At 53.4% G+C, this 224768-nt stretch carries 236 protein-coding genes, 4 tRNA genes, 1 pseudogene and 1 CRISPR repeat array (2 of these 242 cut by a window edge); of the genes and pseudogenes, 103 read left to right on the top strand and 138 right to left on the bottom strand.

Going from position 1 to position 224768, the window contains the following annotated elements:
• The 3 genes from apcA to RHH27_RS06015 all read left to right on the top strand — a co-directional run.
• Nucleotides 1-144 carry the 3' portion of an allophycocyanin subunit alpha gene (apcA, locus tag RHH27_RS06005; RefSeq protein WP_149817474.1) on the top strand. Its footprint begins 342 nt before the window's first position, so the window shows 144 of its 486 coding nt (coding positions 343-486); its start codon lies off the left edge, out of view; it ends in the stop codon at nucleotides 142-144.
• Between the two features lie 59 nt (nucleotides 145-203).
• Nucleotides 204-689: an allophycocyanin subunit beta gene (apcB, locus tag RHH27_RS06010; RefSeq protein ID WP_149817471.1), complete on the top strand. Its 486-nt coding sequence runs from the start codon at nucleotides 204-206 to the stop codon at nucleotides 687-689.
• Nucleotides 690-831: 142 nt separating this feature from the next.
• Nucleotides 832-1035 (top strand): phycobilisome linker polypeptide, encoded by a 204-nt coding sequence (locus RHH27_RS06015; RefSeq protein ID WP_206201483.1) that lies wholly within the window; start codon nucleotides 832-834, stop codon nucleotides 1033-1035.
• A 144-nt stretch (nucleotides 1036-1179) separates the two neighbouring features.
• On the opposite strand, the gene RHH27_RS06020 is transcribed toward RHH27_RS06015, so the two are convergent.
• Both RHH27_RS06020 and tatC read right to left on the bottom strand, forming a co-directional pair.
• On the bottom strand, nucleotides 1180-1515 hold the full coding sequence (locus RHH27_RS06020; protein ID WP_024125880.1) for a carbon dioxide-concentrating mechanism protein CcmK: 336 nt from the start codon (nucleotides 1513-1515) through the stop codon (nucleotides 1180-1182).
• Between the two features lie 195 nt (nucleotides 1516-1710).
• Complete coding sequence (tatC, locus tag RHH27_RS06025; protein ID WP_149817467.1) at nucleotides 1711-2529, bottom strand: twin-arginine translocase subunit TatC; 819 nt, start codon at nucleotides 2527-2529, stop codon at nucleotides 1711-1713.
• A 312-nt stretch (nucleotides 2530-2841) separates the two neighbouring features.
• Between tatC and mfd the strand changes: the two genes are divergently transcribed.
• Entirely contained in the window at nucleotides 2842-6270 is a 3429-nt protein-coding gene (gene mfd / locus RHH27_RS06030) for a transcription-repair coupling factor (protein ID WP_302679096.1), read from the top strand.
• On the opposite strand, the gene rfbD is transcribed toward mfd, so the two are convergent.
• Entirely contained in the window at nucleotides 6267-7160 is an 894-nt protein-coding gene (rfbD, locus tag RHH27_RS06035) for a dTDP-4-dehydrorhamnose reductase (RefSeq protein WP_302679097.1), read from the bottom strand. The two genes, mfd and rfbD, sit on opposite strands and share 4 nt — an antisense overlap.
• 62 nt (nucleotides 7161-7222) lie before the next feature.
• Between rfbD and RHH27_RS06040 the strand changes: the two genes are divergently transcribed.
• Nucleotides 7223-9157, top strand: coding sequence for an AarF/ABC1/UbiB kinase family protein (locus tag RHH27_RS06040; RefSeq protein ID WP_302679098.1), 1935 nt, complete (start codon nucleotides 7223-7225; stop codon nucleotides 9155-9157).
• On the opposite strand, the gene RHH27_RS06045 is transcribed toward RHH27_RS06040, so the two are convergent.
• Nucleotides 9093-10223: a hypothetical protein gene (locus RHH27_RS06045; RefSeq protein ID WP_302679099.1), complete on the bottom strand. Its 1131-nt coding sequence runs from the start codon at nucleotides 10221-10223 to the stop codon at nucleotides 9093-9095. The two genes, RHH27_RS06040 and RHH27_RS06045, sit on opposite strands and share 65 nt — an antisense overlap.
• Before the next feature lie 101 nt (nucleotides 10224-10324).
• On the opposite strand from RHH27_RS06045, the gene RHH27_RS06050 reads away from it, so the two are divergent.
• From RHH27_RS06050 to RHH27_RS06075, 6 genes are all read left to right on the top strand, one after another.
• Nucleotides 10325-12505, top strand: coding sequence for an argonaute PAZ domain-containing protein (locus RHH27_RS06050; protein ID WP_302679100.1), 2181 nt, complete (start codon nucleotides 10325-10327; stop codon nucleotides 12503-12505).
• A 410-nt stretch (nucleotides 12506-12915) separates the two neighbouring features.
• A complete protein-coding gene (locus RHH27_RS06055) occupies nucleotides 12916-13224 on the top strand; it encodes a carbon dioxide-concentrating mechanism protein CcmK (RefSeq protein WP_011056791.1) in 309 nt (102 codons plus the stop codon).
• 87 nt (nucleotides 13225-13311) lie between these two features.
• Nucleotides 13312-13653 carry a carbon dioxide-concentrating mechanism protein CcmK gene (locus RHH27_RS06060; RefSeq protein ID WP_011056790.1) on the top strand — a complete coding sequence of 114 codons (342 nt, stop codon included), beginning with the start codon at nucleotides 13312-13314 and terminating at the stop codon, nucleotides 13651-13653.
• Nucleotides 13653-13952 carry a EutN/CcmL family microcompartment protein gene (locus RHH27_RS06065; protein WP_149817455.1) on the top strand — a complete coding sequence of 100 codons (300 nt, stop codon included), beginning with the start codon at nucleotides 13653-13655 and terminating at the stop codon, nucleotides 13950-13952. Before RHH27_RS06060 ends, RHH27_RS06065 begins: the two co-directional genes overlap by 1 nt.
• A gap of 18 nt (nucleotides 13953-13970) precedes the next feature.
• Nucleotides 13971-15929, top strand: a complete 1959-nt coding sequence (locus RHH27_RS06070) for a ribulose bisphosphate carboxylase small subunit (protein ID WP_302679101.1) — start codon at nucleotides 13971-13973, stop codon at nucleotides 15927-15929.
• A gap of 21 nt (nucleotides 15930-15950) precedes the next feature.
• Nucleotides 15951-16613 (top strand): hypothetical protein, encoded by a 663-nt coding sequence (locus RHH27_RS06075; RefSeq protein WP_302679102.1) that lies wholly within the window; start codon nucleotides 15951-15953, stop codon nucleotides 16611-16613.
• Here the strand turns inward: RHH27_RS06075 and rlmD are convergent.
• Nucleotides 16596-17945: a 23S rRNA (uracil(1939)-C(5))-methyltransferase RlmD gene (gene rlmD / locus RHH27_RS06080; RefSeq protein ID WP_302679103.1), complete on the bottom strand. Its 1350-nt coding sequence runs from the start codon at nucleotides 17943-17945 to the stop codon at nucleotides 16596-16598. The genes RHH27_RS06075 and rlmD overlap by 18 nt on opposite strands.
• 129 nt (nucleotides 17946-18074) lie before the next feature.
• Between rlmD and RHH27_RS06085 the strand changes: the two genes are divergently transcribed.
• From RHH27_RS06085 to RHH27_RS06090, 3 genes are all read left to right on the top strand, one after another.
• A complete protein-coding gene (locus tag RHH27_RS06085; RefSeq protein WP_206201492.1) occupies nucleotides 18075-18599 on the top strand; it encodes an alpha/beta hydrolase in 525 nt (174 codons plus the stop codon).
• Between the two features lie 236 nt (nucleotides 18600-18835).
• Entirely contained in the window at nucleotides 18836-18928 is a 93-nt protein-coding gene (locus tag RHH27_RS13285; protein WP_315862904.1) for a helix-turn-helix domain-containing protein, read from the top strand.
• Nucleotides 18929-19133: 205 nt separating this feature from the next.
• Complete coding sequence (locus tag RHH27_RS06090; protein WP_302679152.1) at nucleotides 19134-19823, top strand: transposase; 690 nt, start codon at nucleotides 19134-19136, stop codon at nucleotides 19821-19823.
• Nucleotides 19824-19826: 3 nt separating this feature from the next.
• Here the strand turns inward: RHH27_RS06090 and RHH27_RS06095 are convergent, their stop codons facing one another.
• A complete protein-coding gene (locus RHH27_RS06095; protein WP_206201495.1) occupies nucleotides 19827-20978 on the bottom strand; it encodes a cysteine desulfurase family protein in 1152 nt (383 codons plus the stop codon).
• 125 nt (nucleotides 20979-21103) lie between these two features.
• Here RHH27_RS06095 and RHH27_RS06100 point away from each other — a divergent pair.
• Both RHH27_RS06100 and RHH27_RS06105 read left to right on the top strand, forming a co-directional pair.
• Nucleotides 21104-21176 (top strand) — tRNA-Ile (locus tag RHH27_RS06100).
• Between the two features lie 77 nt (nucleotides 21177-21253).
• The gene (locus RHH27_RS06105; protein ID WP_206201496.1) at nucleotides 21254-21625 is read left to right on the top strand and encodes a ferredoxin-thioredoxin reductase catalytic domain-containing protein; all 372 of its coding nucleotides are present in this window, start codon (nucleotides 21254-21256) and stop codon (nucleotides 21623-21625) included.
• Here the strand turns inward: RHH27_RS06105 and RHH27_RS06110 are convergent.
• Nucleotides 21622-21837 carry a spore coat U domain-containing protein gene (locus RHH27_RS06110; protein WP_302679104.1) on the bottom strand — a complete coding sequence of 72 codons (216 nt, stop codon included), beginning with the start codon at nucleotides 21835-21837 and terminating at the stop codon, nucleotides 21622-21624. The genes RHH27_RS06105 and RHH27_RS06110 overlap by 4 nt on opposite strands.
• 258 nt (nucleotides 21838-22095) lie before the next feature.
• Between RHH27_RS06110 and RHH27_RS06115 the strand changes: the two genes are divergently transcribed.
• A complete protein-coding gene (locus RHH27_RS06115) occupies nucleotides 22096-23430 on the top strand; it encodes an MFS transporter (RefSeq protein WP_302679105.1) in 1335 nt (444 codons plus the stop codon).
• Here the strand turns inward: RHH27_RS06115 and aguB are convergent.
• The 32 genes from aguB to rplC are packed head-to-tail and all read right to left on the bottom strand — an operon-like array spanning nucleotide 23427 to nucleotide 40425.
• Nucleotides 23427-24284 carry an N-carbamoylputrescine amidase gene (aguB, locus tag RHH27_RS06120; protein WP_302679106.1) on the bottom strand — a complete coding sequence of 286 codons (858 nt, stop codon included), beginning with the start codon at nucleotides 24282-24284 and terminating at the stop codon, nucleotides 23427-23429. The genes RHH27_RS06115 and aguB overlap by 4 nt on opposite strands.
• Nucleotides 24281-25306, bottom strand: a complete 1026-nt coding sequence (locus RHH27_RS06125) for an agmatine deiminase family protein (protein WP_206201500.1) — start codon at nucleotides 25304-25306, stop codon at nucleotides 24281-24283. The genes aguB and RHH27_RS06125 overlap by 4 nt, the downstream gene beginning before the upstream one ends.
• A gap of 9 nt (nucleotides 25307-25315) precedes the next feature.
• Nucleotides 25316-25591 carry a 50S ribosomal protein L31 gene (gene rpmE / locus RHH27_RS06130; protein WP_149817874.1) on the bottom strand — a complete coding sequence of 92 codons (276 nt, stop codon included), beginning with the start codon at nucleotides 25589-25591 and terminating at the stop codon, nucleotides 25316-25318.
• Nucleotides 25592-25630: 39 nt separating this feature from the next.
• A complete protein-coding gene (gene rpsI, locus RHH27_RS06135) occupies nucleotides 25631-26044 on the bottom strand; it encodes a 30S ribosomal protein S9 (protein WP_149817876.1) in 414 nt (137 codons plus the stop codon).
• 1 nt (nucleotide 26045) lies between these two features.
• Nucleotides 26046-26504: a 50S ribosomal protein L13 gene (rplM, locus tag RHH27_RS06140; RefSeq protein WP_206201501.1), complete on the bottom strand. Its 459-nt coding sequence runs from the start codon at nucleotides 26502-26504 to the stop codon at nucleotides 26046-26048.
• A 16-nt stretch (nucleotides 26505-26520) separates the two neighbouring features.
• Nucleotides 26521-27375, bottom strand: coding sequence for a tRNA pseudouridine(38-40) synthase TruA (gene truA / locus RHH27_RS06145; protein ID WP_206201502.1), 855 nt, complete (start codon nucleotides 27373-27375; stop codon nucleotides 26521-26523).
• A gap of 6 nt (nucleotides 27376-27381) precedes the next feature.
• Entirely contained in the window at nucleotides 27382-27732 is a 351-nt protein-coding gene (rplQ, locus tag RHH27_RS06150; RefSeq protein WP_206201503.1) for a 50S ribosomal protein L17, read from the bottom strand.
• A gap of 22 nt (nucleotides 27733-27754) precedes the next feature.
• Nucleotides 27755-28720 (bottom strand): DNA-directed RNA polymerase subunit alpha, encoded by a 966-nt coding sequence (locus RHH27_RS06155; protein ID WP_206201504.1) that lies wholly within the window; start codon nucleotides 28718-28720, stop codon nucleotides 27755-27757.
• Between the two features lie 29 nt (nucleotides 28721-28749).
• Entirely contained in the window at nucleotides 28750-29142 is a 393-nt protein-coding gene (rpsK, locus tag RHH27_RS06160) for a 30S ribosomal protein S11 (protein WP_011055959.1), read from the bottom strand.
• A 42-nt stretch (nucleotides 29143-29184) separates the two neighbouring features.
• Nucleotides 29185-29565, bottom strand: a complete 381-nt coding sequence (rpsM, locus tag RHH27_RS06165; protein ID WP_024125578.1) for a 30S ribosomal protein S13 — start codon at nucleotides 29563-29565, stop codon at nucleotides 29185-29187.
• 33 nt (nucleotides 29566-29598) lie between these two features.
• A complete protein-coding gene (gene rpmJ, locus RHH27_RS06170) occupies nucleotides 29599-29712 on the bottom strand; it encodes a 50S ribosomal protein L36 (protein WP_011055957.1) in 114 nt (37 codons plus the stop codon).
• 60 nt (nucleotides 29713-29772) lie between these two features.
• Nucleotides 29773-29997, bottom strand: a complete 225-nt coding sequence (gene infA / locus RHH27_RS06175; protein WP_011055956.1) for a translation initiation factor IF-1 — start codon at nucleotides 29995-29997, stop codon at nucleotides 29773-29775.
• Nucleotides 29990-30577 carry an adenylate kinase gene (locus RHH27_RS06180; protein WP_206201505.1) on the bottom strand — a complete coding sequence of 196 codons (588 nt, stop codon included), beginning with the start codon at nucleotides 30575-30577 and terminating at the stop codon, nucleotides 29990-29992. Before RHH27_RS06180 ends, infA begins: the two co-directional genes overlap by 8 nt.
• Nucleotides 30577-31887, bottom strand: coding sequence for a preprotein translocase subunit SecY (secY, locus tag RHH27_RS06185; RefSeq protein WP_302679107.1), 1311 nt, complete (start codon nucleotides 31885-31887; stop codon nucleotides 30577-30579). The genes RHH27_RS06180 and secY overlap by 1 nt, the downstream gene beginning before the upstream one ends.
• A gap of 12 nt (nucleotides 31888-31899) precedes the next feature.
• Nucleotides 31900-32364, bottom strand: a complete 465-nt coding sequence (gene rplO, locus RHH27_RS06190; protein ID WP_206201507.1) for a 50S ribosomal protein L15 — start codon at nucleotides 32362-32364, stop codon at nucleotides 31900-31902.
• A 13-nt stretch (nucleotides 32365-32377) separates the two neighbouring features.
• Entirely contained in the window at nucleotides 32378-32902 is a 525-nt protein-coding gene (rpsE, locus tag RHH27_RS06195) for a 30S ribosomal protein S5 (protein ID WP_011055952.1), read from the bottom strand.
• 11 nt (nucleotides 32903-32913) lie between these two features.
• A complete protein-coding gene (gene rplR, locus RHH27_RS06200) occupies nucleotides 32914-33276 on the bottom strand; it encodes a 50S ribosomal protein L18 (protein WP_302679108.1) in 363 nt (120 codons plus the stop codon).
• Nucleotides 33277-33840, bottom strand: a complete 564-nt coding sequence (gene rplF / locus RHH27_RS06205) for a 50S ribosomal protein L6 (RefSeq protein ID WP_302679109.1) — start codon at nucleotides 33838-33840, stop codon at nucleotides 33277-33279.
• Between the two features lie 18 nt (nucleotides 33841-33858).
• The gene (gene rpsH, locus RHH27_RS06210; RefSeq protein ID WP_149817898.1) at nucleotides 33859-34260 is read right to left on the bottom strand and encodes a 30S ribosomal protein S8; all 402 of its coding nucleotides are present in this window, start codon (nucleotides 34258-34260) and stop codon (nucleotides 33859-33861) included.
• Between the two features lie 29 nt (nucleotides 34261-34289).
• The gene (rplE, locus tag RHH27_RS06215) at nucleotides 34290-34835 is read right to left on the bottom strand and encodes a 50S ribosomal protein L5 (RefSeq protein ID WP_206201510.1); all 546 of its coding nucleotides are present in this window, start codon (nucleotides 34833-34835) and stop codon (nucleotides 34290-34292) included.
• A gap of 57 nt (nucleotides 34836-34892) precedes the next feature.
• Nucleotides 34893-35246 carry a 50S ribosomal protein L24 gene (rplX, locus tag RHH27_RS06220; protein ID WP_225901675.1) on the bottom strand — a complete coding sequence of 118 codons (354 nt, stop codon included), beginning with the start codon at nucleotides 35244-35246 and terminating at the stop codon, nucleotides 34893-34895.
• Entirely contained in the window at nucleotides 35246-35614 is a 369-nt protein-coding gene (gene rplN, locus RHH27_RS06225; RefSeq protein ID WP_149817900.1) for a 50S ribosomal protein L14, read from the bottom strand. The genes rplX and rplN overlap by 1 nt, the downstream gene beginning before the upstream one ends.
• A gap of 12 nt (nucleotides 35615-35626) precedes the next feature.
• Entirely contained in the window at nucleotides 35627-35875 is a 249-nt protein-coding gene (rpsQ, locus tag RHH27_RS06230; RefSeq protein WP_011055945.1) for a 30S ribosomal protein S17, read from the bottom strand.
• Entirely contained in the window at nucleotides 35875-36087 is a 213-nt protein-coding gene (gene rpmC / locus RHH27_RS06235; RefSeq protein WP_206201511.1) for a 50S ribosomal protein L29, read from the bottom strand. The genes rpsQ and rpmC overlap by 1 nt, the downstream gene beginning before the upstream one ends.
• 2 nt (nucleotides 36088-36089) lie before the next feature.
• Nucleotides 36090-36521, bottom strand: a complete 432-nt coding sequence (gene rplP, locus RHH27_RS06240; RefSeq protein WP_149817904.1) for a 50S ribosomal protein L16 — start codon at nucleotides 36519-36521, stop codon at nucleotides 36090-36092.
• Nucleotides 36522-36535: 14 nt separating this feature from the next.
• Complete coding sequence (gene rpsC, locus RHH27_RS06245; RefSeq protein WP_149817906.1) at nucleotides 36536-37252, bottom strand: 30S ribosomal protein S3; 717 nt, start codon at nucleotides 37250-37252, stop codon at nucleotides 36536-36538.
• A 12-nt stretch (nucleotides 37253-37264) separates the two neighbouring features.
• Nucleotides 37265-37633 (bottom strand): 50S ribosomal protein L22, encoded by a 369-nt coding sequence (gene rplV, locus RHH27_RS06250; RefSeq protein ID WP_011055941.1) that lies wholly within the window; start codon nucleotides 37631-37633, stop codon nucleotides 37265-37267.
• A 30-nt stretch (nucleotides 37634-37663) separates the two neighbouring features.
• The gene (gene rpsS / locus RHH27_RS06255; protein WP_011055940.1) at nucleotides 37664-37942 is read right to left on the bottom strand and encodes a 30S ribosomal protein S19; all 279 of its coding nucleotides are present in this window, start codon (nucleotides 37940-37942) and stop codon (nucleotides 37664-37666) included.
• Between the two features lie 22 nt (nucleotides 37943-37964).
• Nucleotides 37965-38831, bottom strand: a complete 867-nt coding sequence (gene rplB / locus RHH27_RS06260) for a 50S ribosomal protein L2 (protein ID WP_302676458.1) — start codon at nucleotides 38829-38831, stop codon at nucleotides 37965-37967.
• An 11-nt stretch (nucleotides 38832-38842) separates the two neighbouring features.
• Nucleotides 38843-39145, bottom strand: a complete 303-nt coding sequence (locus tag RHH27_RS06265; RefSeq protein WP_206201513.1) for a 50S ribosomal protein L23 — start codon at nucleotides 39143-39145, stop codon at nucleotides 38843-38845.
• Nucleotides 39138-39770, bottom strand: a complete 633-nt coding sequence (rplD, locus tag RHH27_RS06270) for a 50S ribosomal protein L4 (protein ID WP_302676457.1) — start codon at nucleotides 39768-39770, stop codon at nucleotides 39138-39140. The genes RHH27_RS06265 and rplD overlap by 8 nt, the downstream gene beginning before the upstream one ends.
• 16 nt (nucleotides 39771-39786) lie before the next feature.
• Nucleotides 39787-40425, bottom strand: a complete 639-nt coding sequence (rplC, locus tag RHH27_RS06275; RefSeq protein WP_206201515.1) for a 50S ribosomal protein L3 — start codon at nucleotides 40423-40425, stop codon at nucleotides 39787-39789.
• Nucleotides 40426-40792: 367 nt separating this feature from the next.
• On the opposite strand from rplC, the gene tgt reads away from it, so the two are divergent.
• The 7 genes from tgt (at nucleotide 40793) to RHH27_RS06310 (ending at nucleotide 46345) form a co-directional block, all read left to right on the top strand.
• Nucleotides 40793-41929, top strand: coding sequence for a tRNA guanosine(34) transglycosylase Tgt (gene tgt, locus RHH27_RS06280; RefSeq protein ID WP_310742770.1), 1137 nt, complete (start codon nucleotides 40793-40795; stop codon nucleotides 41927-41929).
• On the top strand, nucleotides 41913-42386 hold the full coding sequence (locus RHH27_RS06285; protein ID WP_302676455.1) for a DUF2752 domain-containing protein: 474 nt from the start codon (nucleotides 41913-41915) through the stop codon (nucleotides 42384-42386). The genes tgt and RHH27_RS06285 overlap by 17 nt, the downstream gene beginning before the upstream one ends.
• 3 nt (nucleotides 42387-42389) lie before the next feature.
• Nucleotides 42390-43361 carry a bifunctional 2-polyprenyl-6-hydroxyphenol methylase/3-demethylubiquinol 3-O-methyltransferase UbiG gene (locus RHH27_RS06290; RefSeq protein WP_149817921.1) on the top strand — a complete coding sequence of 324 codons (972 nt, stop codon included), beginning with the start codon at nucleotides 42390-42392 and terminating at the stop codon, nucleotides 43359-43361.
• An 86-nt stretch (nucleotides 43362-43447) separates the two neighbouring features.
• A complete protein-coding gene (locus RHH27_RS06295; RefSeq protein WP_206201518.1) occupies nucleotides 43448-43879 on the top strand; it encodes a BLUF domain-containing protein in 432 nt (143 codons plus the stop codon).
• Nucleotide 43880: 1 nt separating this feature from the next.
• The gene (locus RHH27_RS06300; protein ID WP_302679111.1) at nucleotides 43881-44378 is read left to right on the top strand and encodes a DUF177 domain-containing protein; all 498 of its coding nucleotides are present in this window, start codon (nucleotides 43881-43883) and stop codon (nucleotides 44376-44378) included.
• Complete coding sequence (locus tag RHH27_RS06305; RefSeq protein ID WP_302676453.1) at nucleotides 44375-45874, top strand: AAA family ATPase; 1500 nt, start codon at nucleotides 44375-44377, stop codon at nucleotides 45872-45874. The genes RHH27_RS06300 and RHH27_RS06305 overlap by 4 nt, the downstream gene beginning before the upstream one ends.
• 3 nt (nucleotides 45875-45877) lie before the next feature.
• Complete coding sequence (locus RHH27_RS06310; RefSeq protein ID WP_206201520.1) at nucleotides 45878-46345, top strand: SH3 domain-containing protein; 468 nt, start codon at nucleotides 45878-45880, stop codon at nucleotides 46343-46345.
• A gap of 3 nt (nucleotides 46346-46348) precedes the next feature.
• Here the strand turns inward: RHH27_RS06310 and RHH27_RS06315 are convergent, their stop codons facing one another.
• A complete protein-coding gene (locus RHH27_RS06315) occupies nucleotides 46349-46783 on the bottom strand; it encodes a hypothetical protein (protein WP_310742771.1) in 435 nt (144 codons plus the stop codon).
• A 15-nt stretch (nucleotides 46784-46798) separates the two neighbouring features.
• On the opposite strand from RHH27_RS06315, the gene RHH27_RS06320 reads away from it, so the two are divergent.
• Genes RHH27_RS06320 through RHH27_RS06340 form a run of 5 tightly spaced genes read left to right on the top strand, consistent with a single transcriptional unit; the run spans nucleotide 46799 to nucleotide 50945 of the window.
• A complete protein-coding gene (locus RHH27_RS06320; RefSeq protein WP_302676450.1) occupies nucleotides 46799-46924 on the top strand; it encodes a hypothetical protein in 126 nt (41 codons plus the stop codon).
• A 2-nt stretch (nucleotides 46925-46926) separates the two neighbouring features.
• Entirely contained in the window at nucleotides 46927-48291 is a 1365-nt protein-coding gene (gene murD / locus RHH27_RS06325) for a UDP-N-acetylmuramoyl-L-alanine--D-glutamate ligase (RefSeq protein WP_206201522.1), read from the top strand.
• Nucleotides 48288-49460 (top strand): AI-2E family transporter, encoded by a 1173-nt coding sequence (locus RHH27_RS06330; protein ID WP_225901677.1) that lies wholly within the window; start codon nucleotides 48288-48290, stop codon nucleotides 49458-49460. The genes murD and RHH27_RS06330 overlap by 4 nt, the downstream gene beginning before the upstream one ends.
• A 4-nt stretch (nucleotides 49461-49464) precedes the next feature.
• Nucleotides 49465-50142 (top strand): hypothetical protein, encoded by a 678-nt coding sequence (locus tag RHH27_RS06335; RefSeq protein ID WP_206201524.1) that lies wholly within the window; start codon nucleotides 49465-49467, stop codon nucleotides 50140-50142.
• Between the two features lie 2 nt (nucleotides 50143-50144).
• A complete protein-coding gene (locus RHH27_RS06340) occupies nucleotides 50145-50945 on the top strand; it encodes a DUF1838 domain-containing protein (protein WP_206201525.1) in 801 nt (266 codons plus the stop codon).
• 17 nt (nucleotides 50946-50962) lie between these two features.
• Here RHH27_RS06340 and RHH27_RS06345 read toward each other — a convergent pair whose 3' ends face one another.
• Nucleotides 50963-51517, bottom strand: a complete 555-nt coding sequence (locus RHH27_RS06345; protein ID WP_302679113.1) for an anti-phage-associated DUF3780 domain-containing protein — start codon at nucleotides 51515-51517, stop codon at nucleotides 50963-50965.
• A gap of 8 nt (nucleotides 51518-51525) precedes the next feature.
• Entirely contained in the window at nucleotides 51526-54621 is a 3096-nt protein-coding gene (locus tag RHH27_RS06350; RefSeq protein ID WP_302679114.1) for an anti-phage-associated DUF499 domain-containing protein, read from the bottom strand.
• Nucleotides 54622-54695: 74 nt separating this feature from the next.
• Between RHH27_RS06350 and RHH27_RS06355 the strand changes: the two genes are divergently transcribed.
• From RHH27_RS06355 to RHH27_RS06375, 5 genes are read left to right on the top strand one after another with little or no spacing between them, the layout of a single operon-like run.
• A complete protein-coding gene (locus tag RHH27_RS06355; RefSeq protein WP_302679153.1) occupies nucleotides 54696-55046 on the top strand; it encodes a DUF4351 domain-containing protein in 351 nt (116 codons plus the stop codon).
• 27 nt (nucleotides 55047-55073) lie between these two features.
• Nucleotides 55074-58100: an anti-phage-associated DUF1156 domain-containing protein gene (locus RHH27_RS06360; protein ID WP_302679115.1), complete on the top strand. Its 3027-nt coding sequence runs from the start codon at nucleotides 55074-55076 to the stop codon at nucleotides 58098-58100.
• A gap of 44 nt (nucleotides 58101-58144) precedes the next feature.
• Nucleotides 58145-58387 (top strand): CopG family ribbon-helix-helix protein, encoded by a 243-nt coding sequence (locus tag RHH27_RS06365; RefSeq protein WP_302679116.1) that lies wholly within the window; start codon nucleotides 58145-58147, stop codon nucleotides 58385-58387.
• 2 nt (nucleotides 58388-58389) lie between these two features.
• On the top strand, nucleotides 58390-58674 hold the full coding sequence (locus RHH27_RS06370; RefSeq protein WP_302679117.1) for a type II toxin-antitoxin system RelE/ParE family toxin: 285 nt from the start codon (nucleotides 58390-58392) through the stop codon (nucleotides 58672-58674).
• Between the two features lie 18 nt (nucleotides 58675-58692).
• Nucleotides 58693-61398: a phospholipase D-like domain-containing anti-phage protein gene (locus RHH27_RS06375; RefSeq protein ID WP_302679118.1), complete on the top strand. Its 2706-nt coding sequence runs from the start codon at nucleotides 58693-58695 to the stop codon at nucleotides 61396-61398.
• Between the two features lie 11 nt (nucleotides 61399-61409).
• Here the strand turns inward: RHH27_RS06375 and RHH27_RS06380 are convergent, their stop codons facing one another.
• Nucleotides 61410-62426 (bottom strand): aspartate-semialdehyde dehydrogenase, encoded by a 1017-nt coding sequence (locus tag RHH27_RS06380; RefSeq protein ID WP_302679119.1) that lies wholly within the window; start codon nucleotides 62424-62426, stop codon nucleotides 61410-61412.
• Nucleotides 62427-62615: 189 nt separating this feature from the next.
• On the opposite strand from RHH27_RS06380, the gene RHH27_RS06385 reads away from it, so the two are divergent.
• The gene (locus RHH27_RS06385; protein WP_302679120.1) at nucleotides 62616-67565 is read left to right on the top strand and encodes a CHAT domain-containing protein; all 4950 of its coding nucleotides are present in this window, start codon (nucleotides 62616-62618) and stop codon (nucleotides 67563-67565) included.
• Nucleotides 67566-67598: 33 nt separating this feature from the next.
• Here the strand turns inward: RHH27_RS06385 and ribH are convergent, their stop codons facing one another.
• Nucleotides 67599-68135: a 6,7-dimethyl-8-ribityllumazine synthase gene (gene ribH / locus RHH27_RS06390; RefSeq protein WP_206201529.1), complete on the bottom strand. Its 537-nt coding sequence runs from the start codon at nucleotides 68133-68135 to the stop codon at nucleotides 67599-67601.
• A 47-nt stretch (nucleotides 68136-68182) separates the two neighbouring features.
• On the bottom strand, nucleotides 68183-68635 hold the full coding sequence (locus RHH27_RS06395; RefSeq protein ID WP_302679121.1) for a hypothetical protein: 453 nt from the start codon (nucleotides 68633-68635) through the stop codon (nucleotides 68183-68185).
• A gap of 134 nt (nucleotides 68636-68769) precedes the next feature.
• Here RHH27_RS06395 and RHH27_RS06400 point away from each other — a divergent pair, with 134 nt between their 5' ends.
• The 6 genes from RHH27_RS06400 to RHH27_RS06425 are packed head-to-tail and all read left to right on the top strand — an operon-like array spanning nucleotide 68770 to nucleotide 74310.
• Nucleotides 68770-69603 carry a thiazole synthase gene (locus tag RHH27_RS06400; RefSeq protein WP_206201531.1) on the top strand — a complete coding sequence of 278 codons (834 nt, stop codon included), beginning with the start codon at nucleotides 68770-68772 and terminating at the stop codon, nucleotides 69601-69603.
• The gene (gene hpnI, locus RHH27_RS06405; protein ID WP_206201532.1) at nucleotides 69600-70754 is read left to right on the top strand and encodes a bacteriohopanetetrol glucosamine biosynthesis glycosyltransferase HpnI; all 1155 of its coding nucleotides are present in this window, start codon (nucleotides 69600-69602) and stop codon (nucleotides 70752-70754) included. The genes RHH27_RS06400 and hpnI overlap by 4 nt, the downstream gene beginning before the upstream one ends.
• Nucleotides 70755-70806: 52 nt before the next feature.
• Nucleotides 70807-70977, top strand: a complete 171-nt coding sequence (gene psb34, locus RHH27_RS06410) for a photosystem II assembly protein Psb34 (RefSeq protein ID WP_206201533.1) — start codon at nucleotides 70807-70809, stop codon at nucleotides 70975-70977.
• Nucleotides 70978-71017: 40 nt separating this feature from the next.
• The gene (gene tsaB / locus RHH27_RS06415) at nucleotides 71018-71596 is read left to right on the top strand and encodes a tRNA (adenosine(37)-N6)-threonylcarbamoyltransferase complex dimerization subunit type 1 TsaB (RefSeq protein ID WP_302679122.1); all 579 of its coding nucleotides are present in this window, start codon (nucleotides 71018-71020) and stop codon (nucleotides 71594-71596) included.
• Nucleotides 71586-73040 (top strand): CIA30 family protein, encoded by a 1455-nt coding sequence (locus RHH27_RS06420; RefSeq protein WP_302679123.1) that lies wholly within the window; start codon nucleotides 71586-71588, stop codon nucleotides 73038-73040. Before tsaB ends, RHH27_RS06420 begins: the two co-directional genes overlap by 11 nt.
• 13 nt (nucleotides 73041-73053) lie before the next feature.
• Nucleotides 73054-74310 carry an exonuclease SbcCD subunit D gene (locus tag RHH27_RS06425; protein WP_399373374.1) on the top strand — a complete coding sequence of 419 codons (1257 nt, stop codon included), beginning with the start codon at nucleotides 73054-73056 and terminating at the stop codon, nucleotides 74308-74310.
• On the opposite strand, the gene RHH27_RS06430 is transcribed toward RHH27_RS06425, so the two are convergent.
• From RHH27_RS06430 to RHH27_RS06445, 4 genes and pseudogenes are all read right to left on the bottom strand, one after another.
• Nucleotides 74307-75107, bottom strand: coding sequence for a DUF928 domain-containing protein (locus tag RHH27_RS06430; RefSeq protein WP_302679125.1), 801 nt, complete (start codon nucleotides 75105-75107; stop codon nucleotides 74307-74309). The genes RHH27_RS06425 and RHH27_RS06430 overlap by 4 nt on opposite strands.
• A 112-nt stretch (nucleotides 75108-75219) precedes the next feature.
• A pseudogene (locus RHH27_RS06435) lies at nucleotides 75220-75650 on the bottom strand (GTP-binding protein).
• A 4-nt stretch (nucleotides 75651-75654) separates the two neighbouring features.
• Nucleotides 75655-76578 (bottom strand): GTPase Era, encoded by a 924-nt coding sequence (gene era, locus RHH27_RS06440; protein WP_302679126.1) that lies wholly within the window; start codon nucleotides 76576-76578, stop codon nucleotides 75655-75657.
• Between the two features lie 9 nt (nucleotides 76579-76587).
• Nucleotides 76588-77082 (bottom strand): biopolymer transporter ExbD, encoded by a 495-nt coding sequence (locus tag RHH27_RS06445; RefSeq protein ID WP_302679127.1) that lies wholly within the window; start codon nucleotides 77080-77082, stop codon nucleotides 76588-76590.
• Between the two features lie 76 nt (nucleotides 77083-77158).
• Here RHH27_RS06445 and gmk point away from each other — a divergent pair, with 76 nt between their 5' ends.
• Complete coding sequence (gmk, locus tag RHH27_RS06450; RefSeq protein WP_302679128.1) at nucleotides 77159-77734, top strand: guanylate kinase; 576 nt, start codon at nucleotides 77159-77161, stop codon at nucleotides 77732-77734.
• Here the strand turns inward: gmk and RHH27_RS06455 are convergent.
• Together RHH27_RS06455 and RHH27_RS06460 are read right to left on the bottom strand one after the other, a co-directional pair.
• Nucleotides 77731-78453: an ABC transporter ATP-binding protein gene (locus RHH27_RS06455; protein WP_302679129.1), complete on the bottom strand. Its 723-nt coding sequence runs from the start codon at nucleotides 78451-78453 to the stop codon at nucleotides 77731-77733. The two genes, gmk and RHH27_RS06455, sit on opposite strands and share 4 nt — an antisense overlap.
• A complete protein-coding gene (locus RHH27_RS06460) occupies nucleotides 78450-78710 on the bottom strand; it encodes a hypothetical protein (RefSeq protein WP_206201541.1) in 261 nt (86 codons plus the stop codon). The genes RHH27_RS06455 and RHH27_RS06460 overlap by 4 nt, the downstream gene beginning before the upstream one ends.
• 114 nt (nucleotides 78711-78824) lie before the next feature.
• Nucleotides 78825-81645: a CRISPR direct-repeat array (repeat unit 36 nt; unit sequence GTGCTGGGATTCTTTCCCAGCCGAATTAATGGAAAC).
• A gap of 167 nt (nucleotides 81646-81812) precedes the next feature.
• Between RHH27_RS06460 and RHH27_RS06465 the strand changes: the two genes are divergently transcribed.
• A complete protein-coding gene (locus RHH27_RS06465; RefSeq protein WP_302679130.1) occupies nucleotides 81813-82826 on the top strand; it encodes a zinc-dependent alcohol dehydrogenase family protein in 1014 nt (337 codons plus the stop codon).
• 14 nt (nucleotides 82827-82840) lie between these two features.
• Nucleotides 82841-83197 (top strand): hypothetical protein, encoded by a 357-nt coding sequence (locus RHH27_RS06470; RefSeq protein WP_302679131.1) that lies wholly within the window; start codon nucleotides 82841-82843, stop codon nucleotides 83195-83197.
• Between the two features lies 1 nt (nucleotide 83198).
• Here the strand turns inward: RHH27_RS06470 and RHH27_RS06475 are convergent, their stop codons facing one another.
• Nucleotides 83199-84350, bottom strand: coding sequence for a trypsin-like peptidase domain-containing protein (locus RHH27_RS06475; protein ID WP_302679132.1), 1152 nt, complete (start codon nucleotides 84348-84350; stop codon nucleotides 83199-83201).
• Nucleotides 84351-84424: 74 nt separating this feature from the next.
• Between RHH27_RS06475 and RHH27_RS06480 the strand changes: the two genes are divergently transcribed.
• From RHH27_RS06480 to RHH27_RS06490, 3 genes are all read left to right on the top strand, one after another.
• Nucleotides 84425-84619: a hypothetical protein gene (locus RHH27_RS06480; RefSeq protein ID WP_149817974.1), complete on the top strand. Its 195-nt coding sequence runs from the start codon at nucleotides 84425-84427 to the stop codon at nucleotides 84617-84619.
• Nucleotides 84620-84622: 3 nt separating this feature from the next.
• Entirely contained in the window at nucleotides 84623-85117 is a 495-nt protein-coding gene (locus RHH27_RS06485) for a hypothetical protein (RefSeq protein ID WP_302679133.1), read from the top strand.
• A gap of 262 nt (nucleotides 85118-85379) precedes the next feature.
• Nucleotides 85380-85655 (top strand): transposase, encoded by a 276-nt coding sequence (locus RHH27_RS06490; RefSeq protein ID WP_302679134.1) that lies wholly within the window; start codon nucleotides 85380-85382, stop codon nucleotides 85653-85655.
• Between the two features lie 126 nt (nucleotides 85656-85781).
• On the opposite strand, the gene RHH27_RS06495 is transcribed toward RHH27_RS06490, so the two are convergent.
• The 4 genes from RHH27_RS06495 to RHH27_RS06510 all read right to left on the bottom strand — a co-directional run bounded on the left by RHH27_RS06495 (nucleotide 85782) and on the right by RHH27_RS06510 (nucleotide 92257).
• Nucleotides 85782-87380: a radical SAM protein gene (locus tag RHH27_RS06495; RefSeq protein WP_302679135.1), complete on the bottom strand. Its 1599-nt coding sequence runs from the start codon at nucleotides 87378-87380 to the stop codon at nucleotides 85782-85784.
• Nucleotides 87381-90044 carry a type I DNA topoisomerase gene (gene topA, locus RHH27_RS06500; RefSeq protein WP_206199462.1) on the bottom strand — a complete coding sequence of 888 codons (2664 nt, stop codon included), beginning with the start codon at nucleotides 90042-90044 and terminating at the stop codon, nucleotides 87381-87383.
• Between the two features lie 307 nt (nucleotides 90045-90351).
• Nucleotides 90352-90864 carry an inorganic diphosphatase gene (locus tag RHH27_RS06505; RefSeq protein ID WP_149821614.1) on the bottom strand — a complete coding sequence of 171 codons (513 nt, stop codon included), beginning with the start codon at nucleotides 90862-90864 and terminating at the stop codon, nucleotides 90352-90354.
• A gap of 220 nt (nucleotides 90865-91084) precedes the next feature.
• Nucleotides 91085-92257 carry a hypothetical protein gene (locus RHH27_RS06510; RefSeq protein WP_302679137.1) on the bottom strand — a complete coding sequence of 391 codons (1173 nt, stop codon included), beginning with the start codon at nucleotides 92255-92257 and terminating at the stop codon, nucleotides 91085-91087.
• Between the two features lie 241 nt (nucleotides 92258-92498).
• Between RHH27_RS06510 and RHH27_RS06515 the strand changes: the two genes are divergently transcribed.
• Nucleotides 92499-93905, top strand: a complete 1407-nt coding sequence (locus RHH27_RS06515) for a type II CAAX prenyl endopeptidase Rce1 family protein (RefSeq protein ID WP_302679138.1) — start codon at nucleotides 92499-92501, stop codon at nucleotides 93903-93905.
• On the opposite strand, the gene RHH27_RS06520 is transcribed toward RHH27_RS06515, so the two are convergent.
• On the bottom strand, nucleotides 93873-94649 hold the full coding sequence (locus RHH27_RS06520) for an SDR family oxidoreductase (RefSeq protein WP_302676432.1): 777 nt from the start codon (nucleotides 94647-94649) through the stop codon (nucleotides 93873-93875). The genes RHH27_RS06515 and RHH27_RS06520 overlap by 33 nt on opposite strands.
• Nucleotides 94650-94716: 67 nt before the next feature.
• Here RHH27_RS06520 and RHH27_RS06525 point away from each other — a divergent pair, with 67 nt between their 5' ends.
• Nucleotides 94717-95607: an alpha/beta fold hydrolase gene (locus tag RHH27_RS06525; protein WP_206199465.1), complete on the top strand. Its 891-nt coding sequence runs from the start codon at nucleotides 94717-94719 to the stop codon at nucleotides 95605-95607.
• Here the strand turns inward: RHH27_RS06525 and RHH27_RS06530 are convergent.
• The 8 genes from RHH27_RS06530 to recN all read right to left on the bottom strand — a co-directional run bounded on the left by RHH27_RS06530 (nucleotide 95604) and on the right by recN (nucleotide 103443).
• A complete protein-coding gene (locus RHH27_RS06530; protein ID WP_302677839.1) occupies nucleotides 95604-96557 on the bottom strand; it encodes a heme o synthase in 954 nt (317 codons plus the stop codon). The genes RHH27_RS06525 and RHH27_RS06530 overlap by 4 nt on opposite strands.
• 17 nt (nucleotides 96558-96574) lie before the next feature.
• Nucleotides 96575-97498 carry a heme A synthase gene (locus tag RHH27_RS06535; protein WP_302677840.1) on the bottom strand — a complete coding sequence of 308 codons (924 nt, stop codon included), beginning with the start codon at nucleotides 97496-97498 and terminating at the stop codon, nucleotides 96575-96577.
• 142 nt (nucleotides 97499-97640) lie between these two features.
• Nucleotides 97641-98210: a hypothetical protein gene (locus tag RHH27_RS06540; RefSeq protein ID WP_206199467.1), complete on the bottom strand. Its 570-nt coding sequence runs from the start codon at nucleotides 98208-98210 to the stop codon at nucleotides 97641-97643.
• Nucleotides 98211-98273: 63 nt separating this feature from the next.
• On the bottom strand, nucleotides 98274-99293 hold the full coding sequence (gene csaB, locus RHH27_RS06545; protein ID WP_302677841.1) for a polysaccharide pyruvyl transferase CsaB: 1020 nt from the start codon (nucleotides 99291-99293) through the stop codon (nucleotides 98274-98276).
• Nucleotides 99290-99985 (bottom strand): sirohydrochlorin chelatase, encoded by a 696-nt coding sequence (locus tag RHH27_RS06550; protein ID WP_302677842.1) that lies wholly within the window; start codon nucleotides 99983-99985, stop codon nucleotides 99290-99292. The genes csaB and RHH27_RS06550 overlap by 4 nt, the downstream gene beginning before the upstream one ends.
• Complete coding sequence (hisS, locus tag RHH27_RS06555; protein WP_302677843.1) at nucleotides 99982-101250, bottom strand: histidine--tRNA ligase; 1269 nt, start codon at nucleotides 101248-101250, stop codon at nucleotides 99982-99984. The genes RHH27_RS06550 and hisS overlap by 4 nt, the downstream gene beginning before the upstream one ends.
• Before the next feature lie 41 nt (nucleotides 101251-101291).
• The gene (locus tag RHH27_RS06560; RefSeq protein WP_206199471.1) at nucleotides 101292-101657 is read right to left on the bottom strand and encodes a resolvase; all 366 of its coding nucleotides are present in this window, start codon (nucleotides 101655-101657) and stop codon (nucleotides 101292-101294) included.
• 67 nt (nucleotides 101658-101724) lie between these two features.
• Nucleotides 101725-103443, bottom strand: a complete 1719-nt coding sequence (recN, locus tag RHH27_RS06565; RefSeq protein WP_302677844.1) for a DNA repair protein RecN — start codon at nucleotides 103441-103443, stop codon at nucleotides 101725-101727.
• Nucleotides 103444-103597: 154 nt separating this feature from the next.
• On the opposite strand from recN, the gene crtR reads away from it, so the two are divergent.
• The 3 genes from crtR to RHH27_RS06580 are packed head-to-tail and all read left to right on the top strand — an operon-like array spanning nucleotide 103598 to nucleotide 106750.
• Nucleotides 103598-104482 carry a beta-carotene hydroxylase gene (gene crtR / locus RHH27_RS06570; RefSeq protein WP_399364977.1) on the top strand — a complete coding sequence of 295 codons (885 nt, stop codon included), beginning with the start codon at nucleotides 103598-103600 and terminating at the stop codon, nucleotides 104480-104482.
• Between the two features lie 14 nt (nucleotides 104483-104496).
• A complete protein-coding gene (locus RHH27_RS06575) occupies nucleotides 104497-105456 on the top strand; it encodes an ABC transporter ATP-binding protein (protein ID WP_302677845.1) in 960 nt (319 codons plus the stop codon).
• A 55-nt stretch (nucleotides 105457-105511) separates the two neighbouring features.
• On the top strand, nucleotides 105512-106750 hold the full coding sequence (locus RHH27_RS06580; RefSeq protein WP_225901509.1) for an endo-1,4-beta-xylanase: 1239 nt from the start codon (nucleotides 105512-105514) through the stop codon (nucleotides 106748-106750).
• A 2-nt stretch (nucleotides 106751-106752) separates the two neighbouring features.
• Here RHH27_RS06580 and RHH27_RS06585 read toward each other — a convergent pair whose 3' ends face one another.
• Nucleotides 106753-108405: an aldehyde dehydrogenase family protein gene (locus RHH27_RS06585; RefSeq protein WP_302677846.1), complete on the bottom strand. Its 1653-nt coding sequence runs from the start codon at nucleotides 108403-108405 to the stop codon at nucleotides 106753-106755.
• 151 nt (nucleotides 108406-108556) lie between these two features.
• Between RHH27_RS06585 and sufC the strand changes: the two genes are divergently transcribed.
• Together sufC and sufD are read left to right on the top strand one after the other, a co-directional pair.
• On the top strand, nucleotides 108557-109339 hold the full coding sequence (gene sufC / locus RHH27_RS06590; protein ID WP_286626523.1) for a Fe-S cluster assembly ATPase SufC: 783 nt from the start codon (nucleotides 108557-108559) through the stop codon (nucleotides 109337-109339).
• Nucleotides 109336-110622 carry a Fe-S cluster assembly protein SufD gene (gene sufD / locus RHH27_RS06595; protein WP_206199477.1) on the top strand — a complete coding sequence of 429 codons (1287 nt, stop codon included), beginning with the start codon at nucleotides 109336-109338 and terminating at the stop codon, nucleotides 110620-110622. The genes sufC and sufD overlap by 4 nt, the downstream gene beginning before the upstream one ends.
• Here sufD and RHH27_RS06600 read toward each other — a convergent pair.
• From RHH27_RS06600 to RHH27_RS06650, 11 genes are all read right to left on the bottom strand, one after another.
• Complete coding sequence (locus RHH27_RS06600) at nucleotides 110619-111242, bottom strand: Crp/Fnr family transcriptional regulator (RefSeq protein ID WP_302677847.1); 624 nt, start codon at nucleotides 111240-111242, stop codon at nucleotides 110619-110621. The genes sufD and RHH27_RS06600 overlap by 4 nt on opposite strands.
• A gap of 85 nt (nucleotides 111243-111327) precedes the next feature.
• On the bottom strand, nucleotides 111328-111840 hold the full coding sequence (gene fldA / locus RHH27_RS06605; RefSeq protein ID WP_302677848.1) for a flavodoxin FldA: 513 nt from the start codon (nucleotides 111838-111840) through the stop codon (nucleotides 111328-111330).
• Between the two features lie 333 nt (nucleotides 111841-112173).
• Nucleotides 112174-112722 carry a PepSY domain-containing protein gene (locus RHH27_RS06610; protein ID WP_302677849.1) on the bottom strand — a complete coding sequence of 183 codons (549 nt, stop codon included), beginning with the start codon at nucleotides 112720-112722 and terminating at the stop codon, nucleotides 112174-112176.
• A 51-nt stretch (nucleotides 112723-112773) separates the two neighbouring features.
• The gene (locus RHH27_RS06615; RefSeq protein ID WP_302677850.1) at nucleotides 112774-113448 is read right to left on the bottom strand and encodes a Fe2+-dependent dioxygenase; all 675 of its coding nucleotides are present in this window, start codon (nucleotides 113446-113448) and stop codon (nucleotides 112774-112776) included.
• 488 nt (nucleotides 113449-113936) lie between these two features.
• Nucleotides 113937-115256 carry a cell wall metabolism sensor histidine kinase WalK gene (locus RHH27_RS06620; RefSeq protein ID WP_302677851.1) on the bottom strand — a complete coding sequence of 440 codons (1320 nt, stop codon included), beginning with the start codon at nucleotides 115254-115256 and terminating at the stop codon, nucleotides 113937-113939.
• Between the two features lie 37 nt (nucleotides 115257-115293).
• Nucleotides 115294-115983 carry a response regulator transcription factor gene (locus RHH27_RS06625; RefSeq protein ID WP_149818035.1) on the bottom strand — a complete coding sequence of 230 codons (690 nt, stop codon included), beginning with the start codon at nucleotides 115981-115983 and terminating at the stop codon, nucleotides 115294-115296.
• Between the two features lie 50 nt (nucleotides 115984-116033).
• Nucleotides 116034-117293: a bifunctional glutamate N-acetyltransferase/amino-acid acetyltransferase ArgJ gene (argJ, locus tag RHH27_RS06630; RefSeq protein ID WP_206199484.1), complete on the bottom strand. Its 1260-nt coding sequence runs from the start codon at nucleotides 117291-117293 to the stop codon at nucleotides 116034-116036.
• Nucleotides 117294-117374: 81 nt separating this feature from the next.
• A complete protein-coding gene (locus RHH27_RS06635; protein ID WP_302677852.1) occupies nucleotides 117375-117962 on the bottom strand; it encodes a Uma2 family endonuclease in 588 nt (195 codons plus the stop codon).
• 6 nt (nucleotides 117963-117968) lie between these two features.
• Nucleotides 117969-121004: a phosphoenolpyruvate carboxylase gene (ppc, locus tag RHH27_RS06640; protein WP_302677853.1), complete on the bottom strand. Its 3036-nt coding sequence runs from the start codon at nucleotides 121002-121004 to the stop codon at nucleotides 117969-117971.
• A 102-nt stretch (nucleotides 121005-121106) separates the two neighbouring features.
• On the bottom strand, nucleotides 121107-122606 hold the full coding sequence (locus RHH27_RS06645; protein WP_302677854.1) for a DUF3352 domain-containing protein: 1500 nt from the start codon (nucleotides 122604-122606) through the stop codon (nucleotides 121107-121109).
• A gap of 26 nt (nucleotides 122607-122632) precedes the next feature.
• A complete protein-coding gene (locus tag RHH27_RS06650) occupies nucleotides 122633-123637 on the bottom strand; it encodes a phosphoribulokinase (RefSeq protein WP_149818046.1) in 1005 nt (334 codons plus the stop codon).
• 210 nt (nucleotides 123638-123847) lie between these two features.
• Here RHH27_RS06650 and RHH27_RS06655 point away from each other — a divergent pair, with 210 nt between their 5' ends.
• From RHH27_RS06655 to RHH27_RS06675, 5 genes are all read left to right on the top strand, one after another.
• Nucleotides 123848-124030, top strand: coding sequence for a 50S ribosomal protein L32 (locus RHH27_RS06655; protein WP_024124949.1), 183 nt, complete (start codon nucleotides 123848-123850; stop codon nucleotides 124028-124030).
• A 3-nt stretch (nucleotides 124031-124033) separates the two neighbouring features.
• A complete protein-coding gene (locus RHH27_RS06660) occupies nucleotides 124034-124207 on the top strand; it encodes a hypothetical protein (protein ID WP_149818048.1) in 174 nt (57 codons plus the stop codon).
• 24 nt (nucleotides 124208-124231) lie between these two features.
• Nucleotides 124232-125014 (top strand): 2,2'-beta-hydroxylase CrtG, encoded by a 783-nt coding sequence (gene crtG, locus RHH27_RS06665; protein WP_206199488.1) that lies wholly within the window; start codon nucleotides 124232-124234, stop codon nucleotides 125012-125014.
• 71 nt (nucleotides 125015-125085) lie between these two features.
• Nucleotides 125086-125871: a hypothetical protein gene (locus RHH27_RS06670; protein WP_302676411.1), complete on the top strand. Its 786-nt coding sequence runs from the start codon at nucleotides 125086-125088 to the stop codon at nucleotides 125869-125871.
• A gap of 110 nt (nucleotides 125872-125981) precedes the next feature.
• Complete coding sequence (locus tag RHH27_RS06675; protein WP_206199490.1) at nucleotides 125982-126500, top strand: (2Fe-2S) ferredoxin domain-containing protein; 519 nt, start codon at nucleotides 125982-125984, stop codon at nucleotides 126498-126500.
• Here the strand turns inward: RHH27_RS06675 and RHH27_RS06680 are convergent.
• The gene (locus tag RHH27_RS06680) at nucleotides 126477-128714 is read right to left on the bottom strand and encodes a cation-translocating P-type ATPase (RefSeq protein WP_302677855.1); all 2238 of its coding nucleotides are present in this window, start codon (nucleotides 128712-128714) and stop codon (nucleotides 126477-126479) included. The two genes, RHH27_RS06675 and RHH27_RS06680, sit on opposite strands and share 24 nt — an antisense overlap.
• A 138-nt stretch (nucleotides 128715-128852) precedes the next feature.
• On the opposite strand from RHH27_RS06680, the gene RHH27_RS06685 reads away from it, so the two are divergent.
• From RHH27_RS06685 to RHH27_RS06695, 3 genes are all read left to right on the top strand, one after another.
• A complete protein-coding gene (locus RHH27_RS06685; protein ID WP_302677856.1) occupies nucleotides 128853-129452 on the top strand; it encodes a Uma2 family endonuclease in 600 nt (199 codons plus the stop codon).
• Nucleotides 129453-129546: 94 nt separating this feature from the next.
• Complete coding sequence (locus tag RHH27_RS06690) at nucleotides 129547-130329, top strand: ABC transporter permease (RefSeq protein ID WP_206199492.1); 783 nt, start codon at nucleotides 129547-129549, stop codon at nucleotides 130327-130329.
• Between the two features lie 67 nt (nucleotides 130330-130396).
• Nucleotides 130397-130468: transfer RNA gene (locus RHH27_RS06695), tRNA-Thr, on the top strand.
• A 45-nt stretch (nucleotides 130469-130513) separates the two neighbouring features.
• Here the strand turns inward: RHH27_RS06695 and RHH27_RS06700 are convergent.
• Nucleotides 130514-131269, bottom strand: coding sequence for a sulfite exporter TauE/SafE family protein (locus RHH27_RS06700; protein WP_302677857.1), 756 nt, complete (start codon nucleotides 131267-131269; stop codon nucleotides 130514-130516).
• Between the two features lie 19 nt (nucleotides 131270-131288).
• Nucleotides 131289-132650: a thioredoxin-disulfide reductase gene (gene trxB, locus RHH27_RS06705; protein WP_302677858.1), complete on the bottom strand. Its 1362-nt coding sequence runs from the start codon at nucleotides 132648-132650 to the stop codon at nucleotides 131289-131291.
• Nucleotides 132651-132763: 113 nt separating this feature from the next.
• Here trxB and smc point away from each other — a divergent pair, with 113 nt between their 5' ends.
• On the top strand, nucleotides 132764-136270 hold the full coding sequence (gene smc, locus RHH27_RS06710) for a chromosome segregation protein SMC (RefSeq protein ID WP_302679154.1): 3507 nt from the start codon (nucleotides 132764-132766) through the stop codon (nucleotides 136268-136270).
• Between the two features lie 121 nt (nucleotides 136271-136391).
• Nucleotides 136392-137018: a DUF3747 domain-containing protein gene (locus tag RHH27_RS06715; protein ID WP_302677859.1), complete on the top strand. Its 627-nt coding sequence runs from the start codon at nucleotides 136392-136394 to the stop codon at nucleotides 137016-137018.
• Between the two features lie 2 nt (nucleotides 137019-137020).
• On the opposite strand, the gene smpB is transcribed toward RHH27_RS06715, so the two are convergent.
• Entirely contained in the window at nucleotides 137021-137479 is a 459-nt protein-coding gene (gene smpB, locus RHH27_RS06720) for an SsrA-binding protein SmpB (protein ID WP_302677860.1), read from the bottom strand.
• Nucleotides 137480-137582: 103 nt separating this feature from the next.
• Between smpB and RHH27_RS06725 the strand changes: the two genes are divergently transcribed.
• Complete coding sequence (locus tag RHH27_RS06725) at nucleotides 137583-138209, top strand: bifunctional 4-hydroxy-2-oxoglutarate aldolase/2-dehydro-3-deoxy-phosphogluconate aldolase (protein ID WP_302677861.1); 627 nt, start codon at nucleotides 137583-137585, stop codon at nucleotides 138207-138209.
• Here the strand turns inward: RHH27_RS06725 and RHH27_RS06730 are convergent.
• The gene (locus RHH27_RS06730) at nucleotides 138154-138852 is read right to left on the bottom strand and encodes a DUF1997 domain-containing protein (RefSeq protein WP_302677862.1); all 699 of its coding nucleotides are present in this window, start codon (nucleotides 138850-138852) and stop codon (nucleotides 138154-138156) included. The two genes, RHH27_RS06725 and RHH27_RS06730, sit on opposite strands and share 56 nt — an antisense overlap.
• Before the next feature lie 160 nt (nucleotides 138853-139012).
• Between RHH27_RS06730 and RHH27_RS06735 the strand changes: the two genes are divergently transcribed.
• The 4 genes from RHH27_RS06735 (at nucleotide 139013) to RHH27_RS06750 (ending at nucleotide 143643) form a co-directional block, all read left to right on the top strand.
• On the top strand, nucleotides 139013-141085 hold the full coding sequence (locus RHH27_RS06735; protein ID WP_302677863.1) for a glycosyltransferase: 2073 nt from the start codon (nucleotides 139013-139015) through the stop codon (nucleotides 141083-141085).
• A gap of 623 nt (nucleotides 141086-141708) precedes the next feature.
• On the top strand, nucleotides 141709-142101 hold the full coding sequence (locus tag RHH27_RS06740; RefSeq protein WP_302677864.1) for a CHAT domain-containing protein: 393 nt from the start codon (nucleotides 141709-141711) through the stop codon (nucleotides 142099-142101).
• A gap of 101 nt (nucleotides 142102-142202) precedes the next feature.
• Entirely contained in the window at nucleotides 142203-142889 is a 687-nt protein-coding gene (gene psb32 / locus RHH27_RS06745) for a photosystem II repair protein Psb32 (RefSeq protein WP_302677865.1), read from the top strand.
• A 19-nt stretch (nucleotides 142890-142908) separates the two neighbouring features.
• Nucleotides 142909-143643 (top strand): 2-phosphosulfolactate phosphatase family protein, encoded by a 735-nt coding sequence (locus RHH27_RS06750; RefSeq protein WP_149818073.1) that lies wholly within the window; start codon nucleotides 142909-142911, stop codon nucleotides 143641-143643.
• Here RHH27_RS06750 and RHH27_RS06755 read toward each other — a convergent pair.
• Nucleotides 143633-144511 carry a 4-hydroxybenzoate solanesyltransferase gene (locus tag RHH27_RS06755; protein WP_286668923.1) on the bottom strand — a complete coding sequence of 293 codons (879 nt, stop codon included), beginning with the start codon at nucleotides 144509-144511 and terminating at the stop codon, nucleotides 143633-143635. The genes RHH27_RS06750 and RHH27_RS06755 overlap by 11 nt on opposite strands.
• A gap of 156 nt (nucleotides 144512-144667) precedes the next feature.
• On the opposite strand from RHH27_RS06755, the gene corA reads away from it, so the two are divergent.
• From corA to RHH27_RS06770, 3 genes are all read left to right on the top strand, one after another.
• Nucleotides 144668-145858, top strand: a complete 1191-nt coding sequence (gene corA, locus RHH27_RS06760) for a magnesium/cobalt transporter CorA (RefSeq protein ID WP_206199502.1) — start codon at nucleotides 144668-144670, stop codon at nucleotides 145856-145858.
• Nucleotides 145859-146078: 220 nt separating this feature from the next.
• Nucleotides 146079-146981 (top strand): Tic22 family protein, encoded by a 903-nt coding sequence (locus RHH27_RS06765; protein WP_302676396.1) that lies wholly within the window; start codon nucleotides 146079-146081, stop codon nucleotides 146979-146981.
• Between the two features lie 9 nt (nucleotides 146982-146990).
• Nucleotides 146991-148058, top strand: coding sequence for an esterase-like activity of phytase family protein (locus RHH27_RS06770; RefSeq protein WP_302677866.1), 1068 nt, complete (start codon nucleotides 146991-146993; stop codon nucleotides 148056-148058).
• Here the strand turns inward: RHH27_RS06770 and RHH27_RS06775 are convergent.
• The gene (locus RHH27_RS06775) at nucleotides 148055-149122 is read right to left on the bottom strand and encodes a phosphotransacetylase family protein (protein ID WP_302677867.1); all 1068 of its coding nucleotides are present in this window, start codon (nucleotides 149120-149122) and stop codon (nucleotides 148055-148057) included. The genes RHH27_RS06770 and RHH27_RS06775 overlap by 4 nt on opposite strands.
• Before the next feature lie 45 nt (nucleotides 149123-149167).
• A complete protein-coding gene (gene ebsA, locus RHH27_RS06780; RefSeq protein WP_206199506.1) occupies nucleotides 149168-149542 on the bottom strand; it encodes a type IV pilus biogenesis protein EbsA in 375 nt (124 codons plus the stop codon).
• A gap of 138 nt (nucleotides 149543-149680) precedes the next feature.
• On the opposite strand from ebsA, the gene RHH27_RS06785 reads away from it, so the two are divergent.
• Nucleotides 149681-150013, top strand: coding sequence for a DUF760 domain-containing protein (locus tag RHH27_RS06785; protein ID WP_206199507.1), 333 nt, complete (start codon nucleotides 149681-149683; stop codon nucleotides 150011-150013).
• Nucleotides 150014-150046: 33 nt separating this feature from the next.
• Nucleotides 150047-150475 (top strand): hypothetical protein, encoded by a 429-nt coding sequence (locus RHH27_RS06790; protein ID WP_302676393.1) that lies wholly within the window; start codon nucleotides 150047-150049, stop codon nucleotides 150473-150475.
• Here RHH27_RS06790 and RHH27_RS06795 read toward each other — a convergent pair.
• Nucleotides 150472-150768, bottom strand: a complete 297-nt coding sequence (locus RHH27_RS06795; RefSeq protein WP_225901511.1) for a TM2 domain-containing protein — start codon at nucleotides 150766-150768, stop codon at nucleotides 150472-150474. The genes RHH27_RS06790 and RHH27_RS06795 overlap by 4 nt on opposite strands.
• Nucleotides 150769-150843: 75 nt before the next feature.
• Between RHH27_RS06795 and RHH27_RS06800 the strand changes: the two genes are divergently transcribed.
• Nucleotides 150844-152127: a glycosyltransferase gene (locus RHH27_RS06800; RefSeq protein WP_206199509.1), complete on the top strand. Its 1284-nt coding sequence runs from the start codon at nucleotides 150844-150846 to the stop codon at nucleotides 152125-152127.
• On the opposite strand, the gene RHH27_RS06805 is transcribed toward RHH27_RS06800, so the two are convergent.
• The 9 genes from RHH27_RS06805 to RHH27_RS06845 form a co-directional block, all read right to left on the bottom strand.
• Complete coding sequence (locus tag RHH27_RS06805; protein WP_302677868.1) at nucleotides 152115-153338, bottom strand: methionine gamma-lyase family protein; 1224 nt, start codon at nucleotides 153336-153338, stop codon at nucleotides 152115-152117. The genes RHH27_RS06800 and RHH27_RS06805 overlap by 13 nt on opposite strands.
• Nucleotides 153339-153385: 47 nt before the next feature.
• Nucleotides 153386-154594: a 2'-O-glycosyltransferase CruG gene (gene cruG / locus RHH27_RS06810; RefSeq protein ID WP_302677869.1), complete on the bottom strand. Its 1209-nt coding sequence runs from the start codon at nucleotides 154592-154594 to the stop codon at nucleotides 153386-153388.
• Nucleotides 154591-154911, bottom strand: a complete 321-nt coding sequence (gene minE, locus RHH27_RS06815; RefSeq protein WP_206199511.1) for a cell division topological specificity factor MinE — start codon at nucleotides 154909-154911, stop codon at nucleotides 154591-154593. The genes cruG and minE overlap by 4 nt, the downstream gene beginning before the upstream one ends.
• Nucleotides 154908-155711 carry a septum site-determining protein MinD gene (gene minD, locus RHH27_RS06820; RefSeq protein WP_206199512.1) on the bottom strand — a complete coding sequence of 268 codons (804 nt, stop codon included), beginning with the start codon at nucleotides 155709-155711 and terminating at the stop codon, nucleotides 154908-154910. Before minD ends, minE begins: the two co-directional genes overlap by 4 nt.
• A gap of 38 nt (nucleotides 155712-155749) precedes the next feature.
• Nucleotides 155750-156538: a septum site-determining protein MinC gene (minC, locus tag RHH27_RS06825; RefSeq protein ID WP_206199513.1), complete on the bottom strand. Its 789-nt coding sequence runs from the start codon at nucleotides 156536-156538 to the stop codon at nucleotides 155750-155752.
• The gene (locus tag RHH27_RS06830) at nucleotides 156535-157323 is read right to left on the bottom strand and encodes a nuclear transport factor 2 family protein (protein WP_225901512.1); all 789 of its coding nucleotides are present in this window, start codon (nucleotides 157321-157323) and stop codon (nucleotides 156535-156537) included. Before RHH27_RS06830 ends, minC begins: the two co-directional genes overlap by 4 nt.
• Nucleotides 157324-157356: 33 nt before the next feature.
• A complete protein-coding gene (locus tag RHH27_RS06835) occupies nucleotides 157357-158199 on the bottom strand; it encodes a Ycf66 family protein (protein WP_302677870.1) in 843 nt (280 codons plus the stop codon).
• Nucleotides 158200-158302: 103 nt separating this feature from the next.
• Nucleotides 158303-158428: a photosystem II reaction center X protein gene (locus RHH27_RS06840; protein ID WP_190278187.1), complete on the bottom strand. Its 126-nt coding sequence runs from the start codon at nucleotides 158426-158428 to the stop codon at nucleotides 158303-158305.
• Between the two features lie 88 nt (nucleotides 158429-158516).
• Nucleotides 158517-159515, bottom strand: a complete 999-nt coding sequence (locus RHH27_RS06845; RefSeq protein ID WP_302677871.1) for a phosphodiester glycosidase family protein — start codon at nucleotides 159513-159515, stop codon at nucleotides 158517-158519.
• 191 nt (nucleotides 159516-159706) lie between these two features.
• Here RHH27_RS06845 and RHH27_RS06850 point away from each other — a divergent pair, with 191 nt between their 5' ends.
• The 3 genes from RHH27_RS06850 to RHH27_RS06860 are packed head-to-tail and all read left to right on the top strand — an operon-like array spanning nucleotide 159707 to nucleotide 163010.
• Entirely contained in the window at nucleotides 159707-160693 is a 987-nt protein-coding gene (locus tag RHH27_RS06850) for a cytochrome c oxidase subunit II (protein WP_310744997.1), read from the top strand.
• A 33-nt stretch (nucleotides 160694-160726) separates the two neighbouring features.
• Nucleotides 160727-162385 (top strand): cytochrome c oxidase subunit I, encoded by a 1659-nt coding sequence (gene ctaD, locus RHH27_RS06855; RefSeq protein WP_302676383.1) that lies wholly within the window; start codon nucleotides 160727-160729, stop codon nucleotides 162383-162385.
• A 19-nt stretch (nucleotides 162386-162404) separates the two neighbouring features.
• Nucleotides 162405-163010, top strand: a complete 606-nt coding sequence (locus RHH27_RS06860; RefSeq protein ID WP_206199518.1) for a heme-copper oxidase subunit III — start codon at nucleotides 162405-162407, stop codon at nucleotides 163008-163010.
• Here the strand turns inward: RHH27_RS06860 and RHH27_RS06865 are convergent.
• The 6 genes from RHH27_RS06865 to RHH27_RS06890 all read right to left on the bottom strand — a co-directional run bounded on the left by RHH27_RS06865 (nucleotide 163007) and on the right by RHH27_RS06890 (nucleotide 167819).
• Complete coding sequence (locus tag RHH27_RS06865) at nucleotides 163007-163720, bottom strand: DUF4079 domain-containing protein (RefSeq protein WP_206199519.1); 714 nt, start codon at nucleotides 163718-163720, stop codon at nucleotides 163007-163009. The genes RHH27_RS06860 and RHH27_RS06865 overlap by 4 nt on opposite strands.
• 40 nt (nucleotides 163721-163760) lie before the next feature.
• A complete protein-coding gene (locus RHH27_RS06870; RefSeq protein ID WP_206199520.1) occupies nucleotides 163761-164336 on the bottom strand; it encodes an apolipoprotein A1/A4/E family protein in 576 nt (191 codons plus the stop codon).
• A 19-nt stretch (nucleotides 164337-164355) separates the two neighbouring features.
• Nucleotides 164356-164428, bottom strand: a tRNA-Arg gene (locus RHH27_RS06875).
• Between the two features lie 18 nt (nucleotides 164429-164446).
• Complete coding sequence (locus RHH27_RS06880; protein ID WP_302677873.1) at nucleotides 164447-165163, bottom strand: ABC transporter ATP-binding protein; 717 nt, start codon at nucleotides 165161-165163, stop codon at nucleotides 164447-164449.
• A gap of 3 nt (nucleotides 165164-165166) precedes the next feature.
• A complete protein-coding gene (locus tag RHH27_RS06885) occupies nucleotides 165167-165406 on the bottom strand; it encodes a hypothetical protein (RefSeq protein ID WP_206199522.1) in 240 nt (79 codons plus the stop codon).
• Nucleotides 165407-165563: 157 nt separating this feature from the next.
• Nucleotides 165564-167819: a bifunctional diguanylate cyclase/phosphodiesterase gene (locus RHH27_RS06890; RefSeq protein WP_302677874.1), complete on the bottom strand. Its 2256-nt coding sequence runs from the start codon at nucleotides 167817-167819 to the stop codon at nucleotides 165564-165566.
• 406 nt (nucleotides 167820-168225) lie between these two features.
• Between RHH27_RS06890 and RHH27_RS06895 the strand changes: the two genes are divergently transcribed.
• Nucleotides 168226-168843 (top strand): hypothetical protein, encoded by a 618-nt coding sequence (locus RHH27_RS06895; RefSeq protein ID WP_302676378.1) that lies wholly within the window; start codon nucleotides 168226-168228, stop codon nucleotides 168841-168843.
• Here RHH27_RS06895 and RHH27_RS06900 read toward each other — a convergent pair.
• From RHH27_RS06900 to RHH27_RS06940, 9 genes are all read right to left on the bottom strand, one after another.
• Nucleotides 168840-170081, bottom strand: a complete 1242-nt coding sequence (locus RHH27_RS06900) for a zinc ribbon domain-containing protein (RefSeq protein ID WP_302677876.1) — start codon at nucleotides 170079-170081, stop codon at nucleotides 168840-168842. The two genes, RHH27_RS06895 and RHH27_RS06900, sit on opposite strands and share 4 nt — an antisense overlap.
• Nucleotides 170078-171085: a tryptophan--tRNA ligase gene (gene trpS / locus RHH27_RS06905; RefSeq protein WP_302677877.1), complete on the bottom strand. Its 1008-nt coding sequence runs from the start codon at nucleotides 171083-171085 to the stop codon at nucleotides 170078-170080. The genes RHH27_RS06900 and trpS overlap by 4 nt, the downstream gene beginning before the upstream one ends.
• Nucleotides 171086-171228: 143 nt before the next feature.
• The gene (locus tag RHH27_RS06910; protein ID WP_302677878.1) at nucleotides 171229-173820 is read right to left on the bottom strand and encodes a M1 family metallopeptidase; all 2592 of its coding nucleotides are present in this window, start codon (nucleotides 173818-173820) and stop codon (nucleotides 171229-171231) included.
• A gap of 40 nt (nucleotides 173821-173860) precedes the next feature.
• Nucleotides 173861-174085, bottom strand: coding sequence for a DUF167 domain-containing protein (locus RHH27_RS06915; RefSeq protein WP_206199527.1), 225 nt, complete (start codon nucleotides 174083-174085; stop codon nucleotides 173861-173863).
• Between the two features lie 6 nt (nucleotides 174086-174091).
• Nucleotides 174092-174505, bottom strand: coding sequence for a hemerythrin family protein (locus tag RHH27_RS06920; RefSeq protein ID WP_206199528.1), 414 nt, complete (start codon nucleotides 174503-174505; stop codon nucleotides 174092-174094).
• Between the two features lie 14 nt (nucleotides 174506-174519).
• Nucleotides 174520-175374, bottom strand: a complete 855-nt coding sequence (locus RHH27_RS06925; RefSeq protein WP_302677879.1) for a DUF4388 domain-containing protein — start codon at nucleotides 175372-175374, stop codon at nucleotides 174520-174522.
• A 37-nt stretch (nucleotides 175375-175411) separates the two neighbouring features.
• On the bottom strand, nucleotides 175412-175978 hold the full coding sequence (locus tag RHH27_RS06930; RefSeq protein WP_302676372.1) for an ATP/GTP-binding protein: 567 nt from the start codon (nucleotides 175976-175978) through the stop codon (nucleotides 175412-175414).
• 46 nt (nucleotides 175979-176024) lie between these two features.
• Nucleotides 176025-176420 (bottom strand): roadblock/LC7 domain-containing protein, encoded by a 396-nt coding sequence (locus tag RHH27_RS06935; protein WP_206199531.1) that lies wholly within the window; start codon nucleotides 176418-176420, stop codon nucleotides 176025-176027.
• Nucleotides 176421-176474: 54 nt separating this feature from the next.
• Nucleotides 176475-177029: a protoglobin domain-containing protein gene (locus RHH27_RS06940; protein ID WP_206199532.1), complete on the bottom strand. Its 555-nt coding sequence runs from the start codon at nucleotides 177027-177029 to the stop codon at nucleotides 176475-176477.
• A 643-nt stretch (nucleotides 177030-177672) separates the two neighbouring features.
• Here RHH27_RS06940 and RHH27_RS06945 point away from each other — a divergent pair.
• Nucleotides 177673-177966, top strand: coding sequence for a hypothetical protein (locus RHH27_RS06945; RefSeq protein WP_206199533.1), 294 nt, complete (start codon nucleotides 177673-177675; stop codon nucleotides 177964-177966).
• A gap of 8 nt (nucleotides 177967-177974) precedes the next feature.
• On the opposite strand, the gene RHH27_RS06950 is transcribed toward RHH27_RS06945, so the two are convergent.
• Complete coding sequence (locus RHH27_RS06950; RefSeq protein WP_225901514.1) at nucleotides 177975-178346, bottom strand: cupin domain-containing protein; 372 nt, start codon at nucleotides 178344-178346, stop codon at nucleotides 177975-177977.
• 147 nt (nucleotides 178347-178493) lie between these two features.
• Here RHH27_RS06950 and dapB point away from each other — a divergent pair, with 147 nt between their 5' ends.
• On the top strand, nucleotides 178494-179309 hold the full coding sequence (dapB, locus tag RHH27_RS06955) for a 4-hydroxy-tetrahydrodipicolinate reductase (RefSeq protein WP_206199535.1): 816 nt from the start codon (nucleotides 178494-178496) through the stop codon (nucleotides 179307-179309).
• Nucleotides 179310-179322: 13 nt separating this feature from the next.
• Here the strand turns inward: dapB and RHH27_RS06960 are convergent, their stop codons facing one another.
• Nucleotides 179323-180186, bottom strand: a complete 864-nt coding sequence (locus RHH27_RS06960; protein WP_302677880.1) for a Tab2/Atab2 family RNA-binding protein — start codon at nucleotides 180184-180186, stop codon at nucleotides 179323-179325.
• A gap of 261 nt (nucleotides 180187-180447) precedes the next feature.
• On the opposite strand from RHH27_RS06960, the gene RHH27_RS06965 reads away from it, so the two are divergent.
• Both RHH27_RS06965 and trmB read left to right on the top strand, forming a co-directional pair.
• The gene (locus tag RHH27_RS06965; protein ID WP_206199537.1) at nucleotides 180448-181893 is read left to right on the top strand and encodes an ammonium transporter; all 1446 of its coding nucleotides are present in this window, start codon (nucleotides 180448-180450) and stop codon (nucleotides 181891-181893) included.
• Between the two features lie 154 nt (nucleotides 181894-182047).
• The gene (gene trmB / locus RHH27_RS06970; RefSeq protein WP_302677881.1) at nucleotides 182048-182689 is read left to right on the top strand and encodes a tRNA (guanosine(46)-N7)-methyltransferase TrmB; all 642 of its coding nucleotides are present in this window, start codon (nucleotides 182048-182050) and stop codon (nucleotides 182687-182689) included.
• Here the strand turns inward: trmB and RHH27_RS06975 are convergent.
• Nucleotides 182686-183390, bottom strand: coding sequence for a triacylglycerol lipase (locus RHH27_RS06975; protein ID WP_302677882.1), 705 nt, complete (start codon nucleotides 183388-183390; stop codon nucleotides 182686-182688). The genes trmB and RHH27_RS06975 overlap by 4 nt on opposite strands.
• Before the next feature lie 4 nt (nucleotides 183391-183394).
• Entirely contained in the window at nucleotides 183395-184282 is an 888-nt protein-coding gene (locus RHH27_RS06980) for an MBL fold metallo-hydrolase (RefSeq protein WP_206199539.1), read from the bottom strand.
• 290 nt (nucleotides 184283-184572) lie between these two features.
• Here RHH27_RS06980 and RHH27_RS06985 point away from each other — a divergent pair, with 290 nt between their 5' ends.
• From RHH27_RS06985 to RHH27_RS06995, 3 genes are read left to right on the top strand one after another with little or no spacing between them, the layout of a single operon-like run.
• Complete coding sequence (locus RHH27_RS06985) at nucleotides 184573-185730, top strand: sigma-70 family RNA polymerase sigma factor (RefSeq protein WP_302677883.1); 1158 nt, start codon at nucleotides 184573-184575, stop codon at nucleotides 185728-185730.
• 54 nt (nucleotides 185731-185784) lie between these two features.
• Nucleotides 185785-187167 (top strand): DUF1822 family protein, encoded by a 1383-nt coding sequence (locus RHH27_RS06990; protein WP_302677884.1) that lies wholly within the window; start codon nucleotides 185785-185787, stop codon nucleotides 187165-187167.
• A 30-nt stretch (nucleotides 187168-187197) separates the two neighbouring features.
• Nucleotides 187198-189618, top strand: coding sequence for a CHAT domain-containing protein (locus tag RHH27_RS06995; RefSeq protein ID WP_302677885.1), 2421 nt, complete (start codon nucleotides 187198-187200; stop codon nucleotides 189616-189618).
• A gap of 242 nt (nucleotides 189619-189860) precedes the next feature.
• Here the strand turns inward: RHH27_RS06995 and RHH27_RS07000 are convergent, their stop codons facing one another.
• The 3 genes from RHH27_RS07000 to RHH27_RS07010 all read right to left on the bottom strand — a co-directional run bounded on the left by RHH27_RS07000 (nucleotide 189861) and on the right by RHH27_RS07010 (nucleotide 193538).
• On the bottom strand, nucleotides 189861-190400 hold the full coding sequence (locus RHH27_RS07000) for a Uma2 family endonuclease (RefSeq protein ID WP_302677886.1): 540 nt from the start codon (nucleotides 190398-190400) through the stop codon (nucleotides 189861-189863).
• A gap of 184 nt (nucleotides 190401-190584) precedes the next feature.
• The gene (gene sbcD / locus RHH27_RS07005) at nucleotides 190585-191898 is read right to left on the bottom strand and encodes an exonuclease subunit SbcD (RefSeq protein WP_302677887.1); all 1314 of its coding nucleotides are present in this window, start codon (nucleotides 191896-191898) and stop codon (nucleotides 190585-190587) included.
• 5 nt (nucleotides 191899-191903) lie between these two features.
• Nucleotides 191904-193538 (bottom strand): alpha-D-glucose phosphate-specific phosphoglucomutase, encoded by a 1635-nt coding sequence (locus RHH27_RS07010; RefSeq protein WP_302677888.1) that lies wholly within the window; start codon nucleotides 193536-193538, stop codon nucleotides 191904-191906.
• Nucleotides 193539-193707: 169 nt separating this feature from the next.
• Here RHH27_RS07010 and RHH27_RS07015 point away from each other — a divergent pair.
• The 3 genes from RHH27_RS07015 to RHH27_RS07025 all read left to right on the top strand — a co-directional run bounded on the left by RHH27_RS07015 (nucleotide 193708) and on the right by RHH27_RS07025 (nucleotide 196539).
• Nucleotides 193708-193780 (top strand) — tRNA-Phe (locus RHH27_RS07015).
• An 11-nt stretch (nucleotides 193781-193791) separates the two neighbouring features.
• Nucleotides 193792-194730, top strand: coding sequence for a cobalamin-binding protein (locus RHH27_RS07020; RefSeq protein ID WP_302677889.1), 939 nt, complete (start codon nucleotides 193792-193794; stop codon nucleotides 194728-194730).
• 219 nt (nucleotides 194731-194949) lie between these two features.
• Entirely contained in the window at nucleotides 194950-196539 is a 1590-nt protein-coding gene (locus RHH27_RS07025; protein WP_302677890.1) for a glycoside hydrolase family 57 protein, read from the top strand.
• 12 nt (nucleotides 196540-196551) lie between these two features.
• Here RHH27_RS07025 and ffh read toward each other — a convergent pair whose 3' ends face one another.
• Nucleotides 196552-197961, bottom strand: a complete 1410-nt coding sequence (ffh, locus tag RHH27_RS07030) for a signal recognition particle protein (RefSeq protein WP_206199548.1) — start codon at nucleotides 197959-197961, stop codon at nucleotides 196552-196554.
• 258 nt (nucleotides 197962-198219) lie between these two features.
• Between ffh and RHH27_RS07035 the strand changes: the two genes are divergently transcribed.
• The 5 genes from RHH27_RS07035 (at nucleotide 198220) to RHH27_RS07055 (ending at nucleotide 201986) form a co-directional block, all read left to right on the top strand.
• The gene (locus tag RHH27_RS07035) at nucleotides 198220-198447 is read left to right on the top strand and encodes a hypothetical protein (RefSeq protein WP_206199549.1); all 228 of its coding nucleotides are present in this window, start codon (nucleotides 198220-198222) and stop codon (nucleotides 198445-198447) included.
• Between the two features lie 25 nt (nucleotides 198448-198472).
• Nucleotides 198473-199909 carry a circularly permuted type 2 ATP-grasp protein gene (locus RHH27_RS07040; protein WP_399372661.1) on the top strand — a complete coding sequence of 479 codons (1437 nt, stop codon included), beginning with the start codon at nucleotides 198473-198475 and terminating at the stop codon, nucleotides 199907-199909.
• A gap of 129 nt (nucleotides 199910-200038) precedes the next feature.
• Complete coding sequence (locus RHH27_RS07045; protein ID WP_302676360.1) at nucleotides 200039-200509, top strand: CAAD domain-containing protein; 471 nt, start codon at nucleotides 200039-200041, stop codon at nucleotides 200507-200509.
• An 8-nt stretch (nucleotides 200510-200517) separates the two neighbouring features.
• Entirely contained in the window at nucleotides 200518-201210 is a 693-nt protein-coding gene (locus RHH27_RS07050; protein WP_206199551.1) for a type 1 glutamine amidotransferase, read from the top strand.
• Nucleotides 201210-201986, top strand: coding sequence for an RNA methyltransferase (locus tag RHH27_RS07055; RefSeq protein ID WP_315862923.1), 777 nt, complete (start codon nucleotides 201210-201212; stop codon nucleotides 201984-201986). The genes RHH27_RS07050 and RHH27_RS07055 overlap by 1 nt, the downstream gene beginning before the upstream one ends.
• Here the strand turns inward: RHH27_RS07055 and psbZ are convergent.
• The 11 genes from psbZ to RHH27_RS07110 all read right to left on the bottom strand — a co-directional run bounded on the left by psbZ (nucleotide 201983) and on the right by RHH27_RS07110 (nucleotide 209464).
• The gene (gene psbZ / locus RHH27_RS07060; RefSeq protein WP_181496775.1) at nucleotides 201983-202171 is read right to left on the bottom strand and encodes a photosystem II reaction center protein PsbZ; all 189 of its coding nucleotides are present in this window, start codon (nucleotides 202169-202171) and stop codon (nucleotides 201983-201985) included. The two genes, RHH27_RS07055 and psbZ, sit on opposite strands and share 4 nt — an antisense overlap.
• A gap of 116 nt (nucleotides 202172-202287) precedes the next feature.
• Nucleotides 202288-203142, bottom strand: a complete 855-nt coding sequence (locus RHH27_RS07065) for a M23 family metallopeptidase (protein ID WP_302677892.1) — start codon at nucleotides 203140-203142, stop codon at nucleotides 202288-202290.
• A 131-nt stretch (nucleotides 203143-203273) separates the two neighbouring features.
• Entirely contained in the window at nucleotides 203274-204029 is a 756-nt protein-coding gene (locus RHH27_RS07070) for a phycobilisome rod-core linker polypeptide (RefSeq protein ID WP_206199553.1), read from the bottom strand.
• Nucleotides 204030-204062: 33 nt separating this feature from the next.
• On the bottom strand, nucleotides 204063-204803 hold the full coding sequence (locus RHH27_RS07075; RefSeq protein ID WP_302677893.1) for a phycobilisome rod-core linker polypeptide: 741 nt from the start codon (nucleotides 204801-204803) through the stop codon (nucleotides 204063-204065).
• A 3-nt stretch (nucleotides 204804-204806) separates the two neighbouring features.
• Entirely contained in the window at nucleotides 204807-205640 is an 834-nt protein-coding gene (locus tag RHH27_RS07080; RefSeq protein WP_206199555.1) for a phycobilisome rod-core linker polypeptide, read from the bottom strand.
• Nucleotides 205641-205655: 15 nt separating this feature from the next.
• Nucleotides 205656-206297 (bottom strand): HEAT repeat domain-containing protein, encoded by a 642-nt coding sequence (locus RHH27_RS07085; RefSeq protein ID WP_302677894.1) that lies wholly within the window; start codon nucleotides 206295-206297, stop codon nucleotides 205656-205658.
• The gene (locus RHH27_RS07090) at nucleotides 206294-207124 is read right to left on the bottom strand and encodes a HEAT repeat domain-containing protein (protein ID WP_315862881.1); all 831 of its coding nucleotides are present in this window, start codon (nucleotides 207122-207124) and stop codon (nucleotides 206294-206296) included. The genes RHH27_RS07085 and RHH27_RS07090 overlap by 4 nt, the downstream gene beginning before the upstream one ends.
• Before the next feature lie 7 nt (nucleotides 207125-207131).
• Nucleotides 207132-207368 (bottom strand): phycobilisome linker polypeptide, encoded by a 237-nt coding sequence (locus RHH27_RS07095; RefSeq protein ID WP_149818199.1) that lies wholly within the window; start codon nucleotides 207366-207368, stop codon nucleotides 207132-207134.
• Between the two features lie 43 nt (nucleotides 207369-207411).
• Complete coding sequence (locus RHH27_RS07100; RefSeq protein ID WP_149818201.1) at nucleotides 207412-208275, bottom strand: phycobilisome linker polypeptide; 864 nt, start codon at nucleotides 208273-208275, stop codon at nucleotides 207412-207414.
• A 113-nt stretch (nucleotides 208276-208388) separates the two neighbouring features.
• Nucleotides 208389-208877, bottom strand: a complete 489-nt coding sequence (gene cpcA, locus RHH27_RS07105; protein WP_149818203.1) for a phycocyanin subunit alpha — start codon at nucleotides 208875-208877, stop codon at nucleotides 208389-208391.
• 68 nt (nucleotides 208878-208945) lie between these two features.
• Nucleotides 208946-209464, bottom strand: coding sequence for a phycocyanin subunit beta (locus RHH27_RS07110; protein ID WP_011057792.1), 519 nt, complete (start codon nucleotides 209462-209464; stop codon nucleotides 208946-208948).
• Between the two features lie 433 nt (nucleotides 209465-209897).
• On the opposite strand from RHH27_RS07110, the gene RHH27_RS07115 reads away from it, so the two are divergent.
• Entirely contained in the window at nucleotides 209898-210611 is a 714-nt protein-coding gene (locus RHH27_RS07115) for a uracil-DNA glycosylase family protein (protein WP_302677895.1), read from the top strand.
• Between the two features lies 1 nt (nucleotide 210612).
• Here the strand turns inward: RHH27_RS07115 and RHH27_RS07120 are convergent, their stop codons facing one another.
• The 9 genes from RHH27_RS07120 to RHH27_RS07160 all read right to left on the bottom strand — a co-directional run bounded on the left by RHH27_RS07120 (nucleotide 210613) and on the right by RHH27_RS07160 (nucleotide 218236).
• Nucleotides 210613-210972: a PadR family transcriptional regulator gene (locus tag RHH27_RS07120; protein ID WP_149818207.1), complete on the bottom strand. Its 360-nt coding sequence runs from the start codon at nucleotides 210970-210972 to the stop codon at nucleotides 210613-210615.
• Nucleotides 210973-211363: 391 nt separating this feature from the next.
• Nucleotides 211364-211924 carry a 2'-5' RNA ligase family protein gene (locus RHH27_RS07125; RefSeq protein ID WP_302677896.1) on the bottom strand — a complete coding sequence of 187 codons (561 nt, stop codon included), beginning with the start codon at nucleotides 211922-211924 and terminating at the stop codon, nucleotides 211364-211366.
• Nucleotides 211924-212580 carry a class I SAM-dependent methyltransferase gene (locus RHH27_RS07130; RefSeq protein ID WP_286649878.1) on the bottom strand — a complete coding sequence of 219 codons (657 nt, stop codon included), beginning with the start codon at nucleotides 212578-212580 and terminating at the stop codon, nucleotides 211924-211926. The genes RHH27_RS07125 and RHH27_RS07130 overlap by 1 nt, the downstream gene beginning before the upstream one ends.
• Before the next feature lie 3 nt (nucleotides 212581-212583).
• Nucleotides 212584-213174 (bottom strand): DUF3177 family protein, encoded by a 591-nt coding sequence (locus RHH27_RS07135; RefSeq protein WP_206199560.1) that lies wholly within the window; start codon nucleotides 213172-213174, stop codon nucleotides 212584-212586.
• A 63-nt stretch (nucleotides 213175-213237) separates the two neighbouring features.
• Nucleotides 213238-214587, bottom strand: a complete 1350-nt coding sequence (locus RHH27_RS07140; protein WP_315862882.1) for a YvcK family protein — start codon at nucleotides 214585-214587, stop codon at nucleotides 213238-213240.
• A complete protein-coding gene (locus RHH27_RS07145) occupies nucleotides 214571-214981 on the bottom strand; it encodes a hypothetical protein (RefSeq protein ID WP_286626602.1) in 411 nt (136 codons plus the stop codon). Before RHH27_RS07145 ends, RHH27_RS07140 begins: the two co-directional genes overlap by 17 nt.
• A gap of 74 nt (nucleotides 214982-215055) precedes the next feature.
• A complete protein-coding gene (locus RHH27_RS07150; protein ID WP_302677898.1) occupies nucleotides 215056-215997 on the bottom strand; it encodes a folate-binding protein YgfZ in 942 nt (313 codons plus the stop codon).
• A complete protein-coding gene (locus RHH27_RS07155; protein ID WP_302677899.1) occupies nucleotides 215994-217184 on the bottom strand; it encodes a bifunctional 2-polyprenyl-6-hydroxyphenol methylase/3-demethylubiquinol 3-O-methyltransferase UbiG in 1191 nt (396 codons plus the stop codon). Before RHH27_RS07155 ends, RHH27_RS07150 begins: the two co-directional genes overlap by 4 nt.
• Nucleotides 217181-218236 (bottom strand): thiamine phosphate synthase, encoded by a 1056-nt coding sequence (locus RHH27_RS07160; protein WP_206199565.1) that lies wholly within the window; start codon nucleotides 218234-218236, stop codon nucleotides 217181-217183. The genes RHH27_RS07155 and RHH27_RS07160 overlap by 4 nt, the downstream gene beginning before the upstream one ends.
• An 84-nt stretch (nucleotides 218237-218320) precedes the next feature.
• On the opposite strand from RHH27_RS07160, the gene RHH27_RS07165 reads away from it, so the two are divergent.
• From RHH27_RS07165 to rimP, 8 genes are all read left to right on the top strand, one after another.
• Nucleotides 218321-218878 (top strand): hypothetical protein, encoded by a 558-nt coding sequence (locus RHH27_RS07165; protein WP_302677900.1) that lies wholly within the window; start codon nucleotides 218321-218323, stop codon nucleotides 218876-218878.
• Between the two features lie 139 nt (nucleotides 218879-219017).
• Nucleotides 219018-220334, top strand: a complete 1317-nt coding sequence (locus RHH27_RS07170) for a DNA methyltransferase (protein ID WP_302677901.1) — start codon at nucleotides 219018-219020, stop codon at nucleotides 220332-220334.
• Nucleotides 220335-220408: 74 nt separating this feature from the next.
• Nucleotides 220409-221125 (top strand): hypothetical protein, encoded by a 717-nt coding sequence (locus RHH27_RS07175; RefSeq protein WP_302677902.1) that lies wholly within the window; start codon nucleotides 220409-220411, stop codon nucleotides 221123-221125.
• Nucleotides 221112-221723, top strand: coding sequence for a DUF4033 domain-containing protein (locus RHH27_RS07180; RefSeq protein WP_302677903.1), 612 nt, complete (start codon nucleotides 221112-221114; stop codon nucleotides 221721-221723). Before RHH27_RS07175 ends, RHH27_RS07180 begins: the two co-directional genes overlap by 14 nt.
• A gap of 87 nt (nucleotides 221724-221810) precedes the next feature.
• A complete protein-coding gene (locus tag RHH27_RS07185; protein WP_206199569.1) occupies nucleotides 221811-222821 on the top strand; it encodes an ArsJ-associated glyceraldehyde-3-phosphate dehydrogenase in 1011 nt (336 codons plus the stop codon).
• Nucleotides 222822-222831: 10 nt separating this feature from the next.
• Nucleotides 222832-224085 carry an organoarsenical effux MFS transporter ArsJ gene (gene arsJ / locus RHH27_RS07190; protein ID WP_302677904.1) on the top strand — a complete coding sequence of 418 codons (1254 nt, stop codon included), beginning with the start codon at nucleotides 222832-222834 and terminating at the stop codon, nucleotides 224083-224085.
• Between the two features lie 74 nt (nucleotides 224086-224159).
• A complete protein-coding gene (locus tag RHH27_RS07195) occupies nucleotides 224160-224459 on the top strand; it encodes a hypothetical protein (protein ID WP_302677905.1) in 300 nt (99 codons plus the stop codon).
• Between the two features lie 215 nt (nucleotides 224460-224674).
• Nucleotides 224675-224768: the start of a ribosome maturation factor RimP gene (gene rimP / locus RHH27_RS07200; protein WP_302677906.1), read on the top strand. Its footprint extends 368 nt past the window's final position; the window shows 94 of its 462 coding nt (coding positions 1-94); the start codon lies at nucleotides 224675-224677; the stop codon falls past the right edge of the window.

Genomic DNA, 224768 nt, shown 5'->3' on the forward strand with positions numbered 1-224768 from the left:
ATGTACAACTCCCTCGGCACCCCCATTCCTGCCGTGGCCGAAGGGATCCGCGCCATGAAGAACGTTGCTTCCTCGCTGCTGTCTGCAGAAGATGCCGCTGAAGCCGGTTCTTACTTTGACTTCGTGATTGGCGCCATGCAGTAGGTCGCCTCAGCATCCTTCATTGATCCATCATCCAAATCAGTTTTTGAGGAAAAAGAACTATGCAAGACGCGATTACCGCTGTCATCAACGCCTCTGACGTACAAGGCAAATACCTCGACACCGCCGCCATGGAGAAGCTGAAAGCTTACTTCGCAACTGGCGAACTGCGGGTGCGGGCTGCGACCGTGATCAGCGCCAATGCCGCCAATATCGTCAAAGAAGCAGTGGCCAAATCTCTGCTCTACTCTGACATCACCCGTCCCGGTGGCAACATGTACACCACCCGTCGCTATGCGGCCTGTATCCGCGACCTCGACTACTACCTGCGCTATGCCACCTATGCCATGCTGGCTGGGGATCCTTCCATCCTCGATGAGCGGGTGCTCAATGGGTTGAAAGAAACCTACAACTCCTTGGGCGTGCCCATCGCTGCCACTGTGCAAGCCATCCAAGCTATGAAAGAAGTCACCGCCAGCTTGGTGGGTGCCGATGCCGGCAAAGAAATGGGCATCTACTTTGACTACATCTGCTCTGGCTTAAGCTAAGTACAGCTCTCCAGTCGCACATCTGTCTGGGAGTTAGGGGTTAGAGTGTCAGCCTGTCATGGCAATTGTGCTTAAACAGTCTGAGTCTGGCCTTTAGCTCCCAGACGTGTAATCACCCTACACAGATTTGGAGTCCCATCCCATGCGCATCTTCAAAATTACCGCCTGTGTGCCGAGTCAAACCCGTATTCGCACCCAGCGCGAACTGCAAAACACCTATTTCACAAAACTGGTGCCCTACGAAAACTGGTTCCGCGAGCAACAACGCATCCAAAAAATGGGTGGCAAAATTGTGAAAGTGGAACTGTTTACGGGTAAGCCGGGGGTCAACACTGGTCTAGCCTAGGTACCCCTCTAAAACTGTTTCCTAGCGATTTTGAGGCTTCACTGTTGAGATAGTTGATTGGGGGGGTGCTCCCTTCTGAGGCAATTATCTGGGCAGTGGAGCTTTGCTCATTAGAGAAGCTTTAGAGAACTTTTCCCAAGGCTGCTAAACGAGAAAACGCTCCCAGCCATCGCCATATTGGAACCGCATTTTCGGGAAAACGGCCTCTAAATTCTCGTGGGGGCGCGGGATCACCGTTGACGACAGATAGAGCGTTTTTTCCTTAGGACTTTGAGCTGGAATTTTTTTGGCGGCTTCCACACCCGCTGCAACCGCAATTTGCACTTCAGAAACGTCGCCGCGCACAATAATCGTCAGGCGAGCACCACTGACCACTTCATAGCCCACAAGGGTAACACGCGCCGCTTTCACCATGACATCGGCAACGGCTAAGGCAGGGGGATGACCCAGTACTTCTACCATCCCAAGGGCAATGGGCATGAAGACCGCTCCTAAACACAAAAATTTGTTAAAGTAATGCCATTCTTGCGATCGCGAAGGGATGCACTAATTTGGCAACATCAGCATATCATCTCTATTGAGAGCCTTGATAAGTTCGAGGGGCGATCGCGATAATTGATTTTTATCGCCAAAATCATCTTTTCTGATTGAGTCTTTTTTGAGGGTATTGCAAGTTTAAGCCTCAGAACGCCCCACCCCCATCAGCTTGGCCAAGCCAATCCCCGTAAAGTAGAGGGCAAGCAGAGCACCCGCCAACAGTCCTTGAGTAATCGGATCAATGGAGGGGGTCAAAACCGCTGCCACGGCTACGGCAATAATCACCACGTAGCGCCATTGGCTGAGCATTTGCGGGATGGAAACAATGCCGAGGGCAATGAGTACCAACTGGAGAATCGGGACTTGGAAGGCAAGGCCGGTGGCAAGGAGCAATAGCAAAATAAAATCCACATAGCGATCGATCGACCACAGTTGCTCAACCACATCTGCCCCATAGTTAATGAAAAAGCCAAGGGCTGCGGGTGCCAAGAGGGTATAGGCAAAGGCCAAACCGGCAATAAAGAGAATGGATGAACCAAAAACCACCGGTGCCAGCAAGCGTTGCTCACGTCGTGTCAATCCCGGCAGGATAAAACGGATGGCTTGGTAGAGAATCATCGGTGTCGCTAGGAGGATGCCACTGTAGGCCGCCGCTTTACAGGAGACAAAAAAGTACTCCCCCGGACTTAGTTGCAGGAATTTCGCACCATGGGCTGGTTTTTCAAGGAACTGAATGATCCAGCGGACTTGGGTAAAGCAGAGAACAATGGTGACAGCAACAGTGCCGAGGACAACAAAGAGCCGCTGTCGCAACTCCTCAAGGTGATCCCAGAGGGACATTTCCACTTCATTGGGCAGTTCATCCTCAGGGTCAATGGGGTCGCTTGCCTCAAGGGTGCTGTCAACAATCGCTGAGGATTCTGGAGCCGGACTATCAATATCGGGCGATCGCGTCATTCAATCTCTGCAATTCCTACTCTTTCACAATTATGAAGGAAGTGCCGACGGGGTTCCACCCTCTCTTCAGCAGTGATGTAGCTCTTTTTACAGGGATGGCACACACTGAAAACAGCCAAAGCAGCTACCAAACAGGAGCATCCCCCCTTCTTTACCCCCTAATTGTCGAAAAGCGCTTTAGCTAGAGTTTTCTGAATCCTTGTCCTGCTTTTTACAATGATAGGAGAGCGTAAGAATTATAATGCGTTAGCGCTGCCCCAAGGGGTCGCAATTCAATTCTGCAATCTTGATCACCTGCACTGACACTCGTCTATGTCCTTAATGGCAATTCCCCGCAGTTGGGGTAAGCTGCCGCTGACGGCTGAACTGCTCAGCAAATTACAACACCAACGGGAACTGATCCTCACGGGGATGCCCCGCCTTGTCAAGGGCTTTGTGGCCACCACATTGGCGCAGCAGAGTCAGCAATCGCTGTGTGTGATTACTTCCACCTTAGAGGAGGGGGGACGCTGGGCGGCGCAATTGGAACTCATGGGTTGGGAGGCGGTGCTCTTTTACCCGACATCGGAGGCCTCTCCCTATGACCCCTTTGACTTGGAAGCGGAGATGGTCTGGGGGCAACTGCAAGTTCTAGTCGAGAGCGATCGCCCCAATATTGCAATTGTCACCACCGAACGGGCACTGCAACCCCATTTACCCCCACCAGAGCAGTTTCGTGCCGCCTGTCTAACTTTAGAGGTGGGTCAAGAGCACTCCCTAGGGGAAGTGGCTACTGCCTTGGCAGCCCTTGGTTATGAGCGGGTTTCTCTCGTGGAAACGGAAGGTCAGTGGAGTCGGCGCGGCGACATTGTGGATATTTTCCCCGTCTCGGCGGAGCTACCGGTGCGCTTGCAGTGGTTTGGCGATGAGATTGAGTCCATTCGCGAGTTTGATCCGGCCAGTCAACGCTCCCTACACACCGAGGGCGATCGCCTTGATGCCCTTGCGCAGGTAACCCTGACGCCCATTAGTTTTACTCCCCTGATTGCCCAAGCCCTGCGGGCAGCAGATCACGCCCATCTCATTTCGGAGGATCAAGAGGGATTGCGGCGCTATCTGGGGGTGGCTTTTCCGCAACCGGCTTCGCTCTTGGATTATTTGCCTGCCCAAACCCTCATTGCCGTGGATGAGCCGCCCCTCTGTGCTGCCCATGGCGATCGCTGGTATGAGCACAGTCAAGCCTACTGGCAAAGCCTTGAAACGCCACCCCCCCCCATTCATCGTCCGTGGTCAGCCAGTGCCCAAGCCCTCGAGCGGTTTCAACGGGTGCACCTCTACGAACTGGCCAGTGAGGGACTCGGTCTCAATTTATCAGCACGGGCGGTTCCAGCCATTCCCCACCAATTTGGTCGCTTGGCGGCAACCCTGCGGGAGGAACGGGACAAGGGGTACACCGTGTGGTTGGTCTCTGCGCAGCCGAGTCGCTCTGTAGCCCTGTTGCAGGAGCATGATTGCCCCGCCCAGTTTGTGCCCAATCCCAAGGACTTTCCGGCCATTGATAAGCTGCAACAGCAGCGACTGCCCATTGCCCTCAAGGCCAGTGGTCTAGCGGAAATTAGTGGCTTTATTTTGCCTACGTTCCGCACGGTGCTGGTGAGCGATCGCGAGTTCTTTGGCCAGCACAACCTAGTCAACCTTGGCTATGTGCGCAAACGCCGCCGCGCTGCTGCCAAACAGGTGGATCTCAACACGCTTCAGCCGGGGGACTACGTCGTCCATCGCCAACACGGCATTGGTCAGTTCCTGCGCCTAGAAACGCTAACGATTAACAACGAAACCCGCGAGTATCTCGCCCTGCAATATGCCGATGGCATTCTCCGCGTTGCTGCCGATCAACTCAACAGCCTCTCCCGCTACCGCAAACAGAGCGATGGCGTTCCCCAACTCAATAAGTTAACGGGCAACACTTGGGAACGTACCAAAGCCCGGGTGCGCAAGGCCATTAAAAAAGTAGCGGTGGATCTGCTGCAACTCTATGCTCAACGTGCCCAACAACAGGGCTTTGCCTTCCCTCCAGATACACCGTGGCAGCAGGAAATGGAGGACTCGTTTCCCTATCAGCCCACTCCGGATCAACTCAAGGCCATCCAAGAGGTTAAGGCCGATATGGAGAGCGATCGCCCCATGGATCGGCTGGTCTGCGGTGATGTTGGCTTTGGCAAAACCGAAGTGGCCATTCGCGCTATTTTCAAAGCCGTGATGGCAGGCAAACAGGTGGTGGTTCTTGCACCCACAACGATTCTGACGCAGCAGCATTACCACACCCTCAAGGAACGCTTTGCCCCCTATCCCATTCAAGTGGGACTCCTCAACCGCTTTCGCAGTGAGCGGGAGCGCCAAGACATCCTACAAAAACTCAAAACCGGCGAAATGGATGTTGTCGTGGGCACCCATCAACTCCTGAGCAAAACCGTTAAATTTCGGGACTTGGGGCTACTGGTGGTGGATGAGGAACAACGCTTTGGCGTCAACCAAAAGGAGAAAATCAAAGCCCTCAAAATCCAAGTGGATGTGCTCACCCTCAGTGCAACGCCAATTCCCCGCACCCTCTATATGGCTCTGTCGGGGGTTCGGGAGATGAGCCTGATCACCACACCACCCCCCTCGCGGCGCCCGATTCAAACCCACCTTGCCCCCTATGACCCAGAAACGGTGCGCAGCGCGATTCGCCAAGAACTGGATCGGGGGGGTCAAGTTTTCTATGTCGTGCCGCGGGTTGAGGGGATTGAGGAGGTGGCGGCAAAGCTGCAAGGGATGGTGCCCAGTGCCCGCATTCTCATTGCCCATGGTCAGATGCCCGAAGGGGAGCTGGAATCGACGATGTTGGGGTTTAGCAATGGCGAGGCCGATATCCTTGTCTGTACGACCATCATTGAGTCCGGCTTGGATATTCCCCGCGTCAATACGATTTTGGTGGAGGATGCGCAGCGGTTTGGCTTGGCACAACTTTATCAACTGCGGGGTCGGGTTGGCCGAGCGGGCATTCAAGCCCATGCGTGGTTATTTTACCCCCGCCAAGAGGTGCTGACTGAAGCGGCACGCCAACGATTGCGGGCAATTCAGGAGTTTACCCAACTGGGATCGGGCTACCAACTGGCAATGCGAGACATGGAAATTCGCGGTGTGGGCAATCTCCTAGGGGCGGAGCAGCACGGTCAACTGGACAGTGTTGGCTTTGATTTGTATGTGGAACTGCTCGAGGAGGCGATCGCTGAAATTCGTGGCCAAGAGATTCCCACCGTTGACGATACCCAAGTGGATCTCAATGTCACTGCCTTTATTCCCGCCGACTATATGCCCGATTTGGAGCAAAAGATGGCCGCCTACCGCGCGGTGTCCGCTGCAACGACAAAAGAAGACTTGATGCAATTGGCGGCAGAGTGGAGCGATCGCTATGGGGCATTGCCCAAATCAGTTCAGCAACTGCTGCGGGTTGTGGAACTCAAGCAACTGGCACGGCAGTGTGGCATTAGTCGCATTCGCCCGGAAGGCAAGCAACATGTGATCTTGGAAACTCCGATGGCGGAGCCAGCATGGAAACTGCTCCTAGAGCAACTGCCCACCCATCTCCAAAGTCGGTTTGTCTATAGTCAGGGCAAAATTACCGTGCGGGGTCTAGGGACGCAACCGGTGGAGAAACAACTGGCGCAACTCATCGACTGGTTCAGCCAAATGAAAACAACCGTTGCAACAACCCCCTAAAGCACGGATTGCGGATCTAGTTGGTCTAAAAGGGGCTGAAGAACCGCTTCCCAAGGGGGGAGGGGAGTCCCCAAAACCGCCTCCAACTTCTCGCAGTTGAGGGTGGAAAAGGCGGGTCGCTTGGCCGGTGTCGGATACTCACTGCTGGGAATCGCCTCTAGGGTGGCAGTTGCATAGCCCTTGGCACGCAGGTGATCAAAAATTTTTACCGCAAAGCCATACCAACTGGTACTGCCGCGGGGCGTCAGGTGATAGAGACCGCTCAAGGAGGGATCCGCCTGCCAGCGTTCCAGCAGTTGATAGGTGACTTGGGCAATGAAGGGGGCAGCCGTGGGCGTACCGATTTGATCGGCAACGACCCGAACCACAGGACGGGTTTGGGCAAGGCGAACCACGGTGCGCAAAAAGTTCTTGCCCCGCAGGTCATACACCCAACTGGTGCGCAAGATCAGGTGGGCGGGGTGATGGGTGGCGATCGCCTGCTCTCCTAGCCACTTACTATAGCCATAGGCATTGAGGGGGGCAGTGGCATCCGTTTCGCGATAGGGTCGCGACTGCGTACCAGCAAACACATAATCCGTCGAGTAGTGAATCAACAGCCCTCCCAAAGAGGCCATCGTTTCTGCCAAAAGACCCACAGCTGTGCCATTAATCCGTTGTGCCCGTTCCGGTTCCTGTTCCGCCTGATCCACGGCAGTATAGGCCGCCGCATTGATGACCACATCGGGGCAAAGGGTTTTTACTAGGTTGGGAATGGCCTCTAAATCTTCCAAGTCCAGTGTTACGGCAGTGCCTTGGCGAGCAATGGGAATGACTTCTACCCCTTGGGGAGCCTGCTGCACCAATTGCCAGCCCACCTGCCCCGTTGCCCCCAAAATCACTAGCCGCATTTTCCGCCCTCCCTGATGATGAACTGATTGTTAAAATACTTTAAGAGTTTGCGCGACTGCCCATGAATACGGCAATTGTCCCCAGTGATTCCGCGCCCCAAGAGATTGCGATCGCGGCTGAAACCCTTCCCAATGATCCGGAGACCTTTCAACCCTATGATCCCGTGGCCATTGGTGCCTACTACCGGCAGCGACCTTTACTGGTCTTCAGTCGCTGGTTGCGGATTCTCTGGCCAGTGTTTTGGCTGCTCTTTAACCGTTGGTGGGACAGGGTCACAGGCCAAAGTAAACAAAATCAACACCAGCGAGCGATCGCCCTGCGGGAAACCCTCACCCGCCTTGGACCAGCCTATATCAAAGTGGGGCAAGCCCTCTCCACTCGTCCGGATCTCTTGCCAGCGGTCTATTTGGAAGAATTAACAAAACTCCAAGATCAGTTGCCACCCTTCCCCAATGAAGTGGCCTTTCAGTTTATTGAGGAGGAACTGGGCGCCCCCCCCAGTAAGCTTTTTGCTGAACTGAGTGATCATCCCATTGCGGCTGCCTCCTTGGGACAGGTGTACCGGGGCAAACTCCACAGTGGCGAAGAGGTGGCCGTCAAAGTCCAGCGTCCCGGCTTGGCAGAAAGTATCACCTTGGACATTTACATTCTGCGGGGGGTGGCCTATTGGGCAAAACGCCTGATCAAGGAGATTCGCAGTGATTTAGTGGCCATTCTCGATGAATTTGCTGGTCGCCTCTTTGAGGAAATGGATTATACCCAAGAGGGACGGAATGCCGAACGCTTTGCCCGTCTCTATGGCCACCTCACCGATGTCTATATTCCCAAGATTTACTGGAATTATACGCGGCGGCGGGTGCTCACCATGGAGTGGGTGACGGGGGTCAAACTCAACCAACCGCAGCAAATTCAAGCCTTGGGGATTGATCCGCGCTACATGGTGTATGTGGGGGTGCAGTGCTCCCTGCGGCAGTTGCTCGAACATGGGTTTTTCCATGCTGATCCCCATCCAGGGAATCTGCTGGCCATGCCTAGCGGCAAATTGGCCTATCTCGACTTTGGCATGATGAGTGAGATTGCGCCAGAGCAGCGCTATGGCTTGCTGAATGCCATTGTCCACATTGTTAACCGTGAGTACGAAAGCCTTGCCTACGACTATGTTCATTTAGGGTTCCTAACCCCCGATACAGATCTGGAACCGATTATTCCGGCGCTGGCCTTGGTCTTTGAGGATGCCTTGGGGGCGAGTGTCTCGGAACTAAATATCCAACGCATTTTCGATCGCCTGTCAGAGGTGATGTACGAGTATCCCTTTCAGGTGCCTGCCTATTATGCCTTGATCGTGCGATCGCTCCTGACCATGGAAGGGATTGCCATGGGCGTTGACCCCAACTTTAAGGTACTCAGTGCCGCCTATCCTTACATTGCCAAACGACTGCTCACGGATCCTGCCCCAGAGCTGCGCACAAGTCTCACGAACCTGCTCCTCAAGGATGGTCAATTTCGCTGGACGCGCCTAGAAAATCTGCTGCGCAATGCCCGCGAGAGCCGTGACTATGACTTTAATGTGGTGCTGGAGCAGGCTTTAGATTTTCTCTTTTCGGAGCGGGGAGCGGAGTATCGCGATCGCCTAGCGGATGAAATTGTCAAGAGCCTTGACACGTGGGCACGGACAACCATAGGGCAATGGAACTTGGTGCAACTCTTACCCCTCGTCACCCGTCCCGTACCAGCAACGGCAAGTTCTAATATCATCAGTGAAGCCAATGCCCTAGAGCATTTGCGCCGCATTTTCAGCATTTTGCAGGATACCCCCGGCTTTGACTGGGGCAAAGTCATCCCTGCAATTCTGCGGATTATTGTGCGCCCAGAGGTACAGCAAATGGGTCAGCGTATTGTCAACGGCCTCCTGCAACGGGCGATCGCCCGCTTTATTCGGGAGATGTTGCTGGCGGACTCGCAGCCGGCGCTTCAGACGACGAGTTTGTCTCGCTAGGTTCTGGGGATACGGGCGGTGGTGCTTCTTCAGTGGGGGTGGGTGCTGGTGAGGCTTCACTCGCAGGGGATGGTCTAGCCTCTGGTTTTGGTGTTGGTGGTAGCGTTGCCGGTGCTGGCATGGCAGGCTGTGGTCTTGGGGTGGCAGCAGGTTGCTGACCTCGGCACACTTCGGGGCGATACTCAAAAGCAAAGGTGAGCGCTAGGGCTTGGTACTGCCCTGTGGCCTCAAAGGATTGCTGACGTACCCGTTCTAGGGCGGCTTGATCGAGGAGTACAGAACCACTGCTGCGAATAATCTGGGGATTGCGGGTGAGCAAACCCGTTTCTGGGGCGGCATTGGCAGGCAGCAATTGCCCTTGGGGAGTGACCACCACCGCAACGGTTGTTTCCCCCTGCAGGCGATCGCCACAGGCCTCTTGGGGATAAAAGTCCGTGATCCGCTGGGCTAAATTCACTTGTAGATTCGTCGTATTGAGGGTCAATCGCGTTTGATTAAACCACCGCGATAACGCTGCTGCCGCTTCGCCTTCTGTGGTTGCTAGGGGTTCTTCAGGGGTGGGTTCAGGCGTAGGCGTCGGTGAGACGAGTTCCGGCGCAACGGCCACCTCTTCATTCGGGGTTGTCGGGATAACGGGTAAGGGGCGGGCGGGCGGGGGCAATTGCCATAGCGGCGGCAAAGGTTGCAGCGGTACTGGATTGGGTAGGGGCGGCAGTTCCGTCAGCGGCGGCAAGGGGGGCAGGGGTGCCAAGGGGGCAAAGGAAAGGGGGGGTGGCTCAATGCCTGTAAACGGCAGAGGCGGTGGTGCGGTCGTGGCAAGGGGCGGCAGTTCCGTGGGCAAGAGCGGTTCAATCGAAGGTAAATCCGCTTCGAGTTCCGGAGAAAGGCTGACCAAGGGCACCAGTTGATCACTGGCCAACTCTGGCGGTGTGGGTTCGGGCACCCGCACAAAGGAAAGAATCACAGCGTGCAGCAGAATTGAACTAGCGATCGCCAGTCGTGTTGGCTCCCACACTGGCCACTGGGAAACCCTTTGCCAAATGGGTTGCATTGGTAGCCGCAGCACCCCAGATCCTCCACACCAATATTCATGACAATTGTATCTCGGCTGCTTAAATTTGTAACAAGACTTGCTATAATCATCCACATTTGCATTCTCTGTGAATCATGTTCGCCCAATTTCGAGAAGTTGAAGTTATACTCAATCGTTTTTTTGTGAAAAATCTGACTCAACAGGATCTCACATTTTATGAATACCAATGCCAATTTACTCAAGTGCCAGAGGAAGGTAGCGAGCAAAAAGCCCTTTCCAGCGTTTGCTACAAACTAGGTGTAACTGCTGTTCGACTAGGGAACCGCATTATTACAAGGCAGCCTATTGATACTAGTAAGATGCAAACTCAGGGTTGGCAGTTACAGCAAATAGGATGTAGAGAGCTGAGTTGTCAAAATGATCACGAAAGGCAGGCACTGGAATCCTTTGAACGCAAAATCCTAGAGTGCAAATTAAAAGAAAAATTTGAGAAAACCAGAATTGAAAAAGATTACGAAGTCGGATTGATTTGGTGGATTCCTGTTGAAAAAGGGATAGAAAAAAGGGGGGATGGCTGGGAAGTACATAGAGGTAGAGCAATCAACGTTAGAATTGAGCCAGATGGAAAATTATACTTGGAAATTGATATTCATCATCGCTTTTATACTCCATTTACACTTGAATGGTGGCTCAACAAATATCCCGATATTCAGATCAAGTACGTCAGAAATACTTACGAAGATAAAAAAGTTTGGATTCTTGAAGATTTTTCGAATAAAAGTCCAAATGACGTAGAAATAAAAGAACTCGGAATCAGTTTAGCAGCTTACCACCGTCAAAAAGGCGCATCTGAACAAGAGATCAATGAATCACGTGTTGTAATTGTTAGAAAAACTAGTGAATATAAAGCTAAGCCAGTATATCATCTATCTCAAAGACTATCACCAATTCTCACAGTAGAAGTGTTAGAACAAGTTGAAGAACAAGAACAAGATAATCAATCAGTCTTCAACAAAATAAGGAAAGATCTTAACGAGCGTTTGGAAAAATCTAAATCTACAGCAGGAATCATTTTCAAAAACGTCTATGGTCTTGAAACTGAGCCAGAACCAATCAAAGTTGATGGTTTTTTCATGCCTCGCGCAAAACTATTAGCTCGCAATAATAAAGAAATTGAAAAAACAGCTAAAATTAGATCCTTTGGCTGTGCAAAAATTGGCGAAACGAAATTTGGCTGCCTTAATCTTTTTGATGATAAAGCTGAATATCCAGAAGAAGTACGCAAACGCTTACTGAAAATAGCAGAAAGTAGTGGTACACAGATAGAAATAGACTACTTTTTTACCAAAAGCGAATATCCGAAAGATGATCTGGATCAACAAAGATTCTGGCAGCAATGGGCTGATCGAGGAATTAAAACTGTTCTAGTGGTGATGCCCTGGTCACCCAATAAAGAAAAACAGAAATTGCGAAATCAAGCATTAAAAGCAGGTATAGCAACTCAGTTTATAGTGCCAGTTAATGTAAATAATTATAAATCTCTCAATGTTTGCCTAGGGCTGTTGTGTAAAGCCAAGTGGCAGCCTGTCTATCTAAAACCATTAGATCATCCTGAAGCTGCTGACTTGGTTATCGGTTTTGACACAGGTACAAATGGAAGACTGTACTATGGCACTTCTGCTTTTGCAGTTTTAGCCAATGGTCAAAGCTTGGGTTGGGAGTTACCACATGTGCAACGGGGAGAAACTATCTCTGGCCAAGCAATTTGGCAAGTTGTGTCTAAGCTAGTGCTTAAATTCCAAGACAATTGTCATTCCTACCCTAAAAAGATACTACTGATGCGTGATGGCCTTATTCAAAAAGGGGAATTTGAGCAGACAATTGAAGAACTAAATAAAAAAGATATTGCTGTCGATATTCTCAGTGTCCGTAAAAGTGGCTCAGGCAGAATGGGACGTGAACTCAATTCAGGCAATAGCAAAATAACCTATATTGACGCTGAAGTGGGTACTGTGATTGTTGATCCTAAAAGTAAATTATTTATTTTACAAACCAGCGAGGCAATCAAGACAAAGGATGGAACGATTGGCAGTGCTAGACCGTTGCGCGTTGTGCACACCCATGGCAAGACCCCTTTAGAACTACTGGCTTTACAGACCTATCATTTGACTCAATTGCATCCTGCTAGCGGATTTTGCTCTTCTCGACTGCCTTGGGTACTGCACCTCGCCGATAAAAGTAGCAAAGAGTTTCAGCGCATCGGTCAAATCAGCGTTTTACAGAATATTGATCGAGAAAAGTTAATTGCTGTTTGATAGAACAATAGATTTTAATCTAGCAAAATACAGGGCAACATTGAAATACCTTATGCAGTCTGCCCAAACAGCGGCAGAACCCTCTTAATCGAGCAATCAATCTATGAGAAGGTAACCAGTTTTAGATAAAATTCTATGGATTAACTGATTCATACTCACCTGCCTTGAGCTGAAATAGGGGTCAAGGGCTTAAAATTAGGTTTGATAATACGAGAAACTAGAAAATATTATCAATCATTATATTGTCAAAAGAAACCCCTGACCCTATGCTTGTTTTAGAAATAATGAGGACGGTGATTAACGTTACGATAACAATCGGCTATCCCGTCATTATTTTCTGTAGCGATCGCTCTGATTGCAACTCTAGCTTTTGTACTGCTTACCCTTATTCTAATTAGGAGAGCTTACTCATGCCAATTGCTGTGGGAATGATTGAAACGCGCGGATTCCCCGCCGTCGTCGAAGCAGCAGACGCAATGGTAAAAGCCGCTCGGGTCACCCTTGTGGGCTACGAGAAAATTGGGAGTGGTCGGGTCACCGTGATTGTGCGGGGTGATGTCTCCGAGGTGCAAGCCTCAGTGGCTGCCGGGGTCGATTCTGCCAAACGTGTCAATGGCGGCGAGGTACTGTCTACGCACATCATTGCTCGTCCCCACGAAAACCTTGAGTACGTATTGCCCATTCGCTATACCGAGGCAGTGGAGCAATTCCGAAACTAAGGGGTTTGGCAGTTGGGTGGAGTTTTCAGTTGCATCGCTTATCGATCCTCTAGTTCTTAACTTGTCTGACGTTTAGGAGTTATTACAATGGCAATTGCCGTCGGTATGATTGAAACCCTTGGTTTCCCCGCAGTGGTGGAAGCCGCAGACGCAATGGTGAAAGCCGCTCGCGTTACCCTTGTGGGCTACGAGAAAATCGGCAGTGGTCGGGTCACCGTGATTGTCCGTGGTGATGTCTCTGAAGTGCAGGCTTCGGTGGCGGCGGGGGTCGAAAACGTGAAGCGTGTGAATGGGGGTCAAGTGCTCTCCACCCACATCATTGCACGTCCCCACGAAAACCTCGAATACGTCCTGCCCATTCGCTACACCGAAGCGGTGGAACAATTCCGCGAAAGCGTTAGTGGCATTCGTCCGATGGGTCGCCCATAGTGAAAATCGCGCGAGTGTGCGGCACCGTTACCAGTACTCAAAAAGAAGACACCTTAACGGGAGTCAAGTTTCTCGTCTTGCAATATTTGGGTGAGGACGGCGAATTTTTACCCGACTACGAAGTGGCTGCAGATACGGTGGGTGCAGGACAGGATGAGTGGGTATTGGTAAGCCGAGGCAGTGCCGCCCGCTGTATTATCAATGGCACCGACAAACCCATTGACGCAGCCGTTGTCGCCATTATTGACACCGTAAGTCGGGATAATTATTTGCTCTACAGCAAACGTACCCAGTATTAGCATTGGAGACTTCTCCCTATGGCGGTTCAAAGCTATGCGGCACCTCCGACGCCGTGGTCTAGGGATTTAGCGGAGCCAGAGATTGCCCCCACGGCTTACGTCCACTCCTTTAGTAACCTCATCGGCGATGTCCGCATCAAAGATTATGTTCACATCGCACCCGGCACGTCCATTCGTGCCGATGAAGGAACGCCCTTCCACATTGGCTCCCGCACCAACATCCAAGATGGCGTTGTCATCCACGGCCTCCAGCAGGGACGGGTGATTGGCGATGATGGCCAAGAGTATTCTGTCTGGATTGGTGATAATGCCTCAATTACCCACATGGCGCTGATCCACGGCCCTGCCTACATTGGCGATGGCTGTTTCATTGGCTTTCGTTCGACGGTCTTTAATGCTCGGATTGGCGCAGGCTGTGTGGTGATGATGCATGTCCTCATTCAGGATGTGGAGATTCCACCGGGAAAATATGTGCCTTCAGGAATGGTGATCACGACGCAGCAGCAAGCCGATCGCCTGCCGAACGTGGAAGAGTCGGATATTCACTTTGCCCAGCACGTGGTTGGCATCAATGAAGCACTGCTATCGGGGTACCAGTGTGCTGAGAATATTGCCTGTATTGCCCCGATTCGGAATGAACTCCAGCGTCAAGAAGACCCACCCATCCTACACGTTGAAACGCTCACCGGGGAAAAGAACACTATGACCGCAGATTATGGGACTCATGTCCGCCAATTGTTGCAGCAGGGATACCAAATCAGCTTGGAATATGCCGATGCGCGGCGGTATCGTACGAGCTCTTGGCAGAGTTGCCCGACGTTGACGGGACGGCAGGAGTCTCAAGTGATGGCGGCGATCGCCCAACTCCTCAAGGAACACGAGGGTGAGTATGTACGCCTGATCGGCGTTGATCCCAAAGCCAAGCGTCGCGTTTTCGAGGAAATTATTCAACGCCCCGGTCAAGCTGCTGTGACTAGTTCTAGTAGCTATCGTCCTAGCGCAACCGTGAGTGCAGCCCCAGTGGGTTCCTTGGATGCCTCCGTTGTGGCTCAGGTGCGGCAGTTACTTCAGCAGGGCTATCAAATTGGCACAGAGCACGCTGATGCTCGCCGCTATCGCACTAGTTCTTGGACTAGCTGCGCCCCCATTCAATCCAAAGAGGAACGGGAAGTGCTCGCCGCCCTTGAGGCCTGCCTCCAAGAACATGCAGGGGAATATGTGCGCTTGATTGGTATTGATCAAAAGCAAAAGCGGCGCGTCCTTGAGCAAATTATTCAGCGACCCGATGGCGCGGTGGCGATCGCCACAAAAGCAGCAACCCCAGCGGCTACTAGCCCTGTCTCCGTCAGTTCGGCCAGCAATGAAACCGTTCTCAGCGCCGATCTCCTGAACCAAATTCAAGACCTGTTGCGCCAGGGCTGCCAAGTCACCACCGAGTATGCCGACCAGCGTCGCTTCCGTACCAGTTCTTGGCAAAGCGGCATCAAAATTACCTCAGCGCAGCAGCTCAATGACCTCAGTGCCTTCCTTGCCGAGCACCAGCGGGACTATGTCCGCCTCGTAGGTGTCAATCCCCAAGCCAAACAGCGGGTACTGGAAACGATTATTCACCGCCCCAATGGTAAAACCGCCAGCAATGGCAGTAGCACCCGTGGTCAAGGGTTCGCACCGCGCCCAACCGCCTCTAGTCAAGGGAGCACTAGCAGCCACAGTCTCAGTCAAGAGGTGGTTGAACAAGTACGGCAACTGCTACAACAGGGCTATACCCTCGGCCTAGAACACGTGGATGCCCGTCGCTACCGCACCAACTCTTGGCAAAGTGGCCCCCGCATTGAGGCCAAAAATCTCAATGAAGCCCTTGCTGCGATTCAGGCTTGCCTCCAAGAATACAGTGGCGAGTACGTGCGGCTGATTGGCATTAATCCTGCCGGTAAGCAGCGGGTGGCCGAAATCCTGCTCCAACAGGCTGCTAAGTAGCCCTCCCTGTGAGGTGCCCCAATGCCCCTGCCGCCTTTAGCCCTGCCCCCTTCACCTGCGGTTCGCATTGTTGGTGATGTGGTGGTGGATCCCCAAGCCGTTTTGGCACCCGGGGTGTTGCTTTGGGCAGAAGCAGGGGCTTCAATTCGCATTGCCGCAGGTGTCTGTATTGGTATGGGCAGCGTCATTCATGCCCACGGCGGCACCATTGAAATTGGCGAAGGGGTCAACATTGGCGCGGGCGTGCTGCTGATTGGGGCAGTGACCGTTGAACCCCATGCCTGTATTGGCGCCAGTACCACCGTGATGCAAACAACGATTCCGTCTGGTGCTGTGGTGGCCGCTGGTTCGCTTCTTGGTGATAGTAGTCGCCGTTGGCAGCCCCCCACAGAAACGAGTCCCCTCCAAGAGAGTGCCGTTTCCTCTGAGGATCCTTGGCAAGAGCCATCAACAACTGCCGATACTGCAGAGAATTCCACGCCAGAGCAGCAGGAGTCTACAGCCTCTCCCTCTAGCCATCAGGAAAGTCCAACCGCCGCGCCACCAGAGACAAGCACTTCGCCAACAGCTAAGACCAGCGTGGTCTATGGCCAAGCCTACGTTAGCAAGATGTTTGCCAAAATGTTTCGCGTAGAGCCAATCCAACCCACTGGGGAGAATCCTGCCCTAGGAAGTAGTCAGTAAAGCAACCGTTTCTACATGGGCTGTTTGCGGAAACATATCGAGGGGCTGAATTTTGGTTAGTTGATAGGCACCGGTAGCGCAGAGGTGAGCCAAATCCCGTGCCAAGGTGGCAGGGTGACAACTGACATAGAGAATGCGCGGCGGACGGTGGCGGAGAATCGCCTCAAGAACGGGGCGATCGCACCCTTTGCGCGGTGGATCAAGAATTAGCACATCCACGGCCTGATCGGACTGGGGTAGCCACTCTTCTGCTCTGGCACAGAAAAAACGAGCATTGTTAATACCATTGTGTTGGGCGTTGGCGATCGCCTGTTGTACCGAAGCAGGATGCACTTCCACACCAATCACTTCAGCGACAGCGCCGGCAAGGGGTAGGCTCAGTGTCCCGACTCCACAGTAGAGATCGACCAGTCGTTCGTGACCTGTTGGGGCAATCCACTCTCGCAGGGTGCTAACCAGTTGCTCCGCTTGCGCCGTGTTGACTTGAAAAAAGGTGGTCGAAGCAATCTGAAACCTCACCCCTGCCATCTCTTCCCAAAGGTACGATCGCCCCGCCAATACCTGGGTCTCGTCACCAAAGATGCGATTTCCCACTTGATGATTGAAGTTGACACAGACCCCCACCACCCCTTGAAACTGCTGTAACCAACCTTCTGCCTCTGCCTGCAAGCCAGCGGGTAATGCCCCCGCAAGCACGAGGGTAATGAGCTGCTCCCCGGTACGCTGACCAATGCGCAAGCCCAAGTGGCGCAACCCCGGTTCATGGGTCTGCTCGTTGTATATCGGCCAAGGTTGTAACGCTTGCTTCAGGGCAGCCAAGAGCGGATTGAAGCGCGGATCTTGCACGGGACATTGATTCAGGTTTACTAGGTGATGGGAGCCTTTTTGGTAATAGCCCGCAACCACGGTACCATGGCGGCGACCGAGGGGGTACGTCACTTTATTGCGATAGCCAAAGGGGTTAGGGGCAGCCAAAATCGGTAGGAAAGTTTGCGGTTTCAGATGACCAATACGAGCGATCGCGTCCTTCACCAGTTGTTCTTTGGCCGCCAATTGCGCCCCATAGGCCACCCGCTGCCACTGACAGCCGCCACATTTATCCGCCACAATACAGCTTGGCCGCACCCGCTGCTCTGAGGGTTGCACCACCTCCAAGACCTTGCCGTGGGCATATTGCCGCTTGACATGGGTCAGTCGCACCCGCAGGCGATCGCCCGGAACCGTATCCGCCACAAAAACCACCCGATCCTGCCAGCGTCCTACCCCCTCCCCCGTGTGGTTCAAGGAGTCAATTGTTAGCTCAATGGTGGCGCCCTGCTGCCAAACGCTCATCAATTTACGTCTAAGCCTACTAAACGTTAGGGATAAGTTAAGGAGAGCCAGCAAGCTCTATTTTCGCTGCTATACTGCTAGCGGTGCAATCCGACGTTTGTACTGAAGTGATTTTGGAGTCGATCCCCTATGCTGAAGCGTCTTTCGCCTTGGTTACTGGCACTGGCACTACCCGTGGGTGCCCTTTTCACCACCCCTGCCAAAGCAGCTAACTTTGTCTCCCTCACCTATGGTCCTTTTCAGCGCTCCTTCCCGATGTCGGAGCTAGAGGAATTTGTGTCCACTCAAGAAGCTACGGGAGAATTGCGAGCATTGATGCGGATGGTTTCCAAAGATGACCAAGCCAAGCTCCTTGAATTCTTGGGTATGCGGCTGCCCTTTAATGTTGTGCAAACCAATAAAATTTTGAGTAGTCCCATTGGCAAAGATTTACTCAAACAATTTTCTCAGGTCACGATTCGCCGCGATAAAGCCGGTGAAGTGGCTCTCCGTGGTGCCATGCTCACTGCCGCTGCTTCTCCGGAAGGGTTGAGCATGATGTCGTTTTTGAAAAACTATCCTGCTGAAACCATCAACCTTGATTTGCGCAAGCTCAACCAAATGCTCAAGAAACAAGATGGCATCATGAGCATGCTCGGGAAACTGCGCCCATAGCGCTAGACGATTGACGAAGAGTTAAAATTAACGATTCCAGTGCAGGGGCAAAGAGGCTCCTGCATTTTTTAGCAATCTACCAAAATTTGCCGTAGTACTCCGTCTATACCGCAAAGCGGTTAGGTGGTAGTGAGGTGATAGGCGACCATAGGGAGCAGTCACTCAATCTCAGCTTGTTGCTGGACATATTGAGCTAGCACCGAACATCGGGCGCGACTAATAGCTATAGTCCACTCATGCTCACCCTGACGTACGAGTACAGGCTAAAACTAACCCAGCAGCAGGCTAAGCAGATCGACCACGATCTAGACGTGTGTCGCCAAGTTTGAAATGATGCGCTGAGGGAGCGCAAAGACTAGATTGCTTCGCGCAAATGTCCAGTCAATGCCTGCTCTGTGCCTAGCGAGTACATCATCCCAGCGGATGCCCCCTACCCCAGCTTCAACGTGCAGTGTCAACGATTCACCCAAGCAAAGCAGACCAACCCTGATTTAGCGTCGGTTAACGCCCAAGCATCAGCAAGTCTTGAAGCGGGTGGTTGGCCTCGATGTTGGCCTAGAATACTTTCTCTCCACCTCGGACGGACTTCAACTAGCACGGCCTAGGTTTTTCGTAGAGATGCAACGCAAGCTTCAATTGCTGCAACGCAGACTGAAGCGGAAACAGATTGGGTCAGCCAACTGGAAGAAGATTCAACGCAAGGTGGCGAAGCTGCATGAACAGATTGCCCGCACCCGCAGGGACTGTCACTTCAAGGTTGCCCACCAACTTTGCGACGGGGCTGATGTGATTGTGGTGGAGGATTTGAATCTGATTGGCCTCAGTCGTGGGACGCTGGGCAAGCACATGCTGGATGCGGGTCATGGGCCATTCCTGAACTCGGTGTTGCCTTGGGTGGCCTGCAAGCGTGGCAAGGTGGTTGTCAAGGAGAAAGCAGCGGGCACCTCTCAAGAGTGTCCCAACTGTGGCGAAGCAGTCCGCAAAACGCTATCAATCCGTTGGCATGAGTGCCCCTGTGGCTGTTCAATGCCTAGGGATATTGCCGCTGCATTCGTGTTGCGGAATCGATTGATAGGCGGTGGGGCGCACCGTCTTGAAAATGCCCTTGGAGAGGTTCTGGCGGGGATGACTTTCGGGTCATCTAGTCAAGACTCTGTGAACGGGGAATCTCCTGCTATACGCGTTGGCCTAAGCCTGCCGTTAGGCATAGCGTTACCGGGATGAGCGTCAACTCTGGTGGCGTAGTTGTTGAATGCTGTGGTGAATCTGCTGAAGCGCTAAATCAATCTCGGTCTCTGTGGTGGTACGTAATAAACCAAATCGCAGCGAAGCATGAGCAAGGGTGGGCGATCGCCCCAAGGCAAGCAGAACGTGAGACGGTGTTGGTTTGTCGCTACTACAGGCTGCCCCCGTTGAGAGGGCAACATGGGGATAAATCGACTGTAGGAGGGCATTGCCCTCAACCCCACCAATACTGACATTGAGACAGTTGGGTAAACTCTGTTGCCAATCACCATTGAGATAAATGTCTCCAAGGGAGGCTAAGCCCTGCCACAGCCGTTCTTTCAGGTGCCGCAGATGGGGAATATCCGTGGCTTGACGTTCCTGAGCGAGTCGTACTGCTACCCCAAAGCCGACAATGAGGGGAGTGGCCAAGGTTCCGGATCGCCAGCCCTGTTCTTGACTGCCACCATGAAGTTGAGGCGCAAGTTGGACGCGGGGGCGATCGCGCCGCACATAGAGGGCACCAATGCCCTTTGGTCCGTAGAGTTTATGGGCAGTCAGGGACATGAGATCCACCTGAAGCGCCTGAACATCCAAGGGAATTTTGCCCAAGGCTTGAGCGGCATCGGTGTGGAAGAGTACCCCGCGATCGCGACAGCGGCGACCAATCTCGGCCAAGGGTTGGAGCACCCCAATTTCATTATTGGCAGCCATCACGGATACCAAGATGGTCTCATGGGTAAAGGCTTGCTCTAACTCAGCCAGATCAATGAACCCTTTCTCATTCACCCCTAGATAGGTCACCCGAAAGCCAAGGGACTCCAAATAGCGACAGGGAGCGAGCACTGCATTGTGTTCTGTCTGCACGGTAATGATATGGCGACCGCGACTGTAGTAGGCTTCAGCCACCCCCTTGATTGCCAAGTTGTCTGCTTCAGTGGCACCACTGGTGAAAATGATTTCTTCGGGATGGGCATGGATGGCTGCGGCAATCGTTTCACGGGCAAGATCAATGGCGGCGGCGGCCTCCCAACCATAGGCATGGGCACGATTACTGGCATTGCCGGGGCGATCGCTAAAATAGGGCAACATGGCTGCCAGTACTTGGGGATCCACCGGTGTGGTTGCCAGTCCATCTAAGTAAATTGGCTTCATCCCCAGTCTTCTTGAAACCCCTTCTCCTTTAGCCTAGCAAGGAACCCCGCACTCAATGGCCATTCAGACCATCTGGCGGTAGAAAGCGCCAAGTGGGACTATATTGAAAAGTGATAGGCATTTTCCCAGGGTTGGCCGAGCGGATGAGGCAGCGAACTCATAATTCGCCATAGGCTGGTTCAACTCCAGCACCCTGGATCTTTTAATCCAGTCAACGCCAATCCAGCGATCGCCTTCCGCTAAACTGAAAGAAGTTTCGTGTCGCAAATTTTGCCATGAGTAGCACCTATAAACCGCAACAGGCCTCCGACAAAAATCTTGAAGCCATGCGCAAGTTTGCGGAAACCTATGCTAAGCGCACAGGAACCTACTTTTGCTCAGATTTGGGGACAACGGCGGTTGTTCTGGAAGGATTGGCCAAGCATAAAGACGACTACGGCTCTCCCCTGTGTCCCTGCCGCCACTATGAAGACAAAGAAGCAGAGGTAGAAGCGGCCTACTGGAACTGCCCCTGTGTGCCCATGCGCGAACGGCGGGAGTGTCACTGCCTTCTCTTTTTAACTCCGGATCATCCCTTTGCGGGTACAGCTCAGGAGATTTCCTTTGAACAAATTCGCGAGGAAACCAATCGCTTTACGGTTTCTTAGTATTCCAGTGTCACTACAATCGTATTGCTGTAGATGCCCGCAGGCACAAACTGCCGGGTGGGGATGCGACCAAAAATTTCAAGGGTTGTAGGGGCATGATTCACAGGCACTAAGGTACGCAAACTGCTCCCACCGGTACCATCCCCCCAGATTTGGGTGCGAGCGGCATCAATGTAAAGGTTGTAGTCAAGGCGCCCCCTGCCAGAGGTCATTTGTCGAGGGATAAAAGGATCGGCATTGCCAGTAGGCGCCAAGGTTTAGGCCAGTCACGCTGTTAATGGTGCAGTTTGCAAAAGTAACTGTCGGTAGAGCTAGGCCGCTGGCGATCGCGAGCAGGATACTGAGATGTAGCTGCACCACTCACAGGTATTTAAGAACAACCTACGCCAATCATAGTTCATCCGTGATTTCCCTTGGCAGACATCCCCCTAGGGGGGATATAGTAAACTGTGGGTTCTGAGGTGGCCACCATGACCTTTCAACTTCCTCCCCTGTTGCAGTGCCTACGGAATCGAGCCTTTGCCGGTCTCTATACGGCGCAAACGATCAATCTGATTGGGGATGCGTTCACATGGCTCGGCTTAGCACTCCTTGCTTTTGAGTTAGCAGGAGAGAATTCAGGACTGTGGCTCTCAACTGCCTTAACGCTGCGGGTCACCATTTTTGTGCTATTGGCTCCTATTGCTGGTGTCTTAGCAGATCGATTGGATCGCAAGGGATTGATGGTGACTACCCATCTTGTGCGGATGGTTTTGGTATCCTTCTTGCCGTTTGTTACTGACGGCTGGCAACTGTATCTCGTAGTGGCTTTGCTGAGTGGCTTTCACGCCCTTTTTACCCCAACCTACACGGCCACATTACCCTTGATTACGACGGCTGAAGAGTGCCCACCGGCGATCGCCCTCTCGAATGCCACGTACCAACTCCTGAGTGTTTTAGGCCCAGCCCTCGCAGGTAGTGTTGCGGCGTTATGCAGTACCCGTTCAGTGTTCTTTTTGGATGCTTTGACCTTTTTGGTTGCAGCGGTGTTGATTGCTGGGCTGCCCACTGCTTTGATCGTACCTAGAGCAGGATCAGTCCCCCCCCGTAGCGGATTTCTTGAGGAGCTAAGTGTTGGTAGTCAGTGCCTTTGGTGGGATGCAGCAATTCGCTATGGATTACTACTGCAATTGGTGGCGGCGATCGCTGGCGCGGAAATTTTGGTGAATACCGTCGGCTATGTTCAGGGCACGCTACAGGCAGGAAGTCAGGCCTACGGCTCAATCATGGCGGCATTTGGTGTGGGTGCTACTTTGGCTGCGGTGATTTGGGGTTCTTCCTGTCGCAGGATGAGTGCAGTGGTGGTGATGGCCCTAGGGGGGATACTGACGGTGCTGCCGCTGTTGGCTGCCTATGGTGCCAATGTCCCTACCCTCGCTCTGTTGTGGGCGATCGCGGGTATCGGTAAAACCCTCGTCAATGTGCCTATGCAGACGGTAATTGCTGAGAGAGTGGCCGTGGACTTGCAGGGTCGGGTTTATGGCGCTCAGTTTGCTTGGAGTCATCTTTGGTGGGTCTTGGCCTATCCCCTAGCGGGATGGTTCGGCAGTCAGTTTCCAGCCCAACATTTTTTCTATACTGGCCTCAGTAGCATGGTGCTTTTCATCGCTTTTGTGGTGTTGACCCAACCGTGGCACCTGCGGCATCTCCCCGCTGGTTTTTGGCACACTCATCCCCATGAGCACGACAGCGAGCATGATCATTGCCATCGGCTACAGGCTCATCAGCACCTACACTTTCATCTCCAGCCAAGCCACGGCAATTAACTAACACCATCCGCAGTCAACAGGGCTTTGTAGAGGCCGGGTCGGCGATCGCGAAAGAAGCCATAGGCCGCCCGTAGGCGTTCAATTTCCTCTAAATCAAATCTATGGACAAGCACTGCTTCTTGGGTGCGATCGGCCTCGGCCACCAGATCTCCCCTTGGATTAGCAATAAATGAACTGCCATAAAATACCTGCCCCCCCTCGTCACCCACACGGTTGGCTGCCACCACTGGAATCACATTTGCCACTGCATGACCAACCATCACCCGCTGCCAAGGGTCTTTGGTGTCCAGTGTGGGATCGTGGGGTTCACTGCCAATGGCGGTGGGATACACCAGCACCTCTGCCCCCATGAGGGTCATCACCCGTGCAGCCTCTGGAAACCACTGATCCCAGCAGATGCCGACACCGATTTTGCCGTAGCGGGTACGCCAGACTCGAAAGCCTGTATTGCCGGGGCGGAAGTAAAACTTTTCCTCATAGCCGGGGCCATCGGGAATATGACTTTTGCGATAGACACCGAGGTTGACACCCCCCGCATCAATCATGGCCACACTGTTGTAATAGACGGTGCCCGCCTTTTCAAAAAAGGACACTGGAATCACCACCGCCAGTTCCCGCGCCAAGGCCTCAAAGTGAGCAATTGTTGGGTGGTTTTTCACGGGGTGTGCCCGCTGAAAGTGACTCTCCCGCTCTTCCTTACAAAAATAGTGACCTTCAAATAGCTCTGGCAGGACAATGACCTGTGCCCCCTGCTGATGCGCCTGCCGCACTAGATCACTGAGGTGCAGAATATTGGTCTCAACATCATCGGTCAGTTGAGCTTGAATGGCAGCAACGGTCAGTGTTCTCATAGTTCCTGCTGAGTAATGCAATGGAAGGCGCCTCCCCCTTCTAAAATCGTCCGTGCGGGAAGGCCAACAGTTTTGCGACTGGGAAAGAGCTTGGCGATCGCCTCAACCGCTTTGGCATCCGCTTCGACACCATAGGTGGGGACGACAACGGTGGTATTGGCAATATAAAAATTCACGTAGCTAGCGGGTAAAATCTCCCCCTTTCGACTCGTCACCCGCCCCGGCGAAGGCACTGGGATCACCTCTAGGGAGCGCCCCTTGGCATCCGTTAGCGTTTGCAACTGCTCATAAATCGTCAGCAGGACATCGTAGTTCGGATCCTCAGGGCTGTCGGGCAGCATACAAACCACGGTTGCTGGAGCCACAAAACGCACCAGCGTATCGATGTGACCATCGGTGTGATCGTTGGCCAGTCCCGATTCAATCCAGAGGATTTTGCTCACGCCAAGGGCGGGCTTGAGGCGGGCTTCCACTTCTGCGCTGTCTAAATAGGGATTGCGGTTGGGGTTGAGGAGGCACTGGCGGGTGGTGAGGCAGGTTCCTTCGCCATCCACTTCGATCGCCCCCCCCTCCAAGAATAACGGCATCGCCCCATAGGGGAGGCCGATGGCTAGAGCAAGGCGCACAGCCAAGTCACTATCGCCGGGAAGTTGATACTTCTTGCCCCAACCATTAAAGGGCAAACAGAGGAGTCGGCGCTCCCCTGCCTCATTGATTAAGCCCACAGGAGCGGTATCCCGCAGCCAAATGTCACCAAAGGGGAGCTGATAAAACTGTGGATTCAGATCCCCGAGATAAGAACGAGCAGTGGCTTCTCCCACCTCATCTAGCACCAGAATCTTCAGTTGCTCCCCGCGGCACTGACCTGTTACGGGATCGGGGTCAGCGATCGCGCGACACAGGGCAGTAAATTCTAAACGCACCTGCGGTAATAGTTCTCCCCACAAATCCTCGTGACTGGGGAAAGCTAACCAACAGGCGCGATGGGGCAGCCACTCAGCCGGCTGAAAAAAGGGGGACATGAAGAGCGATTAGCCCTTTTTGTTGGTTTTGGGTGCAGGTTTAGCGGCAGCTTTTTTCCCTTTAGCAGTTTGCTGGGGTTTGGCACCGCTGTATTTCCGGCGGAAGCGTTCCACCCGCCCTTCAGCGTCAACGATTTTCTGAGTACCCGTGAAGAAGGGATGGTTGCCTGACCAGATATCCACGTGCAGTTCGGGTTTCGTGGAACCCACGGTCATCACTACTTCACCGTCACAATAGACTTTGGCTTCGGGATACCACTGGGGATGAATGTTCGGTTTTGGCATAGGCGTCTCACCACAAACGAGAAGTAAAAGACGAAAATCCTAACGTTTTGAGTATTGGGGGGCTTTGCGGGCTTTGCGCAGACCGTATTTACGCCGCTCCTTGGCACGGGGATCGCGGGTGAGATAGCCTTCCGTTTTCAGCGGCTTGCGGTTTTCGATGTCCAGTTGACACAGGGCGCGGGCAATCCCTAAACGAATGGCATCTGCTTGCCCCGTCAAACCACCCCCCGTGGCATTGACATAAATATCATAGCTACTTTCAAGGCCAAGGGTTTCAAGGGGGGCTTTCACCAAGTTGAGATAGGTGGGGTTGTTTTGCAGGTAGTCAGCCCCATTGCGGCCATTGATCAACAGTTGACCGCTACCGGGGATCAGGCGCACCCGTGCCACCGCCGACTTACGGCGACCGGTTCCCAAATAAACTACCCGCTTAGACTGATCAGCAATCTGCATGTTAGGCTCCCGGAATCGTGTTAATGGTCAAAGGCTGGGGTTTTTGCGCTTGGTGGGGATGCTCTGGCCCAGCATAAACTTTCAGCTTGGTAAAGAGTTTACGGCCAAGGGAATTTTTCGGCAGCATCCCTTTGACAGCATGCTCAATAATCCGCTCGGGAATGCGGGCTTGCAGTTGATCAAAGGTTTCAATTTTCATGCCGCCGGGGCGTCCCGAGTGACGACGGTAGAGTTTTTGGGAGCGTTTTCTGCCGGTGACGGTGACTTTCTCGGCATTGATGACAATCACAAAGTCACCCGTGTCCATGTGGGGGGTGTAAATGGCTTTGTTTTTACCCCTGAGAATACGGGCAATTGCTGCGGCTAGCCGACCCAAGCGTTGATCAGCGGCATCAATGACATACCACTGGGGAGCAAGGTCATCCACGGCGGGCAGTGGTGTCTTTACGGTACTGGTCATCACAAACTCCATGATTCTATGCAATGGACAATTCAGGGCTAATGGAGGCTAACTGAAACTGGGGCATCGCCTCGGTGCACAGGGCAAGGGGGAAAGGCGATTCAGGATAACCCACCCCCAATAGACAAAGGCCTACAGGGGGGGCAGCATACTTGACGAGGTGGCGTTGCTCCTGCTGCCAAATTTCCGTAAAACTGGCGGGCGATCGCTGGCCTTGCCCCACCTGTACCAAGAGTCCCACCAACAGGCGCATCATGCCGTAGAGAAACCCCGAAGCTTGCACCTCAATTTCCACAAGGGCACCGCGCCGCTGGCAGCTCACCGCCTGCACCTCCACCCAAGAATGGGCACGATTCGAGCCCGAACGGTGAAAGGCACTGAGGTGATGCCGCCCCAACAATGGCTGAAGCACGGCTGCCATTTTTTCCACATCCAAAGGGGCATAGTAGTAGTGCCATGTCCAAGGGCGCAGAAAGATATTGGGGCAGGGATCGGTATAGAGGGTATAGCGATAGCGACGCCACAGCGCCGAGAAACGGGCATGCCAGTGATCGGGCACCACCGCCGCCGCACGAATCACCACATCGGCAGGCAAGCGAGCATTGAGAATCCCCGGCCAACGATGAACGGGAATGGGCGAGTTGACCGTGACGTGAGCCACTTGACCAGCAGCATGAACCCCTGTATCGGTGCGACCGGCTGCGACAACAGAGACGGGATGATTGACAACACTGGCGATCGCCTGCTCAATCACCTCCTGTACTGTGCGCTGTCCCACCTGCCGTTGCCAGCCGTGGAAATGGGTGCCCTGGTACTGAATAAGCAGTGCCAAGCGTTGGCCGCTCTGAGGAGGTGCGATCGCCGTCATCATTGCCTGCTACACCAGTTCAATGACCGCCAATTCGGCATTATCACCTCGCCGCCGCACACTGCGGATAATGCGGGTATAGCCACCCTTGCGATCGCCATAGCGCTCTGGAGCTTGGGCAAACAGAGCATGCACCAGTTGCTTATCGTAGAGATAGCCAAGAGCACGCCGCCGTGCCGCCAAGGAGCCATCCTTTGCCAAGGTGATCATCCGCTCCGCCTCTGCGCGTACCGCCTTTGCCCGCGCTTTGGTGGTGGTAATGCGGCCATGGCGAATCAATTCAGTGGTCAGTGCCCGCAGCAGTGCTTTTCGTTGATCGGCTGGCAGTCCTAGCTGGGGAACCCGACGTTGGTGACGCATAGACAAACCTCATTCAATCTCTCTAGTTACGGGCAGCTTTTTGGGGCGGTAGCGTAATGCCCAAGTGTTTTTGCAGTGCTTCGATCACTTCTTCGGCAGACTTTTGACCGAAGTTTTTGATCTCCAGTAGCTCTTCTTGGGAATACTCAAGGAGGTCAGCGACCGTATTGACTTGGGCACGCTTGAGACAGTTGTAGGCACGCACCGACAAATTGAGTTGCTCAATGGGAATTTGTCCCGTTTCGTCATGCTCATCGGTGGTGGTGGCCTCAGAGGTGTGCAGGGGCACTTCCTTCAAGGGGCTAAAGAGATCCACGAGAATCGTTGCCGCCTGATTGAGGGCATCTTGGGGGGTCAAGCTGCCATTCGTCCAGATTTCCAGTTTTAGATAGTCTTGGAGCTGGCGATCGCCCTCTGCACCCGCACTGCGCACCGAATCAACGGTATAGTTGACCCGCCGCACGGGCATAAAGACCGCATCCAATTGCAGATAGTCCAAGGCAAGGCGATCGTCCCGTACCCGCTCCACCGAGCGATAGCCACGATCCTGTTCAATCTTGAATTCCATCTCCAAGGTTGCCCCCGGCATCAGCGTGGCAATATAGTGGTTGGGGTTGACCACTTCCACTTCAGAGCCAAGTTGCACCATGCCAGCAGTAACCGTCAATGGCTCATTCTCAGGGGCTTGGGCAAAAAGGCGACCCATTTGGGGTTCTGAGGTGTGGCTGCGAATCACCAACTGCTTCATTTGCAGCAAAATGTCCATGACATCTTCGCGCACACCGGGAATTGTTGAAAACTCATGATTCACACCGGCAATGCGCACCGCTGTCACGGCACTACCGGGTAAGTTGGCAAGAAGAACCCGCCGCAGGGCATTCCCCACCGTAATCCCTTGACCGGGGGCGAGGGGGTACAGCGCAAATTGGCCGTACTGCCCTTGATCCTCCTCAACCCGTGTTTCCAAACATTCAATTTGATATGCCATAACTGTGCTCCCAAGTGACCCAAACGAACCTAAACCCGCCGCCGTTTGGGGGGACGGCAACCATTGTGGGGAATGGGGGTCACATCCCGAATGAGGGTAATTTCTAGACCTGCGGCTTGCAACGCCCGAATCGCTGTCTCGCGACCAGAACCGGGACCACTCACCATGACCTCAATTTGCCGCATTCCCTGATCAATGGCACGGCGAGCTGCATTATCAGCAGCAGTTTGAGCTGCAAAGGGTGTGCCTTTTTTGGCACCTTTGAAACCACTGGAGCCAGCGGAGGCCCAAGCAATCACCTCACCATTGGGGTCGGTAATTGAGACAATCGTGTTATTAAATGTGGACTGAATGTGGGCAACGCCACTGGGGACATTGCGCTTTTGCTTACGAGGGCCAGAGCGTTTTGCAGAGGGTGCCATAATCTATCCAAACCGTGAATCAGGTAGCAGGAGCGGAAAAATTTATTTCTTAGCAGCGGGTTTTTTCTTACCCGCCACAGTGCGGCGACCACCACGACGGGTGCGCGCATTGGTACGGGTGCGCTGACCACGAACCGGCAATCCAAGGCGATGCCGCCGCCCGCGGTAGCAGCCAATGTCCATGAGCCGCTTGATATTCATGGCCTCGAGACGGCGCAGATCCCCTTCCACTTGGTACTCGTCAATCGCAGCCCGCAGTGCCGCAATATCGGCATCCGTCAAATCGCGAGTGCGGGTATCTGGGTTAACACCCGTTTTTGCCAAAATTTCCTTGGAGCGGGTCAAGCCGATGCCATAGATGTAGGTGAGGGCAATTTCAATGCGTTTGTCGCGGGGTAAATCAACACCAGCAATACGAGCCATGAATCTAGTTCCTATGTGTGCAACAACAGTGGGTTACCCTTGGCGCTGCTTGTGCTTCGGATTGGTGCAGATCACCATGACCCGACCACGTCGCCGAATGACGCGGCATTTTTCACAAATACGCCGTACCGATGCTCTTACTTTCATATCAGTTGCTCATGTAGTCGCAAATTTTATATCTTAGCAGAGTGGCCAACAAAGATCAAACTACTTTTTGCGCAGGCGATAGGTAATCCGCCCCTTGGTCAGGTCATAGGGGGTCAATTCAACCTTCACGCGATCGCCCGGCAAAATTTTGATGTAGTTGCGGCGAATCTTACCGGAAATATGGGCAAGGACATTAAAGCCATTGTCCAGATCCACCCGAAACATGGCGTTGGGCAATGACTCGGTCACTGTCCCTTCAATTTCAATAGCATCCTGTTTAGACACGGTTCACCTCCCCAATACGTGCTTGAATGGCAGCAGTTACCTCTTCGATCGTACGTGTTCCATCAATGTGCACAAACTTGGGATGACTCATGTACTGTTGAATCATCGGTAGGGTTTCCCGCTCATAGACCTGTACCCGCTTGAGGATGGTTTCAGGGGTATCATCGGAGCGCTGCTGACCATTGGCCGCTTGCTGAGCACGCTTGAGGGCGCGTTCCTGGAGAATCGCAGCAGGCACATCTAAGAAGAGCAAGTAATCATAGTCTTGGTGAATGCTTTTGAGCATCTCCTCAAAGACTGCTGCTTGTACCACATTGCGGGGAAAACCGTCCAAAAGCCAACCCGCAGCCGTATCTGGCTGTTGCAAGCGATTGGCCACCATATCCACAATCACCTGATCCGGTACCAGTTCACCGCGATCCATGTAGCTTTGAGCCTGTTGACCGAGGGGGGTGCCCGCAGCTCGCTCTGCCCGCAGAATATCCCCTGTAGAAATATGGGGAATCCCCAAAAGTGTGGTCAGAATTGCTGCCTGTGTCCCTTTGCCCGAACCAGGGCCGCCAAACAAAATTAAGCGCATTACTGCTTCACCATCCCCTCATAACGTTGTGAAATCACATAGGTTTGAATCTGTTTTGAGGTGTCAATGGCCACCCCCACCAAGATCAACAGGGAGGTCGCCCCCAGCCCTTGAAATGTTGTTACTTTGGTTGCACTTTCGACTGCCGTGGGAATAATCGCCACCAGACCCAAAAAGATCGCCCCTAGGAATGTCAGGCGGTTGAGAACCCGCTCTAGGTAATCAGAGGTGGCTTTCCCCGGTCGAATTCCCGGAATACTAGCGCCCATCTTTTTCAGGTTTTGGGACATATCCACAGGGTTAACAATCAAAGAAGCGTAAAAGTAGCTAAAGAAGAGAATCAAGAGCAAGTAGAAAATCACATATGCCCATGGGGTAGGACCTGCGGGGGAAACATAGCTGGCCAGTCGTGCCACGAGTTCGTTGCGGGTAAACTGCGCCAAGGTGGAAGGCAGAATGAGTACCGCTGAGGCAAAGATAATTGGCATCACCCCCCCTTGGTTTAAGCGCAGGGGCAGGTAACTGGTTTGCTCGCGGTAGAGTTTGCGCCCCACTTGGCGACGTGCCGAAACAATGGGGATGCGGCGAGTCCCCTCTTGCACAAAGACAATGCCGACAATCATGGCCAAAAAGACGGCCACCAAAATAACGATGCCGCCAATATTGCCCCCACTTTCGGCGAGGGCGATCGTCTGACCCACTGAGGCAGGCAAGTAGGCAACAATGCTCAAAAAGATCAAGAGTGAGGCTCCATTACCCACGCCCCGCTCAGTAATCAATTCCGAAATCCACATCACCACCATTGAGCCAGCGGTCAGGCCAATGACAATTTCAGCAACAAACCACGCCCCCGGATGCAAAGCCGCACCGGGAATGGAACTGACAAAAATGGCAATGCCAAAACTTTGCAGAACTGCCCAGCCCACAGCCACGTAGCGAGTAATTTGGGAAATTTTGCGGCGGCCGGCTTCTCCCTCATCCTTTTGCAGCCGCTCCAAGGAGGGGAGAGCAGCAGTCAGCAATTGCATGATGATGGAGGCGTTAATATAGGGCAGAATGCCGAGGGCAAAAATCCCAAGGGCAGAGAGGCCACCGCCTGAAAAGATGTCGAGGAAGCGAATCACGGCATTATCTTGGACGCTCTGGGCAAAAACGGCGCGATCGATCCCCGGAATGGGTAGATAAATCCCCAGCCGTACCAAGATCAATAGCCCAATGGTGATCAGGAGTCGACCCCGCAGACCAGCCGCTTGAGCCATCTGCATAAAGGTTTCTTGGGCAGTGGGTGCCTTGCCGCGATTCACAATCATATTGGGGTTCCTCTATTCACTGTCGGCAGCAACGGAGGTCTCCACACATACCCCACCAGCAGCTTCAATCTTGCTGCGGGCACTGCCACTAAAGGCAGCGGCATGAACCTCTAGCTTGACGTTTAGCTCACCATCCCCCAGCACTTTGAGGGGATATTTGGCGGTGGTGAGAATGCCAGTCTCAAGGAGAGACTCAACCGTCACTACACTATTGGCGGGTAGGGTATTAAGACGACCCACGTTGATCGTAGTGTAAACCTTCCGGTTGACGAGGGGAAAGTGCTTGAGTTTGGGGAGACGACGGTAGAGGGGGTTTTGACCGCCTTCAAAGCCGGGACGGGTGGGGCGACCAGAACGGGATTTTTGCCCGCGCATCCCAAAGCCACCACTTGCCCCTTGACCTGCGGCAATGCCCCGACCAATCCGCCGTTTGCGTCGTCGCGATCCCGCTTGGGGGTGCAGATCTTGAAACCGCATGGACAACTCCTACCTATTTGCTATAGAGGTTTTCAATGGGGATTTCCCGCTCCTCGGCAACTTCTTGGAAGGTGCGCAAGGCCGCAAGGGCTTCGAGGGCGGCGCGGGCATTGTTGAGGGGGTTGCTGGAGCCTAGTTGTTTGGCCAGCACGTTGCGTACCCCTGCTAGTTCTAGAACGGTGCGCACAGAGCCACCAGCAATTACCCCGGTTCCCGGTGCAGCGGGGCGAATCATGACGCGGGCAGCACCGCCTTCGCCAAAAGTGGGGTGGGGAATAGAGTTGGACTTGGTGATCGGGACATCAATCAGGTGCTTTTTGCCATCGGCCACACCTTTGCGCACCGCACCAATGACATCGGCAGCCTTACCGACGCCCACACCCACTTGGCCACGCTCGTTGCCAACAACCACAATGGCGCGGAAGCTCAGTTTCTTACCGCCTTTGACTACTTTGGAGACGCGGCGGATCTGGACGACCCGCTCTTGCCAGTCGGTTTCTTTTTCAACTTTGCGGGGGTTTTTACGACGATTTGCCATCGGGTCATCCTCTAAAAGTCTAGTCCAGCTTCACGGGCGGCATCCGCCAAGGCCTTGACACGACCATGGTAGAGATTGCCACCGCGATCAAAGACAACGCGCTCAATGCCAGCGGCTTTGGCACGCTCTGCAATTAGTCGCCCCACTTCAATAGAGGCAGCACAGGTGCTGCCATCCCCCAGCTTTTGCCGCAGTTCTGGCTCAACACTGGAAGCAGCCACGAGGGTATGGTGCTGGGTGTCATCAATCACCTGAGCATAGATGTGCTGATGAGAACGAAAGACAGCGAGGCGGGGGCGATCGCTGGTACCTTTGACTTTGCGGCGAATGCGCTGATGCCGACTTTGGCGAGCCGCAGTACGAGTTTGTTTCATCTATTTCTTCCCTGTCTTACCAACTTTACGACGCACAAATTCACCCATATAGCGAATGCCCTTGCCTTTGTAGGGTTCAGGGGGACGTACGGCGCGAATACGGGCAGAGGTGTTGCCGACTAGTTCTTTATCAATGCCACTGACAAGGACAATCGTGCCCTGCTGCACTTTTTTACCTTGGTTGTCCTCAATTTCTAGGGTAATGCCCTCGGGTGGCACAATCTCAACGGGGTGGCTGTAGCCCATACTGAGGACAAGGGTTTTGCCTTGGAGTTGGGCGCGGTAACCAACCCCTTGAATTTCCAGCTTTTTCGTAAACCCTTGGGAGACGCCTTCCACCATGTTGGCCAATAGCGTACGGCAGAGGCCGTGGCGTTCTTTAGCAGGTCGAGAATCATCGCGGCGTTTGACAACAATATTTTCGCCCTCTTGGGCAACATTCACCTCGGGCGGAAAAACCCGACTCAGTTGACCCTTGGGGCCTTTGACCGTGACTTGCTGCCCGTCTAGGGTGAGGGTAACATTCTTTGGCAGGGGGATGGGACGCTTGCCAATACGAGACATGTGGGACTTCCTCCGAGCTTACCAAACGTAACAGAGTACTTCGCCGCCAATGCCCTGCTTCCGTGCCTCGCGATCAGTCATGATGCCGCTAGAGGTGGAGATGATGGCAATGCCGATACCACCGAGCACTCGGGGCAACTCACGGGAATTGGCATAGACGCGCAGACCGGGTTTGCTCACCCGCTTGAGCGCAGTAATAATCGGCTGGCGCTGCTTACCGCGATATTTTAGGGAAACCACAAGATGCCGTTTGATGCCGTCCCCTTGCTCTTCAAAATCGCGAATAAACCCTTCCGCTTTCAGCACCTGCGCAATACTGCGGGTCATGCGCGTGGCCGGAATGGTGGTGGTTTGATGACGCGCAAGGTTTGCGTTGCGGATGCGAGTTAGCATATCGCCAATCGTGTCATTTACTGCCATAGTTGCTCCTTAAAAATCTGCCTCCGGCGTTAGTTCTCACGGAACGGCATGCCCATTGCTTTGAGCAGGGCGCGTCCTTCTTCATCAGTATTGGCAGTGGTGATGATTGAGACATCCATGCCGCGAATTTGATCAATGTCGTCGTAGTTGACTTCGGGGAAAATCAGTTGCTCGCGCAAACCTAGGGTGTAGTTGCCCCGGCCATCAAAGCTTTTGGGGTTGACACCGCGAAAGTCACGGATCCGTGGCAGTGCCAAGTTAATCAAGCGATCCAAAAAGGCATACATGCGATCGGATCGCAGCGTCACGGCCACACCAACGGGCATGCCTTTGCGAATTTTGAAGCCAGCGATCGCCTTCTTGGCGCGGGTGACCACGGGCTTTTGTCCCGTAATCGTGGCAATTTCGGCAATGGTGGCTTCAAGGGCTTTGGCATTTTGCGCCGCTTCCCCCAGACCGCGGTTGACGGTTATTTTGACAATCTTGGGGACTTGGTGAATGTTTTTGTACTGAAACTGCTGCATGAGCTGCGGCACAACGGTTTTGTTGTAGTGATCTTTGAGGCGTTGGGACATGGGGCTTCTCCTAGGGGCATTCTCTGGGCTGGGTCAGAGAGGGAAAACGGGTTAGACCTAATCAATGATTTCGCCAGTTTTCTTGAGCATCCGCACCTTACGGCCATCTTCGGTGTAGGTGTAACAGATGCGGCTGGCCACGTTGTGCTTGGTGGAGTAGAGCATCACTTTACAACTGTAGATGGGAGCCTCCTTGGTGATGATTTGGCCGGATTCTCCCTCTTGGCGGGGCTTCACATGTTTGGTTTTCAGGTTCACCCCTTTGACAATCACCTGACTGGTTTTGGGGAAGACCGCAAGGACTTCGCCGACTTTAGCTTTGTCGCTGCCAGCGATGACTTGAACCGTGTCCCCTTTTTTCACGTGCATGCGATAGCGCACTGGCTTTTTGTTTGCTTTCTTGGCCGCCATTAGAGTACCTCCGGTGCCAATGAAACAATTTTCGTAAAGTTTTTATCCCGCAGTTCACGAGCCACAGGACCAAAGACACGGGTACCGCGAGGGTTACCCTCTTGGTTGATCAAGACAGCGGCATTGTCATCAAAGCGAATGCTCATGCCACTTTCACGGCGGATGGTTTTGCGGGTGCGCACAATGACAGCGCGAACCACATCGGATTTTTTCACGGCCATATTGGGGGTGGCATCTTTGACGGTGGCAATGATCACATCGCCGACACTGCCGTAGCGACGGTTACCGCCGCCGAGCACACGGATGCAGAGGAGCTTTTTGGCGCCGCTATTGTCGGCAACGTTGAGATAGGTTTCCTGTTGAATCATGGCTGGCTCTCCTTAGGCAGTGCGAGGACTGAGAATCTCGGCAATGACCCAACGCTTGGTGCGACTCAGGGGACGGGTTTCCCGAATGCGCACGCGATCGCCCACTTTGGCTTCGTTATTTTCATCATGGGCTTTGTAGCGGCGGGTTTTGACGACAATTTTGCCGTACTTGGGGTGGGGGGCGCGGTTTTCGACGGCAACGACGACGGTTTTTTGCATTTTGTCGCTGACGACGACGCCAACACGTTCTTTAACTGCCATTAGTCTTGGCCTCCACTGCGGCGACGTTCATTCTCAAGGGTTAAAAGCTGTGCCAACTCGTGGCGCAGATGCTTAAATTGATGGGGCTTGACCTCTTGGCGGGTGGCTTTTTTGAAGCGGAGATCAAAGAGTTCTTTTTTAATGGCGGCAATGCGATCGCTCACCTCTTGATCACTCAGTTCCCGCAGGTCTTTCATTTTTGTCAGTGCCATTCTTAACCCTCCTGTTGTTCCTCTTCTTGATTGCGCACCAGAAAACGGGTCTTGATCGGCATTTTGTAGGCAGCAAGGCGCATGGCTTCGCGGGCAACCGCCTCCGGCACACCGGCAATTTCATACATAATGCGACCGGGTTTGACCACTGCCACCCAGTATTCCGGTGAGCCTTTCCCTGACCCCATCCGCGTTTCGGCAGGCCGCATTGTCACGGGCTTATCGGGGAAAATGCGAATCCAGATTTTGCCACCGCGGCGGATATAGCGGGTCATGGCACGACGGCCAGCCTCAATTTGCCGTGAGGTGATCCAAGCGGGTTCAAGGGCTTGAAGGGCATAGTCGCCAAAGTGGATAGAGTTACCGCGACTGGCAACCCCCGTCATGCGACCCCGCTGCTGTTTGCGAAATTTTGTACGCTTTGGACTTAACATCGCTGGCTTCCCTGTTAGTTAGAGCGATTTTCAAATTGGGGTAGGCGGCGTTGGGGACTGCGGCGACTGGGTTCCCGTGTTACGGCTTCGGTTTGTCCCGGCAGTACCTCACCTTTGAAGATCCACACTTTCACGCCCAAAATGCCGTAGATTGTGCGGGCGGTGCGGTAGGCATAGTCAATGTCTGCCCGTAGGGTATGCAGAGGAACGCGACCCTCCCGTGTCCACTCGGTACGGGCAATTTCCGCCCCATTCAGGCGACCCGCCACTTGGACTTTGATCCCCTCAATGCCTGCTCGCTGTGCCCGCTGAATGGCTTGGCGCACGGCGCGTCGGAAGGCCACCCGTCGCTCTAGTTGCTGGGTGATGTATTCCGCCAAGAGGCTGGCCTCAGCATCGACACGGTTGACTTCCACCACGTTCACTTTGATCGTGCGGTTGCTAGGGAGCATCTGCCGCAGTTGCTTGCGCAGTTCCTCAATCCCTTGGCCGCCTTTACCAACGACGACGCCGGGACGAGCGGTGCGAATTTGCAACTCCACTTGATCCGCTTTGCGCTCAATGCGCACTTCCGCAATGCCAGCGTTGGCCAGTTGCTTGTTAATAAACGTGCGGATGCGGTGATCCTCCTGTAATAGCTCAGGATAGCGATCGCTATCGGCGTACCAGCGGGAGCGATGTTCTTGTGTAATGCCGAGGCGAAAGCCAATTGGGTGAATCTTCTGTCCCACGGTGGTATCCTTCTACGATTCGTCAGCAGTGTTTTGGGGCGCCACAGCAATCGTGATGTGGCAGGTGGGCTTGCGAATTTGGTAAGCGCGGCCCTGGGCGCGAGGGCGAAACCGCTTCAGGCAAGGCCCTTGATCGGCATAGGCTTGACTAATTACCAAGGTGGCGGGATCCAAGCCTAAATTGTGGGTGGCATTGGCTGCCGCCGATCGCAAGACCTTTGTAATCGGCTCACAGGCACGATAGGGCATAAAGCGCAGCATAATCAGGGCATCGCGGTAGGTGCGACCCCGCAGTTGATCCAGTACCCGCCGCACCTTGTGGGGTGACATGCGGACATACTTGGCGCAGGCACGGGCAGTAGGAGAAGAGGTAGAAACCATAGACGGCTATCCCAGACGCGAACAAGAGAATCAATGGCGGGCTTTTTTATCGCCCTTAACATGACTGCGGAAGTTGCGGGTGGGGGCAAATTCCCCCAGTTTGTGACCCACCATCTGCTCAGTGATGTACACGGGCACGTGCTGCTTGCCGTTGTGGACGGCGATCGTGTGGCCAATCATTTCTGGCACAATCGTTGAGGCACGCGACCACGTTTTGATCACTTCCTTGGCATTGCGCTCATTGAGGGCTTCAATCTTGCGTAAGAGATGATCCGCCACAAAGGGGCCTTTTTTTAATGAACGTCCCATAACCTAACTTCTCCGCAAAAACCTAAGACTGACGACCACCGCGACCCCGCTTGGAAGACTTCTTACGACGCCGCACGATGAGAGCATCGCTGAGTTTTTTCTTCTTGCGAGTTTTGTAGCCAAGGGTGGGTTTACCCCAAGGCGTGACAGGCCCAGGACGACCAATGGGGGCGCGTCCTTCACCCCCACCGTGGGGGTGATCCACCGGGTTCATCACCGAACCGCGCACCTTCGGACGACGACCTTTCCAGCGATTGCGACCCGCTTTCCCTAAGCTGATGTTGTTGGCTTCAACATTCCCCACTTGGCCAATAGTGGCATAGCACTCCTTGCGGAAGAGCCGCACTTCACCCGAGGGAAGCTTGAGGGTGACCATATCCCCTTCTTTGGCCACTACTTGTGCCATCGCACCAGCAGCTCGCACCATTTGCGCACCGCGACCGGGGATAATTTCCACATTGTGCACACTGGTACCCAAGGGAATTTTGCCCAGAGGAAGGGAGTTACCCACTTCAATAGGGGCATCGGGACTGGCAATAACCTCGGTGCCGGGGGTCAAATCTCGAGGATGGATGATGTAGCGTTTCTCGCCATCGCGATAGTGGAGCAGGGCAATGCGGGCATTGCGGTTGGGATCGTACTCCACAGTTGCCACTTTGGCGGGGACATTGAGCTTGCTACTGCGGCGAAAATCCACAATACGATAGCGACGCTTGTGGCCACCCCCCCGCCGCCGACTGGTAATGACACCGCGATTGTTGCGGCCTTTGTCGCGCTTGAAGCCACGGGTCAGCGACTTTTCGGGCTTGTCGGTGGTAATTTCAGCAAAGTCAGAAACAGTTTTTTGGCGAACGCCAGGGGTGTAGGGTCGGTAAACGCGAATGCCCATGATCTACTCCGTTAAACTTCGGGGAAGAGAACGATCTTGCTGTCGGGGGCAAGGGTGACGATCGCCCGCTTGTAGCGAGGACGATGACCAACAAACCGACCCACACGGCGCTCTTTAGGGGGCAGATGATAGGTATTCACTGCTGTAACTTTGACGTTAAAGAGTTCTTCAATCGCAGCCTTGATTTGCGGTTTGGTGGCGCGCCGGTCTACATCGAAGCTGTATTGATTGTTTTCCAATAAAATCGTGGCCTTCTCTGTGATGATGGGGCGCTTGATGAGATCCGCAAGGGCGCGGGGTTGGACTTTAGTCACCGTACACCTCCTGAATTTTGGCGATCGCGCCAGTGGTGGCAACAATGCGATCGGCATAGAGTAAATCAAAAACATTCAATTGATCGGCACGCAGGAGTTTCAGGGTGGGCACATTTCGCGCCGAGAGTGCCACCATTTCGGCAATGTCTTCCACCAGTAGCAGCACCTTTTGCTCTGGCTCAATGCCCCAGCGTTGCAGCGCCGTCACCAGTTCCTTGGTTTTGGGACGGGGCAAGTGATCGGCAAAGTCTTGAACCACAATCAAGTCTTCAACGCGGCTCATCAGGGCTGTGCGCAGGGCAAGCCGCCGCTCCTTACGATTCATTTTTTGGCTGTAGTCGCGGGGCTTAGGACCAAAGATCACACCGCCACCCCGCCAGAGGGGAGAACGAATCGAACCAGCACGGGCACGCCCTGTTCCTTTTTGCCGCCAAGGTTTGCGACCGCCGCCGCGCACTTCGGCACGGGTTTTGGTGGAAACGGTTCCCTGCCGAGCATTGGCTAACTGCCGCACAAGGGCACGATGAACAATATGACTGGCGGTTTCCGGTTTTGCCGTCGTTAGATCAAGGGTGGCTTCACCACTGTCGGCACCCTGCCAGTCTTTAACCACACATGCAACCATAACTACTCTCCAGCCCTTATTTGCGACCGACAACCTTGGCGGGGGTAATGCTCACCAGTGCCCCCGGTTTACCCGGTAGTGCCCCTTTGATCAGGATTAAGTTGCGCTCAGGATCAACGCGCACCACCTGCAATTTGCGAATGGTGACTGCCGTATTGCCCATGCGACCGGCCATCCGCTTGCCGGGGAAAACCCGACCCGGGGTGGTTCCTGCCCCAGTGGAACCGGGCAGACGGTGGTTTTTCGAGCCATGCGCCATTGGACCGCGCTTAAAATTGTGGCGTTTTTGATAGCCCGCAAAGCCTCGGCCAATGCTGGTGCCGTGGACATCCACAAGCTGCCCCGGACTAAAAATATCAACGGTGATGGCCTGACCCAATTGATAGGCAGAGGCATCTTCGAGGCGAAATTCCCGCAGATGACGCATGGGGGGCGTTTGCGATTTGTTGAGGTGGCCGCGCTCGGGGCGACTCAGGTTTTTCTGCCGCACTTCGCCGTAGGCCACTTGAATGGCCGTGTAGCCGTCGGTTTGGGGGGTTTTGATTTGTGTGATCGGACACGGCCCCGCTTGTACCACCGTAATGGGGACAGATCGACCCGCCTCGTCAAAGATTTGGGTCATGCCCAACTTTGTCCCTAAAATACCAACTGTCACGATCGCGTTCCTTAAAAATACGAATCACAACAAAACAGCGAGAGGCAGCCCGTAGGCTACACCTCGGCAGATTCCTACAGTTAGGAATGGTGGATTGACCCAGCAGTTACACGGTCAAGACGATGACGCTCAAGGCGCATCCATCGTTGATCAAGGACAGGCACAGGTAAAGATGGCAAGGCTATGATTGCAAGTTGCGAACACGCTGCCACCCCTGGATCAGTGGAACCAAGGACTTAAGGGGGTTGAGGCGATCGCGCCCACTCAGTATCCGTTTTTGGTCACAAGTTTTAATCATAGATCAGCGATTGTGGGTTTGTCTAGGCATTTGGTAACATTTTTTACGCCTTCTTGTGGATCCAGCAGCGTGTTTGAATTTGTCTGCCAGCAGGACTGTGCCCATACCCAAGCGCGGGCAGGCCTGTTTCACACCCCCCATGGCGCAGTGGCAACGCCGCGTTTTATGCCCGTGGGTACTTTAGCGAATGTGAAAACCCTCACCCCAGAACACCTCAAGGCGGCGGGCGCTCAAATGGTTTTGGCCAACACCTACCATTTGCACCTGCAACCGGGGGAAGACATTGTGGCCGCAGCGGGGGGGCTGCACCGTTTTATGGGCTGGTCAGGGCCAATTCTCACGGATTCGGGGGGGTTTCAGGTCTTTAGCCTCAGCGAAATGCGGCAAATTTCCGATCAGGGGGTGGTGTTTCGTTCACCCCACGATGGTCAAATCATTGAACTGTCACCCGAGTGGGCGATCGCCATTCAAGAGGCCTTGGGGGCAGATGTGATCATGGCCTTTGATGAGTGCCCCCCCTATCCTGCAAGCCGGCAGGCAGTGATCCAAGCGACGCAACGCACCCTGCATTGGCTAGAGCGCTGCATTGCTGCAAAGCAACGATCCGATCAAGCCCTCTTTGCCATTGTGCAGGGGGGAGTGTATGCCGATCTGCGGCGAGAATGTGCTGCGGCGATGCTGCCCTATGACCTGGCGGGCTATGCCATTGGTGGCGTGAGTGTGGGGGAACCCAACAGTGCCATGCATGAAATTGTGGCGGTGACGGCTCCCCTCTTGCCTGCCCATAAGCCACGTTATTTGATGGGGGTGGGAACTCACTTAGAAATGTTGCGGGCGATCGCTGCCGGGGTCGATCTCTTTGACTGTGTGATTCCCACCCGCTTGGCTCGCCACGGCTGTGCCATTGTCCAAGGGCAGCGCTGGAACCTAAAAAATGCTCGCTTTCGCCGCGATTATGAACCCTTGGATCCCACCTGTCCCTGCTATACCTGCACCACCTTTAGCCGAGCCTACCTAAGTCATTTAGTGCGTGCCAAGGAGCTACTGGCCTACACCTTACTCTCGATTCATAATGTGACGGAACTGATTCGGTTCACCCAAGCAGCACGCCAAGCCATTTTAGAGGAGCGATTTGTGGCGTTTGCGGCAGAATGGGAGCAGCGACTGTTGGTGAATGCCGAGGAACCGGATGCTGCGCTTCTCTGATGCCGTTTTATCGAAACAGGAACGCTTGAGCCGCTGGGGCTTTTTGGGACTGACCACAGCACCTTTAGTGGGAGCGGCACTCTTTAACCATACGGGGACGCCGCCTTTTTTACTTTGTCTTTTTCGAGCAACAACGGGTATTCCCTGTCCAGGCTGCGGTCTGACCCGTTCCTTTATGGCGATCGCTCGCGGCAATGTTGAAGATGCCCTGAGAATGCATCTCTTTGGCCCTGTGCTCTTTCTCGCATTTACGGTGATGGCGGTTTTTATAGGCCTAGAGCTGAAAACTGGCCGGCGATTGCAGCACACCCCCTTTCGCTACATCAATGAACGCATTCAAAACTGGTGGTGGCTAGGGGTGATTTATCTTGGCTACTATGGTTTGCGGCTGTACAGCCTATTTCACACCGGGGAATTTTATATCAATCCCCTAAAAAACATCTTTCTGAGGAGTTAATCAATGACTATCTCCATTCATTACGTTGATCCCAAGACGAAAGCACCACTTAGAAAGGATCATACTGCGTACTATAGTGAGACGGGTTCTGTTTATCCAATTGTTAATCAGATTCCTAGATTTGTAGATTCAAGCCAAAACTACACCCAAAGTTTTGGTCTGCAATGGAATAAGTTCTCAAAAACACAAATAGATGATACAGATCAAAAACAATCTGAAACTCGATTCTTTGCAACAACAAACTGGCAGCCTGAGGAGCTTGCTGGCAAAAGTATTTTAGAAGCCGGTTCTGGTGCAGGTAGATTTACACGGGTTATCCTAGAAAAAACGTCTGCTTATCTTTGGAGTTTTGATTATTCAGAGGCGGTTGAGGCAAATTGGCAAAATAATTCTGATATTGCTGGCGGAAGATTACACCTATTTCAAGCGAGCATCTATGACATCCCTTTGCCTGAAGCCTCTTTTGATAAGGTGTTTTGTTTTGGGGTTCTACAACATACACCTGACTTTGAAGAATCTGTAAAAAATCTGATTAAATACGCAAAAATCGGTGCTGAGATTGTGGTTGATTTCTATCCGATTAAAGGTTTTTGGACAAAAATACACGCAAAATATCTTTTAAGACCCTTGACAAAAAAGATGTCACACCAAGCTCTGTTGAATTTAATTGAGAAGAATATTGATGGTTTAATTACGTTATTTGATTTTTTAGTGAAAGTTAAACTAGGCGTACTGACTCGATTTTTACCAATTGTTGATCTACGAACAATTCCTAGTACTGTGGATCAGCAAAAACGCCGTGAATGGGCAATTTTAGACACCTTTGATATGTTCTCGCCGGAGTATGACAATCCCCAAAGAATAAAAGATGTTGCTGCTATGTTTGAACGTCACGGAGCTAAGGTTACTTTTGCCGGATTTGTCAAATCAAGCGCTGGCACTAGCGCAGTGGTCAGAGGCGTTCGCGAAACTTAAAGTAAAGATCACGGGAGTCGTCTTTAGCAAGGGTCCCTTTCATGGGATATTGAAATCGGTTGTGTGCGATCGAGAACCGGAGACCCATGAGATTACATCGCTTGCTTTATCTCAGTTGTGCCACAGATGGCCTGTCCTACCCAGACCTGCGGGATATTATGGCCAAGTCAGAGGTGAACAATCTCCGCGATGGCATTACGGGAATACTGTGCTACGGCAACGGCATGTTTCTGCAAACCTTAGAGGGCGATCGCCAGAAAGTGAGTGAAACCTACGCCCGCATCCTCAAGGATCCCCGCCACCACAGCGCTGAGATTATTGAATTCAAAGCGATCGCAGAGCGCACCTTCATCAATTGGTCAATGCGTCTGGTGCAGTTGGGCGAGATGGACAGTGATAAAATTCGGTACCTGCGGTTAAAATACTCACCAGCAGCAACCTTTCAGCCCACCTCAATGACGGCTGAGCAATGTTTTCACTTCCTCAAAGAACTCTATGAAATGAGCCAAGGAACTTAGTGTGAGCGATGCCCACTGGCTAAGTATTCCCGATCTACTGCGGCTGCCCGCCCAGACCTATGAGTGGCGGGTGGATACCGATTTTCCAGACTTGGCAACGTTGACTCCCGTGCAAGGAATGGTGACTGCCAGTCACCGCCACACCTACTTAGAAGTCAGCGCCAGTGTGCAGACAATTGTCACCCTCTCTTGCGATCGCTGTTTGCAGTACTATAACCATCGCTTGGTGTGTACCACTACGGAACTCATTTGGCTTGCAGAAACCCCAGCCAGTCAGCCCGACGATGATCTGGTGGAAACCTTGCCCGCCAACGGTCGCATTGATCTTGCAGACTGGCTCTACCAGCAACTCTGCCTTGCCCTGCCCTACCCCCAATACTGTGACCCCAATTGTGGCGGTATTCACCCCCCTGTCCCTGCGGATCCCCCCATTGATCACCGCTGGGCAATGCTTGCGCAACTACAATCGGTTCTGGAGCGTTCGGAACCATCGCCGTGAGTGCTCAGTCTGACCTTGAACTGTTGCTGCGGGCACGCTATCCCCTGTTGTATGTGGCCACAACAGAGGAAGAACGCCTTGAGGCAACACTGCACACAATTAGCGATCGCCTGAATCAGCGCCCCATCTACATTTGGGATTTTGTGGAGGGGTATCAGGGCAATCCCAATGATCTGGGGGTCGCCAAGCGCAATCCCCTCAGTGCCCTTGAATTCGTCGAAAGACTGCCGCGACCGGCAGCGGCCATGATTCTGCTGCGGGATTTTCACCGCTTTATTGAGGACGTGGCCGTCTCCCGCAAACTGCGCAACTTGGCGCGGCAGCTCAAGTCCCAGCCCAAAAACCTGATCCTACTGGCTCCGACGGTGCAGTTGCCCCCGGAACTGCGGGATGTGATTACCGTTGTGGAGTTCCCTTTGCCCCAACGGGAGGAAATTCGCCTTGAACTGGTGAAGCTCTGTCAAAGCCTCGGCAACATTCCCGCAGAACCCATTCTCGATGAGTTGATCCGCGCCTGTCAGGGCTTGACCCTAGAGCGGATTCGCCGCGTCATTGGTCGGATCATTGCTTTGCACGGTGTGCTGGACGGCAGCCATGTGGATCTGGTCTTGGAGGAGAAACGGCAGATCCTGCGGCAAACCCAAATTCTCGAATTTTACCCCACCCAAGAAACGATTGCCGACATTGGTGGTCTTGATAACCTCAAGGAGTGGTTGCTGCGGCGCGGCGGTGCTTTTTCCGAGCGGGCACGGCGCTATGGGCTGCCCTATCCGCGGGGGGTGCTGCTAGTGGGAATTCAGGGCACCGGTAAATCCCTAGTGGCAAAGGCGATCGCCCACCAATGGCACTTGCCGCTGTTGCGATTGGATGTGGGGCGACTCTTTGGCGGCCTCGTGGGGGAATCCGAAGCACGTACCCGCGAGATGATTCAAATTGCTGAAGCCCTAGCCCCCTGCGTCCTCTGGATTGATGAGATGGATAAAGCCTTTGCGGGCATTGATGGCCGAGGGGATGGCGGTACCAGTAGCCGTGTTTTTGGCACGATTATCACTTGGCTAGCGGAGAAAACCTCTGCTGTTTTTGTTGTGGCCACTGCCAACAATGTGCAGGTCTTGCCCCCGGAACTGCTGCGTAAGGGTCGCTTTGATGAAATCTTTTTTGTCGGACTACCCAATGTGGATGAGCGGCGAGCGATTTTTGAAGTGCACCTCAGTCGTGTGCGGCGCGATCGCCTGCAAAACTATGATTTAGAGCGGTTGGCCTACGAAACCATTGACTTTTCTGGGGCTGAAATTGAGCAGTGTATCATTGAGGCAATGCACCTTGCCTTTAGCCAAGACCGCGACTTTACCACCGAAGATCTGCTGCACGCGGCCAGTGAGATTATCCCCTTGGCACGCACCGCCCGTGAGCAAGTGCACCAATTACAAGAATGGGCGGCCTCCGGGCGGGCACGGTTTGCCTCACGAATCCTGTCTCCCCCCACAGGGCGTTAGATCATGAAACCAGTGGTGCGTGTGCTGCAATGGCTCCTAGGAACCTTTTTGGGTTTAGGTCTGATTACCCTTGTGGCCGCTGCTATCATTACACCCCTTGTCTTTAACTTGCTCTGGCCACCCCCCCGCCCCGAGGTCGAAGCACAAAATTCACCACCGCCTACGCCACCAGAGTCGTCACCGAATTCCCCCTCACCCCCTCCTGAACCAACCCCGACCCCCTCACCGCAGCCAAACTCTGAAGGGCGGGTGATCTATGGCGATGGTTTACGGTTGCGCGATCGCCCCAGTCGCGAGGCAAATGCTCTGGGGGGTGTGGCCTTTGATGAAGTGGTGACGATCCTAGAGCGCAGTGAGGATGGGGAATGGCTGAAGATTCGCACCGCCAACAATCTTGAAGGCTGGGTACTGGCCTTTGGTGTGCAGGAAACAACAGCTCAATCTCCCACCTCCAGTGAGACGCCCCAGTAGGCGCTATTGGGAAAATTCCTGCATTTGCTGAAACGAACGGTACTCACGATCGCCACTCAGCCATTCCACGAGCGTGATTTTCACCCGCCCCCCCGCATTGGGAGTTGCCAGAAACTCCGCCTCTCCTTCGCTATTAATCACGCGATTGCGCAACTGGGTGGATCCCGCTTCCAGTAGTCGCTTGCTCGTCGGGTCATAAATCTCGTAGTAGATCTGGACATTGCGCGCTGGTGTCGCGGTTTCATTGCGCACGCGCCCCGTGAGGCGGTGGTACCAGACACCCGCAATATTCTCGCTCTGCAATTGGACATCGGTGACGCGCACCACTTTGGGCGCTTCGCGACGGCGGGCGATCGCGGGCTTGCCTTCAAAAGACAAGAACCCGACACTAGTCGTCAACAGCAGACCGCAGAGCCCAATTGTGCGTAAGCTAGGCATTGTTCTCTACCCGGTGTGACAATAATAGAGTCTAAGACGCAACATTTAGCGGGAGCGATCGGCCTCATTGGCCTTGAGGATACCACCTTAGTGACCGCTGCCCCGAGTCTGTACCTGCTGGATTGGATTCACCCCACTTAACTATGCCAACTGTTCATGTGATTGGTCTTGGTCGCTCTGGCATTGCCGCTGCCCGTTTACTGAAACGTCAAGGCTGGCAAGTGGAGGTGAGTGATAGTCGTCAAACCCCTGCCCTACAATCGCAGCAGCAACTCCTAGAAGCCGAAGGCATTGCTGTTCAACTCAACTACGACTTTGATTTACAAACCCTCGCCAGTGTGGGTCTGCGTGTCCCAGCGGAAATTGTCATTAGTCCCGGTGTCCCTTGGCAGTCTCCTGCTCTGATTGCCGCTCGCCAAGCGGGCATCCCCGTTCGGGGGGAAGTGGAAATTGCTTGGCAGACCCTCGCCCATCTGCCGTGGGTATGTATTACGGGCACCAATGGCAAAACAACGACCACCGCACTCACTGCCGCCATTTTTCAAGCAGCGGGGTACAATGCTCCCGCCTGTGGCAATATCGGCAATAGTATTTGCGAAGTGGCTTTGACCGCTAGCGCCCTTGATTGGGTGATTGCTGAGATCAGTAGCTATCAATTAGAGTCTAGCCCCCCCCTGCAACCCCAATTTGCCCTTTGGACAACCCTCACACCAGATCACTTGGAACGCCACGGCACCCTCGACGCTTATGTCGAAACCAAAGCTCACCTCATGAATGGTGCGAAACAGGCGATCCTCAATGGGGATGATCCCTACCTGCGTCAGCACATGGTGAATCGTTGGCCGCAAGCTTGGTGGATCAGTACCCAAGGGGCGGCAGCCCTACCCAAGGGGATTGAACAGGGCATCTATATTGCTAAGGATCAAGTGTGGTTTCAAGATCAACCCCTGCTGCCCACCCATGTCCTGCAAATGCCGGGTCAACACAATCAGCAAAACTTTCTTCTAGCCGTGGCAACGGCTCATTTAGCCGGTATTCCTGCCGAAACAATTGCCAAAGCGGTGGCAGGGTTTGCCGGTGTGCCCCATCGTCTAGAGCGGATTCGCCAATGGCGACAGGTGGAGTGGATCAACGACAGTAAGGCCACCAATTATGACGCCGCCGAAATTGGGCTGCGTTCTGTGACAGGGCCAGTGATTCTCATTGCCGGTGGACAGGCCAAAAAGGGGGACGATCGCGCTTGGCTCAAGCTGATTCAGGAGAAAGCCGCTTGGGTGCTCTTGATTGGTGAAGCGGCACCGCAGTTTGCGCAGCGCTTAGAAGCCACGGGCTTTACAAATTATGAGATCATGGAGACACTGGATCGGGCAGTGGCGGCGGCTGCTGAACTGGTGACCCAGTACCCGATCAAAACCGTTCTCTTTTCCCCTGCCTGTGCCAGCTTTGACCAGTACCAGAATTTTGAAGAACGTGGTGATCACTTTCGTCAACTGTGCTTAGAGCTATGAGCCAATCTGCGGCCTCGGGTCACTGGTGGAATCGCCTCTCCATTGCCAGTCGGTTTCTGATTATTGGCTTGGCAGGGCCTATCCTGACGCTGAATTTCTGGGCCTTTGCGACCATTCTCAAGTTTTTTGGGCCGCTGGTGGCGGTTCTGGTGCTGGCTTCCCTGTTTGCCTTTTTGCTGAACTATCCGGTGCGCTGGATGGAGGAGCAGGGAAATCCGCGAGGCCCCTCAGCCATTTTCGTCTTTCTGCTAGCCTTGGTACTGATTGCCATTATTGGCTTGGTGGTGGTACCCAATGTCTTTAATCAGGCACAACAGCTCATTGCCCGCTTGCCCGAATGGTTTAACTCCAGCCAACGGCGACTCTTGGAATTTGGCCAGTGGGTGGACTCCCTCAACCTGCCGGTAACGGTGGATGTGGATGCCCTTGCCAACCAACTCTTGGAAAAACTCAAGGATCAACTCCAAAGCTTGGCCCGTGAGGCTTTGAATTTAATCTTGGGCACCCTCAGCAGTGCGGTGGATGTGCTCATTAATCTGATTTTGACCGTTGTGCTCACGTTTTATTTGCTGCAGCATGGGGATGAATTGTGGGATGGCCTCCTCAGTTGGTTGCCAGATACGCTCCGCCCCACGGTTTCAGAAACGATACGCCGCAGTTTTGAGAGTTATTTCATTGGTCAGTTGGTGCTGGGGCTGTGCATGGGGATTGGCTTGACGACGATTTTCATTTTCCTCAAGGTGCCCTATGGACTGCTCTTTGGTGTCATTATTGGCGTGATGGCCTTGGTGCCCTTTGGCGGTACGGTGGGGATTATTTCAATTAGTTTGCTCGTCGCCCTTCAGGATGTGTGGTTGTCCCTCAAGGTGGCGGGATTTGCGTTTCTCTATCAGCAGTTTTTGGAGAATGTGGTTGCCCCTCGGATCATCGGTAGCTTTACGGGCTTAAATCCAGTCTGGGTTTTCTTGGCGATCCTGACTGGGGCTAGGGCTTCGGGGTTAGTCGGGGTTCTCATTGCGGTTCCGATCGCGGTAGTGATTAAAACGTTCTTGGTGAGTGTGCGATCGCGCCTCAATGCCGAGGATGTGGAGGAGACGGTCGCGTTGCCCAATAATCCACCCCCCTTGCCCCCTGTCTCTTCGTCAATGAAACCATCCTCAGTGGAGTAGAACGATGCTACGTGCCCTTCAACCCGGAGTTCTCACCTCCCTTGTGCTGATCAGTACCACAGCTGCCATTACCCTAGTCACGGCTTTTATTGGCTACCATTTGGGGCGAGAGTCATTGCGCGGTGTGTCCCAACCCGTCGTGAATCCGATTCTGGGCAGTGCCGTGAATGCCAATGATCAAACCCAAGGGGAGCGATCGCCCATTCTTGACGAGGCACAGATCATTGCCCAAACCAAAGCCCGCATTGCCGAAATGACTGAAGGTGCCAGCGATCGCGAGATTGTGCCTGCCCCCACCACTGCCAATGACCCCCCAGCAGCGGAACCGGCGACGAGTCGGACACTGCCCATCGTTGCTGAGGATAAGGGGGTGCGCCTAGAAATTAGCCATGTGGATACCATTGGCCAAGATTTAGCCCTGCACGTCAGCTTGAAAAACGACAGTAGCCAAGGGGTGCAGTTTATCTACACCTTTCTTGAAATCAAAAATGATAAAGGTACCCTTTTGAGTGCCCTCACCGAAGGCCTACCCACGGAATTACCCCCCGGTAGTGATCTGGTCAAAGGCACAATTTTGATTCCCAAAAGCCTCCTTGACAATGCAAAAACCTTGACCCTGCGCCTTGCCAGCTATCCGAATCAGGATGTGCAATTGCAGGCTGCCCATATTCCTGTGGAGTAGCCATGCCCGCCGCTGAATTTGTTCAAAAATGGTTGAGTGCTCGCGATTGGGTGCGGGTACGGGCAGATTTGACGGGCAAGACCACGTTTATGGCGTGGCAGGGAGCGGTGTATAGTTTTGTTCCCCAAGAGCGTCGCCGTCACCTCTTCAACATTGTTGGCATGAGTGCCGCTCGCTGTTTGCCCCATCCCGAGGGCGGGTGGTATTTTCTCTCCCGTGAATTGACGTTTTATCTGGATCCAGAAAAGCAATCCCTGTGCGATCGCTGGCACAATCCTTGGACAGAGGACGTGGTTCCCGTGATTCCCGTTGCTAATGATCCCGTGCAGGGGCTATTTCGCCGTGAGGTGCCTGCCCAAGTCAGTGAGCGAACCACTACGTTTCAGTTTGATCTATTTCCCTACTATGACAATCCCCTTGCGGGTGAGGAACGGTTTCAGGCCTACAGCCCCCAGCCGATCTACCAAGCGGCAGAACTCTTTAAGCTAACGGTGGCCACCGCCGATTTACAACAAGATACGGAGACGATTGCCGATGTCCATTTGTGTTGGAGTCGGATTGGGCCTTGGTTGCCTTGGATGAAGATGGGCGATCGCCCCGGTTATCTCATCTACAGTGCGACTGGCTGCAAAGCCCTGACCGTCGAAGACTTGCCCTCCCTCCTACAAGACCAATTAGAGCGACTGCCCCAATACCGTGAAGCCCCCACTGAATACCGCGAGGGTGCTGATATGACCTCTTGGCTGTATTTTCAGGAGCACTTTGAAGCCTATTTGGAGGGTGCACTGTTTCCAGTGACTTGATGAATACCAACCTGTCCCTATTCCCATGGGGGCAGGCTAAAAAGCGGCAACTCGGTAAACTGTGGTTCTACAGGACGGGGTGAACGGGGGGTTGTTGGCGGAGCATCGGAGAGGGCAAAATACAGAGCACGCCGCCAACCGCGATCGCGATCTTCGGGGAAACCCGCTTCCGCCACCGTTTTGAGAAAGAGCCACCAGCGTTCTTCAGGACGTAGAGCCAGCCATTTGCGGCAGATGGTGGAAATTTGAGTGTCACTCGCCTGTTCCGCTGCCCAAGCTAAAACGCAGAGTTCTCGTCCGAGGAGGCGATCGAGGTAATTCATGCCTGGGTGCCACCGTCCTTGACGCAGTTTTGCCGCTCGCAGGCGGGCATTAAATTCCTTTTGCGCTACATCAGCAATAGCCACCCAAACCCGTCGTTCTATGAAAATGCGGGGTTCCTCTTCGGGGGGAAGAGTGCCGTAAACTTCAACGATGGCGATCGCTTGGCTGCGTTGACTGGGAATTTCGACGCGAAAGTGATCTCCCTCCAGAGAAATGGGAGCGCCAAAATTGCTCGCTGGCTTACTCATCGGGGATGCTACTGATACACGTCGTCGTGGGAGACATTCAACCCTAGCTCTTCGGCCAATTTCTGCAAATCATGGGCGGTTGTTAGATTGGCTTCCTGAAAGGTCAAGGTCAAAGGGGCATCGGGGGGAAGGAGCGTCATCATCTGACTCAGTAGTTGCTTGAGAAAGATAGCCTCCACTGCCAAATCAGAACCAATAGTCAATGACATGATTGCTTTTCCTTGACCCAAGTTGAGAACAACGCCGCGAAACTTTGTTTGGGCGCGATCGGCCACCTCCAAGCCTTGGAAAATCTTTTGCCGTGAGCTGATCAATGCCCCTTTGCGGGGTTTCCACTGCGCGGGTTGATCGGTAACGATGCTGGGTGTGGCGGGGTGGGAGTTGTGAACCGCAGGAAAGGTAAACTTGGCTTTGGTTGCTAGATCCTCGGCAGTGGCGAAAACTTGCAGCAGCACCTCTCCCTCACCAATCTGAATCGGTTGAGTATAAACCATGCCATTGCGGGGTTCAGAACCATCGAGGGTGTAGCGCAGTTCACCTCGGGGAGCGACAAATAACTCAACGAAGCGCTGGCCATCGCGAACGATTAATTGATTACGGATGGTCAGTTGATTCCGCCAAGTGTAGGCATCCCCTGTTTCACTCTTACCCGTGGGGTCTTTAACCAAGAAGGTGACCTTGAGGGCATTGGTGGTCAGGCTGGTTTCTTGGAGGCGGGGACTCAACTCTGAGACAGTGTCGCTCTCTTCGGCATAGAAAATCATGGCGTTGGCACCCACATTGATGGGCGTGACCCGTAGGCGGACGGTGCCCTTTTCATCGGGGTCTGATTCTGGAATGACTTGAACACTAGTGCGCTTGGGTCTGGGTTTCTTGGTCAAGTAGCCATTACCGAGGTCTTCCCAGCGACCCCGTTGACAGGCAAAGGTGCGCAGTTGATCGAGTCCCCTTGGGGGCAGCCAAGGCATTCCGGGCTGTTCGGCATAGCGATCGCCCACATCTGACCAGCGCGTATCATCTTGATTTTCAGGCCAGAGGAGCAATTCTGCCTTTTCCACTAGGGCATTGTAGTCTTTTTCAACATCGAGATAGAGCTTGATCGGGTCACGGCTGAGGGTCTGCTCAATTTGTAATTCGCCGTCAAAGGGCTGGTTGGGATCCCGTGTAATCAAGGGTTTTGAGACCAACTGTGGTTGTCGCCCTAGCCGTTGAATGGGAAACACCACTTTATCAAAGAGACTTTCGACGGTTGTTGTAAATTGATGGGCATACTCCGCTTGTTTGTTTTCTAGCTCCTCCCGTTGGGGATGACCCTTGGGGATGCGTTTATCGGCTTCTTGGGCGGCATAGTCATAGCGGGCGGCCTCAGTCAAACTAGCCATGTGGCTTTTTTCACCCGTCAGTACGAGGAGATGATTTTTCTGGGTCAAGTTGACAAATAACTCTGTCAGTTGCGCTGAAGGAATGGGATGATTGGGTTCGAGAATCAGGAGCACGCGATCGCGCCGCAATTTTTCAACGACTTCATCCGGACGCGGCAGAGGGAGTACATCGGTGTAGGCAGTTTTGCGCTTCGGTTCAAACATTTGCCGCAATTTACTGCGAATGCGCTCGTCAATTTTATTCTCAGGGGCTTCGGTGGCCAAACTTTTGAGCAGCTTGGTGAGATTTTCTTGGCGATCGAAGTAGTAGCGACCTTCAGCAGTGTGGTGCAGATACCAAGCGGTATTCTTTAGCTTATTAAAGGCAGCGGTAATCTCAGAGGCATGGGTCGTCGGCGTCAGCAGGTGTGCAACAATTTCATCGGGGGTTAATCCCTTGACGGCATTGACGGCGGTTGAACAACTAGCAGTCAACAGGAGGGTAGCAATCTCAGTGGCAGCTCGATGTTGGATCGTTTGATCAATGATTTGGGCATGGGCACTACCTTCGGCATCCCAAATATCGCGGCTAATCACATCCCGCATCTGGGAAATTTCAGTGAGTTTGTCGCGCACATCGGGAATTGAGAGGTCAAAGTGTTGGGCACCGAGAAGATACACATCATCGGTGGCTCGCTCCCACACCGATCGCAACAACAGGGAAGTGAGTTCAAGTAGGCCACGGGTTTGCTTAAAGTTCTCGTTTTCTTTGAAAAGAGCAATGAGATTTTTCAAGCGGGGATGGAAGGGATAGGTGTTATAAATTTCATTGGCTAGGTCAACTGCATCCCGTTGAATCGTTTTTGCTTTCGCTGCTTCTGTGAGTTTGGCGGCGTAGGCATTGGCAATGGCACGGATCGTTTCAGGGGGTGGCAACTGGGCAAAGAGGCGTTTTTTCAGGATGTCATAGACTTCATCGGTGGAAAGATCCACAGGGGTAATCACCCGTTCTTGACGCCCCAATTCTGAACGGGCATCCTCTAGGGCACGGTTAATTAGGCGGCTCCCTGTTTCATAGGCGGCAGCCAAGTCAGAGACAACGACACAGACATTGCTTTTTTTACTGGCAGCAGTGAGGAGGTTGGCAAAGGCACGGGTGGCAATATCAGCAACGGTTACCGTCCCCGCAGGGCGACTTGCCAAGTTTTGGAAGTAGGGAGGCAATTCATCCAACAGAATCAAAATTGGCTGAGGTTGATCAAACAATGCCAACCAATCTTCTTCGGCTGGAGCAAGGGGGCCTTGCTGCCAAAACTGTTGAAAACTCTCTGGTTGACTCAGTTGTGTGGCAATCTCCCCCCAGAAAAAGCGAGGCGGATCATTGCGGCCATTAAAGGCAGCGATCGCCGCACTCTCAAAAGGATAGCGATCGCTCAATTCTGGAACAATCTGTTGTCGCAAGCTCAGGTGCTTCGCCAAGAGACCAAAGCCCACCAGCAAATGGGTTTTGCCACCCCCCATGGCCTGCTTGAGATGAAAAACCGCTTGCGCAGAGCAGCCCGCCAATCGTTTCAACCCTTCCTCAATCAAGGAGCGCATCCCCTCAGTGATATAGGTACGCTCAAAGAAGGCAACACCATCCCCCTCAGCAATGATTAGCTCTTCTAACTTCTCAACTTGATCGCTAACGCGAATACTGAGAGCATTGGGTTGGAGAACACAGACCTTACGAACAGATTCCATAGGACGCTTAGAGACTTTGATCTATCATAACAACATTGTCTGTGCTGAACATGGGAGGGGCAAAGGTGGAGCAGATGTTGGGATTCACGAAGGATGAACTGAAGCAAACACGCTTCTATCGTGAGCTATATGACGAGATTTACAGCACAGCAAAGACAGAAGGGGAGATACTTGGTAGGCAACAGGGCTTAGAGGAAGGGCTACAACAAGGGCTGCAACAAGGTCGTCAGGAAGAGATAAAGGAGGGAGAAAGTTTGATAGTATTGCAGCTCCTAAAGCGGCGCTTTGGCGATCTTCCTGCGGTGATGGAAGAAAAAATTAGAAATCTCTCCCCTGAGAAAATTACTGCTTTGGCAGGCATGCTGCTTGATATTACCTCCCTTGAGGCGGTGAATGCTTGGCTACAGGAGCATTCTGAGGACTAGACTAAATTCACAGCAATCAAAGCCACAATGCCCGATCGCCCCCCAACTACCGAATCCCCACCCACCCTCTCCCCCTGCGCTTGGGCACATCGCCCCGCCCTCATTGAACGTCTTTTACCTGTCCAGAAACTTTCTGCCGAAGTCTATAAAGAGCGTATTGCATCATCAGGACAAACCCTTACAGGACTGGGGAATTTTTGGAAAGGTCGCAAACCCCTGATTCTTGCCAAGGCCTGCATTTTGGGGTGTCTCTTGCCCGCCACGGATGACCCGCAGCGCGATTTGGAAATTTTTGAACTACTGATGGGCATGGATGATGCCTCCCTAGCTGCCCGCACCAAAAAGAAACCCACCCCCAAAGAAATTGCTGCCAAAGTCACCCTTGCTCGCCTACAGGATTTTTTCGATATTTCACCGCCTCAGTTGCTCCTGCGCTCTGCCCCTGTGGATTGGTCAACCCCCCTCTATGCCAATGTGAAATTAGCTTGGCGCGATGATGTCCCCCTCTGGGATCGTCGTCACCTCGAAGCTGAACTCTTGCCCAAAGTGCCCTATCGGCAGCGCATTGAAAATCTCTACCGCCCCGAAGAAGTGGCCGATGTCCACGATCACATTTGGCAGCGGGTCAATACCCACTTGGGAACCCATGCCCATTCCTTTCCTGAACTCATTGAACAGTTGGGTATTCTGCGCTTTGGTCATCGCCCCCGTGTGGCAGATACCTTTTGCGGTTCGGGGCAAATCCCCTTTGAAGCGGCTCGCCTTGGCTGTGATGTCTATGCCAGTGACCTGAATCCCATTGCCTGTTTGCTGACGTGGGGCGCATTTCACATCGTCGGTGGCACTCCCGAAGAGCGGGCACAACTGGAGCAAGATCAACAGGAACTAGTGGCCAAAGTCCAAGCAGAAATTGATCAACTGGGCATTGAAGAGGATGGCAATGGTTGGCGTGCTCGTAACTATATCTATTGCGTAGAGGTTGTTTGTCCACAAACAGGCTGGCTCGTACCCTTAATGCCTTCATTTATTTTGAGTGAAGACTACAAAACAGTCGTTAGGCTAATACCTGATTATGTAAATAAACGTTATGATATTGATATTTATTCAAACGTTAGTGATAGCGAACTGAAAGCTGCGGAGCGTGGGACTGTAAGATCAGATGGGCGTGGCTCTAATCCATATTTGTTTCACGTAGTCAATGGTAAAGAATATCGCACAAAAATATCGACTTTAAGAGGAGATTATCGCAAGTCTGATCGAACAAGTGGCAATAAACTGCGGCAGTGGCAACTAGAAGACTTCATGCCTGCTGAGAATGATATTTTTCAAGAAAGGCTTTATGCAGTTTTGTGGTGTAGGCCTAAAGAATCAGGTAAGGGTGAAGAGTTTGAGTTTAGGCCTGTTACTGAAGAGGACTTGAATCGAGAGAAGATTATTGAAGATTGTGTTGCTCAGCATTTGCATGAGTGGCAAGAAAAAGGCTGGATACCCGATATGGCAATTGAGTCTGGGGATAAGACTGATGAGCCAATTCGGACACGTGGCTGGACATACTGGCATCATCTATTCACAGCAAGGCAGCTATTCTTGGGTGCATTACTCAGAGAGAATACTAGTGCATATACAGCATTGGGTGTGTGCCAAGCAATTAACTACAACAGCCGTCTTTGCCGCTGGCTAGGCCGAAAGACCCGAGGTGCTGGTAATAATGTCCAAACCTTCGATAATCAAGCTCTGAATACCCTATACAACTACGGCACAAGGGGTTTTGTAGGTCTGAAAGGTCTAATTACACAACAATACTCCGAGTCGCCTTTGCCTAACTTCATCAACTTATCTTTGGCCTGTCACGAAGCAAAAGCAACCAATACTTCCAATGATATTTACATTACAGATCCGCCCTATGGTGATGCGGTGAAGTACGAAGAAATTACTGAGTTTTTTATTGCTTGGTTGCGCAAAAATCCACCGCCAGAGTTTGCCGATTGGCTTTGGGACAGTCGCCGTGCGCTTGCCATCAAAGGGGAAGGGGAAGAGTTCCGCCGTAATATGGTCGAGTCCTACCGCCGCATGACCGAGTGTATGGCGGACAATGGCCTGCAAGTGATCATGTTTACCCATCAGTCGGGGGCAATCTGGGCAGACATGGCCAACATTGTTTGGGCAGCGGGGTTGCAGGTGACAGCAGCATGGTATGTGGTCACTGAAACCGATAGTGGGTTGCGCAGCGGTAGTTATGTCAAGGGGACCGTTCTGCTCGTGTGTCGCAAACGCCAAGGCCATCTCAGTACCACCCGCGATGATTTGGCATGGGACCTGCAAGAGGAAGTGGAGCAGCAGGTGAATTTGCTGACGGGGCTAAATCAGCAGGCGCGGGGATGGTATCGCGATGAAAATGTCTTTGAAGATGCTGATTTGCAGATGGCGGGCTATGCAGCTGCCCTGCGGGTCTTGACCCAATATGACCGTATTGATGGGCGCGACATGACCAACGAAGCCCTACGACCTCGCATTAAGGGCGAAACCACCTTTGTGGATGAACTGATTGCCTTTGCCGTGGATATTGCCAACCAGCACCTTGTGCCCTCAGGGCTAAGCCGCGACCTCTGGAAGGAACTCCAGCCAACAGAGCGGTTTTATCTAAAAATGCTGGATCTTGAACTGCGGGGCCTGAAAACCCTAGACAACTATCAAAACTTTGCCAAAGCCTTCAAAGTCCGCGATTTCTATCCCCTGATGGCCGACAAACGCGCCAACCACGTCCGCCTCAAAAGTGCCATCGAACTGGGCAGCAGCCTCATGGACAGCGGCAGTGAATTTGGGGGAACCCTTGTGCGCGGCATCCTCTATGCCCTCATGGAACTGCAACAGGATGAGGACGTAGATGTGGTGATTCAGCACTTGAGCCATAACCTGCCCGATTTTTATCGTCAACGGGAGCAAGTTATCGAAGTCTGCCAATACATCGAACACCACCTGCGCTACCACCGTGCCGCCGAAGCCAGTGCCGCCCGCATTCTTGCCGAAGCCCTCTTGCATCAACGATTAAATTAGGATATGAAGAACCCTCCTTGCTGCCATCGCTGGGTGAACTAACCATGCCTAAAGAAACTATTACCCTTGAGCTAGATTCAGAAACACGACGTGCTTTAGACACCTTAGCTGCTGAACTAGGGCGCGATCGCGCTGAAGTCTTTGATGAAGCAGTGAAACTCTATCTGGAAATGCACCTTTGGCAAGTCAAGCATATTCTTGAAGGCATCCATCAAGCCGACTCCGAACGTTTTGCAACACCAGAGGAAGTGGCTACTGCTTTTAATCGCTGGCATCAACCCCAATAAAAATGCAAATTCTGTGGACAAAGCTGGCGATCGCTGACCTGAATGCAGCTTATGAGTTCATTGTGGAAAGCAATCCAACAGCCGCCCCTGAACTGATCCAGCGCGTTGAGAAGGCACTAGAAACCCTACGTCAATTCCCTGAAATAGGGCGTGTTGGGCGTGTTAAAGGTACACGGGAGCTTGTGATTCCTCAAACGCCTTTTATCATTCCTTATCGAATTCAAAACAATCAAATTCAACTACTTGCTTTTATGCATAGCGCACGACAATGGCCTGACCAGTTCTAAAGCGAAAAGTTGGAGTCTATGACTGCTTTGCATCGCTTTTCCTCGCGTCTCCAACCCCTCGATCGCACCTTTCTTGAGGATCGCTTGCAGGGGGCAGTGGCCTACCGTCGCATTGCGGGCTATTTCCGTAGCTCCATCCTAGAACTGGTGGGCGAATCCCTCAGTACCATTCCCACCATCCAAGTGGTTTGCAACAGTGACCTTGACCCCCAAGATTGGCAAGTCTCCCGCCGTGCCCGTGAAGCGGCTCTTCTCGATCGCTGGCAAGAAGCGGATCCCGCCCTCGAAGCCGCTCTCTATCGTCCCCAATACCGCCGTCTCTATGAATTGCTCCGCCAAGGCAACCTCCAGATTCGGGTCGTGCCCGCGCAGCAGCTTTTTCTCCACGGCAAAGCAGGGGTCATTGAATCAACCACAGGCCACAAGACCTGCTTTCTTGGCTCCGTGAATGAGTCCAAACGAGCCTTTAGCACCAACTATGAACTCCTCTGGGAAAACCCCACCCCCGAAGGTGTAGCTTGGGTCGAAGCGGAATTTGCTGCCCTCTGGGAGATGGGCATTCCCCTACCTGAAGTGATTATTGAGCAGATTCACCGCATTGGCGATCGCCAAGAAGTCAAACTGATTGACCTTGCTCCCCCCGACCTCCCTGCTGCCAGCCTTGCTGAAAGCCCCCTCTACCGCCGTGGTGAAACCCTCCAACCGTGGCAACGGGACTTTGTCGCCCTCTTCCTTGAGCACCGTGAAACCTATGATCAAGTCCGCCTCCTCCTCGCCGATGAAGTGGGGGTGGGCAAAACCCTCTCCCTCGCCACCGCTGCCCTTGTGGCCAATCTATTGGGGGATGGCTCTGTCCTCATCCTCTGTCCTGCCCCCCTCACCCTGCAATGGCAAACCGAACTCCTCGACAAACTCGCCATTCCCAGCGTCGTTTGGATGTCCCAAGGCAAATACTGGCAGGATGCCCAAGGTCACATCATCCGCACCCGTGGCGTTGAAGACATTGCCCGCTGTCCCGTACAAATCGCCATTGTCTCTACAGGCTTAATCATTCAGCAATCCCCCGAATGTGAGGTTTTGCTGAGTCGCCGCTATGGCACGGTCATCCTCGATGAAGCCCATCGGGCACGGCGGCGGAGGGGTATCGGTCAAAAAGCAGGCCAACCCAACCACCTGCTGGACTTCATGCAGCAAATCGCCCAACGCAGCCGACACGTTCTACTGGGTACTGCCACCCCCATTCAGACCCAAGTCTATGAACTCTGGGATCTCCTCGGCATCCTCAACCAAGGAGCAGGCTTTGTTTTGGGAACCTACTCCCGCTGGCAAATATGGGAAAACACCCTCCCCATTGTCAAAGGCGAACAATTTCCCCCGACTGCCCGCGAAATGTGGGAGTGGCTGCAAAACCCCCTTCCCCCCGCCAAAGAGCACCCCATCTTTTCCGCCATCCGACTTCAGCTAGGGTTGGATGACAAAGAATACCGCGTCAGCACAGGATTTGCCAGCCTTCCTTGTTTTATCCAGACACGCTTAGAAGTTGAGCTACCCGCAGCATCTGAATTCCTCTACCACCACAATCCCATCGTTCGCCATACCGTTGTACGTCGCCGCCGTACTCTCGAAGAAAAAGGCCTCCTAGAGCGAGTGGGTGTCATTGTCCACCCCCAACCCGATGCCCCCTTAGGCACCTATGGTGACGTTCCCTTTATGGGTGTAGGCCTCATGGCCAACTATACCTTTGAGCGTGCCTACGCAGCCGCTGAAGAATTTAGTCATGCTCTTGGTCAACGTACCCGTGCCGCTGGCTTTCTCAAAACTATTCTCCTGCAACGCCTTTGCTCTAGCTTCGCGGCTGGACGGATCACCGCTACCAAAATCCTCAACCATCAATCCCTTGATGAGGACAGCGAACTTGCCCCCGCCACTTCTATCCTCAGTGACCCTACCCCTGCCGAACAGCAAGCCCTCGAACAGGTGATTGCCGAGCTAGAGCGTCCCGAAGCCCGAGATCCCAAACATGCTGCTGTCTTGGCCTTCCTCACCCAGCCCCTCACTGACGCCCAACCTTGGCTAGAGTACGGTTGCATTATTTTCAGTCAGTTTTACGATACCGTGACCGCCGTGGCCACTGCCCTGACCCAAGCTCTACCCACAGAACTCATTGCTGTGTATGCTGGTGTCGGCAAAAGTGGTCTTTGGCAAGGGGGACAATTCACAAGTGTCGATCGCGAAGCCATCAAAGACGGCGTCAAGCACGACCGCATCCGCCTCGTCATTGCCACTGATGCTGCCTGTGAAGGGTTGAACCTTCAGACCCTTGGCACCCTGATTAACGTTGATCTCCCTTGGAACCCCTCCCGTCTAGAGCAACGTTTAGGTCGGATCAAACGCTTTGGCCAACGCCGCCCCACCGTAGAAATGCTCAACTTGGTCTATCACCACACCCTTGATGAAAAAATCTATGAAGCCCTCTCGCGCCGCATGAAAGATCGCTACGACATCTTTGGTAGTCTGCCCGACACCCTTGAGGACGAATGGATTGACAACATCGAGGAACTCGAAGACCTCATGGACAAGTACCTCCACCTACGCCAAGAAGCCCGCAATGCTTTTGAATTGCGCTATGAACGCCATGTCAGCGACGATCCCGATCAGTGGCGCAACTGTGCGCGGGTATTGGCACGGCAGGACATTCTCAATGTACTCAGTCAACCGTGGTAAGCTCTTTGGGCTTAGAGGAGTCCTTGGGCAATCAGAGATTCAGCAATTTGCACCGCATTCAAGGCTGCCCCCTTGCGAATTTGATCGCCACACAGCCACAGTTCAAGGGCATTGGGTTGAGAAATATCTTGGCGCAGCCGCCCCACTAGCACTGGGTCTTTACCTGTGGCCTCTAGGGGCATGGGGAAATAATTGCGCTGCCAATCTTCAACAAACTGGACGCCTGCGGCCTGTTGCAGGCGATCGCGCGCCTCTTGCAGCGGAAAAGGCTCAAAGAACTCAACATTCAACGCTTCCGAATGGGCACGCAGCACAGGAACACGAACACAGGTGGCCGTTAGCCGCAACTCTGGGGCATGGAAAATTTTGCGGGTTTCATTGACCATCTTCATCTCCTCTTGGCAGTAGCCCTGCTCATTGAGGGGAGAATTGTGGGGAAAGAGGTTAAAGGCCAAGGGATAGGGAAAGGCCTCTGTGCGTGGTGGTTGCCCCTTGAGAATATCGAGGGCTTGATCCTTGAGTTCTTGCATGGCCTTTGCCCCCGCCCCACTGGCAGACTGATAGGTGGCCGCTACAATTCGCCGAATCGGTCGCACCTGATGCAAGGGCCATAGCGCAACCGTCATCAAAATCGTTGTGCAGTTGGGATTGGCAATGATGCCTTGGTGGGTTTTTAGATCTTCAGGGTTGACTTCGGGCACCACTAAGGGGACGTTGGGATCCATGCGATAGGCACTGGAATTATCAATGGCGATCGCTCCTTCCTGAACCGCAATTGGCAGCCACTGCCGTGACACACTTGCCCCCGCCGAAGCCAAAATCAAATCCAGTCCCTTGAGGGTCTCCTCACTCACCGCCTGCACAGGCAGCACTGTTTCCCCAAAGGAGAGGGTTTGACCGGCGGAGCGGGGCGAAGCCAACAGACGTAACTCTGCCACTGGAAACGAGCGTTCCGCCAAAATGGCCAAAATTTCCGTGCCAACGGCACCTGTCGCTCCTAAAATGCCAACCCGTAATCCCTGTGCCAACGTTATTACTCCTAGGAAGATAAGCTCATTTTACGATCGTCGGGGATTGAGAAATTAAGAAAGCGTAGCATTTTGGAAATTTTACTGCCATATCTATAATGGCTATAGCCAATTTCCACCACAGTCTCTGCACTCCCCCACAAGAGTCGCCAGCGGCAGGAATCGATAAATCATCTGGAGGCTGGGATCATGAAAACTCTCCAACAGTACCTATTTTCCATCACCTTAGTCTTTTGGGGACTGTTGAGTGGCAACGTTTACAGCCAAATTACCCCAGCCACCAATGGCACTGGAACCACCGTCATCCAAAATGGTCAACAGATTGATATTGGTGGTGGCCGCCTATCGGGGAATGGTCAGAATCTCTTTCACCTCTTCCACAACTTCAATGTCGGTAACGGCCAAGTTGCCAACTTTCTCTCTAATCCGCAAATTCGCAACATTCTCGCGGGCGTCAATGGTGGCAACGCCAGTTACATCAATGGCTTGATTCAAATTACGGGTGGCAACAGTAACCTTTATCTGCTCAACCCTGCGGGAATTGTCTTTGGCCCCAATGCCCGTTTGAATCTCCCCGCTGCCTTCCATGCTTCTACCGCTCAACGGGTGCTGTTTGAGGGAGGGATCTTTGATGTCAATGGCCAGAATCTCTATCAATCCCTCAATGGTCAGCCCACAGGTTTTGAATTTCTGAGTAAAGGCCTCATCATCAATGAAGGTGAGCTGAGGGTGGGTCGTGGTCAAACCCTCAGCCTGATGGCACACCAAGTGATCAATACGGGTACACTCGCAGCCCCTGCAGGAAATATCCACATTGCGGCTGTACCTGAAACAGGAATGGTGCGCGTCTCCCAAGAGGGAATGCTGCTCAGTCTTGAGATTCCTCAAGAGCGACTACCGACTGGGGGAGCGATCGCTGCCGTGGACTTACCCAGCTTACTCACTGGCAATGGTTCACAACCTGTCAACAGCGTCATTCAAAATCCCGACGGCACGATTCGCCTTGTCCATGACCCCAACAAAATTCCCACCACAACGAACACCGCCGTCATCAGTGGCAGCCTTTCCGTCGCCAATCCCATCGGTATGGGTGGCCAAATCACGATCACTGGTCAAAATATCGCCCTCATCAATGCCAACTTAACCGCCTCTGGTCAACTCGGGGGTGGCACGATTCTCTTGGGGGGCGATTACCTAGGGGGCACCACTGGCACTAACCGCTTGCATAGCAGTTTCAATGCCCAGAATCTCTTTATCAACAGCGGCAGTGTGATTGCAGCGGATGCCTTCAATCAAGGCAATGGTGGCACTGTCATTGCATGGGCAGACAACAGCACGCAATTTGCCGGCACGATCAGCGCACGCGGCGGGCAACTTAGCGGTAATGGCGGCTTTGTGGAAACCTCTGGGCGAGAATTACTCAGCGTTCGGGGAACAGTAGATGCCAGTGCAGTCAAGGGTCAGCCCGGTACATGGCTCCTTGATCCACGAAATGTCACCATTTCTAACTCCCCTACGAGTGGCGGGAGTTTCTCTGGGAGCAATCCTGATGTCTTTACCCCCACCACTGATGATGCTTTTGTTGTGAATACTGCCATTGAAGCTGCCCTGAATCTCGGCACTAGCGTCATCATCACAACTGGTGATACTGGAACCCAAGCAGGGGATATTTCTGTACTTGCCTCGATTACCAAAACAGGCGGCGGCGATGCCTCCCTAACCTTGCAAGCTGCAAATAACATTCTTGTTGCCGATGACATTCGCTCAGAAGAAGGCCGACTGAATATCATTCTCCATGCCGATGCCGATAACAGTGGTGCAGGAGCAATTAGATTAGACTCAGTTACACTCATTACCAATGGTGGCAATATTATTTTGGGGGGTGGCTCTAATCCCTTCACCAGTCCAGCGATCGGTCACGGCACTGCTGGGGTTCGTATCATAAACTCTACCCTCAATGCAGATGGCGGCCATATTAGGATTCATGGCAGCGGTGCAACAACTAATGGCCAAGAAGGGGTGCTGATCGGTGGGAGTTCAATCCTCACCTCAGGGTCTGGAGAGATCACCATTCTAGGGACAGGTAGTTCTAGTGTTTATAGCCCTGTGGATGGTATCTCGATTCAAAACTCCTCCATCAGCGCCGAAGCTGGCAATCTGACCTTAACGGGTACTGGGGGCAACGTCTCCGAAGGAGTTTCCAACGTTGGCATCCATCTTGAAGAGTCAGGAATTCGAACCACGACTGGAAATATTACCCTGACGGGTACTGGTGGTACGGGCTTTGCCTTCAACCAAGGAGGTATTCTGAGTAGCTTCACAAGTATTACCAGTCAAAGTGGTGACATTATCCTGAGAGGTACAGGGGGTGAATTCGGTGCTGGTCTTGGCTTTAGGGCAGCAACTGACACAGAGTACTCTGCTGAGGTCAGAACGGCTGGAAATGGGAAGATTCTCATCGAAGGTCGCGCCACTGACGGCAATCCTGGTCTGGTCATGGAAGTCTCTGACGCCCTGACATTAGCTGTTCAAGATGGCATGCTCACATTAGCAGCTCAGGGGGGGATTGAAGTCTCGGGTGATTTTCCCTCTCTGCTAGATATCCATAGTGCCGGGGCAGGCCGCCTTGTCTTTCAACCGATTGATGCGCATACTCCCGTCGGCATTGGCGATGGTGCAACGGGTGACTTGATCATTGATCAGTTTCTCCTCAACCAAATCACGGGTGGATTTTCTTTGGTGACCATTGGTCACCCTAATGGTACTGGTCTCATTGATGTTCGTCCCTTCAGCCTCAACTACAATCTTGCGCTGCAAACCCCCGGCGTAAGTTCCCTAGGTATTCAGTTCAATGGCTCTGGCACGACGAATCTCAATGGTCGCAATCTCACACTCAATAGCGGTGGCGGCGTTACTCAGGGCAGCCATGTCATTTCTGCGGGAACGCTGCAACTTCTTGGACAGGGGACTTTCATCCTCAACAATGTCAACAATAGGTTTCAAACACTCTCAGGCAATGTCAGTGGAAATGTGAACTTGAGTAATCAAGGTGCCCTAGGTATCGTTAGTTTCAACAATGGTGTCAATGGCCTCACCACTGGCATCAATACCAACGGCAATACCCTAATCCTCAGCTTAAACAGTGGGAACCTAACGCAAAGTGCACCGATTCGAGCAGGCAACTTGGGTTTAACTTTACAAAATGGCAGTGCAATCCTAACCAACCCCAATAACCAAGTGGGGATCCTAGCTGCTGAGTTGAACAGTGCGAGTGATTTGCAATTTGTCAATAACAGTACCCTTACCGTTGGCAGTGTTAACCCAACAGGCATTACAGGGCGCAACATTTTCCTACAAACACTAACAGGCGATATTGTTCTCAATGCGCCAATTTCTGCCGTTGGGACTGGGGATGCGATTGTCCTTGCTGCCGAAAATAACTTTATTAACAACTATGGCTCTAGTGTCTTTAGTACCCCCAATGGTCGCTGGCTAGTTTATTCGACTGACCCGAATCTCAATATCAACGGCGGCCTCACAGGTTCAGAGCAATTCAACACCACCTATCCTGAGCTTGCCCTATTTTCTGGTTCTGGGTTTCTCTATCGGGTTTCTCAAGCACCGCCAACTCCACCCACGGAGCCATCCACACCGCCAACACCCCCAACTCCACCCACGGAGCCGTCCACACCGCCAACACCTCCAGAACCCCAAACTCAAGAGAATCTGGGTCGGATTTTATTGGGAGAGGAGATACAAGGCACTCAACTGCCCCAGAATACCGCTCAAGTCATTTACTTCCCCGGAGTTGAGATCATTCGTCAGCAAATCAGTACGGCTTTTGATCAGGGAGACTACAACAGTGCGATCAAACTGCTTCAGCAGCTTTATTCCTTTGAGTTTAGTGAGTACTTTGATGAATTTTTCAGCACTCCTAGTCAAGAGGGACTACAGTTCCTTGACATTGAGCAAATCAAGGAATTATTGGGGCGTATGGCTGAAGAAACAGGTCAAAAACCTGCCCTGAGCTATGTCTTTTGGCGACCTGAACAACTAGATATATTTATCATCACACCGGAAGGGGAACCCATTTACCAACCCCTTCGAGTGCCCCAAGAAGCAGTGCGCCGCGTCATTGCTGCTTTTAATCGTGAGGTGCGAGACCCAACGAAAACCAATAGTGAATCCTATCTACCCTTTGCGCAGCAGCTCTACCAATGGATCATGGGCGGCATTGATGCTGAATTGCAAAATCGAGGCATTAATACACTGGTTTTTGCCCTTGATCAGGGGTTGCGGAGTGTGCCGATCGCTGCTCTGCACACGGGGTCAAATCTTATTTCCTCGACGGTCAGCGATAGTCCAATCGGTCGTAATGGTCAGTTTCTAGTGGAACGCTATAATCTGGGTCTCATTCCCAGTATCAACTTGGTGGATACCCGCTACCAGCCGTTGCAAAATGCTTCTGTACTGGCAATGGGTGCCTCTCAGTTCACAAAGCAAAGTCCTTTGCCAGCGGTTCCCATCGAGCTGCAAACCATTACGCAACTGGTAGGACGAGGGCAAGTATTCCTCAATGAAGCTTTTACGGTCTCAAACTTGCAAACCCAGCGGCGGCGCAGTCTCTACCCTATCCTACACTTAGCGACCCATGGTGAATTTAATGCGGGTAAGCCACAAAATTCCTATATTCAGTTTTGGGATAGCCAGCTTTCAATGGCTCAAGTGCGGCAGTTGCGGTTATTCCGGCCACCCACAGAGCTAATGACGCTGAGTGCCTGTCGTACAGCGGTAGGAGATACCAATGCAGAACTTGGGTTTGCTGGACTGTCACTCCAAGCGGGTGTAAAGAGTTCGGTTGCTAGCCTTTGGTATGTCAGTGATGAAGGGACACTGGCTTTGATGACGGCATTTTATGGACAGTTGAGAACTGCTCCGATTAAAGCAGAGGCCTTGCGACAGGCGCAGCTTGCCCTGATCCATCAGCAGGTTGTGATTGAAGAGAATCACCTGCGCAGTGCTGGGGTGCGGGGAGGGCTTTCAATTCCTTTGCCCCAAGAAGTTCAAACTGGGGGTGGGCGTCAACTTTCCCATCCCTATTTTTGGGCAGGATTTACGATGATTGGCAGCCCTTGGTAGCCCTAGGAAGCAATTTCTGCTTCACCATTTGGATTACCCATCAGCGAGAACGGGGGTACTGGGGCTGAGTTTGGCTGTGGGTGGATTGATGCTGCTGGGCAGGGTTTGCATCAGGTTTGCCATTTCGAGGGCATTGAGGGCATATTCCCAACCTTTATTGCTTTTAATGCCAGCGCGCTCAAGGGCCTGTTGCATCGTGTCGGTAGTGAGAATGCCGTAGATAATGGGCACACCCGTTTGCATAGAGGCCGTGGCAATGCCTTTGGTGACTTCAGCAGCCACATAGTCAAAGTGGGGGGTTTGGCCACGGATGACTGCCCCGAGACAAATAATGGCAGCATAGCGACGACTGGCCGCCAGTTGAGCTGCCACTAGGGGAATTTCAAAGCTACCGGGTACCCAGGCGTAGTCCACCTGAGAACCATGGGGATTGGGATCAACACCATGGCGGCGCAGACAATCTTGGCAGCCCTCTAGCAGCTTGGTGGTAACCAAGTCATTGAAGCGGGAAATCACAATCCCAAAGCGAGGCGTTCCCAGAACGTGATAGGTGCCTTCAAAAACAGCCATAGGTGGAGGTGCCAAATCTTACCCAAAAGAGTATAACCTGCAATGGCCTAGGAGGAGCGATCGCCCTGCTCCACGAGGAAGTCTTGGGACTGCCACTGCTGCACAATACTAGTTAACTTGGTAACAAATGGGTCAGACGCTAAATCAGGGTGAAATTCACTAATTTTTGTATTGGTAGGTGTCTCTGAAAGGCCAGAGGGAGTAGGTTCCGGCACACTAATGGGCAATGACTGGCAGATAATGGCTTCAAACTCACTGTTGAAGTGATAAATCGGTTGCTCACGCCGTTGCCATAGCTCTAAAATTTGCTCTACGGAAATGGCTTTATAGCGCCCCAGATAGAGGGCTTCAATGAGGGCAAGACGAATCCAGCGGGGAGGAAAATGGCGCAACCAGCGATCTAGGATGACCTCAACTGAGGAGCCATCCAAATCAAACCCATATTGACGTAGCAGGCGATCGGCAGCCTGAATGGCGGCATTGTTGCCAATATGTGCCATGCACCAACTGTTGCACTCCCAAGGTTATGGTGCCTCTATGATGCCACAAGTTTTCCAAGGTCGCAGCAGCAGAGAGCGTAACCCTGATATGGTAGAAAGGCAAACTCTAGTGCTGTTCACTTCACAAGTGCATCATGGTGACTGCGCCTCCTCCTGAGCTGCTAATTGAAGATGCCCCGCTAACAATCGCTGGGCGGCAGTTTCGTTCACGCCTGATGACCGGTACGGGCAAGTATCGTTCCATTGCGGATCTCCAGGCCAGTGTTGCCGCGAGTGGCTGCGAAATTGTTACAGTAGCCGTACGTCGCGTTCAAACCAATGCCCCCGGTCACGAAGGACTTGTGGATGCCCTTGACTGGCGTAAAATCTGGCTGCTGCCCAACACCGCTGGCTGTCAAACCGCTGAAGAGGCGATTCGCGTTGCCCGTTTAGGCCGCGAAATGGCCAAGCTCTTGGGTCAAGAGGACAACAACTTTGTCAAGCTAGAGGTGATTCCCGACCCGAAATACTTGCTGCCCGATCCCTTTGGCACGCTTGCTGCCGCAGAACAACTGGTCAAAGAAGGATTTGCGGTTCTTCCCTACATCAATGCAGATCCCCTGCTGGCCAAACGCCTTGAGGAAGTGGGCTGTGTTACTGTGATGCCGTTGGCCTCCCCCATTGGGTCGGGGCAAGGTCTGCGTAATGCCGCCAATATTCAAATCATTATTGATCAAGCCAGTGTTCCCGTTGTGGTTGATGCGGGCATTGGCACGCCCAGTGAGGCGGCCGCCGCGATGGAGTTAGGGGCAGATGCACTCTTGATTAATACCGCGATCGCCCAAGCGGGCAATGCGCCGGCAATGGCCAAAGCCATGGCGCTGGCAACCACGGCGGGTCGTCTTGCCTACTTAGCGGGTCGGATTCCCGTCAAAGCCTATGCCAGTGCCAGTTCCCCCTTGACGGGGACGATTGCGACAGCACCATGATGGTTGCCCTCATTCTCCTGAGCCTGCTGAGCCTCACGGGAAGCCTGTTCTACATTGTTGCCGCTGCCCTCACCTATCAATTTTTCACCCCCCAGCGGACGACTCGCCTAGAGTCCTTGCCGGCGGTCTCGATCTTGGTTCCTGTCTGCGGCTTAGAAGCAAGGGCTTGGCAAAACTGGTCTTCACTGTGCGAGCAAGATTACCCCGTCTACGAAGTCCTCTTTGGGGTTCAAGACCCCAGTGATCCAGCCATACCGGTGTTAAAGGCCATTTGCCAGACCTATCCCCACCGGGCTCGCTGGTATCTTTGTCAGCGGATTTGCGGGCTGAACCGTAAGGCCAGCAATGTCGCCCAATTGTTTACCCATGCGCGCTATGGGGTAATTGTTGAAACCGATAGTGATGTGCGCGTTAGACCCCATTACTTAGCCACTTTGGTGCAACCCTTGGCGGATCCCCAAGTGGGGGTCGTTACCTGTGGTTACATTGATCACCATCCGCGCCGCTTAGGAGCTGCGTTTCTGGCCATGGGGCGATGCCTTGACTTTATCCCCAGTGTGCTTGTTGCCCGCTTCCTTGATCGCGGGCTGCGCTTTGCCATTGGGCCAACCGTGCTGCTGCGGCGGGAAGTCCTAGAAAAAATTGGTGGTTTTGAGATTGCACTCAATCGCATTGGTGAGGACTACCAACTGGGGTATGCAGCGTGGCGTGCTGGGTATCGCGTGGAGTTATCGTCCTATATTCTTGACAATGACTGCGCTGATGAGTCCTTTTTGAAGGCGGTGCAACGGGAACTGCGCTGGTGTCGCAGCATTCGTGCCAATCGCGGCAATCAGTATTTTGGCATGGTGTTTATGTTTGGCACCGTCTATAGTGCCCTGCTGTGGGGACTATTTCCAACCCCATGGACTCTCAGCGTCTTTCTGGGGGTTCAGGGCCTTCGCTGGTTGCAGGCGATCATGAGCATGGTGTTGATGGGTACCCCTCGGCTGCTGTTGTGGCTCTGGCTATTGCCCCTGCGGGATGTGATGAGCTTCCTGATTTGGCTGGGGGGCTGTTTTGGCAATCGCATCTACTGGCGCGGTCGCTGGTTGCGGGTCTATCGCCACGGTCAATTGCAAGAAATTGTTAAGGATTCTCAAGACTCGTAAAGTTCGCTTGTTAGAATAGCTGCACTGTAACGCTGAATTGAGGTTTGTTTCGATGCGCTATACCACCGATGAGGGCGGTCGCCTCAACAACTTTGCCATTGAGCCTAAGGTCTATCAAGCACAGCCTTGGACACCGCAGCAAAAAGTACGGGCAGCCCTGTTGGTTGCGGGCGGATTGCTCTTAGTGGCTGGCTTGGTGGCGATCGCCGTCGGAGTGAGCTAAGCTGCTTTGTCTTGGTTTTGATACCAGCGATGCCACCCTAGTGGCAGGCCTCTATGACTTGGGGGCAGATCAACTGCTGGAGATGAAAACATGGCCCTTGGGTCGAGAACTGGCCAGCCAACTTCACCCTTGCCTTGGGGAACTGATGGGTCGCTACACTTGGGGTGAACTAGGGGCGATCGCTATTGGCTGTGGCCCGGGCAGCTTTACGGGAACGCGCTTGGGGGTCGTGACTGCCCGCATCCTAGCCCAGCAACTGGAAGTTCCCCTTTTGGGTCTGTCTAGCCTTGGCACAATGGCGTGGCACTATCGTGATGAACTCATAGAACAGGATGGGGTGGTGTCGCGTCGTGCCCAGCAGGGGCATCAATACCTTGGCATTTACCGTTATCAGGGGGGGAGTCTCAACTCTCTTTGGGGCGATCGCCTGCTGGCAGACCACGAAGCAGAAACGCTTTTAGCCACTTGGCCTCACCCCTACAAACACCTGAGTCCCCCTAACCCCACCGACTATGGCCGCGCTTTGCTCACATGGGCAGCCCAACAGTGGCACGATACACTAAGGGCAGGGGAGAAACTTCCCCATTGGTCAAGCGTGGTGCCCCTCTATGGCAAATAACTGGGAACTTGGTCGCTTTCTCGATACACTGCGCTTTTTTCAAGCCCTTCCCTTTGTGGGAACCCTAGAACCTCTGCGCCCTGTGCTGTCACCCCTTTTACCGGATCTCTTTAAGCCGCCCGCCTATCGGGGCAGTGGTCTTGTTGTGGTGATGGGGGCAACGGGTCGAACCGGTCAAGCGGTGGTGAAAACCCTCTTGAGTCAAGGCTATGCGGTGCGGGCAGGGGTGCGCGATCGCGCCAAGGCGGAGAGTGTACTTCCCTCAGACCCTTTTTTAGACATTGTTGTTGCCGACGTGACTCAACCCTTGCCTGCCGATCTCTTGCAGGGCAGTCGGGCGGTGATCAACTGTGTTGGGGCAAAGGTACAGCCCAATCCCAACGCGTCACCCCCCGGCCTTGAAATTGTCGGTGCGAGTCCAGAGGCGGTTGAATTTGAGGGCATGCGGCATTTGTTGGAACGTGCCCAACCCTATTTTCAAAGTCAACCCAACACCTATCCCCTCTTTGACTATCGCTATCCCACGCCCCCCCTGAAGGAAGTTTGGGGTGCCCTCGATGATGTGGTCATGGGCGGCGTCAGTGCCAGCCAGTTTTACCTCAAGGATCACAGTGCCCTCTTCACGGGGCTGGTTTCTACGGAAAATTCTGGGGGGTTTGTCTCGATTCGCACCCGCAACCTCACCCCAGCCCTCAATCTCCAAGGCTACACGGGCATTCAACTCCGGGTTCGCGGCGATGGGCAGCGCTATAAATTTTTCCTACGCAGTGACCCCGCTTGGGATGGCGTCGGCTATGCCATGTCCTTTGATACGGTGGCCGATCAGTGGATCACGGTTGAATTGCCCTTTAGCCACTTTATTCCGGTGTTTCGGGCCCGCACCGCCACCAATGCGCCGCCTCTGAATGTGGGGCAAATTTACTCGCTGCAACTGATGCTCAGCAAATTTGAGTATGACGGTGCCCTCAACCCCCACTTCCGCCCCGGCACCCTCAGCCTTGAGATTGAGTCGATTCAAGCCTATGGGGGGTTGCCCTTGCCCCGCATGATTCAGGTGAGTTCTGCGGGGGTGACCCGTCCGCAACAAGCGGATCTTGACCTGAAGGAGCAGCCCCTAGCGGTTCAATACAACGACCAATTGGGGGGCATCCTCACTTGGAAACTGGCGGCAGAAAATATGCTGCGCCAAAGTGGCCTCCCCTACACCATTGTCCGTCCCTGCGGTCTGACGGATCAGCCCGCTGGCAAAGAGCTGCGCCTTGATCAGGGCGATCGCCTGACGGGTTCTCTGAGTCGCGAAGATTTAGCGGCGTTTCTGGTCAGCTTACTGAATTTGCCCGTGGCCTGCTATCGCACCGTAGAAGTGGTGGCCACAGATCAAACCGCCGAGGCCTATCCCAATTGGGCAGCACGCCTTGCCCAAATCCCTAGCGATCGCCCCTAGGAGACAGTGCGAAATGGTGCGTTTTCTCCATGTTGCCGATGTTCACCTTGGCTTTAACAAGTACCGCCAAGAGAATCCCAATCGCACGTTTGATTTTTTCACCGCCTTTGACAGTGCCCTGCAAACCTACGCCATCGAGGCACAGGTGGATTTTGTCCTGATTGCTGGCGATCTCTTTGAGGAGCGGATGATTACCCCCGGCATTCTCAATCAAGCGGAATACGTCCTCGACAAGGTGCGATCGGCGGGGATTCCCGTGCTGGCGATCGAGGGCAACCACGATAACTGCCCCTACGGTGTCAAGTCCAATTGGCTCCGCTACCTCTGTGAAAAAGACTATCTCTATCTACTGGAACCTGACGAAAGTGGCCAATTACAGCCGTGGGACGCCGAGGCAGCGCGGGGTGGCTATATGGATCTCCCCTGTGGCGTGCGCGTCATTGGTTCCCAGTGGTATGGTGCCAGTGCCCCCCGTGCCATCCAACAGCTGGCCAGTCAAATTCAGGCACTACCGCCCGCTGCTGGTGCGACGATTTTGCTCTTTCACCACGGCCTTGAGGGGCAAGTCTCCCGTTACCAAGGGGCATTGCGCTACAACGACCTCCTACCCCTGCGCCAAGCGGGTGTGGATTATCTTGCCCTAGGGCATATTCATCGCCACTACGCCGTTGAGGATTGGATCTTTAATCCCGGCTCCGTCGAGGCCAATTCGATTCAGGAAAATCAGCAGCAAAATCCGCGGGGGGTGCTGTTGGTTACCCTCGATCAGGGACCACCCCAAGCGGAACTCAAGCGCGACTATTGGCAGCGTCCTATCCATCGCTACACCCTCACCCTCACCCCCAGTGACACCGTGAGCCATGTGGAAAGCCAACTGCAGCAACTGGTGCAGCGGCATCGCTCAGACATGGCAGAGGCGATTGTCGAAGTCACCCTAAAAGGCGAAGTGGGGTTTGAGCGGGGCGATTTGTCTGTGCGATCGCTCCAAGGGGAATTGCAGGAGGCAGCCAATGCGTTCATTTTTCGATTGGGGTTTGCCGCAACCCCTGTGGCCTATCAAACCTACCGTGATGCGACGGCTGAACCACCCCCCCGCGCCCAGATTGAAGAACAGGTATTTACGGATCTGCTGGCCAGTGTTGCTGAGTATCGCGATCGCGCCGAACCCTTGGCCAAGGTACTGATGCACATCAAAGAAGATCTGCTGCAACCCAACGCCAATATTCCTGACCTTTACCAGTGGCTGGCAGACCTTTCCCTAGAGGGCTAGGGCTGGGGTGGTAAGGGGATGAGGGGTTGATTCGCCACATTCGCCAACTGGACAGCGGCAGACTGCAACAGGGCTTGCCATTTTTGCTGAAGTTGGGCATTCCCCGGCTGCGCTAGGCGTTGTTTGGCCAGTTGATTGAGGGTGTCGTACCAGTAGCCCGCCATGGCAAAGGCATCCGCCACATCTTTAGCTTGCACGATTCGCTGCTGTTGGCTTGGCGATAAGGGCATCGGTCGAAACCAACTGACGGTTTTGACGGCTGTGGTGCCATTGGTACAGGTGAGGGTGAGTTGCCACTGGTAATCCACACCATTTTTGAGGGCAACATTCTCCACAGGCCAGCCAATAATACCCGCTTCTGTGGGGGCAAGACGCTCTTGGCGATAGACTTCTGTGCCTTGGGGATCCCGCAGCGTCAGGGTTAGGGTGGCCCCCTTGTTGGCGGGAATGAAGCTATAGAGGGTAGGGGTGGGGGTGCTGCTAAGGCCATTGTTATCCTTGGGCACGAGGGCAACCACAGTTTGTTTTGGCTCAGTTAGACAGCTTTCGATGCCACCAGTACTTTCCCGCAGTAGCATGGGACGGGCAATCCGCGTTGCAGCTCCCTCACGGTTACCGGGGCGGCCAATATTAGCGGGTGGACGATAACTTGCCCAAGAGGCATGGGCGATCGCCCCAATCATGACCACTGCCAAACTTAGGGGAACGGCAAGGGGGCGGATCCTCAATCGAGTAGCCATGGCCACTAACCCCGTTGCTCCGAGCGTCGCACCCCTCACCCATGCGTAGCTCATCATACTTCCTACCTGACGACACCGATAGGACGATTCTAAGGGGCAAATTGTTGCCTTGCCAGTGATGGTGATCAGTGATTTTTTGTGCGTTGGGTCAACTTCCGTACCATGCTGTTTAGGCTGCTAAATGGGATGCGAGAAAGGCAATCCCCTGATCTAGCCCAAGGCCAGTTTTCAAGTTCGTCATCACATAGGGGCGATCGCCCCGCATTTTCAGGGTGTCCCGTTTCATTACCTCTAAATCAGCACCCCCATAGGGGGCAAGATCAATTTTATTAATCACCAATAAATCCGACTTGGTAATCCCCGGCCCGCCTTTACGGGGAATTTTATCGCCAGCAGCCACATCAATCGCGTAAATCGTTAAATCCACCAGCTCTGGGCTAAAGGTCGCAGCCAAGCGGTGTGGGGACATCCCCCCGTTTCAACACCGAGAATTCGCTCGGGGGGAAGGGCTTGGGAACGCACCAAAAACTGGGCATCCACAAGGGTGGTTTTACCTGACCCCACAGGCCCTGCCACACCCACTCGCAATGCTGTCTCCATCGGCTTAATCCTTCTCAATGCGATAGCCCAACTCCGCCAAGCGCAACCGATCCTGTCGCCAGCGGGGGCGTACCTTGACAAACAGTTCTAAGTAAATCTTGCCACCAATGAGGGTTTCCATTTCTTGGCGGGCAGCGGTGCCCATTTGTTTGAGCAACTGACCCCCTTGGCCGATAATAATCGCCTTTTGGGTTGGACGCTCCACATAAATCACGGCGTGGACACGAGTCAGGTTGCGATCTTGCTGCACCTGTTCAATCGTCACGGCCACCGAATGGGGGACTTCCTCGCGGGTGTGATGCAAAATTTGCTCACGGATCAATTCCGCCATGATGAAGCGCTCCGGCTGATCGGTGACCATCTCTGGCGGATAGTAATAGGGGCCAAGGGGCAACTGCGCTTCAATCGCCGATTGCAATACACCAACTCCCTCTCCCGTGAGCGCCGAGCAGGGATAGGCTGGCCAAGGGCCAAGGGTTTGATAGTCCTGTTGCCGCTGTGGACGCTCCCCTGCCGGCAAGAGGTCAATTTTATTGATGGCCAAAAGCACAGGGGATCTTACTTTAGCCAGTAATTCTGCTACATAGCGATCGCCCCCACCGGGGGCACTTGCCGCATCCACCACAAAGACAATCGCATCCACCCGATTGAGAACGCCCTTGGCATTATGCACCAGCACTTCCCCAAGGCGATGGTGAGGCTTATGGATGCCGGGGGTATCCACAAAGATCAATTGCGCCGTTGCCGTGGTCAGGATGCCCCGTAAGCGGTTGCGGGTGGTTTGCGCTACGGGAGAGGTAATGGCCACCTTTTGCCCCAGCAGATGGTTAAAGAGGGTGGACTTGCCTACATTGGGGCGACCCACTAAGGCGACAAAGCCAGAGCGAAAGCCGTCTGGGGCAACAGGAATACTGGAAATGGGTTCCACCGTAACTGCCTATGGCTTAGAGGGTATGGGTTGATCGTTGGCTGGTGGCGAGGGGAGGGGGCTAGGGCGGGTCTGTGTACTCAGCAGCGGTTGTTCGACGGGTTGCGTGGCCAAGGCCACACGATTGCCCCCTACTGAGCGCAGCAGATCCAAGACTTGGATGACTTCGTTGTAGCTCACCACCTGTGATGCCCGTAAAATCACCATTCCTTGGGGATTCGTTTTCAAGTAGGTGGCCAAGCGTTCATAGAGTTCACTGCGGTTGACGGGGTCTTTATCCACAAAAAGTTGCCCCGCCGGATCAATGCTCACCACCAGCATCTTTTGCGACTGCGCTTGACTGGTGCTGGCTTGGGGCAAATTCAAGGTAATCGCCTGCTGCCGCGTCAGACTCACCGCCGCCAAAATAAAGAACGTGAGGATACAAAAGACCACATCAATCAGCGGCAGCATTTCAATGCGAGCATTTTCACTCTCACTGGGCAAATGAATCTTCACGGCCATTCCTCAACCACGCTGCCTTAATGATAAAACTCTGAGCAAACAGAGTAGGATCAAAAAGTTTCCCCCCCGTGCAGTTATGACCAGTGCAACGCCCCAGCCCGGACAACTCATTGTGATTACTGGCCCTAGTGGGGTCGGCAAAGGGACGCTTCTACGGCAACTGCGACAGCGACATCCCGAACTGGCACTTTCGGTTTCGGCAACGACCCGTCCGCCACGCCCCACGGAGGTTGAAGGGGTGGATTACTATTTTGTCTCTGTAGAAGAATTTAAGGGAATGATTGCTGCTGGGCAACTCTTGGAATGGGCAGAGTTTGCTGGCCACTACTACGGCACCCCACGCAATCCGTTGCTGCAACTCATTGCCCAAGGAAAAACCGTCATCCTTGAAATTGAACTGCAAGGGGCACGCCAAGTTCGCCAGTCCTATCCTCAAGCGCGTCACATTTTTATTCTGCCGCCATCTTTAGCAGAACTTGAACACCGTCTGCGTAGCCGTGGCCAAGATAGTGAGGAGGCCATTGCCCGCCGTTTAGCTCAAGCGGAAACCGAAATTGCTGCGGCCCCAGAATTTGATGTTCAAATTGTCAATGATGATTTGGAAAAAAGCCTAATTGCTCTCGAAACAGCAATTTTTAGCCCTGTGCCCTAAGGCTCTGCCCGCACAATTCCGAGGTAGAGTTCCCCCACTTTAGGGTCATTGAGTAGTTCGCTGCCCAATCCCTCATAGCGATCTTTGCCCATTTCTAAGACATACCCGCGATCGCTCATGGCAAGGGCTTTGCGGGCATTTTGCTCCACCAGAATAATAGCGGTGCCTTGGGCATTAATTTCCTTGATTTTGGCAAAGACATCATTGACAAGAGCTGGGGAGAGAGCCGCGGAGGGTTCATCCAAGACCATAATTTGCGGGTCTAGCATCATGGCGCGTCCCATGGCCAGCATTTGCCGTTCTCCCCCGGAAAGTGTGCCTGCCCGTTGCTGTCGGCGCTCAGCCAAGCGGGGAAAGGTGTCATAGACCCGCTCTTTGAGGGTCTTGAGGTTGCCGCTTTTCGTAAAGGCACCCATCTCCAGATTTTCTTCAACCGTCAGGGTACGAAAGACATTGGCAATTTGCGGCACGTAGCCAATTCCCTTTTTGACAATTTGGTTGGGACGCAAGTAGGTAATATCTTCGCCAGCGAGGGTAATTGTGCCGAGGCGGGGCGTCAGTAACCCAGCGATCGTTTTTGCCAAGGTTGATTTTCCCGCTCCATTGGGGCCAATGACCGCCACTAGCTCGCCGGCTTCGAGACGAAAATTAACGCCCCGTAGAATATCCACATCGGGAATATAACCAGCATAGACATCAGCAACGTGGAGCAAGCTCATGGTGCAAAGGACATCGCCAGAGGTTCAACATCCTCAGTATAGAGGTTTCGCGCTGTGTCCCTAATTTTGCTCCTGAAGGCAAAAGATTGCTGTTGTGAATTGAGATCCTTGAGGACTTGATCAAGCACCTCTGGACAAAAATATCCTCTCAGCTCGGCAATTTTCTCAAACCCAGTCTCCACAACGCTTTGAGCAATTTCTAACAGATTTGGAGGTGCTTGAATTTTCCCGAAATTCAGTTCCAGAGTGACTTTCACGTCCTGTGACCCTACGGATCTAAAAATTTTACAAAAACAAAAAAATGATCCCGTCTAGGTGCTTGAAAATGACCTGTGCTATAGTAGTGGTAGAGCACCTTCTAGGAGGGTGCCGTGCTGGGATTCTTTCCCAGCCGAATTAATGGAAATATTAATTCGGCCAATATTGGCCGTTTAGCGAGTGCTGGGATTCTTTCCCAGCCGAATTAATGGAAATCTACAGGTGGCGCAGGTTATTCAATTTATGATCGGTGCTGGGATTCTTTCCCAGCCGAATTAATGGAAATAGCTTGTACTAAGCAAAGTTGCTTTTAATGGTTGTTGTGCTGGGATTCTTTCCCAGCCGAATTAATGGAAATTGCTAGTCGCTTGTTCAGGCTGACCATACATGTCAGGTGCTGGGATTCTTTCCCAGCCGAATTAATGGAAACGTTACCACTTACTGATTATCGATGACCCTCATAAAGCAAGTGCTGGGATTCTTTCCCAGCCGAATTAATGGAAACATTAATTCGGCCAACAACGGCCGTTTAGTTATTCGAAAGTGCTGGGATTCTTTCCCAGCCGAATTAATGGAAACTATAGCCCACAAATACATCTTACTTACATTTTGAAAGTGCTGGGATTCTTTCCCAGCCGAATTAATGGAAACGCTCTTGGCTTGTGGCTTGTGGTGACAATCCCATGGTGTGCTGGGATTCTTTCCCAGCCGAATTAATGGAAACGTGTCTGCAACTCTGACCCATGTTGCGTTAGCGTGCTGGGATTCTTTCCCAGCCGAATTAATGGAAACATAGCTGGAACATTAAGAGCCATAATGCCTCCTTAAAAGTGCTGGGATTCTTTCCCAGCCGAATTAATGGAAACTGTGCTTTTTAGCGGCTTCTACTACCGCTTCAAGTGCTGGGATTCTTTCCCAGCCGAATTAATGGAAACTTTTTTGGCGGCTTCTGCTACCGCCTCAAAATCGGGTGCTGGGATTCTTTCCCAGCCGAATTAATGGAAACTTCTAAGCCACCTGCAACAGTGAAATTAAAATAGTGTGCTGGGATTCTTTCCCAGCCGAATTAATGGAAACAAAACCATCACCGAGGATGGTTTTTTCTTAACAAAAGTGCTGGGATTCTTTCCCAGCCGAATTAATGGAAACGGGAAGGGCAAGGAAGGGTGGGGAAGGGCAAAGAAGGAAAGTGCTGGGATTCTTTCCCAGCCGAATTAATGGAAACGCCAACAAAGCAGCTTTTAGCTGTGAATAGGTTTTAAGTGCTGGGATTCTTTCCCAGCCGAATTAATGGAAACGGCTCGCCTGCAACGTGCTGAATAAGTGTTTGGGGGTGCTGGGATTCTTTCCCAGCCGAATTAATGGAAACTTCTCATCAGAAGCATACGCTTCTGACAGGTTAGTGCTGGGATTCTTTCCCAGCCGAATTAATGGAAACAAAGCCTCAGCGGGGAAATTTTGTTTGGGCTTGTGCTGGGATTCTTTCCCAGCCGAATTAATGGAAACGAGAAAAGGATGCAATAACTTAACAGGTTTATCATGTGCTGGGATTCTTTCCCAGCCGAATTAATGGAAACGCTTTCAAAGAGGTTGCAGTTTCCTTGAAATTAATATGTGCTGGGATTCTTTCCCAGCCGAATTAATGGAAACGCAAACCTTCCTCCTCAAGCTGACCAATTAACCGCTCGTGCTGGGATTCTTTCCCAGCCGAATTAATGGAAACCTAGGGATGCCTCTCTCTATGCTTTTGTCCTGCTTTTGTGCTGGGATTCTTTCCCAGCCGAATTAATGGAAACGTAGTGGCTCAGGCAGTGGTAGTGGTAGTGGCTCGTGCTGGGATTCTTTCCCAGCCGAATTAATGGAAACTTTCCTGCGGCGGCGATTTTCGTTTTAAAGTGAAGTGCTGGGATTCTTTCCCAGCCGAATTAATGGAAACTTTAGAGGCCAAACAAATAAAGATACTGAAAAGGGTGCTGGGATTCTTTCCCAGCCGAATTAATGGAAACGGCTCTTTAACAGCCCATCAAGCTCACTACAAATGTGCTGGGATTCTTTCCCAGCCGAATTAATGGAAACGGTGAGGTACGGGAGATTAAGGGGCTGGCGATCGGTGTGCTGGGATTCTTTCCCAGCCGAATTAATGGAAACGGTGAGGTACGGGAGATTAAGGGGCTGGCGATCGGTGTGCTGGGATTCTTTCCCAGCCGAATTAATGGAAACGATCGATGGGTTTAGTTCCCTTATCGAGTAGGTGTGCTGGGATTCTTTCCCAGCCGAATTAATGGAAACCCAGATTGCGCGCGAGCGTCGTGCGGTTGGATCGACCGTGCTGGGATTCTTTCCCAGCCGAATTAATGGAAACTCACGGTAGTAAACTTCTAGAGTTTCATGCTCTAAGTGCTGGGATTCTTTCCCAGCCGAATTAATGGAAACGATACCACGGGAGACTTCACCCGGATTGCGGAACTCGTGCTGGGATTCTTTCCCAGCCGAATTAATGGAAACTCTAAAGATTTCGAAAATGAGCAGAAGAAACGCGGGGAGTGCTGGGATTCTTTCCCAGCCGAATTAATGGAAACTTGCAGGTGTTGCAGAAACTAATCTTAATATTATCGTGCTGGGATTCTTTCCCAGCCGAATTAATGGAAACTTTTTGTGAAGGAAACAAAACGCGCCCCGATTCAGTGCTGGGATTCTTTCCCAGCCGAATTAATGGAAACGAACATCAGACCAAATAAATCAAACAGATCAAACGGAGTGCTGGGATTCTTTCCCAGCCGAATTAATGGAAACTGTAATGAGACAAAGTTAATTTTAGGAGAGTATCGGTGCTGGGATTCTTTCCCAGCCGAATTAATGGAAACGAGACTTTGCAGGTTCCTGCGCATGTATTTGTTTGTGCTGGGATTCTTTCCCAGCCGAATTAATGGAAACACTTCCTCCTAAAAGGGGGCTTCAGGGGGGGAGATCAGTGCCTGAACCTGAGGTGGCAAGCAAGGTCGCGGAACCAGTAACAAGCATCCCTGACCTTTAGGGCGGGCAGTGTGTCAAAATTGGTGTTAAGTCGTGCACCCAGCGGAGTCAACGGAAACGCAGCAACAATGAAAGCCGTTGCCATCACAGAATTTGGTGACCCCGATGTTTTAGCGCTGCGGGAGATGCCTGAGCCGCAGATTCAAGCTGCCAATGAGGTGAAAATTCAACTGCGGGCGGCCAGTGTGAACCCCATTGATACAAAGCTGCGACAGCGGGGAACATTTTTTCCCGATCGCCGGCCCGCCATTCTCGGCTGTGATGGCGCAGGGGTGGTCGTGGCTGTGGGTGCAGCGGTGCAGCGGTTTCGCGTAGGGGATGAAGTTTATTTTTGCTATGGGGGCTTGGGCGATCGCGGCGGCTGCTATGCCGAATACACCGTTGTTCCTGAAGTTGCCGTTGCCCACAAGCCCAAAACCCTTTCCTTTATTCAGGCCGCTGCCTTGCCCCTAGCAGTGATTACGGCCTGGGAAGCCTTGGGCGATCGCGGGGCAGTCCCACCTTTGAATGTCCTCTCCACCGCAAAAACCGTTCTCATCCATGCCGGGGCGGGCGGGGTGGGGCATCTCGCTATTCAACTGGCGCGGCGATCGGGGGCAACAGTTGCCACAACGATTAGTTCCGCAGCCAAAGCCCGTTTTGCTGAACGTCTCGGAGCCACCCTTGCCATTAACTACACCACCAGTGATTGGGTACAGGCAGTCTTGGACTGGACAGAGGGCAAAGGAGTTGATTTTGCCCTTGATACCGTTGGTGGTACCACCTTTAGCGACACCTTCAAAGCGGTGCGTCCCTATGGCACCCTCGCCACCCTCTTGGAACCCGCCGCCGATACGCCGTGGAAAATTGCCCGCCAACGCAACCTCTTGATCCAACTCACACTGATGCTGACGCCGCAACTCATGGGGTTGAGTGATGCCCTTGCCCATCAGGGCAAAATCCTTGAGCAGGTGGCCACCCTCGTGGATCGCGGCGAACTAGAGGTTGTTGTCGATAAAACCTTTCCCCTCGGTGCAGCGGCGGATGCCCATCGCTATCTCAGCCAACGCTTGGTGCAGGGTAAGGTGGTACTCGTCCCATAATTGGGGATTTTCTGATGGTTGCTCAGATTCTTGCCGCCCTTCTCATCGGGCTGGAACAGGCTCAAGGGGTGCCGACATGGCTCAGCCAAACGCCCCGCAGTGATGTTTATCGGGTTTGCCGCATTTTTAACGGACGCCTTAGCTATTGTGGCCGTTGGTTCACAGGGGAAACGGTGCTGTTGCAGAACAACTTCTATCGCACCTGCCGCATCTTTAATGGACGCCTCAGTTATTGTGGCCGTTGGTTCACAGGGGAAACGGTGCTGTTGCAGAACAACTTCTATCGCACCTGCCGCATCTTTAATGGGCGCCTCAGTGACTGTGGTCGGTGGTTCACGGGGGAAGCAGTACTGTCGGAGCCTCGACGCTAACTTATTCTGGCTGCGAAGAGGGATACAATTCTGGTGGCATTGGCTCCGGTTGCAGGCTCACGGTTTGCCGGCGATCGCCCCGTTGAATCTCTAAGGTAATGGTCTGCCCTAGCTTTGTTTGCTCAACCACGCTTTGCACCTGTTGCGGGGTGGGTTGATTGAGATCGTTAATTTTGGCAATCCAATCTCCCACTTGCAGACCCGCTTTAGCCGCCGGCGAATTGGGGGCAATACCAACGATTAGCGTCCCTTGGGTTTGATTCAGTGTCCAGTTGGGCTGATCTTGACGGATTTGGGCAGCCACTTCTGGCGTCAATTGCACCATGCGAATCCCCAGATAGAGGTGCTGGGCGCGCCCCGTAGTAATAATCTGTTCAGCAATGCGATAGGCCGTATTGATGGGAATGGCAAAACCAAGGCCCTGCGCTTGGGAAATCACGGCGGTATTGACGCCCACCACTTGACCAGCAGCATTCAGAAGAGGGCCCCCGGAATTGCCCGGATTAATCGCCGCATCCGTTTGAATGAAGCTCACCCGCTTATCGGCAGCGCCAATTTCATTACTGGCACGCCCCGTTGCACTAATAATGCCGGCGGTTACGGTGTTACTTAGCCCCAAGGGGTTACCGATGGCGATCGCCCACTCGCCCGGGACAAGGGTATCCGAATTCCCCAGCTGTACGGTGGGTAAATTTTCGGCATCAATTTGAATAACAGCCACATCCGTCAGGGAATCAGCACCCACCACCTTGCCGTCATATTGGCGACCATCGGGGAGCGTGACTCGCACGGCAGTAGCCCCCTCCACCACATGGGCATTGGTCATGACCTTGCCATCGGGGGTAAATATAAACCCAGAGCCTTGACCTTGGCGCAGCGGCACATCTGGTATTGGAAAAGGATTGAGAAAACTATCCTCTTGACTGCGGGGCAGTCGTAGGGTATCAATGCTCACCACCGCTGGCCCTGCCTCAGCAACCACCTTGGCAATGAAATTCTCCCCCGCATTGGGTCGCTCCGTGGGGGCAAGGGGAGGCAGAGACGCCTCCGTATTAGGGGTGGGGGAGTTGCGATCGGGCAAACGCAATGGACAGCCCGTCAGTGCCACAAGGGCGATCGCCATCCCAACGAGACTCAAGCGCGTGCGAACCATACTCAACTCAACTCGGCAGCAGATCCACTCTAGCCTTATCCTGAAAATAGTGAGTTTGTCGAACCTCTGCTGGCATGCTGACTGTGATTAGCTACCTCGAACAGCCCATGACCTTTGATAGTTTCTTTGGACCTGTGACCCTGCAGCCCGGTCGCAATGAAAATGTCGATGAGCGGCGCTGGCGCAACTGCAAAACCCACAATGCTGACCTGCAAGCGCTGCTCAAAAAGGGGCTTATTGTGGTCGAAGACGTGGGGGTCAGCTCATAGGCCATGACGGATGCAGTCGCTGCCCTCTTTCAGCAAGGGCAACAGGCCTTCGAGCGGGGAAACTACCAACAATCGATTGCCCTTTTAGGACAGGCGGCGGCGCTGGCGGAGGGAAATGCGGTGCGATCGGGGGAAATTAACCTCTGGTTAGTCACGGCCTATAGTGCTGCTGGCGATCAAGGGGCTGCCGTCAGCCTCTGCCGTCAACTCCAACGACACCCAGATCATCACACGCGGCAGGAAAGTCGTCGCTTGCTGGCGATTTTGGAGGCTCCCCAACTCAAACGCCGTCCGGAATGGTACAGCGAAATTCCCGACCTATCCCATGTGGGCGATCGCGCCTACACGTCCCCCTACAGCCGTTCCCCGAAAAAGCCATCGGCTGCCACCCCAAAACCCCAAGAACCACCGCCCCCTGCTACGCCTTTACCGAATGCCTTCATCTGGCTTGCCCTCACGGGCTTGGGCGTGGTCACACTCTTGGCAGCTTGGCTATAGTAAACTTCCCACCGACTAAAGTCGGGGGCTTTCAGTATCGGAATCTAGGAACACATGGGTAGAGAGCCACGGCAAGGAAACGCTGGTGTCTATCGATGAGAGGGGGTTTGACTCTCGAGTGGAGTGTGAGTATGGGTGGTCAGCGCAAGGCCAACGAATTGATGGAGAGCGAGCGGGGAAGCGTCAGAAAAGAGAGAGTTGAGTCGCAGGACGGTATAGACACCAGAAAGACTTCATCGCCCCAATCCTGTTTTCAGGATATTTGAATGCGGTAGGGTTTGTGAGCTGGCTGAGTCAGTACTGTTTGCCGGCATTAAAGAGACCTTCGTTGTTGATGATGGATAATGCACCAATTCATCCAAAAGGGGCGATTCAGGCAGTGGTGAAAGCGGCGGGTCACGAGGTGTTATTTTTACCGAAATACTCTCCTGATTTGAATGTGATTAAGCACGACTTCAGTGCGTTGAAGCGATCGCGGAGGTATGCAGGGTCAAACAGTTCGATTGATGAGGTGATTCGCAATTGTTGTGCTGGATAATGTCTTATTCTTTGTCTTATTCTTTATTGGAATAGCTATATTTGCCCACTTGTGCATCAGTGGAACCAACAACGTGTCTTTTCATCCGCCTAAAGTCACTAAAGAGGGGTATCAGCGCAGACCGGCCTAGGCGATCGCGCGCTGCAGATGATTTTGCAAGGTTTGAGTGGGCAGGCCACTCTGGAGATGCTGCCACGGTAAGATCGTCTCCTCTGGCCAATGGGCAGTGACGTAGGCTTCAAAGTCGGGCAACTGGCCTTGCAGTTCCTTAAATGCCCGCCGATAACTGCCCAAGGAAGTGCCGTAGTGGCGTACCTGCTCAAGCAGGGGAGCAAGCCGGCGATCGCCCCGCGAAATTAAAGCTTGAATCAGCGAGTCATTATAGGATTCAGGACGAAACTCAATCCCCAATTTGGCCAATTCTTTTTTCAGGAACTTAAGACGTTTTTCGGCCACGGGTTGCACGCCCCACCACTGAAAAGGAGTATGGGCCTTGGGCACAAAGGTACTACAGCCAAGGGTGAGTCGCAGGCGCGGCGCTGTTTTTTTCAATTGACGAAAAAGCTCTACCGTGGCTTCGACATCGGCATCGGTTTCTGTGGGCAGTCCCACCATGCCATAAAACTTTAGCCCCTTGAGGCCACCGGCTTGGGCATGGCTGGCAGCAGCAAGAATCTCCTCAGTCTCAAGCTTTTTGTTGATCACTTGGCGCAGCCGCTCAGACCCCGTTTCGATGGCGATCGTCAGGGATTGACTGCCCCGTTGACTCAAGAGTTGGGCAAGGGATGCAGTGACCGTATTTGTGCGCACAGACGCTAAACTCACCCGCACATGGTCAAATTGTGGTTGGCCTAGATGCTCAATCAAGGCGGGAAATTCGGGATGCTGGGTAATCGAGGCACCCAAAAGCCCTAGGCGATCGGTGACCGCTAGCCCCCGCTCAATGGCAGGAATCAGTGTTTCGAGACTGGGCGTGCGAAAGGGCAAGGTCAAATAACTGGCCAAACAAAAGCGACATAGCTCTGGACAACTGCGCACCACCTCCACCATGTAAATCTTTTCCCAAGCGGCGAGGGGGGTGACCACCGTTGAGGCAGCAAGGGTATTGCCGCGATGGACTTGTTTGGTCACTGTGGCGGGTACCGTGGGCTTTCGGGGTTCAATTCCTTGAATCGGGCCTGTGGCACTGGCATAACTGACGGCATAAAGACTGGGGACATAGAGGCCGGACACTTGGGCAAGGGCTTCCAACTGTTGCGATCGCGGGGCAGCGCGCACCTGTGCCATGGTCGTCAAAAACGGCTCAAGGAGGGGTTCGGCATCCCCCAGTAAAATCACATCGAAAAAGTCGGCAAAGGGTTCGGGATTGGCCGTCAGCACTGGACCACCGCCAAAGACCAAAGGATGGCGATCGTGGCGATCGCGCTGCCAAATGGGAATGCCCAACTGCTCCAACAGCGCCAGTAGATTGCCGTAGTCCAACTCCCACGAGAAGGAAAAGCCCACCAACTGCGGATCCCGAGGCAGTGGCTCCTGCACATCGGTAAAGAGGCGACTCACGGCCACATCAGGACGGCTGGCCAGTTGTGCCCACACTAGTTGATACCCTAAGCTGGTGATCCCAACGCTGTAGGTATTGGGAAAGCCGTAGATGACCCGCAGTGCCTCTGGCCGCGGGCGGGATCGCTCAAAAAGGAGGGTTTCAGCAGTAAAGGGGGAATTCACCTAGGTTTCCGTTGACTTGCGGCGGCTGGTTTTTGCGGTCTTGGTGGCCGTCTTTGTACTGGTCTTTTTGGTGGTTGATTTTGGTTTCGGGGCAGTGGCTGTTGCGCTGCGGCGGGTTTTCTTCGGTGCTTTCTCCGCCAAGAGGGGCAGGGCTTGCTCAAGGGTCATGGTCTCTGGACTCACCCCCTCCGGTAGTGAGGCATTCACCTTACCGTGGTTGACATAAAGACCATAGGGACCATCAAAAACTTGCACTGGCTCGCCATCCTCTGGGTGAGTCCCCAACACCGCGAGCACCTGCTTCTTGGCACGGCCACGACTGGATTTTGGGGTTGCCAGTAGCTCTAGGGCACGCTCTAGGGTAATCGTATAGACATCATCCTCCCCCTTGAGGGAACGATAGTCCTTCTCACCGTCGGGGTCATGGACAATGTAGGGGCCAAAGCGACCTTGATTGGCCTGAATCAGCTTGCCCGTTTCGGGATGAACTCCCAATGTGCGGGGCAGCGACAACAGCGTAATCGCCAAGTCTAGGGTAACTTCGTCGGGACTGACCCCCTTGGGTAGAGAAGCTCGTTTGGGTTTTGGATTGGCCGCTGTGGCTTCCCCCAACTGTACATAGGGGCCAAAGCGTCCCGTGAGTAAGAAGATCGGTTCCCCGGTTTCAGGATGCACGCCCAGCTTGTCGGGACCCTCTAGTTTTTGGCGAATTAATTGCTCCACTTGTTCGCGGGTGAGGCTACCGGGAGTGGCATCTTGGGGCAAGGAGGCTTTAATGGGTTCGCTGCCATTGCCATTTTGATAGACGACAAAAGGACCAAAGCGACCCACCACCACTTCGGCATTCAGTTCTGGCAGGGCGATCGCCCGGGCTTCTGTGGACTCAATTGTGCGCTCCCGCTCTTTGACCTGCTGCTCAAGGCCATTTTCACCCAAGTAGAAGGATTCAAGGTAGGGCTGCCACTGCACCTCCCCCGTGGAAATATCATCAAGGGTTTGCTCCATCCGCGCCGTGAAGTTAATGTCCACTAAGTCGGGGAAGTATTTCTCCAGCAGTGCCGTAACCGCAAAAGCAGTAAAGGTGGGTTCAAGGGCATTGCCCCGCCGAATGGCATACTCGCGGTCTTGGATCGTGCTGATGATCGTGGCGTAGGTGCTGGGACGCCCAATGCCGGCTTGCTCGAGGGCTTTAACCAGGCTGGCTTCGGTGTAGCGTGGCGGCGGCTGGGTTTCGTGACCGACACTTTCAAGGGCTTGGCAGCGGAGAATATCCCCCACCTGCATCAGGGGCAGCATCACCTCTTGGCTTTCAAGGGCGGCATCGGGATCATCCGACCCTTCCACATAGGCACGGAAAAAGCCGGGAAAATCAATGCGTTTACCGTGGGCACGGAAGAGGGCATCCCCTGCCGTAATCGAGACCGTTAGCAGGGTGACGCGGGCATCGGCCATTTGTGAGGCCACTGTGCGCTTCCAGATCAGGTCGTAGAGTTCCAGTTCCCGATCCTTAAGGCCAGTTTCTTGGGGGGTGCGAAACTGACTACCCGCAGGGCGAATCGCTTCGTGGGCTTCTTGGGCGCCCTTGGTTTTGGTGGTGTATTGGCGCGGCTGGGGCGACAAAAAGGCTTTGCCATACATGGCTTCCACACAATTGCGGGCAGCAGCGATCGCCTGTTCCGACAGATGCACCGAGTCCGTGCGCATATAGGTGATATAGCCCTCTTCATAGAGCTTTTGGGCAATGCGCATCGTCTCCTGGGCGGAGAGGTGCAGTTTGCGGTTGGCTTCCTGTTGCAGCGTCGAGGTGGTAAAGGGGGGAGCCGGTTTGCGGGTTTGTTGGCGCTCCTCCTGTTCAGTGACCGTCCATGTTTCCGTCAGCAGGCGATCGCGCAGGGCATTGGCCGCCGCCTCATCCAAAAGCAAGACCGCCTCAGGGTTGCGCACCTGTCCTGTAGCAGGATCAAAATCATTGCCCGTGGCCAAGCGTTGACCGCCGACACTCACCAAACGGGCTGGAAAGAGGGTTCCCCGTTGATCCAGCGTGGCCTTGAGATCCCAAAATTGCCCCTTGCGGAAGGCCAGCCGTTCCCGCTCCCGTTGCACCAATAGACGCACTGCCACCGACTGCACCCGCCCCGCCGACAGATGGGGAGCAATTTTCCGCCACAGCAGGGGCGACAGGGTATAGCCCACCAGGCGATCGAGGATACGCCGCGTTTCTTGGGCACGCACCAGTTGTTGATTGACATCGCGGCAATTGCGCAGGGCTTCTTGGATGGCCTCTTCCGTAATTTCATGGAAGACCATGCGCCGCACGGGCACCTTTGGCTCCAACAGTTGCAGCAAGTGCCAACTAATACTTTCCCCTTCGCGGTCTTCATCGGTCGCAAGCAGGAGTTCGTCAGCAGTTTTCAGTGCGGTTTTCAGGTCTTTGACAACTTTTTGCTTGTCTTTGGGGACAATGTAGAGGGGTTCAAAGCCAGCAGCGACATTCACCCCTAGGGTTGCCCACTCCTCCCCCTTGAGTTCAGGGGGCACATCAGCAGCGCTGCGGGGCAGATCACGAACATGACCCATCGAGGCTTCAACGCGATAGTCCGGGGGCAGAAATTTGCGAATGGTACGGGCTTTTGTCGGGGATTCAACGATAACAAGGGTGGACATAGCAGATGCTGCGGGATGGGTTTTTCGGCACTCTCAAGTTTAGCGATCGATCATAGAATTGTGTTCTCCCACCGTATCATGGGGAGCAAGGAGAAGCACTTCTTATATTGATAACCCTAGCCTAACCAATAGGCGATGCGGAGAATCTGTTTAGTCAGCATAACGGTTTTTTTGCCCGTGAAGTCTCTTGCCGCGTCGTCTTTCTTGCCGATGGCCAAATTATTGAGGAAGGATCGCCCCAAGAACTGTTTCGTCGTCCGCAACAGGAGCGAACCCGCCTCTTTTTAGAGCCTGTGCTGGTAAGATACTAGCCCTTGTAGGCCTTGATGCATTTTTCAACAAGGGGCTGCACCGCATCCACATCCTGCCAGCCAAGAATTTCAGTCACTTTCTTTTGCAGATTCTTGTAGGTACGGAAGAACTCAGCGATTTCTTCGAGGCGGTGGGGCGCAATGTCCTTGAGGGACGTCACCTCAGCATAGCGAGGATCATCAACAGGCACACAGAGAATTTTCTCGTCGCGATCGCCACTGTCAATCATCTCCAGCATGCCAATGGGACGGGCAGGAATCACACATCCCGGAAACGTCGGCTCATCCATGATCACTAGACCATCGAGGGGATCGCCATCATCCGCCAGTGTATTGGGAATGAACCCATAATCATAGGGATAGGTCACCGCCGAATAGAGCACGCGATCGAGGGCAAAGACGTTCATTTCCTTGTCAAACTCATATTTATTCCGACTGCCCCCCGCAATTTCCACCAGCACATTGACAACACCCGGCTTGGGTTGGGCAGGAATACGGCTCAGATCAATACCCATAGAATCATGTCCACGCAACAAGTCTCCATTTAATCGAGATCGGGACATTGAAGCAAGCACCCAATCAAGAACAGCCCTAAAGCGCTTGTAGCTATAGATTGACATACTCCCCCGCCTAAAATCGAGAGATTCTTGACACTTCAACGGCGCGATCGCTCCTCCATGTCCCGATGCCCCATCCCGACGATAGCCTTTGTTTGGTCAGAGTGTTGGACTAGATATGATGTTCTTCGGTTAGCAGTGGCCATAGTCCCCAAAGGGCAAAGAAAAGGAACATGAGGCCATAACGATGAGATAGGAAACTGAAGTCTAGATGCTGATTCAGTATACTGATCAGAAAAACGCCACACCCCATAGGAAGGGCTTGGATCACTGCAGCGTAGATCATGAAGGAACGGAGTAAATTTGTTCTGGGAACCTTGATCAACTGCAGTGAGAGTAAAACAGCGATCAATAATGTCAGAGCAATAACTCCAGTGCTGGCAAATGGCATGGAAACATTCAGTTCATTTAACTTGTTCCCAGCAAAAAACGGTGGAAATGAATCAGGTAGAATAAGGTAAAATGGCATCACTATAAAGATGAGCGTTAGTATAGAGAGAGATAAGTAAGTCAACGCTACTCGCCTAGCAGCAATCCGCCAAAAAAGAACCAGTAATGGGGGCAGTAGTGTTAGAAAATTGCTTCTTGAAGCCAAGGCAATGCCTGTAAAAATACTCGTACTAACCTTTGCGATGACTGAATTAGATGACAAAGCTTTTATTTGCAGAAAGATTGCTGTTAAAATATAAATACTATTAGCAATCAAATCACCACCCGAAATATATTCATGCTGAAATGCAGGTGATAAAACTGCTAGAAATATAAACATTACAATGGCTGAAACATGACTTTCTAGATATATTGTTGTTAAACAAAGAAATACTGCTATCCAAAATAGATTTTGATAGGCGCTGTTGCCCATTAGGATAAATGGTGCAGCAATGAGTATAGCACCGGGTAGCGGCGTGATCTGTCCACCGAGATGAGTGGTTGCAAAATAGGGGTATCGTCCCTGTATAAGTTCCCAAAAAGCAATATTCAATGCTTCGTCGCGATCGCTCCCACGTCCTAGAAGACCTGCTGTTTCTAGTGGATACAGAATCCAAAAAGAGGTGATACCAAAAACAATAGTGATCGCAAGGACACCAAAATAAAATCTGGAAACAAAAGCGAAAATCTTAGTCTTAAATTTTAGCAGAAATAAGAATACCAGTGTAACAATTAAAATATAGCTAGAAACGCCGATTAAACCGAAATATTTTTGAATCAGTGCCGTTGATGGCAATGAAAAAAGCAACAAAAAAGCAACTAACAAATAAACCTTATAGCAATTACCTTTCACCATATTGAGATTAAACCTAAGTATTTTTACAGGAATATTAAAACCGCATTTGCACTACGGCTAGCCAGTTAATGGCGAGAGCCATCTCTTTTTACAATCATAGGGTGGAGTTAGCAATACCGAGCATTTGAGCTAAAGACCTGTCAATCACTAGCCATGCAATAGCTCCTAGCAAAAGGACTAGATTGATCCCTTGGGTCGCTTTCCGCTAAGGTTTTGGGGAGTCCCTTGTCAGCTTTGCCCTATGTCTCTAAAGCAGTTGGTGCTTGCAGCCCTCAGTGTCGTGGTCGCTGCCCTCATGACGGTGTCGTTGCTGGGCAGTTATTTAGAACCCCAAACCCAAGGGCAAATTAACCTATTTCAGACCAATTTGTCACTACAAGCCCGAGAATGGCAGGGTCTGGGAGATGCCACAACCCGCGATCGCCTAGTGGGCAATTTAGAAGCTGCCATCCAAGCCTACGAAGCGGTGCTGGCAACCCCCACACCGCAAAATCAGCCTCTGCGTCTGCAGTTGGGACTGCTCTATGCTGAAGCAGGGCAGCGCGATCGCGCCCTCAACACATGGCAACTCCTCATTAATGAGGCTCAAGGGACAACCCGCAGTACCGCAGAAGTGCTGATGGCTTTGTGGGCTGATTCCCCCCAACTGCTTCCCGATGGGGAAACGTTGATTAAAAACACCCTTCAAGGCTGGTTTCGCGATCGCGCCCTCGAACGCCTCTATGAACTGCAACAGCGATCCGACGCCCTGATGACCTTGACCCGTGCAGAACAGCAGCGCGCCCAAGCAGCCTTCTATCGCCTTGCCCTGATTGGCACAACTCCTCTGCTAGGAAGTTTGATTGGGATTGTTCTTTGGATGGTCTGGATCTATCAACACCTGCGCCGCCGCCAGCACGGGAACACTCTGCCACCCCTGACCCCCGTGACATGGGGCTGGGAAACCCTCTGGGAAGGCATGGTAATCTGGTTTACTCTCTTTTTTGCCATTAGCTTGGTGCTCATGCCCTTGGTGCGCTCCCTGATTGGCATGGGACTGCCGCTGCGCTCTGCGATGGCTCAAACGCTGTATGCCTTAGTGAGCTACGGGATGATGATGGTTGCTGGCTTGGGCTGGCTGTGGTACTTTCTGCGTCCCTTTGGTAAGCGCCCTGCGGATTGGTTATGTTGGCAAGGGGGGTTAGGGGGTGCCTTGCGTTGGGGGGTCGGCGGTTATTTGGCGGCACTGCCCTTAGTCGTGGTCAGTTCGCTGATTAGTCAAGCCCTGCTGAAAAATCAAGGGGGCGGCAATCCTTTACTGGAAATTATTTTACAAAGCCGCGATTACACCACCTTTGCCCTACTCTATGTCATGGTGGCAGTGATGGCGCCCTTCTTTGAGGAGATTCTCTTTCGGGGATTCTTCTTTCGTTCGGTGCAATCCTATTTGCCCCTCGGCACTGCCATGGGGGTGACGGGACTCCTCTTTGCCATTGCCCACCTGAATTTAGCCGATCTATTGCCCTTGACAGTTTTGGGAACCGTGCTCAGCTACATCTACTGGCGATCGCAAAATATCGGTGCAGCCATGATTCTCCACAGCATCTGGAACAGTGGCTCCTTTTTGGGCTTGCTTCTATTGAGCGGCGGGACGGAAGCGGGGTTCTAACTGCTGCACCAACCACTGGCGGGGCACCAACCGACCAGCAAGGGCAAGGAAGCGATTGGCGGGCTGACCGGGAATGACCGTGGCCACATCGGTTTGCAACGCCGCAAGGGTTTCGGCAACCACCTGTTCGGGAGTGTCCTGCCGGGCAATGAGAGCCGAGTTGCGGGTCATATCGGCACGCTCAAAGAAGTTGGTGGCAGTGGGTCCGGGACAGACGGCAAGTACCCGAATACCCAAGGGTTTAACTTCTGCCCACAGGGCTTCGCTGAAGTGGCGAACAAAGGCTTTGCTGGCGGCATAGACGGCGAGATAGGGCAGGGGCTGAAAGGCAGCAATGGAGCTAACGTTGATAATCGTGCCTTGACGACGGGGGCGCATTTCTTGGAGCACGAGATGGGTGAGTTCTACTAGCGCTGTGATGTTCACTTGGAGCATGGCTGTCAATTGCTGGCGATCGCGCTCGTCAAAGGCCCCATAATCGCCAAAACCAGCATTATTGACTAATACATCCACCGTTAGTCCTAGGGATTGAATCTGTTCATAGAGGCGGAGCGCCGCATTGGGTTCGCTAAGGTCTTGGGGAATACCTACAACCGGTACTTGGGTGCTGAGCTGCGTCTTTAGCTTTTCTAGGGTGTCGAGGTGGCGACCAGTGAGAATCAAAGCGTGCTGGCGATCGGCCAAGGCTTGGGCAAAGGCCTGCCCTAATCCCCCCGTTGCCCCCGTAATCAGTGCGGTTGCCATAAAATAAAATTGTTACGAAACTTAAAGATCGCTATTCTAAAAGTAATACATTTCGGGAATGGGCAGAATGACCTCTACGCTTTCAGCCACCGCAGCTTTTCCCACCGCAGATTGGACTTGGCGTGGCCATCACATTCGCTACAGCGTCAATGGCAGTGGTGCCCCAGTGGTGTTGGTTCATGGTTTTGGTGCCTCTATTGGTCACTGGCGCAAAAATATCCCTGCCCTCACCGCCGCAGGTTACCGTGTTTATGCCCTTGATTTACTGGGTTTTGGTGCTTCGGCAAAGCCGGATTTAACCTACAGTTTGGATCTGTGGACCGAGCTACTGGCGGACTTTTGGCAAGCCCACATTGGGGAACCCGTGGTTTGGGTAGGGAATTCCATTGGTGGTCTGCTGTGTCTGATGATGGCGGCTCGCTATGGCCACACCTGCCGTGCGGTGAGTGTTCTCAACTGTGCCGGGGGACTCAACCACCGTCCCAATGAACTGAATTGGATGCAAAGCCTCTTTACGGCCATCTTTCGCACCTTGGTTGCCTCTCCCGGCATTGGTCATTTGATCTTTAACCAGATTCGGCAGCCGGAGCGCATCCGCAAAACCCTGACCCAAGTCTATGCCAATCCCGACGCCATTACCGATGAATTGGTGGAACTACTGCATCGACCCGCCATGGATGCCGGCGCCAAGGAAGTGTTTGCCCGTGTGATTTCAGCACCGCCGGGACCGAAAATTGTGGATTTGCTGCCAGAAATTCAAGTGCCGATTCTGGTGCTCTGGGGTGAGGTGGATCCTTGGACGCCGGTGTCGGGGACTCAGCACTTTGCAGCCCATCAAGATCGCTTGCCGATTCGCATTGAGCGACTGCCCAATACTGGCCACTGCCCCCATGACGATCGCCCGGAGCTGGTGAACCCGATCCTCATTGAGTGGTTGCAACAGTTGGGACACGCCTAACTCAAGAGGCAAGCAAGGGCATCGAGGCTTTCTGGCAACTGGGGCAAGAGAATGCGATCGCCGACCATGGCAGCACACAGCAGCATCATATAGAGAATCGAGAACTTAAAGAGGCTGCGTGCCTGTTCTTTGTCCTCTGGGGCTTGGGTCAACTGCCACGCGCGGTAAATAAACCAACTACCAAGGGCGATCGCCACCACACCATAGCCCCAGCCCACGACACCACAGGGGTAGATTAACAGCAGACTGGTGGGCACCAGTGCCAAGGTGTAGAGAAAAATCTGCCGTGCCGTGACGCGATCGCCGTTAACCACCGGCAGCATCGGCACCCGCACACGGGCATAGTCCTCTTGAATCAGCATCGCCAACGGCCAAAAATGGGGCGGCGTCCAGATAAAGATAATGGCAAACAGCACCCAAGCCGCCCAACTCAGTTCTCCCGTCACCGCTGCCCAACCCACCAAGGGGGGAATCGCCCCAGCCGCACCGCCAATCACGATATTTTGCGGCGAAGACCGCTTCAGCCAGTGGGTATAGACTCCCACATACACCGCAATTCCGGCCATAGCAAGGCAGGCACTCAGGAGATTGGCAAAGACCGCCAAGAGGCTAAAGGCCGTTGTTGCCAAGAGCACTGCTAGAAACACCGCTTCCCAAGGAGCCACCCGACCCGCTGGCAAAGGGCGATGGCGCGTCCGCTCCATAATGGCATCAATATCGCGGTCATAGAGACAGTTGATCGTATTCGCTGCCGCCGCTGCACAGGCACCACTGACAAGGGTTATTAGGAGCAATTGGGGAGCCACCCGACCTTGGCTTGCTACTTCCATTGCTGCCGCAGTTGTAATCAAAAAGAGCAGAATTAAGCGCGGTTTGGTGAGTTGGACATAGTCCACTAATTTTGTCGAGAGATCCCCCGTTGAGGAGGAAAGTCTGGCTAGGAATGTCATGCGAGCCTCAAGATCGTTCAAAATTCATGCTTCAGGGAACCAGCTTGGCGATCGCGCCATGCCAATGTGGAAATGGCAACCAACACCCCCAAGAGGGTGGCGCCAATCATTTGATGGGCAACGGTGAGTGCCGGCACCTGTAGCTTTAGTTGTAGGGTGCTCCAGCCCAAGGCCACTTGCAGAACCACCACCGGCAGAAGCGAGAAACTCAGTTGCCGCAAGAGGGGAGCCGAGGCTGGGCTACGCCAAGCAACAATCACCACCCCTAAAACGCTCAGGGTGGCTGGGACAACACCGATCAGATGGCTATTGAGGACTACACACAGGCGATCGCCATAGAGGCACTGCTGCACTGCCCACTGCGAAGACACCAAGCCCCCTAACAAACTTTGGCCATAGACACATAGCGCGGCAATCACTGCGGCAATCCGCAACCAACGGGCGCTCCCCGTACCCCGAAAGGGAGCTAAACCAACGGTGATGGCTGCCAAAAGGCAAAAGAAGAGCAGTCCTGTGCCCAAGTGAGCGGTAACAATTTCAAAGCGCAGCAACTCAGTCACCGTCAGGCCACCGAGAATCCCCTGCACAATCACAAGGCACAATGCCGCCGCAGCAGCAGAGGGCACCCAAGGGGGCAGAGCTTGCCGCCAAGCCACACTCAATCCTACAAAGGCGATCGCCATCAGCCCTAAACTGGTGGCCAGCAGGCGGTGAAACCACTCTAGGAAGATTTGCAAATCCATTTGCGGTACCAGCGTGCCAAAGCACAACGGCCAATCGGGACAGGCTAAACCGGCATCCATCACCCGTGTGGCACTGCCCACCGCCATCAAAAAGAGGGTAAAGACCGTCATCAGCAGCACGAGGCGAAAAATCCACTGGCGACGGGCACTGGGATCACTGCCTAGGGTCAAGGGTGAGACATGAAAAGGCCCCAGCACGGATTTTTCCTCGACAGCAACAACTTCTTCATGGTAAAGAAGCTAAGGGGGGGATCAGGGCTAGCGTGAAAATCTATAGCTTTTCTTTAAGTTTTCGCTAGAGTATAAATTTTTCTTGCATTTGATTGCCGAGTTTGAAGGTCTAAAACGATGGCTCTCCGGCACTGGGTTGACGCTGCAAAAAGTGGAGAAAATCCAAGAGTTCTTCATCGCTCAGTTGCTGGCGCGATCGCTTGCCATAGCGTTGCAGCAAACAAGCCCGCCCTTGGGCTTCTGTCCATCCCAAGCGTTTCATTTCCACGGTAGTTTGGGCAATTTCATCCGCTAAATCCACGGGTTCGCGCTTAGGGGGGGGCTTCTCGCTAGCCGGTTTGACCGCTGGCTTACTGCGGCGGGAATTGGCAGGAGTGGTGGGTTCCAAGAGCAGATCAGTATTGCTGGCCTCTGACCAAGGAGCTGCCTCGAGGACTGCGGGGGTGCGGGGAATCAGTTCCGCCTCCGTTTGCACAGGGAGGTGAATACCGAGAAGTTGCAGGGCACGCTGGCGAGCACTATCTTCCGCCTGTTCTAGGGTGGGGGCAGCAGCCATCCCCGTGGCTAGAATCGTGTCGCCCACAAGGAGGGTGGTTTTGACAATAAAGAGGCCGTCATGGATTTGCAATAAATCACTGACAATGCTGCCGGTGGGATAGCGGCGGTGGAATTCGCTCATGGGGTTGCCGCAATAAAACGACGCATCGAGTTGATCTTATCCTATCCTTGCTGAAGGGCTGGCCTAGAGGAGATTCAGTACTGCCTTGTGAACCGCAGCCGATTGCAGGTAGGGTTGATAGTCGGGCACGGGGGCTGTGAAGGTGTGTTGCCATTGGTGGATCAAGGCAGTGGGGTCAGGGGGCAATGCTGCTAGTTCAACCCCCGCCATACCCGTATCGGCCATGAGGTAACTCACCTTGGGATCATAACTGAGGGCAAAACAGCGACAACCCACACTAGCCGCCATGATCAGGGCATGGAGGCGCATGGCGATCGCCCCCGCCGTTGTCGCCAACAGTCCCTTCATCTCGCGGGGATCCTCACAGGACACGAGTTGCGTCTGCTCAGGGACTAATGCCCCATAGAGATCCTCAGCCAAGGGCAAATCCTGTTGGGGCTGAAAGGGCAACAGCAAAAGCGGTACCCCCGTCTCTGCCTGCCACTGCCGCAAGGCCATTTTCAGAAGCTGCCAGCGATCGCCCGTGAGGTGTCGATGGGGACGTAAACACACAGCAATGGGTGCCTTGTCCTTGGGAGGTAGCACAGGACGGGCTGACATCAGCCACACGGGATCGGCACCCTGTTGATGGGGAATGCCCCACTGCCGCAAGAGAGCCGCTGACCCAGAATCGCGCACCGTGACTGCAAGACAACGCCGCAGAAGGGCCCGTGTCCACCAACGATAGAAAGGCGATCGCAGAGGGCCAATCCCCTGTGCCCAAGCAATAGTGCGACAGCCAAAGCGCTGTGCAAGGGTCATCAAACCAAGGTAATAGAGGGGGCTGCGCCAACTGGTGACATCCTGAATGAGGCTCCCACCACCCCAAATGAAGGCTTGGCTCTGTTGTAGGGTGCGCAGCACCTTTGGCCACTGGCGGCGATCGCAGGTAGCAACGCCATAGCGGGCTGCTGTGGCTGTAGGATTGCCGCTGAGGACAACCGGTGAAACGTGGGGCGGCAACTGTTCGAGGAGCGTTGCCAAGAGGGCTTCATCCCCGGCATTGCCATAGCCGTAGTAGCCACAGAGAAAGACTTGACTCATGCGACAGGCTCCACTAGCGGCACTGCCTGAAGAATGTCTTGAAGAACGTTGATCAAGGCGGAGGTAGGTTGAATGGCTGGCACCAAGGAAACAGCGTGGTGGGGATACCTGACTTGCAATGTCGCCAGTTGGCTGTGAACCTGATCAACGGTTTTACCGCCAAAGAGAAAGTAGCCATAAATTTTGCTACTGGTATACCCCTGAGCCATCCGCCTCTCAATGGCATGGTCTAAACTTCCCACTTCGGTCAGCAGCGCTGGACGCACACCACAGGTCTGACACAGTTCCTCAAACCAAGGGTGAACTTCAGGCCGACGACTGCCGTGGCCAAGGAGAATATCGGCGGCTGCATCGGCGATCGCCTGCCGTAACCACGCTTGAAACAGGGGTTGCCCCCCTAAGAAGGTCAATAGTTCTAAAGGTAAAGGCGAGTCAGTACTCGCGATCGCCTGCGGCAGATCCACCACCACATGGTTGCCCGGTAGTAAAAACAGGGGTAGGATGACTACCCGCTGAGCGCCTTGACGTTGCGCTTGGCCACTGAATTCCTGAATCTTGTTAGGTAGTGGTTCTTCCTCAAGGGTGCCCCAGCCCACCATTCCTAGGCGGGTGAGTTGCTGACACAAAAAGGCCATTGCCGCCTGTGGCTCAGGGGCAGGACTGCCGTGGCTAATGAGAAAATAGGCCATCATGATGGGGCAGAAAAGCGCGATCGCCAAGTTTCGCTCAACAGTTCCTGTTGCGGTACCAAGACCTGTTCCCCAGAGGCCAGCCACTTCAGCTGTACTGTGCCATCGGCCGCTTCGCTCTCGCCAATCACCAAACAAACGGTGGCACCGACGCGATCGGCGCGTTTGACCTGTTTACCAAAGGCACTGCCGCTGAGATCCATTTCTACGGTATAGCCTTGATGCCGCAATTGCTGTGCCAAAATCAGGCCTTGGCGTTCGGCAGCTTTGCCACGGGTCACCATATAAAGGTAGGGTTGATCACGCGGCGGCAACGGGCGATCGCGCAGGAGTAAAATCAACCGTTCCAGTCCCATCGCCCAACCAATGGCGGGGGTGGCAGGTCCCCCTAATTCCTCGACAAGGTGATCGTAGCGCCCCCCTCCACAGACGGTTCCCTCGTTGCCCAAACGCAAATCCTGAAATTCAAAGGCGGTATGGGTATAGTAGTCGAGGCCGCGCACAAGGGCAGGATTTATCTGGTAGCGGATGCCCAGATCCTGCAAGAGGGATTGCACCTGCTCAAAATGGTCGCGCGATCGCGGACTGAGATAGTCCAACAGCCGCGGCGCTTCCTTAACAATCGCTTGGGTGTGAGGGTCTTTGCTATCGAGGATGCGCAGGGGGTTGCGGTGGAGGCGTTCTTGGGAATCGGGGTCTAACTCTGCTTTGTAGGGGGTGAGGTAATCCACCAAGGCCTGACGATATTCACTGCGATCCTCGCGATCGCCCACGGAGTTGAGCATCAGGGTTAACTCCTTCAGTCCCAAGGCCTGCAAAATATCTAAAGCCACAGCAATGACTTCGGCATCGGCACGGGGATCGGCACTGCCTAAAACTTCCACCCCCAACTGGTGAAACTGGCGATAGCGACCGGACTGTGGCCGCTCGTAGCGAAACATGGGCCCTAGGTACCACAGGCGTTGGACGCCCCCTTGGCTGTGCAAACCATGTTCAATATAGGCGCGCACCACCCCCGCCGTGCCCTCTGGCCGCAGCGTCAGCGACCGTTGAGCGCGATCGCTAAAGGTGTACATTTCCTTACTGACAATATCGGTGGCTTCGCCAATGCCCCGCTCAAACAGAGGGGTTTGCTCAAAAATGGGAGTGCAAATTTCGCGGTAGGCAGCGCGATCTAAAATCTGGCGAGCAATGGTTTCTAAATACTGCCAATAGACCCGCTCAGCGGGCAAAATATCGCGAGTTCCCCGTGGTGCTTGCAAACCCATGTGTGGTCAATGCGCAAATGAAACAGACGTATTATACCTGCCTAGCTTCCTAGTAACTTCTCCACCCGCTCTAGAACCTCGCGAATGTGCTTTAATTCCCCGAGAATTTCCTTGAGGAGATCATCTGTCGGATTGGGGGGCGTGGTTTTTAATTCCACTTGGAGGGTGGTAATGCCCATCACGTCACGGGCAAAACGAGCCACTTCATTGGGGTGAAACAGCAGCGGTTCACGACGGCTTTTGCGATGCTCTGGATTGAGGCGTTGGGGATCAAAGGGGGGATTCATGGTTTCATGATTGGTGTTGACATAACGATAAATAGACGCACGGGAGCGGCGGAGAGTTTGCTGCACTTGATCAATGGTCATTAACTCATCCCCCCCGGCAGGATAGGAAGAACGCTGCATTGAGAACGGCCAAACGGTAATGTTGCTATCAAACTTATTTTACTGTAAGGATATGGACATCAAATCGTTAGGTTTTCATGCTAATTCCTTTGGCGCTAGGCGGAAAGGGGCGTTGTTGCTGTGCCAATAGGCCACTGGCAAATGACAGTGCCATTGCCGAGCGATCGCCCCCCGCTAAATCCGCAAGGGCTTGGACACGTGCCTCACTGGTTAAGTATTGCACACGAATTACCGTTGTGGCGGTACTGGGATCAATGTCCTTTTGCACCAAATAGTGATGATTAGCCGCTGCCGCAATCAAGGATTGATGGGTAACGCACAACACCTGATGGGTTTGCCCCAATCGGCTTAAACTCTCGGCGATCGCCCCCGCGACGCGGCCAGAGACCCCGACATCAATTTCATCAAAAATCAACGTTTTCGGTGTTTGCTGTGTCGTCAAGCAGGTCTCCAACGCCAGTAAAAATCGGCTCATTTCACCGCCAGAGGCCACCTCCCCAAGGGGTTGCAGGGGTTGACCGGGGTTGGCGCTCCAGAGAAAGGTAATCTCATCACTGCCGCTACTACTGGCTTCTGTGGTCGTCAACTGCACAGTAAAACGGGCTTGGGGAAGTCCAAGGGGGCAAAGGTGGGTAAGGAGGTCTTGTTCGAGGCGTTCTGCCGCCCTTAGTCGTAATTCGTGAAGTTCAGCACTGGCTTGTTCAAGGGCCTGCCGCAGTTGGGCAACTTCTGCCGCTAGGCGCTCTTGGCTGATGGATTGTTGACTCAGGGCTGCTAATTCTGCTTGGATGCGATCGCGATAGGCAATAACACTGGCCAAATCAGAGCCATACTTGCGACACAGGCGTTGTAATTGGTGAATGCGCTGAGCTAGGGCATCGAGCGTAGCTGGATCCGCATCGAGGCGATCAGCATAACTGCGCAGTTGGCGGGCGGCTTCTTCGGTGTGGGCGATCGCCCCCTCTAACAATTCGCTCATCGGCTGAAGCGCTGGATCCCAGTCGACAATGGATTGCAGTGCCCCTTGGGCTTGCGCCAGCAACGTCACCACACTGGGTTCCCCTTCGTAGAGGAGGTAATAGGCCTGTTGGCTTTGGCTTTGCAGTTCCTGCACATGGCTGAGGCGTTGGTAATCCTGTTGCAATTGGGTCAGTTCTTCAGGGTCGTCTAGGGCAGCCGGCAGCAGTTCTTGCAGTTGAAAGTGCAGTAAGTCGAGTCGCTGGAGCCGTTGCTGTTCCTGAGCGGCAAAATCCTGCAATTCCCGTTGCCGTTGTTGCCATACTCGGTAGGCGTCTGCCACCCGCTGCCGCTGGCTCATTAAGGCCTCGCCCCCATAGCGATCGAGCCAATCCCGCTGTTGAGAAGCGCTGGCCAGTTGCACTGCCTGTCCTTGAGCTGTCAGGCGCACAAGGTGCCGCCGCAATTCCTGAAGTTGCTGGCGATTCACTAGCACACCATTGACCCGGCTGCGACTGCGAAAGGTTTCCCCCTTGAGACTAAACTCGCGGCTACAGATCACCTCATCCCCTTCAGCATCAATTTCTAGGGTGGCCAGCCAGTCTCTCACTGGGGGGGTCAGGGTGAAAATAGCTTCGATACAGCCCTGCTCTGTCCCCGATCGCAATTGCCGCGCCGAGAGCTTCCCCCCAAGGAGAGCATCAATGGCATCGAGGAGAATCGACTTGCCTGCCCCCGTTTCCCCCGTGAGGACATTCAACCCCCGCTGAAAGGTCACCTCTAGCTCCGCAACGAGGGCAAAGTTCTGAATCCGCAGCGTTTGTAGCATTGTGGCTCCACTAGAGCAACGGTTCTAGGGCCATCCTTGAGCAAAGGGCGGTGACCCACTTTTGGGATCGTGCGACTTGATTTTGTACCGCTGATTAGCCTACATAGTATGAAGGTAACATTTTGCAACAATGTGAGGAGCGACCGCGCGGATGATCACGGAGGCAGCGATCCCGGCCACGGTTCCCAAGGAATTTTTAGGTCCACCAGTGGGCTTTAATCCCACTTTAGTGATGTTTTTTGCCGCATTTGCGATCGCCATTCTATCCACTTGGGGCTACTTTCAGGGTCACTGGCCGGGCTGGGTCTCATTTGTGGCCAATATGCTGGCCTTGCACCTCATGGGCACAGTAATCCACGATGCCTCCCACAATGTTGCCCACAGTAACCGCATCATGAATGCAATTATGGGTCATGGCAGTGCCCTGATGTTGGGCTTTGTTTTCCCTGTCTTTACGCGGGTGCACATGCAGCACCATGCCCATGTCAATGATCCCGAAAACGATCCCGACCATTATGTTTCCAAAGGGGGTCCCCTGTGGCTAATCGCGCCCCGCTTTTTCTACCACGAGGTTTTCTTTTTTAAGCGGCAGCTTTGGCGGAAGTACGAACTCCTAGAGTGGTTTCTCAGTCGCTTGACGCTGGTGGGCATTGTCACCTTTGCGGCGCTTAATGGCTATTTAGACTACGTGCTCAACTATTGGTTTTTGCCCGCTGGGGTGGTGGGTCTGATGTTGGGGCTATTTTTTGACTATTTTCCCCATCGTCCCCATACCGAGCGCGATCGCTGGCACAATGCGCGGGTCTATCCCAGTCGCCTCCTGAACATTCTCATTTTTGGCCAAAACTATCACCTCATCCATCACCTCTGGCCGAATATTCCTTGGTACAAAGTGCAGCCGGCCTACTACGCCGTTAAACCGCTTCTCGATGCCCACGGCTGCAAACAAACCCTTGGTATATTGGAACCAGGGAATTTCTTGCCCTTTCTCTATGATGCTTTGGTGGGTTTGCATTTCCATCGCCCTCGTTCTTCCTGAGGTGAATCTCCGATATGCTGGCTGACGCTGCGGGCGATCGCCCCCCTGTGGTGGCGGTTGAGAACTTACAAAAGTCCTACCGTAGCGGATTTTGGCTGCGGACGGTGCTCACGCCCCTCAAGTCTGTCTCGCTGCAAGTGCACCAAGGGGAAACCTTTGGCCTGCTGGGACCCAATGGTGCCGGTAAAACCACCCTGCTGAAGATTCTCTTGGGGCTAGTGCAACCCAGTGCAGGGCAGGGTACGCTGCTGGGACATCCCTTGGGCGATCGCGCTGTGCGACAGCGGATTGGCTACCTGCCGGAAAATCCCTACTTTTACGACTATTTAACCGCTTGGGAGTTTCTAGAGTTTACGGCGGGACTCTTTGGCCTCAGTGCTGCCACCCGCAAGGAACGCATTCCTCTGCTGTTGGAAATGGTGGGCCTCAACCTCAAGGATGCCCGCAAAAAGCAAATGCGCCGCTACTCGAAGGGGATGGTGCAGCGGGTAGGATTGGCGCAAGCCCTGATTAACGATCCCGAAGTGGTCTTTTTGGACGAACCCATGTCGGGTCTCGACCCCCTTGGCCGCTACCAAATTCGCGAGATCATTCTTTCTTTAAAACAGCAGGGTAAGACTATCTTCTTTAATAGCCATGTGCTGGCGGATGTCGAGGCCATTTGCGATCGCATTGGTATTTTGGCGCAAGGGCAATTGATTTGCGCAGGCGGTGTGGATGAACTCCTTGGCAGTAGCGAAGCTTATCACGTGGTGGGCAAAGGCGGTCATGTGGATGGCCTTCAGGAATGGCTCTATTCCTTAGAAATTCAGGGCGATCGCTGGCAAGGCGTGATCAAAATTCCCCTCCAACGCTTCCTCACCCTCGTTGAAGAGATGGGCGGCAAAATCCTCCAACTGCGCCTTGCGCGCCCCACCCTCGAAGAGTTTTTTGTCGAACAACTGCGTCAACAGGGGATTCAAGTGACCCATTAGGGAGCTTAGGATAGCGACAATCCGTCTGAAGCTCTAGTGATCTAAGGATTGATTCATGCTGAACTGGCGCCGTTTTCTCTGGTTGAGTTGCTTGGCCGCTCTTTTAGTGGTTGCCTGTGGTACCTCTGCCTCTTCTGTGGCCACTGATGCCCTCAGCCAGCAAATTGAGCAATTGCGACAGGCGCCCCTCACCGTCGTTGTTGAGAATGGCCAAGGCCGTCCGATTCCCCATGCCCGCATCCAACTGCTGCAGCAAAGCCATGCCTTTCCCTTTGGCGTTGCCCTTGACACCGAGATGTTTCGCCCCTCCCCACCCGCGGCTGCGCCTTGGTACAAACAAACGGCTCAGGCAAACTTCAATGCGGCGGTTCATGAAAATGCCCTCAAGTGGTATCAATTGGAGCCAGAGCAGGGCAAGCTGGACTTTACCATGGCTGACACCATTTTCAGCTGGGTGCAGGCCCAAGGCTGGCCAATGCGGGGGCATACCCTTTTTTGGGAAGTAGAGCAGTTTAATCCCCCATGGCTGAAAACACTGCCACCAGAGCAATTGCGCGCAGCGGTGAAAAACCATGCCATTGCCGTGTGTCGCCACTATCGCGGTCGGATCAACGAATTTGATGTCAACAATGAGATGCTCCATGGCAATTTTTTCCGCAGTCGCTTGGGTGAGGGCATTGTCAAAGAGATGTTTGCATGGTGCCGTGAGGGCAATCCCGATGCGATTCTCTATGTCAACGACTACGGCATCATTGAGGGCGATCGCCTGAATGACTATGTTGAGCAGATTCGTCGTCTCTTGGCGCAAGGGGTTCCCCTTGGCGGGATCGGTATTCAAGCCCATCTGGAATATCCCTTGGATGAGGCCAAAATGCAGCGTGCCCTCGATACCCTCGCCCAGTTCAATCTGCCCTTGAAAATTACCGAAGTGAGTGTGAGTTTGGCGGACGAACAACAGCAGGCCCAGACCCTGCGCCAAATTTACCGCATTGGTTTTGCCCACCCCGCAGTCAAGGAAATTTTGCTTTGGGGCTTTTGGGCGGGGAACCATTGGCGTCCCCAAGCCGGACTCTATCGCCAAGACTTTTCCGCCAAGCCAGCGGCGATCGCCTACCGCAAACTCCTTTTTGAGGACTGGTGGACAAGGGTGACGGGTCAAACCAATGCCCAAGGCCAATGGCAAGGACGCGGCTATCTTGGTCGCTATCGCCTAACAGTGACAGCCCAAGGCCAAACCCGCACACAGGAGTTGACACTGCCTCAAGGGGGGAAAACCGTCACCGTTCGGCTATGAGCCTAGCCCCGCATCGCCGCCATCAAGAGGGACAGCCAACCCAAGGGATTGCCGCCAGCGTAAATGTCCATGACCGCCTGCGCCAGTTGGGGTAGGCTGCGATGGCCATAGAACCAAGGGGGCGTGACCGGTAACTGGAAGGGAACACGAACCACGGCTTTTTCGGGATAGTCAAACAGAAAGCTATTGTGAACCACGCCCACCCCAGAACCAATGGCCGCTGGTGTATGTCCAGGAAAGGCTCCCCAAGGGGTACAGCCCAACCCATAGGCCAAGGAAACCCATGCATTGATGGCAATAGAACCATAGCGCAATTGGGCGATCGCCTGTTCCAGCACGTCTGCATAGCTGGCCTCAGTACGCGGATCAACGATTAGACTACAGCCGAGGGTACCCCAGAGCCGCTCATTGACAAAGGGCACGGCAGTGGTGAGGTAGGCGGCGGCATCGCTAACGGGCAATTGCACCTCTGCCAACAGACCACAGAAGACCTCCTCTTGGAAAATGCGGGGATTGGCCGTGGGGGTGAGGCCTTCAATCAGGGTCCAGGGAATCGTGCCTTCGACAGCGGGACTCAGCACTGTGGCTTGGGGATAATCCGCCAGAAACGACTCATAGCGGGCGATCGCGCCCGGATAATAGGCAGGGCGAGGGGGAATCGCTTGCAGTTGTGCCTTCAGGGTGTTGAGGAATGCCTCTCGCTGGGGCCATCCCGCAGCCGTGACGAGGATTTGCGCCCCAATGCAGTTAAAGCTGGCGTTATGGACAAGGGCACTGGCCACTTGGCGGGCTTGGTAGGTCAGTTCTGCTGCTGTCCATTCGCCGGGAACGATCAACAGGGGAGTGACATTTCCCAATTCTGCTGTCACGGGTTTGGTCAGCTTCCGTTGTTGGCGGGCTTTGCGAATGGCCTGTTCTGCAGCGGTTTCCCCCCAAACTAGACGATTGTAGGTGTGGTGGGACCCAGTAATATGAATGTGCTGCGTCAATGGATGATGGCAGAGGGCTTCCCCTAGGGCGGCATCTCCTTCAACAATCTCAAGGAAACCCGCCTCAATTAAGGGCGCACAAATCTTGCGAAAACACTCCGTCAAAGGCGCCAAGAGGGGATTCATCTTCAGTAGTGCCACTCGATTGGCCGCCACCAGTTGATAGAGGGCATCCGCCAAGCACAATGATGTGATATTGCCCGCCCCCAGCACCACAGCGACCCCCGGCGGCGGTGGGTTACGGTAAGCACTGCCCTGACTTGGGGGTTGATCGGGTTGGAGCCAAACTTCGGCTTTCACCCCAAACCAAAGTAAACGCTCTTGCCAATTGCGCGGCAGAATGTCAGCGATCGCCTGACCACTGGGGGCAGTTCGCCAGCGCGGCACTGGAGGAGTTGCCTCGTGACGCAGGGCATGGAGATAGTGATCGAGCTTGAGAATTAAGCCCAAAGGGCCTGTTGTCCATTCTTCCCCTGCCCAAACCCCCTGGGGGTCAATACCTTTGATTTGACAGGCCAAGGTCACCCATTCTGGAGCATGGCGACGGGCAAGGGTCTTCATGGCTTGAAGATAGCCCATGCGCTCTCGCGGTGCGAGGCATTGCCAGCGGCTGGCCTGCTGATGGAGGCGTTCCAGTTCGGGAATGGTGGTTGTTGAGAGTGTCATAAAAGGTGGTTGATTTTCTCCTGTGGGCATGGTTTGACAGCGGTGCCGGTGTACTGTTGTCGTCAATACTCCTCTGCCAAGAAACTCAATCGCGATCGCCAGCCCGCTGCGCTACATTAAAAAATTATGAACGATGCAAGGGAGGTAAGGCGTGATTCGTCCCGACAGCGAAGTCATTTTAGAAGTTCGAGAGTTAACGGCCAGTGTGGAGGACACCCCCATTCTCAAAGGCCTGAACTTGACGATTCGCGCTGGGGAAATTCACGCCATCATGGGTCCCAATGGCTCCGGCAAAAGCACCTTCTCAAAAATTCTCGCGGGTCATCCCGACTACACCGTAACTGGTGGCGAAGTGCTCTACAAAGGCAAGAATCTCTTGGACTTGCCCCCTGAAGAGCGTGCCCGTGAAGGCGTCTTTTTGGCGTTTCAATACCCCCTTGAAATTCCGGGGGTGAGCAATCTCGACTTTTTGCGGGTGGCCTACAACGCCAAGCGCAAGCATCAAGGTCTCGAGGAACTGGATGCCTTTGACTTTGATGATCTCGTGCGACAGAAAATTGAACTGGTGAAGTTGGATGAAGGCTTCCTCAATCGCGGGGTGAATGAGGGCTTCTCTGGCGGCGAGAAAAAGCGCAACGAAATTCTGCAAATGGCTCTGCTGGAGCCGACTCTAGCCATTCTCGATGAAACCGACTCTGGGCTTGATATTGATGCCCTGCGCATTGTCGCCAATGGGGTCAACCAACTGACTCGTCCCGATAACTGCATTCTCCTGATTACCCACTATCAACGGCTGCTGGACTATATCGTGCCTGACTATGTCCATGTGATGGAGGGGGGTCGGATTATCCTCACAGGGTCGAAGGAACTGGCCCTAGAACTGGAAGCGCGGGGCTATGACTGGGTTCGCGAAGAGGAGGGGGCTGTATCATGACCATTACAGTCAACGCCAATTCCGATCAAGCGGATCTGCCCAAGGCCAGTCGCACGAATGAACTCAATGATCTATTAAACTGCGCACCGCCCCCGCGCCATGCTGAGTTAGAATCCCTGCGGCAAGCGGCCCGCGATCGCCTCCATGAGCAAACCTTGCCCACCCCCCGCGATGAGGATTGGCGCTTTACGGATTTATCGGCTTTACGGACGCGATCCTTCCAAGCCCCCATTGCCCCCCTCAATCCAGAAATTGTTGCCGAAGTGCGGCATCTGCTGTGTGAGCGCAGCTTTCCAACCGTTGCCCAAATTGTTCTGATTGATGGCTATTTTTGCGGAGAACTCTCCCGTGTGAATGCCGCTGGGGTTGAGCTATTGCCCCCTTCCCTACCAGCGATCGCGCCCCCAGAGGTCTTTAGTGATCTCAATACCGCCATGCTTGCGGATCGGGTTTGTCTGCGTCTATCGGGGACTCTCCCTGAACCTGTGGAGGTGTTCTGTGTCAGTAGTCGGCAGCAGCAGAGCGTTGTTTCACCGCGCCTCTCGGTTGAAGTGGCTGCCCACGGTCAAGCTACCCTAATTGAACGCTTTTTGTCCCTCACGGGCGATCAACAGTTCACCAACAGTGTCACGGAACTCTCCCTAGGCGCCAGTGCCCGCCTGCGCCATGTGCGGATTCAACACCAATCACCAACGGCGATTCACATTGGCTGTACAGCGGTGTGCCAAGCCCAAGACAGTGACTACGAGGGGCACGCCGTTGATTTGGGGGGATGCTTGAGCCGCCACAATTGGCAGGTGCAGATCCAAGGCAGTGGCAGCCAGACAATCCTGAAGGGACTGGCGATCGCCATGGATAGCCAAATTATGGACACCCACTCGGCAGTGTTCTTTAATGCTCCCCATAGCGGCAGTGAACAGATTCACAAGTGCATTCTTGGCGATCGCGCCCACGGCATTTTTAATGGCCGTATTGTTGTGCCACAGGTTGCCCAACTAACCGATGCCAGTCAACTGAACCGCACCCTGCTGCTTTCGGACAAAGCGCGTATTGATACCAAGCCTCAATTGGAGATTGTTGCCGACAACGTCAAGTGCTCCCATGGTGCCACGGTGAGTCAACTGGCCAGCGAGGATCTGTTCTATCTGCGCAGTCGGGGTCTAGAGGTGAGCCAAGCGCAGGATTTGCTGGTCAAGGCCTTTGCCCTTGAACAACTGACGGATCTTCAACCCGAGCCCCTGCAGCAGGAAGTGGAAGCGGCGCTCTTGGCTAAGCTACACTAACCCCTGTTCTTTGGGCAGCATGAATCTTGGCCAAGAAGAATCAGGTGGCGATCGCGCCCCCAGCGGAGCTGCTGTTGCTGACGCAGTTGGTGGAGCAAGCGGGTTACGGTTACCCGAGTAATGCCTGTGTAGCGGGACAGTTGGGCATGGGTGAGCCGCACAGGGAGACGAACACCCGCGGGGGTGCTGACGCCAATCATTTGCCCCAAAACCACTAAAACTTCATACAATCGCTGCACAGCAGTGGGATAATGACCGGCCTTCAGTAACAGATCACTGTAGTACTGCCGATACTGTTGCCCCTCGCAAATGAGGCGTGGTAAGTGGGCAGATGCGTGTACCTCAGCGGCCGTAAATGAGAGGAGGCGACTTGGGCTTAGCGCCTGTATTTCATAGCAAAGATCAGGGGAGCCACAAACGGCCATTCCCGCCGTCCCTAACCCAATAAAACAGAGGTTGCCGTCGCTGTCGACGAGGTTGATCTCAATAATCCCTGTTTGAATCAGCCAAACACGCTCCCGCAGCACGAGGGATGCATTGCGGCCTAGCTCAAAAGCTGGGTAGGCTTTCGCCACAGTTGTGGCTGGATCAATAGGTGTGTAGAGGGGGACGGACATCATTCCCATACCCAAAAACGGAATGATTACTATTATCAAAATTCAAAAGAGAGGCAACCCCGCATTCACTGAGTTGCCCCAAAACCGTCTAGAGACCAAACTCTTGCTTGAGTTGTGCGACCCACTGCTGAACGCGTTGATCCGTAAGATCGGACTGGTTGTCTTCATCAATGAGTAGACCCACAAACCGATCTCCCCGCAGCGCTTGGGAGGCATTGAATTCATACCCCGCCGTTGACCAGTATCCTACCGTCTCACCACCCCGTTCACTAATTTTTGCCTCAAGAATACCAATGGCATCGCCAAAGTTGTCAGCATAGCCCACTTGATCTCCTGCGCCAAAGTAGGCCACTTTTTTGCCAGTGAAATCAATGCTGTCTAGCTCCTCGTAAAAGCCCTCCCAGTCGGCTTGAAGTTCGCCCACATTCCACGTTGGACAGCCGATAATCAGACGATCGTAGGCCTCAAAGTCAGAGGGACTTGCTGATGCTATATCATGCAGTTCTACCACCGCAGCATTGGCAAAGGCGGACTGGATTTTCTCTGCAATCATCTGGGTGTTGCCAGTTTGGGTTCCATAAAATAAGCCAATTGTTGCCATCGATAACATCCTCGTAAATTTTTGCTGGCGTTCTCCTAGGATGTTCTGGGGCGATCGGCAGGATTGGGGAGCCTGTGAACACTGTCGTGCTCCCCTATTTATTATTGCAAATTTATTTCAACTGGAAACCTGTTTTAGAAGACTCGCTGTTGATCGTCCAAAAATTTCGAGCCTCTGTTCAGCACCGATTGTGCCCTCAATGGAGTCGTCGTAGTTGGCAATCAAAGCTCCCTTGTACTGAAGCAGCTATGGTCAAGAGGCCAACCAAGGGCAGAAGGTTCTTAGGAATCTGAGTAAGCGATCCCCACCATCTAGGCGGTGCTGCTGGCGAGATCACCCGAAGCGCTTACCGCGCATTTTCCAGCCCGTTAAAAACATCAGGAGCAAGACGCCACTGAGCGCCAAGATGTAGAGAGGCTTGAAGGCAACACCCAAATAGGCTCCTTCATGGATCTGGAGTAAGACAGCCAGCCGCTGTTTTGGCAAATGCAGCCACTGTTGACTCAAGTGGTAAGCAACTCCTGTGATGGCACTCACCAAAAGCGGCAGCAAGACAACAATAGCTCCATACTGATGGATGAGTCTCAGGCTGCTGCTTGGCTGAGCCAGCCGGTGGTACTGCTTGAGTCGTCTGGGATTGATTAACCTAAAACCACTGACGGTCAGTACGACCACCCCTAAGCCCAAGCAGAGCACATAGAGCAAACTGAAGGACTCCCCCAAAAAGGCGCCCGTATGGATTGTCATCATCAATTTGCCAAAGTCTTTGGATAGTCCTAACCAACTGCGACCCAACCGATAGGCCAAGCCTGTCCACATCGTTAACCCCAAGGGCAGCCACAGCGCGATCGCGACTTGACGATGCAGTTGACGTATTTTCATTCTCGCCCGTCTCCATTCAACTCAGTAGATTCCTGAAAGGAATACCTTGGCTTAAACATCTGCCCATTTGCGCAGTAAATTGGCGTGCACCTTGCAGAGCAGGTCAAACTCAATGGTTTTCCCCTGTTTTTCAAAAATGCTGCGGCGAACAGTATCCAGTTCAAACAGCAGTTCTCGTTCCAAGGGATCGCGAATTAAACTTTGCACCCATGTGACTGCTACAAGGCGAACACCCTGACTCAGCGGTTCCACTCGATGCAAAAAGATGGCTGGATACGCAATCATTGAGCCCGCAGGCAACCTAAAGGACTGTTCGCCCAAACTGGTATCGAGAACCAAGGCTCCCCCTTCATAGGTACAAGGATCACTCAGAAAGAGGGTGAGGGACACATCAGAGCGACTCAACTGCTCACCGCTACCCATTAGGGCATTATCCATGTGGCTGCCATAGACCATGCCGGGTTCGTAGCGGCTAAAAAGGATGGGACGGATGACCTTAGGTTGCAGATAGGCTTGGAAGAGATGATTTCTTGTTAAGGCTGCAAGCACGATTTCTGAAGCCAGCGCATACGCCTCACTGTCTTGCGCCAATTGTTGATTGTCTTTAACCGTTTTTGCATAGAGCCCGGCAGTCAATTTGCCATCTACAAAGACCCCTGACTCAAGGATGACATTTAGGCGATGCAGTTCTTCAGAGGTTAAGACTTGATGGACTTGCAGTAGCATTGGCTTGCTTTCCTAGGGGCTGACCCATAAAGACAACAACTTGGGGGGAGGAAAAACAAGGTTGACATCCTCCCCGGCCTGAAGGCTGTAGATTCCTCACCTCGGAATTCGGACTTCCTGCTCTAACTTTACGAATGGGAATAGGACCACCAGCGTCGGCGTCGATAACGACCCTCTCCACCTTCCTCGCCTTCGCCCCATTCACCTCCTTCGGCCATCAGGTAAATGCTGGAGCCAATGGTTCGGTTTTTCGTAGCAGCGACAGCAGAAGCGCTGGCAGCCGGCGCTGGGAACTCATAGGACACCCCTCCCTCTTCATTACCGGCACTGAGATTGCTGCAACTCGCCATTGTGCTTGCCAATCCTAGGGAGACAAATAGGCAGAGGGCTTTTGAACCGTAACTATTCATAGGTTGCTCCTTGTTCAATGGGCTTTTACTCTATGATTGTGCTCAAGAAAAGTAACAATCTAGGGAAGGTTGCTGTACTTAGGAGCGGGCGAGGAGCTTGACTGTAAAGGTGGTTCCCTGATGCCGCTGACTCTGGACGTCTACCGTGCCCCCATAGTGCTCAACCAGCGCCTTCACCACTGCTAAACCTAACCCTGAGCCTTGGGCATGGTACAACTGTGCCTCCTGAGAACGCCAAAAGCGATTAAACACTTGGCAGATGTCTTCGGGAGGAATACCGATGCCAGTATCCTGAACCTCAACAATCGCAAACGCCCCCCTTTTTTTGAGGTTAATGGTTACAGCCCCATGGCTAGGGGTATAGTGAAGCGCATTATCCAAAAGATTGCTAAAAATCTCATAAATTTGTTCAGGATTGCCATAGACATAGGCATTGGTATCACAGTGATAGGTCAGATGAATCTGTTTCTTCTTAGCGCGATCGTACTGTAGCTCAACGAGTGACTCCAATAGCTCATCCAAGTCAACATTGACCCATTGACTCTGATCAAGTTTATGATGATCCATACGCGCTAGAAGCAATAGCTGATTGATCAAGGTATTCATCTGGTAACAGGCGGATAAAATTACTTTGAATTTATTTGATTGGGATGGTTCAAGATTCTTGGAGTATTGCTCTAGCAAGGAAATCGAAGATTGAATTGCCGTTAGGGGATGTCGCAATTGATGGGAGGCATCTGCAGTGAATTGTTTTAATTGATTGAGTGAAATGAGAATCGGTTGAAGACTTTGATTAGTTAACCAAAATGCTGCCAAAAGCGTAATCATACTAATGCCGAGGATATTCAATAGAAAGATAGATTTTAAGTATTCTAGCTCCCGATCTAACTCAGCGGTTGATTCTATGACACAGACATAGCCAATGGCTTGGCGATGAGGCTCCATTTTGTTTGCTCTGGCATATACCGGCAGAAAGAAATAGCGATATTGATCTTCTTTGACAATTGTTCCAGCGTCAGAAAGATGATTCGGTATACTCACTTTGTCCATCCTTCTGCCTTCATAAACAATTAATTTCTTATCCTTGTCATACCATTGAACACTCTGAGAAAAATGACTGGGGAAGTTTGTCATGACTTCATAGACAGACTCAAAATAATACTTGCCCATTAATTGAGAAACTGTAATTGGTTGCAAGTCTCCTGAAACATTTTTAGGAACATACCCTTTATATTTTGGTTCTTTCTTTAACTCTTCATACTCGTGCTGCAGGATTTCCAAGATATTTGCAGACTGGGTGCCTACTTCTTTTAGATGATCGTCGAGTTGATTGTAGCGGTCATAAACAATCAGAGAGTAAATTGAGAATGAAGAGATAGATAAAATTCCAGTAATCACCAAAAAGTATATAAAAAATAGGCGATGCCGCAGATTGCTAACTCGGCGATTCAAAGTTGGGATTAAGCCGATAGCCAAAACCATAGACAGTTTCAATAAAATTAGGAGGAGCTCCGCCTGCGTTCAGTTTGTGCCGCAGTCTCTTTAAGTGTACTTTAACGGCTTCTTCCCCTGGCACTTCCTCCAATGACCACGCATGATCGATAATTGCTGAGCGGCTAAGGATGCGACTGCCGTTACGCAACAACACCTCCAAAATGGCATACTCTTTGGGGGTCAGCTGGAGCTCTTGGTTGTTATAGGTGACTTTGGCTTTGTCTAGATACAGGGTGAGGGCGCCCCACCTAAGAACAGAGGAAAATGGTAACGACTGACGCCTCAGTAGGGCACGTACCCTGGCCAACAGTTCAGCCAGATCAAAGGGCTTGACTAGGTAGTCATCGGCGCCGGCATCAAGACCCATGACTTTGTCAGTACTGGTGTCTCGAGCCGTTAGGATCAAAATAGGCAGCTGGTAGGCTCTCTGGCGAAGGATTTGGCACAGTCTTAGGCCGTCCATGCGCGGTAAGCCCAGATCTAAAATCAGTAGGTCAAAGGCAGTGGCCTCTAAATACTCAAGAGCTGATTCGGCATCATGTACCACTTCAGGGGTGTAGCGCTGATGGGCTAGGGATTCGGCAATTAAGTTGGCGATGGTTTGATCGTCTTCAACAATTAAAATTTTCATTAAGGCCGGCGGCGTGGGGACACCCCTGTGTTCGTTGCCCAGCTGTAGGACTAGGTGGTGTACTCGGCATTAATTTTAACGTAATCATAGCTGAGATCACAGCCCCAAGCGACACCTCGACCACTGCCATGACCAATACTGACTTCAATCACCACCGGCTGTTCGAGGGACTGCTGGCCACTGGGATCGCTACTAGCGGCGGCTTGATTGACTAAGTAGGCATTGGCAGCGGCGCGATCGAAGGGTAAGGGTTGACCTTGGCGCATCATGGCAATTCCCCCAAGGGAAATGGCCAGATTACTGGCATCAAAGGGCACCCCAGCGCGGCCAGCAGCGGCGGCAATGCGTCCCCAGTTGGGATCCCGTCCATAGATGGCTGATTTGACGAGCATTGAACCCGCAATGGTTCTGGCCACTTGACGGGCAGCGGCATCATCACTGGCACCACTCACCTGAACTTCAATGAGACAGGTCGCCCCCTCGCCATCACGGGCGATCGCCTTGGCTAAATGGACACAGACCGCCGTTAACATTTCCTCAAGGCGGCTGGCTGCTGCGCCCGGCGCCGTAATCGCAGGGGTGCGCGATTGTCCATTGGCCAAAGCAATCACACTGTCATTGGTGCTGGTATCGCCATCAACGGTAATTTGATTGAAGGAGCGATCGCAGGCGCGTTGGAGCATCTCCTGCCACAGAGGGGGCGACACAGCAGCATCACAGGTAATAAAGGCCAGCATCGTCGCCAGATTCGGGTGAATCATCCCTGACCCCTTGGCCATACCGCCAATGCGAATGGGCTGCCCCTCCCACTCGGCTTCGAGGGCAATTTGCTTGGGCACCAAGTCTGTGGTCATAATTGCCCGCGCCGCGGCATCTCCACCTGCATCACTCAAGTTCGCTGTCAGTGTCGGTAGAGCTTGGCGCATTTTCTCAAGAGGAATGGGTTGACCAATGACCCCCGTCGAAGCCACGAGCACCATCTCTGGACTTACCCCCAAGGCCGTTGCCACCATATCTGCTTGGGCGAAAACCGCCTGCCAGCCCTGTTCTCCCGTAGCCGCATTGGCCTGACCGGAATTACACAAAATCGCCTGCGCTGTTCCCTTCGTTTGTAACCGCTGACGACAGTAGGTGACAGGTGCCGCACACATGTGGTTCGTCGTAAATACCCCAGCGGCGATCGCCGGCACATCGGAAACAATCAAGGCCAAATCCAGTGCCCCCGAAGCCTTCAGTCCTGCCGCAATGCCCGCAGCTCGATAGCCTTTGGCGGCAGTCACACCACCCGTAATCTGTTGCCAGTGGCTCATAGCGTCGTCAATAAGAGAATCGTTGCGATTATATCAAGGGTCTTTCCCAAAACAGCCACTATTAACGGTTTTTGCAGAAGTCTAGGGGAAGATACGACTCAAGGGGAGCCGTTGTTCAGTGATCGGCAGGGCGATCGCTCCCGTCGCGGGCACAATTCGCCGATTCAAATACCCAAAGGTTGTCGGTGTAATTTGCGCTGGTTCACTATAGGCTTCGAGAGTGCGATCCACCAAGTTAAAAAGCCAGTAGTGGGGAATCCCTGCCTCGGCATAGAGCATCAATTTCACAGCGCGATCGTACTCTAGGGAAGAGTCCGCCACCTCAATTAGCAATTGCACTGCCGCTGCTGTTGGATGCGCCGTGGCGTAATCATCCTCCCGATTGTCAACAAGGGTAATGTCTGGCTCAGGTTCACTGTGATCTGCAATTACAATCGGCGATTGACAGCGTAGGGTTGCCCGCTCACCCACCATTGGCATTAAGACCCGCAGGAGTCGGGTGATACAGGTTTCGTGGGCTGTCCCCTTAGCCGCCATCTTAATCAGTTCTCCCCGCACTAATTCGATGGGATCATCCTCGCCCAAAAAGCCGAGTTCAGCTAAACGGTGATAGTCCTCAATGCGGAAGTGCAGCGGGGATGGTGTTAATGTGCGAGTCGTCGGGTTCATGATTGTTTAGCCCGTATTGCGCATACCTGCCGCCACACCATTGATCGTCAAGAGAGCGCCCCGCAGCAACTCACCCCGGCCATAGCGGGAGCGGAGAATCGCCCCAGAGGTGGTTTGGCTGTTGTGCTGGCGTAGCCGTTTCAGGAGAGATACTTGCAGGAACCCCAAGGGAACAATGGTGCGATTGCGCAGTTGCACCGATCGCTGCAGGGCGGGATCGCCATCGAGCAGCCGCTGATGGCCAGTAATCGTGAGCACCAATTCCGTGGTCAGGCGATGTTCCTGAGCAATCTGATCGTAGAGGCGGAAAAAGGCTTCACGGTTTTGGGGTTGGCTGAGTTCTTGGACATAGTAGCGGGCAATCTCTAGATCCACTTTGGCAAGGGTCATCTCAACTTTGGAGATCACCATGCGGAAAAAGGGCCATTTGTAGTAGAAGTAGCGCAACAGGGAGAGATGCTCAGCGGGTTTTTCCTCAAGGAATTCCTTCAGGGCAGTGCCCACACCATACCAAGCCGGCAGCAGGAAACGGGTTTGCGTCCAACTAAAGACCCAAGGAATTGCCCGCAAACTCTCAAGGGTTTTCTTACCTCCCCGCCGCGTGGGTCGGGAGCTAATTTGCAGTTGGCTAATTTCTTGAATCGGAGTAACTTCGTTAAAGAATTCAATGAATTCTGGCTGCTCATAGATGAGATGGCGATAGCATTGGCGCGATCGCGTGGCCAACTCCTCCATAATCTCGTGCCAAGGCTCAATTTCATCAATACTACTGCGCAGCAAACTCGCTTGGATCACCGCTGTCGCCACTGTTTCGAGGTTAAAGAGCGCCAATTCCGGCAACGAGTATTTAGAAGCCAGCACCTCGCCCTGCTCCGTAATCTTGATTCGTCCTTTGATCGTTTGCTCTGGCTGTGCCAAAATGGCTGCGTAGGCAGGCCCACCCCCCCGTCCCACAGAGCCACCCCGGCCGTGGAAAATCCGCAGTTGGAAGCCAAAGTTTTCCGCAATTTTCTGGAGCCGCTGCTGTGCCTTATAAATTTCCCAGTTGCTACTGAGGAAGCCAGAATCTTTGTTGCTGTCGGAATACCCCAGCATCACTTCCTGTAAAAAGGGAGTACTATGACTGCCTAGATAGCTGCGGCAAAAGGGGAGAGAAAACAATTCCGTCAACACCGCCGGGGCGTGCTTGAGATCCTCAACGGTTTCAAACAAGGGAATGGCCTGCAGGGTACTTGTCCCTGTGGCTGGATCAAACAGCCCCGCCTCCTTGGCAAAGAGGAGCACCTCCAACAGATCACTGACCTCGTGGCTCATGCTGATGATGTAGGTATTGCACAGATCAGTGCCAAACTCTTGCTGAAGTTGCCGCACCATGCGGAACGTTTCAATGATTTCATTGGTGCGATCGCTAAAGGGGAGTTCCCCCGGAATCAAGGGGCGACGGGTTGAGAGTTCACTGAGGAGCCAGCGAGTGCGTTCCGTTTCCGACAATTCCGTATAGGGACAGGGGAGAATGCCCAAATAGGCGGTAATTTCATTAAGCGCCTCAGCGTGACAGGTGCTTTCTTGGCGAATATCCAAGGCTGCCAAATTAAAGCCAAAAACCTCGACTTGGCAAATCAAATCATCCAGTTCGCGGCAGGCCAGTCCCGTTTCCTTGAGGTTGCGCTGAATTAGCAGCAGCTCCGCTAAAAAATCTTGACCATGGCGATAAAATTGACCGCTGTTGAGATCTTCGGCCTCATGGCGGCGAATACAGTAGGTTTGCAGCGCTCGGTTGCGATCGCGGGTATTTTGCAGCCGTTTGAGCACATAGGTGAGTTTCAGACGGTAGGGTTCCTGCCGATAGCGCACGGCATACTGGTCATAGACGCTAGGGAGTTGCCGTTGATCCTGCTCAAGGGAATCCAGTAAATCCGGCAGCACATCACACCAGTGCAGGGACAAACTCAGCAGATTGATCAACCGCTCAACGGACTTAATATATTCCTCAAGAACTAGGTTGCGCTGATAGCAGGCGGTTTGCCACGTTACTTCTGGTTTGACGTAGGGATTGCCATCGCGATCGCCCCCCACCCAAGAGCCAAAGCGACAGAAGCTGCAGCGGGGTGGCTGTAGCTGGGGAAAGGTTTCCTGTAGGGCTTGCCCAAGGCGGCGATAGAGCTTGGGAATAACAGCAAAAATCACCTCCTTAAAGTAGTGCAGGGTGTATTCCACCTCGTCGAGCACTTCGGGCTTAAATTGGTGCAGCTCATCGGTGCGCCACCAGAGGCGAATTTCCTCCATCAGTTGTGCCCGCAGGGTTTGGGCATCCCAATCCGTCAGGTGCGGAGAAGCCCCCTCTAGCACATCCAGTTGCTCGAGTAAGCGGGCAACCCGCCGCTGCTTATCACGAATCGTTTGCCGCACAATCTCTGTCGGGTGAGCGGTGAAGACCAGCTTAATGTCCAGTTGATCCAGCAGCTTTTGAATATGGCGCGGCGGTACATTCAGTGTATGCAGCCGCGGAAAAAGCCAAGCAAAGGAACCATACTGCTGAGTGGCGGGAATGGCTTCGTAGAGACTATGCTCTAGGCGTTCACTCGGTCCACTGCGCACATCCGTTGCATTGGCAGCATGATGGGGCAAGGGAAAGCCTTCACCACTGACACCGGAAATCGGTTCACTCATGACACTGCGGCGGCACAGTCCCTCTTGGGCAGCTCGTTCGCGATTGTATTGTTGCTCGTAGTGCTGCTCGACAATGTTGATAATTTGAAAGTAGAGGTTAAAAGCACGCGCTGCTCTGATCGCTTGATTGAGTTCGAGGGATTCAATGACCTTCAGCAGTTCCCCTTCTGGGGCATGGAGCGCATGGCCTTCTGGCGAAGAGAGAGCACCCAAGCGCCGCAATAGATCAACCAATTCTTGACCGGATTCTGCCGCCAAGACATCTACCAAGACCTCTTCCACCAGTCGCAAACGTGCCTGTAGGGTGCGGGCTGCTAAACTTTCACTTTCAATCAAGCGATCGCGATTGGTCGCATCGAGGACTGATGTCATATTTACCCCAGTCTGCAAAGATAATACTCCCTACTTTACCCAATCCTGAGCCAGGGCAGTACAACAATTGATAACAGGCGTATTAAGGATTTGTTAACAGTTCTAATCTTTTTTGCTGCTGAGAATCAGTTCTAGGTGTTGCAAGCGATCGCGCACGCCATAATTCACCAAAGTCATGCTTTGCAGACGTTCCAGCCAGCCGGCACTGATGCCATTGAGATACTGAAGTAGCGGCCAACGCTGGCTCAAGGGAGCAAATAGCTCTGGCCAACGGGCATAGACCAACCCACGAATCCCTTGCCGCTGTCGCAGGAGGTTCTCCGGCAGCCAAGACACCTTTTTATGCTGGCTAGGGAACAGTACCGATAGGGAGGAGGCCAAGATCAGGCGATCGCCCCGTTGCTCATAGGCCGCGGCCACATCAGAGACCAAGCCTTCACTGGTCTGCGGGTCAAGAATTAATTTCACCCAAGCAGTGACGGGTTCTTTATTCAAGACCAAGCGATTCACCTCATAGCCATTGGCGCGGGCAAGATCATCCAATTGTTGCAGCACAGTTGCCGCCTCTGGGGTATTGCGCGTCTGCCACCACCATTGCCACTGTTCATCGCCTTGGCGCCAAAGGGCAAGGCTAAAGCGATCGCTGGCCAAGGGAAAAATTTGCCTCGTCACGTCCAAGGGTATCTCTCCTGTCAAATCCCGCAGCAGTTGGCTGGCAATCTCATCCCCTTGGGGCGTTCTGCCAAAGCGGTAGTCTGCCAAAGCCTTGGTGAGTTGGCTATAGCCCTCTGGCAAGTGGGAACCCGCAACCACCACCGTCGGCAGCGGTTCTTGGGCACGGCGGAACTCAAGGTCAAGGGGATCAGCAGCTAGTGTCGGATCACTGGTGCGGTGCAGCAGCGTTTCCAGATGCAGCTCGTTGTTTTGCGCCTTCACGGCCAACAGCAGGCGATCGTAGGTGGGTGCCAGTTCACGATCCTCACGACTTAGGGATTGCAGGTTGGCATAGTAGAGGGCCGTAGGTTGAGCGTCTAATTGAGATCGCGCCGCTTGATAAAAGCTCAAACCCGCCAGATTGCCATCCGCGGTTACTGCTGACCCCAAGCTAGCGATCATGGTCTCCACATCGGCAGCGAGGAGCAGGCGATCGCCCAGTCGTGCCGTCACCAAATCCTTACCCACTTGGAGGGGGATATTTTGATAGACTTGCGCCTCAAAAGGATGGCTCTGCCAGTAGGTCTCTAAGAAAGCCGTTGCTGCATCTGGCCGCTTCAGGGGCAGAACCCACAACTGCCGCGGGGATGGACACACTTCAGAACAGGGGAACTGGGCAACCGTCACCCCTTCTCCCACCCAAGTACTAACCTCAGACCACGACCAACCCCAATGAGCCAGTTGGGATACCCCAAAACGCTCCCACAAAAAACGCAGCGGATCGCTACTGGGACGTTGATTGAGCTTGAGGACACTCTGGGCTTGGCGGGGGACAAAGATCAGGTCATCGCTATCGGCAGCGAAGGCTGGCTGGCCACAGGTGAGAACCAACCAGCAGAGGATAAAGACCAAAAACGATGACCATAGCGATCGATGGTGCGGTTGCATCAGTGCCCTCAATGTGGCAGGCCAAATTAGCGGTTGGTGACAGTGGCCACATCCCGCGAGGTCAAGCGCTCATAGGTCGCCCGCATTTTCAGCCCCGTCAGCACTTGGAACAGACCCGAACCATTATCGGAACCCGGATAGTCACGGTGCTTCAGCAGCAGTTCCGTCATTTCACCATAGTGCTTGGTGGAGGTGTTGCTCAGGTGGCTTTCGATGTAGATCAATTCATCGAGTTTTTCAAAGCGACCGTCCACTTCTAACACCGAAACGGGGTGACCATAGTATTCATCAGGCCCATAGCTGAGGCGGATGCCCGGATAAGAGCAGGTGAGCTTACGACCGCAGGGAATCCAAGTAATCGTGGAGCCTTCATCAAAAAGATAGACTGGCTCAAAGCCGGGGATGCCTTCCCGTTGCAGCATCCGTACCCGCAGGATATTGCCGACTTTTTCCTCTTTGACCAACTGGGTCGGCAGAATTTGCAAGACCACGTCAGCGTACTGCTTTTGGGGATCGATATAGGCCATGAAGTCGGGGCGACGGGCATTGATAGAGGCAATCACGTCTTCGTAGCTGTGACCCCGCTCGGCCATGTCGCGCTTGATCTTCCAAGCAATTTTTACATCGTCGCTGATGTCGAGATAGACACTAAAGTCAATCAGCGATCGCACCCGTTCATCGTAAAGGGGATGCAGCCCTTCAATCACAATCACGTGGTTGGGATCAACCCTCTCTGGCGGGTCAATCGTCCCCGTTTCGTGGTTGTAGATGGGTTTCATGATTGATTCGCCATTTTTGAGAGCCTTGATCTGCTCATACATCAGATCAAAGTTGTTGGCGCGGGGATCAAGAGCCGTAATCCCCGTTTCTTTCCGCTGCTTGCGATCCAGACTGTGATAGTCATCCAAGCAAATCACAGTCATAAACTCTTCGCCAAACAGATCGGCCAGTCGGCGCAAAAACGTTGATTTACCACAGCCGGAGTCTCCAGCAACGCCGATGAGAACCACACGGTCTGGCTTACTGCTCATAGCTGACGATTCCCTTTGCTCGTAGAAGTGGACATCCCCTGATGGGGTGGTTCAGTATTCCCTTACTGATATTACAAGGGTGGTGTCCCTCTGTGATAGTTTTTTGGTCAAAAAGAGGAACATTGCCCTCCATAGGGGGGAGCGGTGGTTGCCCTAGGGAAGCGTTTGGGATACACTAGTAGATTGCGAAAGTTAGTCCTAGGGATCATCATGGCCTGCCCCAAGAAGAAAACCTCGAAGTCCAAGCGCAGTATGCGTCGTGCGGTCTGGAAGCGCCAAGCTGCCCTTCAAGCGCAACGTGCCCTTTCCATTGGCAAGTCTATTTTGACCGAGCGCGCCCAAGGCTTCTACTTCCCTGAAGCTGAAGAAGAAAACGAAGACGAACAGGAGTAATCCATGGCCACTCCCACGGAGCCAAGCCGCACCCCAAAACTGGAAACCCCCAAGTACGGCTTCAATACTTTTGCTGAGCGGATCAATGGTCGTGCTGCTATGGTTGGTCTTGTGGCTCTTTTGTTATGGGAATATTGGACAGGAGAGGGCTTGCTCCACTGGTTGGGCTGGGTCTAGGGGACGCATTTAGCACTTTTTTGCATGATTCCCTACAACCTCAGTGACCCCCGCCTCTTTGGCATTATGGTTGGGGTCATGTTTTTGATGGTGGTCAGCCGCCTCGTGCTGGTGGCCGGCTTTTTTTCGCTTGTATATGTGGTGGCTCGCTGGACGCCCCTGAGGAAACGGCGGGTCAATTTGCGCCCCTACCAGCGGGGACAGTTTTGGCAGGAGTTTGGCTGGTCGTTGGTGACAGCGGCTATTTTTGCGTTGGCGGGGGCGATCGCCGCAGTGATGTGGCAGCGGGGCTGGACAGCCGTTTATCTGGAGTTAAATTCCCTCTGGGACTATATTTACTTTCCCTTGAGTATTGGCCTTGTGCTGCTGCTTCACGAAACCTATTACTATTGGCTCCATCGCTGGATGCACCAACCGAAAATTTATCGCCGTGTCCATCGGGTGCATCACCATAGCATTGTGGCCTCGCCCTGGACGGCCTTTTCCTTTCACCCGTGGGAAGCGCTCCTACAGGCCATTTTCCTGCCGCTGATTATTGTGCTTGTGCCGCTGCACCCCTACGCGATCGTGATTCAGCTCAGCCTGATGACGGTCTCCAGTGTGATCAACCACCTGAATTTAGAGATTTATCCCTGTGGCTTTGCCGAGCATTGGTTGGGGCAGTGGTTGATTGGCGCCACCCACCACAGTTTGCACCATAGTCAGTTTCGCTGTAACTATGGCCTCTATTTCACCTTTTGGGATCGCTGGCTGGGGACAGAGAGCCGCGATTACCTTCCCCTGTTTCGCGATCGCACCCAAGGCTGAAGAAAGAATGAATTCTGCATAGGCCAATTGGCCAAGGCGTAGGACAGTTCGTCTAGTTCAGTGGCAGTGAGATGGTCAAGGCACTTTCCTTTCCGATGATGGCGGAGCGGCAACATCCTTTAATTCAGCCGCTACTCACTTGGTCTGATGAAGCACTGATCAAGGCCTTTCAGGAGGAGCGCGATCGCGGCTGCTACTTTGTTGCTCTGTATTGTCGCTATGCCGCCCTTGTCTATAGTGTGCTGCAACACCACGGGCGATCGCCCGTACAAGTGGACTATCTGTTTGCTAAGGTGTGGCATGGGCTATTTTTTAGCCTTGACCGTTTGGAATTTACTCCTGAAGGGGTGAAAATTGGCGATGAGGAAGCTCGCTCCCTGCGCAATTGGATTGTCAACCGCACCGCTACCCTGATTCAAGAGGAACTCCCCGGCATTGAGCACATTACCTATGTCCTGCAGGATGCGCCACCGCCCCTTTGGTGCTACTTAGAAGCCAGCCTTGCCTACTTGAGTCCCCTGAGCCGCCTCGTGCTAGTGACCACCCAAACCTTTCACTGGAACCTTGAGCGCGTGCGCGCCTATTTAGAAGTTCAAGGGGAAACCTACAGCCTTGAGGAACTCAACCAGCATTTAGAAGAGGGGCTAGTACGCATCGCGGAGTATCTGCCGCCGGATATTCGCCAAATTTACTTAATGCCCGATCTCGCTTCAGAGGAACCCCCCACCGTTCAACCCACTCTCGAAGAACTCTTTCCCAATAGCGTTGAGGAAGTGGGCACCCACCTTGAGAGTAACCCGACGGACGCTAGTATTGATAACCTACTGGCAGAGTGGGAGCGGATTCTCTCCAGCTAAGATTATTTTTCCACAGATGAATCTCACAACGATCTGGGATGCCCCCAAGACCGTCCCTTGTATGCTAGACTCAATTTGTTGAGAAAAATTTCTAACAAGGTTTGACGTTCATGGGTCTGGGTGTTATTGATTTGCCGACATTTTCCCTTGAGGGCACTGTCGAAGCGGTCTTTTATAAGAAGGGGCGACCCAAAGTCGTGATTCTAAAAACCGCCACAGGAACGGTCTGGGTTAAGTTAGAAAAGTCTCTGCGCCGTGAGTTAGCGCAACCCCCCAAGGTGGGCGATCGCCTGCGGTTAGAGGGAATGATCAGCGATAAGTACGATGGCTGGGTCAAGCAATACAAGGCCAGTCATTTAGAATTTTTAGCAACGGCTCAACCCGCAGCGGCAAAGCGTTCTCAGCCCTGTAAGGTGCTCATTTGTCAAAAATCCTCCTGCTGTCGGCGGGGTGCCAAGGAACTCTGGCAAGAACTAGAGGCACAACAGCTCCCCATTGCCCTGAAGGCGACGGGCTGTATGGGGGAATGCAAACGGGGACCCGCGGTGGTTGTCCTGCCCCACAAGAAACGGCTGACCCGCGCCAATGCCCAACAGATTCGCGAGCTAGTTTGCTCGACTGAGGCTTAGGGAATTCAGGACAACGGCAATCGAACTCACAGCCATACAAGCGGCAGCAATTCCGGGGGTGAGACTAAGGCCCCATAGGGGTAATCCAACACCGGCTGCAAGGGGTAAACCGACGATATTGTAGGCCACTGCCCAAAGAAGATTCTGCTGAATTTTGCGGAAGGTGGCGCGGCTAAGGCTTAGCACAGCGAGCACATCCTCTAGATGATTGCGGGTGAGGATAATATCCGCTGCTTCAATGGCCACCTCTGTACCCGTACCAAGGCTAATCCCCACCTGAGCTGCCGTTAGAGCTGGCGCATCATTCATGCCATCCCCGACCATGGCCACGGTTTTGCCTTGGGCTTGCCAACCTTCAATAAGAGCCAGCTTTTGTTGCGGTTGGAGGTCTGTGTGAAGATGGGTTGTGGGTAAGCCTAGTGGTTCTAGGAGTTGCTGTGCGGCTTTGGCCGTGTCTCCCGTCAGCACATGGATCGCATAGCCTTGGGCTTGCAGGGCTTGAACGGTGCTCACTGCCTCTGGGCGCAGGCGATCGCGAAAGGTCACAACGGCAATCAACTGGCGATCGCAGGCCAAGGCCACATGGGTTTCCACTTCTAGGGAAGGGCAGTCAACCCCCTGATCACGCAGCCAACTGAGGCGACCCGCCTGATAGTAATGCCCCTCAATCCAACCGCTGATCCCCAGTCCGAGGGCAGTTTCCACCTCTGTCACCGTTGCTAGCTCTGTTGTCTGGCCGGTCGCAACCCACGCCTTCTGAATCGCCACTGCAAGGGGATGGCGACTCTCGCGCTCTAAACTGGCTAGCAGATACAGCACCTCTTGAGAGGAGTGATCGCCATAGAGCTTGATCTCGGCCACTGCCAGTTCACCGGTCGTCAGTGTGCCCGTCTTATCAAACACAATTGTGTCCAACGTCTGACTGCGCTCAAGAACATCACCACCTCGAATAATTAAGCCTTTGGCAGCGGCGTGACTGGTGCCCACAAGCAGCGCGATCGGGGTGGCAAGGCCAAGGGCACAGGGACAGGCAATCACCAAAACACTCAAGGCTAGCTTTAAGGGCAATAGGGGTGTGCTATTGGTCATTTCTGGGAAGAAATGGGGGGCGATCGCGCTCCAAAAGAGAGCCGTTGCTGCCGCCAAGGCTAGCACCCCATAGCCAAAATAGCCGGCCACCCCATCCGCCATTTGCTGCACCGGTGCTTTGCGATTTTGTGCCTGCACCACGAGGTCTAGAATCTGCCCCAAAAATGAGGCACGACCACAGCGTTCCACCCGTAGGGTAACGGCAGCACCAACATTGCGACTGCCCGCCAGAACGGATGCCCCCACCCCCTTGGCCACCGGTAGAGATTCCCCTGTGAGCATGGATTCATCCACCAGGGTTTCCCCGGTCACAATCGTGCCATCGGCAGGAAAGGGTTCTCCAGCATCTACCCACAGCCAGTCCCCGACTTGGATACGACTGACGGGAATGGGCCAGCGATCGCTAGCGGTCAAACTGGGTTGCCATAGCGCCTGTTGTGGCTGAAGCGCAAGGAGGGATCGCAAGTCCCGTTGTGCCTGTTGACGTACCCGTTGCTCCAGCGATCGCCCCAGCAAAATAAAGCCAAGGATCATCACCGGTTCATCAAAGAAACACGCCCAGCCCAAGGCCGGCCAGAGCCACGCCACCGTACTCGTGAGGTAAGCCCCCAAGGCGCCAAGAGCCACCAGCGTATTCATATTCGGGCGACGTTGGAACAGGCCCATCATTCCTTCCCGCAGAATTTCCCACCCCGGTAGGACAAGGGCAATGGTTGCTAGCCCCCAATGCCAGATCATTGCCTCTAACATGGGCCAGTGCCCCGGCAGCAGATCAATCCCGTGGCCGACACTGGAGAGAACAAGGAGCACAAGGGCGATCGCCAACCTTGGCAAAGAGGTTTCCTCAGAGGCCGTGGGCAGTTCCAAAAGGGCATTGGCTTCTGCGAGGGTGGCTTGAAAGCGACCTTGGTTTAGGCTCTCGACAATGGCGCTGGGGGTCGTCTCAGCGGGGGAATAGGTGACAACGGCGGTTCCCGTGACCAGATTGACTGCCGCAGCATCTACGCCCGGCTGCTCTTTTAACTGATTTTCCAGCGATCGCACGCAGCCAGCACAACGCAAGCCGCTCACCCGCAGGATGGCTACCTCAGGGGCGTGAGAATCAACACTTGAACTTAGGGACACGTCGCACCCTCTCCAAAAAGAACTACGTTCAATCTCCTAACTGCGTCCCCACCGCCTATTGTGGCACGTTGGCTTTGGGATGTCAGGGAAAGGGCGAGCTATCCTAAAGAAGTGAGGTTTTCACGAGAAATACAGAGAATGGTGACTGCCAAGGAGACGGGCGATCGCTATTTCACACCAGAAGAATACTTCGCGTGGGAAGAGCAGCAGTTAGAAAGACATGAGTTGATTGATGGTTACGTGTATGCGATGGCGGGTGGTACAAGAAACCACAGCGATATTGCTGGTAACTTTTTGTTAATTATTAAATCCCACTTACGGGGTAAAGGCTGCAAAACCTATACTTCTGATTGTCGCGTGAATATTTTTGAGACATCGAATTTTACCTATCCCGATCTGAGTGTCACCTGTGACGATCGCGATCGCCAGAGTCCCTTTTTCATCACTTATCCCTGTCTGATTGTGGAAGTGCTCTCACCCGCCACCGAAGCCTACGATCGCGGCAAAAAGTTTGATCTCTACCGTCGTAACCCCAACCTCGTGGATTATGTGCTCGCTAGCTCAGAGGAAATGGCGATCGACATTTACCAGAAAAATGAAGGGGGGGATTGGCTGCTGCGCTGCTACCGCGCGGGCGATCGCGTTGAGTTGAGGAGCATTGACCTCAAAGTGCCTATTGAACAGTTTTATGAAGACGTTGACCTCTCTGCCCCCGCCGTAGATACCACTGCTCCGTGAAACAGCAAGCGGCTCTCCCTATGAACGCCGAGGCTATCGAAAAAGCAAAATTGGGTATTCTTTGAGAGGAGAGTAAATTCAAGGGGTACCAGACATGTTGCCGTTAACGGTGAGTCGCCTCTGGACAATTAGCCGTAATGTTTTCAATGAAACCCTGCGGGAGCGGGTTCTTTACGTCACTGCTGTTTTTGCCATTGGCCTCGCCTTGGCGGTTGTGATTTTGGGACAGGTGTCAGCAGGCACCCAAGACAAAATTAGCCTTGATGTGGGGATGGCAGGAATTTCCCTCTTTGGCTTGCTGATTGCTGCCTTTGTCGGGGGTGGTCTGCTCAATAAAGAGATAGAAAAGCGCACGATCTTAGTGATGTTGGCGAAACCCATCAGTCGCGCGGAATTTATTATTGGCAAACATTTGGGTCTATCGGCGGTTCTGCTGGTACTGGTAGCACTGATGACGCTGATTCTGTTTATTCTGATGAGCTTGAATCAGTTTGCCTATCCCGCAGGACCTTTGATGGTGACCTCTTTCTACATTGCGCTGCAACTCGCCCTCTTGACGGCAGCCGCTTTGCTCTTTGGCAGTTTCACCAGTTCCCTGATTGCCACGCTGTTAACGGTGGCACTGTACTTTATGGGGCACTTTAGTCAAAACTTGGTGATCCTCAGCCAAAAGATGGAGAGTGATGCCGTACGGCAACTGATGCAGTTTCTCTATCTGATCTTTCCCGATTTATCCCGCTTGGATTTTAAGAATACAGCGGTCTATGGCATGCTGCCCTCTGTACCGGAACTCGTGGCCAATGCCTTCTATGGCGTAATTTATACGGTAGCACTGCTGGCGATCGCCACTTGGATTTTCTCCCGTCGCAATTTTTAAGAAAAACCCACCGCCCCGCTGTGCAATTGCTCCCCCAATGGGCTATGATAAAGCTCTGGGAATTTTTGCCCGTGTAGCTCAGTGGTAGAGCACACCCTTGGTAAGGGTGAGGTCACGAGTTCAATCCTCGTCACGGGCTTTGTTTGACCAACCTCAGGGAATTTCCCATCTGCGGTGGGGGCATTTATCGCTGTCGCTGCCAGTAAATGAGTGCCAGCACAACAGCCAAAAGAACCACTGTACGGCGTAACAGCAGAGGGTTAACCGCACGGGCAAATTTACCCCCCAAAAGTCCGCCAACAATGGCAGCGATCGCCATCCCCAAGGCAACGGGCCACACCACCTCCCCCGATACAACAAAAAATGCGGCAGCGGCAACATTGATTCCAAAGGCCAAAATGTGCTTCAAGCCATTGAGGCGCGTCAAGCTTTCCCCGAGAACAATGCCCAGCACGGCGAGTAGAATCACACTCACCCCCGCGCCAAAATAGCCGCCATAGACCGCCGCTAAAAACACAAGGGGAATAGCTCCCACTTCAGATACGGCTGGCGCACTGATTCGCCGCAGTAACCAAGCCCGCACCTGCTCCTGAATCCCCAAGAGGACGGCGGCCAAAAGCAGCAAATAGGGAATCAAGGCATTAAAGAGTGCCTCGTTGGTGTGCAACAGTAACATTGCCCCTGTGATGCCCCCGGCCACCGCACTGGGAAAGAGCCAACCAAGGCGCCGTTGCTGACCCTTCAGATCCTGCCGTTGCGCCACTGTCGCCCCCAAGTAACCGGGTACCAAAGCCACCGTGCTCGTGAGATTGGCAACCACTGGCGGCAAGCCGATCGCCACCAAGGCAGGAAAACTAATCAGTGTTCCCCCACCGGCAATGGCATTGACAAAGCCCGCCGCCAGACCTGCAACGGTCAGCAGTCCGATCTCGCTGATCATGCCCCTGACTAGCTGGAGCCTAAGCAAGGTAGCGTTGGATGGTCTCGCGGTACTGACTCTTGGGTTTCATCCCCACGATCACTTCTAGGAGTTCTTTGTTCTTGAAGAGTTGAATCGTGGGTGTACTGGTAACCCCTGCTTGCTCGGCGATCGCGCTATCTTCAGTAATGTCAATTTCAATGAGCTGTACTTTGCCATCGAATTCGTCCACCAGCCGATCCAAAATGGGCTTGAGGGTGTGGCACGGGCCACAGGTGGGCGAGACATATTTCACCAGCAGCAGGCGATCGCTCTCGTGGAAAAGCTTGCGCAAGGCATAGCTACCCCGATGCTTAATGGCCTTGGGATCAAACGCCTGTTCTGGGGAGGTCGTAGGTTTCGTCGTTTCTGCGGGTTTGGTTTCGGTTTCCGTTTGGTGAAACTCCTGAATCAAACCCCGCGCCGAGAGCCAGCGTTCCGCATCAAGGGCGGCCATACAGCCACTGCCTGCCGCTGTTACTGCTTGGCGGTATTCATGGTCTTGAACATCCCCTGCGGCAAAGACCCCTGCCACATTCGTTTGTGTCCCGTGGTGGGTGACGATATAGCCCACACTATCCAATTCCAGAAAATCTTTGAAGAGTTGGGTGTTGGGGGTATGACCAATGGCGTAGAATAGGCCGCGCACCGGCAGGACGGATTCTTCCCCTGTGGCTTTATTGATAATCCGCAGACCCGTCATTAAATTGCCATCGCCAAGGATTTCCCGTGCTTCAGTTTGCCAGTGAACCGTAATTTTAGGATTGGCAAACACGCGATCCTGCATCGCCTTACTAGCGCGCATTTTGTCACTACGCACAAGAAGATGGACGTGGGAGCCATATTTAGTGAGATAGACTGCTTCCTCCGCTGCACTATCACCGCCGCCAATCACCGCCAACTCGACATCCTTGAAAATCGGCGTTGCCCCATCACAAATGGCACAGGCGGAGACCCCCTTAGTCCAATACTGCTCTTCGCCGGGGAGATGGAGTCGTTTGGCCGTGGCACCCGTACAGATAATGACGCTGTGGGCATAGACCTGCCGCTCTGCTGAGCTAATGAGAAAGGGGCGTTGACTAAAATCCACCTGAATCACATCTTCAGTGACCATTTCTGTGCCCCAGCGCTCTGCTTGCGCCTTCATCCGTGCCATCAGTTGCGGCCCTTGAATGCCTTCCGGAAAGCCGGGAAAGTTTTCCACTTCGGTGGTGGTCATGAGTTGTCCCCCCGGCAGCCCCCCAATTTGATAGCCTTCAAACATAAAGGGCTTGAGGTTGGCGCGAGCGGCATAGATGGCTGCTGTGTAGCCCGCAGGGCCAGAACCAATAATGACAACGTTTTCAATCCGTGGCGGTGTCATGGCTAAAACAAACTCGAAACGACTATGAGTTATTTGATTTTAGCTTGATTTTCCGTGGCAAACAAGGGAAGCATCTTTGGGCATAATGAAACGGTTAGGCACGCTCCTTGGCTGTGTATATCAAGCAGTTAGAACTCACGAATTTTAAGTCCTTTGGCGGCACAACCGTGATTCCGCTGCTGCCGGGGTTTACGGTCATTTCAGGCCCCAATGGCTCAGGGAAGTCGAACCTCTTGGATGCGTTGCTGTTTGCCCTTGGCCTTGCGGGGTCTAAGGGGATGCGGGCAGAACGATTGCCAGATTTGGTGAACCATAGCCAAACGCGGCGTGGCCATAGTGTGGTCGAAACGCGAGTCACGGTGACCTTTGCACTAGATGCTGAAACGGAATGGCGCGTGACGCGGCGACTGCGGGTAACCAAGCAGGGCACCTATACCTCGACCTACGCGGTGAATGATCAACCCTGCACGCTGAATGAACTGCACGACCAGTTGCAGGCATTTTGTATTTATCCCCAAGGGTATAACGTGGTCTTGCAGGGGGACGTCACCAGTATCATTTCTATGAATGCCAAGGCACGGCGGGAAATTATTGACGAATTGGCGGGGGTGGCGGATTTTGACCGCAAGATTGCCCAAGCTCGCGAAAAATTAGATACAGTCAAGGAGCGCGAAGAACGCTTTCGCATTGTTGAGCAGGAATTGATTCAACAGCGCGATCGCCTGCAACGGGATCGCCTGCAAGCGGAAAAATATCAAGCCCTACGGCTAGAACTGCAAGAGCGAGAGCAATGGCTGTTGGTGCGCCAATGGCAAGCCCAGGAAGCGCAAAAGGTGCAACTACAAACACAGATTCAGACGCTACAAAAAGAACAAGCCCAACGCCAAGAGCAACTGCAACAAAAGGCACGGGAGATGGCAGCGGCAACGGTTACGCTAGAACAACTCAATCAACAGGTGAAAGCCCTCGGCGAAGAAACGTACCTCCGCCTGCAAGCAGCGTTGGCGGATCTCCACGCCCAACAGCGGCAGTGTCAACGCCAGCAAACAGCCTACCAACAGCAGCAGGCACAGTTGGCAGAACAACTCCAGCAACGGCAAGCTCAGTACCACAGTCAACGGTTGCAGCAACAGCAACTTACTCAAGAGTTAGAACAGCAACAGGGCGATCGCCCCCCCTTAGTGACAGCGGTTGCCACCAGCCAAGCCACCCTCGACGCCCTACGGCAGCAAGCTCAGGAGTTGAATACGGCAGCCCAAGCTTGGTTTCAGGAGCACAGTCGGCGACGGCAGCGGATTGATGCCCTGATCCACGAACTGGAACCGAGTCGCAGTGAACTCTCTCGCCTTCAGGAGCGATCGCAACAATTGCGGCAACGGCAGGGGGAATTGCACCAAGCGGCCACCAGTTTAGAAGCTCAACAATTGGAATTGCAAGACGCGCTCACAAAAGCTGCAGCAGCAGTCCAACAAGAGGAGCAGCAACTACAAAACCTCGCCCAACAACTGGCCACAGCTCAGCAACAATTGAGCTTAACAGAAGAAACCTATCAACGCCTTGAGCGAGAACAGCGCCAAAAGCAGCGAGAACTGGATCAACTGGAAGCACGGCAACAGGCGGTTCAGGAAAGCCAAGGGAGTTTTGCGGCGCGGCTCATTTTAAGTGCTGATCTCCCCGGCGTGTTTGGGCTGGTGGCACAGCTCGGTCAAGTGGAACCCCGCTATCAACTGGCCTTGGAAATTGCGGCCGGGGCACGCCTAGGCAATATCGTTGTGGCGGATGACAGTGTGGCGGCAGCAGCGATCGCCATCCTGAAGCGGGAACGGGCTGGTAGAGCGACATTTTTGCCCCTGAACAAGATGGCACGTCCCAAGACCCTACCCCTTATCTCCTTGGCAGGCTGTATTGACTATGCCTTGAATCTTGTGACCTTTGAGCCGCAATATGCCCCCATTTTTGCCTACGTGTTTGGCAGTACGCTGGTCTTTGAGAGCCTTGAGGCGGCGCGACCCTACCTAGGGCAATATCGGATGGTCACCCTAGAGGGAGACTTGCTAGAACCCTCAGGGGCAATGACCGGGGGTAGCTATAGTCGCACAAATACCCTCCGTTTTGGTCAGGGAGCCACCCCCCAAGAATCGGCAGAAGTCCAACAACTGCGCGATCGCCTTGGGGAACTGGAACGCCTCTTAGATCGCCTCATTCAAGAGCGCACGCAAAAACAGGGGAGAGTGAATGAGCTGAGCCAAGCCCTGAGTGACGCCCGCCAAAGCCATCGCGATCGCCAGCGGCAATGGGAGCAACTTCAGCAGCAACAGCAGCACCTCAACCGCCAGCAAGCAGACTTAGCGCGCCAACAGCAGCACCTTAGCCAAGAGTTAACCGCCGCAGAGACTGAACTCGCGCACCTAGAGGCTCGTCTTCCTGAACTCGAAGCAGAACTCGCCGCCGAACGCCTTGCCCTCAATGCCCTTGAAGCCAATCCCAGCCATCAGCAGTGGCAGCAGCTTCAGGAACAGCTTCAGGCACAGGAAAAAATTCACGCCGACCATGTGGCCGCCCTGCAAGCGGTGGATCAAGCCTTGGGCGATCGCCACCGTCAACTCGAGCAACTAGCACGAGACCTAAAACAAACAGAACAGGAAATTCAGCGACTGCACCAAGCCCAACAGGAGACGCTTTGTCAGCAGCAAGCCCTCGATCAGATGCTTGGGGACTTAGCGACGCAAACTCAAAGCACGCAAACTGCCTTGAGGGAATTGGACGCCCGCCTTGGCCACCTCAAGGGCGATCGCGATCGCCAAGACTACCAACTACGACAGCAGCAAAAGGACTACCAACAACTGGAATGGCAATACCAAAAAGCCAGCGACACCCTCACCACGCTGCAAGCCCAACTTCAGGAATTCAGCACCATCGAGGCACCCCCTTTACCCCAGCCATGGCCGGAAGTGCCCGCCAATCTCTCCCTCAGCGACATTCAACAGCAGTGCCAAGCCCTCGAAAAACGGCTGCGTGCCATGGAACCCGTCAATATGTTGGCGATTCAGGAATTTGAGGAGACACAAGGGCGGCTTAATGAGCTACAGGAGAAGCTCGCCGTTCTAGAAGCGGAGCGCACGGAGATCCTACTGCGGATTGAGAACTTCACCACCCTGCGTCAGCAGTCCTTCCGTGAAGCTTTTGATGCCGTCAATGCCAACTTCCAAACCATTTTTGCCACCCTCTCCGATGGCGATGGCTATCTGCAACTGGAAAGTCCTGAGGATCCCTTTGCCGGGGGTCTGAATCTGGTGGCACATCCCAAGGGGAAACCCGTACAACGCTTGGCCTCAATGTCGGGGGGTGAAAAATCCCTCACGGCCCTCAGTTTTATCTTTGCCCTACAACGCTATCGCCCTTCCCCCTTCTATGCCTTTGATGAGGTGGATATGTTTCTCGATGGTGCCAATGTTGAGCGCCTTGCCAAAATGATTCAGCAGCAGAGCCAAGAGGCGCAGTTTATTGTTGTCAGTCTGCGGCGACCAATGATTGAAGCGGCTCAGCGCACGATTGGCGTCACCCAAGCGCGGGGTCAACATACCCAAGTGATTGGCCTCGATTTGACCGCTCACCATTGATGCCTAACGGTGGCTGAAAAATAATTCCTAGATTTTCGATAGTTGATCGGCGTGGATCGTAGAGGAACAGTAGAATCCATTTAACTGTCAAAACCTCCGAGTTCTGCTGAGGAGTGTCCCTATGAAATACTGGCAAAAATTTGGCCTGAGCTTATTGACGGTGGCCTGTTTGGGAACAATTGCCCCTCGGCCTGCCCAAGCCAGCATGTTTACACAAACGGAAGTGGATCAAAGCCGCTATGTGGTGATGGCTGTGCCCCTTGCCCGCGGTGGCTATCGCCTCTTAGTGGTGGAGCAAATTAAGGATACTCGTCCCTGCTGGAGTGAGTCGGGCAGCAACCCCGTGGTGATTGACCCACTGTTGACGACGTTTGACTTTACGGGCATTTGTGGGCGGGCTACGGATAGCAATGGCTACTCGATTCGGGTGGCGCAACAGGATTTAGGGTTGCAGTATGGTCTGCGCATTGAACAGGGGGATGGCGAGTTACTCCTTGTTGGCAGCAGCAATCGCGGTGGCCCACGTATGGTCATTGGCCGCACCCACGGTATGCAGGAAGGGCAATTTCTCAAGTTTCATCTGGAACCCACTTGGCGGCTAACGCGGCGCACCTATGAGGGGCAAGTGCTGGGTCATGTGTATTTCACCAATGACTCTTGGGAAGCAGCAACCGGGAGTATCCCTGCCCCTGCAACGCCCATCGGCACGGAAACCAACCTTGATCCCATACCCACTCCCCAAAGCTAGGTTTACCGCTGCTTCATTGCCCGCTCCATCTCCCGTTTATCTTGGCGCTGCTTGAGGTCTTGGCGTTTGTCGTGGAGCTTCTTACCACGCGCCAGCCCTATGGAGACCTTAACGCGACCATTTTTCAGGTAAAGCTTCAGGGGCACAAGGGTGAGTCCTTTTTGTTCCACCTTGCCCACTAGCTTACGGATTTCCTGCTTGTGGAGAAGGAGCTTGCGATCGCGCAGGGGGTCATGGTTGTAGGATTGGTTAGTGCTCTCATGGGGCGAAATGTGCACATTCATCAACCAAACTTCACCATTGCGGATGCGGGCAAAGCCATCCCGTAAATTCACCTTGCCAGCCCGAATGGATTTGACCTCAGTGCCAAGTAACACGAGACCACATTCATAGGTTTCCAGAATTTCGTATTGGAAGCGCGCTTGGCGATTTTCACTCAGGACTTTAACGCTATCACCCATTTGAGACTCACAAGGGTATTGCCAATATACCGTAGTTTAGGGGTAGGCGGAGTTTTCATCTTATCACTGCCCTCCCACCCCCCTGCTCAATGGTTATGACGCTATGCCCAAGCCGCAGCAGTTAGCGTTTTTGCAAGGCCTGCCTTTGATTGCAGTGGTGCGTGCTGCTCATCCTACTGCAGCGATCGCCCACGCTCAAGTCTGTATTCAAGCGGGCTTCACCTGCCTAGAGGTGACTTGGACAACCCCCGATGCTGCTGGCGTCTTGCAACAACTCCGTCAAAACGCTCCCCACTGCACCATTGGCGCTGCGAGCCTGCAAAACCCAGAAATGGTTAAAGGAGCGATCGCTGCTGGCGCACAATTTTTAGTGACCCCCCATACAGCCCTAGAGGTGGTGCCCCTCGCAAAGGCGGCCAATTGTCCTCTGATTTTGGGGGCATTAACGCCAACGGAAATTCTCCACGCTTGGCAAGCCGGGGCAACGGCAGTGAAGGTTTTTCCAGTGATGGCGGTGGGGGGGGCGAGCTATTTACGCGCCTTGCGACCCTTGTTTGGCGAGATTCCCCTCATTCCCTGTGGCGGTATTGGTTGGGGGGATGTGGTACCCCTCTGGAAAGCAGGGGCGATCGCCATCGCTATGGGCAGTCAACTGGGTACGGATGTCACAATGCTCAAGCAGCAGGTGAACCAGGCTCGTCAGGCGTATCAGGCACTGACGCAGGGGTAAGGGTGCGCACCCGCTCAGCATGGAATCGTTTGCGGCGCCAGCGTTTGCCCAAATCGAGGCCAATGGTTTTGTGGAAATCATCCTGCACCTTTGCCGTGAGGCGGTAGGACACTTGGCGGACAATTTGAGCCAAGACGCGATTGCCTGTCCCTTGAATCAGGCCATGGGGCAAACGGTAGATAAACCGCGGAAAGTACATTTCCACCCGCAAATCCAGTTCCCAATTGACCCGCGTGTAATCAATGACATTCAGCGCCAACAGGTCGCTATCCGTCTCAGGGGTGGCTCGCATCGGTACCAAGGCCATGGCCGCTTGAAAATTCACCTCATAGTTCAAAAACGGCTGTTCGGGCACAGGAATTGTTTCAATGCGATAGACCCCCTGCTCTTGGGGCAGTAGGTGCAGTCCAATTTTGGGTTCCACTTCATAGCCATGGGAACCATAGCGGCCAATGGTGAGAATGTAGCCATGCTTGCCCACAGGTTCTGTTTTCATGGGATGGGCGCAGCGGTGAAACCATTCTTGGTGATTGTTCAAATAGGTCTCGTAGCGTTGAACGGGCGCATAGACTTCCATCCAGCCTTGGAATTGGTTGTGAAAAATAAAGGGGGGTAGCTTTGTCTCCTCTTGGGCATCGGTCATAGTATTAGATCAGCATTAGAGCAGCATTTGGTGATTTTGATCCTGACATACGGCTGGGGGCGATCGATCGCTACTGCGGGGAACCTTGGAAATATTGTCCCTGTCCAATGGTTGGTTTACATTTCGTTACATTACTATTCAGTTGCTTGAGGCTCCAGCGATGCCCCCTGTCCCTCCTTGGCTCGCCATTGAACAGTTGGACAAGCCGTGGATTTTTTGGCCATTGTGCTTGATGGTGCTTCTCAGCAGTATTGTTTTGCGCTGGGGGAAAGTGCAGCAGCAGTGGGCGCGGGCTGTGGTTGTTGGCAGTTTAATGGCCGTGATGCTGCATTATCTGCTGTGGCGATCGCTCGCTACCCTCAATCTACGCACTCCCCTAGAGGCCACCTTTAGCCTACTCCTACTGGCGATTGAAGGTTTTATGATGGCGGGCTATGGCCTGCAACTCTACCTCCTCTTGCACATTAAAAACCGTCGCCCTGAAGCCGATGCTGCTGCCCTTGCGGTCAAAAGTGGCCACTATCAGCCTTGGGTGGATATTTTTATTCCGACCTACAATGAACCCCTGACGATTTTGCGACGCACGATTGTTGGCTGCCAAGCCCTCGACTATCCCCACAAACGTATCTATGTTCTTGACGATACCCGTCGCCCTGCCCTACGGGAATTGGCCTGTGAACTGGGCTGTGAGTACCTCAGCCGTCCAGACAATCGCCATGCCAAAGCGGGCAACCTGAACCATGCCCTTACGCAGACCAAGGGTGAACTGATTGCGGTCTTTGATGCTGACTTTGTTCCCACTCGAAATTTTCTCACCCGCACTGTGGGCTTTTTTCAGACCCCTGATATCGGCCTTGTCCAAACCTACCAGAGCTTTTACAATCCCGATCCCATTGCCCGTAACCTTGGCCTCGAGGATCACCTACCCCAAGAGGTGGAAATTTTTTCCCGTCACTATCAAGTCCTGCGGGATGGCATTGAAACAGCGCTGTGCTACGGCAGTTCCTTTTTGGTGCGGCGATCGGCCCTCGAGGCCATTGGCGGCTTTGTTACTGAATCCCTCAGCGAGGACTACTACACAGGAATTCAATTGGCGGCAGCAGGTCATCGGTTGATTTACCTGAATGAAAGTCTCAGTGCGGGCTTGTGTGCAGAGGAAATGACGGCGCATATTCGTCAACGTCAACGCTGGGCACGGGGCACCCTCCAAGGATTATTCATTGTGGCAAGTCCACTGCGGGTACCCAATCTCACTGGGCTTCAGCGCCTTGCCCACCTAGAGGGGATCACGCAATGGTTTCACAGTCCCATGCGTTTGCTGTTGCTGCTGTTGCCCTTGATTGCCGCCTTTTGGGGTGTCGTCCCCCTTGAAACCACCCTGCGGCAGTGGCTCTACTATTTTGTGCCCTACTACTGGCTGCTGTTGAGTACATTCCGCTGGCTCAATGGTCAAAGTCGCTCTGCCTTGGTATCTGATATTTATGCGGTTCTTCAATGTGTGCCGTTGACATTGACAGTGATTGACACGTTGTTGCGTCCCTTTGGTCGCGGCTTTTGGGTGACTCCCAAGGGGAGTTATCGCGATCGCTACCATTTTCAGTGGCACCTAGCGGCACCGCTCCTCGTGCTTTTTCTTCTCTCTGTGGCGGCTGCTGTATTAAATTGGCAGGCATTACACACCAAGGGGCTACTACTGGCATGGGTCTGGAACCTCTACAATCTGGTAATTCTCGCCCTTGCCCTCTACAGCCTCATCGAACGCCCCCGCCCCGATCCCTATGATTGGCTCAATGTCCAGCAAACCGTTGAACTCCATCTCGCTTGGGATCAAACCACTGCCCTGTGGGGCACGACAATTCGCCTTTCTGAAGGGGGGGCGATCGTGCATCTGCATCAACCCCTCCCCCCCTCCGCAATGGGTGTACCCCTCACCTGTCGGCTTTTGGAGTCAGGCATTGACCTCAGCGGCCAAGTTGTTGATATGCCCAATCCAACGACCCTAGAGATTTACTTTGACCCCCTGACCTTGGCTCAATACCGCCAATTGGTCACCTTACTTTTTTGTGAACCCAACCGTTGGCAATGGCAAAAAGCCCCCAGTGAATTACAAACCCTGTGGCTGCTTCTGCACACTCTCATCTCGCCTCCCCTGAGTCGTCACTGGATGCGGATCACCCGCCCTAGTCAGGCAAAAGCGTGGCATCGAGCCTACAGCTATGCCAAGGAAAAATGATTTTTGCTAGCTCTTTGTAACATTAAGCTTATAGGTCTTAAACGAGGGGACTATCCATCCAAAAGCCGTCCACAAATTGCCTAGTTGCTCCATCGCAACGAGTCCACCATTACTCGCTGGCTCAATGTCTATCGTCCAGTGTTGAATTCTGCATTGGCAGTCACTGTCTCTCCTCTGAAAAAAACACTTGAATGGTGCATTGGCTAAGATATAGCTTGGCTAGAACGACAACACTTTCTTGGAACACTAAAGATGCACCGATACCTCCTCCGAATCTGTATTGCTCTGGTGTTGGTGCTGTCTCTTCAGTCCATTGCTCAAAGTGCCTTACCCGCTGGTGCAGGGGAATTTCTCACAGGTCGCGAGGCCACTTGGCAACGGGAATATGAAGTTTATTTTCAAAATCAATTTACTAGTCGGCGACTCAATCCCTCTGCCATTCAGCGCATTCTCAGGCAAATGTCCAAGCGTACGGGTTGGCACACAGCTCTTTTGCACTTGGCACCAACGGCCAACGAGATTAAGCTCTTAGTTACCTCTCTACAGGGAGAGCCACTGTTGCTGACTGTGCCAGCAGTGTCGCAAGCTGATCTGATGGCATCGTTCATCTGGCTACCCATGCCTTGTTTCGCCCCGGTCAAGCCCAAGAGTCCTTTATTCAACTGTGGGGCAGTGAAACAGTCACGCTGCAAAACCTCCCTCAACTTAATCTAGAGCAACCCCCTCTCGAACTGCTGGTTTTAAGTGCCTGTCAAACCGCTCTGGGAGACGATCGCGCGGAGTTAGGCTTTGCGGGTCTTGCCCTTCAATCGGGTGCCAAAAGTGCCGTCGCTAGCCTCTGGCAAGTGAGTGATGCGGGTACCCTAGAACTCATGGAACACTTCTATGGCCATCTGCACCACACTGCTAGTAAAGTTGCTGCTCTGCAAAAGGCTCAATTACACCTTCTGAGATATTCAAGATTCCAAGCACCTTATTTTTGGGCAGGCTTTACACTCGTGGGCGCTCCTTGGTAAAGCAATTTTCTGGCCATCGTTTTAAGATTTGTTAGAAGAAAATTTATTTTTGCAAGCAACATCTGAGAAAATTGCATTGAGAGATACAGGATTAAGCACAGATGGATTGGCAAGTGGCTTGGAAAAACGGCATTCGCTATCTTTTGCTGGCACTACTCGCTAGTACGTTGTGGGTCACCCCCGTCTGGGCAACCAGCGCGATCGATATCCCTTTGCCGGAAACAGCGGCCGGGGTCGTTGATGAAGGTAATGTGCTTAGTGCCGTCACCCAAGGCAGTGTCGGGCGATCGCTCCAAGACCTCTCCGAGGCAGCGGGCATCAATGTTCATGTAGTTACACTGCACCGCCTCGACTATGGTGAAACCCCCCAGAGCTTTGTGGATGACCTCTTTAACCAGTGGTTTCCCGATCCTGAGTCCCAAGCCAATCAGGTGATCATTGCCCTCGATACCGTTACCAATGGCACAGCGATTCACTATGGCGAGGCCGTGGCCGAACGCTTGAATCCTGAAACTGCCGAAAGTATTGTCCAAGAAACGATGCGGGTGCCCCTACGGGATGGCAACTACAATCAATCAGTCCTTGACACCGTCGATCGTCTTGCGAAAGTCCTCAAAGGCGAACCGGATCCAGGCCCGCCCGTAGTACGCGAAGTGGTTGTCGAGAAAACCTACAAGAGCAAAGAGGAAACCGACGATCGCTCCGCCACAATTATCGTCGTTGCCCTGCTAATCGCCGCTACAGTGATCCCAATGGTGACATACTTTATGTATCAAGGATCATCGTAGCCAAGCTCCCCTTCCATTTATGAAAATCTATACCTACCACACACCAGAGCGTGTACCAGCCGACTGGCAACCCGACTGTGCCATTGCTGTTGATGTCCTGCGGGCAACCACTACGATCGCCACTGCTCTTGCGGCTGGCGCAGAAGCCGTTCAAGTCTTTAGTGATCTAGCAGAGCTAGAACAAGTGAGTCAGCAGTGGCCGGCAGCCAAGCGGATTCGCGTTGGTGAACGGGGTGGGAAAAAAGTTGCTGGCTTTGACATGGGCAACTCTCCTGCTGAATGCTTGCCAGAGCGGGTAAAAGGATGTCGCCTCTTTATGAGCACCACCAATGGCACCCGTTCCCTTGAGCGAATTCAAGCCAGTCCCCTCGTTCTTGCCGCCGCCCTTGTCAACCGTGCTGCCGTTGCCGAGTTTGTCCAAAAACATCAACCGGAAACCATCTGGATTGTTGGTTCGGGCTGGGAAGGTAGCTATTCCCTCGAAGATACCGTCTGTGCTGGCGCGCTGATTCATCACCTCTGGGGTCAGCAGGATGCCCCCCTCGAAGCCCTTGCGGGTAATGACGAAACTATTGCTGCCACTGCTTTGTACCGCTACTACCAAGATGATCTATTGACCCTCTTTCACCATTCCAGCCACGGGCAGCGCCTGCTCAACCTTGGCAATGAAGCCGATCTCAAATATTGTGCCCAAGTGGATATTCTGGCCATTGTGCCGTGGCAGGTTTCCCCCAAGCTCTTGACTAAGGCCTAGGGCACCACATCCCCACCCAGAGCAAAAAGCCCAACCAGACATTTTCATTGAAGTAACGACCATAGGTCTGAATGGGGAGCGTTGTGGTTTGGGTGTCACGGCGTTCGTGGGTATAAATTTGTAGAGATTGCCGCAGCCAAAAGTAGGTGGTCACGGCCAAGGCCAGCCAAAATCGCCAAGTGAGTCCCGCACTCCAGCCAACAATGATCAGGAACACCACCGTCAGCCCATAAAACAGCGCGATCGCCAAGGGCGCATAGGCACCGAAAAATAAGGCACTGGAATTTACTCCCAGTCGGCGATCGTCGGGGCGATCGGGCATGGCATACACCGTATCAAAGGCCAATGTCCACATCACCACTGCCGCCCACAACCACGCGGTGGTCAAGGTTAAGCGTCCCTGTACCGCTGCCCAAGGAATGAGGACAGCAAACCCCCAAGCCACTGCCAAAACGAGTTGCGGAATGGGAAAGACTCGCTTCGCCAAGGGATAGAGCAGAATCACCGGCACTGCGGCCACCGCCAGCCAATACCCCAAGGGAGTGAGGTAAAACGTCAATCCCCAAGCACAGAGGAAGGCAATCACCATCAAGCCCAAGGCCACACTGAGGGAAAGGCGGCGACTGGCTAGGGGGCGGTTTTGAGTCCGCTGCACATGGGGGTCAATATTGCGGTCCCAGCAGTCATTGACAATGCAGCCCGCCGCACTGGTGGCGATCGCCCCCACCGTGATAATCAGCAGCAACTGCAACGACGGCAAGCCCTCACTCGCCAAAGTTAAGGACCACAGCGCCGGAATGAGGAGAATCAAACGACCCGCAGGCTTATGCCACCGCAACAGTTGGGCAATGGCCACCCAAGTTGGCACTGAGGTTCTCGAAACTTGAGAATTCACCACACCGCTCCCACCGTGAATGCCACTACACTTAAAAATCTTAACTTTTCAGGCGATTTTGGGACGTTGCCGCCCCATTTGCCCTAGGTTTCTAGTTAGCCCGTTTGCACTCTGTCGATTTCCCCTTTTATGGCCAGAAAACCCTTTCACTTTTTCCGTAGTGCTGCCCCGCCAGACCCCACACCCCCCGCCGAGGAAGAAGATAACTATCTCGAAGATTACTTCTTTGATGAACCCGGCGCCATGCCCGGTACCCTCAGTATTGAGGCCGATGCGCCACCGCCGACAATTATTCTCATTGACTATCAGCCGGATCAGGCCAGCCGTCGCGTTTTAGAAACGCCGGAAGAATGTGGCCCCTACCTCAGCAGTCCCTCCGTCAGTTGGATAGATGTTCAAGGGATTGGCGATGAAGACGTGATGCGGCGACTTGGCCAAGTTTTTCACCTGCACCCCATTGTCCTTGAAGATATTGTCAATGTCCCCCAGCGCCCCAAAGTTGAGGATCATGACGATTACCTTGTGCTGATTACCCGCATGGTCACCCCCAAGGAAAATGAACACGGCTTTTATACTGAACAAGTGAGCTTTGTCTTGGGGCCGCATTTCTTGCTCACAGTACAAGAAGAACCCGAACGGGATTGTTTTGACATGGTTCGGCAGCGGATTCGCACCAGTCGCGGCATCATTCGTCGCTATGGCCCCGATTATTTAGCCTATGCCCTTTTGGATGCCATTATTGATGGCTTTTACCCGGTTCTAGAAGACTACGGCGAGCGCATTGAGGAATTAGAAGATGCCGTAGTTACCCGTCCTAGTCGCGCCATTCTCGAAGAAGTCCACCAAGTGCGCCGCGAATTACTGGCGCTGCGCCGTGCCATTTGGCCACAACGGGATGCCATCAATGCCATGATTCGCGATCCCAGCCCCCTTCTCTCCGAGGAAGTGCGCATCTACCTACGAGATTGCTATGACCATGCCATTCAAGTGCTAGATATGGTGGAAACCTACCGTGAACTGGCGGCCAGTTTGATGGATGTGTATCTTTCTTCCGTTGGCAATAAAATGAACGAAATTATGAAAATTCTGACGATCATTTCGACCATTTTCATACCGCTGACCTTTATTGTCGGTATCTATGGCATGAACTTTGATCCCGATACCTCCCCTTGGAATATGCCTGAACTGGAGTGGTATTGGGGCTATCCAGCCTGCTGGGCGGTCATGCTTACCGTGGCGGGCAGTTTATTTTTCTTTTTCTGGCGCAAGGGCTGGTTCCAAAGCAGCACCAGTATAGGCTCCCTAGATACTGAACGCTAGTTCCCCATCGGCTTTAGAAACTTGCCCCTTGTCCCTTGCGTCAAATTGGCTTAGGGTGGGAAAGCAAAGGGAGTACTTCATATGTAAAAATACTCACTTGTTACGTGCATAAGTTTTGGTGTGAGTTAGGTACTACAGGGCGATCGCCCCTCTCTCCACACGTGAAGAATGGGATTGGGAGAGTTAACCGACTGCAATCAAGCATGAATTAGGAGACTGTATGAAAAGATTGGCACACTTGGGTGTTTTGGCAGGGTTAGTGAGTAGCCTATGGCTAGCACCCGCCATCAGCCGCTATGACATTGCCACTGCCTTGCCCGAAGAACAAGTGTTGCGCATCCTCAACAATGTGCCCATTTTTATGATCACCAATGATAAGGGGGAACCGCTGACCTTTGAGATGCCCAATCCCCAAGATCAAAGCAAGAAAATTCAAGTTTTTACCTTCTTTGTCAATCAGCAGGATGCCCAAACTGCCCTGAACACCATTAAAACCCAGCAACCGGAGGTGGGTCGCGTGGCGCGGGTCTCGGCAGCCGCCCTCAGTGGGGCGGTGAAAATTGCCCTCGAAAGCCAAAAAAATCCTGCCATTGGTGTGGACATTATCCCCTCCAGACCACAACTGGAAGCAGCGGTGAATCTGCTCAAACAAAGTGGCGATCTAGTGGAACGCGATGGCAAAATTCTCACCAAGGATGGTAGGCCGTTCATGGGCGGTACCCCCCTCTTTTTCCTAGCAGATAGCAAAACAGGCAACCCCATTGCCATTGAAGCCCAAATGCGCGAAAACGGCCAGACCCGCACCCAGCGGTTTATTCCCTTTTACTTTGATAAAACCCAACTCCAACGGGAAGTGGATCAAGCCCGCCAGCAGCGTCCTGAACTGGCCAAGGATACCGGGATTCGCGTCGTCATGCTGGATAATTTGGTGGCAACCATGTTGAGCACCAACGATCCTGTGGCGGGTCAAATTCAACTGGTACAAACCCCTGAGGCGATTCAGTTTGCCGTGCAACAGAGCGGTGGCAATAATGCCCAGCGACCCAATCAAGCGAATCAACCCGCGTCTCCCCAGCGCCCAAATCAACAGGGGGGCGGTCAAGGCACAAACCGCAACCGCTAAGACACACCCATGCCCTGGCGACACCTGCTAACGGCAATTCTGCTCCTTGGCTTCCTGTGGGGATGTGCCCTCCCTCAAGTGCGAGCAGAGGAGCGCCTGTTTCTGAATGTCGGGGTGGAATTTCGTGGCGAAGTGCAATTAGCTGTTGGCAGCCAGTGGCAGAATACCGAGGTGGGGGGGCTGTCGGGTTTGACCTACAATCCGCATCAACAACAGTTCTATGCCATTAGTGACGATCGCCAGCAACCTCGGTTTTACACCCTCGAAATCACTCCCGAAACCATTACCCCCAAGGACGTAACCTTTCTCCAGCAGCCTAATGGTGAGGTGTATCCGCCCAACACTGCCGACACTGAGGGGATTGCGCTGACGCCTGAGGGGCACCTTGTAATTAGCAGTGAAGGGGTAACGGCCACGGCTAGCCCCCCTTGGATCAAAGAGTTTGAGCGCGCGAATGGACGAACCATTGCAGCTCTCCCTATGCCCAAGTACTATCTCCCCAATGGTCAGCAGGGCATTCGCAATAATCTTGGTTTTGAGGCACTGACGCTTTCGCCGGCGGGCGATCGCCTGTTTGTCGGCGTTGAATCGGCCCTTGCCCAAGATGTCCGCCCCAATATCCCCATTTACTGCCGCCTGCTCCATTACCTGCGGGGGGATGTTGCCCCTGTGTTGGTGGCGGAGCATCTCTATCCCTTGGAACCCTCAGAGGCCGTGTTTAATGGCCTCGTGGAGCTACTTGCCCTTGACAATGGTGGCCATTTTCTGAGCTTGGAGCGCACCTATAGTCCGGGAGCAGGGCATGGCATCAAGCTCTTTGAAGTATCCCTAGCGGGGGCGACAGATACCCTTGGCATGGCCACGTTACCGGTTGATCTGCGCACTCTCCGCCCTGTGCAGAAACGGCTGATTTTGGATTTCAAGACGCTGGGGATTCCCTTGACCAATTTGGAGGGGATGAGCTTGGGTCCCCCCTTGGCCGATGGGGCGCGATCGCTCTACATCATTGGCGACAACAACTTTGATGGCAAGACACCGACCCAAGTCCTGATTTTTGCCTTAACCTTCCAGCGCTAGGCCTCAACGGTCAAGAGTCCCAGTTGTGCTAACAGGCGATCGCCCTCCACATGCTCCTGCATCATTTGTTCGACGCATTTGACTTTAGCGATTTCATGGAGGCGCACCTGACCAAAGGCACGATCCACAATTTCCACGGCTGTTAGGGTGTCTAAGTCCACCGAGAGAATGGGAATTTCCAACTCTTCGGCACGGGCAAGAATCGCAGGGGAAGGCGGCAAATGCCCCGTGAGGATCAGACAGTGGGTGGAGGTCTCCAAGGCCGCCCATTGAATATCGGTGCGATCGCCCCCGGTAATCACCGCCATATTGTTCGCTTTACGGAAATACTTCAAGGCAGCACTGACGTTCATTGCCCCAATGGTGAGTTCTTCTACCAGCAAATCCAAGCGATCCGGACGGCACAAAACTTCGGCATTTAACTGGCGTACCAATTCCTTGACACTGACACTGCGCAGCAACTGACTGCGGGGCAACATACCAAAAACTGGAATTTGGTGTGCCTCGAGATATTGGCGAATGGCAGGCAAGGGTTGGGCTTCAGGTTGGGGAATATCGTTGATGATCACCCCCAATAGGCGATCGCCCAATTCCGACTTGGCGAGGAGGAGCGATTCCACCACCAAGGGGGACTCGTAGCGCACCACCAGTAAAATGGGTGCATCCAACACCGCTGCCATCTGAGCTAACCCCAAATCAAACAGCCGCCCCTCGGCTAATGTGGCTGGCCCTTCGAGGAGCACCAAGTCTTCACTGTTGATATTGTGATAAGTCGCTAGGGCTTGGCGATAATCCTGCTGATCTGTGCCCATGAGCCGTGCCTTGATGGCTTCTGGCGTCAGCGTGAGCAATGTCGGCCGCACATTCTCTAGGTTGAGGGTTTCCTGTAAAAAACTGACATCGGCTTCAGTGTCTTCACTCTCGGTAGCGGGTTGGTAGGTGCCTAAGGGCTTACCATAGGCAATGCGCAGATGGCGATCGCGACAGAGCTTGGCCAAGCCTAAAACCGTTGCCGACTTACCGCTATAGGGCACAATGGAACCAATTAATAAATGCTTCGCCACCGTTTAGTTACTCCTCCCACAACCCCAACCCTGAACACGCTATCCTTAGTCAAGCCGTAACAGCTTACGATAAAACGCTTTTGAAAAATCGGCAATACGATGTTTTTTATAGTTAATAATTACATCAATGAGATGATCCACCAGTTCAAACGTGGTGATGGACATTTCGTACTGGAGATCAGGCGAATTATCAAAGGTCACCGTACAACGGGATAAATCCGCCGGCAAATTGGCGATTGTCCATGTGGCAATAAAATCAACATTGTTACCGCCTTCAATCCCCCGTTGTCCCTCCAACTTCCCCAAACGGTAGAGGGCGATGCCCAAGGGCAGCAGCGGACGTTTCTCAGCACGCATATAGGGGGCAAAGATATTGACTTCCCGGGGGTTGGCAGGCTGAAGCTGATCGAGGGCGGTCATGCAAGAATCCTTGTGTATTCAGTCTCACCGAGTGCTGAGGTCTATTCTACAGGTAGAGCAGGTAGCACGGGAGTCTTCGCTCTAGTAGCGCATTTCGGTTTGGTAACATATAGTTAACATAACTAACGAGCACTGCCTATGGTTTTTGATCCCGGAAACGCTAATTTCTACCAGTCTTCTACGGATGATGGGCAGCCCAATCTGCTCCTGAAGTACCTGCAAAGCCAATCGCCAGAAGTTTTGACCCGTATTGCCCGTTCCGTCAGTCCAGAAATTCGCCAAATTATCAGCCAGAATGTCCAAGGTCTCGTGGGCGGCCTTCCCTCCGAGGATTTTAATGTCCAAATTGCCACCGATCGCGACAATCTTGCGGGATTATTGGCCTCAGCCATGATGACGGGGTATTTTCTGCGCCAGATAGAACAGCGCATGGAACTGGAAATGAGCCTCGGCGATCTACCTATGCCCTAGGGTCTACCCACATACTTATTGTGAGTCTTGCTTGTGTCCGATCCTTGGCAACAGTTTAAGGCACTGCCTTGGCGATCGCTGGTGCCCACAGGTCTTCTTGTTGCCCTGCTTGCAGCGCTGTTTGATACGGGGCTTTACTATATTGCCGGTGCCATCGCATCTGTCGGCGAGGCGTTGATCATCCTACTTCAGCCTCCTTTGGGTCTGTTAGTCCGCCTTGGTCTGAGCATTGGCCTTGGAATGGTGGCAGTGATCTCTTTGGAGGTGTGGTTTAACCCAGCGCCGATCTATAGCGGCACCCTCTGGGCGTTATTTCTGTGTGTCCTAATGGCCAGTGTGTTCTTGAGCTTTTTTAGCGGCACCTTGGGACTGCGACCCCTATTTTTTCCACTCACAGAGGTGTTCCTGATTGGCACAGCCGTGGGGATTTTTTGGCAAGGTCGTCGCTACTGGCGGTATTAATTCGCCTCCTCAAGACGAGACGCGGGGAGCTTCGGAACGACGGCACTAATCTCAGGATTGAAGGTGGCATCAAAGGCATCGGCTCCCTGAAACAAATACCACACGGCCTCAATCACACAGGCAATGCGAGCAATGCTACCCAGAGAACCGTAGGGCACCGTCGAAAAGAGTAGCCCCAGCATGAGGTAAACGCCACCCCACAGGGGTTGGCGCAAATAAAACTTATGGAGTCCGGGGAGAAAGATGCCGGCCAAGGCTAAGAGAATGGCGATCGCGCGATTACGGTAGCCCATTATTGCTCACTGTGAATGACTCTAAATGCGATATTCAGTTAATCTTTAGCAAAACGCAACCTTGAGGAGTCTGGATTGCCACAACCACTATCTGTTGCTGTCTTTATTTGCCTAGAATGGCAACCCAATGCCGGGGGACACGTCAAATGTTGGGAACGTTTTGCGGCAGCTGCCAGCCACTACCCAGACCGCGTTGACCTGACCATTTACTTCCTTGGTGCCAAACAGCAAACCCTAGAGGTAGCAGCCAATGTTCGCTACCAATTGCTACCGCCCCAGTTCAGCACGCACTCACTGGAAATTATGCGCCAAGGGGCAGGCGTGACCGATGTAGCTCCCTTGCATTGGGGATTGCGCCGTTATTTACCCCAACATCAGGTGTTTCACATTACGGATACTTTTAGCTTTGCTCAAACGGTGCGCCGCTTTTGTCGCCAGTACCATCGTCCTCTCCTCAGTTCGATTCACACGGATTTGCCCTTATTGACCCGCACCTATTCGCGGGAAATTATTTGGCGCATGAGTGGCCGCAGTTGGGGGCGAGAATTTTGGCGGTGGCTATGGCTGGAGAAATTACAAGTGGATCAGTGGTTTGGTTACCGAGCCGAACGTAAATTAGCGGGTTTTATGCGTGCTAGCGATCGCGTCTTGGTCTCGCGGCAGCAGGATGCCGATTGGCTGCTCACGTTTTTGCCCCCTGAGCGGGTGGCGTGGTTTCAGCGGGGCATCGATCGCGATCGCTTTCATCCGCGATTTCGCAATCCCCAATGGCTACGGGAGGAGTATCACCTGCCAGAGGTGCCGATCGCGCTTTTTGTCGGTCGGGTAGATGCCAGTAAAAATGTGCTCCTGTTGGCGCAGGCAGCTCAAGTGTTAACCAATCAAGGAAAGGCATTCCATGTGTTGATTGTTGGCGAAGGGGCACAGGCTACCCTTGTCAAAGACCTTTTGGGCGATCGCGTCACCCTCACAGGCAAGGTACCCCAAGAAAAATTAGGGGCAATTTATGCCAGCAGTGATCTATTTGTCTTTCCCTCAGAGTCGGAAACAGGGCCCAATGTAGTGGTGGAAGCACGAGCGGCAGGATTACCCGTCGTTATTTCTGGGTTTGATGGCGGGCGCAAATATGTCCAAACCTCAGGGGAGGATGGGGTGGTGGTTTACAGTCGCGACCCCCAAGATTGGGCAGCCGCCATTACCCCGCTGTTAGATGATGCCCCCTATCGCCAGCGGATGGGAACACAGGCACACCAGATCACCCAAGCAACGTGCCCCACGTGGCAGGACGCCTTTGAGCAGAGCATTTTGTGCCAATGGGAAGCGGTTGCCCAAGCCTACGGCTGGCCTCAAAAAGCCTGATCCTCTAGGAGAGCCTCTAAAATCAAGGCCATATGGGTCCAGTGGGTTCCCCCCTGACAAAAGACAATATAGGGTGGACGCAAAGGGCCATCGGCAGACAGTTCCGACGTGCTGCCGTCAATAAACGTGCCCCCAGCCATCACTAGATCATCGGCATAGCCGGGCATGGGCGCAGGTACAGGATCAAGATAGGAACCCACCGGGGAGTAACGTTGCAACGTACGGCAAAAGGCAATCAGCTTTTCAGGACTGCCCAATTGGATCGCTTGAATGACATCGCGGCGGGGGGCAAGGGGGGCGGGGTTGACGGGATAACCCAATTGGTCAAAGACATAGGCCAAGAGATGGGCGCACTTGAGGGCTTCGCCGACCATTTGCGGTGCTAAGAACAGCCCTTGAAAGAGCAGACGATGTTGATCAAATGTGGCACCCCCTTCGTGGCCAATCCCCGGTGCCGTAAGGCGATAACTGGCTTGCTCAATGAGATCAGCGCGTCCTGCTAAGTAGCCCCCCGCGGTGGCGATCGTGCCGCCGGGATTTTTAATCAGAGAACCCGCAATCAAATCGGCGCCAACATGGGGCGGCTCTTGGGTCTCGACAAATTCGCCGTAGCAATTATCCACAAAACAAACCACATTGGGATTTTGCCCCTTGATCAGTTGGATCATTTTGCCAATGTCCTCAAGGCTGAGGCTCGGCCGCCATGTATAGCCACAGGAGCGTTGAATGAGCACCATGCGGGTTTGAGGTTGAACACAGGTGGCGATCGCCCCCCAATCCGGTTCGCCCGTACTCAGGAGGGGAATCTGGCGATAGTGAATCCCAAAGTCCTTGAGGGAACCTTGGCCGCGACCCCGCAGGCCAATCACCTCTTCTAGGGTGTCGTAGGGGGCACCCGCAAGGGAAATCAGTTCATCCCCAGGGCGGAGCACACCAAACAGGGCGGTGGCAATCGCGTGGGTACCAGAAACAAATTGCACCCGCACCAAGGCCGCCTCAGCCCCCATCACCTGCGCAAAAACGCGATCCAGCACCTCACGCCCTAGGTCGCCATGACCATAGCCCGTCATGCTACTGAAGTGATGCACCCCCAGCCGCTGCTGCCGAAACGCCCCTAGAACCCGATCCAAATTTTCCTTAACGCGGCCATCAATTTCGTTAAACGTTGGGGCAAGTGCCTCTTGGGCAGCAGTTACAAGTGGAGTTTTCACGTCGAGACTAATCATTGAGCAACGGCAAGTGTCATAAAGATAAAGACTTAAACCAAAGTCTGAGTCTTGGCAGGATAAATGCGTCCTCGCCACTGCTTAGGGCGTTGCCAAGAGGAGAGGGTAATTCGCAGGGCGGCGAGGGGATCCGCAAGGGGAGACAGCCAAAAGAGCCAGTGCCCTTGACCCGTCTGCCAATCATAGACAGGGGCGATCGCCAGTGTCATGCCGCAGCGGATCAGCACCAGCAAGCCATTGAGCAGTGTCGCCATCTCTAAAGGAAGGGTGGGAGTAGTCATTGCCAGTGCCATCAAGCCCAAAATCAACAGGGGCAACGGTAATCCCTGTACTGCCCAGAGGAAATAGGCATCGCCCCAGAGCTGGGCGGCTGGGGTGGCATCCTTGAGATCCAGCGATCGCCCCCATTCTCGCCATGTCTCCGCCATGCCCTCATACATCCGCACCTTGAGCACCTTGGAGCCATCGCGAAAGGCCACCCGTGCTCCCCTAGCTGCTGCCGCCCGCACTAACGTTACATCATCACAAAAGGAGGAAGCGGCAACTTGGTAGCCGCCCATTGCCTCGAGGCGCGATCGCCGAATGAGTAGGCACTGACCATTGGCCAGAATCCGCTTCGGCTGAGTTTCCACAGCGCGCGCTGCGCCAAAGCGGTAGATCAGCGTCAAGAGCAACGCCGGTTGCAGCCACCATTCACCGCCGGTCTTGAGGATAAAGCGAGGCGAGAGAGAAATCAGATCCAGTTGCTCCTGCTCTGCTGTCGCCAAAAGACTAGCTACAAGGCCGGGTTGCGGTTGGGTATCCGCATCAATGCCCAAAATCCACTCACTATCGGGATGGGCACGACAAAAGCCCGTATGTAAAGCCCAAGGCCGCCCCACCCACCCCGGCGGTAAGGGGGGATCAAACTCCAGTCGCAGACGCGGATCGCGGTGTTGTGCCGCGTGCACGATTTCAGCCGTGCCATCTTGGGAATGACTATCAACAATCAGAATTTCCCGCACCTCATAGCCTTGACGCATTAAGCCCTCTAAACAGGGTTGCAACCGCTGTGCCTCATTGAGGGTGGGGACAACAATTGAGACTTTGGCTAAGTTCTCTGGGCGGGAGGGCTGGGGGGTTAAGGGAGTCGGTCGTCGCCAACCTGATCCTAAACGGGCGATTAAAACAGCCGCCCAAGGTGCCTGTGCCAGGATCGCGGCGCTGGCGATCGCTGCTATGCCAACTGCAACGGTACTCAATTTTCTTCTGCCTCGTCCTCTGCTGGCGAATTTTCGGGGGGCGGAACATCCTCTGGAGACAGTTTCAGCCGTTTAATCGGTAAATTGGCAATCAAAGCCGTTGTCCGCTGATCCGACTCTAGGGAAACCGCTAGCCCCTCCGTTTCTAGCTCCACATAGCGGGAGACCACCTCTAAAATATCGCGCCGCAGATTGTCCAAAATTTGCGGTGTCAGGGCCGTGCGATCGTGGGCAAGAACTAACTTTAAACGCTCCTTGGCAGTGGTGCGACTGGGGGGAGTACGGGTAAACAGCCGCTCTAAAAGTTCACTGATCATCCCTTTGCCCCAAACAAGCGTCGAATGCGACCAAAGAGTCCACCGCTTGCCGCCTCTAAATCAAGAAACTCAACCTTTTCCCCCTCCAAGCGACGGGCAATATTCATAAAGGCCTGCCCCGCTAGGGACAGCGACTCTGCCAAGACCAAGGGTTCCCCTTTGTTGGTGGAAACAATCACCTTCTCATCCTCGGGGACAATGCCAATCAGGGGAATCGAGAGAATTTCTTGGACATCTTCGACGGACATCATATCGTTGGCAGCCACCATTGCTGGGCGTAAGCGATTCAAAATGAGATGGCTATTGCGAATGCGGTAGGCCTCCAGCAGGCCAATCACGCGATCGGCATCCCGTACAGCGGCAATTTCTGGCGTGGTCACCACCAAGGCTTCCTGCGCAGGGGCAATGGCATTGCGAAATCCCGCCTCGATCCCCGCTGGACAATCAATGAGCACGTAATCATAGTGCTTGCTCAGGGCTGAGGCCAACTGTCGCATCTGTTCTGGGGTAATGGCATCCTTATTGCGGCTTTGGGCTGCGGGCAGCAACACCAGCCTATTCAGGCGTTTATCGCGCACAAGGGCTTGATCCAAGCGACACTGCCCGGTCAGCACATCAATGGCGGTGTAAACCACGCGATTTTCCAAGCCGAGTAGTAGGTCAAGGTTGCGCAAGCCAAAGTCGGCGTCAATGAGCACCACCGATCGCCCCAATTTGGCCAAAGCCACACCAATATTGGCACTGGCGGTTGTTTTCCCCACGCCCCCTTTGCCCGAGGTAATGACAATCGTGCGCCCCATTGAACTCCCTAGGAATTGGCTTACTAGAATAGATTATCTCAAGGTGCCTCGGATACGGCGAAGGCTCGCCCCCAAGTATCGGCGGGGGCAATCTGAATCCCTTGGTCTGTGGCGTAGGCCACCTCTGGATAAGGCGGGTTTGGCGGCTCTGGGGTACGTGCCAACAGATCAGCAATCCGTAACTGTGTGGCTGCCATTTCAAGGGTCATAATCCGTGCTCCCCGATTGCCCTTGGCACCGGCGTGGGCGATACCGCGTAATCGCCCCCAGACGATAATATCGCCGGCAGCAATGATACTGGCTCCTGCATTGACATCGCCAACAATCACCACAGTGGCGTCATGGTGAATTTCCATGCCTGATCGCAGGGTTGTTTTCAAGTAAAGGGGGTTGGCCATGGGGTCTGAGTCCCCCTCAGTCTCTTTTGCAATTAAGGGTGGCAGTTCCCCCTGCTGGACACTGTAGCCAAGGGTAGCGGCAGCGATCGCCGTCTGGCGGCGTTCGGTAATAATCTTGTCCAGTCGCAACTGATGCTCGCTGAGAGCCTCGGCCAACTGTTGAAGCTGTGACTGATCTAAAAGCCGCTGTCCGCAGGCACAATCTACGGGTAAGGTCTCTGACCAGAGGTGTTCTTGACCGACAAGGTAAAGTTGCAACTGCGGCCACAGGTCAATCCAGTCTAAATCGGCCGGCAACGTGAGTCGGTAGCGCCCTCCACAGTGTTCTAAAGCAAGGCCGCTGACAATGGGTGTGCTTTGCTCCACCTCAAGAGTTACCGCAGGGCTTTCAGCAGGTTCCTCTACGGGGGTTGACTCAGACTCACTCATGGTTTTTCCACTCGCAGTCGCTGTGTAATCAGAACCATGCCCGTATCGCGAATTAAGGCCACAGAGACCCAGCGATTACCGGCTTCTTGAGGCGCACGTCCCACCTTAAAAATCCCGCCCGCAGAGAGGAGTTCCAATTTGACGGGGCTAGGATTGGCGTAGGTTTGGGCGTTGATGGGCTGATCGCTGGCGGCGCCGAGGAGAATAGCATTGCCAATGGGTTCTTGCACAATCGCATCAAGGCTAAATTCTTCACCCGCACGCACGGCTTGGGGGAGGGAGAATTGCACCGTAGGCGGTGTCGCACCAATCGTGATCGTAGTTTTTTCGCTGGTAATGTCTTGGCGGATGATTTTGCCGTTGCGGATGACTTGGGTGGCTTGCAGGTTGCCACGAATGTTTTGCGGGCGATCGCTCGTGCCGCCGGCTCCTTCAATGGTTGTACTAATCTCTAGAATCCACTCATTTCCCTGCTGTTGCCAACGGTTCACCGTCGTGCGGTAGCGGATGTCACGGTAGGGTTGCCAAAACGTCGGCAGTTGTTTGCGCAAAATTTCAAGGGTGAGGCCGTCCCCTGTTTTGAACTCAGGGTCATAAAAGGCTAGCACTGCCTCTAGATTCTTTTGACTGGCTGCTGTATCCAACCCGTTAAGGAGGGATTGCAACGATTCTGGCAGAGCAGCCGGAGTGGCTTGCGCGAGGGGAGCCGCCCAAGTCTGCTCCTGTATCCCCCCACAGATCACTGCCAAGCCAAGAACTGAAACCAAAAAAGAGCGACGCATCATTCACTGCCTTTGCGACTCGTTTGCCATTAAGGTCTATTCATCAAAATTGGCGGAGTTATCTTGCTCGTCAGTGGGAGGACGATCCAAGGGTTGATAGGGCACATATTCACTGCCATCCGTTGTGCCTTCCGGACGGGGGCGGGGGGGTCGCCGTCGCACAGGGCGATCGCTCACTTCCGCAGTTTCCGTAATCGGCGGCGGCGGTCGGCGGGTTGGCCGGCGGGTTGTCGGTGTTGGTGGACGATAGGGTTCATCGACAATCTCATCTGCCGGTGGTGGGGTCGGTCGCGGACGCCTTGAAGGGGGACGCCGAACACTGGGGCGGCTAGGGGGTGGGCTACTGCGGCGTGAGGGTAAACGTCCGACCGGGGGGGCATCCTCTACATCCTCGTCTTCATAGCGCGATCGCGACACCTCACGACTACCCCGAATTCGCCGCAGGGGTGGGTAATCCTCCTCCTCTTCCTCTTCATCCTCGTAGGGCTCGAGTTCCTCCAGCTCCGCTCGATAGGTGTAGCTACGGCTCACGGGTCGCTCTTCATCCACAATCGGGGTATTTCGCCGCGCCTGCTCAGTGGCCACCCGTCGTAGCCGAATACTCTCGTAGGCAAAAAAGGCAGCGGTGCCTGTTAGTAGAAACTGGCCAAACAGCAGAATTGGATCGAGGCGCCACCCTTGGAAAAAGAGAATCCCACCGCACAGAAGAGCCACTGCGGCGAAGAAAATATCGTGATCTCGCGCTAACTCTGGCTGAATCGAGCGCAGAAAATAGAGGAGCGCCCCCGCAACCGCTAGGCCAATGCCCAAAATACCAGCAGGCCCAAGCCCGACATTAACAATTTGACCAAGGAGGGGGGAAAAGGAAAGATACGTCATTTAACCGGTTGATTGAAGGGGCAAAATAAAACACAGAGTCACAGCGCTATGGCCATGACTCTATTTTAGCGATGATTGCAAAGCCCACCAGCTGCTTGGCTGCCTATGAAGAACGCTGCACTTTATCAATTTGACTAATGGTGATCAAAGCAGCGAAGGTTAAACCCAGCACCACCGCGCCGGACAATAGCCCAATAAAGAAACCTTTAAGAGAAGGGGTAATGGTCAACAGTAGAGGGTACGCAGAATGAATCATGGCTGTTGCTTGCAGGTCAAAGTGAACACTAGGATTTTAACAAAATCTGGCTTCGCTGCTATTAGACCCAGTGTCGCCAAGCTCGGAGTCGCGTCAGTAGCCGCTGCTGAAGGCGTTCCCAAAACGCAAAGGAAAGGACGCCTCGGGGTTGCTCTCGTGGGACTAAGCCGATATTTGCCCCGACCGGTCTGAGCGATCGCCCCATGGCCATCGCCGCTTCGCGAGCCTCTTCTCTAGGAGGAATAAACGTGAGGGTGGGAGCGGGTAGCCAACGCGCCAGTTCGCAATAGCGATCGCGGGGATGATTTTTTACTTGTCCCTGCACCACCAACGTCGTCGATTCGCCACCATCCACCGCCGTTGCATCAGTGACGCCCTGCTCCAGTAAAAACGCCTGAAGCTGTGGAAAGGAGAGCCCCGGCGAACCACCATTGCCCCGCCCATCGCTGACGACGAAAATATATTCATTGCCCCGTCTGCCGAGAATCGCCTTAGGAGAAGTGCGATCGCTGTCATCCACAGGTAGCTTCCTGCCGCCCTCTAAAAGCTGCTGCGAGCCACTCACCACATGAAACGGCTGCGCAGGTAAGCTGCCTCGGTAAAACTCCATCCCCCCTTGAGCCGGGAAATGCACAATCGCTAAATAGCCCCCCTCATAGGGACGCACCACCTGACCATTCACGATGTAGGCTCCGAGAACCCCCGCTGGAATCGTGCCTCGACCGCTTAAGCAGGTCTGCCGTAGTGCCCCATAGTCAATACCCTCAGGCTTTAATTCCCCCATAACCCATTTCTGATAGTCCTGAAAGGAACGCAGGGAATTCGCATTTAACCAGCGGAAGAAATTCGTATTCATCGCTGCCACAGCTCCCGTCCGCCGCGCAAAAGCCGCTGTCGTTTCTAAATAGGTATCTTGGCCATTGGGGGCAGGTTCTGTCATGACCACCCGATAATCCGCCATCGGCGCAGCCACCATATATACCTGCGTTTGATCCACTCTATGGGTCGAGTACTGAAGAGTGGCTAATGAGAGGCCAACCCAAGGCAACACACTCAGCATCTATTTTCCTCCAGCACAGCCTTCAGTTTCGGTGGGCTATCTCTAACCTAGGACGCAAAAACAGATGATTCTGTCCCCAAGCTGCTTTAAGGATAGTGAATAAATCAACATAAATCTTTAGGTTCTTTTAACCCACATCCTTGGGGAATCTGCCTAGGATCAGGGTGGGATTTTCTGGACGCTTTGGCACCATGGAACAAATACCCGCTTCAATTTGGACACTCACCGCTGGCATTGTTGTTACCCTGATTAGCTTCTGGGTTGGTCATCACCATGGCCTCCTGCCGGAACAGGCCTCTGAGCAGGCTCCCTTGGTGGATAACTTCTTTGACATTATGCTCACAATTGGTACCGCTCTCTTTTTGGTGGTACAGGGTGCGATCATCCTCTTTGTGATTCGCTATCGCCGCCGTGCCGGTGAGGAAGGGGATGGCCTACCCATAGAGGGCAACTTACCCCTAGAGGCCTTCTGGACGGCCATTCCTGCCCTGATTGTGATTTTCCTTGGTATCTACAGCGTGGATATTTTCCAGCGCATGGGGGGACTGAATCCGGGGGATCATGCTCTGCACTCCATGCACACCCCTAAACCAGCAGTGGCGGTTGTTGCCGAAGCCCCCTCAAAAACCACCAGCGATGCAACTGCCCTTTTAGCAGCAGCGCCAACCCCTGAAATTGGCATTGGTGCCAGCCCCGATGTTCAAGGCAAAGCCCCAGACGTAGTGGTGGATGTGGCGGGTATGCAGTATGCATGGATTTTCACCTACCCCGACAGTGGCATTGTCTCCGGCGAATTGCATATCCCAGTGGGCAAGGATGTCCAATTGAACCTCTCCGCACGGGATGTGATCCATTCCTTTTGGGTGCCGCAGTTTCGCTTGAAGCAGGATGCGATTCCGGGTGTGCTCACTGAACTGCGCTTTAAGGCTACCAAGGTCGGGACATACCCCGTCGTCTGTGCTGAACTCTGTGGTGGCTACCACGGTGCCATGCGCACGCAGGTGATCGTGCATACTCCAGAGGATTTTGAAGCGTGGCGTAGTCAAAACCAAGCGATCGCAACGACTCCCGTGATCCCCTCCCTGAGCGATCGCCATGTCGAGGAGATGGGCGTCACCCCCCAATTAGTGGCGCAAGTAGAAGCAATGACCCACCACCATTCTCCGTCAAAGCTTTAGTTTTCTTCCTACTGTTGCATTCTTGAGAGAGTTATGGCGCAAGCACAACTGCCGCTAGATACCCCCTTGTCGCTCCCTGAGCATCCCAAGGCGTGGAAGTGGTACGACTATTTCACCTTTAATGTTGATCACAAGGTAATTGGCATTCAATATTTGGTCACCGCCTTTATCTTTTACTTGATTGGCGGACTGATGGCGGTGGCCATGCGCACGGAGCTGGCAACGGCAGATTCAGATTTTCTCAATCCCAATCTCTACAATGCTTTCATGACCAACCACGGCACCATTATGATTTTCTTTTGGGTGGTGCCAGCGGCCATTGGTGGCTTTGGCAATTACTTGGTGCCCCTGATGATTGGGGCGCGGGACATGGCCTTTCCCCGCTTGAATGCCTTAGCCTTTTGGCTGAACCCGCCGGCGGGGGCATTACTCTTGGCCAGTTTCCTGTTTGGCGGTGCCCAAGCGGGTTGGACCTCCTATCCGCCCTTGAGTACGATCACGGCCACTACTGCCCAGAGTATGTGGATTCTGGCGATCGTCCTTGTGGGTACCTCCTCGATCATGGGATCGGTGAATTTCATCGTTACCATCTGGAAGATGAAAGTGCCTAGTATGCGCTGGGATCAATTGCCCCTCTTTTGCTGGGCCATGCTAGCCACCTCTCTGCTGGCTCTAGTGTCAACGCCCGTGCTGGCGGCGGGGCTGATTTTGCTGCTGTTTGATATTAACTTTGGCACCTCGTTTTACAAACCCGATGCCGGTGGGAACGTTGTCATTTACCAGCACCTTTTCTGGTTTTACTCTCACCCGGCGGTGTACCTGATGATTTTGCCGATCTTTGGCATTATGTCTGAGGTGATTCCGGTTCATGCCCGTAAGCCTATCTTTGGCTATCAGGCGATCGCCTACTCCAGTTTGGCCATCTGCTGCGTGGGTCTCTTTGTCTGGGTACACCATATGTTCACCAGTGGTACGCCCCCTTGGATGCGGATGTTCTTCACGATTTCGACACTGATTGTGGCGGTGCCGACAGGAGTAAAAATCTTTAGTTGGGTCGCCACCCTCTGGGGGGGCAAGATTCGCCTCAACAGTGCCATGCTCTTTGCCATTGGCCTACTGTCGATGTTTGTCCTTGGTGGCCTCAGTGGTGTGACCTTGGGGACTGCCCCCGTGGATATTCACGTCCACGACACCTACTATGTGGTGGCACATTTCCACTATGTCCTCTTTGGGGGCTCCGTGTTTGGTCTCTATGCGGGGATTTACCACTGGTTCCCCAAAATGACAGGACGGCTCCTCGATGAGCGCTTAGGGATTCTCCACTTTGTGCTGACCTTTATTGGCACGAACTTGACCTTTTTGCCGATGCATGAGTTGGGTCTTAAAGGGATGCCCCGCCGCGTGGCCATGTATGATCCCCAGTTTGAGCCAATTAATCTCATCTGTACGATTGGTGCCTTTGTCCTAGCTTTCTCAATTATTCCTTTCCTGATTAACATCATTTGGAGCTGGAATAAGGGCAAAATTGCCGGCGATAACCCTTGGGGCGGTCTCAGCTTAGAGTGGACGACCAGTTCACCGCCGCTGATTGAAAACTGGGAAGTGCTGCCTGTGGTCACCAAAGGTCCCTACGACTACGGCATTGAGCAGCGCAAGGAAAGCACTGATGAGGATGAGGACGAGGAAGAGTAGGACGCTTTAGGAGCAAGCCATGCAAGGTACTGTTGACTCTCAAGCGACGGCCATAGCCGTTGATCATGCCCATGAGCACCCTGATTTTCGGGTTTTAGGGTTGCTGGTCTTTTTGATTTCTGAATCCCTAATGTTTGGTGGCCTCTTTGCGGCCTATTTACTTCTGCGGGGCATGAATGAGCAATGGCCGCCCGAAGGCACTGAGGTGGAACTTCTTGTGCCCACCATCAACACCATCATCCTTATTTCCAGTAGCTTTGTCATCCACTACGGCGATGTTGCCATCAAAAAGGATGACGTTCGCGGCATGCGCCAATGGTACTGGATCACGGCGGCCATGGGGGCAGTGTTCTTGGGCGGTCAAGTTTATGAGTACCTCACCCTCGGCTACGGCCTGCGCACAAATGTCTTTGCCAACTGCTTTTATGTGATGACGGGCTTCCATGGCCTCCATGTCTTTGTGGGGATTTTGCTGATTTTGGGGGTGATCTGGCGATCGCGCCGTCCCGGCCATTACAGTGCCCACAAGCACACGGGGGTCACCATGGCAGAGATCTACTGGCACTTTGTGGATGTGATCTGGATTATCCTCTTCACCCTGCTGTATATCCTGACTCGCTTTTAGGGGCAGGTCTTGAATTGGGGCGATCGCGGATCAAAGTTGCACTGATAGACCACAGGTGCTTGCCAACTCAAGGGAATTTCCAAGAGGTCACGGGTACCCGTAATTCCCTGCAAAAGAAAAAGAACAAGGGCAAGGGAATTCAAGCCAATGTGAATCCGCCGCCACCTGAGCGATCGATCTTGGTAAATCTCCCGCACAATGGCCACAGAAAAAATCATCAGCATCACCGCCGCCAAGCCAAAGTAAAAGTGGGAAACCCACCACTCGTCATCACGGCGAAAGACCCCCGGTTGAAAAGCTAGAATGGTCACCCCCATCCCTGAGAGGGTGGCAAAAACAGCACGCCATAGCTTCGATTGAGCACGATACAGCAGCGCCGTTGCTGCAATGGTGACAACAAACATCAGTGCCACGAGGACAACAGAGAGCGGTTGCAGTGTCTGATTCTCCGCCTGCATCAAGAAGCCCTGAAATCCAAACACCACTGAATAGGCCAAGGCCACCAATGTGATGCCAACCACGCCGGCTGCTAAAAGATTGCCCAATTTGACATGCAGGGTGCCCACTGTGGGTGGGATGGTGGTGTCTTTGAGACGACGCTGCCGCGTTTGCAGAGCAAAGAATGTGGTGATACCAATGACCGGAAAGACAAATGTGCAGGCCAAGATGGGATGCAACAGCAAAATGATGTCTTTGAGGTTGAGAAACATACTGGCTAAGAATGATAAGGCCAGTTTTAGGGTAACGAATCTAGGGGCGGGGCAAATCAAAGAACAGCACTGTTGTCAGTAAGCCAACTGTGGCCACCAACAAGGTCACTAGGAATCCCCAAAGCCGGGCATCTGTGCCCGCTTGTCGCTTAGAAATATCCTGCAAGGTGGACTCTACCGTATCAATCCGCTGCCCTAACTGTACTTCTATGGAATTGATACGCTGCTCCAGTTTGGCCTCCACAGCATTCATCTGTTGCTCCAGCTTAGCTTCGACAGCATTGATACGCTGCTCCAGTTTGGCCTCCACAGCCTTCATCTGTTGTTCCAGCTTAGCTTCGACAGCATTGATGCGCTGCTCTAGTTTGGCTTCGACGGCGTTGATGCGCTGCTCTAGCTTAGCCTCCACAGCATTGATACGCTGTTCAAGTTTGGCCTCGACAGTATCAATTTTGTCCTCAAGCCTTTGGAATTTCTCGTTACTCGTGGCGATGTGAATATCCAGCTTTTTATCCATGGCTTGGATGGCAGCCTGCATTGACTGCATATCGGCCTGCATCCCTTGGATAGCATCTAAAACTTGGCTCAATTCGGAACGGGTAACGGGTTCAGTCATGATGCTGATGCTTGATTAACGGACGTGGAGGGATTCGAACCCCCGACCCTCAGAACCGGAATCTGATGCTCTATCCACTGAGCCACACGTCCAGCTTTCTCATCATAGCATTAACCAAGGTAGGCTTGCTGAACCCGTGGATCATTCAGGAGATCTGCTGCACGACCGCTGAGGGTCACTTGACCCGCTTCAAGCACATAACCGCGATCGCCCAATTGTAAGGCTAGGTGCGCATTTTGCTCGACCAGTAGCATTGTCATCCCCTGTTGCCGCAGTTGTGCCAAGATGGCAAAAATTTCCCGTACTAAATTGGGCGCTAAGCCTAAACTGGGTTCATCAAGGAGCAGTAAGCGAGGACGACTCATCAGGGCACGGGCGATCGCCAGCATTTGTTGCTCACCGCCACTGAGGGTTCCCGCCAGTTGGTATTGCCGCTCCCGTAGTCTAGGAAAGCGCTTGAGTTGTTCTTCGAGGTCTTGTGCAATCTGCGCCTCATCTCGACGACAGTAGGCACCGAGAAGAAGATTGTCGCGTACGGTTTGGCGGGCGAGAACCTGACGCCCCTCTGGACAATGGGCAATGCCCAGGCTCACTAATTCATGGGGCGATCGCCCTGCAATCGATTGACCGGCAAAGCGAATGGTACCTTTACTGGGAACGAGTCTAGAGATGGCACGCAGCAGGGTGGTTTTGCCAGCACCATTGGCACCCACAAGGGTAATGCACTCGCCGGCTGCAATGGCCAGACTCACCTCGCGCAGAGCGCAAATGCCACCGTAGTGGACACTCAGGGACTCAATTTCCAAGATGCGCGCTTGAGAAGTCATCCCCTAGGCCGTGGTCTGTGATTCCTCCGTATTGGGGGAGCTACCCCGCGCCTCTTCCCATTCAGCAATAGCGGCATTTTCGGTTTGGGCAGCAGCACTGGTGACGAGGGCGCTAATTTCCCGAGAAAAGAACCCTTCTTCCAGTAGCTCCATATAGATAGGATGGAGGTTGCGTTGCAGTTCTTTGAAGATGGCGCGGGCGCGATCGGTATAGCGAAAGTTTTGGTCAAATAAGCTGGCCATCTGAGAAATCCAAGAGCACTGCCACTATCCTAAATCCTATCGGCACACCCATTGCTAGTGGTGGCGCGGACTTTTGTTTTCTTTCCCTTGGGCAATGATGGCAAGTCAATTTGTTATTCATTTTTCGATTGAACTTGACTTGAAGGTGCTGGTGTTGTTAAAGGATGTGTTCCTGTAGATACACCTCAGCCTTGTCCGTAGTCAGCGGTGGGGCAAAAAGATAGCCTTGGCCAGAGGGACAGCGCAGCGATCGCAACAGTTGCAGTTGAGTTGTGTTTTCAATGCCCTCGGCAATGCAATCGAGGTGGAGGTTGCGCGCCAGCACCAAAATCGTGTGAACGACCTCTAGATCTTCTTGGCTGCGATCTATTTGGGAAATGAAGGAGCGGTCAATTTTAATGCCATCGAGAGGCAGATTGCGTAAATAGCTCAGGGAGGAATACCCAGTGCCAAAGTCATCAATGTTAATGCGCACCCCCATCGCCTTCAGCTCGGCAAGAATTTCGCGGGCAGAATCTAAGTGCTGCATCAAGGTACTTTCAGTAATTTCTATCTTTAGAAAGTGCCCTGCTAAATGGTAATGCTCAAGGGTTTGTTGAATCTCAGCTACAAGGGTGGGCAAAGAAAATTGATTGGCGGACAGATTGATGCTCATCGTAAAGCCCACGGACTGAAGCTTGGGATAACGCTGTTGCCACTGCTGCAACTGTTCACAGGCATTGTGCAAGACCCAGCGGGAGAGTTCAAAAATCAGCCCCGTTTCTTCAGCGACGGGAATAAAAACTTTGGGGGAAATCAGCGTATCCCCCTTTTGCCAGCGCAGGAGTGCCTCAAAACCTTTGAGAGATTGGCTCCGGAGCTTGACGATGGGCTGATAGTGGAGGACAAAGTCCCCCCGTTCAATCGCTTGCCGCAGTTCCACTTCTAAGTACAGGCGATCGCGCACCTGTTGCAGCATCACAGGATCAAAGACATCAATGCGATTGTGTCCCTTGGTTTTAGCGTGGTACATGGCCATGTCAGCATCCCGCAGCAGTTCCTCACTACTGGTGTAATGGGGGTTACCCATCACAAGACCGATACTCACCGTGCTGTACAGGGTGTAGTGATCGATTTCAAAGGGATGGTTGAGGCGATCCTGCAGTTGGTGGGCAATGGCTTGGGCATGTTCTATCCCCTCAATATCATTGAGCAAGACCGCAAATTCATCTCCCCCTAGGCGTGCCACTACGTCCTGAGGACTCACACAACGCGTCAGCCGCTGAGCAAAGGCTTGGAGGAATAAATCCCCTGTGCCATGTCCCAGACTGTCATTGAGGGTCTTGAAGCGATCGATATCCAAGCAGAGAACAGCATAGTGGTAGTTGGGGTGCTCGGCTGCATAGCTGAGGGTAAGGCGCAACTGTTCCTCAAAGAACCAGCGATTGGGTAAATGGGTGAGGCGGTCATGGCGGGCTTGGTAGAGGAGTTGGGCTTCGATTGCTTTGCGCTCTTGAATTTCCGCTTGCGCCTTTTGATAGAGTTCTGCTTGCAGGATGGCGATCGCCAACTGGGTCGAAATTTGCTTAATCAGTTCAATTTCACTGTCTTGCCAGTCGCGGGGATGGGCGCATTGATGACAGATGAGCAACCCCCACAGCCGCCCTTCGACAATAATCGGTACCACTAGATTAGCCTTAACCTGATAGTGTGCCAGCAAATCGCGATAGCAGGGAACGAGAGGGGCGGTGTCTAAATTGTGCACGACATGAATGCGACCGCGTTTGTAGGCCTCTACATAGCGTTCCGTAAAGCAGGAATCCCCCACGACATCCCCAAGAGCTGACAACCAAGGAGGGATCACCGCTTCAACGTCCATAATGCCGCGCCAATCCTCGAGGAAGCGATAAATGAGCACGCGATCGCAGCCCAAGAGTTCTCGCACATCCTTGACGGCAGCTTCGAGAATCGTGGCCAGATCAAGGGATTGGTGAATGTGCTGGGTAATTTGTACCAGCAGGCGATCGTACTGGGCTTGGCGCAGAAGTTGTTGTTCCACCTGATGGCGATCGATGGCATGGCGGATACTGCGCGCCAGCAAGTTGGGGCTGAGTTCCTGAAAGCTCAAGTAGTCCTGAGCACCACTGTGGAGGATCTGCGTGGCCAGATCCGGACGATCGCTGGAATCAATCACAACTAAGGGTAAGTGTGGATAGCGTTGCTGGAGTGTTTGCACTGCTTTAAGAACGTGATCCCCTTGAGCAATGAGGACAAGGAGATTGGGCTTGGCCTGAGCAACCACCCCGGGGGTTAAATGAGAATACGGACAGGTGTGAACTTGATAGCAAATGTAATCAATCTCGGCGAGATGGGGATATAAAATTTCACCCGATTGGGGGATGTTTTCGATCAGTAATATGTTGATGGATGGCAATAAGCATTTTTTTTGAGGATATTTTTGCGCAGAGTCTTCTGCGACGACTTCAAGGGTCGCTAGTGATTCTAAAGGGCAGTCATCAACAGCGGATAAAACAAGGAGTTTCTCAATCATTGCTAAGTCATCATTCAACACATTAAAATCACAAACTATACAAAAACTTATCAAGGAATATTATTTGTTGCTTCTTCCTAAGTCCATCATACAGCCCTTTTCTAAACTATTGGAGCAGCGATGGCGCTTCATCCCTCAAAGAGCGGTTTTGAGGTTTTTCTGACCGTGATCCCGTCACTGTGAAAAGGGGTGGGGATCGCTGTGAGATCGTGATAGAGAACACGTTTAGACTGCTATCAAAATTGCTAGGTTAGGAGCAGCATTCCCCAAAGGCAGGGGGTTGATCATTGTGCTGCAAAAACAACTTCAAAGCTGGCTGCGGGTTTCTTTATCGACATTGACGCTGGCGATCGCCCTTGTAGTTTCCCCATCCCCGGGTCTCGCCCAGCGGGATTTGATCCCCATTGACGGTTCCGATGAGGATATTCAGCTTCTCTTTGATCTGGTTTATTATCCGCGCCGCGATCCTGCCCGTTTTCGGCTGCAAAACAGTGCTGAGGTGGAAGCCTATCAGTTGATTCGCACCATTTTGCGTACGGGCACGACCCTCTATATCCGTCAACGCCAAGATGATAATTACGGCTCCTATAGTTTTAGTCGCGATCGCTTGATCTTGCGTCCCCGCGCCCTTGCCCATTGGCCAATTTTTATCGAAACGCTGCGCCACGAGGGCTGGCACGTCGTTCAAGCCTGCTTTGCCGCCAAACGAGATTTGGATTCCTTGGTGCCCGTGGGCATTCGCGTCAGCCCCGGTATCGTTGCGGATCTCTACCGCAAGAGTGGCTATAACCCCGAAGACATTCCAATTGAGGCCGAGGCTTTTGCTGCTGAGCGGGTACCCAATATGACATTGCAGGGGCTACAGCGTGAGTGTGCCGACTGGCTCAACCGCCCCAGCAAGGACTAGCCAGAAGAACGGGTCGATGCACCGCAATGCCGACAATAGGGTAAGTGGCGATAGGTGGGCTGCTGACAATTGGGACAGGGCATCCACTGCAAATAACCACAGTGGGGACAGTGCTGATCGAGATCCCGCAGTCGTTTGCCACAACGGACACAGCGGAGTTTTTGGACTCGCCCTGCCGCCTGTCGCTGTGGATTGAGGAAAAGAGCTTGCGCCACTTTAATCATGCCAAACCCGACCGCTGGAATCAGCAAGATATAGAGGTAGCTGACCAAAAAAAGCAGACCGCCAAAAAGAGCAAGAATGACATTAGCCAGCCACTCAAAGAGGGCTCCCACCTGCAATAGTTCAAAAATCTTCAGCACCAAAGGAATCAAGAGGATCACCAGTAGGTGCCAACTCATGAGGGCAAGCAGGCCATGGCGGTGGCGATCGGCAAAACGATGCACCACTAGGGCGATCGCAATCAGCGGTAATAGAAAGAGGGCTTGTAAAACAAATTGGAGACTGGGATACCAAAACTGAGAGCGCTGATATTGGTTCTCAAGCTGGGCAAAGGTGGCGTCCTCGGCTAAAAATTTCAAGAAGGCTTGGCTATCGGCTTCTTGGAGAATCGCCTGTTCAAGGGCCGCCATCTCATTTTTGAGAGCGGCAATTTGGCGGTTGTTGGCCTCAAGGGTGGCTTTGGCCTTGGCGGCTTCCACCAAGTTGATCGATTGATCCGGGGGTTGCCCCGCAAGCTGCTCTAATAGTGTCGAGTCATACTCTTGACGAATGCGGGCATTGGTGGCCTCGAGGGTTTGAATTTGTGCCTGTTTCTGCTGTCGTTGCTGGAGTCGCTCCCGATAGGTAGGGCGGTTGACGGCATCTTGATACTCTGCATAGGTGAAGCAAATGGCGGAGATGGTTCCCAGTTTGCCCTTGCTGCTTTCCTGTAGGCGCTCCACAGCGGTCTGGAGCGGGGGGTCAAGGCTAATCTGCTGCTCTAGAAAACGAATGTCGCGCTCCCTAGCGGTGTCTTGGCGATAGGCTTGCCAAGGAGCATAACAGGGCTGGGCTTGACTGGGACTCAAAGGCCAATTGCTAATTTCGCTGAGGCCACTAAAGACATTAATGAGGATAAAAATATCCACCAAGATAATGACAATGAGACTGACCCAATTCAGGGGTTCGTCATTGACAAGGCGCGATCGCCGCCAAAATCCCCGCCAGAGTCGCCTCAACCCGCTTGTGATATTCATGGCAGCGTAAACCCAAAGGCAAGTTTTACCCGCTCTAGGGTTGCATTGGCCACGCGGGCAGCCTGTTCTTGGCCTTTTTTGAGCAAATCCTTGAGATAGCTGGGGTCTGCCATAATCTCTTGGTATCGCTGCTGAATCGGTTCTAGGGTAGCAATCACCGCATCGGTGAGGAGGGGCTTAAACTGTCCCCAGCCCATATCGGCACATTCTGCTGCCACTGCCTCTTTGGTTTTTCCCGTGAGTACTTGATAGAGACTCAGCAGGTTATTGGCTTCGGGGCGATTGGGATCGTCAAAGGTCAAGCCACGAATCGGGTCAGTTTTGCAGCGCTTGATCTTCTTGCGAACCTCATCCGGCGAGTCCAAAAGGTTAATGCGACTCAGTTCCGAGGGATCCGACTTCGACATTTTCTTGGTGCCGTCGGTGAGACTCATCACCCGTGCTCCCGCCTTGGCAATCAAGGGTTCCGGTAGCTTGAGAATTGGCGGCTGATTGCGGGCAAAGAGGTAGTTCACACGAGCGGCAATATCGCGGGTCAGTTCCAAGTGTTGCTTTTGATCTTCCCCCACAGGAACTAGATCGGCATCGTAGAGCAAAATATCCGCGGCCATGAGCACAGGATAGTCGAGTAGTCCTGCCGCCACGTTTTCCCCCTGCTTGACGGCTTTTTCCTTGAATTGAATCATGTCCTCCAGCCAGTTGAGGGGGGTAATGCAGTTCAGTAACCAAGTGAGTTCGGCATGGGCGCTGACGTGGGATTGGACAAAGATGGTGGCGTGGGCTGGGTCAATGCCACAGGCCAAGTACAGAGCAGCAACAGTATAGGTATTAGCCGCCAGTTCTGCGGGATTGTGGGGGACGGTAATGGCATGTAAATCCACCACACAAAAGTAGTTTTCATACTCGGCTTGCCCCGCCACCCAGTTGCGAATGGCTCCGAGATAATTCCCCAAGTGCAAGCTACCTGTGGGCTGGACTCCCGAAAGCACCCGTTTTTTGGTCACCCCAACCTCCTCTAATTGTGTTCCTACTATGCTACAGCCCTTTTCCTATGGATGGAACACGGCTTAAACGATGAAAGCCCCTATCCCATGGCAGGGTCATCTGGGCTTGCCCAATGCCCGCAGGGGTCTGGGTGTCGTTATCCCTAACTTAGCGCTGAGTCCTGCTGGGTCGCTTTAGTGCGTGCTTCTAACTCTTCAAGGCGGCTTTTTAGGGTTTGATTTTCCTTTTGTAACTCGTTGAGGGTGGTCTCAAGGGTCTTGAGGCGGTCATCGCTGCCAAGGGCTTTCTGAACTTTGGCGATTCCTTCATCAACTGATCGTTTGATACGGCCGTCGGTGGTGCGATCGCCCAGCTGCTGCAGCAGGCCTAGAACTTGGGGATGGTCAATTTGACTCAGGGCTTGGACAACGGCCATCTGGGTAAAGAAAAAGGTCTCGTGGCTGAGTTGCTCTAGCCGTTCCAGAATTTGCTTCAGTTGGGGATGGTGGCGATCGCCAATGGTGCCAAGGGTACGAATGGCGGCCAAGCGTAGGGGTTGCGGGACATCAATAGCGGTGTAGTCAAGAACCAAATTCACCGCCTCTGGAGACTCCTTGAGTTGCCCCAAGCCAGCGATCGCCCCACAGCGTACCACCTCATTCCAGCCTTGTCGTTTTTCCAAAGCCTTCCGCAGTCGTTTCAGCACTTTTTCGAGCTTGGGTTTCGGTTGCGGTTTGGCAGCGGCAATCACACCAATTCCCTTCAGGGCGGCAGCTTCAACGCTATAGCTGGGGTCGCCGTGCTTGGCAATGGGCTTGAGAAGTTCGTAGGCTTTGGCGGACTTAAACCCAGCAATGGCCTCCACTGCGGCGGCACGAACATGGGGGTGATCATCGGCTAGTGCCAGCTTGAGCGCCTCTAAGCTTTGATCCAGTTGAATCGTGCCCAGCACTTTGGCAATTTCACGCCGCACTCCCCAAAAGGGTTCCCGTTGCAGCGCCGCCGCCAAGGTTTGCACAACTTCTAGGTTTCCTTTTTTGCCTAGGGCAATGGCAGCTTGAACCCGCCCCAAAACATCGGGGTCGTACTGCAGTTGGGCTTTGAGTTCAGGGAGGGGGTACTCTAGGGTAACGGTTTTGAGGGTATGGTTGCCGGCATCAAAACTCACAAAGGTGGGCTGCTGTGGCAGCGGCAAATAGAAGGTGTGCTCTGGTTCATGAATGCGCAGGAGAATGGTTTTGACCGTCACCTGCCCCTGATCATCCACCGTACCGATGCCAACAGGAATCCGCAGATCAAAAAGGTTGCGCTCTAGGGGCGTGACCCCATCGGTCACCTGCTGCTGCTTGACGGTAAGAACGGCTAGTTGATCGGCTACCTCCCAGCGATAGCTCACATGGAAGTCGGGATGTCCCCCACGAAAAACGTATTGGTCAAAGAGGGGAAGTAGGTTGCGCCCAGTGGCCATTTCAATCGCCCGCAGCAGATCCACCGTTTCCACAGCTTGGTGGGCGTAGGTGCGGACAAAGGTTTGAATGGCTTTCCAGAATAACTCTTCTCCGAGTTCCTGGCGGATCATGTGATAGACACAGGCGCCTTTTTCGTAGAGGTGGCGATCGTAGAGTTCAATGGCTTCGCGATAGACATGGGTGACAATGGGGCGGCGGTAGCGATCGCTATCCTCACTGAGGTAGTTGCGCAATTCCCCAAGGCGATAATAGGCGGCAAAATCAGCGCCATATTCCTCCTCAAACCAGAGCACCTCGGCATAGGAGGCCATGCCCTCCTTGATCCAAGCGTGAGACCAGTGCTTGATCACCACCAGATCGCCAAACCACTGGTGTGCCAACTCATGGGCCACTAAACTTTCACTGCGAAAATCTTCAGCGGCGGCTCGCTCATCCAACAGACAGCGGTCTGTCAATAGGGTTGTCGAGGTATTTTCCATACCGCCAAAGATAAAATCGGCCACACAGACTTGGGCATATTTGGGGTAGGGATAGGGATAGCCATAGATACGGCTGAAAAAGTCCATCATCTTTGGCGTTTTGCCCAAGGTGCGGCGGGCATCAGCAGCGCGATCTTTAGCAACGTAGTAGGTGACGGGCTTCCCCTGCCACTGGTCATCAAAAACCGCAAAATCCCCCACCGCTAGGGTCATCAGATAAGTGGGATGGACCTGGGGTTGATACCAGTGAAAGATTTGCCACTCTCCCTCGCTGTAGCAGGCACGCAATTCCCCATTGGAAATGGCCTGTAAGGGTTGGCGCACCCGCGCTCGTACCTCTGACGTCGCCAGCTGCCCAGGAGAATCAAAGCAGGGAAACCAATAGCGGGAGTCCTCATCTTCCCCTTGAGTCCAAGCTTGGGGGGGATCAGTGGCAACAAAGTACAATCCCCGCTGGGGTTTCTGCAGGCGGTAGTCAATGGTGATCACCAGCACCTGATCTGGGTGAATCCCCAAGCTCGCATCAAGAGAAATATCCAGAAATTCACCATCGTAGTGGAAGGCTTGGGGTTGGTGCTGCACAGTCACACTCTGGATCTGTTGCCCCACGGCATTGAGGCGCAGCTGGCGCACTTGGGAGTGCAATGGTCGTAGATGGATATGACACTGTCCCCAGCATGCCTGGGTCTCTAAATCTAGGGTCAAGTCCAAGCAGATATGTTCCACCTGCCCCACTCGATCGGGACTGTAGTGGGGACGCGCACCGCTGAGGACAAAGGATTTGGCTGGGGTGACATCAAGAGTCATAGGTCATGTTGAGCCGCACTTGCTCTTAGTCTAAGGGGCATCAATCGAGGAGTTCAACCACCTTATAGCGACTGGTATGACCCTTAATCAGCTGAATACGGGACTTGGGTACCTGAAAATAGGCCGCCAAGACAGCAATGAGTTCCTCATTGGCTCTGCCCTCAGTAGCTGGGGCACGCACCGCCACCACTAGCTGGCCGTCAGAATTCACGGAAACAGAAGACGTTCTTGCATTGGGTTTGACCACCAGATGGTATTTCTTCATGCCCTCCTAGCCTGAAGCATGGGCACAGATGTGCTGCCCAATTTGCTTGTCAATTTTCATAATGTGATTCACTAACCAGTCTGCTAACTTACCATGGATCCGGGTGGCGATCGCCGCATCCGCTTGGCTGTCGCGGTACTGCTGCTGCAGCTCTTCAATCATCTCGATGAACTGTTTATGGGCGCAGCGGTTAACTTCTGCTAGGGGGCACTGGTATTTTTCAGCACAGCCTTCTTCATTCCCGAAGTGCCACTCTGCATAATACTTCATGAAAGCAATTAGCTGTTTAATCGCAGCGCTTCCCCGACCCTGTTCAATGGCATCCGCCAGATCATTGACAGCACAGACGAGTTCCTTGTGCTGTATATCAATCATGGGCACGCCGGTCTGCAGCTGCTCTGTCCACGCGAAGCGTTGCATTGTTTTTTATCCCCCTAGACCGATTGCGGGTGGGTTTTTGTTTTCAGAAACGTAAAGATTCCCTCTAGAAAGGAGGAGCTAATTTCTGTTGTTTCAATGAGTTCTTGTTCCCTAGGGCTGGCGGCGGGAGCAGCAATGCCAGCAATTTCCTCGGCAATCCCCACCACTATTAGGCGAAAACAAATTTTTTGCACCTCTAGAATGGGTAAGTTCAACGCTTCACTGATTTCTTGGAGGGTTTTGGTACCGTTAGCGTACTCCCACACTTGCCACTCATGATGATTGAGGCGGTAGGGGGGCTGTCCTTCAATCGTGCTGGCAATGGTTGAACTCGGCAAGGGCAGCTTGTCCATTAGGGCTGTCCAATCCCGCAGCAGTCGTAGACCCGCCAAGGAAATTTCCATGGGTGAGGCACTCAGTCCCGTCATTTCGCCAAAAGGCAGTGGATGGTTGGCATCGAACTTAAACCAGCCCTCATTGAGACTAAAGAGGTGAGGAATCGGTGTCAGTACCTGTTGCTTGAACAATAGCCGCAGCTGTTCTGGCTCAAGGGCACCTTGGGTTTTCAAGCACAGTCCAAGGGATCCGGTTAGGGAACAAAAGGGTAAGAGGCGTTGAATGGTAGTTGGGCGCAGCCAGCCCCGCTGCTCAATGAGCCGTTGCAATCCTTGGTGATCCAAGGTCGTTGTTGCGGCTACAATTTGACCCAAGCGAAAGAAGATATAGTACTCCTGCATTTGGGGAATCAGCGGCATCATCCCCGCCATTTCCACGGGCTTAATGGAAAGGCAACCCGTTTTTTGCCCCTGCTCCAGAAAACGGAAAATTTCCCCCAACGAAAACTCTGATAGATAACCGGTGATTTTCATAGATTCCCCCTAGTGAGTTAAGTGATTCTGCGTTCAGTTACGTGGCTAGAGCACTGCGGTTTAATTGCGAGGATTGGGCACTGGCATAGGCTTGAATGAGTGCCATCATGGCAGCGGCAACAGAGGACTGATCTAAAGCATTCACAGGCACCATGGGTGGGCGACGGTGGGGACTCAAGTAGCCAAGGGCGATCGCGATCTCTTCAGCAGGCCACGCATTGGGATTATCGGCATGGCTCAGACCCACTAGCATTGGAATCTTTGTGCGATGGCGCATGAAGGCCAAAATCCGCCGTGCCGCTCGAAAATCTTGGGGACGGTGAGAACTGACCAGTAGGATAAACGCATGGGCTTTGCGAATAAGAATATCCCACATAAAGTCAAAGCGTTCTTGACCAGGCGTGCCATACAGATGCAGGGCAACATTAGGACCAAACTGCAGCCGCCCAAAATCCATCGCTACCGTTGTCTTTTCCTTGAAAGCAGCAATTTCATCCGTTGCCTTGCGATCGGTATCCACCACCTCAATTTCGCTGATGGTACGGATGAAGGTGGATTTGCCTGCGCCCACTGGTCCTGTGATGACAATGCGCATAATTTCCATGGGTTGGCACCTCAATTACGGCAAAACACAGAGGAATCAGGCTGGTCTAAACATTCACGGCTTGCCCCATACCCATAAGTTGGGTTTGCAATTCAGCCAGAACATTTTTAATTTCAAGGTTGATAATGCCCAATTTGGCAGAGGCATCCGCCAGCACAAGGAAAACCGCATCTTCGGTACAACTGGTGAGAATGCCATACCCACTGGCACCCTCTACAAGGATGCGCTCGATTTTGCCCCGGCTTAGCTCTCGTCCAATACGTTCCCCCAACGACAGCATGGCCGCTGACATCGCTGCCACCCGTTCATCATCCATTCCCCCCGGCAAGGTTGCCGCCAGCGTCAGACCATCGGGAGACACAAGGGCGGCTCCTTGGACATTACTGGCATTGGCAACAAAGTTTTGCAGTGTAGCTTCAAGTTTTGCGGCATTAATTGGCATAATCTAATCCTCGTAAAGATATGGGAACTTTTTGAACAATGACTGCTAGGTGACCTACATGGCAGCAGCCCCTGTGGCAATTAGCCGTTGAAACAGTGCCTGGGTCCAACCGGTTTCCTTAAGAACCGCTTGGGAAGACACCTCGAAGTAGGCCTGCTCAATAAAGGCAAGATCAATCATGCAAATTTTGCCTAGGGCATCACTGAGAGCCTCGGATTTGTTGGCTTCCCTTAACTTTTGCCGCACGGCGTTGACAACAATTGCCATCGCGGGTACCACATGCTGTGGCCCAATGCCAATGCGCACGTGAACCAGACCAATTTTCCAGCGTCGCTCAGCGTAGGCCTTGCCCCAACCATCCATCCCTGTGAACATTTCATGGAACCAGTCGATGAAGGTTTGATGGAGGCGATGAATGCGTCCTTCTGTGGCGTTGAGAATGGCATTCATCTCTTCATCCCGCCCTAGGTAGTCATAAAAAATGTCGGCCATTTGGGGGGCAATTTCCTTTCCCCACGGCGCGGCCTCCGCCAACAGGGATTTGTCTGCATCGGTCAACTGGACTCGCCGTACCATCGTTGCCATAAAATTGACTGGCTCAATTGTCATCTCTTTCGCCTCGAAACACTGAATAACTTTAATTACTAGATCAGGTGAATTGACTGGGCGTCCGTGATTCAGTGATTAGAATCAAGTCAGGCACTTACTCCTGCAAGCTAACAAACAATATTCGGAAAAGCTGAAAATTTTAGAAACAATTAAAGATTCCCCCTTAAAAATCCAAGCACTGCTGGTACAGACCTCTGCATTAGATGCTTGAAAAGCGCTTCCTCACTCCACGACATGCAACCTCAACTCAGATTTAGCCGATTTCACAGGGACTCAACACAGAAATACAAAGTTGCTCCTCATTCTAAAAAGTGTGAAGTTAGCTTACTTATCACTCTGCGTTGCAGAAACAGGCTGCGGTTAATGCAGAGTATTCCCCTGACTTTCTAATGAAAAGTATAGATTTCTCTGTAGTTCTTTGACTGTATTTCTCGACACACTACACAAAATAAAATGATTAGATACATTTTTTAATTATTCTTTAGTTTTTTAATTCGCTTTGTGTGGAAATGAAAGTAACTTTTACAAAATATCCCCAATGCCTTGATCCCATGGCACGGAGTATGCCACCCTTGCATTGTTATCCATCTAGGGTGCTTTGAGTCATCGTAGGTATTTATCTTGAGCAAGGGAGGATAGTTGTATGTCCGATCGCTTGACCTACCAAGGCGAAATGGAAACGAAGCTGCAACAACTCGGTGCCCAGCTTGACCAACTCAAGGCAAAGGCGGATCAAGCGGGTGAAGATGTCAAGGCAGATATTGAAGCTAAAATTGAAGCCCTCAAGGCCAAACGCGATGAGATTACTCAGCAATTGGCTGCCCTCAAAGAAGCGGGCGATGATGCTTGGGAGTCCCTCAAAGCAGGGTTCCAGAGTGCGTGGGATGAGTTGAGCAAGGCCTTTGAGGAAGCAGCCAGTAAGTTTAAGGGTGAATAACTGTTTTCTTAGCTCCAGCCCTCAATGGTGACATCGACGCGATCGCCCTCGTGGGATAGGGGCGCAATGTTAAGGTAATACAACGGCTGATCGGCAGAAAGATTCCGCAGCCAATGGAGACATTGGGCATCCACATGGACATAGGAGCCGGTTTCCACGGGGGTACGGATCAAGGCGGTTGCTGCCACAGAACTCGCAGGAGGCGTCATCGGGCAGGTAATGAGTTCACCAACTCCCGACACAATCAGAAAGATGTCATCGCCTCGATGGTGATAGTGGGGATAATTGGCTTGTCCGGGTTCAATGCGATAAAGGCTAGAGGCTAGTTCCGGATTGTGGTGATCCAAAGGACAAACGGCGTAGCCTGGTCGCTTAGGCATCCAGTTTTGGCAACGCTCGATTAATTCAGGAAAGGAGAAAACTAACATTGTGCCCTTAGGATAAATCTTGACCATTATGAATATTAAATTATTGTATCGCCAAGCGATCGCGCTATCCTAGCCAATGGCCGCGGTTCGGAGTTTTGAATGAGTACACCCATTCCGGTCATTGTTGTCGGTGCTCTCGGCAAAATGGGGCGCGAGGTCGTTAAAGCCGTACAACAGGCTGCCGACACTGCCCTCTATGCTGCTGTTGATCGCAAGCAGGTGGGGGAGGATATTGGTGAAGTCCTAGGGCTAGGGGCGCTGGGCATTCCAATTAGTGGCAGCTTGCAAGAGGTGTGTGTCGCCGCTGCCCAAGAAAAACAAGGGGTGGTGATGGTGGATTTTACCCATCCCACAGCCGTCTACGAAAATGTGCGCATGGCGATCGCCTACGGTATCTATCCTGTGGTCGGAACAACGGGCTTGAGTCCAGAACAAATTGAAGATCTGGCCGAGTTTGCTGACAAAGCCGATATGGGGGGGGTGATTGCTCCCAACTTCTCCATTGGTATGGTGTTACTGCAGGAGGCGGCCATCCGGGCGAGCCAGTATTTTGACCATGTGGAGATCATTGAACTGCACCACAACCAAAAGGCTGATGCTCCTAGTGGTACCGCCATTCAAACCGCGCAGCGTTTAGCAGAATTGGGCAAAACCTTTAACCCACCGCAAGTGCAGGAGTCGGAACATCTCAGGGGTGCCCGCGGGGCGTGTACAGAGGGGGAGATTCGCATCCACAGTGTGCGCTTGCCGGGACTGATTGCCCATCAGGAGGTGATTTTTGGCGCACCGGGGCAAATTTATACGTTGCGCCATGACACCAGCGATCGCCAGTGCTATATGCCGGGGGTACTGCTGGCAATCCGCAAAGTACGGCAGCTCAAGCGCTTGATCTATGGCTTGGAGAAGCTGCTCTAATTTCGCTTTAACTTTAGACTTCGGGTGTTTGCTGCAACAACCAAAAGCCTTGCAGGGTCTCCTGTTCTGGTCTTTCCTTCACGGCAATGAAATGCAAGCCTTGGCTTTGGGTACAGGCGTCCCTAAAGGCGGCCAGTTCTTTCTGAATCTGGGGATTGCGGCCACTGATGAGTACCCAGCGATCGCTCGCTCCTGTTTCCAACACTAGCAACAGTTGAGGTTCTTCCTCAAAACTCAAATAGGCCGGCTCTAATCCCGACAGCCAACCCGCCAAGGGCAGTGCGCGCTGCGAATAGATAATTAACCCCGGCAGTAGCGTATCGTCACTGAGGGTCAAAAAGGGCAGTGGGGGTACCTCACCAAAGGGCAGTTCCCATTCACCAGCCGTTTTAATTTCCCCCAGAGGAAGACCACTGAATTGCCAGCGATCGCCCCTCAGGGCTGGTGGTAAAGGTTGAGGCGCAGGGAGGATCAACTGGGGTGGCGTTGCCAGATCGGCTTGGTAGTTGGGTAGGGTTGGATAGAGGTTTGTGGCGCGATCGCGCAGCCAATCATAGAGGGCAAACGTGCGCCGACTGGGCACCATCACTAATCCTGCCGCTTCTCCCCCCCGCGTAATAATGCTGGTCATGGCTCGGCGGAAAAAACGTACCCGATCGGGTTGAGCACTGTTTGCCAGTCCCAGTTGCTGCCGCCATTGATCCATGGCTTCTTTGAGGGCAGCTTCTAACCAGCGGGCATTGGCTTCAGCTCCGGCACAAGTTTTGCTGAACTGAAATTGTTGCTGGCGATCGCAAATCAGCAATTCCCAGATTTTTTTGTTGTTTTCATCCACAAGGGGACGGGAATAAAAATCCAACTCCCAGATCGTATCCATTCACACCTAGAGGAACGTTACCCGCAAACTTGAAGCTATTTGCCTTTCCTAGGATAGGCGGTTTTGGCCGTCAAGGTAAATGTATAACCCGATACAGATTTTCCACTGTGAGAACTGGTGCAATCAAAGGTTAATTGCGGGTCAATGCTTTGCTCAGCTCCAGCCAAACAACAGCCAGATCACTTTCTGGCGCGATGGTGCCGCAACTGCGATTTCTCCTCCGCTGAACTCATGTGCAACTCTACTCCATAATCGTTGAGAATGAAAGCGATGTCCAAGTTAAAACTGAAACGTGCGAGACGGCAAAAGCGCCCGTTACGCAACCTTGACCGGCAGCCCAATTTCCGCTGGCGATCGCCAGCCCTTGTCGCCTGCATTCCCCTAGCTTTAATCATTGTGGCTGTTTGGGGAGTGGCTGCTCAGGCACAGGATAAACCCCTCACTCCTGAAGACGTTCAAGGCGTACTCAACACCATTTGGGTACTCATTGCAGCCATTCTGGTGATTTTCATGAATGCTGGCTTCGGCATGTTGGAAACTGGCTTCTGCCGCCAGAAAAATGCTGTCAACATTCTTTCTAAGAACCTCATTGTTTTTGCCTTGGCCACCCTTGCCTACTGGGCGATCGGATTCTCTTTCATGTTTGGTACCGAGGGCAATGCTTTTATTGGCCTGGGGGGCTTTTTCCTCAGTAGTGAAAACCCCGAAACCTACGGTCTTGATCCCTTTCCGGAGGGCTTACCCATCGCTGTGGCCTTTCTGTTCCAAGCTGCCTTTGCAGGAACCGCAGCCACCATTGTTTCTGGGGCAGTGGCCGAGCGGATCAAGTTTGTTGACTTTTTGATTTTCAGCCTCCTGCTCACTGGTATCTCTTACCCCATTACGGGTCACTGGGTTTGGGGGGGTGGCCTTCTCAGCAACATTGGTTTCCTTGGCCCAGATATTGCCTTTAAGGATTTTGCCGGTTCAACGGTGGTTCATGCCGTAGGCGGTTGGTCGGCACTGATGGGCGCTGCGTTCCTAGGACCACGGCTTGGCAAGTATGCCGCAGATGGTACGCCTCGGGCGTTGCCCGGCCACAACATGGGCTTTGCCATGCTGGGGTGTTTGATCCTCTGGATCGGCTGGTTTGGTTTTAACCCTGGTTCTGAACTGGCCGCAAATGAAGCTGTACCCTACATCGCAGTCACAACAAACTTGGCGGCGGCAGCCGGTGGGGTTGCGGCAACAATTACCGCTTGGCTAGCCATTGGTAAACCTGACCTCTCCATGATTATCAACGGTATTCTGGCGGGATTAGTGTCCATTACAGCACCCTGTGCAGGTGTGTCTTACTGGAGTGCCGTGATCATTGGTGCCATTGGCGGTGTGATTGTGGTCTATTCTGTCCTTTTCTTTGACCGCATCAAAATTGATGACCCCGTTGGTGCCACCTCTGTCCACTTGGTCTGCGGCACTTGGGGTACCTTAGCTGTTGGCTTGTTTGACAAAGAGTTAGGCTTGCTCACCGGCCACGGAGTGACTCAGTTGATTGCTCAGATTATCGGTATTTTAACAGTCGGTGGCTTTACTGTACTGCTGACCAGTATCTTTTGGCTGGCTCTGAAACAAACGCTTGGCATTCGTGTTTCCGAAGAAGAGGAACTCAAAGGCTTGGACATCGGCGAGCATGGCATGGAAGCCTACAGCGGTTTCTTGAAGGAGTAACTCGCCTGCCAATAAGTTTGGGGTCGTACCACGCCGCTGAACGATCCCATTGCCCTAGGTGGTTTTTGCTGTCCTCAGCGTTTGAGGGCAGTTTTTTTCTAACTTTGCAGTGATATACGCTACGCTATAGCGGCAGTACATTAGGGAGTTTTGGATGAGCGATCGCGCCATGGCGGTACGGGTGCGACAACACGTTAACCCTCTCAGTCAAAAGTTCCAGCAGGACATTGCTGTTCCCGATTGGTCAACGATTTACGAGCAACCTTCGCAGCCTTTACATCTCGATATTGGCTGTGCCAAGGGCACGTTCTTGTTAGAAATGGCAGCACTGTATCCAGAGCAAAATTTTCTGGGTCTGGAAATTCGCTACCCGCTGGTGGTGGCAGCCAATGAGCGGCGCGATCGCCAGCAACTTCGGAACCTCCACTACCTTTGGGGCAATGCCAATGTCCACTTGGGCAAAATCCTCGGCGGACTCCCCCTGCACACCGTCACGATTCAGTTTCCAGATCCGTGGTTCAAGCGCCGTCACCATAAACGCCGCGTCGTCACCCCTGAACTGGTGGCCACCCTTGCCGAACTCCTGCCCGCTGGTGGGCGTGTTGTCCTTCAGTCAGATGTCTTTGAGGTGGCTGAATCAATGGTGCAACAGTTTCGTGCCCATGCCGCCTTTAGCTCAACCTGTACCGATTGGTTACCCCAGAGTCCTTGGCCCGTCGCGACAGAACGGGAAAAATGTGTCCTCAGTAAAGGATTACCCGTTTACCGCTGGCAATTTGAGCGGTGTGCCCTCTAACTGGCTTTCAAATACTGCTGCCAAGTAGCGACAATTGCTGGGGAGCCGTACCAAGGGGCATCGGGGCGATCGCGCAAGCGGCTGCGAGGCGCATGGAGCACATCTTCATAGACCAGATTCTCTGCCCCCTCAAGGTGGGCTGCTGCCACTGGTGTCACCCCATCTCCCCAACAGGCACCCTCGCCACAGGTGAGTTTATAGCTTTGATACGTAAACCAATTGGCAAACGAACCGCGTGGTGTGCCATAGATAGCCTTGCCCGCCAGACAGACATAGCGAATTTTGGGGTAATAGGCGCCGGGGTAGGTGGTGTTCACAAAGTCAAGATTGCGGCGCGTCCAACGCTCCTGACTCCGATGGGGAGTACCCAACGTGATTAGCGTGTGCACCCATTTGTGACCCGCCCAAACTTGGCCTTCATAGGGTTGATCCCCTAGATAAATGCGGCTAATCCAGCCCCCCGCTGAGTGGCCAATGAGATGCACGGCGGACGCCCCTGTTGCATTCAGAACATGCTGAATGGTGGTATCCAAGGCCTGTAAAATTGGCGCCACCGATCGCCCCCCCAACGTGGGAAACCACGAGCGTACCCTGAGGGGCACCACCTCCGCCACAAACCCCAATTGCCGCAGATAATCCCGCAGTGGGTAGTACTCAGGGGCAGCCGCTAAATATCCCGGCAAAATAACGACAGGCAACACAGGACTAACTTGCTTGAGGCGTCGCCGGGAAGTGTATCACATTTGGATAGACGGAAATCATTAGCCCCTCGCGAGCCAGCAGCGTCTGCGGAAATCGTGCCCGTGCCAACTCACCAATGCGATCTAGACAGTCATCATCATGGCTAGGGTCATGGTGAAACAAAATCAGTTGCTTGACCTGGGCGGCTTGGGCAAGCTTAACCGCCTCCTGCCATGTGGAATGCCCCCACCCCACCTTGCTCTGCTGCGGGTGATAGTATTCTTCATCGGTATAGGTGGCATCGTAGATCATCACATCGGCGCGATCGGCCAAGGCAAACGCCCCCGGATGCAGCTGATCAGGCAAATGCTCCGTGTCTGTGATATAGGCCACATGGATACCCTGCCAACTCACACGGTAGCCCACCCCCCCACCCGGATGATTCAGGGCTTCATTACTCACCACCACACCGCCGCCTAGGTGTACCTGTTCGCCCGCCTCCAAGTCATAAAAACGCAAATCTCCCCCCATAATCTGCAACGGGACAGGAAAGTTGGGGTGCAGCATTTGATCATTCAGTCGTCGTTCAATGCCCTGACCATTTTTCCCCGGCACTGCGTAGATATGGAACTGATTCCCCGGTACAAAGGCGGGCTGAAAGAAGGGAAAACCCTGAATATGATCCCAGTGGGTATGGGTAAAGAATAAATGTGCCGCCACCGGATGTTGACTCATTAAGTGCTCCCCCAGAACCCGTAAACCCGTACCGCCGTCAAAAATGATGCGTTGACCATTAGCTTGAATTTCCACGCAGGGAGTGTTACCGCCATAGCGGACAGTGTGGGAACCGGGACAGGGAATACTGCCGCGCACGCCCCAAAACCGAATGGTGAGTGGGTTAAACATGGGCATATCGCAAATCTTGATCGTAGTGTGCCACAGAAAACACGCTTGACTTGTGATATGGATCATCCTCCCCCTGTGACGCTAGGAGTTGATAGAGTGGGGGCTAGCCGCCACGAAGGTTGGTGAAAAATTTTTTCTAAAATCTGCAAGGCGAGTGCATATTTGTAAAAACGCCATTGGATAAATGAATAGAGGGTTGTAACAGGAGGATGGATGAATAATGAGGAGTGAATAAAACAGGCAGTCACGTTTCTTCGTACGGTTGTCCTTTGATTGATATCTAGTGAGAGCGATTGATGACACGCCAACCCTGCGATAAACTCATTGCTTTGCTCCGATTTGACGGTTCCGATCGCCCGCGCTGGTATCGAGATCGCCAACTACAGGCCTACTTCACAGCAGCGGGGTACAACCTCGAGGAGCCAGAGTCGACGGCTGTCTTCCTCCTCCAAAAATTACAGAGTCAGCCGAACCATGATGATGCCCAGTACTGGCAGCGGGGTCTATTTTGCTATCTCCAAGAAACTAGTTGGTCTGTAGCCATGACCCTGCGGGAGAAACTGGGCGGGATGCATCAGGTCAGTGACTGTTTTCAGCAGGCTTGCTGTCTCACTAATGATCCCCTCAAGTTATTGAGCAAATTTAAGCCCGAGCGGGGTACGCGGCTATCCACCTATGCCTATCTCCGTATCTATGACGGTGTGTATGCTGCGCTGGTGGGGGTTCGGAAATCAGATTGGGGCCTACTCAAACACAGTGGTCTGCGTTCTCTCTCCTCAGCCTTGGGGAACCAAGGATACACAGAAGATCGAGTTCGTCAAATCTGTGCCCTTGTCGAATTGTGGCAGGAGTTGGCGGATCAGACCACTGCTCCCGATCAGGCACTGCTGGCTCAGGTGGCTAAAACCTATCGTCAATGTTGTCCTGATCTCCCCGCTGTAACCCCTAGCGAAGTTAAAACCCTGCTCCACAGAGCGATCGCTGCCTTGCGAGCTTATCGCCAACCACAGGTGGTGAATCCTGCTGAGCAAAGGTTTTGGGACACCCTAGAAGGAAGAAATACGCCTTGGGAAGCAACCCTGAAACAGGAAGAACAGGAAACCCTTAAACGGGTCTTTGAAATGATGAAAAATGCGATTGCAGCACTGGATGACACTAGTCGTCAGGTGTTTTGTCTGTACTATTGCGAGCAGGTCAGCCAACAAGCAATTGCCCAGCACTTAGGCTTTGCAAAACAATATCAAGTGTCTCGTGCCCTAGAGCGGATTCGTGGTCATTTGGCGAAAGCGGTACTCGCCGGCCTTAACCAACCCACGCATCCTGAACGCCTTAAGGAGGCAACAGTGGCTGTCAACCTGTGGTTGAAGGAGGGTTATAAAGTGTTAGCAGGGTCTTGTCAGCGGTGTGATCAGGTAGGTATGGCAGAACACTGTCGTTATGAGGGTGCATTTTGACTGTTTTGTAAACGGTATGAACTTTTGGGAGTTGTTGTACTTAGGTAAGGAACCATGACATCGCTATCACTTTCGTTTCTCACTGCTATAGATGCGCCACCGATGGCGCACACGGAACACGTTCACATTGATTTAGCAGATGCTGGCGATCGCCAGTGGATTGAGCAGATCACAGCGGCTGCCCGCGCTTACCGTCGTGGCAGTGTGCGAATAAATGCGATGGCCTATGTAGCCGTACGTAACTGGTTCGCAGCAATGGGCATTAGTGCCGACCCCTTCCTCTCCACCGTCGAACTGCCCATCTTCTGGGAGTTTGTCAACGGCACCCTCTTGACGACCGCCATTGGTCAAGTGTTGATTGTGCCTGATACTTCTATAGAGCTTGACGAGTGCCGCATTCCTCAGGAATGGTTGCACATTGCTGCTTGGAAACCCGATTACATCCTAGGCGTCCAAGTCTTTGCCGAAGAAGCGCAGGTCAGACTCTGGGGCTATGCACCAAGCAGCAGTGTGAATCCTTCTGCCATTGATGCCTTGAGCCGTACCTACACCCTCGATCGCGAGGACATGATCGAAGATGTGCCCCTCCTCGCTGCCTTGCCGGCCTGCCATCACATCCCTGTTCCATCACCTGCCGCAACTGCGATTCCCACAGCCACGCTTCAGCAAATTGCCAGTGGTGAGATGCTCTTGCCCCGCTTGGTGTTGCCCCTAGAGGAATGGCTGCACATCATTGGGCAACCTCGCCATCGCCTTGATCTCTTTTTGGCCTGTCATCCGCAGCGGCTGAGTCTCTGGCTTTATGCCAAGACCAAGGGCGTGAGTAACCTGTTGGGTCAAGTGTGGCAAGAGGCGCAGGAGTTGCTGGCGGAGGGCGCGATGCTCAATCCCTACATCAGTTGGAAGCTGGGCTGGACATCGCCAGAGTGGGCATTGCGCTCCAATGACACCTTAGAAGCCATGCAAGCTCAAGCTCAATTACGCCAAGCCTTGGAAACGGAGGATTGTCGCCAAGCGGTTGCCCTCCTCAAAGACCTGATTGCCACCACTGCCGATGAAGGATTGCGCTGGATGGCGGCAGAATATCTCCACGCTAAAGATGCCACTGCCCCAGAAGCAGGGGTGTGGAAAACTCGTACCGTGGACTTGGGTCTTGCCCTCGGCGGACAGTCCTTCGGCTTGGTCATGGCCGTACTGCCGCGAGATACGATGTCTGCCAATATTCTTGTGCGCGTCACTGCCCTCAAGGTAGGTGAAACGTTGCCCCCAGACTTGGTTTTGATGATTACTGAGGCCAATGGCAATACCTTTGCCCAAGTCACTAGTCGGCAGCAGGATCAAGCGGTGCAGTACAAGTTTTGGGGACAAATTGGCGAAACTTTTGGCATCACATTGGCCTATGGAGATGCTAAGATCACGGAAACTTTTGTTGTCTAGCTGCATTGGCTCTTTTTGATTGCCGCTGCGATGAAACACGTCTGTCTTGAAATCTACGGGGGTTGCCTTGAGCAGCATTCCTTCAAGGGTCGCCTATTATTGGGGACAGAAAGCCAAGTGGATGCCTATGGGGTGTATCCTGTAGAGTTTCCAGCAATGCCTCACCTTCCGCACCGGTATCGGCAGTGGCGCGACGCCTATCACGGCTATGCGAAGAATACTCGTCTGGGGGCTAGCGGTAACCAGATTACGAACATTGGTACTCAGCAACCCACCCTCCTTAAAGAGGTACGGCAAAACTACACTGACCTTGTGACTACCCTTGGCACGTGGTTGCACAATACGCGCATCAGTTATCTCTGCGAGGAACAGATCAATGAGCAAACTTCACTTTCTAAGGAGCAGACTTCATTTTTTGGCCTAGGCAACTTTATCTTGCCGCCGCCGATGAACGAGATTCACCGCATTTCTGTGCAGACAGATTTTGTTGAACTGTGGCACTATCCATGGCACGACTGGACACCGATTCGCCAACACAGCAATCTGGATGTGGTGTTTTCACCAATGGTGTATCAGTCCCTGAAGTCTTCGACAGCGCACCATGAGGGAGTACGGATTCTGGCAATTTTTGGCGCGAGTGGCGACCTTGATCTCAAGGGGGATCTTGAGGCTCTCAGGGCGTTACCCAATGTCGAACTCCACTGCCTGCGATCGCCCCAATTAAGTGAACTCTATTCCCTGTGGTGTCAGCCCTGGGACATTCTCTTTTTTGCTGGGCATAGTCAGGGTAATGGCATTATTATCAACAATGAAGAGGAACCATTACAGATTTACAGGCTTTATGAGACGCTTAAAACCGCAGTGGCGCAGGGGCTAAAACTGGCAATCTTTAATTCCTGCGACAGTATTCCCCTAGGACAGTTTTTGATTCAGTTGGGCTTGCCCCACGCGATCGTGATGCGCGAAGCAGTTCCGAATATTGCCGCTGAGTTGTTTTTGAAGTACTTTTTACAGAACTTTCACGGCGGTGCAGATCTCTATGCCGCTGTAGCTCAAGCGCGATCGCAATTACGCGAACTGAGTTGCTGCGATGATCATCTGCCGGGCACATCAGCGCTGCCCTTAATTTGCCGCCATCCCCAAGCGCGCTGCCCCCACTGGCACCATTTACGCCGATCAGAAGCCCCTGCTGTTACAGTTGGTGTGTCTGGGGGCGATCGCTCCTCCCCAAGGGTTTCTAAATTTCCCGCATTCCTCTACTGGTGTCGCTGGCAACTGGAACTGGCGCAACTCCTGCCCCACGCCCAGGATCCTAGTCGCTGGGTGACAGCAATTCCTGGGGGTTGCAGTCCCCAAAGGCCACAGCAAAACTACCAAGATGCCTTTGCGAATGTTGCCCACTGGGTCTGCGGCCTCGAACGCACTATCGGTGGCTTTTCCCCTCAAGCGGAGTTGGCCTTTTTCTTTCCTGCCCTAGAGGCTGAGGCTCGGCAACTTCTACCGCGGATCTCTAGCCAACAGCTGCTGCCTTACTTGGAATCCTTGGTGGTGGAGCAGCGGGGTCTCCCCCGTGTCCGTGCCGCTTTTTTAATTGCGCAGCAATATCCCAATGTCAGCCACCTCAGTACAGCGTTTCAAGTTTTAGAGGATACCTTACGCCAAGACACCAAGCCCCAAGTGCGCGAAGAGCTATTAGCGGAGTGTCAGCAATTTCTCAAGGAGCTAGATGCCAAGCTGGTCAGGAGCGTTTGGGACAGCACCACGGGAGAGCGCCTACAGCAGTTTTTACAGCGGCTGCTCCATTATCCCCAACAGTCTAACCGCCTGAAACTGGCGATCGCCTCTGTTCTGATTACGGCAAAAGGCCGTTGGGCGGTTGAAGCTAGCAATGTTGCCCTAGAAATTTTTCGTAACTCCTCATACCTAGAGGATGTGATCCTTGCCAGTTGCTGTTTACACCAAGCGGGGGTGCGGCAGTGGGAGGTTGTTGGCCGACTAGAGCGCTATTTGGGCTTAGCCACGGTGCAGTCCCACCAGATTGCCCTTGCCGGCGCCCTTGGCATTGTTAGTCCGAATCATCCCCAAGCCATTGACACCCTTGAGTTAATCATTGAGCAGCAGGCCTACGATCTGGAAACATTGATGGCGGCGGTGCGCGCCCTTCACCGCATTTCCCCTGAGCATCCCCTTGTGTTGGCGACCCTGCGATCGCTCTTGGTCAAGGCGCAGGAAACCCAAGATATTCTCGGCTTTTACTATGGCCTAGCGGCTCTCGATGAATTGCAGCAGCCCCTAACTCCCTACATCTCAACTACAGTCATCCCGTGGGTTTGCCAGAAAATTGCGGTTTTTAAGGCGCAAGAAGAACCCTACCTGATGGCTCCCTATACCGTGCTGTGGTACTGTAGCCGCCATATTCCCTACCAAGAATTTGCAAATCTTTGGCAATAGTTAACTTCCCCGAAGGGGCGGGAGATCGAGCGCTTTCTGAGGATCAACCGTAGCGACTAAAGAAAAAATGGGGTCGTCGCAATGACTGACCCCGCCTGCCGATTCCTCAGAGAGGAGAACACTAAAACTTAGCCTAAGGCAGATGAGAAAAAATGTCAACAAGCTAGAAGAAAAAGTTTGCCCAAGATGCCGAGCACCCTCTTGCCCTGTCTCCCTCAGATTCCAAGCCATGGGCTTTCGCCCTAACCTCTGAGAAAAGTTACCACTGCTTTGGGGGGGTGCTCAAGGTTGAAGAGTTGCTCAGCCCTCAACACCAATTGCGGGAGTAGCGTTGATCGAATTAGGGATTGTCCTTGCAATTCGGTGAGCTGATAAGATTGACCGACTACAACGCAAAGCACCATCTTTTGTTCTTCAGGGTCAACGATCCAATATTCAGGAATGCCCATTTCGGCATACTCTCGACGTTTTGTGTGATAGTCGCGATCGCGAAGCGCGCCCTTTGGGCGATCGCGATTCCCATTGCCCGGACTAACCACTTCTACCACTAAAAGCGGTGGGCGTTCGACGATCGCCGAAAGCGGATTTTGTTTGCGCAGAGCGTCCCATTCTTCGCGGTGCAAAATGCATAAGTCTGGTTCCCGTGATGTTCGCAAGCCAGTGCGCACGCCAATGCCACCGGGGAAAATTTCGAAGGGTAAATGATTCCCCTTAATTTCGTTTTCAAGCGTGGTGAATAAAAATCGGATAATTGCGATATGTAGGGGGCTACCGGTTGGCATGGTAATAATTTCGCCATTTTCTAATTCAATGCGATGATCTGCCGCATCATAATCAAGGAACTACGCAAAGGTAACCTTTCTAACGGGAGTCTGAGTCATGGCTGAATCTCGCAAATTCAAACACAATTTTTAATGCCTAACTCCAGCCTAGCCTACCGGACTTGAGTCAAAGCTTAACTTCAGGCTAGGAGAGCAATTTCAGTTGCTGAATCACAGGTTCGGGCATTCGCGCAGGGCGCCCTTCAGGCGATCGCGGCATCTCTGGAGTGTCTTGACTCTCTTCTTCAGAGTGGCCATTAAGGGTTTGGAGTGCCGCTAGCAGATCTTGGTGCAGCGGTTCAAGGTCAGGGTGATGATCCAGATAGAGTTGCAGGGCATGGCTGGGGTCAAGGCACTGTTCGAGGGCAACTTCTGGCAGGCGGGCAATGGGCTGGCTATTCACTAGTTGGGGCAGAAGGCTGACGCTGTGGGCACTCTCTAGTGCTTTTTGCAGCTCATGGAGGTTGATCAGGGGAATTTGATCGGGGCGCAGTTGATACATGACCCGCACCACAGCCCCGCTGATCTCCCCGCTGGCGATCGCCCCCAAGAGGGCGGCTTGGGGATCCAGTTCCAGCTCGGTTAAGTCCACACGAATGGTGCGGAAGGGGCGGGTGGGTAGGGGACAAAACTGAAATTCTGTTTTGCCCTTAGCAAGGTTCACTAAGACATAGCCCTTTTCTTCCCCCTCTTCACCAAAATCCACCCGCTCAATGCTGCCGGGATAGACCACGGGTGGATCGTGACACAGGACTTGATGGCGATGCACATGGCCAAGGGCAACATAGTCAAAACAGGGGCGCGCCAAAAAACTCAGGGGAATCGTAAAACCTTTGCCGGCACTCAAATAGCGTTCAGAGCCGTACTGGGCGGTGTCCACCATGGCATGAGCCAGTAAGACAGTGGGCAAGGCCGGATCAAGTTGGCGAATTTCCCCCTCAAGGGCAAGGCGCAGCCGCTCTAGGAGCAGTTGATGCACCTCCGCAAGGGAAAGGCCACTGGTTTCTGGCCGAGTGAGGAGCGTAGATCGCGTTAACCAAGGGAGGGTAATGACTTGAACACTACCCCGGCGAGTTTCAATGCGATGGGTAGCCAAGCGATCGCCCACGATAAAACCGGGCACCCCAAGGGTGCGATAAAGACTGAGGCTCGCGCCCCCCTGTCCTTGGGCGTGCTGATCGTGGTTACCCACCAGCAAAACCGTGGGAATGCGGGCATCCGCCAAGCGGCGAAATTGGCTGGCAAAGGCTTCATGGACGAGAGGGGGTGGCGTGGCATCGGGAAAGGCATCACCGCCAAAGAGCACCAGATCAACGGGTTCACTGAGGGCACGGTCAATACAGGTGGCCAGAGCAGCAATAAAATCCTCAAGGCGCGTATTCAAGCCGGTGGCCGGGTTAATGTGGCCATGACTGAGGCCACTGCCCAGGTGAATATCGGACACATGGAGAATTTTCATAGCGATCAGGTGATGACCGTGGGGCGATCGCGCCCCGTTAAGCCTTGGATATTCGCCACTTCATTGGCCAGTTGAATTAAATCGGCGAGTGCTACTTGGGCATCGAGGTGCTGCTGGGCAGGATTGGGTTCAAAGCGCTCCAAATAGACCCGTAGTGTTGCCCCTTGGGTTCCCGTTCCCGATAGGCGATAGACAATGCGACTGCCATCCTCAAAAATCAGCCGAATCCCTTGATTTTGGCTGACGCTGTGATCCACTGGATCGGTGTAGCTAAAGTTATCGGCAGTGGCCACGGTGTAGGCACCCAAGGTCTGACCCACGAAGCTGGGCAGTTTTTGCTCCAGTTGGCTCATCAGGGTGTGGGCGCGATCGCTCTCAATGCCTTCGTAGTCATGGCGGGAGTAGTAGTTGCGGCCATAGGTTTGCCAATGGGCTTTGACAATCTCGGCCACGGAGGTTTGGCGGACGGCCAAGATATTCAACCAAAAGAGCACAGCCCAGAGGCCATCTTTCTCGCGCACGTGGTTGGAGCCAGTACCAAAACTTTCCTCACCGCAGAGAGTGGCTTTACCGGCATCGAGGAGGTTGCCAAAGAACTTCCAGCCCGTGGGGGTTTCATAACAGTCAATCCCCAGCTTGGCCGCAACGCGATCGGCCGCTTGACTCGTGGGCATCGAACGGGCAATCCCCGCTAAGCCGTCTTTATAGCCGGGCACCAGGGTGGCATTGGCGGCCAAAATCGCAAGGCTGTCGCTAGGGGTAACAAAACAATTAGCCCCTAAAATCATGTTGCGATCGCCATCGCCATCGGAGGCCGCACCAAAATCAGGAGCCTGCTCGCCAAAGAGTTGCTGCACCAAGTCATGGGCATAGACCAAATTGGGGTCGGGATGACCACCACCAAAGTCCGGTAGCGGCACACCATTTTGCACCGTGCCTTGGGGTGCCCCTAGGCGTTTTTCAATGATCCGATGGGCATAAGGTCCCGTAACCGCGTGCATGGCATCAAAGACAAGGCGCAGCTTCCCGGTGCGAATGACCTCAGCAATACAATCAAAGTCAAAAAGAGTCTCCAGCAATGTTTGATAATCGGCGACCGGGTCAATGACTTCAACAATCATTTCACCCAAGGGAAACTCCCCAAGGGTGTGCAGATTGACATCGGGGGCTGTGTAGATTTTGTAGCTGGTGAGGGCAAGGCTCCGCTCATAGATCGCGTTGGTCACTTTCTCTGGCGCAGGGCCGCCATTGGCAATATTGAACTTAACGCCAAAATCTCCCTGTGGACCGGCGGGGTTGTGACTGGCTGAGAGAATAATGCCACCGATCGCCCCATACTTGCGAATCACACAGGAGGCGGCTGGCGTTGAGAGAATGCCATTTTGCCCCACCTTGACCCGTGCAAAGCCATTGGCTGCAGCCATTTTGAGGATGACTTGGATCGCCTCAGCATTGAAGTAACGGCCATCACCCCCTAAAACAAGCGTTTGCCCCTGCGGTGCCTCAATGGTGTCAAAAATCGCTTGAATAAAGTTTTCTAGATAGTGGGGCTGCTGGAAAACAGGTACCGCCTTACGCAACCCAGAGGTGCCGGGTTTTTGATCCTTGAAGGGAGTGGTGGCAACAACTTGAATACCCATTAGGAGGCTCCACAAGGGGACTGTCACTATAAGGGCAGCTTAGTCGGCTCCAGAATCGTGGTCAAGACCTTTCCATATAGTATGCGATAGTATGCCTTTGCCCTAATTGATTTTCTGAGAGACTTGTCATCGCACCTAGACGCTTGCTACAATCATAAAGCACTCTTCAGCCGGGATAGCTCAGTTGGTAGAGCAGAGGACTGAAAATCCTCGTGTCGCCAGTTCAATTCTGGCTCCTGGCATCGCCGACAAGATGCGCCTCGTTTCGCTCCTACCGAGTGCCACAGAAATTGTTGCTGCCCTAGGATTGACACCGTTTCTTGTGGGGCGTAGCCATGAATGTGACTATCCGCCAGAGGTGAAGACATTGCCTGTTTGTACACGGGCAAGGCTAGATGCACAGCAGTCAAGTTTAGCAATTGATCGGGCGGTTCAAGACCTCCTGCGATCGGCTCTGGGCATTTATGACTTGGAACTGGCGACCCTGCAAGCGCTAAAACCGACCCACATCATTACCCAAGATCAATGCGATGTTTGTGCTGTAACCTTGGCAGAGGTGCAAGGGGCGATCGCCAGACTCTTTGAGCCACCACCGCAGTTAATTTCCCTCCAACCCCATTGCCTTGAGGATGTCTGGCAGGATATTCGGCGGGTGGGTCTTGCCCTCGGTGTCTCTCCCGACCCCCTACTGAATTCGCTACACACCAGAATTTATGCCTGTCAAGCAGGGGTGCGCGATCGCCCGCGGCGGCAAGTCGCGACCATTGAATGGATTGACCCCCTCATGGCCAGTGGCAATTGGGTACCGGAATTGATTGCCCTCGCGGGGGGTGAAAATGTCCTCGGTACAGCAGGAAAACATTCCCCCTACATTGAGTGGTCAACACTTCTGGCGATCGACCCGGAGGTGATCATTGTCATGCCCTGTGGCTTTGACCTCGAACGCAGCCGTCAAGAACTTGACCAAGCCTTGCACACTTATCCCCAGTGGCAGCAATTGCGTGCCCTGCAAACAGGTCAACTGTACATTGTTGATGGCAACGCCTATTTCAACCGCCCCGGCCCCCGCTTAGTGGATTCCCTTGAAATTCTTGTCGAGATTCTCCACCCACCCCAAGAACCAAAATTTCAAGGCATGGGTTGGCAACCCTACAGCCCTTTTCCCAAGGATGGCACACGCTCACAGCTGTAAAAGCCAGTGCCGGCAAGGATTTGATTTCCTATCCCCTATTTCAGCAAAGGGCAGCTGTACGCGCCATCAATCACAGGAGGATGGCACCAACGATAAATCTGAAGAAAAGATAAAAATTACCCGTTGCAGATTTGGCTATTTCGCCTAAGATGAGGGAAACTCAACTGATCTCATTGATCCCCTGCCGTTGTCCCAAATACATAAATAGGCAAGCTTCCTATGGCAATTGGTTATTTAGCGCTGGTTTTGCATGCTCACCTCCCCTTTGTCCGCCACCCCGAGAGTGACTACGTTTTAGAAGAAGAGTGGCTCTTTGAGGCAATTACCGAAACCTATGTGCCCCTGATCTGGATGTTTGAGGGGCTAAAGCGTGACGGCGTGGACTTCAAAATCACAATGAGTATGACGCCGCCATTAATTTCAATGCTGCGGGATCCGCTACTTCAGGAACGCTACGATCAGCACTTGGCAAAACTAGAGGAACTGGCAGAACTAGAGGTAGAGCGCAATACCTACAATGGCCACATCCGCTACCTTGCCGAGCACTATGCCCAAGAATTCAACCGCGTACGGCAGACATGGGAAAACTACGATCGCGACCTCGTCAAGGCCTTTAAGCAGTTTCAAGACACCAATAACCTTGAAATCATTACCTGTGGTGCTACCCACGGCTACCTGCCCCTCATGAAAATGTATCCCCAAGCGGTGTGGGCACAACTGCAAGTGGCCTGTGAGCACTATGAACAAACCTTTGGCCGCCCGCCCAAGGGCATTTGGCTGCCAGAATGCGCCTATTACGAAGGCCTAGAGCGAATGCTGGCCGATGCGGGTTTGCGCTATTTCATTACTGATGGCCATGGTATTCTCTATGCCCGTCCGCGGCCTCGCTTTGGCACCTATGCGCCTATTTTCACCGAAACTGGGGTGGCTGCCTTTGGCCGTGATCATGAATCCTCACAGCAGGTGTGGTCGTCAGAGGTGGGCTATCCGGGGGCGCCTGAATACCGTGAGTTCTACAAGGACTTGGGGTGGGAAGCAGAGTACGAATACATCAAGCCCTACATCATGCCCAATGGCCAACGCAAAAATACGGGGATTAAGTACCACAAAATTACCGGGCGCGGTCTTGGTTTAGGGGACAAGCAACTCTATGACCCCTACTGGGCTCGGGAAAAAGCAGCCGAGCACGCCGCCAATTTCATGTTTAACCGCGAAAACCAAATTCGCTACCTATACCACCTAATGCAGCGCCCGCCGATTGTGGTCTCTCCCTACGATGCGGAACTTTATGGTCACTGGTGGTACGAAGGGCCTTGGTTCCTTGACTTTCTCTTCCGCAAAGTGTGGTTTGACCAAGACACCTTTGCCATGACCCACTTGGCAGACTATTTGCGCGCCCATCCCACCCAGCAGGTGTGCCGTCCGTCCCAGTCCAGTTGGGGCTACAAGGGGTTCCATGAATACTGGCTGAATGACACCAATGCTTGGATTTACCCCCACCTCCATAAGGCCGCTGAACGGATGATTGAACTGGCCAAGGGGGAGCCGTGGGATGAACTGAGTTGGCGTGCCCTCAACCAAGCGGCACGGGAATTACTCCTTGCCCAATCCTCAGACTGGGCTTTTATTATGCGGACGGGAACGATGGTACCCTATGCGGTTCGCCGCACCCGTAGCCACTTGATGCGCTTCCACAAGCTCTATGATGACATCAAGGCACAAAAAATTGATGCGGGTTGGCTGGAAAAAGTGGAAGCCATTGACAATATCTTTCCCCACATTAACTATCGGGTCTATCGCCCCTTGTAGTCGGGGCAGTGGTTAAAGAACGCCAAAGCCTTTGCGTTTCTTTTGCTTCTTGGGCTTTTTGGGAGCCTGAGCACGACCCCCTCGACCCATTGGGTTCATACCCGGCATACCCATTCCCGGAAAGCCCCCTTGACCCATCTGCTGCATCAGGGATCGCATCCGCTGGAAATCGCTGACCAACTTTGTTACATCGGCTACTTGATAACCAGAACCTTTGGCAACCCGTTCACGGCGACTGGGGGAGCTAGCGAGAAGTTCAGGATTGCGACGCTCTTCGCGGGTCATGGAGTTAATCATTGCTTCCGCCCGTTTGAGTTGTACTTCGCCCTGCTGGAGTTGCTCCGTTGAAATTTTATTCATGCCGGGGATGAGCTTCATAATTCCCGCAAGGGAACCCATATTTTTTAGTAGGCGCAGTTGCTTGAGGAAGTCATCAAAGTCAAACTGGGCTTCGAGGATTTTGCGGGACATTTTTTCGGCATCGGCCAAGTCCACTTCCTCTTGGGCTTTTTCGACAAGGGTGAGGACATCCCCCATCCCCAAGATGCGAGAGGCCAAGCGATCGGGATAGAAAGGTTGGAGAGCCTCGACTTTTTCACCAACACCAATAAACTTAATCGGTTGTCCGGAGACTTGACGCACCGAGAGAGCTGCACCGCCGCGTGTATCCCCATCCAGTTTGGTGAGAATGGCTCCCGTAATCCCCACCTGCTCATGGAAGGCACGGGTGAGGTTGGCCGCCTCTTGCCCCGTCATCGCATCTACTACTAAGAGGGTTTCGTGGGGTTGTACCGCATCTTTAATGGCCGCCAGTTCTGCCATCATCTCGGCATCAATTTGTAGGCGCCCCGCTGTGTCAATAATCACGGTATCCACACCGAGTTCCTTGGCTTTGGCCACCCCTTGGCGAGCAATTTCCACGGGGCTAACTTCTGTACCCATCTCAAACACGGGCACGTTAATTTGTTTGCCAAGGGTGACTAACTGATCAATCGCAGCGGGACGATAGACATCGGTGGCCACCAAGAGGGTGCTGCGGCGTTCTTTGCGCAGGTGCAGGGCGAGCTTTGCTGTGGCGGTGGTTTTCCCCGTTCCCTGTAAACCGGCCATGAGAATAATCGTGGGGGGTGGCTCCACGTGAGCAAGGGGACTGTGGGATTCCCCCATGACCTCAACAAGGGCATCGTAAACAATTTTGATAAATTGCTGATCGGGACGAACCCCGGCAATGACCTCAGCACCGATCGCCCGCTGACGCACATTTTCAATAAAGTCTTTAGCGACCTGGAGGTTGACATCGGCCTCTAACAGGGCACGGCGCACTTCCCTAAGAGCTTCTTGGATATTGTTTTCGGTAATTTTGTCTTGACCCCGTAGGGTTTTCCAAGCAGATTCAAGGCGTTCAGCAAGGGCGTCAAACATGGATTACAGCTCAAGGGGCAACAAGAATTTCATTGATCTTAGAGTATCTATCGTAGCAAACCGTCTTCCCCATACCGTCTTGGCTGCCGATTTAAGCAAGGGGCCGCGAGTTGCAATTTGTAGCAAAGTTAGCAGTGGTCGTCAACCGTATCCGCTAGGCTTTCACGGTAAGATAAAAACATTGGGGTTAGAGTCTTTATTTTTATCAGGTTCTATAAAGACGGCCTATTAAAGGCTCTGATCGGCGGGAGGTGTCCAATGCTTGTGATCCTCACCCAAAATCAGATTTTACCGTCACAGTCTGTGTGTCAATCCTGCTTGTTTGCTGATCGCCAAGGCAAACCCCGCTGGCAGGAGGGTCAGCTCCGTTGTGGGGCGCCTCTAGGGAGTACTGCTGAAGCGGGATGTCAACACTTTCGCTGTCAAATGGGGTTTCATTTAGTGGCGGTGTCAGATTTGCCGACTCCTCTCGAGCAAGACCATTGAGGGAAATCGCCACCAAGGAATATCAATGCTGGAATTTGAGAACTACGATCCGGAAGACTTTTACGACGAGTGGTTTCTAGCCAAAGGCCAACCACGACCTTTTATTGAACCGCTGTTACAACGGGTGCGATCGCTGCCAGCGGGAGAACTGCAACAGCGCCAAAAAACCGCCCAACAGGTGATGTTTAACATTGGCGCCACATTCACGGTCTATGGTGCTGCCGAGGGCACCGAGCGGATCATGCCCTTTGATATTCTGCCGCGGGTCATTCCCGCCCAAGAGTGGCAAGCCCTTGAACGGGGTCTCAAGCAACGGATTGCGGCGCTCAATACATTTATTGCTGATGTCTATGGTGAGCAAAAAATTATTAAGGATGGTGTCATCCCACGGGAAATCATTGAGTCGGCCAAGGGCTATCTGCGTCCCTGCCACGACCTGAAGCCGCCGGGGGGCATTTGGTGCCATATTACGGGTACCGACTTAGTGCGCGATCGCGATGGCACCTTCTATGTTCTAGAAGATAACCTGCGCTGCCCTTCGGGGGTCTCCTATGTGCTAGAAAACCGCCGCGTGATGAAAAGCACGTTTCCCCTTGTCTTCAAAGAACTGCACATTCAACCTGTGGACGAGTACCCCAGCCATCTCCTAGAAACGCTGCTGAACCTTGCGCCCCCCGGCCTACCGGATGCGACCGTGGTGGTACTGACGCCGGGGATGTACAATTCCGCCTATTTTGAGCATTCCTTCCTTGCTCAGCAAATGGGGGTAACGCTCGTGGAAGGGCGGGATCTGGTGGTGGCTGATGGTTACCTACAAATGCGCACAACCAAGGGTCTGAAGCGCGTGGATGTGGTCTATCGCCGCATTGATGATGACTTCATTGATCCAGCGGTATTTCGTCCTGATTCGATGCTGGGGGTCAGGGGTCTGATGGAGGTTTATCGCCAAGGGCGGGTGGCGATCGCCAATGCCCTCGGAACTGGCGTGGCCGATGACAAGGTGATTTATGCCTATGTGCCGCAAATGATTCGCTATTATCTCGGTGAGGAACCCCTACTACCCAATGTGCCCACCTACCTGTGTTGGGAGCCACAACAGTTGGATCATGTGCTCAAGAACCTCGATTCCCTCGTGGTGAAATCTGCCAACGAGTCCGGCGGCTATGGCATGCTCATTGGTTGCCAAGCCACGACTGAGCAGCGGGCAGAATTTGCAGAGCGCATCAAAGCCAATCCCCGCAACTACATTGCCCAGCCCACCCTTTCGCTGTCGCGCGTGCCCACCCTGCTGGGGGATGAAATTGTCGGCTGCCATGTGGACTTACGCCCCTATATCCTGTACGGCAAGGAAATTTATGTCCATCCCGGTGGTCTGACGCGGGTGGCGATGAAGCGTGGCTCATTGGTGGTGAATTCTTCCCAAGGGGGCGGGAGCAAGGATACTTGGGTGCTTAATGATTAGAGCCGTCTTTTGGGGACAGGGGATGCTAGCGGTAAGGCACCACCTATGTTAAACAATTATTAGCTATTAGCCAACGCTGATCGGTGAACTTAGCCTAAACTTGCTGCGGTACTGAAGGAACTTAAGCACATGAATGAATTTGAGACATCCCCAACCACAGAAACTACCCATACGGAAAAGCCTATTTTTGAACCAACGCCGGCACCAGCACCCTTAGCGGAAGTAGAGTCTCAGCCAGCGCCGCCGAAAGTGGGCGGTCTCACGGATGAACAGTGGCAACAGGCTCGTGAAAAACTCTATTGGCTCCTCACGGTCTTCCCCGATCAGGTTAGTGCATTTGTGGGTGAATACAAGCAGCCCCTGCGCACCCTCCTCATCATTCTTGCCACCATTCCTTTTGTGGCACTAGCGGTTGCCATTTTGGAAGTAGTGAATGCCATTCCCCTCCTAGGGCCGACCTGTGAACTCGTAGGCTTTGGCTACACTTGTTGGTTTCTCTATCGCTATGTCCTCTTTGAGTCCGGTCGCCGTGAACTTGGCCAAAAGGTGAATGAGTATAAATCCCGTATCCTTGGGAATGAAGGCGGCAGTTCTTCTTAAGCGAGTTCATGCGCCTGCATTATCTCCAGCACGTGCCCTTTGAGACCCCTGCCTACATTGCCCAGTGGGCGATCGCCCGTGGTTTTGATTGGCAAGGCAGTCATCTCTATGCAGGCGAGCCGCTACCCGCATTGACGGAGGTGGATGCGCTGATTGTGATGGGCGGCCCTATGGGGGTACACGATGAGGCTGTTTATCCATGGTTAGGGTCTGAAAAGGCCTTTTTGCGCCAAGCGATCGCCAACGGGTTACCCATTTTCGGGATTTGTCTTGGTGCTCAGCTCTTGGCACAAGTCCTAGGGGCAGAGGTCACCCCAGCACCCACGAAGGAAATCGGCTGGTTTCCCATTGAACTGACAGCAGCCGCCCAAGCGCATCCTTGGTTTCAGGATTGGCCACCCCAACTGACGGTGCTGCATTGGCATGGGGAGATGTTTAGCCTCCCTCCGGATGCAATGCCCCTCGCCAAAAGTGCCACCTGTCCGCAACAAGGATTCTTGTGGGGCGATCGCGTTGTTGGTCTTCAGTTTCACTTAGAAGTGACCCCCGCTAGCCTTGGGGAGTTGATTCAGCACTGTCAGCATGAGCTAGTCCCCGGCCCTTACATTCAATCCGCCACAGAGATTCAAGCTCAAGCCGCGCAAACCGCACTCTTGACTCCCTATCTGGAACGTTTACTTGAGCGCTGGATTCAGTCGTGATCATTACCAGTCGGCAGAATCCCTTGGTGCGCTCGATCCGTAGGCTGCACCACCGCAAATATCGCCAAGGGCACTTGCTTTTAGAGGGGACTCATTTGCTCCAAGAGGCACTGGCAGCCGGCTATCGCTTATCAGTGGTTTGCTATACCAGCGCTTGGCAAGCAAAGCAATCGCCAACATTTTGGCAGCAGGTTGTCCATAGGAGCGATCGCACCGTTGAAGTCAGTGAAGAGGTACTGACTGCCCTCTGTACGACAACCACTCCCGATGGCGTTGTTGCTGTTGCCAACTATACACCCCTTCCTACCTTGCCACTCCAGCGTTTAGGTCTGTGCTTAGTCACGCTTCAGGATCCGGGCAACTTGGGAACGATTATTCGTACCGCTGCCGCCGTGGGTGTTGAGGGGCTATTGTTGACCCCCGATTGCGTGGACATGACCCATCCAAAAGTGTTGCGTGCCAGTGCCGGCCAGTGGTTTCGCCTACCGATGCAAACTGTTAGCGATGGTTTGGCCACTCTCAAAGCCTACCAAGCCCAAGGATGGCAAATAGTCGTCACATTACCAACCGCGCCACTGATCTATTGGCAAGCGGATTTTCGTCAACCGACCTTACTGGTCATGGGAAATGAAGGCCAAGGGTTACCCCCGGCCTACCAAGATCTCACGTTTACGGCACTGCGGATTCCTCAGGAGCCAAATGTTGAATCCCTCAATGTGGCGATCGCCACAGCAGTGCTCTTGTACGAAGTCTATCGCCAACGCTGGCTGAACTAAACCACAAAAAAGTTGAGAACGCCTACCACTAGCACTAGGGCAATCCATAGCCCAGAGCCAAGGAAAATTAACTGCTTTGAGCGATCCCAATCTTGGGGAGAGGCGTAGGCCACTGGCACACCCACCACCATCACAAAGGAGAGGATGACAAGGGCAGCAAGAGCCAGTTGAAAGAGAATCGTCATTGTTGCTAACTCCCAAATCTTATCAGCGGCAATGGTAGCGAAGCGGCTACCTCTGAACTAGCATTATCCCCCATTTGTTGACCCTAAACTAGGCTCAGAAGCGAGTTATATCGCAACTACTGCCAACCCTGAGCCAGCCACGATCGCGGATCGACGCACTCGCCATTAACGTAGAGTCCCCAATGTAAATGGGGTCCTGTGGAGGCACCCGTATTGCCAACCGTACCAATGACTTGCCCTGCCTCAACCATTTGTCCCTCTTGGACGTGAATTTGATCGAGGTGCAGGTAAATCGTCAGCACCCCTTGCCCATGATCAATACCGATCGTGTTGCCATGGATGAGAAATCCTTGGGATTCTCGCCCCACTAAGGCCACTCGCCCCCGCTGCGCCGCTACTACGGCTGATCCCTTGGGGCCTGCATAGTCCAAACCACGATGGAAGTAGTCCTTGGCCAAAACCCCGTTGTAGTACCGCCGTACGCCGTAGGGTGTGGTCACAGGGCCACTGTTGGGGCGGCGAAAGGCACCTTGCCAGAGTCTTTCGGGGGTGACCAGTGCCTTAAAGGCATCCACGCGATCAAATTCCAAATCCGTTCCTGAGGAGTCTTTGCCCGGTGGGAGCCAAATCCTTTGCACAGGAAAGGAGCGATCGCCCACCCACAGAAGCATATTGCGGGTTTCATTTCCTGAGCGAACCACCAATGAACGGCGGCCGGGGGTCTGGAGTGGTGTTGTGGCCACAAAGGCACGCCATTGCTGTGGCCCAATGGAAAAGACCGGCAGCGCTTTGCCCGCCACCTCGACCGTGGGCTGTTCTGAAGCGTTGACCACAATGGCCAGCGTATCTCCCAAAACAGGGCGATCGGGACTGACGGTGACCGTAATTGGAATCGTAACTTGACTACTGGCGGGCAGAATGGTGGCAGTGATAATGGCAGGTACTAGCCACGGGAAAAGGCAATCGCGCATAGCGGCAAGAAACAATGAGCCTCTAGATTGGACACGCAAAAATGCACTGGGGTTCCAAGCAGGAACGAATGAGAAAAAGCCGCCAGTAAATTTACCGACGGCTGGATGATTAAAGCATCCTTGGGCGTAATTTAACGACGGCGGGGCACTTTGGCTAAGTAATCAATATCAGCAGCACGCAACTGCTGGGCATAGCGAGTCTTGGGCGCGATCGCTGCTGCCAAATCGCGGTATTTGCGGGGGTCGCCCTCCGGTAGCCGCCGCTCTTGGAACTTGCGATCGTAGAATTTCTCCAGCGTAAACCGCCAATCGGTGGTAGTGGTGCCCACTTTGTCGCGGTATTCAAAGCCATAGCGCGGCGTCACGAGGTTAAAGGGACGTCCCTCCATCCGCTTGCGCTGGTAGGGCACCGTAAAGTCACCAAAGGCATTGGTGTATTCCTCACTGTCGAGGAGGGCATCGACAAAGCCATAGAAGCCAAGGGTGCCGATTTTAATTGACCAAGCAATTTTTTCCTCTTCGTTGTAGGCACTGCGCCCCAAGAACCGCCGCAGGCACACATCCACCAAACGGTAGTTGTCGTTCACAGCCACCACCGTATTGTAGAAGCGCTCTGATTTGGCCAGACCGCGAATGAAGTCCCGCACCGTAATCACTCGGTTCACTAATTGGGATTCCAAGGTGATTTGACGGTTAAAGGCTAAGGTGGCATGCTCACTAAACACCTGCCGATAGCAGGCCCAGATCACCTCGCGGATTTCCGGGTAGGAGGCCGCATCCTCAAGACGATAGATATAGGGGCTATCTTCGTTTTGATCGGCAATGCCAAAGGTAGCGACGCGGTGGTTTTGAGTCGTCGGCTTGTAGGCGAGTAGAGGTAAGTCCATGGATCTCTCCCAAGTCAAAGAGTGAAACAATAGCTAGCGCAGCGGAAAGGTCGCCGTCGGGTTGATCGACGCCGGTACAGTCGGGCGATCGCGCCGCGTGGTATCGGGGATTTGCACATTGGCCGTGGACACTGGCTTGAATTGCACAGGTGTCACCTTGACTGATCGTGCCATCTCCAAGAAATTGCGAATGTCGCCCCACTTGTAGCGACTGTTCTCTAACTTATCGCGCCAGTAGTCACCATAGCGAGGGGTCACCAGATTAAAGGGGCGATCTTTATAGCGACGACGCTGGTAGGGCACGGTGTTATCGCCAAAGTTTTGCGTATATTCGTCACTATCCACAAGGGTATCCACAAAGTTCTGCCAACCGTCGGTGGCAATGCGAATGGACCACGCCAGTTCCTCATCTTTGTTGTAAGGGGCACGCCCAAGGAGCCGCTTCAGGGCAATTTCCACCAAGCGATAGTTGGAGTTCGTCTCCACCACCAAGCGACGGAATGTCTCCGATTTGGCCAAGCCGCGAATAAAATCCCGTACCGAAATGGCACGACTGGCTAGTTGGGACTCCAACTGGGGCTGGCGGGTACTCTTGAGGACGACGTGCTCACTGAAGACTTGGCGATAGGCCGCCCAAATCAGTTCGTCAATATCCGACTGATCCACTGCATCCTCAAGGGAATAGCGCCAAGGGGTGTCTTCATTGGGCACTTCATAGCCCGGTACCCGCTGATTTTGGGAACTAGGGGCATAGCTCAGCAAGGGAATCGTCATGGCTTACACCTTTGGTTGAGAGGGCAAATAACGATAGGGCAACGCAACGGGCACAGGTTTGACCGGTGTCGGCGGTAGATCCCGCTCTTGGGCGGTGTTGGGAACCGTCACCAAACTGGAGGTGGCCCGTGCCACATGGCGTTGAGTATCGAGGGTAGGCACCACAATTGAACGCGCCATAGAGAGGAAGTTGGCTGGAATCGCGCCGCGGATAATTTGCTTGTCCAGTGGCCCTGCGGTGTAGTAGCGCACTTGATAGTAAGAACGACCACTGAGGGACATTTCCTTGTTGCGCCAGTAGTCGCTGTAGCGGGGATTAACGAGGTTAAAAGGACGCGCCATGCGCCGCCGCCGTTGGTAGGGGACAATATCGGCACCAAAGTTTTGCTGGTACTCATCGCTGTCCACCAAGGCATCAATAAATCCTTCTAGGCCACGGGTGGCTAGAATAATCGACCAAGCAATCTGCTCCTGCTGGCCATAGGTGGGGCGGCCAAGGAATCGCTTGAAGGAGACATCCACGAGGCGGTAATTGGAATTGACGGCTGCCACTTGCTCGCGATAGACCTCGGACTTACCCAAGCCACGGATAAAATCCTGTACGGAAATGGCACGATTGCGCAGTTGGGATTCTAGGAAGGGCTGACGGTAGGAGTCCAAAATCAGGTGCTCGCTGAAAATTTGGCGATAGGCTGCCCAAATCAGGGCATCCACGTCTGCGGCATCGGTGGCATCGGTGAGGCGGTAGATGACGGGATCATCCTCGGCGGGGACTTCATAACTGACCACCCGCTGGTCAAGGGTTCTGGGCTTCACAGCCAGCAAGGGTAACGACATAACTTTCCAATCCTTTTAGGTGTGCATGGACAGAGAGTCCCTCTGGAGGGCAAGTTGACAACGGGAACGCACAACAATGTCGGGGTCGCGATCGCTCAAATGATTGAGGAGGAAACGCACCGCTTCCCGAAGGGCGCGAGCAGCCGCCTGCTGATGCAGATGATCGAGGGCAACACCCACGGCATAGCGAACCGCCCAATCCGCTGCTTCACTGTTGCGTTGAAGAACTGTGAGTGCTTCCCTTAATTGAGCCTCTCTTGCCGTCTCTTCAGTGATTAACTGCCAGCGGAGCGTTCCTAAGGCCTTTGTGGCGGCGCGGCGAACACTGGGGGCAAAATCCGACTGCGCGGCAGCCAATAAGACCCGTAGGGCGGCAGGATGACCAATACTCCCCAAAACTCGCACCCCATAGGCACGGGCACCATAGTTGTATCCATCCAACTGTGCCAACAGCGGCTCCACAACCGCATCCCCAAGGGCAATGAGGCCTGCCACAGCGGCTTGGGCAGCAGCGGGGTTGTTGTACCCCAAAACTGCAATCAGCGTGGGAATAGCAGCGGTGTCTTTTTGCTGGGCAAGCTGAACCACCGCCTCGCATAGGGCAGGAGCAGAGGTGGCGGTCTCAACGGCATGGATATAGGTATGGAGATCACTCACAGCAGTTGATCCAATCCTTGAAAGAGGGAGAGGGTCTGTTCGGCTGGGGCGGCCTGCCGCAGTTGCTGGCTGAGGATGCCGTGGAGGGCAATGAGCTTGAAGCTCGCTTCAACACCCGCCTGCAAAATAGCCTCTGCTGCGGGTAGATAGCCCATCGCTCCCAAATCCAGAAGCGCTGTCCGTCGCAGTTGCACATCCTCACTGTTGAGAGCCGCTAGCAGGCGATCGCCATACTCGGCCGCTCCCGTGAGCTGAAAAAGTGCCCGCGCAGCGGCAAATTGGACTCGCGGCATTTCATGAGCCAAGAATGGCTCAATCAGGGCAATGGCTTCAGTGGCACCAAGGTGACCCAAGCTTTCAATCACGGCTTCCACTGGCTGCACCAGATGCGGGCGACCGGGGACGAGCCGCGCCATTGCCACACCCCCTTCTAGGAGCGATTGCAGGGGCGCGATCGCTTGAGGGTCTCCCAACTGACCAAGAGCAATGGCCGCCGCCTCACGGACATAAAAATCCTCGCAGCGCAAGCACTCAATTAATGCCGGTACGGCTTGGCGATCGCCCAACTTGCCCAAGGCACGGGCGGCATTCCGCCGCAGAGGGTAACCCCCCAATTCTGTGCGATCGGCCTCATCGGCCAAAGCAGCAATCAAGGCGGCCACAATCGCCTGCCGCTCCGCTGCCGTTGCTGTTTCTAGGCCAAACTTCCCCAGCCACCACGCCGCATAGTAGCGGAGACTGGTATCCGTCCCCTGAAGCTGCGCCAGCATTTGGGGAACCGTCAGTTGTACCGGTTCAGAGACCGCCGTCATTCCCTCTCCAGACATCAGCCAATTAGGAGGCGACCACGGGGGTAATGGAAACGATTTTGCCCCCCATGCGGGTAATGCGCTGCATCTCTTCATTCATGCGGTTGTAGGGCACCGTAATAAAGGTGCTACCGCTGCGCCGAATCGGAAACCCCATTTTGTCAGTTTCTTCGTTTTGACGCAGACCCACAACCTCGTAGCGGAAAACGCGAGCGCCGGAGGGGCTAAGGGCAGCACTTCCAGACGCAGTTTGACCAAACATGACACCTGACTCCCAATCTCAAAAGGACGCTAAACAAACATTCCTAGGCAGGATTGACACTGACAATGCGAGCACCCGTGCGCTGAAGCTGCTGCATTTTGCTCGACAGTTGCTCATAGGGCACCAAGAAGGCGGTACTGCTGCGGCGCACCCCCGGATAGCCCGGTTGGCGAATGCCCGCCACTTCAATGCGATAGACGCGGCCACTTTCACCAAAGGAACCACCCAAGCAAGCCCGTGGGGGAACATCGGCACTGGGGGTGTAGTAGGCAAAGGCCGTATCGCTACTCGAAGGCGGCACCACCGTATTGGGACTGTTGGTGGCCAGATCCCGCGCTAAACGGGACATGCTGCCTTCTGCTTGGGCGCGATCGCTATTGGCATAGCCACGATAGAGACGGAACATGCGGTTAAAGCCCACTGTTTTCTGACCCGGCTGGCTATTAAAGCCACGGTAATAGGGCACGACCCAATCCCCAAAGCTATCGGTGTATTCGGGGGAATCAATGTAGGAGTCAATGTCGGCATCAAAGCCCTCATTTTCGTAGAGATCCAAATGGAAGATTACTTCCGACTCGTCGTAGGGTGCCCGCCCCAACAAATGCTTATAGTTCAGTTCAATGACACGGGTTTGAAAATTGCCGTAGAGAAACTTCTCTTTGTATAGTTCCGACTTGGCCACTGCGCGCACAAACTCCCGCACGGTAATTTTGCCATTGCGCAACAGTGACTCCGCACTCACCAAACGCTCCGATGCCATGACATAGTCATTGCCCAAGACCTGACGGTAAACGGCACGGATGACAGTCTCTAGATCTTCCTCGCTCCAGTTGGCACGCAGCTCCACCCGCGGAGCATCACTGAAGGCGGAGGTACCCAAGCGCGAAGCAGCAGCAGTAATAGCCACGGTACAAACTCCTAAATATCGAGGGTACAAACAAGCCCGGTGCTGTAAACAAAGGGTCAGCCCAACGCCGACAACATCTGCTTACCTCACCGGGCAACGAAGGGAAACGCCTATTAGCTGAGGGCGTTAATGGCGTAGTCGATGTAGGCGTTGGCTTCCACCGCAGCTTGGCCCGTCAAGCCATGATTGGCTTTGATGTATTTCAGAGCTTCCACATACCAGCTTGGGGAGAGATCAAACGTGCTGTTGATTTCAGACAAGCCAGCGATGAGGTACTCATCCATCGGACCAGTGCCACCGGCAACGAGGCAGTAGGTCACCATCCGCAGGTAGTAGCCGATGTCACGGGCGCACTTGGCTTTGCCTTCGGGGGTCGAGGCATATTGAGAGCCTTGCATGGTGGTGGTGTAGGGGAATTTTTGGTACACCGCTTGGGCTGCGCCGTCAATCAGGCTCTGAGCATTGTTGGTCAGGGCGCGAGCAGCTTCCATGCTGGCCACAGCGCGCTTGAAGCGACCGTCAACCGCTTGCAGCTCGGTGTTGCTAAGGAAACGACCTTGGGTATCAGCGGCGGCAATAGCTTCAGTAATCGGCGTTTTCATGGATAAAATATCTCCCTAAAAAATGTGCGTGTTCAGAACGGTCAAAGTTACAAGACGGTAGCTGTGTCTTAGGCAACAGCGGCAGCGGCACGATCAAAGTAGCCAGCAATCTCAGACATCAGGGCGCTGCAATCGCCAGGAGTGATGCCATTGGGATCATTGGCGATCGCGATCGCGGCATCTTTCATTTTTTGGATAGCCACAGCCACGGAGGAGCCGGGGGTACCAAGGGCTTGGTAGGTTTCCCGCAGACCGTTCAAGCAGCGATCATCGAGCACGCTGGAGTCACCGGCCAAAATGGCGTAGGTCACATAGCGCAAGATGATTTCCATGTCGCGCAGGCAAGCAGCCATACGACGGTTGGTGTAAGCATTCCCACCGGGTTGGATCAGTTGGGGTTGCTCTGCAAAGAGGGCACGAGCAGCGTTAGCAACGATCGTGGAGGCATTGCTGGTGATGCGGTTGACGGCATCCAGACGCTTGTTGCCTTCTTTCACCAAGTTGGACAGGGCATCGAACTGGGCGTTGGTGAGGAATTCACCGCGGGCATCGGCCTGAGCGACAACTTTGGCAAATGCATCTAGCATGGATCAATTCTCCTTAAAGGTTGTTAAAGAAGTTAGAACTTCTTGACATTCCTGCCCCTAGCGGGATTGCAGGATTTTTATGGTGTTTTTGTGTCAACCCATAAAGGCTGTGTCAAGCAACCTTAGAGCGACCAAGCTGATCCTTGGTGTGGATATGTCAGGTCACGAACACCACAGTAGTGGGTGCCGGAAAGGTCGAATAACAGCCTGTGTTTCCCTAGGTGAGGTCAACAACCGTGCTGTTAAACCCTTCAGGTATTTCTTATACAATGCGGTGGGAAACCTGTTTCGCCGTAGTTATTAATTTGTAAAATACTTTTGTGAGATAAATTAAGCTTCCCGCGATCGCCATAAAATTGGTGCGATTTGTCCTAAGTTTTTCCTAAGTTTCGTGAAGTTTCTTTAACATTATTCTCAGGAAGTTACGATCCACATGAGTGAACCGTTGCAATTTAGCTTATTTGACACCCTCGCCCCCACCGAGGCCGAATCCCCGCCACCGACGCCTCTCGATGCTGCTACCTATGATCAAATTCCGCTGCGCGCTGAGGTGCCTATTCCCGCCGGTACCTACCGCGACTTGGAGGCGCTTGCGGCGCATTGTCAGCAGTGTCAACGCTGTGGCTTAGCGGCCACCCGTACCCATGTGGTGGTCAGCCGTGGTAATCCCGCCGCCAAGCTGATGATTATTGGTGAAGGACCGGGTCAAGCGGAGGATGAAACGGGTCGCCCCTTTGTTGGCAAGGCAGGGCAGCTCCTCGATAAAATTCTGGCTTCGGTCAATCTCGATAGTGAACGGGATGCCTATATCTGCAACATTGTGAAGTGCCGCCCTCCCGGCAATCGCGTCCCTGAACCCGCTGAAACAGCAGCCTGCCTGCCCTATCTGTTAGAGCAGATTCGCTTGGTCAATCCCCGCATTATTCTACTGGCGGGGGCAACGGCTGTGCGCGGCTTGCTCCAAGATCAGCGGGGGATTACAAAAATTCGCGGTCAGTGGATTGAATGGCAGGGACGCTGGTGTATGCCGATTTTTCATCCTGCTTATCTGTTGCGAAATAACTCGCGGGCGCCGGGCAGTCCCAAGTGGCTAACGTGGCAGGATATGCAAGCCGTGCGCGATCGCCTGCGCCAACTCGATGCTTAGATTACTCCTGACGGTGGGGATGTTCCTGCAAATAGCGTAGCCAAAGCTCCGAAAGTTCCCGCGCCTGTTGCTCCTTTTCGCCAACAATGTGGTACATTCGCCGCGGCCGACCGCGACCTTCCACCTTCTTCCAATAACCATCAATAATTCCCTCATCCTCGAGAAATTTGAGGGCGCTGTAAAGAACCGTATCGGAAAGGCGGTAAAGAGGATATTCGTTTTCAATAGCTTGAATCAGCGCCGTGCCATAGGAGTCCCCCTTTTCCACAAGGGTATAGAGCACATAGCACACCGCAACTTCCTTGCTCAGGTAAACGGGCGGTGGCTGGCGGAAAAAGGTGTAGATATCTTCCAGTTTCATAACCTTATCCTCAGCAATGGGCTACTGCTGATCCATTGACTCCCCAAAATTCCTCAGATCATGGAAGCGTCTGAATTCAACTCTGTTGCTCCAAACGATAGAAAACACAAATACTCCCCCCTTAATATCAGCACTTGCCTCTAGCCTTATATAGCGCATGAAAGTCACTAAGTATTTATCACTACCAAGACTACAATATTGTTTTACAACCCTTTCCTGAAATATAGGAGAAACAGTCTTCTCCCGTATCGGCTTTCACGATTTTAAGCGTCTGCCGTCCTTGTAAAAAGGGCTGTACTTCTGATTTTAGGAAGTTTGAGAGAAAAGTGTTCCTTGCATCATAATTCCGCAGTTGGCAAAAATCAAGTCATTGACCTGTTGTAAATTGATTTCAAGGGTGATCAGCAGCAAAATTTCTTAACAAAAATTCACGATAAATCTGCCAGCGGCGGCCATTGTGCACCAGCAGTGTGAGGTGGGATACCCAACAGCGAGCCGCAAAGGATTGTGCTTGAAAGTCTGCCCAAGCGTGGCGAAAGTTGTCCTTGGTTAAATCACGAAAGGCGATCGTCATGTGGGGGGTAAAGGCATGGCGTTGCGTAGGGGGGAGGTGCAGGGGCTTCGCTACCGCTTTGACGAGATCTGCTTGTAGTGTCTTGAGGGCTGGGGTGGGTGCCACGTGAATATAAATGACTCGTGGGGGAAAGGCGGCAAAGCCATCGAGGATCAACTCCACTGGAGCGGCTTGCTCGGAAAAAGTTTCTAGAGCTTGCTCCAGATTTACGACCGCTGCATCTGGCCACCAAAAGGGGGGATAGAGGGTAACGTGGGGGGGAGAGCGCAGTGCCGCTTGGCTTTGGTAGCGATCGCAACAATACTGCTTGAGGCGGGTGACTTCCGCCTGAATGTCAGCATTGGGCAACAAAGCAATAAAGTAATGCCGCCGGTTCATTAGCGCTGTGCCACAACGGTCCAATGGCGATCGGAGGTGAGGGTGGCTTGCCACTGCTGCGGCGGCTGCGGCAAGGTTTTGAACAGATCCCCCATTTCCGTTAAGGTCAGTGCCGCATGGAGCGAATCGGCAAACAGTTGCCGTTGCTGGGGCGGGTCTTGACCCGCATATTGCTCAACCAAGGCTTGCAGTTCGGCCAATGTTTCTGGGCGATAAAGGTCACGGATAAACAACGTCCCTTGGGGACGCAGCACCCGCAGCATTTCGCCAAGGGCAGGCCGCGGATCCGCTAGGTGATGGATCAAGCTATTACTGATCACAACATCAAAACTCGCGTCGGCAAAGGGCAAGGCTTTGGCATCCCCTTGAATAAAGTTTAATTGCGGACTGTGGTGGCGGGCGATCGCCAGCATGGCTGGACTGAGGTCAATCCCTGTTAGTTGCCAATGGGGATAGCGTTGATGCAGCATTTGCAGAATCCGCCCGTTTCCTGTACCCACATCTAAAACTTTTAGAGGTTGCTCAACACTGGCTAAGACTGCGGCTAAATCTTCACAGAAGGCGGCATTAACAGCAGTAAAATCCATGGCGTCATAGGCGGCAGCCGTTTCTGGCGTCTCCATGACCTCAGGTTCAAGAATGCGTTGCAGCGGCATAGGCTATAGACCCGTCGCCGATCGCCCCTGCTTGGGTAAGCGCACAAACACAAAGTAGCTCAGATAGAGCATATAGATGACAAGGGCAACGGCGGCAAAGAAGCCAAGGGTACCGGCGCGGGCTTGGGCATGGAAAATATCTTTGAACATCAGGGGTGGCTCGAGCCAGACTTGGCAACTGGGGGTCTGAACGGCACCAGCGACAAACGCACAGGGCAAATAAAAGGCCTGACCAATGGCGGCAAGGATACAGTAGAGCGTGATTGCCCAGCGCCAGCTACTAAAGACCTGACCAATCAAATCTTGGCGATCGCTAATTTCCTCATTGAGATCCACCCAAAACCAGAGGCTAATGGGAATCAGCACCAAGGCCATAAATCCGGTGACGTAGGCCACTGGCCACTGCGGCATCATCAGGTACACCGTAATCGCCAATAGACTGGCCACCCGCCAATAGATAATCAGCAGTTGGGTAATCGCTGGCACATTTTTAACCGTTGACCACAGCAACAGGATCAAGGGAATAATTACAGTAAAGAGCACCGCAAGGCGGTAGTCCATCCACACGAGCGATCGCAGAAGTTCCAAGGACATGGCAGGCCACAGACCCAAGTGCAACGGTTCTATTATTAGGGATCGCCTTCCCAAGGCACAAGGCTAGAGCGATCGCACTCGCTCATACCAACGCATCAGAATGGCTGCTAACTTTTGCGAATCATGGCGCACGGTTGGCGTGGATTCGTCCATCACATCCGCAAGGATCAGTCGACAGTTTTGACGGGTCAGGGCTTCCCGATCAATAGCCACAGCGGTACTTCCCTGCTGCCCATAGCGTTCAAGGTGAGCGGCACTGGGGGGGTATTTTTGCACCAGCACCGCATCAAACAGGCGATCGCCCGTGACCGCATCAAGGGCACGCACATGATCACTCACAGCATAGCCATCGGTTTCCCCCGGCTGCGTCATAATGTTGCAGACGTAAACACAGGGGCACTGCCGCTCCGCTAGGGCTTGGGCAATCTCAGGCACTAAAAGATTGGGAATGATACTCGTGTAGAGACTGCCGGGGCCAAGGATAATGTAGTCGGCTTCACGGAGGGCTTGAATGGCGCGGGGCAGGGCTTTGGGGGCTGGGGGCGAGCAACCAATTTCGACAATTTTGCCGCGGGCGGCTGTAATGTTGGACTCCCCATGAATGAGGCGACCATCGGCAAGGCGTGCCCAAAGGGTCATATCTGTTAGGGTGGCTGGCAACACTTGACCACGAATGGCCAAGACCGCTGAACTGGTGGCGATCGCTCGCTCCAGATCCCCCGTGATATTTGTCATCGCCGTCAGAAACAAATTGCCAAAACTGTGCCCTGCTAAGCCATCCCCCGCTTCAAAGCGATATTGAAACAGTTCAGTGACGATTTTCTCCTCATCGGCAAGAGCCGCCAAGCAGTTGCGAATATCCCCCGGTGGCAACACCCCAATTTCCCGCCGCAGTCGTCCGGATGAGCCGCCATCATCGGCCATCGTCACAATGGCAGTGATATTGGAACTATAGAGCTTGAGTCCCCGCAAGAGGGTGGAGAGACCAGTTCCCCCCCCAATAGCAACAATTCTTGGCCCCCTGCCTAGCCGCCGATGGATGAGCAGCCGCTCCACCAAGGCCTTGTCGTCTTCTGGCAATAGGACTTCCGTAATCGAGCCAAGGGTGCGGGCATAGCCCCAAGCAATCAGTGCCAACCCCCCAAGCAGCAGTAAAGGGCCACTGATGTAGCTGGGCACAAAACGGGCAATACTTTGAACAAACTGCTCTAGAAATTGCAGGAAGTAAAAGATGGGCGTGAGATTGATACTAATGGCAAAGCCCAAGCTGGCGAGCAGAACGCCCAGTGCACTGATCAGGAGCCACCGCTTGACCAATAGCCCCGGCAGCAACCATTGGGACCACAAACGGATTTTACGACGGGCTGGCCGTAGCTTCGCTGAGAGTGGTTGAGCCTTATTCGCTCTCCTCATCCGCACCAATACCCAAATAGGTTTTGCTCAGATAGCGGGCTAGGCGCTGCAGAGGATTGGCCACTTGTTTTTTGTGTTCGGCATGATTACTGTTAATGGGAACACCTAAAATCCCGGAAAATTCATCATCGCTAATTTCTCCTGCTTGGTGCTGAGCAAAGGAATCAACCACTTGAATGAGTTCATCGGTGGAAAATTCAAAACCATGTTGACTGGCAAAATCCACCACTTTCGGTGCCATTTCTCCCCGCAGCGCGGCGAGTTCCTCAGCATCTAGTTCGGCAGCGCCGCTGATATTGCCATCCCCTACCCCCAGAAGGTTCTCCAGTTCATCTCGTAGTTGGGTATCTTCAGCGGTCTTTTGCATGAACGCTAACACCTGTGCCGTCGCCATAGGCTTCCTTCCTTCGGTCAGTAAATTTTCTGCACGAACCGATTGGATTATAGCATTCTCTGCTGAGAGTATTTTTAGGCAACAGTTCTTAAGAAGGGCACCTCAACCACTTGAGCAATGATGCCCTCTGGGGTGTGCAAGGTTAACCCGGCACCGCCCACTTTGGTGCGCACATAGCCTAGACCAAAGGCACCCCCATTTAGGGGCGTACAACTGGTGAGCAGACCCACTTTTTCCCCTTCCAAAAGTAGGGGAGTTGGGGCGGGAACAACGGCACTCAATTCCAGTCCCCAGAGATGTTGTTTGACCCCTTGGTAGGTGTTGAGGCGGGCGATCGTCTCTTGGCCAATGTAGCAGCCCTTATTGAAAGAAATCGTATGCCCCAGTCGGGCTTCGAGGGGGTTATAGTCTTCGGTGAGTTCAGCCTCGGCAGCGGGTCGCCCTTGGCGGATGCGTAGGTGTTCCCAGTCGGTATCATTCAGTTGGAGATGGGCATTGAGGAGATCTGTGAGGGGGCGATCGCTCCAAAGGGTCAAGCCCGGAATCGCTAAGCCACTGGTGGCAGCAATGGTTATGGGAGCGTTTTCGTAGGTGAGAGTCACATGAGCGTAGGGCTGGGAAAACGGTTGCAGACCCAATTGGTCAGCGATCTGATCCGAAACGGCACCGAACACTCGGTAGCAGTAACTGTCAGAAGTGCGATCGCTCACCTGCACATCGTCGCCAAAGAAGATGTACTTATCGAGCCATTTCAAGAGAAACTCGCGGCGCTGCGGTGACACCAGTAGATCCACCCACTCCATATGAACAAGTAGGGTGACAAGATCAAGGGTGCGTGCCGTCGAGGTCAGAAAAACCGTATCTGCCCCTTGGCCGGGTTGCAAGACAAGACAGTTATTGGAGCTTTGATTGTGCAAAAACTTTAGGCGATCGCCCCCCGTGAGGCGTAGGCGCCCCCAATGACTGCAATCATAGACTGCACCACTGGCAGAGACTGTTTCCAGTAGATCCGTCATTCTTCTACTCCTAAGAGAAGCAAGTCCCGCTCAAGGAGCGATCGCACCCCTGCAAGATTGAAGCCCGGTTGCTCAGCTAATAACTCAGCCACGTTTTTTTGACCCGTCGCAGCCGCCAAGAATTGCTGCTCAGCCTGATTGAGCTGAATCACATCATAGTGACAGTTAAAGACACAGACCCCCGGCCAACCCTCTAAGCAGGGGTGTCGCCACGGAATAGCCACCAGCAAAGCCGCATCCTCAGACCAATCGTGACGGGGCAGCGGCGGCTTGGCCAAAAAGAACTCAAAGTGGGTCATTGCCTCAGGGTCAAGGCATTCAATGAGTTGATATTGCTGGATCGGATCTAAGTGCTGTGCGCGGTGCAACAGTTCTGGCTGGCTGCCCAATAGCCGCTCCAACCGCCAAACTTGAGGGTTAGAAAAGCCGACGAATTCTAGGCTAGAGGCAGCAATGAGGTCAAAGAGGCTGGCGATCGTGTAGTCAATTTCTTGGGGATGCACGTACATGTCGGCAAAGCATTCATCCCGCTGATTTTCGAGGCTCCAGCGCTCCTGCTCACGCTTTTTCAGGCGATTGTTCTGGGGCAATGCGGCAAAGAGTTGCCGTCCAATGGCCACCCCCTCGCGATAGTTGTGGCGATCGCTCCCCTGAAGTAAGGCAATGGCCTGCTGCATCAGTTTAATTTCCCAGCGACCGTAGGCTCCATAAACAAAGATGTGCAAAATGCCGCCGGGAGCAAGAACATCGGCGAGAGCTTGAATGCCCCGCTGCGGATCCGGCAGATGGTGCAGCACGCCCACACAGTTAATCATCTGGAACCTTTGCCCCAGTTGTGCCACATCCTCTAGGCTCAGGTGGTGAAATTCGACATTGGTGGCGCCCGATCGCCGGCAGCGCTCGCGGGCAATCTCCAAAGCACCCTCACTGAGATCCAACGCAGTAATCTTTGCCTGCGGATTCAAATGGGCGAGATATTCCGTTCCTACACCAGTGCCACAGCCAGCATCGAGAATGGCAACGTCCAACTGGGAGGGATAGCGTCCTGTGCAAAAGCTATAGGCCGCCGGCCAAGACCAGCGCCAGTTGTACCCCGGTGGTGGCTCATCAAGGAGCGGTTCCGGCGGAAAAGGATAGGTATTGTACAGTTGCCGCACAGCAGCAGTAATCTCAGCCGCCGAGGTCATGATGGTTCCCCTTGAGATAAGCGTCGTAATAATTCTCGGGTGGTTGCCTCTGGGTCAGCCGCATCCATAATGGCGCGGACAACGGCCACCTGAGTCGCCCCGGCCTTGACCACCTCATCAATATTACTGAGATCAATGCCGCCAATGGCAAACTGCGGCATCGGGGCGTGTTTGCGGGCGTATTGGAGATAGTCAAAGCCCACAGCCGCTTTACCCGGTTTGGTAGGAGTCGCAAAAATCGGCCCAACACCCACATAATCGGCACCTTCAGCAATGGCACGCTCCAGTTCTTGGGGATTGGTGGTCGAGCGTCCCACGAGGCGATCGCGCCCTAAAATTTGCCGAGCCAGTTCCATGGGAATATCCGTCTGTCCGAGGTGGACACCATCGGCATTGGCACCCACGGCAATATCCACGCGATCGTTGACCAAAAACAGGGCGCCGTAGCGTTGGCAGAGCGCTTGTAACTGGCGAGCCGTGGTTAGACGGGTGTGATCATCACTGGTTTTGTCGCGGTATTGCACAAGGGGCAGTCCCCCCTTCAAAGCAGCTTCGACGGTTTCCAGCAGGCGATCGCTGGGGGCAGTCACCAGATAGAGCTTTGCCCCTTGCAGGCGTTGCGCTCGAGCGTGGCGCGGGTTGAGGATCAGGGCTTGCTCGAGAATGTAAACGCGATAGCGGAGGGCTTTGGCGGTGTCACTCAGCTCAGTATCGGTTAATTTCGCGTACTCCTCAATCACTCGTAGCGCTTCTTGGACACGGGCAAAGTTAGCAGTGAGCACCTCGCCGAGGGTCTGGCGATCGCGCTCCTGCGGATGACGCAAAGCAGTCCCCGGATCCTGATCCGTTTGTCGTGCCGCCCGCAACTCTGGGGTATGGTAGCGGCCAAGGGTTTGGCGCAAATCTTTACATTCTGCACTCAGGGCAGCATCTTCGCGGCCAAAGCGGCACCATTCCTCAATCACCCGCAGACCTTCGCGGGCACGGTCAAGGTTGGCATCGAGAATCCGCCGGATGCGTTGCCCCTCAAATCCGGGAGCTAAATTTTGCATAGCACGTCCGATCCCCACAGAAAAGAATCAACACAGTTCTGTTCACCGTTCATCGGCATTGTTGATAGCGCAATGAAGTTTTTGATGAGCCGTTTCAGCATTCACTCCCAGCCGTGGTTGAGTCACCTATGTTTGATCCTAATGGGTTGGGGGACGCCCGTATTGGCGGCAGAACCGATTCCCATCCCCGTGCCACCGCCAGAGGTGAATACCGTCATCCCGATTCCTGTGCCTCCCCCAGAGGTGAGTACGGCGCCAATTCCCACCCCACCGCCGCAGCAGCTTGACAACTCCCTCGAACGATTGCCGGTGCCTAGTGACCCGATTCCGATGGGATTTGTGGGTCGCGATCGCGCGATGAATCAATTGCCGCCCCCACCAGACATTTCTGATGCAAACTTGGCAACACTCGCTCCCATAGCCCCCAGAACGCGGTTTCGAGTCATTGTTTTGGATTTGCGGGAGGATGATCTGGCCAATCAAGAACGCCTGCGATCGCTCGTTCCCGAAGTGATACCCATTACCCTTGGCCAGCGCCGCGCCCTACAAGTGGGCAGTTTCCAAAACGAGGCCAATGCCAACGAAATGCGTACCTTTATGGAGGTCAATGGCTTCCGCGCTGAGATTCAACGTCTGCCCTAAACAACCTCAATTGGCTCAGGAACGACGCGAAGAGGCCTAAAGAGTGCCCGCTTTTTCAGCAGTGAAGTGAACCCCCTGCCCAAGCAATCAATTTTTCATAGACTTAGAGGATTAGGAGCAAATCGCCACAGGAGTTGAGTTGCTAAAACATTCTGAGGATACAACCGTTCCCAAAGACAATAGCAATATCAACAGGATAGATGAGCAAGACCGCGCCTTTCATGACTGGTATCGGTTTGTGCTCTCTTATCCGCCCCATCTTGTGAGGGACTACATAGAAGACTTTGGCTTGAATGCAGAGAATGTCATCCTCGACCCCTTTTGTGGCACAGGCACAACGCTGGTTGAGTCGAAGTTGTGTGGAATCCCCTCATTGGGTACCGAAGCCAATCCATTTGCCCATTTTGCGACGTGTGTTAAGACGGATTGGGATGTTGATCCGGATTTACTCTACCGTCACTCCTGTGAGATCGCAGAATTTGCCCTTGACATCCTGCGGCAGCAAGGGATAGGGGACTCGGTGCCTTTTGAGGGGAATATTGCGGATCTACCGTTACGCCAACTCTCGCCAGAACAACATAAACTCATCCTTACGGGGTCGATCAGCCCGATTCCCTTGCACAAGGTCTTGGTACTCCTTGACTGCTTAGAGAAATACAGAATAGAACAGGTCTATCGGCATCAACTGCTGGCGATCGCCAACATACTGGTTTTTGCCGTGAGTAATTTGCGCTTTGGCCCTGAAGTGGGTGTTGGCAAGCCTAAAGTTGATACACCAGTGATTAGTGCTTGGCTCGCCAAAATTGATGAAATGGTGGAGGATTTGCGGCAGGTCAAAAATCAAAATGATGCCCCTGCCCACGTCTATCTGGCGGATGCAAGATGTCCTGACCGAGTATTGCCGCCGCAGTCCGTTGATGCGGTGATCACCTCACCCCCGTATCCCAATGAAAAGGACTACACCAGAACAACCCGCCTCGAATCGGTGGTCTTGGGCTTTATCAAAACCAAGGCGGATTTACAAGCTTTCAAGAAGGGTCTGATCCGTTCCAACACGCGCAATGTGTACAAAACCGATGACGACGATCAGTGGATTCAAAACCATCCTGCAATTCAGGAGATAGCAGCTGAAATTGAACGCCGCAGAATTGAACTCGGCAAGACCTCTGGCTTTGAGAGACGCTACAGCAGGGTAACAAAGCTCTATTTTGGTGGCATGGCACGTCACTTGGCTGCCCTGCGATCGCGCTTGCGTCCCAATGCCCAATTGGCCTACGTCGTGGGTGATCAAGCCTCCTATTTGCGGGTGATGATTCGCACAGGTCAGTTATTGGCTGACATTGCCCAAGCCCTTGGCTATGAGGTTGTGCGCACAGATCTCTTCCGAACACGGTTTGCCAGCGCCACGAAGGAGCAACTGCGCGAAGAAGTGGTGATCCTACGCTGGAAAGGATAATCGAGTTAGTCCCGATGGGCTGTCCCGTAGAGTTACTGTAAAATTAAGCCATCAACTGGCAGTACACCCACCCTATGGTTACCTCTTGGGCAAAATGGTCATTGCCGCAACCTCAACGGCGCTCAACTCCGCTGCACCACAGGCGATTGGCCAAAGGGCACGCGACGCGATCGCAACGACTGCGCTGGAAATCTTTTGTGTTTAATCTGCTGTCTGAGCGTCTTTTGCTGGTCATCGGCGGATTGGGGGCAGGTCTTCTCCTGTGGCAAACCGATGGCCCTTTGATGGTGGCCACCCTGAGTGGCGTGGGTACGATTTTTCTCCTCAGTCGCTGGCAACGCCGACTGTTGACCCTATGGCAAGACCTGCGCCAACAGATGTCCCAATGGCTACACCATCCCTTCGCCTTTACGGTGGTCGGGGGTTTGCTGGCCTGTTTGGGTACCTATACCCTTCTGCATTTGGGTCAACACACCGCAGATCCATGGCTCGTGGTGGCGCTTGTGATCCTCGGCATCCTTTTAGTGGCCGTCATTGCCCTGCTTGGGACGCTCATGGGGCAACTGCAACAGCAGCATCAGACCCAACAGGTGTCCCAATGGTTTGCTGACCTCACCCATCCGCAACCGCTGCATCGGCTAGTGGCTATTCGCCAATTAGCTCGCATCTCTAAGGGGGCAGAGCGTCGCCAAGTGCAGGAAGCCCTATATCTGCTACTGGGACAGGAAACGGATGCAATCGTTCGCCGTGCTGCCCTTGAGGTGCTCGATCATCTTGATGATGCCGCCTGAGTCCCTCAACTGGCTGGAGCGATGGTGCTTGGCTCGGTTGATTCGAGCGATCGCTAGTGTCATTGGGGTTGAGCCACAGCGATTCGACTACGTTGGCTTTGTTGAAATCACACGGCAAGTGAAGCAGGGGCGATCGCCCGCGCAGCAGCAGGCTATCGTGGCCACCGTCTTTGATCGGTTAGTTCCCCCCTTCATCAGCACCTTGGTACGCACACTCTTTCGCCCGACTCGCTGGGTTTGTGAGTGGAATGCGTGGTTTGCCACCCGCCTCACGGGCTGGTTAGTGGGAGCCAGCGATCGCTACTGGGTCGAGGTCATTCCCCCCAATCAACCCCGCCAATGGCAACACAGTGGCGTGCGCATTCAAAAATGCCGCTATCTTGCTGAATCTCAATGCGTGGCTCTGTGCATGAACCTGTGCAAAAAGCCCACGGAGCAATTCTTTCGGCAGCGATTTGGCATTCCCTTGACGATGACGCCCAACTTTAGCGACTACAGTTGCGAAATGGTTTTTGGTACCCCTGCCCAGCCGATTCCTGAGCCAACCATTCCCCACTGTTGGGACGATCCGAGTCAGACCCCCTGCCCCCACATTTAAGACCATTCTCTTGGCGAATCATTTTTGGCGATTGACAATTCAAGATTATTTGAAATAACGTAGGGATGTCCCGCTGGAGCAGCAACGATGGGCGTTGGCATCGGCATTAATGGCTTTGGCCGCATTGGTCGCTTGGTTTTGCGTGCCGCGTGGGGTTGGCCTGAACTGGAGTTTCGCCACATTAACGAGATTAAAGGAGGCACAACCGCTGCCGCCCATTTACTAGAGTTTGATTCGGTGCATGGCCGCTGGCCCCAAGCCATTCAGGCCAAAGAGGGGGCGATCGCCATCAACGATCAGATCATTAGCTTTTCGGAAGCAAAAACCCCAGCAGAGGTACCTTGGCAAGAACGAGGAGTCGAGATTGTTCTGGAATGCTCCGGTAAATTCCGTACCGCTGAGCAACTGGCGGCCTACTTTGCAGTTGGGGTGAAAAAAGTGATTGTTGCTGCCCCCGTCAAGGAACAGGCCCTCAACATTGTCATGGGCGTCAATGACCATCTCTACAATCCCCAAGAACACCACTTGCTCACCGCCGCCTCCTGTACGACAAATTGCCTTGCCCCCGTCGTTAAGGTCATTCACGAAACCCTTGGCATTCGCCACGGCTTGATCACCACGATCCACGATGTCACCAATACGCAAACAGTGGTGGATGCCCCCCACAAGGACTTGCGCCGTGCCCGCTCTAGTCTGATGTCTCTTGTGCCGACAACCACGGGTTCAGCCACTGCTATTGGGCTGATTTATCCCGAACTCCAAGGCAAACTCAATGGCTTGGCGGTACGGGTGCCCCTGTTGAATGCGTCGCTCACCGACTGTGTTTTTGAAGTGAGCCGCCCCACCAGTGTGGCCGAAGTGAATGCAGCTCTTAAAGCTGCCGCCGCCGGGGAACTCAACGGAATTCTCGGTTATGAGGAGCGCCCTCTTGTTTCCATTGACTATTGCAACGACCCCCGTTCCAGCATTGTCGATGCCCTCTCCACAATGGTTGTGGATGAAACGCAGGTGAAAATTCTCGCATGGTACGACAACGAATGGGGCTACAGCAATCGCATGGCCGAATTAGCTCGTCACGTCGCCACTACGTTGCCCTAAGGAGTCTGCTATGGCTGTGTCCACCAGGGTCCGCAACTATATGATTGTTACCCTCGCCTACTGGGGGTTCACGATTACCGATGGCGCACTGCGGATGCTAGTGCTGCTCTACTTTAACCAGATTGGCTACACACCGCTGCAAATTGCCTTCCTATTTCTCTTCTATGAAATTTTTGGCATTGTCACCAACTTTCTCGGTGGCTGGATTGGTTCCCGTTTAGGGCTGAATGTCACCCTCTACGCGGGCATTGGTTTACAGGTGATCTCGCTGATCATGCTCACGCCCCTAACGCCAGAATGGCCTTTGTGGTTTGCGGTGCCCTATGTGATGGCGGCACAGGCGATGTCGGGGGTGGCCAAAGACCTGACAAAGATGAGTTCTAAGAGCGCTATTCGCTTAGTGGTGCCCCAGGAGGCAGAGTCACAGCTCTTTAAGTGGGTGGCGATTCTGACGGGTTCTAAAAATGCCCTCAAGGGGGTGGGTTTCTTTGTTGGCAGTGTGTTGCTGACATTGGCGGGCTATAGAGCGTCTCTGTGGATCATGGCGATCGCGCTTATCTTGATCCTGTTTAGCGGTTTGTTATTGCCACGGGGGATGGGGCAGATCAAAAAGAAAATCAAATTTCGCCAACTCTTTTCCAAGAGCAAGGAGATCAATATTCTTTCTGCTGCTCGCTTTTTCCTCTTTGGGGCGCGGGATGTCTGGTTTGTGGTGGGTTTGCCCGTCTATCTCCAAAGTGTTCTCAACTGGTCATTTTATGAAGTGGGGGGCTTTCTCGCCCTGTGGGTCATTGGCTATGGAGGTGTCCAGTCCTCGGCACCCCTGCTGTTGAAATACATCAATCGCGGTCGCCCTCCCCAAGCCGCCACTATTCAGTTTTGGACGTTTACACTGACGATTGTGCCAGCAGTCATTGCCTTGGGCTTGATGAGCCACTGGAATCCCAATGCCGTCATTATTGGCGGCTTGCTCCTTTTTGGCTTGATTTTTGCCATGAATTCGGCAGTCCACTCCTACTTGGTGCTGGCCTACACCGATGATGAAAAGGTGGCCTTGAATGTTGGCTTCTACTACATGGCCAATTCCGGCGGGCGACTAGCGGGAACGGTTCTCTCTGGCCTCATCTATCAAATTTGGGGCATTGTCGGCTGTCTGTGGGTTTCGATGGTCTTTGTCCTCTGTGCTGGCTTGATTTCCCTGAAGTTAGAAGATCCAAAACGGCAGCAGCCCTACCCCTCGTTGGTTGTGGGGGATGGTGAATAACTGCAACATTTTCCCCTAGGGGTTAGAACTGAATAAAATTGAGATATGGTGAGGTTCCCCGAGGAATTGCCCTTATGATGCTCCCCCAAGAAATCATCGGCCAAAAAGTGTGGTTGGAAGTGGAACCCGAAGATGCCTACTATGCGGGTGAGAAAATTCGAGTACAGGCGGAAATTAGCCAGCCCACTACTCCCCCGTGGTACTATGCTCGCTACATTAACCCGCCCCGCTGGTTCCGCACCCAAGGTCAGTGGCTCACCCACCATGAGGCGGAGATGGCAGTGCTCTTGAATCCCGTCTTGGAGGATTTGGAGCTGGGGGAAGAGGATTACGACGGTGATGAACTGACGAATGGTGATTTTAGCGATCGCTAGGAGCGTCTCGGGTCTGTTGGTCAGGGTGGCGATCGCCCACTGTTAGCTGCTATACTAAGTGCCAAGAAGAGTGGTGTATTGGCAGCACCCATGAACGTTCTATCCTGAACGGTTCAAAAATCTCCTTCCCCTCGGGAAGTGAGGCTGTCACTTTTTGAGATTGTTTGGGTGTGGTGGGCAATGTCCCGCCTTTTTTATTTCCTATGCAGATACAGATGCTGTTGCCTGTGGTGCAAACCCTTGCCCAGCAGGTTGCCGACCAAGAACACCTTGATCTGGTGAGTGTGCAGTGGCTGACCCATCAATCGC

This window comes from Thermosynechococcus sp. PP555 (assembly GCF_031583225.1).
Taxonomy (GTDB): domain Bacteria; phylum Cyanobacteriota; class Cyanobacteriia; order Thermosynechococcales; family Thermosynechococcaceae; genus Thermosynechococcus.

Bases quoted from the DNA above. Each gene is read 5' to 3' on its own strand.
- apcB (WP_149817471.1), top strand. From the start codon at position 204: ATGCAAGACGCGATTACCGCTGTCATCAACGCCTCTGACGTACAAGGC.
- RHH27_RS06015 (WP_206201483.1), top strand. From the start codon at position 832: ATGCGCATCTTCAAAATTACCGCCTGTGTGCCGAGTCAAACCCGTATT.
- RHH27_RS06020 (WP_024125880.1), bottom strand. From the start codon at position 1,515: ATGCCCATTGCCCTTGGGATGGTAGAAGTACTGGGTCATCCCCCTGCC.
- tatC (WP_149817467.1), bottom strand. From the start codon at position 2,529: ATGACGCGATCGCCCGATATTGATAGTCCGGCTCCAGAATCCTCAGCG.
- mfd (WP_302679096.1), top strand. From the start codon at position 2,842: ATGTCCTTAATGGCAATTCCCCGCAGTTGGGGTAAGCTGCCGCTGACG.
- rfbD (WP_302679097.1), bottom strand. From the start codon at position 7,160: ATGCGGCTAGTGATTTTGGGGGCAACGGGGCAGGTGGGCTGGCAATTG.
- RHH27_RS06040 (WP_302679098.1), top strand. From the start codon at position 7,223: ATGAATACGGCAATTGTCCCCAGTGATTCCGCGCCCCAAGAGATTGCG.
- RHH27_RS06050 (WP_302679100.1), top strand. From the start codon at position 10,325: ATGTTCGCCCAATTTCGAGAAGTTGAAGTTATACTCAATCGTTTTTTT.
- RHH27_RS06055 (WP_011056791.1), top strand. From the start codon at position 12,916: ATGCCAATTGCTGTGGGAATGATTGAAACGCGCGGATTCCCCGCCGTC.
- RHH27_RS06060 (WP_011056790.1), top strand. From the start codon at position 13,312: ATGGCAATTGCCGTCGGTATGATTGAAACCCTTGGTTTCCCCGCAGTG.
- RHH27_RS06070 (WP_302679101.1), top strand. From the start codon at position 13,971: ATGGCGGTTCAAAGCTATGCGGCACCTCCGACGCCGTGGTCTAGGGAT.
- RHH27_RS06075 (WP_302679102.1), top strand. From the start codon at position 15,951: ATGCCCCTGCCGCCTTTAGCCCTGCCCCCTTCACCTGCGGTTCGCATT.
- rlmD (WP_302679103.1), bottom strand. From the start codon at position 17,945: ATGAGCGTTTGGCAGCAGGGCGCCACCATTGAGCTAACAATTGACTCC.
- RHH27_RS06085 (WP_206201492.1), top strand. From the start codon at position 18,075: ATGCTGAAGCGTCTTTCGCCTTGGTTACTGGCACTGGCACTACCCGTG.
- RHH27_RS13285 (WP_315862904.1), top strand. From the start codon at position 18,836: ATGCTCACCCTGACGTACGAGTACAGGCTAAAACTAACCCAGCAGCAG.
- RHH27_RS06095 (WP_206201495.1), bottom strand. From the start codon at position 20,978: ATGAAGCCAATTTACTTAGATGGACTGGCAACCACACCGGTGGATCCC.
- RHH27_RS06105 (WP_206201496.1), top strand. From the start codon at position 21,254: ATGAGTAGCACCTATAAACCGCAACAGGCCTCCGACAAAAATCTTGAA.
- RHH27_RS06110 (WP_302679104.1), bottom strand. From the start codon at position 21,837: ATGACCTCTGGCAGGGGGCGCCTTGACTACAACCTTTACATTGATGCC.
- RHH27_RS06115 (WP_302679105.1), top strand. From the start codon at position 22,096: ATGACCTTTCAACTTCCTCCCCTGTTGCAGTGCCTACGGAATCGAGCC.
- aguB (WP_302679106.1), bottom strand. From the start codon at position 24,284: ATGAGAACACTGACCGTTGCTGCCATTCAAGCTCAACTGACCGATGAT.
- RHH27_RS06125 (WP_206201500.1), bottom strand. From the start codon at position 25,306: ATGTCCCCCTTTTTTCAGCCGGCTGAGTGGCTGCCCCATCGCGCCTGT.
- rpmE (WP_149817874.1), bottom strand. From the start codon at position 25,591: ATGCCAAAACCGAACATTCATCCCCAGTGGTATCCCGAAGCCAAAGTC.
- rpsI (WP_149817876.1), bottom strand. From the start codon at position 26,044: ATGCAGATTGCTGATCAGTCTAAGCGGGTAGTTTATTTGGGAACCGGT.
- rplM (WP_206201501.1), bottom strand. From the start codon at position 26,504: ATGACCAGTACCGTAAAGACACCACTGCCCGCCGTGGATGACCTTGCT.
- truA (WP_206201502.1), bottom strand. From the start codon at position 27,375: ATGATGACGGCGATCGCACCTCCTCAGAGCGGCCAACGCTTGGCACTG.
- rplQ (WP_206201503.1), bottom strand. From the start codon at position 27,732: ATGCGTCACCAACGTCGGGTTCCCCAGCTAGGACTGCCAGCCGATCAA.
- RHH27_RS06155 (WP_206201504.1), bottom strand. From the start codon at position 28,720: ATGGCATATCAAATTGAATGTTTGGAAACACGGGTTGAGGAGGATCAA.
- rpsK (WP_011055959.1), bottom strand. From the start codon at position 29,142: ATGGCACCCTCTGCAAAACGCTCTGGCCCTCGTAAGCAAAAGCGCAAT.
- rpsM (WP_024125578.1), bottom strand. From the start codon at position 29,565: ATGGCTCGTATTGCTGGTGTTGATTTACCCCGCGACAAACGCATTGAA.
- rpmJ (WP_011055957.1), bottom strand. From the start codon at position 29,712: ATGAAAGTAAGAGCATCGGTACGGCGTATTTGTGAAAAATGCCGCGTC.
- RHH27_RS06180 (WP_206201505.1), bottom strand. From the start codon at position 30,577: ATGCGCTTAATTTTGTTTGGCGGCCCTGGTTCGGGCAAAGGGACACAG.
- secY (WP_302679107.1), bottom strand. From the start codon at position 31,887: ATGATTGTGAATCGCGGCAAGGCACCCACTGCCCAAGAAACCTTTATG.
- rplO (WP_206201507.1), bottom strand. From the start codon at position 32,364: ATGCGGTTTCAAGATCTGCACCCCCAAGCGGGATCGCGACGACGCAAA.
- rpsE (WP_011055952.1), bottom strand. From the start codon at position 32,902: ATGGCAAATCGTCGTAAAAACCCCCGCAAAGTTGAAAAAGAAACCGAC.
- rplR (WP_302679108.1), bottom strand. From the start codon at position 33,276: ATGAAACAAACTCGTACTGCGGCTCGCCAAAGTCGGCATCAGCGCATT.
- rplF (WP_302679109.1), bottom strand. From the start codon at position 33,840: ATGTCTCGTATTGGCAAGCGTCCCATCCCCCTGCCAAAGAATGTTACC.
- rpsH (WP_149817898.1), bottom strand. From the start codon at position 34,260: ATGGCAGTAAATGACACGATTGGCGATATGCTAACTCGCATCCGCAAC.
- rplE (WP_206201510.1), bottom strand. From the start codon at position 34,835: ATGTCCCAACGCCTCAAAGATCACTACAACAAAACCGTTGTGCCGCAG.
- rplX (WP_225901675.1), bottom strand. From the start codon at position 35,246: ATGGCGGCCAAGAAAGCAAACAAAAAGCCAGTGCGCTATCGCATGCAC.
- rplN (WP_149817900.1), bottom strand. From the start codon at position 35,614: ATGATTCAACAGGAAACCTATCTCAACGTTGCCGACAATAGCGGCGCC.
- rpsQ (WP_011055945.1), bottom strand. From the start codon at position 35,875: ATGGCAGTTAAAGAACGTGTTGGCGTCGTCGTCAGCGACAAAATGCAA.
- rpmC (WP_206201511.1), bottom strand. From the start codon at position 36,087: ATGGCACTGACAAAAATGAAAGACCTGCGGGAACTGAGTGATCAAGAG.
- rplP (WP_149817904.1), bottom strand. From the start codon at position 36,521: ATGTTAAGTCCAAAGCGTACAAAATTTCGCAAACAGCAGCGGGGTCGC.
- rplV (WP_011055941.1), bottom strand. From the start codon at position 37,633: ATGGTTTCTACCTCTTCTCCTACTGCCCGTGCCTGCGCCAAGTATGTC.
- rpsS (WP_011055940.1), bottom strand. From the start codon at position 37,942: ATGGGACGTTCATTAAAAAAAGGCCCCTTTGTGGCGGATCATCTCTTA.
- rplB (WP_302676458.1), bottom strand. From the start codon at position 38,831: ATGGGCATTCGCGTTTACCGACCCTACACCCCTGGCGTTCGCCAAAAA.
- rplD (WP_302676457.1), bottom strand. From the start codon at position 39,770: ATGGTTGCATGTGTGGTTAAAGACTGGCAGGGTGCCGACAGTGGTGAA.
- RHH27_RS06285 (WP_302676455.1), top strand. From the start codon at position 41,913: ATGCTGCGCTTCTCTGATGCCGTTTTATCGAAACAGGAACGCTTGAGC.
- RHH27_RS06290 (WP_149817921.1), top strand. From the start codon at position 42,390: ATGACTATCTCCATTCATTACGTTGATCCCAAGACGAAAGCACCACTT.
- RHH27_RS06295 (WP_206201518.1), top strand. From the start codon at position 43,448: ATGAGATTACATCGCTTGCTTTATCTCAGTTGTGCCACAGATGGCCTG.
- RHH27_RS06310 (WP_206201520.1), top strand. From the start codon at position 45,878: ATGAAACCAGTGGTGCGTGTGCTGCAATGGCTCCTAGGAACCTTTTTG.
- RHH27_RS06315 (WP_310742771.1), bottom strand. From the start codon at position 46,783: ATGCCTAGCTTACGCACAATTGGGCTCTGCGGTCTGCTGTTGACGACT.
- murD (WP_206201522.1), top strand. From the start codon at position 46,927: ATGCCAACTGTTCATGTGATTGGTCTTGGTCGCTCTGGCATTGCCGCT.
- RHH27_RS06330 (WP_225901677.1), top strand. From the start codon at position 48,288: ATGAGCCAATCTGCGGCCTCGGGTCACTGGTGGAATCGCCTCTCCATT.
- RHH27_RS06335 (WP_206201524.1), top strand. From the start codon at position 49,465: ATGCTACGTGCCCTTCAACCCGGAGTTCTCACCTCCCTTGTGCTGATC.
- RHH27_RS06340 (WP_206201525.1), top strand. From the start codon at position 50,145: ATGCCCGCCGCTGAATTTGTTCAAAAATGGTTGAGTGCTCGCGATTGG.
- RHH27_RS06345 (WP_302679113.1), bottom strand. From the start codon at position 51,517: ATGAGTAAGCCAGCGAGCAATTTTGGCGCTCCCATTTCTCTGGAGGGA.
- RHH27_RS06350 (WP_302679114.1), bottom strand. From the start codon at position 54,621: ATGGAATCTGTTCGTAAGGTCTGTGTTCTCCAACCCAATGCTCTCAGT.
- RHH27_RS06355 (WP_302679153.1), top strand. From the start codon at position 54,696: ATGTTGGGATTCACGAAGGATGAACTGAAGCAAACACGCTTCTATCGT.
- RHH27_RS06360 (WP_302679115.1), top strand. From the start codon at position 55,074: ATGCCCGATCGCCCCCCAACTACCGAATCCCCACCCACCCTCTCCCCC.
- RHH27_RS06365 (WP_302679116.1), top strand. From the start codon at position 58,145: ATGCCTAAAGAAACTATTACCCTTGAGCTAGATTCAGAAACACGACGT.
- RHH27_RS06370 (WP_302679117.1), top strand. From the start codon at position 58,390: ATGCAAATTCTGTGGACAAAGCTGGCGATCGCTGACCTGAATGCAGCT.
- RHH27_RS06375 (WP_302679118.1), top strand. From the start codon at position 58,693: ATGACTGCTTTGCATCGCTTTTCCTCGCGTCTCCAACCCCTCGATCGC.
- RHH27_RS06385 (WP_302679120.1), top strand. From the start codon at position 62,616: ATGAAAACTCTCCAACAGTACCTATTTTCCATCACCTTAGTCTTTTGG.
- ribH (WP_206201529.1), bottom strand. From the start codon at position 68,135: ATGGCTGTTTTTGAAGGCACCTATCACGTTCTGGGAACGCCTCGCTTT.
- RHH27_RS06395 (WP_302679121.1), bottom strand. From the start codon at position 68,635: ATGGCACATATTGGCAACAATGCCGCCATTCAGGCTGCCGATCGCCTG.
- RHH27_RS06400 (WP_206201531.1), top strand. From the start codon at position 68,770: ATGGTGACTGCGCCTCCTCCTGAGCTGCTAATTGAAGATGCCCCGCTA.
- hpnI (WP_206201532.1), top strand. From the start codon at position 69,600: ATGATGGTTGCCCTCATTCTCCTGAGCCTGCTGAGCCTCACGGGAAGC.
- psb34 (WP_206201533.1), top strand. From the start codon at position 70,807: ATGCGCTATACCACCGATGAGGGCGGTCGCCTCAACAACTTTGCCATT.
- RHH27_RS06420 (WP_302679123.1), top strand. From the start codon at position 71,586: ATGGCAAATAACTGGGAACTTGGTCGCTTTCTCGATACACTGCGCTTT.
- RHH27_RS06425 (WP_399373374.1), top strand. From the start codon at position 73,054: ATGGTGCGTTTTCTCCATGTTGCCGATGTTCACCTTGGCTTTAACAAG.
- RHH27_RS06430 (WP_302679125.1), bottom strand. From the start codon at position 75,107: ATGATGAGCTACGCATGGGTGAGGGGTGCGACGCTCGGAGCAACGGGG.
- RHH27_RS06445 (WP_302679127.1), bottom strand. From the start codon at position 77,082: ATGGCCGTGAAGATTCATTTGCCCAGTGAGAGTGAAAATGCTCGCATT.
- gmk (WP_302679128.1), top strand. From the start codon at position 77,159: ATGACCAGTGCAACGCCCCAGCCCGGACAACTCATTGTGATTACTGGC.
- RHH27_RS06455 (WP_302679129.1), bottom strand. From the start codon at position 78,453: ATGAGCTTGCTCCACGTTGCTGATGTCTATGCTGGTTATATTCCCGAT.
- RHH27_RS06465 (WP_302679130.1), top strand. From the start codon at position 81,813: ATGAAAGCCGTTGCCATCACAGAATTTGGTGACCCCGATGTTTTAGCG.
- RHH27_RS06470 (WP_302679131.1), top strand. From the start codon at position 82,841: ATGGTTGCTCAGATTCTTGCCGCCCTTCTCATCGGGCTGGAACAGGCT.
- RHH27_RS06475 (WP_302679132.1), bottom strand. From the start codon at position 84,350: ATGGTTCGCACGCGCTTGAGTCTCGTTGGGATGGCGATCGCCCTTGTG.
- RHH27_RS06480 (WP_149817974.1), top strand. From the start codon at position 84,425: ATGCTGACTGTGATTAGCTACCTCGAACAGCCCATGACCTTTGATAGT.
- RHH27_RS06485 (WP_302679133.1), top strand. From the start codon at position 84,623: ATGACGGATGCAGTCGCTGCCCTCTTTCAGCAAGGGCAACAGGCCTTC.
- topA (WP_206199462.1), bottom strand. From the start codon at position 90,044: ATGTCCACCCTTGTTATCGTTGAATCCCCGACAAAAGCCCGTACCATT.
- RHH27_RS06510 (WP_302679137.1), bottom strand. From the start codon at position 92,257: ATGGTGAAAGGTAATTGCTATAAGGTTTATTTGTTAGTTGCTTTTTTG.
- RHH27_RS06515 (WP_302679138.1), top strand. From the start codon at position 92,499: ATGTCTCTAAAGCAGTTGGTGCTTGCAGCCCTCAGTGTCGTGGTCGCT.
- RHH27_RS06520 (WP_302676432.1), bottom strand. From the start codon at position 94,649: ATGGCAACCGCACTGATTACGGGGGCAACGGGGGGATTAGGGCAGGCC.
- RHH27_RS06525 (WP_206199465.1), top strand. From the start codon at position 94,717: ATGACCTCTACGCTTTCAGCCACCGCAGCTTTTCCCACCGCAGATTGG.
- RHH27_RS06530 (WP_302677839.1), bottom strand. From the start codon at position 96,557: ATGACATTCCTAGCCAGACTTTCCTCCTCAACGGGGGATCTCTCGACA.
- RHH27_RS06540 (WP_206199467.1), bottom strand. From the start codon at position 98,210: ATGAGCGAATTCCACCGCCGCTATCCCACCGGCAGCATTGTCAGTGAT.
- csaB (WP_302677841.1), bottom strand. From the start codon at position 99,293: ATGAGTCAAGTCTTTCTCTGTGGCTACTACGGCTATGGCAATGCCGGG.
- RHH27_RS06550 (WP_302677842.1), bottom strand. From the start codon at position 99,985: ATGATGGCCTATTTTCTCATTAGCCACGGCAGTCCTGCCCCTGAGCCA.
- hisS (WP_302677843.1), bottom strand. From the start codon at position 101,250: ATGGGTTTGCAAGCACCACGGGGAACTCGCGATATTTTGCCCGCTGAG.
- RHH27_RS06560 (WP_206199471.1), bottom strand. From the start codon at position 101,657: ATGCAGCGTTCTTCCTATCCTGCCGGGGGGGATGAGTTAATGACCATT.
- recN (WP_302677844.1), bottom strand. From the start codon at position 103,443: ATGCTACAAACGCTGCGGATTCAGAACTTTGCCCTCGTTGCGGAGCTA.
- RHH27_RS06575 (WP_302677845.1), top strand. From the start codon at position 104,497: ATGCTGGCTGACGCTGCGGGCGATCGCCCCCCTGTGGTGGCGGTTGAG.
- RHH27_RS06580 (WP_225901509.1), top strand. From the start codon at position 105,512: ATGCTGAACTGGCGCCGTTTTCTCTGGTTGAGTTGCTTGGCCGCTCTT.
- RHH27_RS06585 (WP_302677846.1), bottom strand. From the start codon at position 108,405: ATGACACTCTCAACAACCACCATTCCCGAACTGGAACGCCTCCATCAG.
- sufD (WP_206199477.1), top strand. From the start codon at position 109,336: ATGACCATTACAGTCAACGCCAATTCCGATCAAGCGGATCTGCCCAAG.
- RHH27_RS06600 (WP_302677847.1), bottom strand. From the start codon at position 111,242: ATGATGTCCGTCCCCCTCTACACACCTATTGATCCAGCCACAACTGTG.
- fldA (WP_302677848.1), bottom strand. From the start codon at position 111,840: ATGGCAACAATTGGCTTATTTTATGGAACCCAAACTGGCAACACCCAG.
- RHH27_RS06610 (WP_302677849.1), bottom strand. From the start codon at position 112,722: ATGAAAATACGTCAACTGCATCGTCAAGTCGCGATCGCGCTGTGGCTG.
- RHH27_RS06615 (WP_302677850.1), bottom strand. From the start codon at position 113,448: ATGCTACTGCAAGTCCATCAAGTCTTAACCTCTGAAGAACTGCATCGC.
- RHH27_RS06625 (WP_149818035.1), bottom strand. From the start codon at position 115,983: ATGAAAATTTTAATTGTTGAAGACGATCAAACCATCGCCAACTTAATT.
- argJ (WP_206199484.1), bottom strand. From the start codon at position 117,293: ATGAGCCACTGGCAACAGATTACGGGTGGTGTGACTGCCGCCAAAGGC.
- RHH27_RS06635 (WP_302677852.1), bottom strand. From the start codon at position 117,962: ATGAACCCGACGACTCGCACATTAACACCATCCCCGCTGCACTTCCGC.
- ppc (WP_302677853.1), bottom strand. From the start codon at position 121,004: ATGACATCAGTCCTCGATGCGACCAATCGCGATCGCTTGATTGAAAGT.
- RHH27_RS06645 (WP_302677854.1), bottom strand. From the start codon at position 122,606: ATGCAACCGCACCATCGATCGCTATGGTCATCGTTTTTGGTCTTTATC.
- RHH27_RS06650 (WP_149818046.1), bottom strand. From the start codon at position 123,637: ATGAGCAGTAAGCCAGACCGTGTGGTTCTCATCGGCGTTGCTGGAGAC.
- RHH27_RS06655 (WP_024124949.1), top strand. From the start codon at position 123,848: ATGGCCTGCCCCAAGAAGAAAACCTCGAAGTCCAAGCGCAGTATGCGT.
- RHH27_RS06660 (WP_149818048.1), top strand. From the start codon at position 124,034: ATGGCCACTCCCACGGAGCCAAGCCGCACCCCAAAACTGGAAACCCCC.
- crtG (WP_206199488.1), top strand. From the start codon at position 124,232: ATGATTCCCTACAACCTCAGTGACCCCCGCCTCTTTGGCATTATGGTT.
- RHH27_RS06670 (WP_302676411.1), top strand. From the start codon at position 125,086: ATGGTCAAGGCACTTTCCTTTCCGATGATGGCGGAGCGGCAACATCCT.
- RHH27_RS06675 (WP_206199490.1), top strand. From the start codon at position 125,982: ATGGGTCTGGGTGTTATTGATTTGCCGACATTTTCCCTTGAGGGCACT.
- RHH27_RS06685 (WP_302677856.1), top strand. From the start codon at position 128,853: ATGGTGACTGCCAAGGAGACGGGCGATCGCTATTTCACACCAGAAGAA.
- RHH27_RS06690 (WP_206199492.1), top strand. From the start codon at position 129,547: ATGTTGCCGTTAACGGTGAGTCGCCTCTGGACAATTAGCCGTAATGTT.
- RHH27_RS06700 (WP_302677857.1), bottom strand. From the start codon at position 131,269: ATGATCAGCGAGATCGGACTGCTGACCGTTGCAGGTCTGGCGGCGGGC.
- trxB (WP_302677858.1), bottom strand. From the start codon at position 132,650: ATGACACCGCCACGGATTGAAAACGTTGTCATTATTGGTTCTGGCCCT.
- RHH27_RS06715 (WP_302677859.1), top strand. From the start codon at position 136,392: ATGAAATACTGGCAAAAATTTGGCCTGAGCTTATTGACGGTGGCCTGT.
- smpB (WP_302677860.1), bottom strand. From the start codon at position 137,479: ATGGGTGATAGCGTTAAAGTCCTGAGTGAAAATCGCCAAGCGCGCTTC.
- RHH27_RS06725 (WP_302677861.1), top strand. From the start codon at position 137,583: ATGCCCAAGCCGCAGCAGTTAGCGTTTTTGCAAGGCCTGCCTTTGATT.
- RHH27_RS06730 (WP_302677862.1), bottom strand. From the start codon at position 138,852: ATGACCGATGCCCAAGAGGAGACAAAGCTACCCCCCTTTATTTTTCAC.
- RHH27_RS06735 (WP_302677863.1), top strand. From the start codon at position 139,013: ATGCCCCCTGTCCCTCCTTGGCTCGCCATTGAACAGTTGGACAAGCCG.
- psb32 (WP_302677865.1), top strand. From the start codon at position 142,203: ATGGATTGGCAAGTGGCTTGGAAAAACGGCATTCGCTATCTTTTGCTG.
- RHH27_RS06750 (WP_149818073.1), top strand. From the start codon at position 142,909: ATGAAAATCTATACCTACCACACACCAGAGCGTGTACCAGCCGACTGG.
- corA (WP_206199502.1), top strand. From the start codon at position 144,668: ATGGCCAGAAAACCCTTTCACTTTTTCCGTAGTGCTGCCCCGCCAGAC.
- RHH27_RS06765 (WP_302676396.1), top strand. From the start codon at position 146,079: ATGAAAAGATTGGCACACTTGGGTGTTTTGGCAGGGTTAGTGAGTAGC.
- RHH27_RS06770 (WP_302677866.1), top strand. From the start codon at position 146,991: ATGCCCTGGCGACACCTGCTAACGGCAATTCTGCTCCTTGGCTTCCTG.
- ebsA (WP_206199506.1), bottom strand. From the start codon at position 149,542: ATGACCGCCCTCGATCAGCTTCAGCCTGCCAACCCCCGGGAAGTCAAT.
- RHH27_RS06785 (WP_206199507.1), top strand. From the start codon at position 149,681: ATGGTTTTTGATCCCGGAAACGCTAATTTCTACCAGTCTTCTACGGAT.
- RHH27_RS06795 (WP_225901511.1), bottom strand. From the start codon at position 150,768: ATGGGCTACCGTAATCGCGCGATCGCCATTCTCTTAGCCTTGGCCGGC.
- minE (WP_206199511.1), bottom strand. From the start codon at position 154,911: ATGATCAGTGAACTTTTAGAGCGGCTGTTTACCCGTACTCCCCCCAGT.
- minD (WP_206199512.1), bottom strand. From the start codon at position 155,711: ATGGGGCGCACGATTGTCATTACCTCGGGCAAAGGGGGCGTGGGGAAA.
- minC (WP_206199513.1), bottom strand. From the start codon at position 156,538: ATGAGTGAGTCTGAGTCAACCCCCGTAGAGGAACCTGCTGAAAGCCCT.
- RHH27_RS06830 (WP_225901512.1), bottom strand. From the start codon at position 157,323: ATGATGCGTCGCTCTTTTTTGGTTTCAGTTCTTGGCTTGGCAGTGATC.
- RHH27_RS06835 (WP_302677870.1), bottom strand. From the start codon at position 158,199: ATGACGTATCTTTCCTTTTCCCCCCTCCTTGGTCAAATTGTTAATGTC.
- RHH27_RS06845 (WP_302677871.1), bottom strand. From the start codon at position 159,515: ATGCTGAGTGTGTTGCCTTGGGTTGGCCTCTCATTAGCCACTCTTCAG.
- RHH27_RS06850 (WP_310744997.1), top strand. From the start codon at position 159,707: ATGGAACAAATACCCGCTTCAATTTGGACACTCACCGCTGGCATTGTT.
- ctaD (WP_302676383.1), top strand. From the start codon at position 160,727: ATGGCGCAAGCACAACTGCCGCTAGATACCCCCTTGTCGCTCCCTGAG.
- RHH27_RS06860 (WP_206199518.1), top strand. From the start codon at position 162,405: ATGCAAGGTACTGTTGACTCTCAAGCGACGGCCATAGCCGTTGATCAT.
- RHH27_RS06865 (WP_206199519.1), bottom strand. From the start codon at position 163,720: ATGTTTCTCAACCTCAAAGACATCATTTTGCTGTTGCATCCCATCTTG.
- RHH27_RS06870 (WP_206199520.1), bottom strand. From the start codon at position 164,336: ATGACTGAACCCGTTACCCGTTCCGAATTGAGCCAAGTTTTAGATGCT.
- RHH27_RS06880 (WP_302677873.1), bottom strand. From the start codon at position 165,163: ATGACTTCTCAAGCGCGCATCTTGGAAATTGAGTCCCTGAGTGTCCAC.
- RHH27_RS06885 (WP_206199522.1), bottom strand. From the start codon at position 165,406: ATGGCCAGCTTATTTGACCAAAACTTTCGCTATACCGATCGCGCCCGC.
- RHH27_RS06900 (WP_302677876.1), bottom strand. From the start codon at position 170,081: ATGAATATCACAAGCGGGTTGAGGCGACTCTGGCGGGGATTTTGGCGG.
- RHH27_RS06910 (WP_302677878.1), bottom strand. From the start codon at position 173,820: ATGACTCTTGATGTCACCCCAGCCAAATCCTTTGTCCTCAGCGGTGCG.
- RHH27_RS06915 (WP_206199527.1), bottom strand. From the start codon at position 174,085: ATGAAGAAATACCATCTGGTGGTCAAACCCAATGCAAGAACGTCTTCT.
- RHH27_RS06920 (WP_206199528.1), bottom strand. From the start codon at position 174,505: ATGCAACGCTTCGCGTGGACAGAGCAGCTGCAGACCGGCGTGCCCATG.
- RHH27_RS06925 (WP_302677879.1), bottom strand. From the start codon at position 175,374: ATGAAAATCACCGGTTATCTATCAGAGTTTTCGTTGGGGGAAATTTTC.
- RHH27_RS06930 (WP_302676372.1), bottom strand. From the start codon at position 175,978: ATGGAAATTATGCGCATTGTCATCACAGGACCAGTGGGCGCAGGCAAA.
- RHH27_RS06935 (WP_206199531.1), bottom strand. From the start codon at position 176,420: ATGCCAATTAATGCCGCAAAACTTGAAGCTACACTGCAAAACTTTGTT.
- RHH27_RS06940 (WP_206199532.1), bottom strand. From the start codon at position 177,029: ATGACAATTGAGCCAGTCAATTTTATGGCAACGATGGTACGGCGAGTC.
- RHH27_RS06945 (WP_206199533.1), top strand. From the start codon at position 177,673: ATGTCCGATCGCTTGACCTACCAAGGCGAAATGGAAACGAAGCTGCAA.
- RHH27_RS06950 (WP_225901514.1), bottom strand. From the start codon at position 178,346: ATGCCTAAGCGACCAGGCTACGCCGTTTGTCCTTTGGATCACCACAAT.
- dapB (WP_206199535.1), top strand. From the start codon at position 178,494: ATGAGTACACCCATTCCGGTCATTGTTGTCGGTGCTCTCGGCAAAATG.
- RHH27_RS06960 (WP_302677880.1), bottom strand. From the start codon at position 180,186: ATGGATACGATCTGGGAGTTGGATTTTTATTCCCGTCCCCTTGTGGAT.
- RHH27_RS06965 (WP_206199537.1), top strand. From the start codon at position 180,448: ATGAAAGCGATGTCCAAGTTAAAACTGAAACGTGCGAGACGGCAAAAG.
- trmB (WP_302677881.1), top strand. From the start codon at position 182,048: ATGAGCGATCGCGCCATGGCGGTACGGGTGCGACAACACGTTAACCCT.
- RHH27_RS06980 (WP_206199539.1), bottom strand. From the start codon at position 184,282: ATGCCCATGTTTAACCCACTCACCATTCGGTTTTGGGGCGTGCGCGGC.
- RHH27_RS06985 (WP_302677883.1), top strand. From the start codon at position 184,573: ATGACACGCCAACCCTGCGATAAACTCATTGCTTTGCTCCGATTTGAC.
- RHH27_RS06990 (WP_302677884.1), top strand. From the start codon at position 185,785: ATGACATCGCTATCACTTTCGTTTCTCACTGCTATAGATGCGCCACCG.
- RHH27_RS06995 (WP_302677885.1), top strand. From the start codon at position 187,198: ATGAAACACGTCTGTCTTGAAATCTACGGGGGTTGCCTTGAGCAGCAT.
- RHH27_RS07000 (WP_302677886.1), bottom strand. From the start codon at position 190,400: ATGCCAACCGGTAGCCCCCTACATATCGCAATTATCCGATTTTTATTC.
- sbcD (WP_302677887.1), bottom strand. From the start codon at position 191,898: ATGAAAATTCTCCATGTGTCCGATATTCACCTGGGCAGTGGCCTCAGT.
- RHH27_RS07010 (WP_302677888.1), bottom strand. From the start codon at position 193,538: ATGGGTATTCAAGTTGTTGCCACCACTCCCTTCAAGGATCAAAAACCC.
- RHH27_RS07020 (WP_302677889.1), top strand. From the start codon at position 193,792: ATGCGCCTCGTTTCGCTCCTACCGAGTGCCACAGAAATTGTTGCTGCC.
- RHH27_RS07025 (WP_302677890.1), top strand. From the start codon at position 194,950: ATGGCAATTGGTTATTTAGCGCTGGTTTTGCATGCTCACCTCCCCTTT.
- ffh (WP_206199548.1), bottom strand. From the start codon at position 197,961: ATGTTTGACGCCCTTGCTGAACGCCTTGAATCTGCTTGGAAAACCCTA.
- RHH27_RS07035 (WP_206199549.1), top strand. From the start codon at position 198,220: ATGCTTGTGATCCTCACCCAAAATCAGATTTTACCGTCACAGTCTGTG.
- RHH27_RS07040 (WP_399372661.1), top strand. From the start codon at position 198,473: ATGCTGGAATTTGAGAACTACGATCCGGAAGACTTTTACGACGAGTGG.
- RHH27_RS07045 (WP_302676360.1), top strand. From the start codon at position 200,039: ATGAATGAATTTGAGACATCCCCAACCACAGAAACTACCCATACGGAA.
- RHH27_RS07050 (WP_206199551.1), top strand. From the start codon at position 200,518: ATGCGCCTGCATTATCTCCAGCACGTGCCCTTTGAGACCCCTGCCTAC.
- psbZ (WP_181496775.1), bottom strand. From the start codon at position 202,171: ATGACGATTCTCTTTCAACTGGCTCTTGCTGCCCTTGTCATCCTCTCC.
- RHH27_RS07065 (WP_302677892.1), bottom strand. From the start codon at position 203,142: ATGCGCGATTGCCTTTTCCCGTGGCTAGTACCTGCCATTATCACTGCC.
- RHH27_RS07070 (WP_206199553.1), bottom strand. From the start codon at position 204,029: ATGGACTTACCTCTACTCGCCTACAAGCCGACGACTCAAAACCACCGC.
- RHH27_RS07075 (WP_302677893.1), bottom strand. From the start codon at position 204,803: ATGACGATTCCCTTGCTGAGCTATGCCCCTAGTTCCCAAAATCAGCGG.
- RHH27_RS07080 (WP_206199555.1), bottom strand. From the start codon at position 205,640: ATGTCGTTACCCTTGCTGGCTGTGAAGCCCAGAACCCTTGACCAGCGG.
- RHH27_RS07090 (WP_315862881.1), bottom strand. From the start codon at position 207,124: ATGTCTGGAGAGGGAATGACGGCGGTCTCTGAACCGGTACAACTGACG.
- RHH27_RS07095 (WP_149818199.1), bottom strand. From the start codon at position 207,368: ATGTTTGGTCAAACTGCGTCTGGAAGTGCTGCCCTTAGCCCCTCCGGC.
- cpcA (WP_149818203.1), bottom strand. From the start codon at position 208,877: ATGAAAACGCCGATTACTGAAGCTATTGCCGCCGCTGATACCCAAGGT.
- RHH27_RS07110 (WP_011057792.1), bottom strand. From the start codon at position 209,464: ATGCTAGATGCATTTGCCAAAGTTGTCGCTCAGGCCGATGCCCGCGGT.
- RHH27_RS07115 (WP_302677895.1), top strand. From the start codon at position 209,898: ATGAGTGAACCGTTGCAATTTAGCTTATTTGACACCCTCGCCCCCACC.
- RHH27_RS07120 (WP_149818207.1), bottom strand. From the start codon at position 210,972: ATGAAACTGGAAGATATCTACACCTTTTTCCGCCAGCCACCGCCCGTT.
- RHH27_RS07125 (WP_302677896.1), bottom strand. From the start codon at position 211,924: ATGAACCGGCGGCATTACTTTATTGCTTTGTTGCCCAATGCTGACATT.
- RHH27_RS07130 (WP_286649878.1), bottom strand. From the start codon at position 212,580: ATGCCGCTGCAACGCATTCTTGAACCTGAGGTCATGGAGACGCCAGAA.
- RHH27_RS07135 (WP_206199560.1), bottom strand. From the start codon at position 213,174: ATGTCCTTGGAACTTCTGCGATCGCTCGTGTGGATGGACTACCGCCTT.
- RHH27_RS07140 (WP_315862882.1), bottom strand. From the start codon at position 214,587: ATGAGGAGAGCGAATAAGGCTCAACCACTCTCAGCGAAGCTACGGCCA.
- RHH27_RS07145 (WP_286626602.1), bottom strand. From the start codon at position 214,981: ATGGCGACGGCACAGGTGTTAGCGTTCATGCAAAAGACCGCTGAAGAT.
- RHH27_RS07150 (WP_302677898.1), bottom strand. From the start codon at position 215,997: ATGACGGATCTACTGGAAACAGTCTCTGCCAGTGGTGCAGTCTATGAT.
- RHH27_RS07155 (WP_302677899.1), bottom strand. From the start codon at position 217,184: ATGACCTCGGCGGCTGAGATTACTGCTGCTGTGCGGCAACTGTACAAT.
- RHH27_RS07160 (WP_206199565.1), bottom strand. From the start codon at position 218,236: ATGCAAAATTTAGCTCCCGGATTTGAGGGGCAACGCATCCGGCGGATT.
- RHH27_RS07165 (WP_302677900.1), top strand. From the start codon at position 218,321: ATGAGCCGTTTCAGCATTCACTCCCAGCCGTGGTTGAGTCACCTATGT.
- RHH27_RS07175 (WP_302677902.1), top strand. From the start codon at position 220,409: ATGGTTACCTCTTGGGCAAAATGGTCATTGCCGCAACCTCAACGGCGC.
- RHH27_RS07180 (WP_302677903.1), top strand. From the start codon at position 221,112: ATGATGCCGCCTGAGTCCCTCAACTGGCTGGAGCGATGGTGCTTGGCT.
- RHH27_RS07185 (WP_206199569.1), top strand. From the start codon at position 221,811: ATGGGCGTTGGCATCGGCATTAATGGCTTTGGCCGCATTGGTCGCTTG.
- arsJ (WP_302677904.1), top strand. From the start codon at position 222,832: ATGGCTGTGTCCACCAGGGTCCGCAACTATATGATTGTTACCCTCGCC.
- RHH27_RS07195 (WP_302677905.1), top strand. From the start codon at position 224,160: ATGATGCTCCCCCAAGAAATCATCGGCCAAAAAGTGTGGTTGGAAGTG.